Source organism: Neobacillus sp. NRS-1170 (assembly GCF_050468025.1).
Genome location: NZ_JBITPF010000049.1, coordinates 1 through 203,070 on the forward strand (window position 1 = coordinate 1; position 203,070 = coordinate 203,070).

Sequence of the window (203,070 nt, forward strand, 5' to 3'; positions counted from 1 at the left end):
AATTTATTCATTCTCAGCTTTAAAAAGTATCTCAATCTCAAAATTGCCTGTCAAGGAAAGCACTTGACAGCCAATTTTGAGATTGAGGAGCAGTCAGTAAGCTGAGAAGGAGATCCCCTAGCCTTGAAAGGCTGAATCCCAACTAATAAGCAAAGAAGCCGAAAAACGCTTCTCTTCTTAAAGTTGCCCAAAAACCGATCCAAAATCAATTTGTGTAGGGAGCATTGACAGTTTCGTTCATATCAGTACAATTTTTCACAAACTAACTTTATTATTTCCCCTTCAAACGCCAATACAACTCCCTATCAATTTCTCAAAATTGTGGAAATTGTCGAACTTTACTAAATTACATTTAGTCTTCCATATTGTACAATTAGGACAGGGTTTAGGTTTCCAATAATTGGGGGTTCCTAATGAGAAAAGTGAAAGTTTTGATTCTGACAGTTGTATTCCTTTTGACTATGGCCCTGCCAGCAATGGCTCAAAGCAATTCCCCTGTTTACAAAGGTTCTTTTCAAGGTGCTTCGTTCTATGGGTCAGAAGGTACCCTCGATACCAATGTAGACCTTAATACTAACTTTGAAGATAAGGATTCTTACATCCTCTATTACCAATCCTACGATTATGAAAAAGACGAAGCCTTTTATGGCAGCGCTGTAGTTCCAGCAACCAAAGTGGTTTTTGACATTCACAAAGGTACTGCCAAAGTGAATCAGACTGTAGAAGTAAATAAAGTTGAATTTACTTGCGATGAAGAAGGAAATTGCACTGGCGTTGAAACTCCTGCTGGTACTAAGTCTATCAATCTTACCTGGGAATTCAATCCAAAGAGTTATTCTACCTCAAAATATACAGATAAAAATGTCCAGATCGATTTCGACCAGTACATCAAACTTTCTAAGGGTACTTTCAAAGATTACCATAATGTCTCGGTTTCCGGAACCGTCGATGGTAAGGTGACTGATAGTTTTGAGTATTCCGGTGGTAATGTATCCACTGGTTCTTCTTTCGTAATAATTAAGTAAACATTCTGCTAACAAAATCAAAAAAACCTAAACCCTAATTGAAAATGTACATATAAGGCCGGTTAGTCATTAACCGACCTTTTATTTTGTCGCTAGGCTTATGGTTATCATAGCTTTCTTCGTCATTCATTTCTCCTGTTTCTCTTTCAAGTTTAGCTAATTAGTATTTATTATATATAATGTCAATATTCCTTTTCGAGTAACCTGCCCCGTTAGCGGAACTCCATAAACTATTCGTTCTATTTAGTAATGTACTTTTATTTAAATCCTGCTTTAACGATTCCAAATCATAATTCACTAATAAAGGGGACCCACACTCACATAATTGTTGAATTTCGTCAACAGAATAGATAGTATGACACTTTGGGCAGTTAAGGTTGGTCACATAGCTGAATTTCATATAAATCCTCCTCGTAAATGATTAAATCATCTTTTTATCTTATCAACATTTTTTCTATCAATTGGTTTCGATGGCATTTTGCCTTCATGCAGGAATATATATAGTTATTTATGAAAAAAGGAAGAGGTCTATGTCCTCCTCCCTTTTCGCTAATATAAATTATTAAACTTTTTCAGGCACATATTGATTTGCAATGATTTCTCCAATAGGCTGATTGTTTTGTTGAGTGATGTTGATAGCGTCTCTTTTTTTCAACGGTAAATGCGGAAATACTAGCTCTGCAAATTGATATGCTTCTTCCAAATGTGGATATCCGGATAAGATAAAGGTATCGATACCTAACGCAAAATATTCTTTCATCCTCTCTGCCACTTGTGTTGGATTTCCCACAAGTGCTGTTCCAGCACCACCACGAACGAGACCAACCCCTGCCCAAAGGTTCGGGCTGATTTCCAGCGTCTCTCTTCCACCTTTGTGCAGGTTCATCATTCTCTGCTGCCCTACAGAGTCTTGACGGGCTAAAGTACGTTGTGCTGCCTCAATCGTCTCCTGATCTACATATTGAATTAAACGATCAGCAGCTTCCCATGCTTCTTCTTCTGTTTCTCTTACGATTACGTGTAGTCGGATGCCAAATCGTACTGTTCTTCCTTCTTGTTCAGCTAAACGGCGAACTTCCTTTATTTTTTGTTCCACTTGTGCAGGAGGTTCTCCCCATGTTAAGTAAACGTCTGTATGTTTTGCCGCAACGGCTTGGCCAGCTGGGGATGAACCGCCAAAATAGATAGGAGGATGAGGATGCTGTACAGGTGGAAAGAGCAGTTTCCCGCCTTCAATTTTCACATGCTTCCCATCAAATTGAACCTCTTTTCCTTCTAAAAGCTTACGCCAGACAGTTAAAAATTCATCTGTTACTTCATAACGTTCATCATGAGAAAGGAATAATCCATCACCAGCCAATTCTACTGGATCACCACCCGTGACGACATTAATTAAAAGACGTCCATTTGAAATGCGATCCACTGTGGAAGACATTCTTGCTGCAACAGAAGGAGACATTATTCCCGGCCGAACAGCAATCAAAAATTTCAAACGTTCCGTTACAGCAGCCAATGATGACGCTAACGTCCATGGATCCTCACACGATCTTCCTGTTGGAATTAATACCCCTGTATATCCAAGTCGATCAGCCGCTTGAGCGATCTGACGAAAGTAAGTAAAATCAGCTAATCGTCCTCCCTTTGTTGTTCCTAAATACCGGCTGTCCCCATGAGTTGGAATAAACCATAAAATTTCCATTATTACACTCCCTGTATGTTATTAGTTTTTTTTACTAAATATCGTTCATTTTATGTTTATCGAATTTCTTGTAATTCTTTTCGTTGCAATCGTTCCAGTAATTGGCCGATAGCAGATTTCAGCCTTTGCTCAATTTCAGAATCTACAAAAGTAATCTCTTGTCCCGAATAAGTTAATTGTGAATCTACCATATATACAGACTCTACACTCTCCCTTGCACCTAGAACGGAGAAAAGAGGCTTAAATGAGTATTCAAGTGATAAAAGATGCGCATAAGTACCTCCGGTTGCAACTGGAAATACGATTTTACCTTCAAGACTTTTTTCAGGGAGCAAATCTAAAAAGGTTTTTAAAACTCCTGGATAACTCGCCTTATACACTGGACTTACAATGATCACTGCTTCTGCTTGTTCCACTAGCAATTTTGCTTGTTGAATGGCTGGACTATTAAAATTTGCATATATTAAATCTTCTGGAGGCAGATTACGGACAGTAATCGTACTTACTTGATTTCCTTCCTTTATAAGAATACTTTCCAAAAATGCAGAGATAGCAGACGAACGAGATAAAGTAGAAGGGCTGCCAGAAATAATAACGATATTTGACATAAACATCTCTCCTCTTCTTAGGACAAAATAATAGTAATTAATAGATTAAACCTTAAAGTTTTAGTTATTCCGTCGTTTAAGCACTAGTAATCTTCTTTTATTCCCATAACCCTATGAATGTTTAAGCAGCATTTTCGCCCTGATAACTATCCCGCCATTTTAAGAATCTTGACTCTAATACACGAACAAGCGAATCACCTATTTTACCGCCAAGAGCGAAGATAATAATACCGACAAAAACAACCTCGGTGCGGGTAAATTGTCTTGCATCCATAATCAAATAGCCGATACCTTCGCTTGCCCCCATCAATTCGGAAACAACTAATCCCAGCCAAGCAGCGCCTAAGGATAGGCGAACCCCAAGTAAAATATTGGGGAGAGCAGCCGGAAAAATCAGTTTGGTTACTTGATTCCATCTACTAAATTCCAAAATGCGTGCTACATCAAATAATTTTTTATCTACTCCGCGAATGCCCAATAATGTATTTACATATAGGGGGAAAAATGCTCCTAGTGCAATTAACAATTCCTTTGATAATTCTCCTAAACCGAACCATAGAATAAATAATGGTGATAATGCTAAATGGGGCACGGTTCGTAACATTTGCAAAGAAGGATCAACAAATTGCTCTGCTTTATTAGAGAGACCGGTCAACGTCCCAAACAGTAGACCCAAACTTGCACCTAATATAAATCCAATTAAAGCACGAAAAACGCTAATTTTTATATGCCCAAATAATTCACCTGTTCTAGCTAATTCCAGAAAGGAATGAAAAATATCTAAAGGTGTAGGTAATATCGTATTAGACACATGTAGAAGTGATCCTGCCAACTGCCATACAACTACTATAATGATGGGTAACACCAAGCCGCGTGTCATTATTAATGCAGAGCCTTGGAATTTAGTGCTCTTCGCCTGTTTCGTAACTGCAGGATTCCTAAATTTACTCTCCAAATTTTCAGATGGAAATGCTAGTTTTGCTTTGCTCATCTCAAAACCACCTCACTTAGTTTTTTCTTCCTTCAGTTCCTTTAATGCTTTCTTAATGTACGAATTATCGACTACCTTTGATGTATCGATTTTATTTGTAATTGCTTTAAGGGAATACTGGAAATCTGCTGTTTCCTGCTGTGCTTTAATGATTTCTTCAGATATTGGAAGATTAAGAGATTCATTTTTTTCGAGTACATTGCTTATGACATCCTTATCAATTTTTTTAGCATTTGCATACAAATCGATTGCATCTTCACGGTTCTCTTTTTCAAATAAACGCGCTTTTTCGTATACCTTTAGAAAGCGTACAACAAGATCAGGATGCTCTTTAGCAAATTCTGTACGTGCAATTACGAATCCCGGTGAATAAACATTCAATGATTTACCATTCGCTAGTATTCTTGCGTTTTTCTTTAAAGTCTGTAGAGAAACAAAAGGCTCCCAGATGGACCAAGCATCAACAGCTCCTGATTCAAACGCCGGCTGTGCTTCATCTGGCTGCAATTGGATAATTTCTACATCACCAGGCTTCAAACCAGCTTTCTCCAAAGCACGGTACAGTACATTGAACCCACTGCTTCCTTTTGCCACTGCAATTTTTTTCCCTTTTAAATCCTTTAGTGTTTTTAACGGACTGTCTTTACGAACAATAATCGCGTTTCCTTTAAGCCCATCGCTAGAACTTGCAATTTCCTTAAACTGAATATTTGCTGCCTGCCCTGCAATTACAGGTGAATTGCCGACTGCGCCAAAGTCCAATCGATTAGCTGCCATTGCTTCGAAATGCGGAGGACCGCTTTGGAATACCGTCCAGTTTACTTTTACACCAACCTTTTTAAATTCTTCTTCGAACCAACCTTTTTGCTTTGCAATCAATAACGGTCCCAAGCTTTGTTGGATTCCTATGTTAACTGTCAAGTTTCCATTCTTTCCTGCAGCTGTATTTGCTGTTGTCGTTTTTGATGAGCATCCCGATAAAATCCCTATCATAATTGCTGTAAATATTAATAAAGAAACCTTAAACTTTTTAAACATCTTTTCCATCCTCCTCTAAATACCTGAGCCTTCAATCAACTGAAGTTCTTCTACTTTCTCAAATTCACTTAGTACCTTTTGTCTAAATTCTTGAAATGAGTGACTCGCTCTTTTGCGATGATGCGGTAAATCGATGGGAATAATATTGCTGATTTGGCCTGGTCTTGCACTCATGATCACGACTCGATCAGCAAGATAAATAGATTCATCAATGTCATGCGTAACTAGAATCATAGTTGTTTTTTTCTGTTGCCAAATATCTAACAGCACATCCTGTAAATGTGTTCGAGTAAAGGCATCAAGTGCACCGAACGGTTCATCCAGCAGCAGCACTTCTGGATCCCTCAATAATGCTCTAGCAATCGCCACCCGTTGTGACATCCCTCCTGAAAGCTCCTTTGGATATGCTTTTTCAAACCCTTTCAATCTTACAATTTCAATGAGTTCATCAACTCTTTTGCGGACATTAGGGTCTTTGAGGGATAAATCAGCTGCAATGTTCCTCTCCACCGTCAGCCAAGGGAAGAGGCGGTGTTCCTGGAAAACAAATCCTTGTTTGATGCTTGGCCCTGCAATTTCTTGGTTATTGATTTTAATAGATCCTTCATATTCGTTATCAAGGCCCGCAATAAGCTTCAATAGTGTACTCTTACCACATCCGCTCGGTCCGATAACGGTTACGAATTCGCCTTGTTTTATTTGGAAATTAACATTTTGTAATACTTGGTTTTTTTTATGCTGTTTAATGAATGATTTATTCAATGACTCCACTGAAACACCCATGATCCTTCTCCTCCTTTTAAATGTGGAATAAACAATCATTAACTTTTCTATCTGAATAGCATTTGTACGTTTTCACACATTTTAAATGCCACCCCCTTATATAACTTTTCCTATAAGATAACTTGGTTTAATTGGCAAAAAAATCACTAAACTTTAACAGAACTTAAAATAATTGGGAATATTTTATAATAAAAAAACTCCAACTCCTAGCTAAATACTAAGAGTTGGAGCCTTCAGTTGTCTGATAGACTCTGTATATTTTAATTATGGCAAAAGCACAATAAATACAAACAATTCATAATTAATAATTTTTTCATATTGTTAATATAAAAAAACTTTTCCAATCTGTCAACTCGGAATTTATATTTTTTATTTCTAATGCTGTTCTACTGCATTTTATGGTTTTATCTTCCTGGTTGTAGTTCTGTCTCAACGAATACAAAAATTTATGCCCACTTAAGTGGCAGCCTAGACAAGAATGTATAGAAACTCTTGCACCCGTTAGTTTAAGTACAATTTTTCACAAACCTACTCAATTACCACTTATTTATTACATGAATGCTGCCCCTTTACTGTTTATATTTCTGTGGAATAAAATCCAATTATAAATAACATCACTACGTCTACATTATTTTATTTTTAAATAACAAGTCTCAAATTGGAGATTCCTCATAACATAAAGTACTATTAAATTAATATTGTTTTTCAAAAATTTATCATGTTGCTACCAAGTGGCTCGCTCGTTTGTTGGTAAAAACCCATCATACAGTTTTGTGAAATTTAGATCAGAGGAAGAATTAAGAGGAATTTAAAATTTATTCCCACAGAACTATTAGAAGGAGGATATTATGAGCGAAAATATTAAAACTTATGAAGCTGAAGGTATCAAAATATATTGGAAACCCAATATTTGCAAACATGCAGCAGAATGTGTAAAAGGATTGCCAAGTGTATTCAATACCCAGAAAAGACCTTGGGTATCACCACAGAATGCAACAGCTGAAAAAATCATGGAAGTGATTGATCGTTGTCCAAGCAGAGCACTTACTTATGAGCAAAAATAAACAGAACTAAAAAAGTTAGGAGAATGAGGAAATGACTGAAATTAAAATGGGCAAGAATGAATTCTATATTGAGGAATCTAATGAAATTATTGCAAGAATTCAATTTATCCCAAGCGGAAAAGATGTAAATGGAAGAAATTTAATTATTGTAAGCCATACAGTTGTATACGAGGGACATAATGGTCGTGGATTAGGCAAAAAATTAGTAAATAAGATAGCTGAATATGCAAGAGATGAAAACTTATATATTATTCCTGTATGTCCTTACGCAAAAAGTGTTCTTGAAAGTAAGTATCAAGGTGTACTAGCAAATTGATGCCATTTTATTATATATGCGTTGAATCAGCTACACTTAACTGGACAAAAAAATAAGGTCAAGTAGACTAATCAGTAACTCAAGGCATACTGCTAGCCAAAACTCATCTTTTACACTGCCATTTGCTACGCTTTTGTAATTTATGGCTTCCAATTATTCATAACTCGTAATAAATCCAGTAGGTAAACTGGATTTTTTTCGTCGCAATTATGTCAAATTCGACATTCATAACCAACCCCTTAATTAACTAACCTGTCCCGTTAGCACAAAAAGAAAAAGCTGCCCCAACGACAGCTAAATAGATTTCCGATAAAGAAACCCTACATACGGCAACTTAAGTGTTCTTATAATGAGTTTCGGATTCCATCTTTTTTTTGTGGTGGAAAAGAAGGAACTCATAATAGGATATGAATAGAGAAATAACCAGCAAATAGGTGGGAAAAGAATAGACCAATTTCCACCCGTGATATGTAAAGACATGCAATTTTACAATGACAAATTCGAAACAAATAGAAAAAAGGGACCAACTTAGAATATAAAATACAATCTTCATTTTTTTCGGTCTAAACCATTCATAAAAATACACACAAAGATACCCAAACGGAATATAAGCTCCGCTTAATAAAATATCAAACACTTCATACTTCTCCGAATCATTGATTCGATATACGTCATAAGGAGATATGGCAGCAATGCTATGGTCGATGATGTTCGGAATAGCAAGACTTAATAGGACGATTAAGTAAGAAACTTCGGTAGGCATTCTTTTAGGCAGCCTCACCAAGAAAATACTTAAAACCAGAACAATGATAATGAACCATTCATTTTGATCAAAGTGTTTCGGTAAATATAAAAACATGGGTACCAAAACTCCTCTTAAAAAAATTTTCTCCTAAATTTCATCCATAAAAAATAAGAAACGAGTAAAATAAAGGACTTTTCAATAAAAGAATAGACAATATTCCACTTAACATCTTGAAGAACTCCCAAACTGAGCAAACCATATTCACCCAGCATTAAAATTAATATTGCCACGAAAAGAATGAAACATTTTGCTGTTTTTCGATTGAATCTCAACGAAACCTCAAAAAAGAGCACGATCAAAAGCGGAAGAAGAATTAATCTATCAAAAGCATAAGCCCAAAAATCCCCTATCTTCGTCGATACTTTCATCCAGGTTAAATTAACGTATATGATCCAAGATATCGGTTGCATGAGTAGCCACACGACAAGCCAAATAAAAATGATTTCAAAAATATGCATTTTTTTGGGTGTAACACAAGATGAAATGAGAATTAATAAAATGACGGATGATATGATGGATATATTCATAAATTCCCCTTATTTCAATAAGTTATGGGATAAATCAAAAACATTCCATAAAATAATGAGCCGCGTAATTTTGTAACCACTCAATTATTTTTCTTCATTATTATCATTATTTCTAAAGAAAAAGGGATTAGTCAAAGAAGATTAAAATAGTAACATAACCAGTGGGAACTTTTCTTTAGTGAATAAAAAAAGCGATGCCTTATTTAAGCATCGCCCTCGATCGACCAAAATCTTGTTGCCATTTTTCACTATTTTAATTTTTTAAATCCATACTCTTCTAACGTCTTCATTGATTGGTCATTTTGAAGATAATCGTAGAATAGTTTGGCTTCTTTTGTATGGGTGCTACTTTTGATTACGCCTACTGGATATATAATCGGATCGTGTGCGTCTTCCTTTGCAGTAGCAACAATTTTAACCTTTTGAGAAGTTAATGCATCTGTCTTATAGACAATACCTGCGTCAACATTGTTCGTCTCGACATAAGTAAGCACTTGTCGAACATCTTTTCCATATACCACTTTTCCTTCGATTGATTTCCAAACATTTAACATATCCAGGGTCTGCTTACCATATTGCCCCGCTGGAACAGACTCGGGGGTACCAAGTGCTACCTTATCAGCTTTTGCAAGGTCTTCGAAGGTTTTAATTCCTTTATTTGAATCTTTTGGTACTACCAAGACAAGGTCGTTACCTACTAAATCTGTTCCATTTTTCTTTTCAATAAGGCCATCTTGTACTAATTTTTGAAATTTGTCCTCAGCAGCAGAAAAAAACAGATCGACAGGTGCTCCCTGAGAAATTTGCTGCTGAAGTGCACCGGAAGCTCCGAAGTTATAGTTTAAAGTTACATTAGGGTGTTCTTTTTCAAAATCTGCTTTAATATCAGTTAAGGCATTCTGCAAACTTGCTGCTGCTGAAATGGTTAATTCTACTTTCTTTTCAGAAGCTGTTTTTTTCGTTTGTTCTTCTTTTGCGCATCCAGATAATGCTAATAAAAATAGCATCATCGTGAAAAATATAAGATTTAATTTTTTCATCACACTCTCCCTTTCACACCAATCATAACTACATATAACTAATTATAATTAGTTATATTTAAAATGAATAGAATATATATCACATTTTGCCATTTCTTTATAGAGAATTTACTTTTATTTAATGAAGTAAGTTAAAATAAAAGATGGAGGGATATATATGTCAAAGGAGCTTTCCTATACCATTGAAGAGGTTTCACAGCTTTTAAAAGTATCGAAATTAACCCTTTATGACCTTGTAAAAAAAGGGGAGCTGCCTGTATTTCGTGTAGGAAGACAGATGAGAATTGATGCAAAAGACTTGGATAATTATATAAAAAGTCATAAAACGAATCAGGAGCCTTCGCCTACACCCCCTGTTATGGATTTCCACAAGAATGGAACAAAGGATACACTAAACATTGTCATTAGTGGACAAGACATCGTTTTAGATATTCTAGGTAAACACATTGAGAAAAATTCATCCTTTAAATCACTTAGATCTTTTACTGGAAGTCTAAACAGCCTTATCTCTATGTATACTGGCGAAGGTGACATCGTTAGCTTGCATCTGTTTGACGGGGATACAGGCGAGTATAACCTGCCGTACGTTAAAAAAATTATGGTGAGTAATCCTTTTATTTTGATCAATCTTCTTTCAAGAAAAGCTGGTTTGTACGTAAAAAAAGGAAACCCTTTAAATCTCACCTCTTGGGCTGATTTAAAACGAAATGATGTGAAAATCATTAACAGAGAGAAGGGGTCTGGAGCAAGGATTCTTCTTGATGAACAGCTTAGAATCAACAAGATTCCCTTTAGAAACATTAAGGGGTATGAACATGAAGAAACCAACCACTTAAGTGTTGCTTCAGCAGTCTCTACTGGAATAGCAGATGTAGGAGTGGGAATTGAGAAAGCGGCTAAAATCGTTGGAATTGATTTTGTTCCATTAATTACAGAACGATATGACCTGATTATAGTAAAAACCCCAAAAACCGAAGGACTAATAAGTTCCGTAAAAGCGATTCTATCTTCTCGGCAATTTCAGTCAGAAATAAACTCATTAGGAGATTATGATACCTCACAGACAGGAAAAATTATATACGAGACATACTAAAAGAAGGCTTCTAACATTTCAGGAGCCTTCTTTTTTGAACGTAAATCAGTTCTTTGGATGGACAGTTGATACTTGTAAACTACTCTAGCTCCTTACCACGGCCACTCGCTGCCTTCAACATCTTCAAGAAGCAGCACATCGACTGCCGACCCCGCTTTGAAACCTGTCGGCCCGCCTGGCAACACCATTAAAACATTTGCTGTTGCTATGGTTGAAACCATACTTGATTTATCAAATCCACTTGGTACGACTTGTAACCCCATATCGCTATAAGACAGATAACTTCGAACAAAACGAGTAAATGAATTTGAAGTTGCAACATCTGCTTGTAAAATTGCTTTTGCTTTTTTTAAATGAGGCTTTTTTGAGCCAAATAAGGTTTTAATTATGGGTCTTACAAAAAGCTCAAACCCCACATAACAAGCTGAAGGATTCCCTGAAAGACCAAACAACAATTTACCGTTCAATTCGGCAACGGTCGTGACACTTCCTGGCCGCATAGCAATTTTGTTAAATAATACACGTGCTCCCAGCTTCTCATAAATGCCAGGTAAAAAATCGAAGTCACCAACCGATACTCCACCTGTTGTGATCAATATATCTACTTGGTTAATTGCATTTGAAATAGCTTTATAGCAGTCTTCGAAATTATCGGCTAACTTTCCAAAGTAATGAGGAATAGCACCAACACGTTCAATTTGTGCATGCACCATATGGGCATTACTATTCCGAATTCTCCCAGGTTCAAGTTCTTCATGGACATCTAACAGTTCAGTTCCTGTTGCATAAATGCCAATACGGGGTTTTTTAACAACTTTAACTTGATGATAACCAAATGTTGCAAGTAACGCTTGAACACCAGGGTTAATATATGTGCCTTTCGGTACTAATACATTTCCTTTTTTTACATCTTCACCTTTAAATGATACATTGTCACCCGTTTGAAAAGATCTTTCTATGGACATGTATTTTTTTCCGTCTTTCTCAAATTCCTTTGTTGACTCAAGTAAGACAACAGTATCACAGAGATCTGGCATTTGTGCACCTGTCATAATACGGACTGCTTGAAACGGTTTCACTTCTTTCGTTACAACATGACCAGCACCGATTTCTTCAATGACCTCAAAAACAACAGGATCGTGACTGTTTGCTGTTTGTGAATCTTTTGAACAAATCGCAAAACCATCATAGCCAGAACGATTAAAATGAGGTACATCATGGTCTGCTATTAAATCTTCGCTTAAGTACCGTCCAAAAGCTTGCTCAAGCTTCACTTCTTCCACTTCTCCAAAACGAGCAAATTTCATAACTTTTTCAACTGCTTCTCCAACTTGAATGGGGGTTCTTATTTCTACCATGATCAATTCTTCCTTTTCTAAATGGAGTAAATTACTAAAACACCCAGAATATTATGATTAGATTTATTTGATTATAACAAATTATAACAAGCAATAATTGAACAATATTTCTTTAATATACATAAATATCCAAAGTTTGGTAATAAATAAGATAAGGGAGCCATCTCATGTTTTTTGGATTGAAGAAAAAACTTGCTACAATCTTTTTTATGGCTGTTGGAGCTGGAATACTCACCACTCTTTATACTTCAATACTCTTCCTTTATGTTTATAAAATCAACAAAAAAAACGCTAGGTACAAAAATACTAGCGTTTACTATCCGTACAATTTTATTGAGAAATGATATTCATTTTTTTTCTCCACTATCCTGCCTCGTTAGTCAAACAAAAAAAATAACCGCCGCTGCGATCATTTCTTTTATTCTTGAATTCTTTCCCTATTCATTATTTATTTTGGTTTCTAAGTGATTCCCGGTCAATGGATTGGGGAGGTTTTTCAAACCATCCATGTTCAATTAAGATTCTTGCCCCTTCCTCTGCATAAGCCCCGATCCTAAGGATGTACCCTTCATAATTGACCGTTAAATCTTTTCGCAGTGAGGCGGCAATGGCAAGTCCAAAATCCCCAAGACCAATAGCACTTTGGGCATTCGTATGGAATAACATTAATTTATCTGAAAATGGTGCCTCTGTGCTGCTTGTAACAGTGGAATCCCATGTGGAGGGATAAGAATTATCATCTTCTTTTAGTTTTATCATAAAATCTTCAACCATTTTCTTTCCTAATTCATATCCATCTTTAAAGTAATCACTAATTTTTTTGGATTGAGCGACTTGACTAAATCCTAATAGGATTGTTTTCGCCACATTTGCGACCTCGATATTAACCCCTAAATGGGCTATTTCCATTGCAAGGAGCGGCCGTCGATGACCTACTAATCCACCAAGGAATTTTTTATCTGTAACAAACTCCACTTTATCAGGATAACTTATATACGGAGATCGGATAAAGAGCCCTTTTTCCTGCATCAGTTCTGTATTACGGTCATACAACGTTTCTGTTTGGTTTGAAAACTGTTTGAACAAGTTACGAATGTCTTTACGAGCAGAGACGGACTTGGCCAAGCTATATGAATTCAATCCCGTTCTCCCCATATGATGCAAGTAACGCATGTAAGTAACATCCGAAAAAAGTTTCTTAGCTTGCAAGTTAACATCTTGTTCCCCAAATCCAATTGGGAGTGGAATATCTTCTTTTGTAAATAGATCCGATATTTGAGCCACATGGTCATAAGAATAGCTAAGAGCAAGTTTAAGAATGGGTTTAATGTCCTGATCTTCGCATGTTTGTAAAAAATGTTTTAGAACACAAATAGACATGGTGTCACCAATATAGGTACTCCACAACATCGAAAGTTCAGAAGATGTTATTTTGGGTAAGTGTTCAACCATTAATATTCAATCCCATCACATATTTTCTTTTATTATTCCTGTAAATATGGCAGATAATGCAAAAAAAGAAAGGGAGTTGTTCATACTCTCCTCTCGCTTAAAATTTAACTATCCTCTACATTACATGAATAAGAAAAATGCTTTACTCCTGTTGAAGTAAAGCACCCGATCGTTTTAGTTAATAGCAGTTAGGAACCAGGCGGAGTGTAAAATGGCGGTACTTTAATCCATCCGCGTTTACGCATTAAATGTTTTAATCTAGTAGCGAAGGCAAATTTTTCTGTTTGAAACTGAATAAATAATAAACCAACATCTGTACGAATCGATTCAGAGGCAGCACCAGCTGCACGCATAATTAAACTTAAGATTTTTAATGATAATTCGTTTGCTATCACATCATCCGTTAATTTAACTCCTGGGGGGATACTATTAGAGTCTGATTTTGGCATATCTTCAGGGGCAGAAGGCAGCGGAATTCCTTCCTTAATCATGAAATCATGGAGTTGTTTTCTTTGACTGGTTCCTAATTTCATATCTTCTTCAAGTATTGCTTTTAGTTCTTCATCTGTTGTGGTATTTATACCTGCTTGAACAGTTGTTTTAGCCAATTCAAGTCCTGCTAAGTAAATCCAGCATGACATCACTTCTCCCACATGAAGTGGTTGGTCTTCGTCTTGAACTGTAAGTGATTTCATTGCATCAATGACAGTTTCCAAAATATTTACCATGCGAAACCCTCCAGAACTGGTACTATAATACATATTGTTTGTACGGAAAAATTTTTTTATTCAGAGGGGTGCCACCAGCATTTCAGAAATTTTGTACACTTAGTAAATTTTAGCCTAAATTAATTCGCATAACATCGATACATTAACCAAAAAAACTGACTCAAAAACTTTGAGACAGCTTCCCATTTTATCTTAAGTTAATTTTTAAATCGCCCACTTGAAGGCCGCAGTTTTGGCGGTCTTTGACTGGGGCAAAGTAGAGGACGTATTGGTCACGCGGTCCGTATGCTTCCGCCTTGCTGTGAAGAATACTGGCATATGGTACAAATCGCTGCCTTTCGCTTTGACTGTGCGAATGACACCGATGACATCCTGGACATCTCCATTCAGGCCTTTAAGCAGCTTATTCGAAAAATAAAATTGACCAAACTTGTTAAAAAGCCGATTGCTTACTTTTATGGAATCGTGAACAACAAATTCATGAAATACTATTCAGAAAAGATCGCTGCAACCGGCACGAAAAGGCATATATCCTATGGATTTATTGATGGCATAGACCCAGACTGGGATTGGCTGGAGACCACAGGGACGGTTCCCATGGCAGGTTGAGTCCAGGAGAACCGTCCCCAAGGAGCTTCCCTATTGATTGGCTTTTACCAATAGATATCATCCAATGTAGGAATTGGCCGGCTTTCTATTTCTTTTACTACCTGAGTGATATCTTCTGACCCGTTCACAATCACTTTTTTAATGACCGTTTTACGAAATCCGCTTTCCCATTTTTTGTCTTGTATAAATTGATAGGCTACCTTTGGAATTTCGCTTTTATTCCGTGCATAAAAATATCCACTAGAAGAAACACCTGAACCATCGATCGTTAAGTTAACATCCAGAAGGAACTCCATAATATCACCCCTTGCTCTATTATAGAACGCATGTTCGTTTTAACACAACAGGTACGGTTCTCATGGTTTCTGATGAGGTTAGTTAAAACCAGAAGAACCGTCCCCATGTCACGTGTCGAAAACCTACACTCTTCGTCTATTTTTGTCTCCTTTTATCTTGTTTTATCGAATCTATTCCATATTAGGTAAAGAATGCTATAATTCATCTCAATAAAGATTACTTTACTAAAAGTTTACTGAAATTTACGAGGTGATATCTGCAATGAGACTGGAGCACTTTGAAGAGGCAATTAATGAGAAAAAGGCCGAAATGATTCATTTAGGAATGACAAAAGGACTTCAAAATGAAGAAACGATCTATTGCAGCCAAGAACTAGACAAACTACTGAACGATTATAATAGGTTATTATTGGACGCTAAACATACTAAATCAATAAATCATTACGTTGACCTTCCCTCTATTCTTATTAAACAACTACATAGAATTTTATCGATTCAATACAGATATTTTTTTATTAATTGAAAACACCAACTTCCACTTGGTCTTCTTGACATTTTTCTTTTATATGTTATCTTTTTGTTATAAATGAAGCAGTCACAGTAACTGACGACATCCGTGGAAAAGACCACAAGGAAGCTGTGATTGGAATTGTCGGGTCGTCTGGGCAGAGATAAGGGGATTATCCTTTTTAGAGATAAGGATATTGTCCTTATCTCTTTTTTATTATCATTCCTGGAGGCGAAAATATGGAGAAAATCATTTTGGATGGAAATGTTGTAGCTCAAAATATAAAGGATCAATTAAAAGGACGAATTGAATCATTAAAAAACAATGGAATCACACCATGCCTTGCCACGATTTTAGTTGGTAATAATCCTTCCTCAGAAACATACGTAAGAATGAAGGGGAATGCTTGTAAAAAATTAGGTATAAATTCTATTCGTGTACATTTACCTGAAGAAACAACGACAAACGAATTATTAGAAACAATTAGAGAATTAAACGAAGATCCAACTGTACATGGTATCCTTTTACAACATCCAGTTCCACCGCAGATTGATGAACGAATGGCTTTCGAAGCAATCGATATTCGCAAAGATGTAGATGGTGTTACAAGTGCTGGGTACGGTCAGACTGCATTGGGATTTGGAAATTATCCATCATGTACTCCAGCAGCCATTATGGAAATTATAAAATATTACAAGATTTCACTCGAAGGTAAACATGCCGTTGTTGTTGGTAGAAGCCCAATCCTAGGTAAGCCTGTTTCTGCGTTGCTTCTTAACGAAAATGCTACGGTTACAACTTGTCATTCTAAAACGGCTAATTTACCTGATATTTTAAAACTAGCAGATATTGTGGTTGCTGCCGTTGGTAAGCCCCAATTTATTCAAGGAAGTTGGATAAAGGAGGGCTCCGTTGTCCTAGATGCGGGATATAACAAAGGAAATATTGGAGATATAGATTATGAGAGTTGTTATCAGGCTGCAGGTGCCATAACACCTGTGCCCGGTGGTGTAGGCCCTGTTACCATTGCCATGTTGCTGAAACACACTGTTGATTCTGCTGAGAAATATATGTTTTAAAGACAAATAGGAAGCTATTCTTGTAAGACTACGGTTCTCATGGTTCAAAAAACCGTGAGAACCGTCCCCTTGGTATTCTTTGTTTTTTTACACAAAAAAAATTGCCCTCAAGACTGTTCGAAACAATCATTGAGGGCGTCCAGTAATATTTATAAAAGGGGGTCTTGAAAAAGCTTGTCCTAAGGATAGCTCATTATTCTTAATAAAGTCTTAACATACTGCAGTAGTGGAAAGTTTTCTTTATTAAATGATTCCCGTGTCCTCGTTAAATCTATGGCTTTGTTTCAATCAAGGAAATTAGCCATAATCTAGTCAATAAATTTTTTTGTAGAAAAAACGATAGGGATCTGTCAGATAAATCGACAATATTCCCCAGGGAATGATTAGATTCGTTCCAACCTACTTGATTCTACTATTTATCTTCTTTTCCTACACAAACGTTTGATTAAAGAATACTTAAAGCCTATCTCCTATGGGCTTCTTCCATGTAATACGGTGAAAAGGTTGTCGATTTCTCCATTAAAAAGAAGCCCATTTCCTACTATCACATTTCTTTGCTGAGGGTGTATCGCTGCCCGATATACGTTCCCTTCATTGTTCTACCCTATTCTTTATAGTTTGCATAATCCGAAATTCCATCTGCTACATTCGTAAGTAATTTCGTTAGGTAGACGGTGTCTGATAGATTTTTTTCTTCAGTTGGGTTAGTCATAAAGCCTATTTCCACAAGAGTACATGGAACCTTAGACCAGTTAAAGCCCGTCATATCTCCCCTATAAGAAATCCCATTTACTTTTACGGCTGCATTTTTACTGGTTTCATCTATAATAAATTGGGATGCTTTTAAACTATCCTCGAAAATAGCTTTCGTATATGGACTGCTTTTCGCCGGCGTGAGAACCGAAAAACCTCTGACATTTCTATCTGTGGATCCATCAGCATGGACACGAATAAATAAATCTGCGTGATTTTCATTGGCAATTTCCGCTCTATCCCGATTACTTAAATTAACATTGTGACTTGTCCTTGTATAAATTACCTTTCCCCCCCTAGATTCCAGCAACTCACCTAAAATGAGGGATGCCTCCAAAGTTAATTTGTATTCCGGCTTTCCTGTTGTGACCCCTGAAGTTCCGCCCGTAACCTTAATTTTTGTTTCCGTTCCTCCTGGACCGATAGGCTCCTTCTCCAAGTTAGCCCGCTCCTGATGACCCGGATCAATTACTACTAAAAATCCGCTTGGCACCGCCTTCTCCTCCTCAGCAGCGGCTGTTCCCTTGGGGTCAGACACAACTTTAGATTTCTCGAGTTCTACCTCACCAATTTTTGGGGAAGGGTTCTTTTCTTTGTCCAATGATACAGCAGAAACCTTCTTTTCCTCCCCTTTTTTACCTGTTTTTGTACCTTCCTTTTGCTGCCCTACAATTTCCTTATTTCCATTTTCCTTAGCTCCAGCATGATAAAAATATAGGTATAAAGGGATTAGAGCAAACAGAATAAATACTGCGACTCCCATTTTAGCTGTTTTAGATTTCACTTAACGTACCTCTCTTGACCATTATTCATAATTAAACTCTCTGCCAAACAATTGACAGAGAGCCTTTCATACAATCTACAACATATTCAATTATAAACCCAATCCAACAATAAATCCTATTATACTTCCCATAAAAGACCAACAATATATTGCTATTTTGGAATGGGAATTTCTAACGTATCCACTTTTGAACCATCTTTCGCTGAAAATACAAATAATTCCAATTCAATATCATTCGTAGTTACTAACTTTTTTGCAAAGGTAATTTCAAATTCTCCCCAGGCTGGTGCACCATCTGTTTGGTATTTATTTTCGAGCAGCACTTTTTCCCCATCATAAAGAGCATAATGAAACACGCCTTCAAATACTTGAGCCTTCCCTGTTACAATGATTTTATCTCCTGATTCAGCTACGACCACATCTTTAAACGCTTTGTTTGCATAAACTTTGTCCTCTGGTGCATGTGATTTCGGGTCATTATGATTTGGTTTTTCATCCTGATGTTGATTACACGCAGCTAACCCAATAATGGATGTTAATATAGCAAACAGATACGCGATTTTTTTCACTATTTGCCCCCCTTGATTAAATTTTATTCACTTTATCATAGGCGTATATCTCTATTTTCTTCATCACAACAAACTTGCCCCTTTTACTCACCACAAAAAAACACACGCTATTTTCCTATTTGAAATGCCGTGTGTTTCACAGTGTGATATTAATGATTACACCTCTTCAATAAACCCGTCAGTGAATACCAAGCTTCTTGTTATTTTTCCTCCATATCCAATTGCAGGTTACTATAATAAATAAATAATTCTTTCAAGATAAATTCAGCGGAATATCGTTTCGGATCTTGTAAGTGTAAATCAAATAGTTTCTTGGTAACGGTTCCTAATGATAATCGTTTCAATTCCTTTTCGCTCAGTGGATAGGATTGATAATTTGTCATTGGTCGTTTCCCCCTAATTGTTATATTCCCCCCCAAGGTCCAAGACTCATTAGTTATTTTCTATTTGTTCACCGCACAAAGGAAACGCTTACATATTTATATTTGAATAGAACGGAGTAAAATAAAGTTTCATATAAGATGGCGGATAAATGATTTCCTTTCGCTTCATGCAAAATCAATAACCTTATAATTTTTATGCGATATAACTGTTCTATTTCCTCCAAACTCCAATTCCGTCTTATTTTCGGTTATATTTACAATGACTGAATTTTCATGGACCTTCTCAACGACCCCTTGGATTCCATTCTTAAAAAGGATATGATCCCCTATTTCTGCGATCTTCTTTGCCTTGAATTTCATTTGATTCCCTCCAATCTAGAAATTACATAAAGCCTTTTACTTTATCATTCTTAATTTCAAAGCCTGTTGTTGGTTGATTTTTTTATGACCTTCGTAATGGAGAATCCCTTTAAATATTTGTAGATGAACCTAATCACCTCATGATTTGTAATCATCTTGACTACCTTTAAGAAATAGCCACTTTTTATCATTCGTAATGGCTTAATGAGAGCTTTATAGAAAAATACCACTAAATCCTTTTTGAGGCCCCTGCTTAAACCTTTTAGAATACCTTGTGAACTTTTTCCTTTATTTGATTCATGTATATTTGATTGTAGTTTTTTCATAAAAGAAGGGAAAATGTCCTTCATTCTTTTCTTCATTTTCAGTTGCTTCCCATTGTTCAATCCGTTTAAATATTGACTCAAAATATAAGGACCTGTTTCTTCCAGTATGATCAATAGGATGAAAATTAGAGAAATAACAATTATCCAAATCGACATTTAAACATCTCCTTTTATGGATACTGAAAGCAATGTGAATGAGGTCAAAAACAAAAAAACATAAATATATATTTTAATTGCTCTCATTAAACTAGGTTCTATAATTATAGTAAGAAAATTATGATATTAGAATATGTAAAATGTAGTGTTTATTATGAAAAATGAAAAATTTAGGGAGGAAATACCTAGAAATGCCACAGGGACGGTTCTCATGGTTTTAGATGGGAAGGCCAATTTGTCAAACAACGCACAAAAACCAGAGGAACCGTTCCCCTGGTCTCGGAAAGTCAATTCTTCCAACAACGAATAAAAAACCGTTACCTTTTTGCAGTAAAAGGTGATTCGATGACCGAAAGCAAAATTTCTATAAAATGAATGCACCGTATACGAGTGAAGCAAATACGACTAATCCGGGGTGTACCTTCATTTTTTCCATTAATAAATAACTGCCTATTCCTAAAAGTAGAATGTGTCCGATCCCTATTTGAAAGTAAGAATCATAGAATGATTCAAATGCCATCACTCCAAGAAGTACGGCAATGGTCGGTTTGACGTAAAGCGTCATGCGTTTGACTTGTGGAGACTTCCTAAACTTATAGAGAAGCCCCATTAGCGTAAGCATCAAAATAAGAGACGGAGCGACTGTTGCCAAGACTGCCAGCCCCGAACCAATGTAGCCTCCTACTTGATATCCGATGTAGCCTCCCATCTTGGTGGCAATCGGGCCGGGCAGGGCATTCCCCATCGCTAATGCTTCATTAAACTCTTGTGCAGTGACCCAATGATAGTGGTCTACTACTTCTTTTTGAATAAGAGGGATGGTGGCTGGGCCTCCGCCATACCCTAAAATATTCGTAAGGAAAAAGGCCCAAAAAATATGCAAATAAATCATTATATGGACAATCCCTTCTGCTTGGCCCTTTTCTCAGATGTTTTGGCAGGTTTTACGACAGCAATGACTAAAAGAGCTATTATAACGATGCCGGGATGAACGCCGAAGAATTCGATCAGAACTAAGGCGACAAGGATGTGCAAGGTGGTGAAAAACCACTTAAGCCCTTTAACCGAACTCTGGACAAATTCCCACGTTAAGACTGTAAGCATCACTGCTACTACCGGTACAACTGCCTTTGTCATGCCTTGAACCCATTTCAAATCTTTGAACTGGATTAATGTATTAAGCAATACAACCATTAAAATGATCGTAGGCAGGATGGTGGCAAAAACGGCGTTGAGCATTCCTGGTACACCGCCAATGCGAAATCCGATATAGCCTGCCATCTTGGTGGCAATGGGACCCGGCAATGTATTGGCTATGGCTAACACATCGCCAAATTCCTCATTGTTCATCCACTTAAACCGTTCCACTACCTCTTTTTGAACGAGAGGAATCGTGGTAGGTCCCCCGCCATATCCAAGCATACTGCTGCGAAAAAATGCGATAAAAATGTCTCGTTGTTTCATAGAATCAATCCTTCACCGTGAATTACCAACTGGCAATGGTCCCATCTGTCCTTGATTCTGTGCCGCCCATCAGTACGCCTGTTTCAGGATTTCGCCAAATAATTTGGCCGCGGCCAAACGCCCCTGAGTCAACCGCCACTTCAACGTCATGTCCTTTTCGTACTAATTCTTCTGCAATATGGGATGGGAAGGATTTTTCTACTTCTACAGTTTTTTGATTCTTCCATTGCCATCTTGGGGCATCTAAAGCTGCTTGCGGATTTAAGTGAAAATCGATCGTATTCATTATGACTTGAACATGACCTTGCGGCTGCATATATCCTCCCATTACACCGAATGGTCCAACAGGCTGGTCATCCTTCGTTAAAAATCCCGGAATGATCGTATGGTACGTTTTCTTGCCACCCTGAAGGCAGTTGTAACGAGTCGGGTCAAGGCTGAAATCATGTCCCCGGTTTTGTAAGGCAATTCCTGTTCCTGGGACGACAATACCCGAACCAAAGCCCATGTAATTACTCTGGATGAACGATACCATGTTGCCTTCGCCGTCTGCTGTGGCAAGGTACACCGTTCCTCCCCGCGGCGGCACACCTGGAGCCGGCGTACATGCTTCACTTCCGATCAGTGCTTTACGCTGCTGGCCATACGAAGGACTTAATAGCTCTTCTGTCGTTACCCCCATATGCTTAGGATCGGTAATGTAATTCTTGCCGCAAGTAAAAGCAAGCTTCATGGCTTCGATTTGTTTATGGTAGGTGTCTGTGTCTTCTTTTACTGTGAAATCAAAGCCTTTTAGGATGTTCAGCGCCATTAGAGCAACAATCCCTTGCCCGTTTGGCGGGATTTCCCATACATCATAGCCGCGATAGTTTACCTTAATAGGATCAACCCACTCCGGTTTAAAGGCTGCTAAGTCAGCTTTTGTTAAATAGCCTCCATGTTCTTTAGAAGCTGCGGCGATTTTTTCAGCAATCGCCCCTTGGTAAAAGCTTTCTCCACCTGTTCTCGCAATTTCCTCCAGTGTGTCGGCGTGGTCAAGAGACGACCATATTTCTCCGATTTCTGGTGCTCTTCCCTTTGGTGCAAACGTCTCAAACCAAGCTTCGAACTCTGTCCCTGTACATTCTTGTTTGTATTTTTCAAATGCCTTTTTCCAAAAGCGGCCAAGTGTAGGCGAAACAGGAAAGCCGTTTGCAGCATATTCTATGGCTGGCTTCATTACTTCTAGCAGCTTCAGACGGCCAAAACGTTTTGATAATTCTGCCCAAGCTGCCGGAGCACCAGGGACCGTTACAGGCACCCAGCCGTACTTTGGCATCCTTTCATGTCCGTCTTCCTTTACCTTCTCAATCGAGATATTCATTGGTGCTGGACCGCTTGAATTCAGACCGTGTAATTGTCCTTTTGTCCAAACAAGCGCAAAAGCGTCCCCCCCAATTCCGTTCGAGGTAGGCTCGACTACTGTCAAACAAGCAGCTGTTGCAATGGCTGCATCAATGGCATTTCCGCCTTTTTTCAAAATATCCAACCCTGCTTGTGCTGCCAAAGGCTGAGACGTAGCCACCATCCCATTCTTGGCATATACGACATTTCGTTGTGATGTATATGGATAATGCAAAGCATCAAAATTCATGTTATGTTCCTCTCCGTTCTCTAGCGTTTGAATGATTTATCCGATCATTTCTTCTTTGGTTTCTTTTAACTTCCCCTCCGTAAAGAGATGGCAGGAAACCTGATGTCCGCTATCAATGTCTTGGAGAATGGGAATTTTCGATTTACAGCTTTCATTTGCGACCGGACAGCGAGGATGGAAGGTACATCCAGACGGCGGGTTAGCCGGACTAGGCAAGTCACCCTTAAGAATGACCCGCTCCCGCTTAGTCTTAGGATTAGCAATAGGAACAGCCGATAATAAAGCTCTCGTATATGGATGGCTTGGGTTGTTGAAGAGCTGCTTTTTATCGGCAATCTCCACCACGCGCCCCAGATACATCACGGCAATCCGATCACATAAGTGCCGGACCACGGATAGATCGTGAGAAATGAAGATGAGCGTAAGATTAAACTCCTTCTTCAAATCCTTTAATAGATTCAAGACCTGCGATTGGATGGAAACATCAAGTGCAGAAACCGGCTCATCAGCAATAATCACCTTCGGCTTAAGAATGAGGGCTCGAGCGATTCCAATCCGCTGGCGCTGACCACCCGAAAAGTCATGCGGATGACGATCTAAATGCTCTTTCCGAAGCCCTACCACTTCAATAATTTCTTCCACTCTTTTCATCCGTTCCTCACGGGATGATCCAATCCCATGCACTTTCAGCGGCTCAAGCAGAATCTGCCTAATCGTTTTGCGCGGATTGAGAGAAGCATAGGGATCCTGAAAGACCATTTGAATATCCTTGCGCATCTGGCGCATTTCTTCCTTGGACAGTTTCGCCAGATCCTTGCCATTGAACAGCACTTCTCCGGCAGAAGGATCTAATAAACGAAGAATCGTACGTCCAGTTGTCGATTTTCCACAGCCCGATTCCCCTACAATTCCCAAGGTCTCACCAGGCATTACTTTAAAATCTACCCCATCGACAGCACGTACATGACCCGTTACTTTATTGAAAAAACCCGTTTTGATCGGAAAGTGTTTTTTTAACCCTTTGATTTCTAAAATTGGCATCTTTTCGTTCATGATGCATCCTCCTCCGTAACGAGCCAACAGCGGCATTTATGCTGGCTTTCGATTTCCACCAGCTGTGGCGCCTGTTGATGACAAATCTCCTTCGCCCAGCTGCAACGGGGAGCAAATCGGCATCCTTGCGGCATTTCATATGGAAGGGGAACGGATCCCGGAATGGTATTCAGATATTCCTTTTCATCCTCAAAGGATGGAATAGAATCCATCAGCCCCATCGTGTAGGGATGCTTTGGATTTTCAAACAGAGTGTCTACATCTGTCTCCTCAACGACTTGACCGGCGTACATGACGATTACGCGGTCGCACATTTCAGCAACAACCCCTAAATCATGGGTAATGAGCAGGATGGAGGTTCCTGTTTTTTCTTTTAAATCTCTCATTAAGTCTAAAATTTGCGCCTGAATGGTTACATCAAGGGCCGTGGTTGGTTCATCAGCAATAATCAATTTGGGATCACACGCCATCGCCATGGCGATCATCACCCGCTGGCGCATTCCACCTGACAGCTGATGGGGATGTTCTCCATAAATCTCTTCCGCTCTTGGCATCCCGACGGCCTTTAGCATCTGAATGGCTCGTACTTTGGCTTCTTGCTTGGAAATCTTCATATGAAGAATAATGGCTTCTTCAATCTGCTTCCCTACCGTGTGTAAGGGATTGAGAGAAGTCATCGGTTCCTGGAAGATCATTGCGATATCATTTCCCCGAACGTGCTGCATCTGCTTCTCCGGAAGGGATATCAGCTCACGACCTTGGAAGGTTATGCTTCCTTCATTGCTGGCATTGGAAGGCAAAAGCCGCATAACGGAAAGGCTGGTTACACTTTTACCGCATCCGGATTCCCCCACCACGCCCAGCGTTTCACCCGGCTTAATGGAGAAATCTACACCATCGACAACCGCAACGGTACCCTTGTCTGTTTTAAATTTTGTTTTTAGATTCTTAACCTCCAAGATGGCACTCATGTTCACCTCTCCTTTCCATTATTTACGAATTCTTGGGTCCAAGGTTTGCTGTAATCCATCACCTAGCAGATTAAACCCGAGAACAACCAAAAAGATGGCCATACCAGGGAAAATAGTAGCATAGGGAGATTCGGTCATGATCGTCTGGGCCTGGTTCAGCATACTTCCCCATGATGGAGTCGGAGGCTGCACTCCTAACCCTAAATAAGATAAGGAGGCTTCCGCTAGAATTCCTGATGCCATAGCCAGAGTGGATTGAATGATAATCGGATTAAGTGCATTAGGCAGAATATGACTGAAAATAATGCGAAGATCTTTAACACCTGTTGCTTTGGCTGCATGAATATATTCCATATTGCGAAGCTGCAGCACCTGTCCGCGTGTAATCCGGATAAAAGCCGGAGCAAAACCAATCCCAATGGCGATCATCGCATTTCCGAATCCATTTCCCAGCACGGCGGCAATTGCGAGCGCCAAGATAAGGAAAGGGAAAGCCTGCATCGCATCAACGGAACGCATGACCACCCATTCATCCCAGAATCCGCCAAAGTATCCGGCAAGAAGTCCAATCGGAACACCAATGAGGATAGCAATTCCTACAGATAATAACGCTGCTTTAATCGAAATTTGTGCTCCATAAACGACTCGTGAGAAGATATCCCTTCCTAAATCATCCGTTCCAAAGAGATGCTCCCCGCCTGGCGGCAACAGAATAGCATTATAGTCTTGGGCGTTCGGATCAAAAGGGGCCAATTGATGGGCAAAAATAGCCATTAGAATCAAAGATAGAATAATAACCCCACCGAAAACCCCTAATCCTGTCCGCAAAAACTTTTTGAATGTCTTCATTAGGAAACCCCCTTGCCCGCTTTGATTCGAGGATCGATCACGGCATAAAGCAGATCAACGATTAGATTTACACCAACAACCAATACGGCAGATACTAAGATAGCTCCCTGCACGGTTACATAATCACGTTTAAAAACGGATTCAACTATGAGTCTACCAAAGCCTGGAATGGAGAAAATCGATTCGGTAATCACCAATCCGCCAAGAAGTCCGGCAATCATCAAACCGGAAGTAGTGACAACCGGGATCATGGCATTGCGGAGCACATGTCCTAAAATGGTCTTCACTTCATTCAGCCCTTTGGCTTTCGCTGTGCGGACAAAATCCATATTGACTACTTCGAGCAAGGAAGAGCGGAGCATTCTCATCAGAACCGCCGATTCTCGAAGACCTGTGGCCAAACATGGCAAGATCATCGCCATTAAATTCTGTCCTGGATTATCGGTAAAAGGAACAAACCCAGAGGCCGGAAGCCAGCCTAACTTAACGGAAAAATAAATAATAGACATCATCGCCAGCCAAAAGCTTGGGATACTCATCCCGCCCAAGGCAACAAATGTACTGGTATAGTCGAGTACCGTTCCTCTTCTAACAGCGGCAAGGATACCGGCAGGAAAAGCAATCAGTAAGGCGACCACAAAGGTGCCAATCGTTAATTCAACAGTAGCGGGCAATCGTTGGGAAATCAGTTCGGTAACTGGAACCCGATCCGTGATCGATATTCCCAGATTTCCTGTCATAACATGCCCAAGCCAGGTAAAGTACTGAACAATTATAGGTTTATCCAATCCTAATTGTGCCCGAAGTGCTTGATAGGCTTCTGGCGTCGCCTCTTGACCAAGAATGACCCGGGCTGGATCGCCCGGGATCAAATGGATAAGAGAAAAGGTCAGAACCGACACTAGGAAGAGAATCGGAATGGTTAACAGCAAACGCCTTACGAGAAATTTCATGTCCTTCTCCCCCTCACTGTGATTTCAAAATGCTCTTATTGCTTGTCTAATTTTTGTGTATGGATGATGCCGTCTGGAATATATTCAAAGCCAGTAACTTTCTTAGATACACCAAAGCGGTTGAAATCATGGTAAATATACACGTAATCGGATTCATCATGAACAATTTCCATCGCTTGATCATAGAGGGCCTTACGCTTATTCGAATCCAATTCGATTCGGGCTTCCTTAGCCAGCTTGTCCAATTCTGGGTTTGATACAGCTGCATAGTTGTTTGGCTGACCAGTTACGACGAAATCGAAGAAGCTTTGGTCTGGGTCGGGACGTCCTGACCATCCGAGTTGAAGGGCTTGGAACTTATGATTAGCCCCATTTTCCAACATCGTACCAAACTCGACCTTCTCTAGTTCTACATTGATTCCATAAGGTTTTAACATGTTCTGAATAACAGCCCCGAACTGTTCATTGACAGGAGATGTGCCAATTTGAAATTTAAAGCTGAATCCATTTGGCTTTCCGCCCTTGGCTAACAAGTCCTTAACTTCTTGTTTATCCGGCTTGCCCACTTTATCCGAATCGCCATATGCCAGGTTGCCTGGTGCGAACGGAGAGTTTGCAGGTGCTCCATAGCCGTCTAGTACTACTTTAATGAAGGCTTCGCGGTCAACGGCCGCATTTACAGCTTGGCGAAGGTACTTATTGTTGAATGGCTCTTGTTGTGTGTTCAGATAGAACCCTTGGTAGGCCATTCCGGATTCAGCAACTACTTTTCCAGTCGGATTATTATCCAATCCTTTGATTTCCTTAGTCGGAACTTCGTCTATGAAATCAAGTTGACCGGATTTTAAGTTCTGAACTGCTGCTGTACCGTTCGTAAACACTTTGTAATTTAATTCATCAATTTTGACTTTGCCATTCCAATAGTTTTCATTCTTTTTCAAGGAAACATGGTCGCCATTCACATGTTCCACGAAAACATAGGCACCTGTTCCAACAGGATGGTTCAAGTAATCATCACCATACTTCTTCACCGCTTCAGGAGACACCATCATTCCTGATCGGTCGGTAAGGATTGAAATTAAAGGAGAGAATGGTTCAGATAGTTCAATCTTCACCGTTTGCGGATCTACTACATCTACTTTTTGTACAAAGCTTAGTTCATTCTTTCGACGGGAATTGTCTGCTTTATCACGCTCGATGTTGAATTTTACAACATCCGCATTGAAATCAGTTCCGTCGTGAAACTTAATCCCTTGCTTTAATTTAAAGGTATACACCTTTCCATCTGGAGAGACATCATAGGAATCAACTAAGACAGGTACAATTTTTCCATCCTTGTCCAGGTCAAAGAGCTTATCATAGATGCTGTTTTGAACTTGGCGATCTACTAGAGCATTGGATTGGCTGGGATCTAAGCTTGGCGGATCCGCTTTAAGACTGATGTTAATCACTTTTTTGCCAGCAGGTGTGGAAGCCGCAGGCTTTTGAGCAGATTTTTCAGTCGATGCAGATTGATTCCCACCACTGCATCCGGTCATTGCAATCATTGATCCGATAATTGCTGTTGCAAATGTAAAGCGTGCCTTTCTACTAAACATACTTTCTACCCCCATTTATGATTAATATTAATTGTTAAAAGATTAGTGGAATCTGAAAAATATTTATTTTCTGATAATTTATTCTAAAAAAATAATCACCATTATGTTTCTTTTTATTGTTCCGTTTTCTCTGGCTGCTGTTCTTGATTCTCCCATTTTTCATAAAGCCTTTCATAACGAATGGCTACGTCATACAAGTGTTCCCTCATCATTTGTCTCGCCAGTTCGACATTATGATCTTTGATTGCCTGATAAATTTTCTCGTGAAATTGGATCGTCGTTAGTTTATCCGAAATCAAAAGCATTTCTCTTTTAGCGGTGGTAAGAAATTCAGTAATAGATTCATAGACTTTCATCAACACCTGATTTCTTGTTGCCTTGACAATGGCCTGGTGAAATTTTTGATCCGCTTCCAGAATAGGTAAATTCATTTGGATCGCGCTCTTCATCATTTCCAGGGATTGCTCCATTTGAACAAAGTCCTCTTCTTTTGCCACTTCCGCTGCCTTCCCGCAAATTTCCACTTCAAGCATCAAACGAAACTCCATGAGCTCTCGGGAACTTTTCGGATCGAGCAGAGCGGACACAACATGCTTGTGAACCATGTCGCTAAAATCCGTTTTTTTGACAAATACACCAATTCCCATACGCTTCTGTAAAACCTGCATATCCACTAGACTATTTAGGGCTTCTCTTACGGATGATCTGCCAACCTTTAAGGTTTCCATCAGCTCCCGCTCCGAATGCAGTTTATCACCTACTTTAAATGTACCTTTCTTGATTTCTTCCAAAATATATTCAGTTACAATACTACTGACTTTTTTCGACATGCTCAGAACCCCATTCGTTTTACTTATCGCATCTTACCTGTCCTATGCGTCTTACATGTCTCACCTGTCTGATAGGTTGGTTTAATATTAATTAATATTTTAATTGTTGTCAATATTAAAATAAGAATAAACTTTCAGAATATTATTCCACCCGATGATATGACGCATATTTTTAACCTACTAAAACATAATAGGTCTTTTATCCTTAGAACACAAGTATTACCCGCTTTTGCAGGGACGGTCGATAAGCGAGGTTCATAAGGCCCATTAGACGATAAAGGTATAGAGACACAACAGGGGCGGTTCTCATGGCTTTTGACAAGGATAGTGTCAACCACAAGAACCGCCCCCTTGGTTATAAAAATTAAGTATGCGAAACAATAATCTCGCATTCTCCATCCAACTCAAACTCACCGAACCCAACAGGAATAATAATATGGGTCCCCTTCCCTAATTCATATTTTTCACCATTATGAATGAGGGAACCATGGCCCTTAATTACACTAAGAAGCAAGTATTGCTCATCGAATGAAAAGGAAACCTTCCCGTGGATATCCCATTTATAAACAGAGAAAAACTCCGATTCCACAAAAGTCGTAACCTTGGCATTTTCGACTTCCTCCACTCGCGGCGAGCTCATTGCATCTTGATGTGGTACAGTCGTCACCTCAATCGCCTTTTCCAAATGCAAATCGCGCAGGTTCCCTTCCGCATCCTTGCGATTAAAATCATAAACCCGATAGGTAGTGTCAGAGCTCTGCTGCGTTTCCAATACGGGCGTTCCTTCACACAAAGCATGGATTGTACCACTTGGGACATAAAAAAAGTCACCCGGCTTAATTTTAACACGGCGCAGCAGGTCGTTCCATTTCCCCTCATTGATATGCTGGATTAGTTCTTCCTTTGAACGAGCGTTATGTCCAAAGATCATATCTGCATCTTCTTTGCATTCGATAATATACCAACATTCTGTCTTTCCAAGCTCACCGTTTTCATTAACCTTTGCATAGGCATCATCGGGATGTACCTGTACAGATAAATCCATATTGGCATCCAAGATCTTGGTAAGAAGCGGAAATACCTCTTCCTTTGGACTTCCAAATATCTCAGGATGCTCACTCCATAGATTTTCCAAGGACATGCCGGCATATGGACCGTTTTCGATGACCGAAGGGCCGTTTGGATGAGCGGAAATAGCCCAGCATTCTCCTGTTATTTCTGATGAAATTTCATATCCAAATTCCTTTTGTAACGCCGTTCCGCCCCAAATTCTCTCTTTAAAAACAGGTTTTAATAATAATGGCTGCAAAATAGCCTCCTCCTAATGAAATAAATTGGATACTTTCCAAATGCTTGCAAAAAACAATAAATGAATTCCAACCCTGATATTATTCGAAATTTTCAAAAAATAACCAAAAGATTTGTTGCACAATTTCGACACCACGGGGAGGTTCTCCCGGCCCCGAAAAAGCCACAAGAACCGCCCCCATGGCCCATGGTCACCCATGGTCAAGCATTTTGTATTGGGCTTTCACTAATTCAAAATAGACTCCTTGTTTAGCCATGAGAGTTTCATGGTTTCCCTGCTCCAGGATATTTCCGTGATCAAGCACAAAGATGTTGTCGGCTTCCCGGATTGTCGATAACCTGTGGGCAATCATAATCGCTGTTCTTCCTTTTAATAACGTTCTTAATGCCTTTTGAATCTTGACCTCTGATTCCGTGTCAATACTTGCGGTGGCTTCATCCAAAATAAGAATTTTCGGCTCAGCGAGAAGGGCCCTCGCGAAAGAAAGGAGCTGGCGCTCACCCACCGACAAGATATTGCCCCGCTCTTCCACCTCCGTTTGATAGCCATTCGCGAGCTGGTCAATAAACGAATCGGCTCCTACTACCTTCGCGGCAGCGATCACTTCCTCGTCACTGGCTTCCGGATTTCCAAAACGAATATTTTCCATAATCGTTCCTGAAAAGATAAACGTGTCCTGCAGGACCACACCAATTTGCGATCGGAGGCCCGCAATCGACAATTCGTGAATGGGATGGCCATCGATTTTGACAACACCTGAGGTAGCATCATAGAAGCGGCTGACCAGGTTGGCAATGGTCGTCTTTCCTGATCCCGTATGGCCGACAAGCGCAACCGTCTCCCCCGCTTTTATTGAAAAGGAAATACCGTTTAACGCCTTCCTTGATGCATCATAGGAAAATTCCACATCCTCAAAATCAATTTGCCCTTTAATAGAAGAGAGAATCATAGGTTTGGAAGCCTCGGCCACAACCGGCCTTTCATCTAAAAATTCAAAAATCCGTTCCGAGGAAGCCATCCCAATCAGCAGCTGATTATACAGCTGGCCAAGACGTGAAATCGGCTCCCAGAACATCCCTAAATAAAAGGCAAAGGAGACAAATTCCCCGATTGTACTTTCACCTCCCGAAACAAGAAAAGCCCCGTACCAGATGAGAATGGCCGTCCCCAAAGCATTGGTGATCTCGACAAACGGTCCAAACATGGCATTTTTATGAACAGCTTGTTTCCAAGTTTCAAAGTTTTCCTGGTTGACTCCTTTAAAAAATTGAATGTTTTCTTTTTCTTGAGTAAAGGCCTGAGTGACGCGGATGCCTTGAATGCTTTCATTTAAATGGGAATTGAGCTTCGACTGGACGAGCCGAACCGATTGCCACTGCAGCCGGATTTTTTTTCGCAGGCTGGTGGAGATGAAAAACATGATTGGCAAAATCACCATAATCGCAATCGTTAATTTTGCATTCAAAGAAAATAAGATAATAATGACCGACAGCAATAGGAGAAAATCGGTTAATAGATTAATAACACCACTTGTAAACAACTCCTGCAGGGAATTAATATCATTCATAATCCGCACAAGAATCGATCCGCCCGAACGCTGGTCGAAGAACCTGTGTGATAAGGACTGTACATGTGTAAACAAATGCTGCCGCAGATCATAAATGACATTTTGCCCAAGCTTATTCATCCAGCGAATTCTTAGCAAATTGACAAAATAGGATAAAACATACAACCCTGAAATGATGAAAATCAGCTGGAGCAATAAGGTTGTATCTTTCTCAACAATCGCCTTGTCAAGGGTATAGACGCCAATTAAAATCGGAATGATTAAACGGATGGCTGTTGAAATGATCACAGTCAAAAACGAAAGGGGCAGTAAATTTTTTGTATAGGGCTTTAAGTATTTCAGCAAGCGCCACATCTGTTGCCAATTAAACGATTTATCAATTACTTCATCCTGAGAGTAATGAAACCGCTCGAGGATGAGTTGTTTCTTTCGTTTTTCCTCCATGTTTCACTTATCCTCCCGCCTTTTGCATAATCGCTGCCTGATCCTGATATTGAATGTTGTAGATACGCCGGTACGCTCCATCATGGGCGAGCAGCTGTTCATGTGTACCACGTTCGATGATTCTTCCCTGATCCAGCACCAAAATCTCATCGGCATGCTTAAGCGATGAAATACGATGGGCAATAATAAACGTCGTTCTTCCCTTCATGACTTCTCGGAGGGCCTTTTGAATATGAAATTCAGTTTCCATATCGACCGCACTTGTGGAATCATCTAAAATGAGAATCGCCGGATTCATGCAGATGGCGCGTGCAATCGCAATCCTTTGTTTTTGTCCCCCGGAGAGCCCCATCCCCCGTTCTCCCAGCTTCGTGTCATATCCATCAGGCAGCTCCATAATAAAGTCATGGGCCTGTGCTCGTTTGGCCGCATCGATAATTTCCTCCATCGCCGCATCTGGCCTTCCGTAAGCGATATTTGCCTTGATGGTGGATGAAAACAGAAAGGTCTCCTGTAAGACAACGCCAATTTGCGAACGCAGCATTTTCAACCCATATTCCTGAATAGGACGATCATCAATCACAATCCTTCCTGCCGTCGGTTCATAAAAACGGGACAGAAGCTGAATCATGCTGGTTTTTCCAGAACCTGTTGCGCCAATAAGTCCAATGGTTGTTCCTGGAGGTGCGGAAAAAGTGATCTCCTTGAGTGCGGCCGCCTCTTCCGATTGATAATGGAACGTGACCTGATCGAAGATCACCTTACCTGCCATTCTGCCGGTATTCCTGATGTCATCGCCATCCATAATCGTTTCATCTGCTTCCAATACTTCAAGAAGCCTCTCGCCGGAAGCTTTTGCCTGGGAGAACATATTGATGGTGAATCCCAGGTTCATGATCGGCCAAATAATATACCAAACAAGACTGTAGAAGGCGACCAGTTCCCCGGGCTTTAAGGCTCCATTGATCACTTGAAATCCGCCATAGGCCAGCAAAGCGACAACGGAAATATTGCCGATCAGCTCCATCAGCGGAAAATATTTCGACCATACCCCCGCCGTAGTCAGCTGTCTGGTCCTGTACTCCTGATTGGAGGAGTTAAAGCGCTTCGTTTCCTGCTTTTCTTTTGACAGGGCTTTAACCGTATGGATCCCGTTAATATTTTCCTGCACCATGGTATTTAAGCGCCCGAACGATTCACGAATCCCTCGGAACGCCGGATGGACGGCTCTGTCGAACTTATAAACCACCACACTTAAAAAAGGCAGTGACATCATCGTGACCAGAGTCAGGGAAACGGAATAATAGAACATCACACAAAGACTGGTGCCCACAACAATGACAAAACGAAGAACCTCGCTAAAGCCGAAGGATACAAAAAAACGGAAACCTTCCACATCCGCGGTCAAACGGGACATTAGATCGCCTGTCTTTGCGTTATCGTAATAACTGAACGATAGCCGCTGCAGCTTTTCGTATAGGGCATTTCGGAGCAAATACACGGAATTAATGCCGAACATATCTGCCAAATAATGTTGGATGAAAGTAGAGAAGGCTTTTATTCCCATAATCGCGATAAACCCCAAGGCAATCCACGGCACCCAGTCATATTTCCGCCCAAGCACAACGTCATCAATGGTTACCTGCAAAATGACCGGATAGATGACGGTAATCACTGCAACAATCAGCATAAAAAGCAGCGACCAGATAAAGTCCTTTTTAAAAGGAAGATAAAACGACTTTAACTTTTTAAAAACGAACATTTTTTCCTCCTTATGGAACCTATAAATTTACATACCTTACATTTATATAGATTTAAGTCAGAAATATTTCGAAAATCGGTAAATTAGGTTGTTTAAATTTTTGATAAACTCTACCTCCTTTAGGGCCATAAACCGGCATCCATGTAAGCCTTTCCACCATTCTAGCAGTACGATTCTTTCCGTCCTATTGGCAAAAACATAGATTCATTGGTTAAATTAAAGTCTTCTGCCCACAAAAAAAAACGTACCACCCTTCCGAGTGGCACGTTTCTTCTATTAATATCGTTTATTGCTCTCAGTCAATGCCTGATGGGCCAGCAAAAGCGCCCCTGTAATCCCGGCATCATTGCCTAAACCAGGGCTTACAATATATTCTGACGGCTCCGGCAGGGAAACATAATCACGCAGAGACTCCTTCAAATGCTGAAAGATAGAAGGGAATATCTGTTTCTGGTTCATCACGCCGCCGCCCAGGATAATCTTTTTCGGCGAAAGAATCAACAGATATTGCATCAGGGCCTGGGCGATATAGTAGCCTTCTAATTCCCATACTTCATTCCTGTCCACTAACTCAATGCCCTTTTGTCCCCAGCGCTCTTCAATGGCAGGGCCGGCCGCCAATCCTTCCAGACAATCACCGTGGTACGGGCACCGCCCCTTATAGGGATCCTCCGGATGACGCCTAACCAAAATATGCCCCATTTCCGGATGAGAATGCCCTTCAAGCATCTGCCCCTGAACGAGTGCTCCTGCGCCAATTCCTGTTCCAACCGTTATATACAAGCAGCTATCCAGTCCTTTAGCTGCACCAAAAGTCGCCTCGCCTAACGCGGCGGCATTCACATCCGTATTAAATCCGATGGGAACCCCAAATTCATCCTCAAAACCCTGCACAAACGGATAATCCTTCCATCCTGGTTTTGGGGTAGACGTGATGTGCCCGTATGTCGGACTTTCCCGGATAACATCAATCGGACCAAACGATCCAATTCCAATCGCTTCGATCGGGTATTTTTTAAAAAATTCAATGACCTTCGGAATCGTTTCATCCGGGGTAGTGGTAGGGATTTGAATTCGGTCAACAATCGTTCCCTTTTCGTCTCCAACGGCACAAACAAATTTTGTCCCGCCAGCTTCAATTCCACCCAGCATTCGCAGCTCCTCCTAATCTATTATTCATTAAACCGGCCTGCGCCCTTCAGGAAATGAAACAATGCCCCGATTAGGTTTGCATCATTATCAAATTGACAGGCTTGCACTTCTATTTGTAACGTTGAAATGTCGTCCCTTAACCTCTTCAATTCACGATTGATCCCGTCAATCACTTCCTGCCGCTTGCTAATTCCGCCGCCAATGAGGATTTTTTGCGGGTCAAAGGCATATTTTAAATTATAAATTCCGATGGCGAGCCGTTTATAAAATTCTGCAATACTCTCTTTGGCAATCGTGTCACCTTCATCGGCCATACGAAATACTTCTTCACCGTTCAACGTTCCTTTTGCCAGTGACTTTCTCCCGGCAACCTCCTCCACTAAAGCATGGGTCGAAGCAGTCTTGCTCCAGGTTTGATCAAGCGGATTTTTAGACTGTGCTCCCATAATCATGTAACCGAACTCCCCGCCGTGAAGCGTAGCCCCGCGTAAGATCGATTGGTTAATAACGATACTGCCGCCAATTCCGGTACCTATGACAATACAAATATAGTATTCCGTGCCTTTAGCTGCACCTAACCATCCTTCCGCCAAAGCGGCGCAATTGGCATCATTTTCGATCGAAACGACAAGACCCGTTCGTTCCTTTATAAGGTCAGTCATATTAACTCCATGTATATACGGAATCGCACTTGCACCGCCAATAAACCCCGTATTAACATCTACAGCACCGGGTGAACTTAAAGCAACGCCTTGCAGTTCAAATGAATTCGAATATTCTTTTGTAACTTGGCTAAGTTTCTGCAAGAAGCTTTCTAATCCATCACAAGGAGTTGGAAACTTCCCACTTTCTAATTTCTTTCCTTCTTGATCCATAACAGCATATTTTATGTAGGTGCCGCCAATATCGAATACCATGTACGCTTTCATCCGACTCACCCTTATTAATCATTTTCTTCCTCTGCCCATTTCATGGTTAAAACCCATTGTTTTCGGACAACTGTTTATACCATTTCCCTGATTTTTTAACTGTTCGTGTTAACTGGTTCTTTAAATCTACTTCCACTAATCCATATCGATTCTTATAAGCATTCGTCCATGACCAGTTATCCATGAAGGTCCATAGGTGATATCCCAAGCAATTCGCTCCCTCTTCAAGGGCTTTATGCACCCATTTCAAGTGTTCCTGGATAAATTCAATCCGATAATCATCCTCAATAAACCCTTCTGCATGACGGAACTTTTCTTCCCCTTCAACACCCATTCCATTTTCCGAAATAAAGAATGGCAGATTACTATAGTTGTCACGGAGGTCAATCATAATATCATAGATAACTTCCTCGCAGATTTCCCAGCCGCGGTGCGGATTGATTTTCCGTCCTGGCATGATATACGGATCAAAGAGATGTTCCGGCATAAACGGAGCACTCTCCGGCTCAGGCTTCTCTTTCGCTTTAACACGGCGCGGCTGGTAGTAATTCACGCCTAAAAGATCAATCGGATTGTTTTTGATCACTTCTAAATCACCTGCTTCTACGGCTGGAAGCAGGTCTCTTTCTTTTAAAATATCAACCAAATCACGAGGATATTCGCCTTTTGTGACCGGATCAAGGAAGCTGCGGTTAAAGAATAAATCAGCAATATGGGCAGCCTTTACATCTTCGGCATCCTGACTCCGTGGATAAGAGGGGGTAAGATTTAGGATAATGCCAATTTTCCCGTCAACTTTTAATTTTTTAAAGGCTTCTACTGCCTTCGCATGGGCCACAATGGTATGGTGGGCAACCGTTGCACCCCGTTTGAAATCTATCACATTAGGATAATGCCAATTATATAAATACCCGGCCTCAACCGGGACAATCGGTTCGTTAAAGGTAAACCAATATTTCACACGTCCGCCGAATAAGCGAAAGCAGGTCTCCGCATAATTCACATAGGCATCGATGACTTCCCGGCTTTCCCAGCCGCCTTTTTCCTGCATGCACATCGGCATATCAAAATGGTATAAATTCATAAATAGTTCGATGTCATGAGCAATCAATTCATCGATGACCTGGTTGTAAAAGGCAACGGCCTTCTCGTTTACTTTACCGGTTCCATCCGGAATCAAACGTGACCATTGAATCGAGGTCCGAAAGGAGTTATGGCCCGTTTCTTTCATCAGCTGGATATCTTCTTTAAACCGATGATAGAAATCCGATGTGTGTTCCGGGCCAACCCCATTATGAAAACAAGCAGGCTCCGTGCTGTACCAATAATCCCAGATACTTTGCTTTCTTCCGTCCATCAGCGCTGCGCCTTCGGTTTGCGGGCCTGATGCGGCACTTCCCCACCAAAAGTTTTTTGGGAAACGATAGGTAAGGTTATGTTCATGCAAACTACTAATATCCATTGTTCATCTCCATCGTTTTATTTAATTTTTCTCCATTCACTTGGTGTGGTTCCCACACTTTTTTTGAATTGTTTATAGAAATAAGCCGTATCCGAATACCCGACCTTTTTGCCAATTTCACCTGCACGGTAATGGGTGGTTTTGAGGAGTTCCTTTGCCTTTTCCAATCGGTATCGGTTTAGGTATTCTGAAAAAACCGCCCCTACTTCTTTTTGAAATAATTGTCCCAAATAGATAGCATTGACATGAAACTGCTGGCCTAATGTCTTTAACGAAATCCCTTCATCATAGTGGGCATGGATATAATCAAGGACATTTTGGACAATCGGACTGCGATTATGGACTTGTTTGTGGATCGAAAAAATTAATTCCTGGCAATATTCCTTCAAAATGACTTTCATCTCGTCAATATCAGAGCTATACGCTATTCTTTCGATTGCAGCTGTATGATAGGAGAGATCGTTCGGCTGCAACGAATAATGGATATAAGAAAGTAAATCAAAGATATATTTTCTGGCAGCTGGCGGGGAGATAAAGCTGGAATTCCTGGTGAGATCCTGAAAAAAGGAATCAATCCGTTGTATAACTTCTCCCTCCACTTTCAATAGCTGCTTGACAATCGTTTCTTTAAATTCCTGCTGTTTTTTTAATTCTTCATGCTTATCAATCGTCAAATGTTCGGAAAGAAGAACATTTGGGCATGAATATAGCTGCAATAAGCTATACTCCCTTGCCCTCATATAACTTTCTTCTAATTCGTCTACTGTTTTTACCGGCGTTCCCATCGCTAAATAGAATAAACCGGCTCCGCTTTTTTCCTCTTTTAGCTGCTCTACCAGGCCTTGGTTAGATCGATACAATTCCTCTTCCTTTTCGCCCCCTAAAATAATGACCAGGTCTTGATTTGGACTAAATAAACAGACGGCAGCAAAATGATCCTCAATAAAGCTTCTGATTTCCTTTAAACTCTCAACCCTGTAATAGTTTTCAAAGCTTAAAATAGAAACAGCATAATACGGCTGAGTAAACTGGATATCGTATAATGACAATCTTTCCAGACAGTCGTTCTTCTCAATCTCGCCATTTAAAAACCGCCATAAGGTATTATCCAATAGGGTTGACGGTTCCTGTGCCTGATTGCCTCCCGACACAGCATTCATTTTCCGGCCTACATTTTGAATGGTCGTTAATAGCTCGTCCTCATCCACTGGTTTGACTAGATAGTTTTCGATCCCTAATAACAGACCTTGCTTAATGTACTCGAATTCTTGGTAACCAGTTAAAATAATACATTTCACCTTCGGCTGGATTTTTTTCGCTGCCTCAATTAAATCTAAACCGGACATTTCTCCCATTAAAATATCTGTAATAAGGAGGTCGACTGGATGTTCTTTAAGATAAGCAAGAGCCTCTTCCCCGCTCTCGGCACGCGACACAATTTCAAACCCATAGTCCTCCCAGTCCAGAAGGGCTTGAAGACCTATCGTAATTAACGGCTCGTCATCAACAAGAAGCACCTTATACATGGCTGTTCCCTCTTACTGGAATAGAAAGGGTAACAATTGTTCCTTTATCTTTGATACTTTTCACAGAAATGCCGAATGTATCTCCATATTTCAGTTTTAAACGTTGATGGATATTTCTTAATCCAATTGAATCCATTTCATCTCCCTCTTCACAATTAAGATGCTGGACAATCATCGCAAGATCCTCCTCCGTTATCCCCTTACCATTATCCTCCACTGTGATTTCCAACGTTTCCCCAAGCTGAGTGGCACGAATGTGTAACTCATTGTCAGAACGGTCCTTTCTAAAACCATGAACAAAATAATTTTCAATGATCGGCTGCAAAATGAGCTTTTGCAAAGGTGTTTGCTCCACGTCACTAGGAATATGAATATCAACCTGTAGTTTGTTTGGGAATTTAAATTGCATTAATTTTAAATATTGATTTACATATTCAATTTCTGTATATAAAGGCACCGTGTCTTTTGACTCTAACGAGTAGCGGAATAGCTTTGATAAATGGAAAATCATTTTACTAGAAGTTTTTGAACCCTCTACGACAGCTACCATCCGTATTGCCTCTAACGTATTAAATAAAAAATGAGGATCGATTTGGGCCTGAAGCGCTTTCAACTCCGCTTGCTGCTGCTTTAAATTTAACAGGTAAAATTGTTCAATATAATTATTCAATTCATCTAACATCGAATTGATATTAACAGCAATCCTTGATAGTTCATCTTCATGTTTGGATTCTGGTATCCTGGCATCCAGATTTCCATTCTCAACCTGCCGAATAGTCGAAACAATTTTATTAATACGCCTGGAATAATTTCGGGTAAAGGAATAGGAAATTAAAATAGAAATAATGATGAAGAATATAATAACTCCCCACATGGTTCCCCTGACAATCGTCAGCTTTTGCCACCCTCTATCGGGAATAACACTGACATACGTATAATCACCCTGGTTCGCAATGGTACTGATATAAAAATGGTCATTCTGCCACTTTATTTTTTTCTCATTTGTTTCAGGCTGTATTTGTTTGATCATATCTAAGGGAACATCACCCTTATTGACGGAATAGATGATTTTGCCTTCAGCATCCTTTATAAAAAAGGAAGAAGGTACTCCATCGCGCTTTTTGACCATTTTGTCTAGACGATTAGTTGAGTAAAAAATAGTAATCTCACCTATTTTTTTCAAGGTCACTGGATTGTTTACGACAATCTTTTTGGTAAAGGTATCTGTTAGTTGCCTGACTCTTGGAATACCATCCCCGCCAAACCTGGGAATCCCTTCTGAAAGAAGGGGGCTGGCCACATCCATGGAATGACCGATGATGCTTTTATTCCATCGTAAATTTTGATAAATGAGCAGGTATTCTACAGAGGGGGTTTCCAACGAACGTAAACTGATCGCATTAATATCGCTATCTTGACCGAAATAGGCATTGAAATACGTATCAATATTATTCGGTACAAATGATTTGCCCTCCGAAAATTTATCGAGACGGTATTCCAAATATTTCGCATACCCGTTTTGAAGGGCAAAGGAAATATCGTCAATGACATCCCCTTTAACATAAAAATCCCTTTTGGATCGATTAATATCTGCATCTTTAGCGGAAAAGTAATCCTCCACTCGTTCCATCGTTCTTGTATTGACGTTCACTTCTTTTTGAATAATAACTTCAGAGTAATAGTTCGTAATCGTAACGATTAAAACAATGATGGTTAAAATAATAGTGATAGATGATGCCAAGAATAGTTTATTAAATATTTTTTGAGTAAAACGTCCTTTTCTTCTTAATCCCATTTTGATGTCCTCAAACTATACTTATTGTTTTTTCTAGTCTACCACTGGTTACGAATCCGCAACACCCTGCATGGTTTAAATAAAATCAAGCTGAGATTTTCCACCCAGCTTGACTTTCTGTTATTATTTTTGCTTGCTCTTCCATTCGTCAAATTGCTTTTGAATTTCTTTTAAGACTTTGTCAATTCCAGCTTCTTTTAACTTCTTATTATATTTTGGCAAGTACTCTTCTGGGTCAACAGAACCTGTTGCCAATGCCGGATAGAATTCTTTTGAAATATTCGTAATCGATGCAAGTTCAGATCTTACTGAGTCGCTGTTAAAATGGAAACCAAGTGTTGGCGCTGTTTTGGCAGATTTGTTAAACTCTTCGAATTTAGCCCATTTATCTTTAGGATCATTTTCATACAAATCCAAAACAAAGAAGTTTCCAAGTGAATAAGATGGAACATTATAACGATCGATACGTGCTGGAAGGTCTTTAATCGTTCCATCGTCATTTTTTTCGTAATGAACGCCTTCGATACCTTTGTCAACAAGGTTACGGAGGTATGGGTCAGTGTTAAGCAGTGTCAGGAATTCCATTGCTTTCTCAGGATTCTTGGAAGTAGCTGAGATGGCCTGAATGGAACCGGATACAGAATCATTAATGGTAATCGGATCTTCAGCCGGAACGGAAACAACATCATACTTAGCCGAGCGAGACCATAATAAATCAGCATATGGCTGAGAATCACCCATACGGACAAACCAGTTTTCTACATCCATTGGCCAGCTGTCTTTACTTGTCGCTGCATCTTCTTTAAGGAATCCAGCCTTATAATATTTATGCATGGTTTTATAGGTTTTCATGGTTAAATCAGTTTCAAATTGGTTAATCACATGGTCTCTATCGCCTTCCATAGCAAAGGCAAATGGCATTTCATTATTAAAGATATAATCGTATGGAAGATAGGCTTTAAATGTAGCCATTGGAGTGACGCCAGGTTCATTCTCTTTAATCGTTTTGAGCATCGGTTCAAGGTCTTCCAAGGTTTTTACTTTTGAAAGATCAAAGTGGTATTTGTCTACGAGGCGTTTATTAAAGGTATAAACCGATTGTCTTGCTGCCTCTTTATTAGTAGGAACGCCATAAATTTTTCCATTGACTTTAATTCCTTCTAACAGGGCCGGATTAAGAGTCTCTTTAAGCTCTTTCCCCTCTTTCCCTAACATATCGTCTATGTCCTTAAATGCACCTTTTTGAGCATTTTGAACGTAAGAGGTACCATTCGTAAAGATAATATCAAAGGGTTCCCCTGAATTGATCATCACCTGTGATTTTTGATCCCAATCACCCCAGTCAATTTGCGTCATTTTCACAGTGGCATTGATTTTTTTCTTTGTGTACTTGTTGACTTCTGCAAAGACTTTTTCAGTATCTTTTTGCGGGGTTCCAATGGTGTACCATTTAATTTCATAAGGCTGGCCATTTTTACCGTCTTTTGCGGATGTGGCACTGTCTTTGCTGGTGCAGGCAGATAGCAGGGTACCAGCTGCCAGAACGGATGCGAGAATAATGCCTAACTTCTTTTTCTTCATTCCTCTTCTCCTCTTTCTATTGATTATTCTTTAACGCCGCCAATCGTCAGTCCGCTAATAAAGTACTTTTGGAAAAACGGATAGGAGACTGCAATTGGCAAGGTGGCGATTACAACCATGGCCATTTTGGCCGATTCTTGCGGGATGGTATCAAATAAACTTGTCTGCATCATGGCGACATCCATATTCTTTCTCATAAATTCAAGATTTGCCTCTATTTTCATGAGTAAAGCTTGAAGCGGCACCAGATTAGGGTTATCAATATAAAGCAAGGCTGTAAACCAGTCATTCCAATAACCCAGTGTACTAAACAAAGCGATTGTGGCAATTCCCGGTAAGGAAAGCGGGAAGATGATTTGGAAGAAGATTCTCCATTCACTTGCCCCATCGATTCTTGCCGATTCCAAAATCGATTCAGAAACGGACTTTAGGAAGAAAGTTCTCATGATGATAATGTAAAACGCATTCATCGCAAGGGGCAGGATCAGTGCCCAAACGGAATTTTTCAAATGCAGGAACTGAGTGACAACAATGTATGTCGGCACCAGACCGCCACTGAACAGCATGGTAAAGAATGCTAAGAACGTGAAAAATCTTCGATACTTAAATTGCGGTCTTGAAATCGCGTAGGCATAAAAGGTAATCATGAACACGCTAATCATGGTACCGATAATCGTAATAAAAATCGTAACACCATAGGAGCGGAAAAAGGACTCCTTCATACTCCAGAGATAATGATAAGCATCCAGGCTCCATTCCTTCGGGATCAATTGAAAACCGTTCCTAACAATACTTTCCTCACTTGTAAATGAAATGATTATGACATAGATAAACGGAAAGATACACGTAAATGCGAGAATCCCAAGCAGCACACTAATAATGGCATTTGCAGCCGGATGCATATGTTGAGGGTCCCGATACTTCTTCCTGGTGATCTTAGCCTTTCCCTCTTTCATTTCTTCTACTGCTTTTTGAATAAGAAGCGTTGATTGGGTTTGTTCTAGTTTTGGCATATCATTAGCCGCCGGGCGACTTTTCCTCCTTTCGTCAAGAAATGGACCTTAAAACAAGGCACTTTCCTCATCCACTTTACGGACAATGTAGTTGGTAATAATCACGAGGATAAATCCAACAGCTGACTGATAAAGACCTGCTGCCGTACTCATGCCGATATCCCCCAGATTCATAAGACCACGGTATACGAATGTATCAATTACATTTGTGACTCCATATAGAGCTCCCGAATCTCTTGGCACTTGATAAAACAATCCGAAATCCGAGTTGAATATCCGGCCAATATTCATGATCGTCAGGATAATCATTAATGGCTTAAGCATTGGCAGGGTAACATGTTTAATCTGCTTCCATTTTGAGGCGCCATCAATCATCGCTGCCTCATAATACGTCCGGTCAATTCCGACGATGGAGGCTAAGTAAACGATACTGCCGTAACCAACGCCTTTCCACATGCTCATGAATACGAGAATAAACGGCCAATATTTCGACTCGCTATACCACGAAACAGGGTCGATATGGAACCAGCCAAGAATATGATTTAACAAACCGTGTTCCGTACTTAAGAAAGTGAAGACAAAGTAACTGCCGATAACCCATGAAATAAAATGCGGGAACAAGATAGAAGTTTGGTAAACCTTAGACAGCCTCTTATTGATTAACTCACTGAGCAAGACGGCTGTTGCAACCGCCGTTACCAGCCCTAATACGATAAAGACAAGATTGTAGAGGATGGTATTTCTGGTTATGATCCAGGCATCATTTGTACTGAATAAATATTTGAAGTTGTCAAAGCCAACCCATTCACTATTCATGACGCTGGCAAAAAATCCATCGGGATCAATTCGGAACTTTTTAAAGGCCAATACCTGTCCAAACATCGGCAAATACGAAAATAGAAGCAGCCAAATTGTTCCTGGTAACACCATAAGCAGCCAAACTCGATTTTTATAGAGATCGCTTAATATCCTTTTCATATTTCTCCTCCCCCCGAATGTTATGTAAGCACTTCCATACCTTTATTTTATAGGGAAAAGAGAGCTAATTATAGTTGACTAATTTGGGATTAAGTGCAAAAATCTTAGAATTTAGTACAATAAAATGAAAGAACCGACTGAAGCAGTCTAGTCGGTTCTTTTTTGTCTTATAGCTCTGTTAAACTTAGTTGTTGATTTGCGCTCCAGGCGCGAGCGGTTCGCGGGCGTGCCAGGAAGCCTCCTCGGCGCTTTGGCGCCTGTGGGGTCTTCCCTGCCCCGTACTCCCGCAGGAGTCTTCGCGCCTTCCGCTCCAATCAACAGTGGTAAAAATCAACAATAGCTTTTTACACAGCTTATCTATAAAACTCTAAAAGTCTTAATCTCATACGGTTTGATTTCAACCTCAATCGGCGCTGCAGATTCAACTCCGATAGGTTCTTCCATTAAATTGGTCTCCACCCACGAGGTGATGCCTCTTAGAACATCGAGAGAAACCTTGCCCCTGCGTCCTTCATATTCATGAAGGCGGATAATGATCCCGTTGCCATCATAGGCTGGTTTAATAGCATCAATCCAAACATGATCCGCATCCATTTCGAGGAAAGACTCTTCCTTTGCCCATTTCCCTTCGACACTCGTAACAGGATCGTTCAAATCCCACGCTGTCTCGACCGTCTTCGCTTTGCGCCATTCCCCGATATGCGGGTAAAGCGAATAAACGAACGAATGGGTTCCCTGATCTGCTTGTGGATCAGGATGAATCGCGGATTTTAATAAGGTGATCCGCATGATATTTTCTTTAATGTCATAGCCATATTTGGAATCGTTCAGTAAGCTTACCCCATAGTCCGGCTCTGACAGATCGGCCCACTGATGGCCGACTGTTTCAAATTTGGCCATATCCCAGCTTGTATTCCAATGAGTCGGGCGCTTCACATTTCCATATTGAATATCATAAGTGGCCTCGGTGGCGCGGATATCCACTGGGAAAGCTGCCTTCAACAGTTTTCTCTTTTCATGCCAATCCACCGTTGTTTCAAAATCAATGCGGCGGACATTTTGATAAAAGACAATCCGCTGGGAGATTTCAGAATGGTGATACGTCCACTTAGCAAGAATCGTAAACGTCAATTCCCCATTTTCCACGACTTCAAATCTAACTAAATCGCGGATTTCTTCCATTTTTTCTTGATAAAAGAGATCGATATCCCAAGCATCATGGGCAAGCGGCTTATCCTCGAAAATTTGCAGGATATTCCCCTTTTGATTCTCAGCTAGGACCTCACGGCCAGCTTCCTTATCAAAGAGGGACGTCATTTGGCCAAATTCATTCCATTCAACCAGGTAATACGGCGTTTCCAGTTTCCGGTCATGATAGCTGAAATTCGTTTTCGTTTCCTGAACGGCTGCCGCCGGCTCAAAATATAACGTCTTGGCCCCAAAGGATGGAAGGGTGTCGACCTCAATCAGCCAGCCGTTATCCCGTTTTTGATGGGTTAAGATTTCTCCCTTGCTGTTTTTCCAAATACCACCGGCAAAATCGGCAAATTGCTGAACCACCACATTTTTCTTACCCTGGTGGTGGGTCGCATGAAAGAGCACGACAGAGCGGTCATCCTGTTCGATTCCGCGTTCAATGATACGGGTTTCCACGTTTCGGACTAGGTCGTGCGCCACCTTGTATTCTTCTTTGGCATCCTCATACACTTCATGGATGGAGGAACCAGGAATAATATCATGGAATTGATTGCGCAAAATAATCTTCCAGCCATTTTTGAGCTCGTCATCTCCCATCCATTGGCCATTTTCAGATAGCCATGAAGTGAGGAATTCGGCCCGTCGGTATAGCAGCTCCAATTTTCGATTCATCTGCTTCATAAACGCCTGGCTTGTATAGGTGCCCCGGTGGTACTCGAGGTACAGCTCGCCATCCCATTTATGAATATAGCCATCCGATTCGGAAACATTTTCGTGAAGCTTGTTAAAAAATTCCCCAGCTGTCGACGTTTTTACTCTTGGCATCCCTGGCAGCGCATCAAATCTGCGGCGCATTTCAAGCATATGCCGGTTGACGCCGCCGCCGCCATCACCATATCCATAGGAAAGAAGCAAATCTTTCGATAACTCCTTATCACGATAGCCCTTCCAGGCGCCATTCACCGTTTTCGCGGTTATATAGCCATTATACGTATAGAACCAAGAGTCCGGAGAATTCCATGGCTCCGGCGTCGTAATAAAATGCGTTAAAATCTCGGAACCATCGATACCTTTCCAGTAAAAAGTATCATGCGGCATCCGGTTATACTGATTCCAGCTGATTTTGGTCGTCATCATTGTTTTGATGCCTGATTTTGTTAAGATCTGTGGCAGCGCCCAGCTGTAGCTGAACACATCCGGAAGCCATAGGTACCCGCAATCGACGCCAAACTCTTCTTTAAAAAAGTTCTTCCCGTGCAGGATTTGGCGGACCAGCGATTCGCCGCTCGGAATATTGCAATCCGACTCAAGCCACATCGCTCCGCCGGCTTCCCATTTCCCCTCTGCCACTCTGTCCTTTATTTGAGCGTAAATCTCGGGATAATCCGTTTTGATATAGTCATAGAGCTGCGGCTGTGTTTGCAGGAATAAATATTCAGGGAATTGCTTCATTAAATGCAAGACCGTTGAAAAGGAACGAGCAGACTTCTCCCGTGTATTTTTTAACCGCCAAAGCCAAGCCACATCAATATGGGTATGGCCGACAGTGTGGATAGTGATGTCTGATGTTTTGGTGAAGGACTGAATCGCCTCCGTAAGGCTTTCCTCCGCCGCATAACAGGACTGATAAAATTCCGGGCTGCCAGGCTCGGTCCAATTAATCAATTGAAGGGCATCCGAAATCAACTTTTTCAAAATGGTATAGGCGGAGTCCGACTCACTTGTTTCTTTTATCACTTCATAAGCAGCTAATAGGGTGTAATATAGATTATCCACCCGGCGGTCCAGCCAGCCGATCGCGGCCATTTGCAGCTTAAATTCATTTTCTGTTGGAACTCCTCCACCCTCAAGTCCTGACCATAGCCTGAAATCCAAACGCATCGGCCCCTTGGACGTTTGGTCATCGAAGAGTACTTCTTCATGGTTGGAATCGACACCCTGATAGGGTTTGCCATTGACATATAGCAGGGACTCAAAGCCTGAATTATTGCCCCCGCCCGTTTTTCCAAACGAGAATAGACCGACAATTGGCTGATCGGCATATGGCAAATGAGTATCGATCTCGGCATGAAGCCAAATATAGCGATCGCGGCCTTTCCAGTAGTCGCCGATTTTCATCACCTTTTGTTCATCATACGCAGCCGGTGGATAGGCACCAATCGCACCATCATCCTCCTGCGCGAAAAATTGCTGAATTCCCTTAAGGTCCCGGTACCGGTAACCCTCTAATTCCCTGATACGTTCTTCAAATTTTCTTTCCGTTAAGAACATGTTTTCACCTCATTATGACTAGTTTTTACAATGAAAAGTTGCCTGCAGTGACGATTCGATGATAGACATTACCGCCAACCAGCCCATCTACGATTTCCCATGGCCCATCATGGCACAGCCGTTTTTCTTCCAATTCCTCCATCCGCTGAATCCTTCCCTCGAGCCACTCCTGAATCCGGTATTTGACGGAATCAATCCGGGTAATGACGCCGCCATAACGAATATCGATCACTTCCCAGCCGAATGGTTTGTATGCTGCAAACCAGATGTCCCGGTGCTTTTGCCTTAAAAGGTCCACATTCTTCTGGATTCGATCCAAAGTAATTAGAATCGATTTCATTTGTTCATAATCGTTGTTCTGATACGCCGCTAGAATCTTGATGCCGATTTCCGCTTTGTCAGCCAGCACCCTTGCCAGCTGTTCATAAAAATCAAACAATGCTTCCCATACTGGATTTTCCCTTTTGGCTTTTTCAAGCACGGACACCAGCTGCTGATAGTGCTCCCCTAATGAAAGACCGCGGACATTCTCATCATATAAGCCTATTAAACTATCTTGGTAAAGCAGCACCTTCGACGTCATCGAGGTATTCATGTTATCCTTCATGACACCCGGTGTTTCATCCAATAATTTCAAATTCATAAAATCGGCAAAATGCCCGTCAGCACAAAATGCAAAGCGCTCTGACACCTTTTCAATGGATACTTCCTCATGGTAGGTGTGCTCGGCAAATAATTGCATAATCGGGTAAGCGGTCGCAACCGGCGTTTCTGCTCCGTTATCTCCCCACAATGTTACAAAGATCTCGCCGATTCCTTCCTGTTTACAGGCAGCCAGTGCCGCTTCTGTTGTCGCAATCGCCTTGCCATAGTTCGGCGCTAGTCCATTCCATGTCCAAGCCCCGCCGGCAAAAATCGGCGTGGAGCCAAGCAGCTTATGGTTTTGAAAATCTCGTTCATACACTTCTTGTTCTTTCCGGTAATAGTTCCAATAAACAAGCTCGACATCAGGAATGCCCTCAAGAATATCCTCCCGAATACTCCCGCTTTCATCCTTATAAGGGCTGTTTTCGGCAAACAGCGGGAAGTACATATCGCTCCAAATCATCGGTTTAAGCCCCAGCTTATCGGTAATGGAGACCACCTTTTGGAGATGCCGGTTCATGAGATCAATATGGTTCTCATAGCCATGCTTCTCCAAATATTTTCCTAGGCCAAGCTGAAACGTCTCGTCCATGCCGATATGAATCCGTTTGGTCCGAAATGGCTCAGAGGCTGCTTTTAGACAGCTCTCTAAAAACTCATACGTTTGAGGCTCATCAACGAGCAGGATATCATCGGTGTCTTTGAAGCCTGAGGCATAATTCCATTTCAGGGCTTCCCGTAAGTGGCCTAAGGTTTGAATGCAGGGAATCATTTCAATCCCGAGCTTCCCGGCATATTCATCACATGTTTTGAGTTCCTCAAATGTATATCTTCCGCGCATATATCCAAAATAAGGATACTCCTTTACCTCGTACGTATCCTCCGTATAAAGCATCAGGGTGTCTAGTCCCATGACGGCCATGTGCTGCAGAAGCTTCTCTACGTCCGACACTGTTGGAACCGCATTTCTCGACGCATCCAGCATCACACCACTCATGTTAAACTGAGGATTCTCGGTTATATCGAATTCGCTGCTTTTTTGAAAATTCTCCAGCCACAATCCAATCGCACGGAAAAAATGAACCGGCTTTTCAAACGAAATTTCTCCCTGGCCGTTTTTATTCACCACCCTTAACGGGCTTTGCTGATTTTTCACTTGAATTGGATATCCATCAGTAGAAAGTAGAACATTTAATCGTTTTGAAACAAGCTCGAGACCATCTGCGACAGCAGATGTGTCCCCCTTTAAGTGCAGTTCCACTTGTATTCCCCCTGTTTTTCTCCGAATTCCAATCTGGTTCATACTTTTTTTTGTAAACTTGGTGGTTTTTACATACAAAATCGCGAAATAAAATTGTATTTTTACACCAGAAAAACTAGTCTGATAGATTTATCAGCGGATTTTTACCTTTTATCAGCGAATATTTGATTTTATCAGCGAATCCGGAGCATTTATCAGCGAATTTCACACTTTTATCAGCGAATCGGAAATAGCTACAATTTTCCCTCTAACAGAGCCTTTCTAAACGAGCAAATCTATTGAGACATACCTTCATCATCCAATAGGCAGGGGCAACCGCAGAAATAAACGGGATGAGGCCGGGAACCTGATTGATCAGGTAGCCAATAACAAAAAATCCGGCACCAATCCAGATGGTGGAAGGCAGCCCCGTTAAGGTGATGAGAAAGGACTGTTTGATATATTCCTTACTCGAAAGCTCATAATGGACATAGACGGCAAAGAAATGGCCGACTGCCAATATTAGGAGGATCACCAGGATGTAAAGGATGATAGAAAGGAAGCTGGCAAAAATCCCCGACATAAAGCTCTCTGTAATCCTGATATCGATAAAAAGAAAAAGGCCGATGCTGTAAAAAACAAGGCCTATTCCATTGCTTCTCTTCCATTCTTTAAAATACACCTGCTTAAATGTCTTCCAAACAGGCACATCGGTATCTTTTCTCAGCCATTTACGGACGATTGTAAACAGGGCAACCGTTGCCGGGAAAAAGCCAAATACCCCCATTCCCAAGGCGGTAAAGGCAATCCAGCATATATTTGCTGAGATTGCCCTCCATATCCATTCACAAACAACAATCATCCATGAACCATTTTTCATACGGCACCACCCTTTCCAATGAACTAAACTAGTTATTTTTCAGCAAATGATGATAAAGCGGACTTCCTTTGACGGCTTTACCGGTTAAACTCAGCACGAATTCACTAAACATCGTGTTGGCCCACGCGAACCAGTCTCTAGTAAATTCCTCCGGACAATCGGCGTTAAAGCCTTCGTGCATAAAATTCGTACCGCCATCGGTGTTTTTAAAATAAGCCAAAATTTGCTGTTTTTCCGCTTCGCTTACCGCGGTCATCCCCTGGATGGCCAAGGCAATATGCCAAATATAGTGGTCTGGCGTATGCGGGCTGCCGATGCCATTGGCATATTTACCCTCGTAATAATAGGGATTATCCCTGCTCAAAAGGAACTTTCGTGTATTGAGATACGTCGCATCATCAAATGGCTGGTACCCTAAATACGGGGCCGCAAGCAAACTTGGAACATTGGCGTCATCCATTAGATTTACACGGCCTTCCCCATCGGTTTCATAGACATACATATCACCGTAGATCGGGTGGTCCAATTTCGCATATTGTTCAATCCCCTGCCTGATTTCCTCACGAAGCTTAAAGCACTCTTCTTTTAAGGAAGAATCTTTTAACACCTCTTCACACATTTCCGCCGCATACCCTAACACGACAACGGCAAACATATTTGCCGGGACCAGGTATCCGTATGTGCAGGCATCATCACTTGGGCGGAAGGCGCTCCACGTCATTCCGGTCGGAACCACACGCCCCCCTTTTCCTTCGCGGATTAAGGTATCAGACTGGCGCACATCGTCCCGTTCAAACCAGTAAGGAGACTTGTTTTCATGATCCTGCTCCGTTCTCCAAACATGAATGATTTTCTCCAGCACTTCTTGGAGCGTTTCTTTTATATAAGCTGTACGTCCGGTAGACTTCCAAAACAGATAGGCAAGCTGAATTGGATAGCATAACGAGTCAATTTCGTATTTCCGTTCCCAAATATGGGGGGTCATGTCGGTAAGATCGGTCTGATGGCCCCTGCCATTTTCCGTTTCATTAAACGCATTGGCATAAGGGTCATGCAGGATAAAGGCGAATTGCTGGCGAATCACCCCTTCGAGTAATTCGGCCAGCTCGTCATCCTTCTCTGCAGCCAGCAAATAGGGGCGCACTTGTGCCGCTGAGTCTCTTAACCACATCGCCGGAATGTCGCCGGTTACGACAAATGTTTTTCCGTCTTCCAGCTTTTTCAGCGTCGTGGTATACGTATTAACAAAGCATTGCTCGAACATATGGTGTAATTTTTCGTCCCCAGGAAAGCATTCCTTCACATGTTGGATCAATTTTTGCATCGATTCTGGAATTACTGCTGTCATCTTTCCCTCTCCTATCGCTTATTTTGAAAGCCTAGTGTGATAATTTCATAGCCAGCGACTTCATACTGATCGCTAGAATCATTGGTTTGTTCTTCAAGTATCGTACTCTTGTAAGATGTAAAATCCGGCTGGGCGGGGATGGCTGCTGTAAGACTTTTACTAGTTGGCGCTGGATTAAACCAGCGAATCATCACGTCATCACATTCCTCCGCCACTTTCATCGATGACCACGCAAGGCCTTCGGACTCCCAGTTCACAAACTGATGGTCAGCCGGCAAGGACCCTTCATGGGCGCTTGTCTGAATAACCTGAAGGGGAACTTTATATTGATAAGCCTCCACAAATGCGTTTGATGCAATCACATCTTTTTCATGCATGAGCACTTGCCACTCGGCTGTTTGAATCCCGATGCACTGGGCCTCCGGTGTCGGGAAGTAGCCCCAGTCGCCAAGCTCGGCAACGGAACGAAGTACGGTGAGGGCAATCGTTCCGTCCGCTGGCAGGATTTCATATTCCTGAAGGCCGTCCGTGGCCACGGTTAAGCCCATCTCGTCACCCTTAATGCTGGCGAAGCGCTGCTGATGATGACAGAAGCTTGGATTTTCCCATTCCTTTTCCGGTGTATTTGGACGTGTCACAATCTCGAAAATACTGTCGGCCTGGTGTGTTTCCGTCTGCAATCCTGTCGGGAAAAGGACACGCAGGCGGTGGTCCGCTGCTTGATTGTCAATGGTCAGCTTGAAAGCCGGACCCTTCATTCCTTTTTCGAGAGTCGCAACCGTGCACAGCGTGATGGTCGTCGTTTCGTCCGATCTGCCTGCTTCTCTTTCCTTATGCCAAATCAAGCGGTTCCGTTCGATGGCTAATCGGTCGTCCGCTGAAACCGGGATGGTTAAGGTGTGTGTAAATTCAAGCTCGGTTCGAAGCGGTGATTTTTCAATGAAACGAAATACGGCCGGCACACCCTTTGTCGTAATCGGCTTCTGTCCTTTTGCTTCCTTGAACATATATTCATTCCCGACATCCCCTTTATCCTCGTAAATACCGAGACGATGGAAGGTCCTGCCGGTTGTTTTATTCGTTAAATCATAGGTGCCATCCTCATGAAACAGAAGGTGAACATATTCATTTTCCATTTCCATGCCGCCATCCGCCGCGTGTTCTGGACGCTGCCCGTCCGGCTGTTCCTGCGGAATAAGATAGAAGGTCCTGTAGCCGAATGCCGGTACATTTTCTGCAAAGAAGGAAAGATTGGCCCGCTTAGCAAAAAACGGCTGGCGGAATTTGTCATCCGGTAAATCATAGCCAAACTCAACCACCGGGCTTTCCAGATGACATTCAATGGTCTTGCCGGCTTGATCGACCAGCTTGTAGGCCGGCATGTCTTTATCCTGTAAATACATTGGAATTTCTTCAAAATGCATTTGGGAAAAATACACCTTTTCTAGATCGACCGTTTTCGTTATGACCTCGTCTTTGTTCCACCCCGTTGTATTCATGACAACAAGAGGAATTCCGCCCTCCGGTGCGCCCAATGTATCAATTTTACCGGCAAGCTCCGATGCCTGCTCCGATACAAACACCTCTCCCATTTGCGAAACCGTTTCAAAGCGGGTCACCATTTCGCGGTGCACCTCATCCACGCTGCAGCCGCAAATGCTGTCATGCGGGTGATTCTTCATCAATGACTTCCACATAAAGCGGAGATATTCCCTCGGGTAAGACCCGCCTGCTAAAAAGGCCATGCTCGCGAGCGGCTCGGCGATTTTTTCCAAAAGGGTTTGACAGTGGTTGTTCCATTGCTTCAAATAAATCCGGCTGGACGCGGTATTGACTAGCGTTGACCAGCCATCGGTCCGCTGATTGCGCAATTCCCCTTCAATAACCTGCAGCTTCTCAGGAAGTGCTTCTTTTAACGCTTCTGTATATTCATCAAAACTGGAATGCTTAAAGGTGTAATCAGGATATAAACTAGCTGCCGTTTCAATCGCCTGCGGAATCGGTTTTTGCAGCGGCTGGTGGTCGCATCCATTCATAAACAATAACTGATTGGTGGACGCATACTTTTCGGCATCGCGGAGCTTTACATCCCAGAATTTCTTCGCTTCCGCTTCGTCCACCGGGATTTCATTTCCGTTCGAGTACCAATTGGCAAAAAGAATGCCCAATACATTCGAGCCGTCCGGTGATTTCCAGATCATCTCGGAATAAGGAGATTCATAATCAGGAGAATCCGACACCGTGTTATTAAAGCCGGTCGGTTTTACGCCCCTTCCGAAGGCCGCCGTATCAATCCCCGCTTGCTTTAAAAGCTGGGGCGCCTGCCCATAAATGCCGAAAGTGTCAGGAAAGTAGCCAATTTTTGATACATGCCCATAAGCTTTGGCATCATATAAACCGATTTGCAGGTTCCGGACATTGGCTTCAGAGCTTGTTAAAAAAGCATCTTGGAGCACATACCATGGTCCGATATGCAGCTTCTTCTGTTCGATTAATTGTTTGACAGTCTCCCGGTTTTCCGGATGCACCGCAAAATAATCCTCCAAAAGAACAGTCTGGCCATCGAGATGGAACGCTTCAAAGGCATTTCCTTCTTTTTTGAACTGGTCTATCAAATCATTCATCAGCTTTATAAAATAGTAACGGTGCTGTTCAAAAGGCAAGTACCATTCCCTGTCCCAGTGGGAATGGGAGATAATATGTGCTGTTTTTTTCATTGAATCTTACCCGCTTTCCTTTATTTCAGTTTTGCGAAAACGCTATCATTTTCTTTGATTTCATTTTAACAAGCCAGGATTTTCGAGCAATAGATTGCTAGTAAGTCCTATGGATTTTACAGTGTATCTAAAAATAGTTCATGAAAAATGGGGGCAGACCTCATTGCTTTCCTGCAATGAGGTCTGCCCCCTTCTCTTATTTAATTTCCATTATTAAAATCCTTTTTTAATTCCTCCATCCGATCCATTAACTGAACTAGACGGTCATAGTTTGTAACCTGGCTTCTTAAGGTTGGATGAAGCTTGTTGTAGGCCACTTTGCAGTCGTTGACACGATGCTTATCAGCTAACGTCAATTGATCCACATCAGGAAGAGCATGGATTTGACGAATGACTTCCGTTACCTTTTCATCCAAGTAAGCGGCACTATACCTTAGGCTTTCTCTTTCATCCTCCTGCTGGACGGTATAATAGATTCTTCCAGCCTCAGAACCGAAATCCAGCTGTTCAAAGGCAATCGGTCCGTCTTGGTCAGCCTTCTTTTCTGCCAGAATATCCTTAGCATCCAAGGACTTATATAATCGAACCGTTTGGCCTTTTTTCACTCTTTCAATCGTTACCTTATCTTCAGCTCCTGCGTTGTTTTCCGCCTTAACAAAATGCATCATCACATTTTCTGTTCTCGGCAAGGCAGCACTTTCAAACATCTGCCAATCATAGATACGGATAGCACCCCAAGGGGAAGTACCGCTATTATAAATCTGCAGTTTGAATTCCCTTGCCGTAACAGGCTGATCTAACACCACATCTGTCACAGCTTTCGTATTATCAGTAATCCGTTTGGCGCTGATCCATTGGCCGCTTTGATTTTTATAAAGCAGCTCAAAATCCACGGTGTTCATGTTATTGGCTTCCCCGCCAAATTCTGCATGCTCCACACGCCAGCGGCGGATGGTTTTCTCCTCACCAATATCAATCGTCATATAACCGGTTTTCATATTGGTTGCGCACCACTTACTATTTGCGAAGGCTGTTCCGTCCAGTGCTTTAGAGGCCGGTTCTGCCGCATTTTCTGCGGAGACAGAGGTTACCTTGGCCTTTAACGCCACATTCGGCGAAGTAGGGTTTTTCTCGATCTCTGTTGCATCCGTTCCCATACCCCAATCAAAAGAAATGGTGGCGGCTTGACCGCGTACATAATCCTGATTAACCGGCACCACTTTCAGTTTCGTGATGTTATCGGCTGAAGCATTTTCAATCGTTCTCGTAATATTTGGTGTATAGAAATAGTTATTCGGTGTTACGCCCAATAGTGTTTCTACACCATCCGCATTCTCCTGATAAACCTCATAATGCAAGACATTCTTCTGCTCGGACCAGCTTAGGCGGGCTTCCGCCTCAAAGGCTGTTTTCGGCATCTTTTCTAAAATTTTCACGTCAGCAGGTTTGGTGAGGGCGGCGGCGGCGGCATCATAGACGGACAGCTCCCCTAAATGAATCGAGTAGTTTTCCATTTTTTCAACGTTGTTGACTTTCAGACTTAGCGCATAGGCTGTTTTCCCGGCATCCTTTCCAAGGTCGACAACCGCTGTTTGCCAGCCATCATCCGACGTAGGCAGCGGATAATATTTCATGTTGCTTTGTGCATAGTCTTCACTATAGGCCACACCCAATGACACATCCGCTCCCGATTGGTTTTGATAAACAACACGGACCTTAGTTGTGTCCGTAACCGGAAGTTTGGAACTGTATAGCATCGTGTCATTGACTGAACCCGCTTCGAGCGCACCGCTGAATTTCAGCGAATTGCCTCCGTTATAGGCTTTATCAAAATCATAGGAAACCTTGATTTTGCTGCCTTCGCCTCGTATCCACCAGCGCCAGGTCGGCATGATATCTTGGATGGAACGGTTATTCCACTCAAGGCTGCTGGTAGTTTTTCCGTTCACAAAGTATTGTTTTCCATGGCCGCTGTTAAAGTTTGTGGTAAAAGGCTTCGACTGAATAACAGATGCATCCGTGACAAAACGCGCCATCCCTTTCCAAGCAGCCGAATCATCGGCAAGGGTAGGATCGCCCTGCGGCCCTGTCCATAAATTCCTTTCTTTTTCATGGAAGTCAGCAGGATCAGCCGCTAATCCCATGGTCGAGTTTGGCGCATAAAGGGCAATCGACACTTTCGGCTGTTTCTTTTCATCGAGCAGTGCATCCGTATTAATTTTGGTATTATAAGAATTCTGTTGAATTTCAAAACCGGCATAGGCATCAAACGGGCTGCGGTTATGGCCTTTCATCGTCTGTACGGTGGTGTTAATCTTACTGGTTGTCCAGTTATAGTTTAAGAAGAACTCATCCACAGCATATTTCCCATCTTCTGCCGGTTTCACATACATGTCATTTTTGCTGTTGATGGAATCCTGATAGTTGATGGCTCCCGTATTGTCTTGGGCGTCATACCAACTGACATTTAGGTCTGAATTTCGTTTTATATAGCGCATCATTTCATTCATGCGTTCAGCAGTAGCCTTGCTGACACCAGACGTTTCCTGATTGAAAAAATAGCCGTCAAAACCAAAGTATTCCGCTACCTCAATCATCTTGTCGGCGACAGGGAAACTGCCATCCTGTTTCTGTTGTGTGAACTTTTCGATTTCAGCGACTCCCTCAGCTGATCTGCCCCATGGGAAACCAAGTGTGGCATAAACAGGCACCCCATTACGGTGGGCGGCATCGACGATATCCGGTGTAGGAATGGCAAAAATCCCTTCGTTGGTTCCTGACCAGTAAATATAGGAATCTAGTAATTGCCAGTTATCAAAAGCGTATACATTAAAATCATTGCTTCCGACAGAGCTAGCCTCATCATGATTCCAGTTCGTAATCGCCGCAGAGGTAATGCCAGCCTTAGGATTGGCCAGCGGATTAACCTGGGAACCTTTAAAGCGATTTTTGTTTAACGGAACGCTGGCACGGTTTATTTCGGCATCCGGGTCGTTTTCCGGCAACCAGTTCAGAAGTGTTTCCACCCTGAAGGCCGGAGCCAGCGGCTTTAGACTGAGCCTGTCCGCATAATTTTCATTAACGACGTCCGTCCCGTCCCCATTAACAGCAGCTTTTGCCTCAGGGACACCTAGTGAACCGAGTAACATGAAAGCCGCCGATACAGATAAAATGCGGCCGAACAACTTGCTTCTATTTCTCCTCATCTTGCTCCTCCTCTTAATCTAGTTAATGAGCCACCGGGACGGTTCTCATGGCTTTCGCCAATTGTTCACCTGGAAAAAGGCCAGCGGAACCGTCCCCATGGCCACATGGTCATGGTTATGGATTCAGAAATCCATGGACTTCAAATTCAAATATCCTCGCAGCCGTATCGCCGCCTTGGGTTGGTTTGTCAATCCACAAACGGACGTAGCGCGCGTTTGTTAACGCGATGCTGTGTTCTGAAACCGCTGCTGTATTATCGGTCACCTTAACAGCTTCTGTCCAATTGACTCCATCCGTGCTTACTTCAATCCTAAATGCCTGGGTGTTAAAGGCTTGCGGTTCCCCGCCCGCTTGTGCATGGCGAATGACAAACTTGGAAAGGGCAAACTGGTCGCCCAGATCCACCTGCAGCCAATGAGGAGCATTCCCCAATGCGCACCATTTACTGTTGTCTTTGCCATCGAACGCATACTTCGCTGCTTCAGTCGGAGCACATTGTCCGCTGGCGATCGCGGTCTTATTCAATGCCACATTTTTAATGTCCTTGGCTGCTTCAGAAATGGTAATCATCGCTTCTTTTGTCAGGACACTTTCACCCTCGCTGTTTTTCGCAATCAGGGTAACCGTGTAGACGCCCTCTTTTTGATAGGTGACGACCGGATTTTCCTCATTACTCACTGCTGGAGTTCCACCTTCAAAGTGCCATTCCACTTCTTCTGTTACTTCTGATGAACGATTAAGAAAATGAATTTTCTGCCCTGGAGCCGCTACCGTTTGATCGGCACCGAAATCTGCCTCCGGCTTAGGATATGGCGGCCAATCGAACGTAACTGCTGTCGGCTCGCTGCGTTTGAACTCTTTGTTCACCGCAACAATTTCCAATGTGGTGCTGCTTTCTTTGCCGCTTCTCTTTAGATTTGATAGGTAATACACCTTATTAGGGGTAGCACCAACAAGCTCTTTTTCATTGTTCGGCAGCTTGCGGTAAATTTCATAGTGGCTTACATCGGAATCAGACGGCTTCCATGCAAGCGCAACGTCCGCATAGATTCCTTTATTAAACTCGATTTTATTTACCTTTGCATCGTTTGGAGCTTGGATAGAATTGTGTTTTTCCTGTTTGTTATAAACCTTGATTTCTCCGATATTGGTCGTAAAATCTTTCACTTCCTGGTCGCTTTCAACCAAAAGCGAGATGGCTGCGATGTTTTTACCGCTGTATTTTTTTAGTTTGAATGAATCAGTAGTCCACGGTTGATCCGTTAGTTTTTTCACATCAAAGAACACAAATTGGTCGGGTTTGTCAGTAAAGCTTACTCCCAATTTCATATTAGGCTTTTTCAAATCTGTTTTGTATGTCAGCGAGATTTCCGTATCCTTTTGGATCGGCAAATTGGTTTTATAAAGCTTGATATGTGTGGGATTGTCAGCCTCAATTGTTCCTGATAGTTTTAACGAGCTGCCGCCGTAATAGGCCGTATCCCAATCGAAATCGACGTCTACAGCCTGCCCGCCCTCTTTCAGCCAGCGCCAGGTCGGGAGGATATCCTGGAGACTGCGGTTATTCCAGGACTGATTGCTTACCGTCGTTCCATCTGTAGCGAAAAACTTGCCGCTTCCTGTATTAAAGTGAGTCACAAAAGGAAGCTCCTCGATCGCGGTTTTTGCCGTAAAATAGTGGGCCATCCCTTTCCATGCCCCGTTATTGCTGGTTGCTGCAGGGTTTTTGGACTTTCCTACCCAAAATTCATTTTCCTTCTGATAAAACTCCTCCATGGTGCTAGCCGTTTTAAAGGCCCAGTCCGGACGATAAATGCCTAAAGAAGTTAATGGTGCTTTACCCTCAGAGAAGATACCCTCCCAAGGAACGTTGGTGCTTGTCCCATTTGCTTCCACATCAATCCCGGTAAACAAATCATACGGGCTTCTGTCAATTTCCTGAGCCTTGTTAACAGAAGACTGCTGGTTGCGCCACCAGAAGTTTAAAAACATACTGTCAGAAACACGTGTTTCCCCGTCCTGCAGGAAGCTGCTGTTTTGATTGGTCAACGCATTTTGCCAGCTAACCCTCCCGTCCTTTGTCATCGAATCGTACCACATGATATGCATGCCTTCACTCTTATGCTGCTGAAGATAGACAAGGAAATCTTTCATTTTTTGAGCTGTCTTGGCATCTCCACCTTCGGTTTCCTGATTAATAAACCAGCCGTCAAATCCGTAATAGCGTGCAGACTCAAGAAGCTTGTCCGCCGCTGGGAAGGAGCCGTCCTCCCGTTGGGTCAGCATTTGGTTCAACCACTCCACCTTTCCTCCATATACAGTTGGCGGAAAGAAAACGTTTCCTAAAATCGGTACGCCGTTTTTATGGGCTGCGTCAATGACGTCCGCACTTGGCGGCACGATAATCCCTTCACCGGAAGAACCGGCCCAATACACCATGATGTCAACGTATTGCCAATAACTGAATGTATTAGCTAAAAACTCTTTCCCGCCTTGGGAAGGGACACCACTCGTAGTGGGGTTGAGTGCAGATAAAGCCACTAGCTTTGCTTCTGACTGGGCATGGTCATTGACTTTGTATAACACGTCCCGTTTGCCCAATGGAATTTGGCTGCGGTTAAACACAGCATCCGGATCGTTCTCAGGCGTCCAATTCAATAATTGCTCGGGATACCAATAAGATGATTCTGGCGGTTTGGCATAGCTTGTGTTGGGTGATAACCCCACAATCAAGATGCCCAAAAAGAAAACCAGCCACAAATAGCCCTTTTTCACGTTTTTCACTGTTTCTCCTCGCCCTCTATCTATTTTTTATATTGAAGCTTAAGTAAGCATGCTTCCCCTTTCCCTTATGGGACTATAGAATGATAGCGCTGCCAAAATTACCTTCGATGATGTTTTTCCGTCAGTCATTCCCATTTGACTCATTTTTTCCCATCTTATTCTGAGCAGATTGCTCCGTCAACGAATGCACAAAAGGTGATTTAGTTTTTCCATAATTCTTAAGGTTTTTCCAGTCTATGGGGGGACGGTTCTCCTGGCTTTAAGGGGGCAATCGGAAGTTTAGCGCGTGAAAAGGCCCGACTAGCTGATAGGAGCTAATCGGGCCTTTAGGTTCTCAATGGGTAAGATTTTCAGAAGGCAGTTTTAATTAAACGTTTGTGTAATGTTGAAAAAAGGGAAAGTAGGTAGAATTCTGTTAGTTAGAAAGAATGGAGTCATTTTTCTGGGGAATATTGTTCTATTTTCTGAAAATGTTCAAAGAATTTCTAGACAAAATTATTAGTAGCAAGTCTGCATAAATCGATTCATATCCATGTTTTCGTGCTATAGCCCTTCCATTCCTGGTTTTATTCCATTGAATCTGTAAAAAGAACGTCGAAATGCGTCTTTTTTAAAATGACTCCGCAGGGCCTCCACAAGAGCCATCATGTCAGAGCCCAATTCAGAATCTTATGCTGCCACAAAAGGTGGAATCCTTGCCATCACCCATGCGCTCGCCGCTTGATTAATTGATGATAGGATAACGGTAAATGCTATTTCCCCTGGCTGGATAGAAACAGGGGATTATTCATAATTTATCAAAGCGTGTAGGTAGGCCAGATGATATTGCACGAGCCTGTCTTTATTTAACAGCAAAAGAGAATGACTTTGTAACAGGGATTAACCTTGTTATTGATGGTGGTATGACACGGAAAATGATATATGAGGAATAACTCCACAGGGACGGTTCAACCGTCCCCGCGGACTCCTCTTACGTATGCGAAACAATGATTTCGCATTCTCCATCTATTTCAAAATCGCCAAATCCAACAGGAATAATAAAGTGGGTTCCTTTCCCTAATTCATACTTCTCACCATTATGAGAGAGTGAGCCTTGGCCCTTAATAACGCTGAAAAGTAAATATTGCTCATTAAATGCAAACGAAGCCTTCCCGTAGATATCCCATTTATAAACAGAGAAAAACTCGGATTCTACAAAAGTGGTAATGGCGGTATTTTCGTGCTCCACCATTCGCGGAGTGCTCATCGCATCATGATGCGGCACTGTGGTTACCTCAATCGCTTTGTCTAAATGAAGATCACGTAAATTTCCTTCAGCATCCCTGCGGTCATAATCATACACACGGTAAGTAGTGTCCGAGCTTTGCTGAGTTTCTAATACCAGCGTTCCTTCACATAGGGCATGGATTGTTCCGCTTGGCACAAAGAAGAAGTCTCCCGGCTTAATCTTCACACGGCGCAGCAATTCGTTCCATTTTCCCTCATTAATCTGCTGGATTAATTCTTCCTTTGTTTTAGCATTATGACCGAAAATCATATCAGCATCTTTTTTACAATCAATAATATACCAGCACTCCGTCTTTCCCAGCTCGCCGTTTTCATTTACCTTAGCATAGGCATCATCAGGATGAACCTGCACCGATAAATCCATATTGGCATCCAAAATCTTGGTCAACAGTGGAAAAACCTCTTCCTTCGGATTCCCAAAAAGTTCTTGATGCTCACGCCATAGATTATCCAATGTCATTCCCGCATATTGTCCGTTTTCAATGACGGAAGGACCATTCGGATGAGCGGAAATCGCCCAGCATTCCCCTGTACTGTCTGATGGAATCTCATATCCAAATTCTTTTTTTAAGGCGGTTCCGCCCCAAATTCTCTCTTTAAAAACAGGCTTTAAAAATAGTGGCTGCACAAAAATCCCTCCAGAAATAATTAATCTATAAATTCCTCTTGAAACGCTTGATAAGCAAGCATTAAAGCTCCCGTAATTCCCGCATTATCACCTAAACCAGGACTCACAATATAATCAGTTAGCTCTGGCAAAGAGACATATTCATTTAAAAATTCCTTCAGATACCTATTAAGCGAAGTAAACACTTGTTGCTGCTTCATCACTCCTCCGCCAAGGATGATTTTTTTGGGCGAAAGGATCAAAATAAATTGCATCAATGCTTGGGCAAGATAATAACCCTCCAAATCCCAAACTTCCAACCGCTCAACAAGCTGGTCACCTTTCGTCCCCCAACGGGCTTCAATCGCTGGACCGGCAGCGAGACCCTCTAAGCAGTCGTGATGATAAGGACACTTCCCTTGATACTCGTCATTTGGATGGCGTCTTACAAGGATATGCCCCATTTCTGGGTGAGACAGCCCTTGAAGGAGTTTCCCCTGCACAATCGCTCCAGCGCCAATCCCGGTACCAACCGTGATGTACAAGCAGCTGTCCAAACCTTTCGCCGCACCGAATTTAGCTTCTCCCAAAGCTGCCGCATTCACATCCGTATTGAATCCAATCGGAACAGAAAAAGCCTCTTGTAATTTATTCACAAACGGAAAATCTCTCCAGCCCAGCTTGGGAGTAGATGTGATAGATCCGTATGTAGGACTTTCCTTAATGACATCGATAGGACCGAATGAACCTACCCCCATGGCTTTAATCGGATATTGCTTAAAAAATTCAATCACCTTCGGAATCGTTTCCTCTGGTACAGTTGTGGGAATTTGAATCCGCTCGATAATCGTTCCCTTTTCATCACCGACTGCGCAAACGAACTTTGTCCCGCCTGCTTCAATGGCACCCAACATAAAAAAATCCCCCCAATATCTAAGTCTTATTAGAACTAAGCATTGAACCTTCTTTCGATTTTCTCCAAATAGCATATAATGGTGGAATCATGATGACATATACGAACGGAAAAAGACTAAACGATATAGGTAAAAGCTGTTCTATATCAAAGTATTTTCTCATAGCTAAAAACAAAAATACACCAATGATTCTTCCAACCCCTAATGGAATTTCACGAATAATGATATAGTCTAAGCGCTTCTCCTTGTACTTGGGGTCCTTCTCAATTGCCTCATAAATCATGGCATTCATCGAAGTGGTATTCATATTCCAGGCTACAGGTGAAACAATGCCAAAAATAATCAACGAAATAAGAACAGGCAGGACTGATATCAAAACAGAGCTCAAAAATAAACTTACCGAACCGATCGCATAAATCACGAGACGATATTTTGGATTAGAAAACTTAGCAAGCACATAAAATGTAGCAATGGCCACAAGCTCAACTGCCGTATTATAAACTCCTAGGCTCAACTCTCCACCAGCTACTCTGTATGTTATCATTGTGACTAAAAAGGTCCCATACACACCCGATACAATTCCATCGGCTAACATGATCTTATACATCTTCTTCCATTCCCGTGATGGATTCTTTATGACATCCCAAAAATAACTGTTTGTTGTAATGGGATGTCCCTTCACTTTTAAAGAGGTTAAAAAGGAAATAAAAAAGAATAGACATGTACCAATAAAAACGACATAATAACCCTTCATACCCTCGAATTGCGAGATGATAATCCCTGACAGAATCGGCGCGATGACCCCTCCGATAGTAAATAAGATTCCTTGTACATATAAAAATTGGTCCCGCTTATCATTTGTTGTTAAATCTAATACGGCCATATGTACGCCAACATAATAAAGGCTCATCGCCAACCCATTTGAAAGTCCTAACAATAGGATATGCTCACGTAATGTGTCATGAAAAATAAGCATAATTAGATACGTAATCAGATAAAAGACAAACCCTAGGCGCATTGTAATCATAGGGCTCGTTTTCCGCGCCACCCATGCACAAAGTCCAAAGCAAAAGATTATGGCGATCGACCAATACAAACTATAATAGGCTAGCAATGAATACGTTTTATCAAGTTTCCACAAAAATACACTTTGGAAAATACTTGATAAGGCTGTTCCGAAGCCAAAAAAGGCATTCATCAGTAAATAAAACTTCAATTCCGTAGAAAAAGACTTAAATATTTGATACATCCTTGTGTTCTCCTTTTGCAGCAGATCCGGCCAAAGGGGACCGGCAAATACTGCAACATCTAGTGGTTAATGACTGCTTTTGAAACTTTAAGATTAACGAATCCAGCCATTGCTTCAGGCAGCTCTTCAATTGTAAAACGATGAGAAATGAGATGCCCAACATCCACCACTTTTTTTGCTATTAACGAAATAGCTTCATCGTGTGTAAAAGGATTCACGAACGAGCCCTTGATGGTAAGTTCTTTAGAAAAAATTTCAAAAGGCGAAACAGAAATAAGCGTTTCAGGTGCAGCTACTCCAAACAGTAACACTTGGCCGCCCTTTGCTGCAGATTTAACAGCCAGCTCCATACTCTCCGGTTTGCCCACACATTCAATCACAACATCTGCTTCCAGATTAGAAGCATTAATTGGATGAACTACTTCATCTGCACCCAGCTGATAGAGAAGCTCCCGTTTATTTTCAGCAGGCTCACTCACGGTAATCGACTGTACATTTTGGTGTTTCACCAATTGCAAAAACAATTGTCCAATAAAACCGCCGCCAATAATGAGCACCTTACTTAAAGGGGATAATTGAACCTTTTTAAAACCATGTAATACACAGCCTAAAGGCTCTACAAGCGCAGCCTCTTCAAACGTCATTTGGTCAGGAATCTTGTAACAATTGGCTTCTGGCACCAAACAAAATTCACCCATACCGCCATCTCTTGTTACCCCTACGGCCTGGAGATGATTACACAAATGAGCTCGATTGCTGCGGCAATACTGACAAGTTCCGCAATAGATGTTCGGATCAATTGATACACGATCGCCTTTTTGGAGTATCGATACTTCAGCCCCAACTTCCACCACTTCTCCAGCCAGTTCATGACCGAGGACAATCGGCGGTATGACTTCAGCCGAACCTGGATGACCATGATAAATATGTTGATCGGTACCACAAATACCACAGCTTTTAACCTTGACGATTACCTCTCTCGCAATTGGTGATCGATACGTCCAATCCAATACCTCAAGTTGCTTTGTCCCTTGCAACACTGCCGCTTTCATAATCAACACTCCTTTATTTCCTTACTATTGATCGCCTTCACTCTCAATGTATCCCAAGGAACCTCTTTCCCCTCAGCCTGATACACCTTAATCGTTCGTTTCTCATTTGGCAGTAAATCAAAGAAATTATCCTCAATCACAAGCTGCTCCATATCCAGTTCAATTGTTACCATCCTGGCTATTACATTCGTTGAAATCTCCAACTCATTTTTCTCTTTGTCAATGGCAACAATTAATTTCGAATCTCCAAATCTTACGTTCTTTTGATCGCGGAAATAATAGAAGTTTTCTTCGGTTTTATTACTCTTTGAGCGGAGGACCATGACCGCCTCTTCTGGCTGAAGTCCGCTAAGAGCATCTAGCTCTAGAACAACATCCACTTGCACTAAGACATTAGCCTGCACCGACACCGTCCATTGCTTTGAAAAAACTTTTTCACCATTCATTTGATAAACAGCGAGTTCTATTTCATCTTCATAAGCTTCTAAAGAGTCATTTACAACCCATAACTTCAGCTCTTTTCCAGGTTCATGGTCTATCGTTAAAAGAACCGGACTGAAGAACTTTCTTGCATAATGATACGAAGCCTTTGGCAATAAATAATAATCGATGACAGACCAGCTCGTACCCGGCCAGCAGTCATTCAGCTGCCAAAATAATGCCCCGCTTGTATGTGGTTTGTTACGTCGATAATGTTCGATACCAAATTTCAATCCTTCTGCCTGCGTTAACATCGAAAAAGAAATGTACTCATCTAAATCCTTTGGAACTCCTGTATAGCCTTCCATCAGCAAAATTCCTTTTGGATGATGGATATCTTTATTGCGATAGGCCATTTCTTCGCTTCCCCAGTAAAATTGATCCTTTGGGATATTTCGTTCTAATGTATAGCGATTAGAAGAAGCATGCATGCCAAATTCACTCGCAAAGAGTGTCGTATCATTTTTAAAATTTTTAAATGAGAGCCCTTCAACACTGTAATTCACCGTCTGGGGTTCACCGAACATTCGCGGCTCAATATTCCCGTGCCAAACCTGCCAATTATGCGTGTCTCCCTCTTCCCTTGAGTTATGATCATTTCCACCAAATGGCGAGCTTGGCCAATACAAACGAGTTGGGTCGAGTTCTTCGAGTAATTCAGGCATTAATTCATGATAGATTTTTTCACCGTAAAAAGGATGAGTGATTTCACCTGATGAAAACAACGCTTCATACAGCCAATCATTCTCATTGTTTCCACACCAAAGTGCCAAGCAAGGATGATTACGCAGCCGTTTAACGACATGAATGATCTCCTCTTTGACGTTGGCCATAAAGTTCTTATTGTAATCAGGATAGAGTGCACAGGAAAACATGAAATCCTGCCAGACTAAAATGCCAAGCCGATTACACTCGTCATAAAAAACTTCTTTTTCATAAATACCTCCGCCCCAAACACGAAGCATATTCATATTCGCATCCTTGGACATCTTGATTAAGTGCCTATAACGGGAATCTGGAACAGCTCCGATGAAGCTATCGATCGGAATCCAATTTGCACCTTTAGCAAATACCTTTTCTCCATTTAAAACAAAGGTAAAACAATGGTTTCCTTCCCCGTCCTTACGCAGTACCTCAATGGTTCTAATCCCGAAGTCTTCTTGGTGATCATCCACTTTAACACCATTGGCAAACAATTCAACCTTTAGTTGATAAAGATGTGGCGTGCCAATGTCATGAGTCCACCATAGCTTTGGACTTTCTACTTCCAATACAACTTTTACTTGTTTGCGGTCTACTTTTCCTTTAGTAGAGTAACCTTCTCCCCCATAGGAAAGATTAACATCGACCACATAATCTTTATCTTTTCTAAATGAAGCTATATCCATTTCGACCTCGACAATCGCTTTGTTTGGAGAAATTGATTTCGTTTTCGCAAAAACATGATCAATTTTCGCGAAAGTTCTCTTCTCTAAATGAACTTCCTTCCAAATCCCTGCAGCAACTAAGCGCGGCCCCCAGTCCCAGCCATAATGGCTTTGGGCTTTCCTCGTCCAGATTCGTTTCTTGCTAAATCCTGACCAATAATATTGAACCTTGTCTTTCACATGAACATGGACTGGATCAAATTTTACCGCCAGAACATTTCTCCCTTGCTTCAGCTCCCGTGCTACTTCAAAGCTGTGACTAATATACATATTCTCCGTTGAACCTAGCTCCACACCATTTAAATAAACAGTTGCAAATGTGTCCAGACCTTCAAAAATCAACTCATAACGGTGGTCTTTACTAACTTCATCATTGAACTCAAAAGTATTGCGATACCACCAAACCTTTTCCTCTACCCACTGACATTTCAAATCATTGTGTCCGTAAAAAGGATCTTCAATCAACTTACGATCAATCAGCGTTGAATGCACATCACCAGGTACTGATGATGTCATCCAGAAGTAATCAATATATTCAGGTGCAGCGACCTCAAGATCACGTGCAGCCCCTACATCAAAATGTTTTATTTTCCAGTTATCATTTATTTTCATAGTTCGTCACCTGCCATTGAAAAATACTTACGATATATCAGTTTTACTAGCGAAGCCTATCTAAGCTTAAAACATAGTAAAAAGGCCAAAATCAGTCTCGCGATTTTGGCACGTATTTTTTCAAATTATAGATAAGTCAAAGAATCCAAGATTTCTTTTAAGCTTAATTCCGCACATGCCATTGATGTATCAGCAACACCGTAAAACATTTTAACTACATCACCTTCAACAACAGCACCGCATGAAAAGACTACATTTCCAAAGAACCCTTCTACTTCATAGTCTGCTTCAGGCTCTAGAATCGGTTGATTTGAACGGGCAATGACCTTCGTTGGGTTTTCTAAGTCAAGTAATACTGCCCCCATACAATAGCGGTGATCCTCAGTTGCACCATGATAAAGCTCCAGCCAGCCTTTTTCTGTTTTAAATGGAACAGCTCCTCCACCCATTCGTGCGCTATCCCACATCCCCGGACGTAACCCTAGTAAATGCTTGTGATTACCCCAGTGCAAAAGATTTGTGGATTCAGCAATCCACATTTCTGGCATCCCTACACTTTTTGGTACAGGACGGTGAATCGCATAGTATTTTCCATTAATTTTTTCCGGAAAAATTAATACGTCTTTATTTTCCGGCGCAAAAATCATTCCATGATGTTCAATCGACACAAAATCTTTCGTGGAAACCATTGATTCTCCGACACCAACGGGTGAAACCGCACTAAAATAGATATAATAGGTATCTTCTATTTGGGTAATCCGCGGATCCTCTACCCCAAATGTTTCTAACTCATTGGATGGGTAAACTAACGGATTCTCATCAATCGTGAAATGATGACCACCATCATTGCTTCTTGCAATCCGCAAGTATGCTATCGATGTTAAATAGTCCCATGAATGTATATCCCCGCTTTTTCGAATCACACGTGGATCAGAGAAGTCATACGTAGGATCATCTAAACGGAATTCTAAAATCTCTAGTTCGTTTGTTGTAGGATTATAAATCGGCGCTTTCACAATATTAACGTCTTCGCTAATTGGGCGCTCTGCTACACGAAGAAGCATGATAATTTCATCGTTATATGTTGTAATCCCAGCATTAAAAGCACCAATAACTTCAAAATCAGTTCGATGCGGTTTCACATCTGCTGGAGTGACTAGAGGGTTCTCTTCATATCTATATACATTCATTTTATTTACTCCTTTGTTTTAGGATTTACCGTTCGTATTGTAAAAACGGATCGACGATGGTAATTTTTTGAGCTTCTGCATCACTAATTCCTGCATAAATATCAGCTGTGCCATCAGGTTTTCGAACTAATCCACCACTAAAGACGACATCAATTAAGTCTGGTCGCTTCGATGGACCAGGAAGGAACTGGCTTCTTGTTGCAATTAGCTCCATATCAGTGAATATTCCTGTTTCCGGATCAAGGGCAAACACCATTGGGTAATAGTGGCGGTTTCCTTCACCATCAAAGGAGGCAACATGTCCCAATACTCCAACAAGACCATTTACTAAAAGATGCGGTTCGTTCGCTCCACCCCATTCTTCGTCAATGAACTGCCCTTGAAGTAACGGCGCTTCGTTGACCACATCAATGGTCAGTTCAGATAATGAAGAGATGCGAGTCCAGCCAATTTTTCCTCTTCCACCCTTTTCTCCTTGAGGTCTTGTTAATACCCCAATACTGCCATCCTTTAGTTCAACAAGCCTGAGGTCTTTCATCCCGTCCGGACCTTTCGCAAATTCCTGCAAACTGGAAATCGTTTGACCTTTATAAAAAACAGTTCTCCAACCGAGCTGTCCTTCGTTCGTTGGGTGAGGGAAAATTTGAACGCCCCCCACTACTAACTCTCCCGCGATACGCGTAAAGAATGGATCTTGCAATTCAAGAACAGGGGCACCATCCCTAGGCACCCATTCGCCATTTCGTTCAACGAAAAAGTACACATTTGAGTGTTCGCTGTCACGTGATTCCACTCGCCCTGCAATCACAAGCTCCCCTCCATCCTCAAACGGTGCGCTAATATTATAAACATCATTTTCTCCAACGCCTGAGAAGACAATTTTTTCAGGATTGGTTGGTTGTACTTTTGAAGTATATTTCTCTAAAAGCTGTTCACATGTTTGAGCATTACCTTTCCTTAACAAGGCCATTTCCTATATCCCCCTTTAGGATCACTGCTTCATTTGCTAAAATTGTTACTACACTTTCACGATCCAACCCTGTTCGTTTTGTCGAAAGTAACAACTTCATTGTGGCCGCTACTTCCACTTCAAGCGTTTTGGGTTGATCAGTGAAATTCAAAACTACTAATACTTTTTCAACTGTATCCGTTCTGACAAAATAGATCATTCCATCTTCGTTTCGTAAAAATTCATAATCTCCGAACTGTAGAGATGAATGTTTCTTTCTCAGCTTCAGCAATTTTTTATAAAAAGAAAGCATCGATTCCGGGTCATTTATCTGGTCTTCAACAGTAACTTTGTATCCATCCTCAGGAACCGTAATCCATGGCTTCCCCTCTGAAAAACCGACATTGGCACGTGCATTCCATTGCATCGGGGTACGTGACTTATCACGCGATTTTTCATTTGCAACAAGAAGGGCTTCCTCATGCGACTTTCCTTCTTGTAGTGCAAGCTTATAACCCGTGATTCCTTGAACATCTTTCATTTTCGATAGGTCGTCTGTAATCCAATCTCTCATCCCAATTTCATCGCCAAAATAAATGAACGGGACACCTTTGGCCGTAAGCATCAATGTTGCAACCAGTTTAGCCAGATCCTCATCTCCGCCAAATCGTGAAATATGCCGGGACATATCATGACTTGAAAAGAACAAAGTTGGAATTTGAGTGGAATCATAAGCTTGCTCAGTTCCCACTAATTGTTGATAGAGCTTGTCCACATCAAACTTAGCCATGCTTCCGATATTAAAATTAAATACAACATCTAATTTGTTAAGCCCAGAATATAGCTTAAGGATATCCAGTTCCTCGGAACCAACCTCACCAACAAGAAATTTATCCGGATACTGATGAACAAACTCGGCAATTTCCTCAATAATCGCAATAACTCCTTCTTGGTCTTTATCGAATAAATGAATTTGTTCCTTTTTCTCCAAATCATATGGATTGTCCTGAAACGAATCGTTAACCTTTAAGAAATTGATGACATCTAGCCGGAAACCATCGACTCCCTTTTCAAGCCAAAATTTCATAACATCAAACATGGCCTGTTTCACTTCAGGGTTAGCCCAGTTTAAATCCACCTGTTCCTTCGCAAAGGCATGGTAATAATATTGATTCGTCTTAGCATCGTATTCCCAAGCCGGGCCGCCAAAGAAAGACACCCAATTATTTGGAAAATCTCTCCAGATATACCAATCACGCTTCGGATGATCCTTTGAGGACTTTGACTCCTGGAACCATTGATGATCAGAAGAAGTGTGATTGAGCACTAAATCTGCAATGACCTTGATACCACGTTGATGTGCTTCTTGAATAAACGTTTCAAAATCCGCCATCGTTCCATAATCTGGATCAATCTCATAATAGTCGGAAATGTCATAGCCGTTATCAACCTTTGGTGATGGATAAAACGGCGTAAGCCACAATCCGTCAATCCCCAATTCTTTAAGATAGTCGAGTTTGGAGGTCATCCCAGCAAAGTCGCCGATTCCATCACCATTTCCATCTTTAAAGCTTGGCATATAGATTTCATAAAAAGTCGATTGCTTCCACCATTTCACCATTGTGTAAGAACTCCAATTCTATTACTTAAGTGTAAATTGCATACCTTCTTGGAATTTTTTTGCAAACAGTAAGAAGATAATAATGATCGGAAGAGTTAATAACACAGCTGCCGCGTACATCGGGCCTGGATACCCGCCATATGGACCGAACATTTGTGATAAAAGTACGTTCAAAGTCAGCATATTGTCACTCTTTGCCACTAGCATATCCCATAACAGCTCTGTCCATCTTTCCATAAACAAGAATAAGAAGATAACAGTCGTAATCGATTTCGACATGGGCAGGACGATTTTGAACATGATTTGCAAATCACTCGCGCCGTCCAATTTTGCCGCTTCAATAAAGGTATCTGGTATCGCCTTAAAGAAGTTCGTATACATAAATACCGCCCATAAGCTAAGGGCTTTTGGCAGAATCATTCCCCAATAAGAGTCATACATGCCGAGTCTTTGAATCACAAGGAATGTAGGAATCAATAATATAATCGCTGGGAAAAACATTTGAAATAAAATCACGTTATTAACTGTGTCTCTTCCTTTAAAGGGCATTTTCGCTAATGCATAAGCAACCATTACCCCAGTTACCATCATTAAAAAGGTGGATGCACTTGAAACGATAAAACTGTTAAAAAACGCATTAAGCCATGGCCTTGGAATAACTGCTTCTCCTCCGGCTAACAACCAGTGATAGGATTTCAAGCTGTACTCGGTTGGGATAAGCTTCTTATCTACTTGATCCCAAACAGCAAAAGAATTAAGCACCATATAAATGTACGGAAAGATCATTATCAGTAAGAGAACAACGGCAATTAGGTAACGAAACAATAATCCGTTTTTCTTAGCTCCACCCATTTCGTTTCCCCCACATTTCTAAGAGTTTTCGAATGATAAATATTGAAATAAACGTTACGACAGAGGCTATAATCGCAATCGCTGAAGCATAACCAGCTTGAAGATTCGAGAACGCTCTTGTAAAAATCTCCATTTGCCACGTATTGGTTGCAAAATCAGGGCCTCCACCTGTTAATTGGTAAACCTCCGTGAAAATACCAAACGTCACACCGATTGATAGGATTAATACCGTAAACAAAGCCGGGTACAGAAGCGGAAAGGTGATCTTCCAAAAACGCTGCCAGCCTGTCACCCCATCAATACTAGCTGCTTCATAAACTTCCTTATCAATACTCTCAAACCCTGACGTTAAAATCAGCGCATAGTAGCCAGTGAATTTCCAAGCGATAATCATCGCAACCACAAACAGTGCAGCAAAAGGTGTTCCAAGCCAGTTAATGTCCAAGCCCAATGAACCTCTTAAGAATTCATTCACCGGACTGTTATAAGATAAAATCCCTTTAACGATAAAGGAAGACACAACGCCTGATGCTAAATAAGGAAGGAAAAAACCAATTAGAAACAATCCTTTAAATTTAGGTAGTCCTTGAACGATTAACGCAACGATAATCGAAGATGCCACAACTAATGGTACAAATACGGCCATAAATTTAAACGATACAAAAAAGGCACTCTGAACACCCGGGCTCTTAAAAGCCTCCATATAATTATCAAATCCAACAAACGTAAACGTTGGTGCAATTAAATTCCAATCGGTCATTGATAAAAACAGTGACCATACCAGTGGGATTAAAAAGAAAACAACCGCGTATAAAAGATAAGGACTGGCAAACAGCCAGCCCAACCTTCCTTGCTTTGTGCTCATTATTTCAGAGCCCCCTCAATTGCTTGTTGCATATCCTTCCATCCAGTTTTCGGATCTTTCTCACCTTTTACTACTGGATTGAAAGCCTGTTGACCAATAAAGGTCTGAATATCATTGTATTTTGAGTTATCCATTGGCGGGATACCATTTGGAACGGCTGCTGCGTATGGTTGTAATGCTGGATTTTTGTCAAAGAACGCTTTAAACGCATCGTTCGTTGTTAAATCATCACGAGCTGGTGGTAAACTTGTCTTCTCTAGCCATTTCACATCATTTTCAGGCTTTGAATACACCCACTTCATGAATTCCATCGCTGCTTTTTGTTGTTCTTTCGTTGCAGAAGCATAAATAACTAGACCTTTTGTATCAGCAAATGTTTTAACATTTTTAGTATCTGTACCATCTGGAACAGGTGGTGGTGTTAATGTATAAGTTTCGTTGAATTTCATATTCGGAAATTTGTCAGCCCAGTATGGGATCGTCCAAGGACCAACATCGACGAAAATTCCTAAACCACTTTCAAACGGATCTTTAGCCTGTCTTGTTAATAACGCATTGGATTTACGAAGATCATCCATTAAACCAAGAACCTGTTCGCCGGCTTTTTGATCGCCAGTGAATTTCGTTCCTTCCACAAACTTGTTACCGTTTGACGCTGCATCATATAACATGAAGAAGTCGAACCATCTTTTCCAAGCTGTAGGATCGGCAAGGTCTGCTTTTGCCCATAGATATTTATCAGGATATTTAGCTTTTAATTTCTTTGCCACATCCAGCATTTCGCTATATGTTTTTGGCGGCTCGTTGTATCCAAGTTCTTTTAAGATGTCTAATCTCCAGCCGAATAACATTGCATTAGAGTAAATTGGCAATACGTATTGGTGACCGTCAGCAAATTCCCAGCCCTTCATTGTTTCATTCATATTACGGCTTTTCTTTACATCATCCCAGCCGTCTAACGTATCTAAAGGTACTAGCGCTTTACTCTCAGATAATTGAGCGGCAAAACCACGGTTAATATTTTCAGACATGGTCGGTGCACTTTTACCTGCAATCGCAGATTGGATACTCGCTTCTGATGTTGGGCTTTCTTTCATCGGACTAACATTAACTTTGATTTTCGGATTTTCCTTAGTAAACTCTGCTGCGACTTCTTTCCAATACACTTGCTGCGTAGGGTTTGGAGCAGCCCAGAATTCAATCGTTGTTACCCCATCTTTTTTGCCAGCATCTTTTGTTTCTTGGTTACCAGTGGAACATGCAGCTAGCCCTGATACAGTAAGTGAAGCTGCAAATAAGATTGATGCTACTTTTTTCATTTTCATCTTATATTCCTCCAATGTTTAATATCTGATCCAAATTCTATAAAAGTAGTTATGCCCAAAACTATACAAATATTGCACTGACTTCAAATGATACATGCACATTACGTGACAGCGCTATCATTGGCTTTTAAAAAAAAGTATACTAATGGTAATCTAGGTCAAAAAATATGGTATCTAGCCGTAATCCCTCATTTCTTAACAAGCAAAAAAGATAGAATTACAAAATTAAAAAATAATTGTGTAATAACGTTATTAGTCACCTTACAAAACCAATTATTGCACCTTACTTTTGTAATGTCAAACATTATTTTTACAAAAAATTAATATTTTAGTACATTACTAAATTAATACTTCATTTCACAATCCTCTTGTAATTTATATTTTGTAACGTTACAATATAATTACAAAGAATGACACATTACTTTTACCATTAAGATATAGATTAAGGGAGAATTATATATATGAAAAAAAAAGTGACAATGCAGGATATTGCGGATCGGTTAAATATCTCAAAAAACTCTGTTTCCCAAGCTTTGTCTGGAAAACCAGGAGTAAGTGAAGAGACAAGGAGGCTTGTACAGAATACAGCTGAGGAAATGGGTTATTCCATTTTAAATAGTAGAAATCAAAAACAAGGTGATAAAAAGGTGCTCAAAAATATCGCCTTAATCGCTTCTGATTATGCTTTTTCACTTAAAAGCTTCTTTGGTGAAATTTACTTAAGCGTTGAAAAAGAAGTTCGGGCCCGCGGCATGAATTTATTCATTGAGCCGATCGATAGGGATTCTAAAGTGAATTTAACTCTTCCTTCCTTGTTAACGAATCTCGAAATTGATGGGATTTTAATTCTATCTCATATTAGTACCGATTATATTTCTCACATTATCAATACCGGTATCCCTACTATTTTAATTGATCATCATTCACCCTATTTAATGGCTGATTCCATCTTAACGAATAACCGATTTGGTGCTTTTATCGCTGTAGAACACTTAATTCAGCTAGGACATCGTGATATAGCATTCGTAGGTGATATTGACATTTCTCCAAGCTATCAAGAGAGATTAGAGGGATACTTGCTTGCTTTAAAAAAATACGGGATAAAGCCTAATGAAGAATTTATGTTCACAAACGCACAGGAAAACCAGGGTGACATCAATGTATTCCTTGATCACCTTCAGAACCAGCCTTCAGCATGGTTTTGCGTGAACGATGGACACGGTTTCCTTGTTACTTCCAATTTGCAGCATAGAGGTTTTAAAGTACCTGAAGATGTATCAGTATGCTGTTTTGATAATGGACAATTATCACAAATTTCAACCCCAAAGATTACAACCATGGATATTGATTTAAATAATTTCGGGAAAAAAGCTGTGGAGCAGCTTTGCTGGAGAATGGAAAACAAAGAGGAGCCGATTCACGAGATCCTGTTACCGACCAAATTAATCATTCGAGAGTCCACTGCTGAGAAAAAATTAAAATCATCGGAGTGAGTAACTTGAGAACCATCTATATTATTTCTGGACCTTGCGGAGTTGGAAAGTCCACTTTAGCAAAAGAACTAGCACGAACCGTAAAGAAAAGTGCTCTTATTAAAGGGGATGATTTCCTTTCCATGTATGAGGAAGGTTCTGCACCTCCTTGGGAGGAAAATTTATCTATCATGTGGAAAAGCATGCTCTCCATAACACAGACTTTAATTCAACATGATTATAATGTGATTATCGATATTGTGGTGGAAGATGAGTTAGAGTGGTTCTGTAAGCATTTTACTCATCTGGACCTGCGGATTAAATATGTTGTCCTGCGGGCTGATGAGAATATTTTAATTGACCGTTTGAATAAGCGCGGCGATCAATTCTTAATTGACCGCTCCCTATTTTTGCTTAATCAACTTGAAAACGAATCAGCAAATGCGAAATATCTCTACGACTCTACTAATAAAAAACCAGCTGAAATTTTAGAAGATATCTTGAATTCTTCTGATTTTAATTTAGATAAAATGTAGCAGCGAAGAAAAAGGAGAGATTGAAAATGAAATGGTTAAAAGAAGCAGAAAAATGGTTTTCCTTTAACGGTTTAGAAGAAGATTTAAAAGTTAAGCTGAAGGAAATTCAAGACAATACAAGTTTAGTGGAAGAGCATTTTTATAAACATCTCGAATTCGGAACTGGCGGAATGCGCGGAGAACTTGGCCCTGGCATTAATCGTTTAAACACCTATACTATTCGCAGGGCAGCAAAAGGTCTCGGAAGATATATTTTGGAACAAGGTGAATCCGCAAAACAACGCGGAGTTGTCATTGCCTATGATTCCCGTCATAAATCTCCGGAGTTTGCGTTAGAGGTCGCCAAAACAGTTGGAAAGTACGGGATTAAAGCTTATTTATTTGAAGAGCTGCGTCCGACGCCGGTATTGTCCTTTGCCCTTCGATATTTAAATGCTTTTTCTGGAGTTGTGATTACTGCCAGTCATAATCCACCTGAATATAACGGCTTTAAAGTGTATGGTGAAGACGGTGGCCAGATTCCACCTGAAGCAGCCGACACGATTATTCATTATGTGAATGCCGTTGAAAATGAATTAACGGTTGAAGTAGCGGAAGAACAAGAATTACTTGCAAGCGGATTGTTAACTTACATAGGGGAAGAGATTGATCACGCCTATGTGGAGCAATTAAAGACACTTCAATTAAATCCCGAATTGGTTCGAGAAGTGGCAAAAGATTTTAAAATTGTCTATTCACCCTTACACGGGACAGGGAATAAGCCAGTTCGTGCTGGTTTGAGGGCATTTGGATTTGAAAATGTGACGGTTGTTAAAGAGCAGGAGCTTCCAGATCCGAACTTTTCTACAGTAAAATCACCAAACCCTGAAGAACATGCAGCCTTCGAGTTGGCCATTCAATATGGGGAAGAAATAGGTGCAGATATCCTAATGGCCACAGACCCTGATGCCGACCGTTTAGGTGTTGCGGTAAAAAACAATGAGGGAGAATATGTGGTTTTGACCGGAAACCAAACAGGTGCCTTAATGCTTGAGTACTTGTTATCGCAAAAACAAGCGAAAGGACTTCTGCCTGACAATGGTGTTGTGATCAAAACCATTGTTACCTCTGAAATCGGACGTGCGATTGCTGAACATTATGGTGTACAAGCCATGGATACCCTGACTGGGTTTAAATTCATCGGTGAAAAGATAAATGATTTCGAACTAACAGGACAGCACACCTTCCTATTAGGTTACGAGGAAAGCTATGGCTATTTGATTGGAGATTTTGTCCGCGACAAGGACGCTGTACAGTCGGCCGTTTTTGTCGCAGAGGTCGCTGCTTTCTATAAATCAAAAGGCATGACGATGTATGAAGGTCTATTATCCATCTTCGAAAAGTACGGCTTTTATCAAGAAGCTCTTCAATCGATTACCCTAAAGGGTAAAGATGGAGCGGAACAAATTGCCCGATTAATGGATACATTTAGAAGTGAAAGAGTAAGTGTAGTGGCTGGAATGGAAGTAGCTGCAATGGAAGATTATTCAACTTCTACTAAGTTTATAAATGGTACCGATACCCAGATAGACCTGCCACGTTCCAATGTCTTGAAATATCATTTAACGGATGGTTCTTGGTTCTGCCTTCGTCCATCCGGCACAGAGCCAAAAGCTAAATTTTACTTTGCGGTAAAAGGTACATCGATGGCAGATAGCAAGGAAAAGCTATCCTCAATCCAAGAGGCCGTCATGAATAAAGTCAATCAGATTCTAGCTTAGATTAATGTAACTTTTTATTAAGCTTTTTCAAAAGGAGGTCCCTCATGACCAATTCAAATAGTGCACCAGAAATCAACCTACCTCTCGTGAAACGGTTGATTTCCGGACAATTTCCGCAATGGGCGGACCTTCCCCTTGAGCTGTTCAACTCCTCCGGGACGGAAAATGCAATCTACCGGCTCGGTGAGGATATGTTCGTACGATTACCCCGTGGCGATTGGGCCATCAAGACTGGATGTTCGCGTGGAATCTGCTTTCCGTCGAAGGCCGGGAAAGGTTGCGTGCAGCGCATTCCGTTGACGACGCGACCTGGGCACGCGGGCGTGGATGGGCCTTGTCAGTTGGACTGATTGCCCTTCCCTACTACCAAAGCAGCAACCCTGTTTTCGCTGGTGTCGCCCGTCGCAAAAATCCATTTAAACATTCCCCAAAATCAACTCCCCTTCATCCAAGCAGATTACTGCACAGACAATAGTGACTGTTATTTAATAAAATAGCTTACTCATTACTTTTCTGGCCAAATTTTCGCATCAGGCTCGAGCAGCCATTTATGCTCTTCCTCCATGATCCGGTCTGTCCATGGATTGTTTTCAAGATGGCGAATCATCCAGCAAAAGTACATGGCATAACCAGGTGCAGTCGCTTGCGGATGGTCGAGATCCCCCGGTATCGTAATATAGCTGTTATGTTCAACGCGATAGGCCTCGGGGCCTACCATTGCACATCCAAACCCCTGTGGCTTATCAAATCGATAATAATAAACCTCCGGCTGGTCATGATGATGCGGCGGATAGCTTGACCAGCGTCCTGGATAAGAAATAACCTCGCCGATGACCAGATTGGAATAAGGAGCATTGTTATAATCAAAAATCGTCCGGATCACACGTTCCGCCGTTTCGCTCCAAACTCCTTCACCAGCAACGGTACTTGAGCAATCCTCCGGCGTATATAGCTTTGCTTCAAAGGTTTTTTCATTATCTGTTTTTTGAACAAGCACTTCACTGTTCCCAAGTGCAGTGACCTTCACTTCCACCTCTTTTGGAACATGCAGGCACCATGGGTTTTCATCAAAAACACTCTGGCGCTTTATTCCTTGTGAGTTCCCATTCCATTCCAAACAAACGGTTCCTTCAAGCAAAAGGATGGCAGTCTCTTTTTCACCGTCAAATAGCACCTCCATTTCTCCCTCATTTAAGGTGTAAATACCAATATCTTGGAGCATATCAGGATGTTTGCTTTCCATATCTGTAATCTTCGTATAGCCATGTTTTAATTCACCGAGCTTTTCATACATATGCTTTTACCTCCTCGACACGCCCATCACTTTGGAACATACGGATATGACGTTTTACATTTTCTGCCGCTGCTTCAATCACAGATTCGTGATAGGAAAAAAAATTGTGGAATGGAGCTTCTTCATTAACCATGTTGACAACTTGGTTAAAAGTTGAAGTAGCCACATTAATTTTCCGAATGCCATGGTGGATACATTTACGGAAAACTTTCTCGGAAATACCCGATCCTCCGTGAAGTACAAGTGGGATATCCACTTCAGCATGGATTTCTTCTAATCGATCCATTCGTAAATGAGGGTCTCCTTTATACATCCCGTGTGCATTTCCGATTGCAATCGCCAGTGCATCAATCATTGTTTCTGAAGCAAATTGCTTGGCTTCTTCCGTTGAGGTGATTAACACTTCAAGATCCACTGAACCGTCCTCGCTGCCGCCAACCTGTCCGATTTCTGCTTCAACTGTCGCCCCATATTCACGAGCAATGGCCACGATTTTCTGGGTCTCCGCAATATTTTTTCCAAGTGGATGATGGGATCCATCATACATAATAGAAGAAAAGCCAATTTCAAGTGCCTCTCTGATCTTTTCTTCTGTCAAGCCATGATCAAAATGAACAGCTGCCGGGACGGTTGCTGCTTTAGCCGCTGCAACCATCGCCGGACCAATGATATGGAGGGGAGAGTGCTTCAAACGCACTTCCGCAATTTGCAAAATAAGTGGTGAACGAAGCTCCTCTGCTGCACGTACAGCCCCCATGACCATTTCCATGTTTGCGACACTAAACGCTCCAACTCCGTATTGATTAGCCTCGGCATGCTCCAGTATCTCTTTCATTTTTACTAATGTCATTGTTTTACTCCCTTATAGTCCGCTGGTTTCACGAATGTATTGGCGCGCTTTCAATGCATACTCAAAAGGATTCGCAACGGAGGGGTCCTGTTCTGCCTCTACCACAAACCAACCTTTGTATCCTGCTGCTTCTAATACTTCAAAAACAGGTTTAAAGTCAATAACTCCATCTCCTGGAACCGTAAAGACACCATCTTTAACTGCTTGGAGGAAGCTTAAGTCCCCTTCACGAACTTTAATGGCCACATCCATTCGTACATCTTTTAAATGAACATGATGAATTCGATCGATATATTTATTTAACACATGTAAATGATCTTCACCGGAAAATGCAAGATGACCTGTATCGTAAAGCAGAGCTACTTTTTCAGGATCCGTTTCTGCCATCAGCCGGTCAATTTCCTCTGTTGTCTGGATACCAGTACCCATATGGTGATGGTATACAATCTTCATACCCTTTTCAGAAGCAAGATCCCCAAGTAGATGCAAACCTTCGATTAGCAGCTTCCACTGATTTTCTGTAAAAACAGGCTTTTGCTCAAAGAGCGGTGTCTCCATTTGACCTTGAATACTATTTCCTTGTTCAGATACCACAATGACCTTAGCACCCATTTCATGTAAAAAATCACGGTGTTCGATAAATGACCTGGTAGTTTCCTCAAATGGTTTTGAAGTTAAAAAGGTGCTAAACCAAGCACTTGCGATTTCCAGGCCTCGCAAGGACAAGGCCTTTTTTAGAACCTCGGGATTTCGCGGATATTTATTGCCGACCTCACTTCCGGAAAAACCTGCAAGTGCCATTTCACTTATACATTGTTCGAACGTCACATCGCCGCCAAGCTCCGGCATATCATCATTTGTCCACCCGATTGGCGCAATCGCCAACATTACTTGATTGCCCTCAAACATTCATACACCCCCTATTAGTACGCACGTGCTTTTTCTAGATTCGTTTGGTTACTCTCATATGCCTTCTTGATACTACTTTTTTCAGAGACTTCAGCCACTCCAACGTTCCACCAGGCTCCGTAGCCATGTGTCATCGTCTTAGGCAATACTTTAATGTCAATTAATGTACTGACCTTCTGCTTTTTCGCGTCCATAATCGCAGCTTCTAATTCCTCCATTGTACGAACAGAGTAAGTTTTTACCCCGTAACCTTCAGCGGCTTTTGCAAAATCAATCTTCATGATCTCACCGTCTAATTTTCCTGTTTCCGGATTCCGTTTGCGGAATTCGGTAGCGTAGCTGTCCATGCCGTTTTCCATCTGTAAATTGTTAATACAGCCAAATCCAGAGTTATCGAACAGAATGACATTAATCTTTTTGCCTTCTTGAAGGCTTGTTACTAGTTCAGAATGAAGCATTAAGTAACTTCCATCGCCTGTCATCGCGTATACTTCCTTGTTTGGCTCAGCCAGCTTCACACCTAATGCACCGGCAATTTCATATCCCATGCAGGAATAGCCGTATTCCATATGATAGGTGTTACGAGCCTGGGGAACCCACATGCGCTGTAAGTCGCCCGGCAGACTTCCCGCCGCACCAACAATTACAGCATCGTCATCAAGCAGTTGATTCACTTTGCCAATCACACTAGTTTGGGTCAGTTCAGATTGAAAAACTTCATAATATTCAGGCAGCTTATCATCCAAATGTCCTTCGATTTCCGGTGTAAAATTTTCTCCATATGTAACCTTATAAAGGCGATTCAATTCTTCCGCCCATTCTTGCTTCGCTTCCACGATTTCAAATTGATAACAGGAAACATAATTTCCCAGCTTGGAGGAAATGGCCTCAAGACCAGCCTTCGCATCAGCAACTACCTTCACTGCATCCAATTTTGCTGCATGGAATTCTGATATATTAATAGTGAGAATGTCCGCCGTACTAAACAGTTGCTTGGAAGCAGTTGTAAAATCAGTAAAGCGAGTGCCAACCGCAATGACTAGATCTGCTTCTTTTGCAATGGAGTTGGCAGCCGAATTGCCTGTTACTCCAAGTCCGCCAAGGTTCAGCGGATGTGTACTTTCAACCGCACTTTTGCCTGCCTGTGTTTCTCCGAATGGAATATGATATTTTTCTGCAAATTGCAAGAAAGTATCAGCCGCTTCTGAATAGCGGACCCCACCGCCTAAAATTAAGAATGGTTTCTTTTTGGATTGAATGAGGCTGACAGCATCCTGTACCGTTTCCACAGATGGCTGACGGCGTTCGATTCGATGAACCCTCTTTTCAAAAAATCTTTCTGGATAATCCCATGCTTCTCCTTGTACATCCTGCGGCAGGGCAATCGTTACAGCTCCAGTGTCAGCAGGGTTTGTTAAAACACGCATGGCGTTGATCATCGCAGACATAAGCTGCTCTGGCCGGTTTACACGATCCCAATACTTACTTACAGCCCTGAACGCATCATTTGTGGAAATAGATAAATTATGTGTTTGTTCAATTTGCTGCAGGACTGGGTCAGGCTGACGAGTCGCAAACACATCACCAGGAAGCAATAGAACGGGGATATTGTTCGCCGTTGCTGTAGCAGCGGATGTAATCATGTTGGCCGATCCCGGCCCGACAGATGCGGTGCAGGCCATAATCTGTTTGCGATGCTTCTGTTTAGCAAAGGCCATAGCAGCATTTGCCATTCCCTGCTCACTCCGTCCTTGATAAACATCCAAATCACCTGGATTTTCTTCCAGAGCCTGACCAAGTCCAAGCACATTACCATGGCCAAAAATTGTAAAGATCCCTTTTACAAACTTATCTTGTTTTCCATCAAATTCTACATATTGCGCGTTTAAAAACTTTACAAGAGCCTGTGCGGTCGTCATTCGAATTGTTTCCACGTTTAAATCCCCTCTCATTCAAAATCTTTCAAAATAGAAAAAGGGATGCGGCACGGATTTTGTCCCTCCCACCACTTCCCTTTTATTGACTAAATTACTTTAGATAACGAGCTGTCAGCATTTTCTTTCTTGTATAGAATTCAACCCCATCCATACCATTTGCATGCAAATCACCATAAAAGGAATCTTTATAACCTGAGAATGGGAAGAAGGCCATTGGTGCTGGGACTCCAACATTCACGCCAAGCATTCCTGCATCCATGGTTTCACGGAACTGGCGGACAGCTGATGCGCTGTCTGTATATAAACATGCCCCGTTTGCAAATGGTGAAGCATTAGCAAATTCCACCGCTTCAGCTAGATCTTTCACACGAACGACAGAAAGCACTGGTGCAAAAATTTCATCCTGCCAAATCTTCATTTCTTGTGTTACATGATCAAAAATGGTTGGGCCAACAAAATATCCATCACCTTTTACCGCCTCGTCCTCACGGCCATCCCGGATGAGGACTGCTCCCTGCTCAACGCCTGATTCAATATAGCCGAGGGTCCGCACTTTATGTGATTCACGGATAACAGGCCCTAAGAAGACTCCTTCATCCAGTCCATTTCCAATGACTATTTCATCAGCAGTTGCTTTAAGCTTGGCAATCAGCACATCTGCTACGGATTCTTCCACCGTGACAACAGCCGCAGCCATGCAGCGCTCGCCTGCTGAACCGAAAGCCGCACTGGTAATTTCCTTCGCAGCTACATCCAGATTGGCATCCTTTAATACGATGGAGTGATTTTTTGCCCCTGCAAGTGCTTGAACTCGTTTTAAATTAGCAGCACCAGTCTTGTAGACATATTCTGCAACAGGTTGTGAACCAACAAATGAGATGGCTTTGACAAGCTTATGTTCAAGGAGTCCATTTACCACATCATGGGCACCATTAATGATATTCAACACCCCTTTTGGAAGGCCAGCTTCTTCAAACAATTCCGCTAAACGAGCAGCAAGAATCGGAGTCCGCTCAGATGGCTTTAATACAAATGTATTTCCACAAGCAATCGCTAGCGGGAACATCCAGCAAGGGACCATCATCGGGAAGTTGAACGGAGTAATTCCGCCAACTACTCCAAGTGGATAGCGGTACATGCCAGATTCGATATTTGTTGCAATATCCGGCAGCTGTTTGCCCATCATCAAAGTTGGTGCACCTGCCGCAAATTCTACACATTCAATGCCGCGCAGGACTTCACCGTGTGCTTCTGAATAACTTTTTCCATTTTCTTTTGTAACAAGCTTCGCAAGCTCATCCCAGTTTTCCACTAAAAGCTGTTGATATTTGAAAAGAATCCGTGCACGTTTTGGGACGGAAACTTGAGACCATGTTTGAAATGCTTCATGCGCTGCTTTTACAGCCTGATCGACCTCTTCCTTTGTCGAAAGCGGGACAACCGCCAGCTCTTCCCCTGTTGCCGGATTATAAACGACCTCTGTTTTATCTGAAGTAGACTCGACCCATTTGCCGCCAATATAATTTTTCAAGGTTTGTACTGTTGTCAATGTCATCTGAGTTTCTTCCTTTCTATTTTAAAATCTACCAATATCAAAAAATATCATTAAGCCAATTCATAAACAGCCGTTTCCAGATGATGCTGCAGTTCTTCCTTTGTTGGCATCGCATCGGAGCAGCTATGGCGCGAAATGACAATCGATGCTGAAGCACTGCCCATCTTCATTGCCTCTGATACGTCCTTCCCATTCATAAGGCCGTAAATAAATGCCGATGCATAAGAGTCACCTGCGCCGAATGTCTTCAAGACATTCGTCCGGAAAATGCCGCTTCGGTGGGATGCCCCATCTTTTGTATAGGCAATCGAGCCGGCACCACCATGTTTAATCACAACCAGTTCGGCGCGGTGGGAGAACCAGCGGGAGGCTGTGTAATGATCATCTGATTCATTCACATTTAACAATTTTTCCATCATGTCAAATTCTTCACGTGTTCCAATAATGCAATCGCATTTTTCAGCAGCCAAGTTATAATAAACCGCTGTTTCAGATTCATCTGTCCACGTATATGGACGATAGTCAAGGTCGAAAAACACCGTTACGCCGTGTTTCAAGGCATATTCCAGTGCAACGAAGACAGCCTCACGAGATGGGCTTTTAGCCAAAGCCGTACCAGAAATCAACAAAGCCTTTGTTTGTTTAATATACTCCTCATCGACCTCAGATGGGTGCAGCTTCAAATCCGCAGCATTATCGCGGTACATCAGAATACTGCAATCCTCAGGGCTCTTAATTTCAGTAAAGGCAAGCCCAGTAACGGCCCCTGTTCGATCAATCTTTACCCCAGTTGTATCAATCGCATTTTTTTCCAGGTAATCCGTAATGAAACGGCCCATTTGATCATCAGATACTTTTCCGATGAAACCTGTCTTTTGACCGAGCCTTGCAGAACCAATCGCGATATTTGCAGGAGAACCACCAACATATTTCGTGAAGGTCCGCGTCTCCTCCATCGGACGGTTCGTCTCATTGGCATTTAAGTCAATGCATAGCCGGCCCACTGCAATAAGATCGAGCGGCCGATCCAGTTTGAATTTTAGAGGGTTCATATTTATTCGATCCTTCCCTATAAAAAATTAATAGATTGATGCGGAATGGCCAACCTGCTCCAATTTAACCGGTGCCCCAGTTTCAAGCGATTGTCTTGCGGCTTTTGCAATCCGTTCTGCCTGCATACCGTCAAATCCGTCGCACATGACTGGTTTGTTCTCAAGAATGGAAGCCGCAAATTCCTTTACTTCATCTATGTAAGCCTGTGTATATCGTTCCAGGAAAAAGTACAATGGCTTTTCCTTAGAGACATGTTCCGCTGTAGATACCTCAACTGTATTCGCACGATTGTTGTCGGCATGGGCGGCGCCTTTGTCTCCAAAAACTTCTAAGCGCTGGTCATATCCATAAGCTGCGCGGCGGCTATTCTCAATGACTCCGAGAGCACCATTCGCAAACTTTAAAGTAATGATAGCAGTATCAATATCCCCTGCTTCACCAATGGCTGGATCCACTAACACAGCCCCTTTTGCAAATACCTCAACCACTTCACTGCCCATGATGTAACGGGCCATGTCAAAATCGTGAATCGTCATGTCCATGAAAAGCCCGCCTGACGATTTTACGTAATTCACATTTGGAGGCTCGGGGTCGCGTGATGTAATCCTTAAAAGATGTGGATTCCCAATCTGCCCTTCTTGAACCAGCTGGCGGATTTTACGGAAATTCGAATCAAATCGGCGATTAAAACCAACTTGAAGTTTTACACCGGCCTTTTTAACGGCCTCAAGTGCCTCTTCTGTTTCTTCCACAGTAAAGCTGACTGGTTTTTCACAAAAAATATGTTTGCCTGCTGCAGCTGCTTCCTTAATGAGAGTGGCATGTGTATTGGTAGGTGAACAAATAAATACAGCATCAATTTCTGGATCGTTCAGGATGTCATGATAATTGGTTGTTAAAACTTCAATTTGTTTCTCTACAGCCCACGATTCAAGATGTGGAATCGCAACATCTGATACACTCTTTACGCGAACCTGTTGAATACCTTGCAAATTATCTAAATGTATTTTGCCAATACGTCCAGCTCCGATGATTCCTACAGTTAATGTCATCTTTGAATCCTCCATAATCATTTGAATTAAATTCCGATTGGTTAAGCGCTTTCCTACCTTAAATTATACTAACTTCAATCTCATTTTCAAGTATATTTTGAATATTTAATCATTAAATCAAGAAAATAGGTTAAGCGCTTACCCTAAAAGCATAAATAGAAAGCTGCCAATTTTTATCTGTTCAGCTTTCGGTGCATGAATTCTATTTATTTAGTTCTCTTACAGAATCACGTTCTACAAGTGTTGGTGCAAGCATAATACGATGTGAAGACAATCCCGGCTGTTCAATTGATTGCATCAACTGTTCAATAGCATAACGTGCTAAGTCAGAAATTGGCTGAGCAATGGTCGTCAATCCAGGGTCTGCTATTTCCGCATGAATGGTGTTATCAAAACCAATAATCGATATATCATCCGGAATCGATATGTTGGCCTTACGTGCTTCATTAATAAAAATGACAGCTATTAAATCAGTAGAAGCAAAAACGGCTGTTGGCTTATTCTCCAACTCTAAAATTTGTTGAGCAGCTTTTTTCGCTTCTTCTATTATTGATTTTGAATCAATCACTAACACATTTTCAAAGTTAATTCCTTCATTAACAAGTGCCTGCTTAAATCCCTCTAGACGCAATTGACCACTTGATCGTTGTGTTTCAGTAATAACTGCTATTTTCCTATGTCCTTTTTCCAATAAGTAACAACCTGCAAGATATCCCCCTCTTACATCATCCGTTGTAACAACGTGTGAGTTCAATGCTAGATGATCAAAGGAAAACATGATAAATGGTATATTCCGATTCTGAAGGTTTTTGAATTTCTTCAGGTCTTTTGGCTCAGTTGCAATGATTATTCCGTCTACTTGTTTTTTTAATAACAGCTCTAAGTAATCGTGCTCACGTTCAAGCTGATAATCCGTGCTGCACAAAATAATCGTATAGCCGTTTTCCCTTGCATTGTTTTCAAGTGCACGTGCTACTTCAGCAAAGAAAGGGTTAGCGATATCAGGAACGAGAACACCTATAGTGAAAGTTCTTTTTCCCGTTAAGGCGACTGCTAAACTACTTGGCTGATATTCGAGTTTTTCCATGATTTCAAGGATATTGTTTTTTGTTTTTTCACTGATCCGCCCAGTATTATTGATTACTTTGGAAACTGTAGCAATCGACACATTCGCTTCCTTAGCTACATCGTATATGGTTGGTTTCATGGTATACCCCACTTTGTGTTTCTTCGTTATCCACCAAGTCCTGCTTTTCTTCTTAATTATATATATATAAAGCCAACTTTACGAGCGTCTAGCAAAAACTGATACAATTACAATTTCGTTTTTGTAAAATACATACTGTCCATAATCAGACAAACGTATTCGCCGGTTATTCTATCGTGAGAGGTACGCTCAATTTTTATTTTTAAGCGCTTGGAGTAATCTCCTTTAACAACTGCCCGCAGCACTTTTTAAATTTTTCTCCACTACCACATAGACATAGATCATTTCTTTTTGGAAACTTTCGACCTTTTTTATACGTTTCTTTAAGCCAATGGATTTTAACCTTTTCTGCCAGCTTGCTCATTCTTTCATCAGCATATTGATAAAGTTTCTTATAGCTTTCACAGAAATAATCGACATCTTTCCCATTATCGCCGCGGCTCCTTGGACACCCGCCATGGCAAAAATTTATATACTCGCAGCTTTTACACTTATCTGGAAGCATGGGCTTTTTCTTAAGAAACTCTTCATAAATGGGATGGTTTAATAGTTTTTTCAATGAATCTGTTCCAACGTTACCAAGCTTAAAATCATCATGAATATAAAAATCGCATGGATATGCATCACCATTTTGTTCTAGAATAAGCATTTTAGGACAGGATTGCCGGTGGATGCAGAGCTCTGCGCTATGATGAAGATACATATCTAACAAATTATCAAAAAATCTAATTGACACACGCGGATTACCTTCGTTATACCAATAATCAAAGGCTTCACACAAAAATTGGCCATATTCCTCCGCCGTTATTAAATATCTACCAGACTTTTCTGTTTCCTGTGCACGGAAATCCATGCATGGAATAAATTGAACATACTCAAACTGGTGTTCTTCATAAAATGCTAAAAGCTCCTTTGCTTTTTTCACATTTCCATCATGAATAACAGACAAAATATTAAAACTGACTCCCTCTTCTTTTAAATAGTCAATACCTTTCAATACCCTGTCAAAACTTCCTTTACCGGAACCCGTAATTCGTCGTTCATCATGAATATGTTTAGGTCCATCTAAACTGACACCAACTAAAAAATGATAGTTTCTAAAAAATTGGGCCCACTCTTTATTAATCAATGTGGCATTTGTTTGTACGGAATTGGAAATACGCATGTGAGGTGGAGCAAATTTTTTCTGAACCTGGACGATCTTTTGAAAAAAATCTAACCCAGCAAGGAGTGGTTCTCCTCCTTGCCAGACAAAAGCAGCTGTACCTTTTGCTATTTCCATATATTCTTTAATAAATTTTTCAAGCATCTGTGAATCAATACGGTTAATATTTCCCGGATTTCCATTACAGCGGCTGTAATAACAGTAATCACATGCTAGATTACAAGCTTCTGACACCGTTTTCCACATTACTGCAAATGATTCTTTTTCTACTGCTGCACAACTTGCCATCCAACCACTCCTATATGCTGTGAATATGAACCTTTAAGCCTAATCGTTCATATTGTTCTTTTGGTGCATCACTTTCTTCCATTAAACGAATAAGATGATGGATCATTTTCTCTTCAATCTCAGGACTATTGATTGGTTCGCGTTGACAAGGATCTTGTTTAAGGTCAAAAAGCATCGTTTTACTTCGGCCAATAATCTCTCTTTCTTTAAAAAGCGCATCGATTTTCATCGTTTTTAAGTCTTTAGTGAAAGAAAAAGGCTGTGATAATGCTACCGTTTTAAGTTCATCAATGGTGAAAAACTTCCTTAAATGTGCTGGCATTAACGTATAATTATAAAGTGGTTCATTGCATTCTGTTTCAGTTCCACGCATGTAAACATACCGTCCATCCGTACAATTCACATGTCCTCCATGTATCCCAAACAATAGAGCTTCCCTTATCGGCTTGTTTGACTGAATGGTATCCCGCAGTGGTTTTCCCTGCATATCTTTAGGGATCTCAATATTGAAGAAATCTAACAGTGTTGGTGCTATATCAATCATCTGCACTAAACAATCCGAACGTACTCCTTGTCCTTTACTGCGAGGATCCCAAATAAATAATGGTGTTCGTGCCACTTCATTGTAAAATGGCTGTACACATTTGCCCCAATAATCATGTTCTCCCAGCAAAAAGCCATGGTCTGTATTGACAATTAGGAGCGTGTCCTCCCACAAATTGTGTTCGTCCATCTTATCAAGCACTTTCCCCAAATAGGAATCACACATGCTGACTAACGCTTTATATTCTCGTCCACAATGCTCGATTTGCTCTCGTGTCTCATTTACAGGACCATATTTAGGCCAATCAAAATGCGGACCCTCATATTCATGTTCGTATAATTCCCGAAAATTTTCAGGTGCATAAAACGGTTCATGGGGATCAAACGTTTCTATTTGCAGAAACCAGTTATCTTCATCATAATTTTGGTCAATAAACTCTAAACCGTTTTTAAATGTTATCGCTTGAGGAAACTTATTCTCTCTATTGATGAGCTTTCTATTTACCCAATCATGATCATTAACACTTTGCAGATTGTGTCCGCCAATAAAAAAAGGGATATCTGGTTCTTTTACTGCTCCTTTCCAGGAATCCCCTTCCTGACCGCGTGAAAATTCAAAACTGTTATAACGTGTATGATAGTTATAACCTCCATCTTCCCAATAATGCTGATGGTCGGTCGTTAGATGTGTATAAATTCCATTATTCTTCAGTATTTCAGGCATCGAATCATCAAAGGGCTCAAGGGGACCCCAGCTTCGATGAAGAAAATTATATCGACCTGTATGCAGTTCACGTCTCGCAGGCATACACGGCATGCTTCCAACCCAACTTTGATCAAAGGTAACTGTCTTCTCCTGAAGCCGCTTAAAATTGGGTGCATGAATATCTTCACATCCATATGGCGGAAGCATATGACGATTTAATGAGTCAAACATAACCATTATTGCTTTCAAATCAACACCGCCTTTATAAATATAAGTAGGGAAATGGGTATATCTAAGTAGATTCTCTAATGATTAGTTCAGTCGGAAGTTTTATCACATTCACTTCATCTGAACCATCCAGTTGTTTGATTAATTCCTGTACGGCAATTTCGCCCATTAGTTTTCTATCTGTTCTAACTGTAGTTAACGATGGTTCATAAATGGAACTGAATTCAATATCATCAAAACCTACAATTGCCATGTCCCCTGGTACTTGCAGACCTTGTGATTTAATCTCCTTAATGGCGCCTATCGCCATCATGTCATTTCCAGCAAAGATCGCAGTTGGTGGCTTTTCAGCAGTTATTAATTGTTTTGCTGCATTCATTCCGCCTTCAATGTTCGGAACGTCCTGGAAGACAACATATTTTCCGTCATATTCAATTTGCCTTAATTTCAAAGCTTCCCTATAACCTAAAAACCTTGCGTGATAACTTTGCGAATCTTTTGGTCCGTGAATAAACCCTATTGTTTTATGCCCTAAATCCAATAAATAATTGATTGCTTGAAAACATCCATCAAAATCATCATTAATGACATAACTGGTTTCAAATTTGATATCAATTAGATCATTTACTAACACAACCGGAATATCGTTTGCTTTAAATTCTTGAACAATCCTTTTATCCACATAGCCAGCCAGAATAATGCCATCGAGCTTCTTTTGTTGAATGTTCTCAAGTGAGTTTTGGATATCCTTATCATTAAAAACCATGATGCTGTAACCTTGCCTCGTTGCAGCACCAACGGCTGATGCTACAATAGATGCAAAAAAAGGATGCGATATTAATGGATGAATTCTTGAATGCAAAACAAAACCGATGTTGTTTGTTTTTTTTGTAATCATGGCACGGGCAAGAGTATTAGGTTTGTAATTTAATTCCTTGGCTACCTTTAATACTTTTTCTTTACTTTCATTACTGTAAGAACCCGAATTTGAAAGAATTCGGGCAACAGTAGACTTTGACACTCCAGATAAGCGAGCAATATCTTTAATCGTTACCATTAAAGTTTATCTCCTTTCCAATATTGGTAACGTTCCCAATTTTATAAATATTGTACCGCTCATTTCTGATTTTTAAAAGATTAAACACAATATTTGTAAAATTAACCTTAAAAATCATTTTTCATCCTATCAGCCTCTAGCACTTACTCTTTGTTCCTCGCCACTTCCGCCAACGTTCTGGATTTGGTCTATACTTGAATCTTCCAAAGATTTTCCTTTTGGTTCAAATTTACGGCCAGTCATGGCGTAAATCGCAAGTACCAAGCCACTACATCCTAAAAGCTGTATGGTAGTTGAAAATCCAATTTTTTCTATCCCAACAGGTACAATAAAAGCGGTGAATGCAACCATAAAACGTGCACCCGCATTTGAAATCCCCTGTGCCCTGCCACGCAAATGAGTAGGAAGCAATTCGGTCGGAATCACCCAGAAGGAACAGGCACCAAATTTGTCAACTAAGGCAAGACAAAAGAAAGTTAATAAAAACCAAAACGGGGATTTTTCAATACCGGTTGATAAGATCATCGCTATGACAAATCCAAGTGAACATGCCAATATAACCGTATTAAATCGTCCAATTTTATCAAGGAACAGGTAGGCAAGAATGGCACCACACAAGGCTCCAATCCAAAGAAATGTTCCTGCGAATATAGAAAAAACTTCTCCTAAATCTCCAACATATTTAATGACATAGGTACCCATTACACTGCTTACTGATCCCCATAATGGTGCGAGAGTTAAAATGAAAAAACCGAGAAGTGCTTGTCTTGTATAGGGCTTTCTAAAGATATCTAAATAGGATGCTTTTGATTTTTTGGGGGAATGATCTGTTGGTTGAAATCCAGTGATGATATTTTCTGACATTCCTAGTTTCTTGATTGCTTTTTTTGCTTCTTCAATACGACCTTGTTGCAATAACCATCGAGGAGATTCAGGAACATACGCACGACCTAACAGGATTAATAAGGCTGGAACAGCTCCAAATGCAAATAGCCATCTCCAAGCTCCTTCCCCAATATTCAGATATAATATTCCACCTAATACTTGTGCTACTATGGCCCCAGTCACCCAAATGATTTGAGGCAACGCACCTGCTAAAGCCCCTCTTTTTTCTCGAGGAGAAATTTCAGCAAGAAAAGCCATACTTGTAACAATTTCTGCTCCTACAGCTATACCTATTAAAAATCGTATAACCATTAATTGTTCGTAGTTTGTGACAAAAGCAGAAACAATAGACAAAATGATAAAGCTAATAAGAGTAACAACAAAAACTTTTTTCCTTCCCAACTTGTCCGTTAACTCTCCAAATATCAACAAACCAATACCGGCTCCTACAAAAGCAGCAGCACCCAGCAATCCTGTTTGAGCAGCAGTTAAACCCATTTCAGGCTTTAGCATGATTAAAGCAGCGCCCATTACCAGCAAATCATATCCATCAACAAATTCACCAAGTGCAACTAACCAAATAGCAAACTTTCGCATCCGAGTCATTTTTGCATCATCAAATGTTGACAAGTTATTAATAGCAGACATTATTTTCCCATCCTTCCATACATTTAATATTCCCATAAATTTAGAAAGCCTGTTTGTTTATGGACTACCCCCCTTTAATTTTATTAGAGACTTTTTGGGAACGTTCCCATTTTAAAAATAAAAAAAGGAATTCATTTCTCCAATTTTATTTTTTCCTGGAGATTATCTTTAGTTGTCATTATTATACGGGAACGTTTCCATTTTAAGATGAAAGCGTTTAATAGTGGTATTATAAAATATTTAAAATATATAGTCAATTAAATTTTTGAATTTTCGGATTAATAGATCTAAGTAATATGCCCTCTTTAAGATAATTAAGCCCGGAATACAGAAAAGACAAATAGTAAAGCCAGTACCTAATAGCTAGCACTGGCATTTCTAGTTGTTTAATCCTTACTTTCTTTTAGCTCCATCTATTTTTTATAGACCTAGTCTTTATTGGCTATAAATTTTGAAAATGGGGTAAACATTCTCTATTTTTTCCAAAATATCCAAAACCAGCCTTGTTGCTAGATTCGACTTTCCAACAAGCCGGTGGATAGTTAATGCGTGAAGTGCAGCGGCATCATCTCCAAACACTGCTGATTCCACAGTTAATTCCTCATATGCCTTTACTACCTGCAATAGCTCGCGAATCTTTTACATATCACAAATTAGATTTCAACTTTAACGAAAACCGGCTTTTCCCATCTTCTTCATACCACATCGGGAAATTAGTTCCCCAGATATTGTTATAAAGATTAAAATGGAAGCCACCTTCTAATGAAGCAAAGGTATTGTTGAACTGTAACAATCTTTTTTCACCTGGAGAGACAAGTGGTGAATCCTTCGTCTCAATAATTACTTCGGCATCTGCCCCAAAGTAATACAGACCTTTATTAACAGCATGAAGGTTGCGGTTTCCATTTCTGACCACTTCCAGCGGAGAGATGTGTTCATCCAGCTTATCTACTTTCCAAATGTTTGGATTATCTACCTCCAACCCAAGCGAGAACCACATCGCTTCTGGTAAGCGGTTTGCATCCTTATCGAACCAATTGAGCTCAATATCAATTTGTTCATTTTGCTTATAAAATTGATAGTGAATGGTCATTTCTTTTGGAGCACCCAAGGACTCTACAGAAAACGGAGGCAAACTTAAATAGACAACGACATCATCACTTGCTGCGGTTTCTTTTCTATTTATTGAAACGACCCTAGGTTGATAAATTTCATGTTTTGGCCGTGGATGGCTCAGCTCAAATCCCGGTTTACCCTGATCTGCTTCTGACCAGCGATACGTTTGGCCAATATTCTCCACATATTCCTCAAACCATTGATGATAATTTTCTACACCGAATGACTCGTAGGCAAAAACACCAATCCGTTTTTGTTTGTTCGTCCACTCTTTTCCGCTCTTGTCTATTAAACTAGAAATAGAGCCATCCTCTGCAAACACCACGGAAAAACTTCCAAGAGAATAAGACGTGTTCAATTCTAGACGATCGCCGCCTTGTTCCTGCTTTTGTGCGTTTAATGATTTGAATGCTTCAAAAACTTCCATTTGCCGATCAGTAGATAAGGCAGCCACAGCTTTTTCAATATATCCCCGCTGTTCCTTCCAAGATGCTTCAAATAATTGATAATCGCGAGTTTTCTGCGCACCTGAAAAAACTTCCTGGGATAAGCGGTCATACTCATCCATGGCAAATGAACCAATATAGCTGTATTTATCCGGAACCGAATCCTCATCGATGGTATTTCTCTGCCTTGCCTGCTGAAAATCCTGCTTGGCATAATTTTTATAATCATTGAGGTATTTTTTCTCATCTAATCCCCATGTATGTTCAGGGATTAACAGCAGCCAATCTGAAAACATTTGATATTCTTCACTACTTACGTCCAACTTGCCCTCGGACACCCACTGACTTCGCAGCCGTAGTAATTCCCGATACATAGCAACCTTTTTGGGATCGGTAGCCACTCCGTGGATCCACGAATCAGCGATTTCTTCAAAGACAACCGGCAATGTGTGTTTAACCTTTTGAATCTTGGCAGCAAATGCATCCATGGTTGATGCTTTGATAACGGCGTTTGGAAACTTCTCCTGTAACTTAGCAAATTCAACTTGTATATCCTCCATCGATGGCGGTCCGCAATTATCACCCGTATGGGCAAAGACCATCACTTCTTTTAAACCGTCCAGTCTAAGTACGTCCCCATAGTTATCAGCATAATTAACAATGATTTCCGATCCGTCTTTTCCCTTCCATACAAAGATCGTCGGGACAGAAGGAACCTTTGAAGCGGGGTTTACCCCGATATGCAAATACTGGACACCGTTATTCATTAAATGAGGAATCATCGCTTTTGTATGACCGGGAACGTCCGTCATTTTTGCCGAAATAGTTTCTTTACCATATTTCGAATCTAATCGCTTCGCAATCGAGAGGCCGTATTGAAATAACTCAGCATCCATTAGTTCTGTATGCGTCGTAAAAGGCAATCCATGCCAGGCGATATATCCCTTTTCAATCGCGGTTTCCATTTTTCTTTTTTCTTCGATATCGGCTCGTTTTAAATACTCCTGTATCAGCCATGAGCCGGTCGTCCAAACAAAACCGACTGAAGTATCTTCCTTCTCGAATCTCTCGGCCAGTTCAATAGCCTTTGGTATGTAGGACTTAATATATTGTTCGGTCACATATTCTGCTAAATCAGTAAAACCAATATCCAGATGTGTTTTGAATATAACATGCACTACTTCAATATCATTCATGTTGCCGCTCACCACCTTGTGTATAGCTCTATACGTTTACTTTTTCCGCCATTTTAATGAGATTTGTCAAGCTACGCTCTAAACTATCCATAGGATTTCCAGGACAGAAGTCTTGTTCTACGGCATAGAATTCAACTCCATTTTGTTCGCCCCATAATAAAATCGGTTCAAAGTCAATCGACCCAGTCCCTACTTCAGCAAAATATTTTCTTTCATCATTAGTCATATCTTTTAGATGAAGAATTGGGATTCGATTAGCAAATTTTTGCATATAGGAAAGGGGATCGAATCCCGCCATTTTTACCCAATAGGTATCCACTTCTGGATAAAGAGACACCCCGTCCTCTTCTTCCAAAATATAATCAAGGGCAAATTTTCCATCGATTGTTGTCCGGAATTCAAAATCATGGTGATGGTATCCTACCCGATAACCTCTTGGCATTACCTTTTTAGCGACTGCAAGCAGGTCATGTTTTGCTTTCAGATAACCTTCAACATTTTGCATCTCTTCCTCAAGGTAATGGCAGAAAAAGTCGGTAGTCCCAAACAAGTCAGCTTCCTTTAAAACCTGATCTAGCTCATTGTTCATTCGGTCAAGACTGATATGCATGCCGGCAGTTTTTAATCCTGTTTCTTTTAAAACGTCGGCAATTTCTTCTGCTGAATAATCATAAAGCCCATCGATTTGCACAGCTGCATAACCCATTTTCCTTAAATCACGCAGCACCCCGGGAAAATCCTTCTTTATTTCATTCCGTAAAGTATATAGTTGGGCAGCAAATTTCTGTTTCATCTATTTCGCTCCTCCTATTTTCGATTCACGTAAGTTGAGAAGAGCCAGTTCGTCGGAAGTTAACAAAATTTCTGCACCTTTGATCGATGATAATAACTCCTCTACTCTCTCGGGGCCAATAATCGCTGCCGTTGGATAAGGCTGGTTCAGCACATAGGCAAGGGCAATTTCAATTGCAGTTCCTCCCTTTTCTTCGGCAAGCTTTTGCGCACGATTAAAGCGCTCCCAGTTTTCATCACTATAATAGACTTCAACCATTTCCTCATTTTCACGATTTTCAGGTGAGAATCGGCCGCTAAAGAAACCGCCCGCCTGCGAACTCCATGATAATAATGGCATCTGCATTCCCTTGTGCCAGTTTGAAATCTCCTCATTTACCGACACACACCCGGCCCATCTTGGTTTATTGCATTGCGCCAAACTTAGATTCGGGCTGTTAAAAGTAAAACCAATCAGACCGTGTTTGGCCGCATAGACATTCGCTTCCTGAATTCGTGTATGTGACCAGTTCGAAGCACCAATTGCATGAATTCTGCCTGCAGCAATATGCTCATTTAATACTTCCATAATCGAACCCACATCCACACTAGTGTCGTCGCGGTGGAGGGCATAAAAATCGATATAATCGGTTCTTAATCTAGCTAAGCTTTCCTTTACATCCTTATTAATCGCTTCCCGGTTTACACGAGGCCCCGGCTCGCCATCATCCGGATGCGCTCCTTTTGTCAGGATGTAGATATCTTTACGGATTCCTCTTGATTCAGCCCATTCGCCTAAAATCTCTTCACTATTAATATATTGATGGGCGGTATCAAACATATTTCCTCCCATAGCAACAAACTGATCCATAATGGTAAACACCTGTTCCTTCTCAGCTAATTGATAGAAGCCGGCGGTTCCCATAATTAAGCGTGAACACTTTTTTTCAATTGATTTATTGTCTTCCAACCCTTTAAGAGTTATATAATTCATCGTAAGCCCCTCTTTTCTAGGAATTTCTTTCTCGGAAAACTATGAACCAGCGTGAAAAAGGGGAGAATTCTCCCCTTTTTGCCTCTATCCTATTTTAACTTAACGATAAATGTCTTAATTTCATAAGGTTTGATGTCAAACGCAAAGTCTTCGTTACCTCGGGCTTCGGAAATGCCTCTTTCCATTAAGTCACATTCCTGCCAGGAATCAATTTGGAAGTCACTTGTTACTTCAACAGATCCTCTTGCACCAGCAAATTCATGCAAACGGATAACCAGATGGTCACCATCTTCTCCTTTTTTAACAGCATCCACCATCACATTCGGTGCGGTCACATTGAACAGCGAAACACTTTCTGTCTGGCCTTCTGCATAGGTTAATGGATTATTCAATTCCCAGGCTTGGCGTACAGTATTTCCTTCATACCAGCTTCCAGTATGAGGAAGCAGGGAATACGTAAACACATGTTCACCTTGGTCTGCTTCTACATCCGGATAAGTAGCCGATTTTAATAGTGTAAGGCGCATGACATTATCCTTAATGTCATGTCCATATTTGCAATCATTCAGTAAACTTACACCATAATCCCTTTCAGAGAGATCCGCCCACTGGTGACCAACAGTTTCAAACCGGGCGTAATCCCAGCTTGTATTCCAATGAGTTGGACGTTTCACATTTCCATACTGAATATCGTATGTCGCCTCTGTTGCCCGAATTTCTACTGGGAAGGCTACTTTCAATAGTTGGTTTTGATCATGCCAATCAATCTTTGTTTCAAAATCGATACGCGGATTGTTCGCATACAAGCTCATTTTCTGATTGATGACAGAGTTTGAATAGGCCCATGTAAACTCAACGACACACCGGATTGGACCATTTTCAAGGACTTTGGCTCCCTTCAAAGTCGAGATCTCTTTCATCTTTTCTTGATAATAGAGATCGATATCCCATGCATCATATTGCATTGGTTTATCCTCAAAAACCTGGAACACATTCCCACGTGCATTCGGGGCTAAAACATTCCTTTGATTTTTCCTGTCATACAGTTTCGTCAGCTGACCTTTATCATTCCATGAAATCTCATAATAGTTGGAAGAAACACTATTTCCAGAAACACTGAAAGGCGAAGCTGCTTCATTCGTTCCCTGTTCATAATAAACGGAGCTTTTTCCGAGGGAAGGAACTTCATCCACTTTGACAAGCCATTCTCCATCAGCCGTTTGCTGAGCTTCCAGTACCTCTCCTGTTTCTTTCTTCCACACTAATTCTCCAGTTGTGTTCGTATTGATTTTAACGGTATCATTCCGCTTCCACGAAGAGGAATTATAAATCGTATATAATTGCTGCCCTTGATTTACGGTTAAAGACTGTGAAGCTTCCTGCCAGGCATCCGCCGCAAGCTCAAATGCTTCCGCATATTCTAGTTTGCTGTCTTCATAAACCTCGTGAATGGATGATCCCGGAATGATGTCGTGGAATTGATTGCGCAGCACAATCTTCCAGCTTTCCTCCAAATTTTGCACAGGATAAGCTGACCATGAACGTGAAAGTACACTTTTTAAGGTATTCAGCCATTCTGTTTCACGGAGAAGCAGCTCCATTTTACGATTCATCCGTTTATTATACGCCTGAGATGTATAGGTGCCGCGGTGATACTCCAGATAGAGTTCCCCATCCCACGTGTGAACATATTGATCGGTATTGTCTACCGTCTCATGCAGGCGTTTAAAAAATTCATCCGCTCTGCCTGTTTTAACAGCAGGCAAGCCTGGCATCTTATCTAATTTTCTTCTCATCTCTAACATTTCACGATTAACGCCGCCGCCGCCGTCTCCATAACCATAGGAAATGAGCAGCTCCTGGTTCACAGCTTTATCGCGATACGTTTCCCAAACCCCTTTTACCGAACGGGGAGTAATCTGTCCGTTGTATGTATAGAACAAGCGGTCATCCTCAGGGGTAGTGATAAAATGAGTTAAAATCTCTGTTCCATCGATCCCTCTCCATTTAAAGGTATCATGCGGCATTCTATTAAACTGGCTCCAGCTAATTTTTGTAGTCATGAAGGTTTTAATGCCAGATTTCACTAATATTTGCGGAAGTGCCCAGCTATACCCAAAAACATCTGGAAGCCACAAATATTCGCACTCCTTCCCAAAGCTTTCACGGAAGAATTTAGTGCCCAGCAACAATTGACGGACAAGTGATTCACCTGATGTCAGATTACAGTCTGCTTCCAGCCACATTCCACCTTCTGTTTCCCAACGGCCTTCTTGAACTCTTTTTTCAATTTGTTTATAAATTTCCGGGTAATCTTTTTTAATATAATCATATAATTGAGGCTGTGTTTGTAAAAAAACGTAATCTGGGTATTGCTCCATTAAACGAAGAACGGTAGAAAAAGAACGTGCTGCCTTTTCTCTAGTATGTTTCAGCCTCCAGAGCCAGGCCACATCGATATGAGTGTGTCCGATTGCCGTTACGGTGACAGGATAATTTTTCGGAATTTGCTCTATTTCTTCATTTAAAGCAGATTGTGCTTGATAAAGAGAATCATAGAAGCCTTCTGAACCAGGAACAGACCAATCGATCATCAGGAAAGCCCTGTCTAAGGCTTTTAATAGTGTTTGCCTTTCAGGCTGATTTTCCTGCAGGTACTCGATCGTAGCTAGTGCAGCCCTAGCTGTGTAATACAGATCATCCACCGTTTCATCCAGACAGGCGATAAAAGCGGTTTTTAATTGGTGTTCCTGCAGCGTCGGCTTACCTCCGCCTTCGAGCCCTGACCACAGCCGGAAGCATACTTCAATGGTGGTTCCGGCTAGGCTTCTATCTAAAAATACCTCCTGATGATTCATGTCTACGCCTTGATATGGGTCCCCGTTTACATACAGCAGGGACTCAAACCCTGAATTATTACCGCCGCCTGTTTTTCCAAAATCAAATACACCGACAATTTTCTGTTGTCCCCAATTTTCAGGAATGGGGATTAACGTTTTAAGCCAAATGTACGTATCGCGTCCTTCCCATCTTTCCCGTACATTCATGGTCCTCCATGATCCATCCTCTGGAGGCCTCTCTGAAACCTTGCCTTCTTCATCATCTTGAGCTTGAAAAGATGCCACTGGCTGTATATTCCGATAACGATATTGATCTAGTTCCTCTATCCTTCTTTCCAACTTTTCAATAGTCCAAAACATATCAAACGCTCCTCTAAATAGTAATTATCCTTTGGATGCTCCACCGAGACTGAAGCCCTGAGACATAAATCGCTGTGAAAACATATACAAAATGACGGAAGGCATCGTATAAATCATCGAGAAAGCGGCCAGTTTTCCGTATTCGATCATTCCGAAGTTTCCGAAAAATTGGAAAATTGTCACCGAAGCAGGAAATTTATCAGGTGACTGAATCAAGATGTACGGTACGAAAAAGTTCCCCCAACTTCCGGAAAAAGTAAAGATGGCGACAGTGCAAATACCAGGAATCATCAAGGGAGCAACAACCTTCCTTAATCCTGCCCATACAGAGGCACCGTCGATCCACGCGGATTCTTCCAATTCCAATGGAACAGAATCCATAAAGTTTTTCATCATCCAAATCGCATATGGCAACCCGGATGCAGTCAAAAATAAAATCGTCCCAATGAGTGAATCCTGCATATTGATATAAATAAATAGTTGATAGACAGGAACCATTACCGCAGTTATTGGCAAAGCGGTCATAAATAAAATGGAATACATAAAAGGCTTTTTAAATTTCAAGGCATAACGTGAAAGTGGATATGCTGCCATAACGGCAACAACTACAACCAGCACTGCCTGGCCTAATGAAATAAACAGCCCGATTCCAAAGGAACGAAGATTCGCAGGATCAGTCAGGATGGAAGTAAAGTTCTCTGCCGTAAAAGAACTGGGCATTTTTAAAGCTTGCTGGGCATGTGGATCGATTGATGCAAATAACACCCACAAAAGCGGTAAAAGAAACATGATTCCAAGAACGGTTAAAATAACGTATGGGACAACTTTTTCAGTTTTATAACGATTCACGGTAACTCCTCCCTTAAATATTGACCTTCATGGAGCGGATATAAATCAAGCTTGCACCAATACCGATAACGAGCAGGATTAGTGAAATCGCCGTTCCATAGCCAAGTTGGTAATTGACAAACGCCTGGTTGTACATAAAAATAGGAAGAGTTTGTGTGGATGTTCCAGGCCCTCCGCCTGTCATGGAAAAAATTAAGGAAAACACACCTAATGTTTGGAGGGTTACCAGAACCATATTGGTAACAATTGACCCTTTAACCATTGGCAGGACAATGCGGAACATGATTTGAAAGCGAGATGCACCATCCATCATCGCTGCCTCTTCCACACTTTTCGGAACATCATCCAAGGCTGCTTGGAAAACGAGCATGGAAAAGGCGGTACCGTGCCAAATATTCGCAACGACCACGCTGACCATTGGAAAAGTGTATAACCATGTGACTGGCTTTAATCCAATATGCTGTAAAATCATATTTAAGGTTCCGTTATCACTTAAGAATGCCACCCAACAAAAAGCTACCACAATTTCAGGGGTTACCCAGCCGGCGAGGACAATAATGCCGATGATCCGACGAAACGTTTTGTTTTTCTCCTTCATTAGGACAGCCAAAATAAACCCTAAAACCTGCTGGCCAATGACGGCAGAAAAAAGCAAGAACACAATGGTTTTTACTACACTGATTCGGAAATCAGGGTCTTGGAACATGGATATAAAGTTTTGAAATCCTATAAACTGAACACTCTTTGCCTCTGTTCCCGTTAAAGTAAGATTCGTAAAAGCAAAATAAAAGGTTAGTAATATAGGTCCGACAAAAAAGACAAGCAGCAGGATCCAAGCAGGCAATAAAAAGAGAACCGATTTCAGCAGTGTACGATCCTTTCTTGTTTTCTCCTTTATGTTGACTGTTGTTGATACAACCGTATTTGTACTCATTTCACACCCCGGTCGATTATATTTAATACAAAGGTTACCTTTTATAATTTAGAAAAAGGCAACCTTTATTTTATAGTGAATTCTTATTTTTCGATCACATTATCTTGTCCGACAATTTTTGTCACATTGGTCTGATATTCCTTCGCAGCCTGCTCTGGAGTTAGTTTTCCTGTTACAACGTCCTCGACAAGTGATTGAATTTGTGTGGATACAGTTGGATATTTATCAACTGCAGGACGGAATTGAGCAAATTTCAAGAATTCAGTGGCTTCCTTAAACATCGGAATTTCCTGATACGACTTCTCTTTTGCCACATCATCACGCGTAGTCAAATTTCTTTCTTTTGTTAGGAGTGACAGAGTGTTCTCCTTGCTTGAGGCAAATTTAATAAATTCCCAAGCTTTATCTTTATGGTGTGAATTGTTTGGAATAGAGAGCGCCCATCCGCCTGACATCGTGATGGTTCCAGGAGCTTCCCCATTTTGGGTCGGCATCGGTGCAAAGCCTAACGTCTTAAAAGCTTCAGGCCAAGGTGCAGAACCCGACTCACCCCAGTTACCTGTCTGCCAGATTCCGTCCAGTCCGATGGCAAGCTTTCCTTTAGGCATTAATTGCTGATAGGCCACGGCACCTGCCTGTCCATTTAATACTTGGGAAAGATTTGGACCAAGCTTCTCCTTATAAATTGCATCTATAAATTTGAAGGTGTCCGTAAGTCCTTGGCTTTTCACAATCCATTTTTTCGAATCGTTATCATAAAGAGGAGTTTTCGTACCAAAAAGCAGCATTTCAAACGTTTGCATCGATGTTCCTTCTCCTGATGCTTTGCCGGAGTTCATCCAAAACGGTGTCACATCAGGCAGCTTTTCTTTAATGGTTCTTGCTGCTTGTAGGATATCATCCCATGACTTAGGTTCCCAAGGAACAGGAAGTCCCGCTTTCGCGAATAGATCCTTGTTGTACCAAAGCCCCCGGGAGTCAGTGTTATAAGGCACCCCATAAACCTTTCCATCCTGAGCAATAACACCCTTCTTGACATTTTCGGTATAATTGCTCCAGTCACTCCAGTCCTTGACCTTATCATCAAGCGGTGTCAAATAACCGGCGCTCGCATCTGAATTCACCATAAAGGTATCCTCTGTTACGATGTCTGGCGATGTATTTTTCGATTTCAGCATTAAGGCGATTTTCGCAAAATAATCCCCTTCTGACACATTTAGTGGTGCCAGTTGAACATCTACTTTTGGGTTGTTCTTTTCAAATTGCGGAATAATTTCTTTATTGAGCCAATCTGTAAACCCTTTGTTGGATCCTCCACCAGATCGGTATGTAATTTTAATGACTTCTTTATTACTGCCGTTTGTCGAAGCGCTTTGATTCGAACATGCAGCACTCAACAAAACGCTGCCAGCAATAAGGGAAACAGCGGCAATTTTCTTATACTTTTTCATTTTCATCAACCTCTCACCCATTCCAATTAATTTTTTCAAAAAAGAAAACGATTACAAATTGAATTAAAAAAATTAGGATGATACCACTGCTTGGATTATTTTAATTCCCCCCTTTTTAATTTTCCAAATTGATATGTTGATAGCATAATTGATATATTTGCCATATGTCAATTTATTGTTTGAATATTTTATATATTAAATTAACAAACGGTATAAAAGTACTATAATCTATCAATATCGTCCAAAATATTAATTATTATCTTTTAGATAATAGACTGTTCAACCTAGAGATATCAATTATTTTCCATTGTTTAAATTAATTGGCGTAATTCTTGTAAAAAATGCATTGCGAATAGTTGTAATATATAATATATTTAATATATCATTATGACGACTGTTAAGGATGAGGATATATAGATGGAAACTCCATTATATGAAAAAATTTATCTTAATTTATTAAAACAAATTGAGACTGGTCAATTACAACCAAGGGATCAGGTTCCCACCGAGAAAGAATTGGCAGACCAATATCAAGTCAGTAGAATTACTTCAAAAAAAGCGCTTGATAAATTAGTGCAAATCGGAGCAATAGAACGCATTCGAGGGAAAGGTTCCTATGTATCGGACACACTTCCTGATTTTGGAACACTTGTTCCAAAGAACGATGACGAACAAATTGTCCGTCAAAGTCAAGCAGTGAATGGGTTAATCGGCGTTATCATCCCAGAATTCTTTTCGGATTTTTTTGGTAGAAAAATGCTGAGAACTATTGAGAAGCGCTGCTCGGAATTGAATTTGAACGTGTTGGTTAAGTTGACATATGGCTGCCAAGAAGAAGAGGAAGAAGCCATAAACACAATGATTCAGCATCAGGTGAAAGGGATCATTATTTATCCAGTCAACGGGCAGCATTACACCGCAAGCTTATTGCGGCTGGTACTGGAGGGATTTCCCCTCGTCTTAATTGACAGGCATTTAAAAGGAATACCAGCTTGCTCCGTTTATACCGACAATAAGACAGCAGCTCAAAACCTAACTGAATTTCTGTTTACTCAGGGACACAAGCATATTGCGTTTGTTTCCCCGCCAGAGGAATTTACTTCATCCATCGAAGAAAGAATTCAAGGATTTATAACTGCTTTTTCGCAAAAGGGAATTGGGGTTAATCCAAATTATTTATTAACAAATATGTTCAGTACATCGCCGGTGTTTAATCAATCAGATGAGTTTTTTGAAGATCAAATAAAATTACGGGAATTCATCGAGGAAAACCCACATGTGACCGCATTCATTACGTGTGAGTATGAAATAGCATGTGTATTAACACAAGTACTTAAATCCCTTGGAAAATCAATTCCAAATGATTATACCATAGCTTGCTTCGATCATCCCGGAACGCTGTACAATGATTTGATTTTCACTCATATCCAACAAGATGAGGAATTAATTGGAACAAAAACAGTAGAATTACTTCACAAACAAATTCATGGAGAAAATGTACCTATACAAAATATGATCGATTTCCAATTGGTTGAAGGTAATACCGTATCAACCATCACCATGCCTGCCAACTCACATTCTAAATAAACGCTCAGCAGCACGAAAAGGTGGCTAAAAAATAAATTTGGTGTCAGGCACCCTTAGTGGACAAAACCGATCATTTGTCCGCGTGAGGTGTACACCTGTCTTTTCCAAATAAATTGGTGAAAAAGCTTGGGATAATCTCCTCAAGCTTTTTCAAATTGTTATTTTTGTTTAGTTTGACTTGCAAGGATTTTGTTTTCACTTGCATCGTAACCCCTCCATTTCTTCTAAAAAAAATTATACCGACTTATTGGAAGTGGTTCCTATCCAATAAAAATATGATTTCGTCCAAATGTTTAAACAATGGGGACGGTTCTCCTGGCTTTTTTAAGCCAGAGGAACCGTCCCCAAGGATTCAAGGATTCATCGCTTTAGAAAGTCCCACAAATGTTCGGTAAGAGGTTTGGTCTGACAACAAAATTGTGACTTGTTCATTTTCTAATGCCCTTTGCACCTCACCCATAAACAAATCATGACATTTAACAATTTGTCCGCCAATCACCAAGGCATCAGGTTGAAACGGTTTAATGAATAACAAAAGCATTTCCCCTAATAAATCGCCGAATCTAAGGAATACTTCTTTCTCATCTTTAAGACCGGAACGTGCAGCATCCGCAATTTCTTTCAAGCTTAAGCTTGGATTGACATTTAAATGCTGTGCAATTCGAAGGATACCTCTCGTTGAAAGATAGTCATCTACAATGGAATCATGGAAAGGATGACAGTAAACCCAACCGTTTGTCGGAATATCCTCACGATTTTTTATTATTACTCCATTCTCCATAAATGCAGACCCAGTGCCATTTCCAAGGGTTAGAAAAATGACGCGGTCATAATCCTTCGCTTTGACAGTGGTCCATTCACCCAAAGCAAACATATCCGCATTGTTTTCAAACACGATGCGAAATGGTGTAGAAGCATGCTGTAAAAATAACTTTTGCTGTTTTAATCTTAACGTCAATTCAGTACGTAAATCTACTCCATAAAGAGATTCAAACTTATTGACTCCACTAATAAAAGAGACACCTTTTTGATAATCAAATGGACCCGGAAAGGCAAAACCAATTCCATCAATTGTAAAATACTTATCTAAAATCTTTGCGATTTGCCGGCAAATAATATGTACAAAATGATTTAACAGCTCTTCACGGTCTGCATTACTTTTAGACGGGAAATACGACTCAGTATTAGGTATAATTTCTCCGCGGGAATTTAACACCGCCCCATTGATAAATAATCCACCCACATCAAAAGCAAGATAATAATGATTGTCCATTAACATTCACTTCCTTTAACCCAGTATAGACACCCACGTGATTCATCGTCTATACAACCATACGTCATCATTTTATAAAATAAAGACATACCATTGTAAAAATGGATCCCTACCCTTGACAATCCTTTTTGACACTTTACTATAAATAATAAGGATAAACTAGCAACGGTCGTCAAAGTTGATGATAAAGAAATGAGAGACAGCCATGGAGTTAACTCAAAATCAATTGCAAAAAGGGATTACCTTATTGAATCAACACGTGGTTAATATAAAGGGAATGGTAGGCTCTCTATATATACACTATTGGGGTGGAGACACAGCCCTGAAATCAAATATGCCGCATAAGCATTCTTTCTTTGAAATCTGCTATATCGTGAGCGGATCAGGAGTTTATTTGGAAAATGATAAAGAATATCCGTTATCCAAAGGAACACTTTTCATATCTCGTCCCCATTTTAACCATCAAATCATCAGCCAAAATGACCTGTACATTTTATTTGTTGCCTTTGAGCCCATCTATGCTGAAACCACAGATCAAGGAAAAGAATTATTTCAGCGCTTGGCAGCCGTCGAACCATTCCTAATAAAAAATGAGGAAGATTGTTTCATTGAAATAATGTGGAAATTGTTGATCCTGCAAGCGCAGCGCATCACGAATTTTATCCATGATACCATCATTTCCTCGAGCTGCTCACTAATTTTTTCAATTGTACAGCAATTTTTTATCGACAACTATAAAGTTAGTGATGTGAACCATCAGCCGGGATCAACGACACATATCCACAGGGCAAAATTATTTATTCGTGATAATCTATCCCAGCCGCTTCGCTTAAAGGATGTAGCAGACAATTTACATATTTCAAGCCGCCATCTATCTAGATTATTTACAGAGGAATTAGGGGTTTCCTTTACACAGTATGTCAGGAATGAAAGAATCAATCAGGCTGCCCTTCTGTTGACGACTACGGACTTATCGATAAAAGCAATCGCTTCCCAAACTGGATTTGACACTGTCCATTACTTCACCACGGTGTTCAAAGAAATCATTGGAGTCACACCAGGTGAATTTAACAAACAACTCACAACAAATTATTAACAGCCTTCCATCAAATGGGAAGGCTTTTTATGTCCTCTTTTTGAAAAAACATGACTTCCTTATGTAAATACTTCACACAATTCTATCGATATGATGAGTGTAGAAACTAATTAAAGATGGAGGAACTGCATCATGTTCAATAAATATCCAGTAAACCCTGTTCGGGAGCAACTTGAAATCAACCCGCTCACCGTTGGGTATGAATCTATTATTAACGGCATCTTATCTTATTTGGAAAAACAAAATAGTATCCCAGTTCTTGCCTTAGACGGGACTCACGGTACCGATTTTCAAGCGTTTCTTCAACCTTTAATCGCTACACTTGAAAAACAAGGTTACACTCCAATCGTCCACAGTACTGCTGGCTACTTAAAATCCGGAGAAATGCTCCGAAAGCAATTTGCTAAGAACATTACAGATAATCGCGCATTTGGATATGTAATCGAAACCGATATCTCTACATATTTTGTTGATGATGCTCAGTCAACCCTCGCTCATTCATTACAAATAGACGAATGTGAAAGGGAAGTGGCCATTGTCTTTGGGCCAGGTGCCTATTGGCTGACAGAAGGCAAATGCGATTTGTTCTATTTTCTCGACATTTCCAGAGAAGCCCAGCAGCTGGAATATAAAAAACAGCTATTAAATTTCGGCATGACCTGGAACCGGGACGGGGTGGAAAAATATAAAATTGCTTATTTCGTAGAATGGCCGATTCTTGAAACTTATCGTAAAAAGCTACTAAGCAAAATCGACGTTTACGTTGATATGAATCAGCCGAACAAACCAGTCGCCACTACCGGAACGGGGCTTAAAGAAATTATCGCGCAAATTACACGTGCGCCGATGAGGGTAAAGCCTTTCTTCGCACCAGGGGTTTGGGGCGGCCAGCATCTGAAAGAAATGGTCGATTTACCAGACGATTGGGTAAACTGCGCTTGGGGATTTGAACCCATTGCACCTGAAAACTCGATTCTGATTGGTTATCAGGATACAGTAATCGAAGTCCCTTTTCTCATCGTGATGGCCTATGAGCACTTAACCATCATGGGAGAACGCAATGTCGGGTTGTTTGGTGATTATTTCCCTGTCCGCTTCGATTATCTGGATACAATCGACGGGGATAACCTCTCCTGCCAAGTTCATCCGAAACAAGAATATGTCCGGAAGCAGTTTAATGAACTGATGACGCAGCAGGAATCCTATTACATTATGGAGAAAAAGGGCGATGCAAAGGTCTATCTTGGATTAACAGAAAACTGTACGCAAGAAGGATTCCTAAATGCGGTAACAACCGCTCAAGAAACAGCTGTACCAATGCCTTTCACAGACTATGTAAATGAGTTTCCTGCAGAAAAAGGTGACTTATTTCTTATTCCAACCGGGACAGTTCACTGCTCTGGAAAAGATAATCTTGTTCTTGAAATTTCATCTACTACATGGTGGTTTACGTTTAAAATCTATGATTATTTACGAAAAGACTTGGACGGAAAACCGCGCCCAGTTAACATTGATCATGCCTTTAAGAATATTGATTTTTATAAAAAAACAGATTGGGTCAAAGAAAATCTAATCCCTAAACCACAGTTACTCCAAGTACAAGGTGAGAATGAAGAATACTTGCTTGGACAAAGAGAGGACCTCCTTTTCTACGTAAAAAGGATTCACCTTCAAACAGAATGGATGGATAACACAAACAATGAGTTTGTCATGTATAATCTCGTCGAAGGAGAACGCATCCGGATTGTTTCTAGTACGGATGAATCTATATTTGTAGACCTTGCTTATGCTGAATCTTATATTCTGCCTTCTGTGCTCGGAGCCTATAAAATCATTAATCTGGGGTCCACTCCTTGTAAACTCATAAAAGCAGGAGTCTCACTTAATTGGGATGTGAGTTTCATTGAAAGCTGATGTTGTTTTTGCTTTAGATGTAGGGGGGACATATATCAAGGCTTGCGTACTCGAACAAGATCGGATTCTAGAAGAAACCATTTGTCAATTTGAGGCGCATTCACATGAAAGCCAAGAAAACATCCTTACTCATTTTGTCGGCATCCTTACTGCCCTAGCAGCCAAATACAAACAGAACGCCAATCTCGAACAAAAAGGACTAGGGATTGGCTTCACCTTCCCTGGTCCATTCGATTATGAGAATGGAATCAGCTATATAAAAGGCTTAAATAAGTTTGAGTCCTTGTACGGCGTGAACCTCCGGGAACAATTATTTCATCGATTACTCGCGACTGAACTTGGACTAGAAGTGAAGAACTTCAATCTGATATTTGAGAATGATGGCCGACTTTTCGGATTGGGCGCAAGTACAATTTTTCCAAATGAACGAATCATTTGTTTGACCATCGGCACCGGACTGGGCTCCGTCTTTATTGACCGTGGGAAAATAATCAAAACGGCTGAAAGCATCCCCGCTGAAGGGTATCTCTACAATCAACCCTTTATGGATAGCATAATCGACAATCATTTCTCCCGGAGAGGTATTTTAAACGCTGCAGCAGCAAAAGGAATGACACAAGTTGGGGTAGATGTGAAAGAACTCGCAGAGATGTCCAGAAACGGAAATAGTACCACTGCGTCCCTTTTCGCTCAATTCGGCGATGACCTTGGTGAAATGCTCCTCCCTTATATCGAGAAATTCCAGCCGCACCGAATCATTATCGGAGGACAAATTGCTAAAGCCTTTGATTTATTTCAAAACTGCTTGGAAGAAAAGCTGAAAAAAACAAAAGTAAATTCGCTTGATAACGCCTTACATTATACCTTCTTGGGCATTTCCCGAATGTTTGCATAGAAAAAAGGAAAACGATCATCGTCGTTTTCCTTTTTTCTATTATTCTTCGATTTTGATCCACATGGATTGGTATGGCTGTAATGTTACAGTGTTAACAATTTTCTCTGACCCAATAATATCCAAACCTGAAAACTCAGTATTTAGATCTACGATATCATTTGAAACGTTAACAAGGACGACCATTTCATCCCCTGTTTCTGCATTCGTTCTTTTAATTGAAAACACGCGATCATCTAAAAATAACACTTCCTGCTTCGCGTTCGGGCTAAAGGCTTTTTGACCTCTTCTCAGTTTGATGCGATTGGAAAACTCGGTGAAAATCGTATTCCGAAGGGAGTCAGCCTCTAATTCAACTAGTAACGTTTCTTTATTTAATTTCTCACGATTGATTCTCCGGTTAATTCCTGATTCCTCGACACCCTGATAATAGTTTCGAGACCCTAGTAAGCTATGAATATAGATTCCTGGAACTCCAATGACGGATAACAAAATCGTGTGTGCCGCAAGAAACTTGTTTACCCTAACATCCTGTTCTTCATCAGGGTGTGTCAAGGCATCCAGGTAGTTGATATTCAACTCATAAGGGCTCTTCGTTCCATCCCCATTATCTTTATAAGAGACACGACCTCCATGGGCAATCGTTTGATCCACCATGAATTGTTTCTCTTCTTCCGATAAAATTCCTTCTGTTGGCCTCATGCCAACTCCATCATGTGAGGATAGGAAATTAAAGAAGGAAGTCGCATTCGTTGTAGGTTCAAGGCTTGCAGCCCACTCCGACAATTTGCGGGCATTCCCCGTATGGAAGGAGAAAAGCGTTAATGGCGGCAATGGGAATTGATAGACCATTTGCGCTTCATCATAACCGTTTCCAAAATAGCTAATATTATCTTTGTGCGGCACATTGGTTTCTGTGATTAAAATCGTCCCTGGTGCACTCAGTTCCAACACTTCTCGGATCAGTTTAATGATGGCATGGGTTTCTTCAAGATGCATACAGGTAGTCCCAAGCTTTTTCCACATGAATCCGATGGCATCAAGTCTTATGAACCTTGAACCATTCACAGCATACATATTTAAAATATCAAGAATCTCTAATAATACCTTTGGATTCTCAAAATTAATATCAATCTGATCGTCGCTAAATGTTGTCCAAATATGCTTTATTCCTTCACTTGTTTCAAACGGTGTCAGTAAAGGCAAGGCTCTTGGGCGCGTTACTTTACTATAGTCCAAGGAAGGATTTGCCTCGATAAAATAACCCTTATACTTCTCATCGCCCTTAAGATACCCTTGAAACCAATCGCTGCTCTTGGAAATGTGGTTAATAACCGCATCAAACATTAAATCAAAATCATTGGCTATGTCATTCACGTCCGACCAGCTGCCCAGTTGCGGGTCAATTTCCCGATAATCCACTACAGAAAACCCATCATCGGATGTATAAGGATAAAACGGTAAGATATGAACCGCTGATAAAGTTTCCTTTGTATACTTCTCCAAAAATTCCCGCAGCGTTTGCAAAGGAGCTTTTCCATCCTCTTTAATCGAGTCACCGTAGGTAATCAGCATGACATCATCTTCTGTTACCCATGGCTTCGGTGATACATTTGCTTTTGAATATTTCTCAATTAATTTTTCAATATCCTGATAGACCTCCTGGCCCTTTTCACCATACAATAACTCTAGTTTTTGGCTGATACTCTCCCTTTTTTCTATACTTGTTTTATTCATAGTCATATGTTCCTCCACCATCTCTTTACGTTGAATATTAAAGAATAAATTGCTGGTGCCCATTAAGCTCCATGATTTGTTCTCTTCCATCTGCATATACCTTAAGAGTTAAAGGACCATCACTTTCTGCCTTCACCTTCACAGTCCCGTCTTCCTGTGGTTCAGCAAGAAGATGAATCGTTTTCCCGTTAAACCAATAGCGATTGCAGCCGATTTCCCCTAAGCTAGTGTCTATTTTCCATGTAAGTTCATTGAGAGGTGCGTTCCCTCTTAGTCCTAGCCTATATTCGACAAAATACAGGACCGGTGCAATTCCGGACCAGCCAACAAAATCTTTTTTATCGGCATCACCAGCCGTAACACTATCAGGTGCGTAATTTTCCCAAATCGTTCCGGTATCTTCAAATACTTGGACGACATTTTCTAAATGATTGATGGCAATTTCTTTCGCTAATGCATCATATCCATATTTCTCAAGTCCACGAACCACCATCGTATTGGTAGGCGCCCATACCGAACCTTGCCAATAACCGCCCAATGGATTGTATTCTTCTTCATCCGCAGCTAACGTCGGCACACGATGAACCCGGTTAAAGGTTTTTGGGTCTTCGAGCCATCCAGCTAAACGGTTTGCCTGTTCATGGTTCGCCACCTCTGCTAACAATGACCAAAAGGCAGCAACGGTTTTGATAGGAGCACGTTCGCCATCATCCGTAACATCAAAATAAAAGCCTTTGTGATCATCCCACATATATTGATTAATGGAATCTGTAAATTCCCGTGAATCGCGGTCCAATCGTTCCATGTGCGCAGTTATTTCATTTACTAGATCAGCATTTTTCGAATATGCTAAAAGGATGCGGGCCATTTCTACTAAGTTACGGGCAAACAATACCATCTCGCAGCTAATATCAACGCCGCTGCCGAGATATTTGTTTCTAGGTGAGTTATCCATACTCGCCCAGTCTGTTACAAATAATCCGTACTGGTTATATAAGTGATAACACATCGCTTCATAGTATTTAAAAAGAGGCTTCCAAACTAATTCTAAACGGTCAATATCGCCCGTATGCTGATAACTCTCCAATTCTGCCCAAGCCATAATCGGATGGTTCAAGTTATCCAGCGTTAAATAGGAAGGGACTTCTACTTCTCGTCCTAGTTTTGGATGATGCATGTTCTCATACTTTGGCGGCTCCACCCCCTGTAAACCACGATGCTTATAATGATTATGAAAAAATGAATGAAGTGGTTTCCGATCATGGTTCACCCACTTTGGGAAATCTTCGCCTGTTTCTCTGACGATTTCTCTTGGAATCTCACCATTCTCAAACTGTTTACAATAGAAATTATCTAGCGAACGGATTCCTGGGATAAAGGGATGGGCAAGATTACAAAACATCGTAATAAAGGCCGTATCCCACATAAAAATGTCATTGTTAAAGGCAGCATCGACAAAATTACTGACAAAGCCGCTCTTTTCTGTAGGAGCATACACATTTTGATAGGCAAGCTCCCATGTCCGCCAATAACAATTGATTTCATTCGGATATTTTTCACAGATTGGCTCCGGGATCAAATGGCGTGCCTCACTAAATGGAATGATCGGCGTATCCTGATATTCTTTTTTATTGAAATACTGTCCGCGTTGTTGTGTTTCAGAGGATTGAAGTTCCATGAAGATACCTCACTTTATAAAAATTAAGAAATCCTATTAATTTACTTTTCATTAGAAGTCAGTAATTGATATTTTTCTATAGTGTTCACAATTTCACTTGCAGTAATAAGGTAAGCATATCTACTTGGATGTATAGTGTCATTTTGGTCGATAAACCATTGAATAGGCGTTCCCTGATTAACTTCTTGTTGTACACGTTCATATACGTTTGCTAAAGGAAGACCTTCTTTTTTTGCAAAATCAAGAGCAGCCTTCAGGTAACGATCTGAATATTCAGCCCATTCTCTTCTAAGTTCTACATTAACGTCGTTATAGGTAGGGATATTCCCTAAAAAGTTTTCTTTATCAGGGGGAATGGTTACTAAAAATATGATCTTGGCTGGAGTCGTTTCATTTATAGTTTGAACTAGCAGCCGTAATTCATTTTGATAGTTTAGAATTTGATGGCCCCCATCCAAACGATGATTATAAGCAAATGACTCTACGATGACTAAATCCGGGCTAACTGCAGATAAACATTTCATATTTCCTTCTTTAAAAGGATTTGGATAATCATGCGTAATACGATATTTTCCATATTCCGCCCGCGTTCCGCTTACACCATAATTGAGTAATTCAAACTCCAAATCACTAAATGCAGTAGATAAACTTTCTTTTAACTCCCGCATTTCAGTACCCCAAAATGCTGTCATTGAGTCCCCTAAACAGGCAATTACTTTCTTTTTGCTCATCAATAAGCCTCCTATCCTTTTACAGAACCAGCCATGAGGCCTGTAATGAATTGTTTTTGTAGACTTAAAAATATAATAACTACTGGAAGCAGAGATATTACATTCGCAGCAAGGATGTGTGACCAAGGAACAGCCACATTTTGTTGTGCCAGCATCGCTAAACGCAATGGAATCGTAAATTTATCTTCACTTTGAAGTAAAACTAACGGCATCGTGAAGGAATTCCAATTTTGTACGAACATAATAATCGTTAATGTAGTAACGGCAGGCTTAATTAATGGGAAAACCATTTGGAAGAAAATACGGAACTCTCCGCAGCCATCAATTCTTGCTGCCTCAAGTAATTCTGTCGGAACATCATCAATATATTGTTTGGTAAAAAAGATACCAAACACAGTTACAGAAAACGGTAAAATCAGCCCTGTCAAAGTATCGTACATACCCATTTTCGAGATAATAAAATATAGAGGCAGCAATAATACAGTCGGCGGCACGGTCATTGTTCCTATTAAAATAAGAAATAATGTATTTTTACCTAAAAACCGCTTCTTCGAAAATGCATAACCAGCCATTGTAGAGAAAATAACAATTAAAACCGTTGTTGATACAGAAACAATAATGGAATTGAACATGGTTTGGCCAAAATTCAATAAATCCCATATCTGCGGGTAGTTACTCCAGACAAATTCCTTTGGCCAATACGTTGGAGGAAATTGAGTAATCTCCGCATCACTTTTAAAGCTGCTTACAACCAACCAATAAATGGGAAGAAAAAATAAAAAACCTGTAACCCAGAGTACTATTGTTAATATTGACTTTTTGTTTTTCATGTTTTCCCCTCTTATCCTAATCTTTTATCGACAATCCTTTTTTGTATTAAGGTAACGACAATGACAAAAATAAATAACAAATACGACATGGCAGCGGCAGGTCCAATTCTAAAATACTTAAAAGCTTCATTATAAATTAAGAACGGAACTGTTATAGTTGAATCCGCCGGGCCGCCTCCCGTCATAATGATAATCTCCTGGAAAATGTGCAGTGTATCAATAATTAATAAAATGGATACAACCAACGATACTCGCCCCAATAATGGCCAAGTGATCAGCCTAAATTTCTGAAACGTAGTTGCACCATCTACATCAGCAGCCTCATACAAATCCTTTGGAATATTTTGTAATCCAGCTAAATAAATCAACATGAAGTAGCCAATTTTTTCCCAACAGGTCATGATGGCGATAACCGGCATGGCCCATAGGGTGCTAGATAACCAATTCGGTCCTGTTACGCCAAAGTTTTGAAGCAATGCATTGACTAGCCCTCTGTCCCCATTAAAAAGGAACATAAAGATTAAACTGGTACTGACGACGGATATAATATAAGGAATAAAAATAACGGACCGCACAAAGTTTACGCCTTTTAACTTCTGATTCAACAGGATTGCAAGGCCTGCGGAAGCAAACATTGTGATTGGAATAAAAATAACGCCAAAGTAAAGTGTATTAAAAATAGATTTTATAAATAATGGATTATCAAGTGCCTTCTTATATTGACCAAGCCCCACAAAAGATCCGGGTACGTCAAATAAACTTGAATTTTTCAGCAGGATAGGATTAACATCCTTAAAGCTAGCTAGAAAAGACCAAATGATAGGATAAAGCAAAAATAATCCTAAAACGATAATTGTAGGCAATATAAATACATAACTGTTCAGTTCACCGATTGAACCTCGTATTTTCTTCACTGTTTACGCCCTCCTTACAAGGAGAGCACCTAAAAAATAGGTGCTCGTCTCCAAAAACTTATTTGGACTGTTTAATGATGTCATTTCCTCGGTCTTCGATTTGTTTCAAGCCTTCTTCAACACTGATTTTCCCTGATACAACCTGGTTTAGTACACTTGTATACACTTCTGTTTCAATTTGTGTCCATGCTGGAATTGGTGTTGAAATACTAGGATACTTTAATCCATCAATGAAAACATTAAACTCTGGATGATCCTTTAAGTACTGCATATCTGCTAGATCTTTACGGATAGGAATTCGGAATGGGAAATATTCTCCGTTAATTTTTTCACCCTTCATGATCATCTCTTGAGCTTCTTTAGAACCAAGATATTTGATTAGTTCTACAGAGGCATCAAATTTAGCTCCTTCAACTCCGGTAGGAATACTCAACATGTAAGTTGACACATCTGCGCCTTTTCCTGCTGGACCTGCTGGCATTGCAGCTGCTCCAACTTTAAAAGTGTTTCCAGCTTTCCAAATGTCTGTAACTCCCCATGGTCCTTGGAATTCCATTGCTGTTACCTGGTTACGGAAGTCTGCCATCACGCCGCCGCCATCTTTATTTGTTGTATCTGGAGGAGATGTTTCTGCTGCCAACTTCTTATAAAATTCAAGCGCTTCTTTTCCTTCAGGTGAATTAAGTGCTATTTTATAATCGCTTCCATCCTTTTTGACTAAATCTGCACCAGCCTGAGTCATAAACATATTAACCATCCAAGTGATATCATATGTTTGTTTACCAACAAGCCCAAGTCCATATTGATCAATTTTTCCGTCGCCGTTCGTATCAACCGTTAATTTTTTGGCATCTGCATACAGCTCCTCCCATGTCTTCGGAGCTTCTTTAATACCAGCCTTCTCAAATAAATCTTTATTGTAAACTAATTGAATCGTATGACCTAACCACGGTAGTCCATAAACTTTCTTTTCATATAAAGCTTGATCCCAAGACTGCTTATAGTAATTATCTTTCAGGCCGCTTAATTCTTTCGTTAAATCAGTAAATCCTTGCTGAGGTGCCAGCCCAAGTAAATCTCTGTAAGCTACTTGAATGACTTCTGGAGCTTTTCCGCTTAGAATCTGTGTTAATAATTTTTGATCTCCTTGTGCACTACCAACCATTTCAACTTTAATATTTGGATTCTTCTCTTCAAATTTATTCAAAACCTCACGAATCGCTAAACCCCTGTCAGAATCACTAGGCCATGCAATTTGCATTCTAATGGAGACAGGCTCTTTTGATTTGCTTTCTTTACTTGCGGCTGAACTTTCTTCTTTTTTGCCGCAACCCAATAACCCTAAAGATAGTGTAAGTACTGCAATTACTAGCAAGATCAACTTTTTCATAAAAACCACCCTTACTATTATTTTTTATAGACAATTAAAGCGGCATGGCTGCTTTATTGAAGATTGGAAGACTATGAAGGTATCTATATAGAGCCTCATAGGAATAATATTTTTTTGCGATTTCGAAGTTGTTTTCCGTTTCATCCTTATACAGCTTTTCATCGGATAGGATTTGACTCGCTTTCAAGCCTGCAGAAACTACTCTTTCATTCTGGATTTCTACTAAACCTTGATTATTAATAGTATGTTTATCACCAAGTGAAATAAAGGAGAAACCTTTATCTTGAATGTCAGTCAAATAGACCGGATATTCATATACCACCAGCGGTTTTTTAGCAAAAACCGCCTCTAACAGCTGGTTTCCCCAGCCCTCTAAAATGCTAGGGTAGGTAACCAAATCCGAAAATACGTAAGCATCCCATAAGGAGTAAACCTTTTCATTATTTTCGATTCTTCTGGAATGGTCGATTTTATCATTCACAAACCTTATATCTACACCAAGATTTTCGGCCTTATTCTTTAAGTGTTCGAGATATTGCGGAGTGGATTCAGGTAATCCTGCCAAGACATAAACAATCTTGCTGTTTTCACTAAACGATTTACCATTATAGAGCTGCTTCAATTCGTTTTGATGATCGGCGTTTTGCAGTTCACCTACCACTTCAATACCAAGCTCAATTGCTTTTCTTTCTGTGATTCTCGTCGCTTGCAAGACAAGAATGTCATCTTCTCCTACATCGATTGACTTTCGGAAATCCTGGTTGTACTCATCAGCCTTCCAGGCATCACCTTCAAAATTAAAAACATTCGGAACAACCGTTGCGATAATTCCTTTTCGTTTCTCCAGCTCTTCCTTGGCAATATGGTTGATGACAACATGGGATATATTATCTAGGTTTGGTGGAAAGAATTCCTCAAGATATTCTTGGATAAAGCTGCAGGTTGGATGACTGTACCGTTCTCTTTCCCAATGGAAATCGTGGTGATGAGCGACAAACTTTATTCCTGATTTTTTCGCCGCATTCGAAAAAGCAATCCCCGCTGGCAACCCCCAGCCTAATGACCAAATATTATTCGGGATCATCACGTCAATCTCTTCATTTTGAATAAAATTTAAAAGTTTTTGCTCAATTTTATGAGAAAAATCTAGAATTTCCTTTTTCAAGGAATCCTCGTCAGGATAATCCTTCAGGTTGTCATAAGCATTCTCTACGATACGGTCATTTATCGGATGCTTATAGTGAAGCTCTTCAATGATAAATGATTCTGTTAACCCTTCACTGCCTGCTAAAAAAACAACCTCATGCCCCATTCGTTCAAAAATCAGTTTCCATTTTTCCATTTCAAGTGAAACTCCGTCGGTTTCCCCAACACGAAAATGGGCTAAAGCGATTTTCAAAATGATCACCTCATTTTATGTATTTTTACCTTTTACCGAAAACGTTTTTGGTGAAAAGCAAAAAAAATTATTTCTTACAAGGAGCCGTTGTTTCTCTAATAATTAACTCGCAAGGTACTACCACTGGGTATGGACGATAGGCAGCATCGTCAATGATTTTCATCAATAAACCGATGGCTTCACTACCCATTTCATACTTTGATTGTCTCACTGTCGTCAATGCTGGCTTTTGCTGGGACGCTTCTTTAATATCATCAAACCCAATAACAGAAATGTCTTCAGGTACGCGATACCCGTTTTCCATCAAAGTTTCCATCACAACAAGTGCCATGCTATCACTTGCGACGAAAAATGCTGTAAGATTTTTATGTTTTTGAATAACGGTTTTGGTTGCTTCCTTCGTCTTCTCATCTGAGAAGTAACCAAGTTTCACTAGATCGGAATCAACTTCAATTCCGCTTTCACTTAGTCCTGCTTTATAGCCGTATAGCCGGTCAAAACTTAGTTTACCTATCTCATCTCCGCCAATGAAGGCGATCTTTTTATGCCCAAGGCCTAACAAATAGTTAACCGCTTTCTTTGCTCCTAAGTAGTTGTTTGACTCAACATAGCTGCATCTTTCACCCTCTAAAGGTAAATCAATCGCTACGCATGGGATGCCACTTTCCTGTAATTCAAGGAGCTGTTCATTTTTCTTTTTCCCTTCCCCGGTCAAAATCAAGAATACCCCGTCGACTCCGCGTTCTCTGCAAAGTGTCGTATAGGTGGCTCTTTGTTTGTGGGAATTGGTAAAAATCAACAAGTCGTATCCTGCATTGCCTGCTACCTCTCGGACAGCTGAGATTACTTCGAGAAAGAATGGATGATCAAAACCAGAATTCTTTTGATCACCGAAGAAAATCCCAATGGTGTAAGAGCGCTTTTGCACCAAACTTTTGGCAGCTGCATTCGCAAAATAGTTTAATTCTTTTGCCAGCTGCAAAATTTTTTCTCTTGTTTGTGGATTAACATCTTGGTAATTATTAAGCGCCCTGGAAACTGTCGATACAGATACTCCAGCTTTTCGAGCAATATCTTTAATTGAAGTCATGTTATTCACCTAAATTTCCGAAAACGTTTTTGGAACTTGGCTACATATTAACATGACATTGTTACCGTTTACAACTTTTTTTCAAAAAATTTATTAAATTTTTTTTGAACGAGTCCATGGGGACGGTTCTCCTGGCTTTTGATGGAGTTAGTGCCTGCCATCAGAACCGTCCCCACTGTACACAGTAGTGAAACCCTTTCATTCTTTGCTATAATAATTTCACCGAGGTGAATAAACATGCAATTCGAAGATCGCGTACATAAGTTTGAATACAAATTAAATGATACAGATGACCAAATTATTGAATATATCATCAAAAACAAAGAGGATTTCGTGAACAAATCGATTCAAGCCCTGGCCAGCAGTCTCTATACCGTTCCGAATACGATAACAAGGCTCTCGAAAAAGCTTGGATATGATGGGTTCTCCCACCTCAAAAACAGTATTAAAGAAGAACTTGAATCAACCAAAGCACCCGATGAGGATAGTTCTTACTTTTTTATTCAAAAAACCTTCGAACTCATTGATTTAGAACAAATCGAAACATCGGCGAAAATGCTCCATGATGCCAAGCATGTCGTCTTCTTTGGCGTCGGGGACACCGCTGATTTCTGTGATATCATGGTCCGGAACCTGCGTGTAGTGGGAAAAACCTCCCAACACTATATTCACCGTCATGAAATGATCCATATGCTTGATCAAATGACAAAACACGACGTTTTGTTCCTTATTAGCTTATCCGGTGAAACAGCACAAATCTTAGAAATGGCTGAAAAAGCCAAACAAAGGGAAATTCCGATTATATCATTAACGCACTTTACCCGGAATTCTCTACAAGAAGCTGCCGAAGTCAATCTTTATTGCTATGCGCCAAAGAAAGAAAAGAACGGCTACAATATAACCGACCGAACTCCGCTAATGATTGTGCTGCAAACATTATCTCAATATTATTGGGATCACTTTTAAAAATGTGTACATATACACTTGAAACCGCTTAATTTAATCCTGGCTGTGTAAAAATAAGAAGAATCGCTCTTCTTATTTTTTTTTTGCTACGATTGACCCATGAAGTTGAAAACACTTTCAAAAAAATAAGGAGGTAAACCTTATGCAACTACAAGCACTTACCTCACCAAGCCTAATCAGTACCGGAAAAAGCTTCTCTTCAAAAAAAGAAGTCATTCAGTACTTAGTCAAACAGCTAGGTGAAGCTGGAAAATTACATTCAGAACAAGAATTTCTTCAATCTGTTTTCGATAGAGAAAAACTTTCTCCAACAGGCTTTGAAGGCGGACTTGCCATTCCACATGGTAAATCTACTGCCGTCAAAGAAGCCGCTTTTGCGGTCGCAACTCTTAAAACACCTGTAACAGACTGGGAAAGCATTGATCCAAACAACAAGGTACAGCTTGTCATCCTGCTTGCTATTCCTGAAAACGAAGCAGGCTCCACTCATCTTACCTTGTTAGCAGAATTCGTTACAAGATTATCAAACGAAGCTTATAAAAATAGACTTCTAAACGCAGAAACAAATAAAGAACTTTTCAATCAATTAGATAAAACCGAAACTGAAGCTCCAAAAACAGCACCAAAGAAGTTAAACAAAACAATTTTAGCCATCACAGCTTGTCCGGCGGGAATCGCCCACACATATATGGCGGCAGAAGCACTCATGAAAGCTGGAAAAGAACTAGGTGTTGACGTATTTGTTGAAAAGCAAGGAGCAAACGGCATTGAGGGTCGCCACACAACAACCCTTTTGAACAAAGCAGACGCAGTTATTTTTGCCAATGACGTGGCCGTTAAAAGCGAAGAACGCTTTGCCCACTTGCCAAAGGTAAAAACATCTGTCGCAGCTCCGCTAAGAAATGCGACAGACCTAATACAGAAAGCTCTAGAAAAAGCGGAAACAACTCCTAAGAAACGGTACAGTCCGTCTCAAACCGCTGCAGCGGAAGAAAGCGGCGAAAAATCATTTAAATCAGAAATTAAAGATTCGATTTTAACAGGTATTTCTTATATCATTCCGGTAATCGTTGCCGGCGGGATGACCTTAGCTGCAGCGGTATTAATTTCTCAAGCGTTTGATTTACAAGACGTCTATGCAAAAGAAGGTTCTTGGCTATGGCTATTAAGACAGCTTGGCGGCGGACTACTTGGTCAACTGATGGTTCCTATATTAGCGGCTTATATGGCTTATGCGATTGCAGATAAACCAGCACTTGGACCTGGCTTTGCAGCCGGTGTGGCGGCCAACTTAATTGGTTCCGGATTCCTTGGCGGTATGCTCGGTGGTTTCTTAGCCGGTTTCTTCTTAAAATTCTTAAAGAAAAAAATCCAGCCAAAAGGGACATTTGCCGGATTCATTAGCTTCTGGGTATATCCTGTTGTCGGAACACTTGTCGTCGGTTCGATCATGTTATTCGTAATCGGCAAACCACTCGCATTAATTAATCAAGGTTTAATCGACTGGCTCGGCAGTTTATCTGGTACAAATGCCCTTATTTTAGGAGCAATTCTTGGTGCGATGGTATCCTTCGACTTAGGCGGACCAGTCAACAAGGCAGCTTATACCTTCTGTATCGGCGCAATGGCAAGCGGTAATTTCATTCCTTACGCAGCCTTCGCTTCTGTAAAAATGGTTTCAGCTTTCTCTGTTACAGGCGCAACCATTATCGGTAAAAAATATTTTACAAAACAAGAACAAGAAATCGGCAAACAAACCTGGCTGCTTGGCCTAGCAGGTATCACGGAAGGGGCGATTCCATTCATGATTAACGATCCGTTACGTGTAATTCCTTCCTTAATCGCAGGTTCAGCCGTAACAGGTGCGATTGTTGCTTACTTTAATATTGGACTAAACGTTCCTGGCGCAGGAATTTTCTCCTTAGCTTTATTAAAAGGACAACCAGCCCTGTTAGCAGCAAGCATTTGGCTTGGGGCAGCCTTAATCGGTGCCGTTATTTCAATGGTTCTTCTAATCGCAACCCGCAAAAGCAAGCTAAAAAAAGAAAATAAAGAGATTTCGGCTGCAAAAGCAGCTTAATTAGTACTAATTGTGAACTTGGCGGAATTAAGTGTGAACTCCGCGGGATTATGATCAAATCTTGCGGAATAAACGTTACTATCCGCGGAATAAATTCAAAAACTCGCGGAATACCCGCAAAAACCCGCGGATTTAATTTTAAAACGACAAACAAAAACATATGGTACCTAGAGAACATCTCGCTAGGTACCATTGATATTTGGAGGACATCATGAAAAAAGTTCATATCGTACCCCACATGCATTGGGACAGAGAGTGGTACTTTTCAACCGAAGAGTCTCGAATTTTACTGGTTAACAACATGGAAGAAATCATGGAAATGCTCGAAAACGATCCAGACTATCCTTACTATGTATTAGATGGCCAAACTTCCATCCTTGAAGACTACTTTGCCGTAAAACCAGAAAATAAAGAACGTGTAAAAAAACTCGTCCAAGACGGCAAACTCATAATCGGCCCATGGTATACCCAAACTGATGAAATGGTTGTCGGCGGCGAATCCATCGTCCGCAACTTACTATACGGATTAAAGGATACAGAAGAATTTGGACAGCCAATGATGATTGGCTACCTTCCCGATTCCTTCGGCCAATCCTCACAAATGCCGCAAATCCTGAATGGATTTGACATTAAGTATTCGATTTTCTGGCGTGGAACCTCCGAACGCCACGGCACGGACAAAACCGAATTCTACTGGGAGAGCGCTGACGGCTCTAAAGTATTAGTTCAGCTATTCCCGCTTGGCTATGCGATCGGCAAATATCTGCCAGAGGACGAGGATAAACTACAAGAACGGATTAACAAATACTTTACCGTCCTTGACCGTGGCGCAACAACAGATCACATTATTCTTCCGAACGGTCACGACCAAATGCCAATTCAAAAGAACATTTTTACGATTATCGAAAAACTGAAAAACCTATATCCAGAACGGGAATTTTTCTTAAGCAAATACGAAAATGTTTTTGCAGAAATCGAAAAAAATCATTCTTTACCGACAATTCAAGGTGAATTTTTAGACGGAAAATACATGCGCGTCCACAGAAGTATCTATTCTACTCGAATGGATATTAAAGCGGCCAACGCACGAATCGAAAACAAAATCACGAACATCCTAGAACCATTAGCATCAATCGCCTATTCATTAGGCTTCGAATACCACCATGGCTTGATAGAACTGATTTGGAAAGAAATCATGAAAAACCATGCCCATGACAGTATCGGCTGCTGCTGTTCCGATAAGGTTCATCGCGAAATCATCAACCGTTTCTTCCTTGCAGAGGAAAAGACCGATCAACTCATTGAATTTTACAAGCGCAAAATCACCGATTCGATTGACACGGATCGCAAAGAAGACCGCTTAACGGCGTTTAACCTGCTTCCATATGAGCGGAATGAAGCTGTGAGCACTACCGTTATTACCAAGCTGCCTTCCTTTACATTAGAGGATGCGGAAGGAAACACCATTCCTTTTGAGGTATTGAAAAAAGAAGAACTGGATCCAGGCTTAATCGACCGTCAAATCGTTCACTACGGAAACTATGATCCGTTTTACCAATACACGATTCAACTAAAAGATGTGATTCCAGCAATGGGATACAAAACTTACTTTGTCGTTAGCAACGAAAACGAAGTGACCAATACCCTTGTGGAAAAAGAAACCGTTGAAACGGATTATTATGTGGTTTCCGTGAATCCTAATGGAACACTAAAAATCTATGATAAGCAGCTTGAAAAGGAATTTAACAATGTCCTTCTTCTAGAAAACGGCGGCGATGACGGCGACGAATACGACTTCTCACCACTGCCTGATGAAAAACTTATTTATAGCGAGAACGTCCAAGCGCAAGTACAAATGGCGCAAAATCAATACGAAGCCCAAATCGACATTCATTTGACGCTTGAAGTTCCAGGCCATTTAGAAAATCGCAAAATAAACAAGATTGACCGTTTTGTAGACCTTCATTGGAAAGTGACGATTCCAAACCACCAGCCAATCATTAAGGTGGATGCAGAACTAGACAATCAAGCGAACGATCACCGTCTTCGCGTCTTAATTCCAACAGGAATCGCTTCTTCCTTCTCTGTGTCGGACAATCAATTCGGCTTCATTAAGCGTGATGTCTATGATGCGGCGATGGATTACTGGGAAAGAGAAAATTGGGACGAGCGTCCAGACTCGATTTATCCAATGCTTTCCTTTGTAGGCTTATCAGATGAGAATCACGGAATCAGCGTGTTAACGAACAGCACACGTGAGTATGAAATTATCGGGGAGAATTATGATACGATAGCGATTACTCTTTTCAGAAGCGTTGGCTTTTTAGGAAAAGAAGAAATGCTAAGAAGACCAGGGCGTCCATCGGGTATTAAACTGCCTACGCCTGATTCACAAATGATTGGAAAGCTGAAGCTGGATTTTGCCATTACAACCCATAAAGGCTCAACTACTTCGGCACATGTCGGCAGAATCGCAAAGGAATTTACCACTCCGATTCAGACTTATAACAAAATACCGTACAATGCCATGAAGTTAAATCCATCAGGTGTCAAATCACCTTTAAGCTTTAGTTTCTTACAAGAAACAAGCAAAACGACTGTCCTAAGCACACTGAAAAAAGCAGAAAAAGAAGAAGGCTTCGTTCTTCGTTTCTTCAACCCGACAGAAGCAGAAACCCAGGGAGCATTTACCGTTTACCGTTCCTTAGATCATATCCAGGAAGGTAACCTAAATGAAAAAGCCATTGCACCATTAGAATTAGAAAATAATCAATTTAGCATCTCATTGAAACAGAACCAGGTTAAAACGGTATTATTTTAATCTCATGCCAATACAACAAAAAGCCTAACTCTTTAATAGATTAGGCTTTTTGATTTTATTCCTCTTTCATCACTTCCAACAATATTCTACAAAAACCTCATCAAACATAACTAATTAATCGTTTGATTAAAAAGGCAAATAACCCCTGTAGCTTTTAGATTTTATATGATGGGTGGATAAAAATTTTGTTGGAACCCTCCCCATGGTCCTGATGCCCATGGGCCTGGTCTCCATTCAATTTCGTGCTAATCGATAATCGGTAGGGCTGAACTGCATGTACTTTTTGAACATACGGCTGAAATAATTGGCATCATGGAATCCTGTTCTGTCAGCGATCTCGCTGATCGGTAGATCCGTCATTTCTAGATACGACAAAGACTTATCAATTCTCAAGCGATTCAAATAGTCAATCAAACTTAACCCTACTTCCTTTTTAAACAAATGACTAAAATGATAACGACTTAAGCAGCAATATTGTGCTATCTCATTCAGAGTAATATTCCTCTGATGGTTTTCTTTAATATAATCTATCGCTTGTTGAATTAAAGGAGTTACTTCCATTTGATTCGTGTTCAAGGCCTGCTCTGTAAGCCAAACCGCATATTCACAAACCTGATTAACAAATTTATCGTAACGAATGATATGATACAAGTTTTGAATAAAATTTGTATTGTTTGTAAGGATGGTTGTTGCATTAGCGCCTGATTCCATCACCCTTTTAGACATTAATAAAACAATGGACACTACTTCTGTTTTGAAAATATCCTCATTAAAATGACAAGCCTCCGCTATTTTTTCCATGAGGTGTTTCAAACGATTAATGCTCCCCTCTACATCCCCAATTTTAACAAGGGCCAGCAGCTCGGCCTTTTCTTCACTAAACGGATTGATGAATGACGCCTCTTGATTCCGTTCCATTTCGCAATGAAAGATTAATTGATTTCCTTGAAAAAAACGTCCCGACATGGATTTCCTTGCTTCAATAAAGGATTGGTAAAGGAGGTATGGATTTTCATAATATTTTCCAATTCCGATAGATACAGAAAGGTCACTCGAATGAATAGAAAGCTGAATTTCCTTTGCCATTTGAAGCATTTTTCTATTAAACTCATCTTCTGGGTCCTTTTCATCCAACTCCAAAAGTAGGGCAAGAACCCCTTCCTCAATCCAATTCCAGAGAAATGGAATACTGACTGTCTCTTCAATTTTTCCCACCAGCTGTTGACCAATCATTTTTCTCCACTCTAAAGAATTCCCGCTTGCTATATCGGGATAACGATCGATTGAAATAATCATGACCAAATGGGGTTGAATAAATATCCCGAACCTTTGTTGTGCCTCTTCAAATGTTCCTTCATGAACAAGCGTTCCAGAGAGTAAAAGATGTGAAAAAGCAGCGCTATTTGAATCTTGCTTCATTTTCATCCCCCTCGTTCATCCTATCTTCTAATTGAAAGAAAAAGAAGCCGCTTTTCTCTGAAGATAAAGTGGCTTCCTCCTTAAATGTTACTAGTGTATTTCTCCAATTAATTCTTCGACTAGTATAACGATTTCTCCTTCTTGGATGTGTTGGTAAATAATCTCTATATCAGGATGAAAAAATCTGTCCTCTTGTACAGTTGGTACTTTCTCCCGAATAAACTGATGAACCTTCCCTGTTACGGGGGATGGATTCAATGATTCATAGAAATCTAACGCCTGCGTGCCTAGCATTAGTTCAATCGCTAATATATATTGAAGTTTCTTTGAAATTTGATAGGCTTTCTTAGCCGCAAAATAGGCAAAACTCACCACATCCTCTTGATTCGCACAAGTGGAGACATTATCAATGGTAGCCGGATGAGAAAGAACTCTGATTTCATTTAATAAACCGGCAGCTGTATATTGGGGAATCATATATCCATTATTTAAACCAGGATTAACCACTAAGAAGTTTGGCAATTCACTCACATGATGATTCACCAATCGGTCAATCCGGCGTTCCGCATTCTTGGCTAAGTTCGCCATTGCGATACACATGGCATCTGCATCCATTCCTACATAGGAACTGTCGAAGTTACCTCCACTGAGGGCGATTCCATCATCACCTTCAGGCCAGATGATGGGATTATCACTAACGGACTGCATTTCATTCATTAGGTTTTCCAGCGCATTTTTCAATACCTTCTTTACGGCACCATGGACCTGCGGAATACAGCGCAGACTTAGCGCATCCTGCAATCGATATTCTTTGAACTGTTCGGCAATTTGACTTCCATGAAGAATTCTGACTAAATTCCGGGCAGTTTTATTCTGCTCCTCGTGTTTTTTTACGGCATGCAGGCGAGGATCAAAAGCTTTAATTGTTCCTTTTAACGATTCGAACGACATGGCTCCCGAAATATCAGCAGTTTTGACAGCTTGAATCGCATTATATAAGGCGAGCGCGGCAAACGCTGTAACGGAAGTAGTACCGCTTAGAAGAGCCAGTCCTTCTTTACACCCTAAAGTAACTGGCTTTAATCCGGCCTTCTCTAAAGCCTCGCAGCCTGAAAGGAGTTCGCCCTTATACCAGGCTCTACCTTCACCCATTAAAACTAAAGCAATGTGTGCTTCAGGAGAAAGATAGGCCACTGAACCATCACCGGGTACAACCGGCAAAATATCATGATTCAATAATCCGGCCATAAGCTCTAAAACTTCTAAACTGACTCCCGAAAATCCATGCCCTAAATGGTTTAGAATCATGAGTTGAATCGCTCTAACCACTTCTTTTTCCAGTGGCTCCCCTACTGATACAGCATGGGATCGAACAATATTCCGTTGAAGGATTTCGGCATCGTCCTTCGAAATCACTTCTGTGACATTACTGCCAAATCCAGTTGTCACTCCATAAATCACGCGCTCTTCCTGTAAAAACTTTTCGATTAACCCGCGTGATGCTTTGACCCTGCTGCGGTATGCAGCTGTAAAGGAAACTTTTGCGGAATACCTTGCAACAGCGACCACCTCTTCAATCGAAAGCCAATGATCTCCAAGAATAACTTCTTTTATATCTCTTGGGTGTAAGGATTCATTCTTGGTCATCTAACACACCTCTTTATCTAAAAATAAAGCTTATGATAAATTTCTTTTTCCTGAAAGCGAAGAATCGATGGTTGGAGAGGTCCCCGCTTCAAGTTCGGGCTTATTGACATCGCTCATCGACAGATACTTTGTTTCTGGAGCCCATGCGATCGAGACAATTGTTCCAATCAATAGAACCACACTCATCGCGATCATCGATGGGCCCATTCCCCATGAACTAACGCTAACGGGCAGCAGAAAGGTTCCAATGGCAGAACCAATTCGGCTGACAGCAGTGTTGACACCTACACCTGTTCCGCGAATTTCGGTCGGGAAAAGTTCGGCAGGATAAATTAACGTTAGATTGGAGGCAGCAGACATCACAAATGTGAAGGTGGCAAAAACAATGATCGCAATTGTATGTGAATCCTTAGGCAATACACTTAAAAGAAATAAAGAGACGGTAAGGATGATAAACGTATAAATGGTGAAACCTCTGCGCGTAAGCTTTTCTGTACACCAAACCCCAACGATGGCTCCAGCTAAAAGGAAAAGGTTAAGCTGCATATCAACACTGAAGGTCTCTTCAAATCCCATTTTACTTAAGATTGTAGGAAGAAAGGTATAAATTGCGAAATACGGAACAACCTGACATACATAAAATAATGATCCAAATGTTGTCCGTTTCCAAAGCTGCTTGCTGAAAAGGTCGATCATACGGAAGGCCTTTTCAGAATGAGACTTAATTGTTTCATCCATTATGGCATTCGGTCCAATATATTTTCTTACAATGGCACGGGCCTCTTCCACACGCCCCATTTTAATTAACCAAAGTGGCGATTCTGGAGTACCGATACGTAATATTAATAAAATAAAAGCTGGAATAGCAGCACTCATCAGCATCCATCGCCAAGATTCCGGGCCTGCTTTTTGTAAATAAAAACCGACAATATTCGAAACAACATAACCGACTGTCCAGAGTACATTTAAAGAAGAAAGCAATAATCCTCGATACTTTCTAGGGGCAAACTCAGCGAGTAAAGTCGATCCAACCGCGTAGTCTCCTCCTAAGGCAATCCCTATCAATAAGCGTAAAATGAACAGCGTCCATGGATCATTCACAAAGAACTGTAAAGCAGAGGCAATCCCGATAATCAGAAAATTAGCTAAGTAGATTTTCTGTCTGCCAATCCGGTCGGATAACCCTCCCAGTAGCAGGCTCCCGAAAAAGAGGCCAATTAAAGCGGAGCTTCCGATTAATCCTTCCCATATGGCGCCTAGTTTCATTTGTGGCCCTAATAAGGAAAGCGCCATTCCAATAATCCCTAAAGCATAACCATCCGAAAAATTAGAACCGAACGTAAGGGCGGTAATCCGAAGATGAAATTTATTAAGCGGGGCATCATCGATTAAATATTTTTGATTGCTCATAAAAGGCTCCTTTTCTGTATTTATTTGACTTTTCAGATTTATCACGATAAAAAAATAACTCCCTTTTCACATCCTTTCATTATTCCTGTATGCGTTTTCACTTTAGTATACTAAATTATAATATGTTAAAAGAAAGAAGGCTCTAGAGGATAATTCGTTTTATTAGCACAATATTGCTATATTTTGTGATGATCGGCCAAACAAAAAAAGAGGGAAACCACATAGGTTTTCCCTCTTTTTCAGCTGCACATTCATATTAATCTATTTATTTTTAGATTCATTTGAAAAGCGATGAAGTGAAAACATGGAAATATCATAGGATGTTCTACCCTCCGAAACGAGCTCACAAATAATTTTTCCTATGACACTTGCAAATTTAAAGCCATGTCCGGAAAAACCAGCCGCTATCATGACATTGGAAAATGCCGGGTGCCGGTCAATAATAAAATGCTCATCAGGAGTAAGGGTATAAAGACATGTTTTACCTTTAATCAAGCGCCCATTGGCTTTTGGCAGGTACTTTTGAATAAAATTCCGAGCCTCATGCTCATCTGATGAAGCCGAACCATATTCCCGGTTGAAAAAATCCGGGTCTACCCTTTCACCTCCATCATGTCTTCCAATCTTTACCCCGCTTCCATTGATACTTGGAAAACCATAATAATGTTCATCTCCTACATCAATAGAGAAAGCCGGAAAACAGTTGGAATCATAGAGATGCTCATCACATTCAAACCACGAGACTGTCTTACGTGTCGGCTGAAGAGGAAGGTCTACTCCTGTTCCCTCAAGGATTTTCCCTGTCCAGGCTCCTGAACAGACAACCACATACTCAGCCGCATATTGTTCATTTTCCGTATGTACAATGGCACCTTCAACAAACTTTTCTATTTTCTCCACCTTTGTATAAGGTATTATGGTCATCCCATTCGCTAAACCAAGTCTGCGATAAGCACGAATACATTCTTCACTATATAGGACTCCTGAGTTCGTTTCTAGACAGCCAACAAATCCTGGTGGTAAAGTGATGCCTGACCAACGGCCATTGATTTCTTCACTTGATAGGATTTCAAGCGGTAAAGAAAATTCCTTGGCACTTTTGATGACTTCTTCGATAAATGAGGAACCCTCTTCACCTACACATAACACTCCCGTACGAGAAAACAATTTCATTCCTGATTCTTGTTCCAATTCACTCCATAATTCCTGAGCTCCGAGTGCAAGAGGAACATAATTCCTTCCTTCTCCATAGGCATGACGAATAATTCTAGTATCCCCATGATGGCTGCCAAAGCTATGAGGGGGATCATACGAATCTAGTAATAATGTTCTTTTCCCGAGCTTTGATAAGTAATACCCTGCAGCCATGCCCATTGACCCGGCGCCAACAATGACAACATCATAGTGGTCCTTCAATCTCATACACATCCTTCCAAATATGAAATTATAATATCAGAAATTTCTTTCTAGTTGGTGAGTTTTTCTTCACATTTGCTAGGAAATTCATCAATGGGGACGGTTCTTATGGTTCAGAAAAACTGTGAAAACCGTCATCCTAGTCTTCTTCACCTGCCGTAAGGCCAAATTCAAATAAACCTGGAATAGCTCTTCCGGCAGGTTTTGCATACTTTAGCAAACGATGCATTTCTAGTTGTCGGGCTCTGCTTAATAGTGGGTGCATTATAAAATGGTCTTTGTCAGATCATAAAATAGGAATAATATAAGGAACTTTTTAAAAATAACAAGACCAGCCATAATGGAATGGCTGGTCTTACCTTATAAAACTATTACCTATTTAAAATTGTTCATCTGACGATATACATAGTTACGATAAAGATTCGACATTTTCCATAGATCTCCATTCAAAATATCGGGTTTCCCATTTGGATCGAGGCTAATATCCGCACTAATACCGTATGGCAAAAAGGGCAGCTGCCTGAAACTATATTTTTATTAGCTCAATCTAACAATTAAGGATACTATTTGTTTTTTTGTATTTCCAGGAATTCGGCAACAGGCACCGGAATTCAATTTTCATCGGTTTGAGGAGTTCCACCTGTATCGGGTTCTTCATGTGATTTAGTTTCGCTTCCATCGATTCCTTCATTTTTTGTTGTTTCACTTACATCCGTTTCTTGGTTGGTTGCAGGTTCACCCGCATTGGTTTTATTTACTTGTGAGTCCTTGTTATTTTCTGTTTCTGGGTTGGCCTGATTAGAATCAATATTTGGCGGGCCGCTTGGGAGATATTCATCATTTTCATTGTCTATTGCTGTAGCTTTTAATTTATTTTGATCGATTGCAACTGAATATGTTTCATCCACATAATTTTTAAATGCCTTAATTCGATATTGAATACTGGTGGCATTACTGTCATTTTGTAAATGATTGATTTCAAAGTTAAATGTAAAGGATTCTCCTGGCTGCAGCCTTTTACCGACCGAATGATTCCCAAGTCCGACAATTACGTTTGTTTCTAAATGGGAGATATTTGCTATTGTAAGGCTATTACTCACTTTACTATTTTTATATACCACTTTACCGGGAGTGATACGCAACAAATCGGAGGTAGTTGCATTTTGAGTGGAGCCGCTTGCTGATGTCTCAGATGAAAACCAAGCGAATGTCCCCGGAGTAGAGGATAACGCTCCTGAAATAAAATAGAAAGATTGCAAGATTAATACAGCACTAAGTACGGAGTACCTAATTTTGTATTTCCATCTTTGAATTCGATCCGTTTCAAACCCTGAGTTCATTATAGCCTCCTTTATAAACTAAAGGCAGCCGTAAATCGACTGCCTTCTTTTTTATTTAGTCGTTTCTTAATATTGCGCACCCGCATCTGTTTGTTTACTAAACACCTTCACCGTGGAGTTGTATACTGCGCCTTGATACTCGTTTCCAGCATTTTCATTTAATTTCACGCCATAGATGACCATTATTTTATAGCCTGCTGGCAATAATCGCTCCCAAGGCACTGTATTAATACGAGTAGTGGTTGCTGCTGCTGCCATTTTCGCAGCATCTTCTTCACTGTCAACCACTTGTGCACTTGACCCCTTTGGCAGTGGTAATGCTGGCGCTGTAAAAGCTGTTTTTGCTACAGGATTTCCTCCTAAAGCATTCTTAATATCATTTTCAAAAACGGCTTTGTCGGCGTCGGTCAATTCGTAGCTTATTGGGACTTCAAAGAACCACCCTCGATAATGGTAGTTTGCCAAACTGCCTGATGGCATGTTCAATGTCTCGGTATTGGTTACCTTATAAAATTGATCTAAATCACCAGTGTTTTGGAATGATATCCAATTGCTCATCAAGAGTTGGGAAGGCGCAAATTTTTCATGGTTATACAATGGACTGCTAGCTTCACCCAATGTGAAGGTTCCATTTTTGATCTGACTAGTAACTGATTTCTCTGCAGTGAACCAAGAATATGTGCCATACCCGGCACTAACTACTAAGGCACCAGCTAAAGATGTCGCAATCAACGCTTTTTTTACATTGTTCATGAAAACTCCCCATTTCTAAAAATATTTTTTTGAAAAACCACAGTCTAAGGGACGGTTCTAATGGTTTTTAATAAGGTTAGTGCTGACCACAAGAACCTCCCTATGGTCGTCATTAGATTTAAGAAATTACCTGGTCTTCTTTTTTATTTAAAATTTTTAATATCCTTTCATATACTTCTATGAGAATGAAAAGAAGTAACGGCAGAATAATAAAAATTAAAAAGCCAATTGGACTGCTAACAAATTTTGCGATATGCCCAGCGTTAGGGATAATGATACTAACTTCACCTAAAAGATCTGTTGGTTTAACTTCCCAATTATCTTGAACATTATTGTTATCTCCTTTAGTAATGAAGCCACTATCCGATACGCGTTTGACACGGTGTGTAATTAGCTTGGTTTTGGTATTTGGTTCAGTTACTTTAAAGGTGATGATGTCTCCCACTTTTACATCGACTGCTTTTTTGTTCTTTACAAAGATCATATCCCCAGCACTGATTTTGGGTTGCATACTGTTTGTTAGAACGGTTAATGGCTTATATCCAAAAATAGATGGGATATCATTTATTTCTTTTTTAGCTTGATACGAAATGAACAATAAAAAGCCAATACAACCAATGACTAGAATAACAAGAACAGTTGATAAACGTTTAAAAATCATCTTGTTCATTACAACACACCCTTATGTACAGTATAACGAACACCTTGCAAGGATAAATTTACTACACTTTATTACCATCGTCAATGTAATAAGGAACATTATTGTTCGTTATATGTCGACAAATCTTGCCTAAGAGACAGTTTTGATGGGGGGATGTTTTTCGTCAAAACAGAACCAGCAACGGCGCAAACGCAGAGAGAACTTTTGGACAAAGATTCAGGAATGGGATTATTTCTTAGGATCGCTCCTATTAAAATATTAAAGTGCTATAAGGCTCAAAAGAACTTATAGCACTTTTATTGTATTGATAAGTAAGTTTAATATTTTACTTTAAGAATTATCTAGCTCTTCGTGACACCTTCACTCCTCTGTTAAGCTACCTCAAACATACAACAAAAAGTGTCCAGTTACTTGAAACTGGACACCTACATATATTATTTTACAAAGTTAGGGTTTGACCCTTTTTATTTCTCATTGAATTATATATATACGCATCCTTAATATAGCTACTTCCCATTCTATTTCGAGAAAATCTTATAGCATTGACTTCTTCAGGTCCTGTATTAAATACAGTAGAAATAAATACCGGCATGGAATGTATTTTAATCATGAAAGAACATGGTTGCATTAAATCGATCCTTTCGGTATGGGTCATAAAATCCATCCGTAATGGTCCAACCAGGAAAGTCTTCTTTTTTAAATAATTTATGTTCTGACCTATGTGAACGAATTGGGAGTTCACCAATCAAAAGAGCTTTTTTTGCTACGCGTTTTAATTCGCTAATTGCTTGTTGTACGGATTCCTCAGAATCAAAGTATAGAAATACACCATAACAAATTACTTTATCAAAGCTTTTATCCTTAAAAATAATATCATTTGCTTCTCCAACTATTACAGAATTACCTAGGAGTTCAATGTGCTTCTTAACAAGGGTAGGAGAGTAGTCAATCCCTACATAATCGCAATTTAAATATTGAGCTAAAGTGCCCGCGCCACAGCCAACTTCAAGAACCCTATCGGTTGGTTTGATATCTAAAGCTTTTACGATTTGGGCTGCTACCTCTGGCATATTAACCTGTGTAGCTTCATATCCGTTATAGGCAAGCAAATCTTCTCGTGAGCCAGATACTTTCCCTTTTCTGGTCCAGATTTCTCTCCATGTTTCTTTTGGTTGTTCTAATTTTGAGTTTTGTGATTCTACTTTTTGGGTTGGATTCATGATCATATTCTCCTTATATTGGGTATGTCTGCCCTTTTCTTAATTATTTCAGAAAACACTTTAACGCGGCAGCTATCGCTGGGTTAGACCTTTCATCTATATGTATGTAAAAAAGTATTTAGTTCAAAAAATAACAGAGGAAAATATTAAATAGAAGGAATAAAAAAACAAAAAAAAACTGTGGATGGTTACATTGAGAAGGTTTTTCCCATATTTTTCATCATACCTAAAGAAGTAACTTAATTCTTCTGTAACAGTAAATTTACAATTAAACCTTATAATCAAGGAAAATATATTTATGGGGTGATACGATGCTTACACTTTGGCATAAATGTAGAAAAAACTATTTTCGAACGCTTGCAAACAATTGTTTGTGCGAGAATTTAAGAAATAGGTTTTTAATGAAAGCATCTTATCATAGGCATAAATTAGTTAAAGAGCAATAGGCAAGTAATCCATACTTTGATCATATGACGCACATATTCAGTTCAAAAATGAGATAAAAAAAAGCGGCCGGATTCATTTTCCGTCGCTTTTTTTGTTTCTTTCATTAAAATTAATCACAGGTTAACATGCTGAAAATAAATTAAATGAAGGTCACTAGCACTCCCCTGTTAAGCTTCCTCAAACAAAAAGTGCCCGGTTACTTAGAACCGGACACCTACTATTAAAAATAATAGAGAAAACGCCCCAAATTGCAAAAAAAAGCCTTCAAAAATGAAAAATGCGAATTCGATTTACTCAGCCAAACCCGATATCGTAGAGTGCAGAAAAACGATGAAAGGGTGTCATAAATGGATGGCATTAAATCTGGCAATACGGAAGGATTTCAACAGTTCTCACAATTCATTTCCCTTCAGGAATTCAATCATCATATCGAGATGTGGTTATTGGAGCATAAGCATGATTTTACAAAAGGAGAAATAATCAGATTAAAAAAGCTCGTGCGCTTTGCAGCCAAAATCCCTGGAGTATGCAATGCCAAGATCGGGACCATCTTAAAATCTATTCACGAGCAATACCAGGAGAACGGCATCTCAAGGTCTACCTTTAAACGGATGATTCTGAAAGCAAAAGAATTGGGAATCCTCACGGTCTTTGAAACAGAAAGGAAAAACGGCTCGCAATCCAGCAACCTATATCTGTTTAATCGTTTTCCAACCACTGAACCACCCAAAGAGGAAAAAATGAACCACCATAATGAAACTAGTAATCTTTTAAAAACTGAAAAAGATCAAAAGATAAATAAACGTAATGAAACGTCTGAACAATTGGATCACAATTTTATCAGCAACCGAGTCCCGCAGCCTTTTGTCCAGCTAGTAAAATGCTTTTTCTCCGAAGCCAAAACGATTGAAGAATATTGGCATATGGTACAAATTGCTGCTTTCCGCTTTGAGTGTCAGAATAGCCCAGTTGAAATCCTAGAAATCTCGAAAGATGCCTTTAGACAACTGATTCGAAAGATAAAATTGACCAATTGCGTCAAAAATCCCATCGCCTACTTTTATGGAATCCTGGACAACAAATTTATGAAGCTCTATTCGGAGAAGATGGCTGCTATGGGGCCAACAACACATAGACCCCTTCCTTTTATAGAGGGCATTGACCTAGACTGGAATTGGCTGGAATGAGACCACAGGGACGGTCCCCATGGCTCCAAGTGCTTATTGAACAAACCGGCCATATTCTTGAATAAAAAAAGGAAATAATAGAAAATAAAATACAAGCTCTAAATTATACCATGTTCGTTAAGCTTCTGATGATAAATAAAAGATACCCGAATGTAACTTGATATAGGAGTGGTATAGATGAAACGTATATCGATTTTAATTGCTGATGATGAGGAGGAGATAGCTGATCTGATTGCAATCCATCTAGAAAAAGAAGGATACTATTGTCTTAAAGTTCCTGATGGGCAAGAAGCCATACATGTTATCCAGACTCAACCAATTGATTTGCTAATTTTGGATATTATGATGCCGAAAATGGATGGATATGAAGTAACCCGTCAGATTCGTGAACAATATAATATGCCTATCATTTTTTTGAGTGCAAAAACTTCTGATTTCGATAAGGTACATGGACTAGTGATTGGAGCAGATGATTATATGACTAAACCATTTACCCCTATTGAATTGGTTGCACGTGTGAATGCTCAATTGCGGCGCTTTATGAAGTTGAATCAACCCAAAGTAGATGATCATAAAGCTATCTTGGAATTTGGTGAAATAGTGATTTCTCCTGATCAACGTACAGTTTTGCTTTATGGTGAAAACATCGAGCTAACGCCGAAAGAGTTTGATATTTTGTATTTATTAGCCAGTCATCCAAAGAAAGTTTATAGTGTTGAAAATATTTTTCAGCAGGTTTGGGGGGATGCCTACTTTGAAGGTGGTAATACGGTAATGGTGCATATTCGTACCTTACGGAAAAAACTCGGAGAAGATAAGAGAAAAAACAAGTTAATCAAAACGGTTTGGGGAGTTGGGTATACATTCAATGGCTAAATTTATACACAGTTTTCGCTCCAAAATAATCGTATTATTTGGTTTAAGTATGCTTCTGGGTGGTATGGTAACATACATAATTTTTAAAGGACTGCAGCTTTATTATCATACAATGGTTCGTCGTGGTGACCCATTGGCACAACTCCGTCAATTCATAGAGAGTATTGGAGACTTTAACTTCTTTTTAATGCTATTTATCCCGCTTTCGATATTATTTTTCTATTTACTCACTAAGCCCTATTCTACCTATTTCAATGAAATATCAAACGGAATTCATTATCTCGCCCGCGGCGACTTTAAACATCGGGTTTATATCCAATCAAACGATGAATTTGGAGATATTGCACAAGCCATTAATCTGGCAAGTGAAAAATTAGAAGAAGCCATACAAAGAGGCGATTTTTCAGAAAACAGTAAAGAACAGTTAGTTGTAAATTTGGCCCATGATTTGCGTACTCCCCTAACTTCTGTTTTAGGTTATTTAGATTTAATCCTTAAGGATGAGAAGTTGACTAAAGAACAAGTCAGACATTTTTTAACGATTGCCTTTACTAAATCTCAGCGTTTAGAAAGACTAATTGATGAATTATTCGAAATCACTAGACTGAACTATGGCATGTTACCACTTGAAAAAAGGCAAATTAATTTAAGTGACCTGCTTCTTCAATTAAAAGAAGAATTGTATCCTGTTTTCGAGAAAAATGATTTGATCGCACGAATGAATATTCTCCCGCATTTACCTATTTTGGGTGACGGAGAGATGTTAGCCCGTGTGTTTGAAAATCTTTTAACCAATGCAAATCGTTATGGATATGATGGTCAGTTTGTAGATATTAACGGGTTTGTTGATGCTGGAGAAGTGGTTGTTCAGGTTATTAATTATGGAGATCGTATTCCTCCGGATGACCTTCCCTATCTTTTTGATATGTTTTATACCGGTGACAAAGCACGAACTCATCAAGAAGATAGCACAGGTCTTGGTTTATTCATTGCAAAGAATATTGTGGAGCAGCATAATGGAACGATTACGGCCGAAAGTAGTCTAATACGTACTGTATTTGAAGTTCGTTTACCGCAGGAAAGTGTTACAAATGACCAAGATTAAAAATTTCATAAAGGATTTAAGAAAAATTTAAATTTTACCCTACTCTTTTTTTAAAAAGTTTTTCCTATTCTAGTATCTATAAGAATAAGGAGGAACTTGAAATGAAGAAGTGGGGATTTTTATTGTTTTTAGTATTATGTCTGAGTTTTGCATTTGTCAATAAAGAATCGTCTATTCAAGATAAAGAAGAAGTTCAAAGCTATGAAAAAAATAACAATGATCATTTAGATAATAGCGAGACCTCTGAAAGTTTCCAAACGATAGAGATTACAAAAGAACAGGTCTTTCAAGGAAATTTACTTCTAGTTAATAATGAATATCCGGTTCACCAAGAGAGTATAAAATCAGATGTTGTAAATTTATTTACACATAAAGAATTGACAAAGGGATACGGGTTGCTTGATAACGAAATTAAATTGTCAGAGGATGTTTCACATAAATTTTCGGCGATGATGGATGCTGCTGAAAAAGAAGGGGTTCGCCATTTTTTAATTAATAGCGGCTTTCGAGACTTTGATGTGCAAAGTGCACTTTACCAGGAAATGGGGTCTGACTATGCCTTGCCTGCAGGCTATAGCGAACACAATTTGGGTTTATCACTTGATGTAGGATCAACTCAAATGAAGATGGATGTAGCACCTGAAGGAAAGTGGATCGAAAAAAACGCTTGGAAATACGGCTTTATTCTACGTTATCCAAAGGACAAAACGGCAATCACAGGCATTCAGTATGAACCTTGGCATATTCGCTATGTTGGATCGCCGCACAGTGTGATTATGGAGGAAAAGAATTTTGCTTTAGAAGAATATTTGGATTTCCTAAAAGAACAAAAGTCCATTTCAACTACTATCCATGGTGAAAAATATGAGATCTCTTATTACCCTGTAACCAAAAATACGACCATTCTAGTACCTTCCAATCTTCGTTGGGAGATATCAGGCAACAATATGGATGGTGTAATTGTGACAGTGTTTCCCAAGACAACACATACTAATCTCAAGGAGGTAAGGACGGCGGAATGAAAAAAACGAAATTAATGAACAGAATTATGGTACTAGCACTATTTGTCTTTTATATGTACGCATTACTTAGAATCATTCTATTTAAGTTCCGCTGGAGAGATATGACCTTTCTCTGGCATCAACTTCAGAGGAATTTTGGTAACTCCGATAATCTCATTTACCAATTGCAAAGAGGTAATTTCATTCCTTTAAAAACAATATTCATTAATATTCAGAGTCTATCGGGGTGGCACGATTTAAGTAATTTCGTTGGGAATATCGGAGCGTTCATACCATTTGGAATGTTTCTTGTATTATTGTCTAAAAATAAAGGGATGTCATTCATAGGCATATTAGCTCGATCTATGGGTTTAAGTTTATGCTTGGAATGCCTACAGGTTGTTTTTTCTCTCGGAATTTTTGATGTGGATGATCTAATACTAAACACCTCTGGGGGATTGCTTGGCTATTGTGCTATCAAGCTTTATGTTAATAAATTTATAGTAAATACATCAAGCATTGTCCAAGATAGAGATATTGTTGAAAAACAGGAATTTAAAAATATCTAGGAAGGTGGACCGTACCATAAATAACGGGTTCTGGTTATGTAACCATTAGGAAATTTTAGAAAATCATCCTAATGCTTCGACAGCATAGGGTGATTTTCTTGTTTTCTAGTCAACTTTCCCTTTTAAACAAGCGTTTAATTAGTTCTGCTGCAATCCTTGAAATATAAGCACTTCCCCCTCTAAACTCATGAAAAATTTGTTGAAACATGCAATTAAAATTAGATTTCATTAGGGTTCACGCTACTATTTCCACTAAACGACATACTTTCGACTAAATTCTAAATAGGATATACTAATCAATCGATTGATTAAAAAGCCTGCAAATGCTGATATATAAAGTTTTCCCCTACCAAGCAAAAAAGAAGATCGTCGAGAATCGGATGAGAATTTTGCAGATAAAAAGCCACCATTCCGCAATACCTGACTCGTTTCTCTTAAACTTACATTGTTCTGTTATATGTCCAACTTTTCAACACTAATCAATCGCTTAATTAAAAACGGCATTAGGATGCTTCAAATGTGAATTTATCACTCCTAACGAATGAATAAATTGTCAAAATATGTTTCCAACCAATCTTTTTAAAAAGGAACCTAGGCAAGCCGCTGAATCAGAATTGTGCCTATAGCTAGCTTGAAGTATTTTGCTAAGTCTTATTATCATCATATAGTGTTTTCTCCTTAAACGACGATTCTGGGCTAAAACGTAACTAGCTCTCCACCACCCCATAGGGGTGGTCTTAGATTTGCTGAGCTCCAAATAAAAAAACTCGTTAGATTTTAAAAATAATGCAAAAAACGCACCAAATTGCAAAAAAAGCCTTCAAAAATGATTTTTTGAAGGCTTTTTTTGACGTTTCGTTCGATTTTTGGCTTCAAAAATGAAAAATGCGAATTCGATTTACTCAGCCAAACCCGATATCGTAGAGTGCAGAAAACGATGAAAGGGTGTCATAAATGGCGGGCATTAAATCTGGCAATACAGAAGGATTTCAGCAGTTCTCACAATTCAGTTCCCTTCAGGAATTCAATCATCATTTCGAGATGTGGTTATTGGAGCATAAGCATGATTTTACAAAAGGAGAAATAATCGGATTAAAAAGACTCGTGCGCTTTGCAGCCAAAATCCCTGGAGTATGCAATGCCAAGATCGGGACCATTTTAAAATCTATTCACGAGCAATACCAGGAGAATGGCATTTCAAGGTCTACCTTTAAACGAATGATTTTGAAAGCAAAAGAATTGGGAATCATCACGGTCTTTGAAACAGAAAGGAAAAACGGCTCGCAGTCCAGCAACCTATATCAGTTTAATCGTTTTCCATCCAGTGAACCACCCAAAGAGGAAAAAATGAACCACCAAAATGAAACTAGTAATAATCTTTTAAAAACTGAAAAAGAACAAAAGATAAATAAACGTAACGAAACGTCTGAACAACAATTGGATCACAATTTTGTCAGCAACCGAGTCCCGCAGCCTTTTGTCCAGCTGGTAAAATGCTTTTTCTCCGAAGCCAAAACGATTGAAGAATATTGGCAAATGGTACAAATTGCTGCGTTCCGCTTTGAGTGTCAGAATGACACAGAAGACATCCTAGACATTTCGAAGGATTCCTTTAGACAACTGATTCGAAAAATGAAATTGACCAATGGCATCAAAAATCCCATCGCCTACTTTTATGGAATTTTGGACAACAAATTTATGAAGCTCTATTCGGAGAAGATTGCTACTATGGGGCCAACAACACATAGACCCCTTCCTTTTATAGAGGGCATTAACCTAGACTGGAATTGGCTGGAATGAGATCTCTGAGTCGGTTCCCATGGCTCGGTTGCAAAAAATGTCGCATTTTTGTCAAAATTTCCGTGGAATTTGGCGAATCCTGTTTACTATAGACCGCAGTAAAAAAGTCCTATTTGCAGTTTAATAGATTTGTGAGGAAAGCGCTCCCATATCTTCAAAATGAATTCCACCATGAACAAGGTGTAAAGCGGCTTACCTGCCATAATGAAATATCCATGATAAAAATACGGATCAATGGTCCTCGCAAAGGAGGGATGAAATTCTAAAACAATCTAAACAGCTCTATCGTTTTATTCTTCATTGTCCATTACAGAGATAGTAGAAGGTAAATGCTTTTTAATCTATTGCGGTTAAAGGAGTGGAGAACGATTAATATTAAACGTTACTTTATTGAGAAGAAAGTGATATTAATGATGGGTGAATATGACCAATATGGAAAGCCGTGTTCAAGGATCATGGCAGGAAAAACGACTTTTCTGGTGGACAGAACTCCTCTTCATTTATTAGACGACACATTACAATACATAGGCTTTGATTTACGGGGAGCAATAATAGGGGCAAAATCCATTCTCAATAAAACCATGAAGTGTCCCATCATGGTGAACCCCTATCAAGGCATTTGTCTTTTTCCAAGTAAATCACCACACAAAATAGACTGCATCTGGTTTAATCCCGAACATATTATCAACACCAAAGCCATCGGAAACAAGACGGAGGTGGAATTGAGCAACGGCCATTTCATCATTGTTGAGGCAAAATTACCTAGATTTAATGAAAAATTGCGGACAGCAAAGGATTTAAAACGACTTTCGATTGAAAGAGGGAATCATCCAAGTCCGATTCTCTATTATCTGGAACCGCCAAAAAGACACCAGCTCCTCAAGGAAAAGTCAGGAAAATACAACTTTGGTATTTTAGAAGACGAAAATAATAATAAGGATAACTGGTTATTCGATAACTGCTTATCAAAGGAGGAGCACCCTGTTGGATTATCATTGGAACATTGATTTTGGGATGACATTAAGAAGGCTGCGAAAGGAACGGGATCTATCGCAGGAAGAACTCGCCGAACGCAGCAGTTTGGATCGTTCCTATATTAGTCTCATTGAAAGAAATATAAAACTGCCTGGCTTTATTTCCATCTTAGCCCTTGCTTCCGGGCTTGGGATGAAAGCATCAGAATTTATGATAGAAATTGAAAAACATCCGGTACTGCTGCCAATAAATGCATAATGGATTTTCACTAAATAGATTGCTAATTATGGAGTAGCTGGGGTTCGTACGTTATGAGGTACTTTATATTATACGTCACAGATAAACTAGGCTTTACCGATGAATATTATGTAAAGGGGCAATCAATGGATGATATGGTTAATCGAATTGGAAAATATGCTGACTGTCATCTTGCCACGTCTAAGGAACATATCATTACACATAACGCAGAATACGGTTTTTTAAGGGAAATTAGTCTGGACCTTTTCCCTTATTTATCTAAAAAGGGGTTTGGCATGATAAATGAAGCGAAGTGTTACAATTACACAGATCTATTATAAAAAATAAATCGCAACACAGAGCCACTACTTTTTAGTAATGGCTCTTTAGCATATTAGGCGAACCTTATTGGGGCTGATTATCTTAATGATTAGCGGCAAACTTCTCCAAATTATAACAACATCAAACTAATCAATCATTTGATTAAATTTGCCGCAAACCCTGCTGCAACAGGATTTTATTAAATTAGGAAGTGAATTTTTTGTCAGTTAACTAAACGTTTGTTTAAATGTGTCTCCGACCACCGCACCGGTTAACTTTTTCGTTTTAATCGAGGCGAATCCTGTCGAGCTTTAAACACGTCTACCCACCTCCCAATTAATCCTCAAAACTATTTTTCTTATCTATTTTTTTAAGGAAATGTAAATGAGTGGTTTCCGACTCAACAGTAAAAGCAGATACCTAAAGCTTGTCTATAATTCTTGGTAAACAGGTAAGAGTCTCAGCTAATAATCTTACTTTATCTAAAAAATATTTCTTGTTTTATCCGTTTTGTTGGCTGTAGCATGTAGAGCATTAACGCCTCTAGATATGTAATTGTCTTAAAAAGGAGAATTTCCTTTGAAAAAAGAAAAGATTAATTACTATATAGGGGATGTTTTAAGACCATTGCGGAAAGCAAAAGGGCTTTCTCAAGAAGAGCTGGCGGAAAGAAGCAAACTAAATAGATCATATGTAACTGAACTTGAAACCCAAAATAAAAATCCATCCTTCTATATCATTTGTAAACTGGCTATTGGTTTAGAAATGCCTGTAGAAGAACTAGCAAAGATAATAGCTGAAAAAACGGACATTTACAATATTTACAAAAAAGAGCCATATTGATTAAAAAATTTTACATTGTTCATTCCTTAATACATTCATTTACATTGAAAGGCAACAGGCCATGTCTTAGCATAAAGATTTGGCCTGTTCCAATATCCTATGTTTAAATATGAGCAAATACTTTTGACTCTCAGGGTAGAATCCCAAATTCTGTTTTACATCATTTACATCAATCTAATTTTATTCGCATTCTTACAACTTAGAGTTCCTTCTCCACAGGAATATTTTTATGTATAATGGAAATATAATAAAAAAGAGAAGTGCGTCAACACTTCTCCCTGCAACTTCTACCGTCAGAGTGGTGGTTGTCTATGTGTTATTTTTTTGAGAACCACCCTTTTGTTACGACGGCGTAGGGCGGTTTTCTTGTTTTCTAGAACGTTTTTCCGAAAGAAATATGCGCTCACTTCACACGTAACCCCCTTCAGACCTTCTCGTAATATTTCAAGAAATGTTTCCATGATTATCACCTCCTTTCCGAAAAGGAAAGAAGCGTAACAACCAACCACACCAACAATATTCAGTTGCATCTTAATTCTATCATTTTATACCTATCTAAAAACCTTTCAATCTTCGACAAAATCGGGGAGGCGTGAAAGGCACCAGAATTAAAAGAACCGTCCCCTTGGTTCATCCTATAGTATTTGTCGATTAATTCTTTGGCTTTTTCAGAAGAAAGACCAATATCTCCAAAAATTTGACTCCATTCTTTTCAACGAACAGAATTCTACCTTCTTTCCCTTTTTCCAACATTACTCAAACGTTTGATTAAATTCATGTAAAATCAGGTGTTTATTATGCAGACAGTGAAAGACACCGGAATCGAGAGTTGCACACAGTACTTTATAGACTTACTTTAGGAAGCTCTTTTGTTAGTTTGATATCACTTTTACTTTCTTAGTTACATATTGAATATATTCTTTTATTGGATAGACCATTGTTTTTTCAGGTTGAGCTAGTTTAATTCCACTATCCTTTATTTTTTGAAGCAATTGTGGAATTGATATTTTATTACTATTTATAAGCTCGAACGAATTCAAAACAATTTCTTTCCATTGTCTTGGATTACCAGAAAAATAAGCCTCCCCATTTACATAATGATTTAACATTTCATCAATTTTCCAATTTTGAAGTTTAGACGTTACCTCCCTTTGCTGAGTATTTCTTTTGCTGCCATTGTCCCTTAGGGCAACATTATAGGATACTGTATCTTTCACTGTTACCTTTGTATACTGCTCAATTTCATTTTCTATAGCGTAGAATTTTGACATATGTTGAACTACTTGTTTATACCTGTAAGATTCATCTGACAAATTACTCTTTTGTAAGAATTCCATATCATTCTTTAAGTCTGCATCCATCTGCTGTTGACTTCGTCCTATAAATGGAACATCTATTGTGTCATAGTACGTCCTTTTTCGTTCAACTTCTTTTTGCTTCAGTTCATCATCCCGAGTCCTAGCAAGTTCTTTTTCTTCCTGCTCCAATCTAAGTTTCTCTTGCTGACTCCGAATAAATTCAACCTCTTTTTGTTTCACTGTCTGGATAAAAGCTTCCCTTTGAGTCCCTTCTATCACCGGATCACCTAACTGCAAGGAGCGATTGGCCAAGAGTGCAGTAGATAAGCTCATTTGATATCCATCATTTAAGGCAAATGCCCGAAAAGCGTATTGTTCCTCATCTCTAATAAATCGTTGAACCGTGAATACAATATTTGTATCTGTAGAGTGTACATAATACAGACTTTGAACATTGTAGGATGCAGGAGATTTATCATGATAATAATTAAATAACGTAAATATTGACTGCCTTAAAGGTAATTGTTTCAATGTTTCTTCCCAGGCTAGATCTTCCGGAGTTTTAATCGCAAGGTCTAATTCTACTTCCCAGAGATGGGTAACTCGATTTTCCATATCTATGGATTGCTCTGCACTCTCTATAAACCAGATGGGAATTAAACTTTTACTTTTAAAGTAATGATTCCGATTCTTTATTTGCTTTACTAATTTGATATCATCATTATGTGTAACATCAGTTAAAATAGAAATCGCCAATTCATTATCTTTATTTTTCAAAATGATGTCAGGATAGTACTTCCATTTCTCAGCAGCCTTTAATAAAAATCCATAACCTACATCAAGAGCATCATTGGCTCTCTCCTGTGACTTTAATTCTTCGTATATTATTTCTTTCATAACAGAATGCTTTTTTGATTCTCTTTTGATCTGCTTATGATATACCTCACTTGCGGTTGAAACTTCACATGATTTAGAGTGACGATGTGAAAAATGCTCTTCCCGGATTTCACCAGATTTAAGAATTAAAGTTCCATCGCAATATGGACAGCGAAAGGCCCCCTTATCCGCTCTCTTCTTTAACTGCTCTATTTCAGCTTTTCTATTTGTTTTAGATTCTAAGTATGTATAAAGAACAAAATCCTTCCCTTCATATATCGCTTCTTGCAACTTAATTCTTCCTTTCCTATTTAATATTGATCATTCCATCATCATAGATCTATCAATTTTCTCGAAAAACTTAGACTATATTCTTACCAATTTTATGGCCGAAGTGATTGATATATATGTTTTTACACCAAAGTTAATCCTACGTTTGGTTAGCATCGAATAATGTAGAAATCGGTAAATTCAACACAAGATTAAATAGTAAAATATACCTAAATTGTAACATAAAAATGGATGTCACAAGCAATACAATTACTAATTAATAGAAAAAATATCCTTTAAGAGAATAAAAGATTTAATTACAGATTTGATTTATGGATATTCAAGAGGCTAATTTTGAAATTTATTGTACGGAAATGGAAGACTGGAAAGATGTAAATAGATAAAATTCTCTGTATGGAAGCGCACGAAGGATTCTTATGTAGAAGGAAAGATGTAAATCATGTCTTACAAACCTATCATAAACAAATTTCCAAAACCTTTCTTTTTTTTTGCTTGTACCATCCTGCAAAGAACAGAAAAAAGCCAATTTCGGACGGTGACAGAGGCACCGAGATACCCTGGCATCCTGAAACGGAATTAATGCCATCCTTTTTTCCAAATTTGTATTAAAACCATAAATGTAAACGTTAGACATGCTATCCCTAGAAAAAAACCACCCAAAATATCACTTGTATAATGGGCACCTAAATAAACCCGACTAGCCCCTACTGAACTAAGGATTATAACAAACAACAAGCATGCAAACCCAGCCATGCCCTTATTGCGGTTTTTCATTAACACATACCAAATAATACATAAAACAAAACCATAAAACATAGAAGCATAAAGTATATGGCCACTCGGAAACGATTTCCCGTGATTTTTAATTAAGCTGAATTCAGGACGTGGTCTCTCAATAACATCCTTAAAAAAGTTTCTAAGAACCCTCGTTCCTATAAACGCTGAGAATAAAACAAAGGACGTCAAATAATATCGGTTTAATAACAGAACCAGAGCCAAGATTAAAGTCAACAGCAAACAGAAACGATAACTACCTAAATGAGAAATAACTTTAGCGATTGATATTAATCGTTCGTCATGAAATCCTCTAATAAATCCATCCATCTTTCCATCAAAGAATGACAATAAGCCAAGGCCCTTTTTCACCCACCAGGCAAGCATAAAGAATAAACAAAGACATAAAAAACAAATATAACTCAGCTTCTTTAATATTAGAACGAACAATATCTTCAGCACTCCCTAGGTTAATATATTAAAAGGTACCAAAAAAAACACAATTTCTAATAAACGGTTCGATAGGCTGCATGTAGTCCAAAAACAACAGTTAGAATTAACATATGTCCTTTCCAAAACAAAAAGGACCCATTCAGGCCCTTTAATTGTCTTTTCCCAATATACTTTTTATTTTTTTCAAGGTAAGCGTCAAATCCATGGGAACCGTCCCCATGGTCTTACGCAAAATCCCTTTTAGAATCTCTCGTAGAATTTCAAGAATAGTCTCCAGAGGAGTATCACATACATCCTTATAAGGGAAAAGATGATCAACAACCAGCCACCCTCACAATATTCAATTGCAACACCATTCTATCATTTTCCAATAAAATAAAACCCTATCAATCTTCGACTAATATCGGGCTGTGACAGGCACCGAAATTTGTTTTAATTTTATTCATAAGCCAATCACCTCAATATAGAAATAGTAAACGGCTTATGGTACATAGCTAGGCAGACTTAACAATATTGTGAAACAAGAAAATTCGAGCGGTGACAGTGAATTGCGCCCAAGAAAGTAGACAGGAATAATTCGGGGAATCTATGAACTCCTAATGTTGCTCATATAGTTTTCTTAAGCCAGTATTTTCAAACTTCGGCAACTCTACAGCTATTTCTTCTAGTTTTTCAAAATCAGCATCCTTGCTTAAATCTAGCCATGCAACCTTGTATGTTTCTGAATCGGACTTTACAGTTGCTCCAATTTTCTGATTGAGATATTTTTCAAATTCACTGCCTTCAATGGCATTGATTGAAAACTTGTTCTTTCTATCTCCACTGTGAAACATCGAGCCAATTGCGAAGTCTTTGTAAAATAACGAAGTGTAGCTTGATAACACTTGGTGAGTCAGTTGAGTATTAGGACTTAAATCGACTAAAAATTTTACCTTGTTTGTTCTTGCCATAATAAATTTCTTCCCTTCGTTGAATACTGATTAGTTCTTTACTTTATCCAAGATATTACAAGTTAAAAACAATGTAAATTATTTAGGTAATGGGATGTGGCGAATACCAAAACCATGTCCAATACTCCGCTCCAAACATGTGAAAAAGGAGAGCCTCTATTCGAATGTCCCCCCTATTGTTGTTTTTACTATCTATATTGGAATATTACTCGACTATCGGTATATGAAAGAGTATAATCGCTAATTTAACTTCCCTATTTGGATCGCCATTAATATGAAAACGGTAATTCAACCATGTTGAGATTATTCTGGAGCTATACCTAATTCAAGGGCACTTGTTGAAACAGTACTCTTTGAGATTAGATATGCATTAAATGGAATCGAAACAACAACATATGATGGAGATATTAATAAATTGTACAAAACTGTTAGTTGTTACTATTTCAAGAAGAAAATGAAACGCCAGAGCAAATTTAACAGCAATGCGGGGATTAGTAACCAATAATTTTGGGTTTAGCAGCCGTTAGAAATAAGATGGGGGATGCCCACCCACTCCTACTCACCTAACAGGTCACAGGTTAAACTAGCGGCCAATGCAGCTAATTCAATTTGTAATTTTTTATTATCTTCTTATGAAGAATTAACCAACTAACGGATTTCTTTTGTTGCACAACAGTAGGCGCCACTTTCATCATCGTGTATGACATTTCAAGCGGATCTAAAAAAGAAATCCTGGCTACATGTATATTACATACTAGCATCTAACAGGCAGTAATGTTCAGCATATACTTGGCAGACAACCTTTCAATTTCTAATGTGAAACAAGATTATTCGAGCGGAGACAGGCACCAGAACTTCATATACAACCATGCAAGCCACCAAAACCGGCCCCATGGTCTACATAGCAGGAAAAGGATATGAAGACAGCGAAATGTATGGAAGAGGCCAAAAATAAGGAGAGTGGATATTCTTGGAACAAACAATTTTTCATCATATGGAGACAGTGCGCACAATAACTGAAAAAACGATTAAGAAAATTCCAGAAGAAATTTCGGATATCATTCCAATTGGTTTTAACAACAATATTCGTTGGAACTTTGGACACATCGCATTTGTACAGGAAAAGCTTGTCTTTGGCCTTTTGGGCGAAGAGCTGATCATTCCGAAAAAGTACGAGCTGCTTTTTGGTTCTGGAACGAAACCGGCAGAATGGGAAGAATCACCACCTTCATTTGCAGAGATTGGTGGAATCTTAACGGAACAAAAAACGAGAATAAAAGATTTTCTTCCAGGACGTTTGAATGAAAAGTTGCCAAATCCATTTACAAACCGGGGAGGCATTACGTTTTATACAGTTGGTGAGGCATTTTTGTTTAGCTTTTACCATGAAGCATTGCACATCGAAGCGATTAAGCGATTATATCGATCTATTCATTCTAAATAACCCGACAATCTTCAACAGAAATGTTATTCAGGTTTTCGGTCGGTGACACCGGAACCCACAGGCACATAGGGGATTTTCTCCTTCTCCACAGGAATATTTTTATGTATAATGGATATATAATAAAAAAGAGAAGTGCGTCAACACTTCTCCCTGCAACTTCTACCGTCAGGGTGGTGGTTGTCTGTCTGTTATTTTTATGAGAACCACCCTTTTTGCTTACGACGGCGTAGGGCGGTTTTCTTGTTTTCTAGACCGTTTTTCCGAAAGAAATATGCGCTCACTTCACGCGTAACCCCCTTCAGAACTTCTCGTAGAATTTCAAGAAATGTTTCCATGATTATCACCTCCTTTCCTAAAAGGAAAGAAGCGTAGCAACCAACCACCCCAACAATATTCAGCTGCAACTTAATTCTATCATTTTATACCTCTCTAAAAACCTTTCAATCTTCGAAAAAATCCGGGGCGTGACAGTGGCACGAGAATTAACGGTTAACTTATGTTCATTCCTTCTCAAAATCATTCAAAAGTAAAGAATCTTATTAAACAGTATAGGTCTACTACGTAATACAAGAGTTAATCTGGACCGTTTGCAGAAGACTGATCTTATTGAAAGTCAATCATTTCTTTATAACATTTTGATTCTCAAAGCTATGGTTTTAATTTGAGAAAAAACCTCATCCCCCAATAATTCCCTTCTTGTTCCAATCTTAAGACATGATATAATAGGTCATTCCTACTATTTTTCTCAGCGAGAGGTCTTTTATCTATGAAGCCAATATTAAATCCGATCAACCCCCAAATAAATAATGAGTCCAAAAAGATATATATACCAATAAAAACAAAGTTTTATATAAGTCACATTGGTGCTTTCCTTTGGATGGTATTCTCTATTTTCCTAGCGCTTCCTTGGTTAAAGGATTTGGCTGAAATTGTATCATTTCCAGTAGCGTTACTAATCATTGGTGGTATTTCCTACATCCCTGGTTATATGAATGCCTTTTTAGTGATTAGCTTATTGTTAGATAGGCAGCCATCTTTTAAAATTCAATTTCCAAAAGATGAGATTACGATCCTGATAGCGGCCCATAACGAAGAGGATAAAATCTTTCAAACGTTGAAATACATCGATAAACAAGACTATTCGGGAAAATTAAAAGTAATGGTTATCAATAATTGTTCTACTGATCATACCGTTCAAGAAACGTTAAAGGCAAAAAAGGAATTGTCCATTGACATTGAGGTACTACATGAAGACAAACCTGGAAAATTCCATGCTCTAAATCATGCGTTAGAAATAGTTGAAACGCCTTATGTTATTACCATCGATGCAGATACTCTGCTTCATCCCTCTTCTATTCGCTATCTAGTTGCACGAATGAAATCCAGCCCGGAAGATGTCTGTGCAGTGGCTGGTTCCGTACTCACGAAAAACAGCAGAGAAAACTTATGGACGAGGATTCAGGAATGGGACTATTTCTTAGGGATCGCTTCTATAAAAAGACTTCAAGGTCTGTACCAAGGAACATTGGTAGCCCAAGGTGCCTATAGTCTTTATAAGACAAAATGTGTTAAGGCAGTGGGAGGCTGGCCTGATGCCATAGGGGAAGATATTGTATTAACATGGCGTCTGCTCGAGAAGAAATGGAAAGTTTACTTTGAACCAATGGCTGTATCCTTCACGGAAGTTCCTAGTTCGTTTAAACACTTTGTCAAGCAACGAGCAAGATGGGCACGAGGCATGATCGAGGGATTGAATGCAATAAAACCATGGAACCAACCGGTTGTTTATGTTAAATATCTTACAGGTGTAAATTTAATGATGCCTTATTTAGATATTACTTACACACTATGTTGGATTCCAGGACTGATATTGGCATTTTTCGGTTATAATTGGATTGTTGGGCCTATGACTTTACTTGTATTACCGTTAACCCTTCTCAGTTATAGCATTCTTTATTTCTATCAAAAAAATATTGTATTCAAACCCTTAAACCTTAAAATTCGAAAAAATATTTTTGGCTTTATTTTATTCATTTTAGGTTATCAAATGATTATGTCACCTGTATCCGTATATGGGTATATACAAGAGGTTTTTAGGTTTAAAAGAAAGTGGAAGTAAAAAACAGCTGAACAACAAAGCCCTTCTCAAGAGAGAGGGGCTTCCCTACTAATAATCTTTCCCCACCACTTTTTCTCCAAACTTTTTCCTACTTTTGAACTCCCCCACTTCCATATTTAGGTTTCATGAAAAAAATATCAAGAAATAAAGGAATTATCACCATAATTATTGAAATATTAAAAATATTATAATAATTATTTTTCCTATAAAAATACCAGACATTTGAATGGAATATTTCATCCGAACATTCTACCTAAATAAATATCGTTAATAAGTACCATTGAATTTGAAAGCGCTCGCAATTATATTAAATAAAACACAATCGAAAAACACATTTGGTTTGCTACAACTCTCAGTAGGAGTGGTTTTTATGGACGAGCAAGGGAATCTTTTAGTAGGTTTATTCTGGGGTACTTCTCTTAGTGTTCCGTTATGGCTGGCGTTTTTCGGTTGGATAAAATTAATTATATCCTTTCTATAACCAAAGCTTATAAAATAATAAAAAAGCGTTAAGCCCTAAAACATAAGGGCCTAACGCTTTTTCTCTTGGAATAGTTCTATACTTAGATATTCCGACAATGTATGCTATTGGCGGAACGTTTTTTGAGCCCTATCCGGAAAAAATTGAGCAGCCTATGGTACCTGATAACTACTCTGCAAGGCGGGATGTGGGCGGGATGGTTCTCCCTATTACCGATCGTTATCCGAAAGTTGCTCCTCTTGGTGCTTATAAATGGTCGCAAACTTTATCCGCGCCTGATGGATTAAGCAAATTTGAACCCGATTTATATGATGGTTATGTAGTGGAATATATTAACCCCTCCAACAGAAAGACTGCCAATCCTAACATTGCGGCTTGGATGCAGAAGCTTCCTCGAGGGTTCCATGGCAAACTCAGCGTCATAAAAGCTCTACCATCTATCAGGTGTCCCAAGGGTCCGGCTATTCTATTATTTACGGTGTCCGTTTTGATTGGTCAAAAGGAGATTACTTTTGTTATTCCTAATTGGGCTTGGTTATGAGCATGTCGCCGCGGAAGATGCTTATTTATTCTCCGTTAGTGATTTACCGATCATGGAAAAATTTGAAGTTCAACTGAAAGAAAATTATGAGGAGCACGGTGGGCATCAACCTGTTGTTGATACTTTCATACCATTAGTACCGTAGTAATTTCTTAGAGTATGAATTTTCTATTTTGGGGATGAATCCTTTGTTATCCGAGTTCTTACAAAAAAGGAATATTAATGAATAACAAACAAGCCAAAAGTATGCAAGGTGTTTATTAGACCTTTCCTGCTTTTGGCTTACTTACCCATTTATTTTTTTGAATAAGACCCAATCAAGTCCACAGGGTCTACTAAAGAGCAAGATAAAAATCGTGGAAATTCCATTTTACCTCTTATCCTGGGCAGACTACCAATCCATTCATCTCAATTAGAGCTAAATTAAAAAACTAATCCGAAGTAATCATTCAGATCAGCTTTTTTTTAAATTAAATATCTTTAAGCATATCAACTTTACCTATTTGTAATTGGATACTCTACGGGAACTTCTTACAAATATTTAATTAAAAGATAGATGATTATAGCCCATGGAATCAGTGAAAGTAAGATTCCCCAAAAACATCCTTTTGCGAACCTGCCTTTATCCTCATTTAATTGCATGAATACGAAGATCCTTTTGTTTTGCCTCTAATCTTCTACACTCATACCATTCAACAATTTTTCGTTCTTTTGCCGTCAAGTAACCGCATTTACTTCTTGGTGAATTTTTTCTCATGTTTTTTTTATTCATTTTCTCCTCCAAATTCATCGTACGGAGGTTATGTATGTATTCGGTAACTGGCAAGCATAGTCCCAAAGACCTTAGCCCCTATAGTTTTGCGTAACCATCTTTCAATGGTGCTGCCCTTTCGTACGATAGTATTTTTTTGATTATTATAGTGATTACTGGTGGCAATGGATATAATAATTTGCCATTTTATTTTTAATATTTCCAATAAACCGCTTATCCATTTATGTAAAATATCAAGAAAGGCAAACAATCCTCATCATCTTGAAAGATTCCTTGTCTATTGGCCCCTCTCAGCATAATATGATAGATTCAAAGGTTCTCAATTTGGACTGTCCTCTCTCGCCTTTATGAAGTCTACATTTTCTTTTTCTACTTCATTTAAAGAACCATCAAATGAAGGGTCTGGATGATACCATGATTTACTTGAAAAATAGTTTTGCAAATCCTGCGATTTAAAGACATGCCCATGACGTGCGTATATCTCATTTCTGGCTAAACGCAGCTGCTCTTTTGTAAGATTAGTAATGTCTTCTTCTCTCATCACCCTCTTATCACTAGCAGGCAAAATATGATCTGAAGCGGAAAGATTTGAACTTTCATGACTAGATTGATCTTTATTTTCTACAGCTTTATCTTTTGAATGATCCATCGTTTTTGTGGCTGCTGCATTCGATTTAGATTCAGGCTTATGAAAATCTTTAACCATTAAGGTAACACTTATGACGAGCAGCAATCCGGTAATCGATCCGACTCCTGCTATTAATCTTGTTTTCGAGCGATTTTTCTTTTTTTCCATGCGCGTTTTTAGGGGTGAGGACATGTCTATATTATCTTTTGCAACCTTCAAACCGCAGTTTGTACAGAACTTACTAGATTCAGATAATTTTTCACCACAATTTGTGCAAAAATCCATTTAAACTTTCCCCTTTGTATTGAATATTCCTTAGTAAAGGACATCCGAAATTCAATCAAACATATTATAGAACAAAAAGAAGATGGAATTATTTCAAACAGATTATTCTGATGTGACAGAAGCATTTCAATTCCCATCATTCATCAAAAATTTCTAGTTAATCTTCTTTCTATCTGAGGGGGGCTGCCCACCCCAGAAAATTCATTATTTATTTCCTATAAAATGAGCATTTCCGAGGAAATTCGATATGTGTTTTACTAATTAATCGTTTGATTAAATCTTCTTAATACCTTGATAAAATAAGCATTAATATTCCCATCTGTTAAAAATTAATGTCGAAAATCGAATGGTATTTCCTTAGAAAGTTTTACACCTATATCTAAAAAGTGTCTTCTCTCTCTCTATCCTTCATAATTTGATTAGATGCCCTATTCTTCATCATTAAATAAACGTTTGTTTAAATATCCCCTCTACAAGTACCCCGGTTAACTTTATCGTTCTAATCGGGGCGAATCATGTCGATCTATTAGAACCTCTATTATAAGAAAATACATACTCCAAATTGTTTGAACGGTAATTCTTGATAATGCTTTATTGATGGCTATTTTCTTGGTCCAATTTATTAGAGGCACTTGCTACATTACAGCTTTTAATATCCCTATTTCACTATACAAAAAATTAATTTTAAAATTTAATAGTTTTGCCGCCTATAGGCGCTCGAGCAATAACAATTCTAGTTATGTAATGGTCTTAAAAAGGAGAATTTCCTTTGAAAAAAGATCAGCAAAGAATTTTTATTGGCCATGTAATTAGACCCTTGAGGACGGCAAAAGGGATGACACAAGATGAACTGGCCCATTACAGCAGATTAAATCGGACATTTGTTGGTGCACTTGAAAGAAACGAAAAGGCCCCCTCACTTTACACAGTCTTTAAGCTTGGCTAGAGGTTTAGGTATAACAATAGAAGAGCTAGTAAAGGAAATTGATAAAAATATAGATTTTGAAAGTATGTTTGAAAAGGAGCCCCACTAAATTTGGAAAGGGGCTAGTGTATCAAGTTTGACCAATTTTTCAGATATATTTGCTGCCCTTGGAAAAAATGTAAAAACGAATTTAACGTTCGATCAATTGATGGATATTCAAAAAAATTATAAAGAAGCTGGAAAAAACATTCAGCAAATGGAAATTAAAGAACAAGGAACCAAAATCAATAAAATCTATTATGGATTGGTTTCCGCTGAAGAAAAGTAAAGAATACAAAATGAATTAAAGGCTCAATTAGAGTTTAATTAATAAAGTTGCTTAGAAATGACTTCGGTATATGGCCGGAGTTTTTTTTGGCTCATTGTTGATAGATTGGCAAAAACACAGCAGTTTTTGGAAGTATTTGTGCTATTTTGCAGAATTATAGATTGCAAACATGTATAATAATCATAGAAAAATAGATTTTTTTGGAAAGGAGTTTTTATGAAAAAGTTATTTGCCTATTTTGTCATCATGATGGTTCTGTTTGGTATCCTGCCGGGCCATAAAGCAGCAGCAACCAGTACTTTACCATTAGAACCACAACTGCAAGTAAAACTAGTAAACTATTTAGGAAATCAGCCCAGTATCACCTTAAACATTGCCGGAAACTACTATTTAAATGGCACCTCCCATTTGTTAATCGGTGGTAAATCCTATTCCATCAAGGTTCAGAATGGAAGTTTGAGCCTTTATAACGGCAATACAAAACTGGCGGCGGCCGATACTTTATCGATCACTCCTGTTAATAGCAGTGAACAAGCGGTCATAAATAATCGGTCATACAATGGCGGCTTCAAATTCACCGTGGAAAACAATCAGTACGTAAGACCGATTAACGTTATTTACATGGAGGATTACATAAAGTCTGTCGTTCCATCTGAAATGTATGCTTCCTGGTCCAAAGAAGCACTTAAATCCCAGGCGGATGCTGCTCGGACATATGCCTACTTTCGTTTGAATAAAATTATTGATGACACTACATACAATCAGGTTTACGGCGGAGTGAATACGTTAAACGCTAATACAACCGCAGCCGTCCAGGAGACAACCGGGGAGCTCATTACCTATAACGGCAGCCCGATTGAAGCCGTATTTTCCGCCTCGAACGGGGGTATGACAGAAAACAATTATAATGAGTTTGGCACTGCTCCCCTTCCGTACTTTCCAATTAAAAGCGACAGCTATGACACCAAGTTCGATTGGAATTTCAGCTTAAAAAAACAGCAAATCAATGTAACGGGACTGGACCTTTCCCAGCCTGACAAATGGTGGAACCAAACGAATGAGGCCGATCAAGCAATTTCAACTACGATTAAAGCTTGGCTCAATAAAAACGGCTATCTGAATAAACAGCTAAAAATTGTTTCGATCCCAAAAGTAGCGTTCTATGCTAAAACGGAAAGCGGACGCGTTAGCAGAGGCGATATCTCTATCGAGTTTTTAGTAAAGGACAAGCGAGACTCTTCTGGTAAGCTTGCACCTCAAAAACTTGATCTCACCAATACCATCGCCGATAAGATCAGAGCGATGATCGGGACAACCGTCATGAAAAGCAACTTAATTTCTAATATGACAGAAACAACTGATTCCTATTCCATTTCTGGAAAAGGGTACGGACATGGGGTCGGTTTAAGCCAATATGGAGCAAACAACCGTGCCACGGCAGGATTTAAACATTTAGATATTTTATCCTTTTATTACCCTGGCACGGTCGTCTCAAAGAAATATTCAGCTGTGGATCGAACAAAACGAACGATTGGCTGGGTAAAAGCCGGGACCGCCTGGTATTACCTTGACAGCACTGGGAAAGTAAAGACCGGCTGGATCTATTCAGGCAGTAAGTGGTACTATCTGGATCAAAATGGGGTCATGAAAACCGGTTGGGTCAAAGTAGGAACGACTTGGTATTACTTAGATTCCAGCGGTGCCATGAAAACGGGCTGGCTTAAATTAGGATCCACCTGGTACTACTTGGACTCCAGCGGTGCCATGAAGACCGGCTGGGTACAAGCAGGCGGCAAATGGTATTACTTTTATTCAAACGGCAGCATGGCCTACAGCACCGTCATTGGTGGGTATCGGCTTGGGGCTGATGGGGCTAGGATCAGGTAGATTGTTTTTGGAAACCACAAATGTATTCATAAAAGCTGATTGGATTTATACCAATCAGCTTTTTTATATACTAATTTATACTATCTTTAGAAATTCTCGAGTAATTTCCAAAAAATGTTATAATTAACAGCACACACCAGTTTGTTTGATCAAGAAATAGAACAATAAAAATATACTAAATTATAAAATAATCAATTTCATTCCGGGTTAAAGGAATTTATTTACCTTTCCAACCACTTTATCGACAAATTTCGGGGATATTCTATTATTTTCTATTGAAACGATTATCCAAAAATAGTAAAATTACTCCATTGTACTGACAAGCATTAATGAAATCTCTCATTAAGCAATGGAGGAAAAGATGAAAAAGAGTAAACGGAAATGGAAAATTGTTGGCTTCAGCATTTTAGGTATCATGATATTAGGGCTTGCAGCTTTTGGATATGAATATTATCAGCTACAGCCAAATAATCACTTTAAATCCGTTCCTGTTGTAAGTACAGGGAAAACCAACGATAAAAAATCACCAATAGAAAATATAGAAGTAAAAGAACCTGTGTTTAACCTATTACTAATAGGCTCCGATGAGAGAAAAGGTCAAAAAATAGGCCATTCTGACTCCATGATGCTTGTGCACGTCGATCTGAATAAACATGAATATGATGCCATTAGTATCCCTCGTGATACACGTGTCCATTTGGATGGCTATGGATATACAAAGCTCACAAGTGTTCAATATATTATGCAAGCAAAAAAGGGTGCTAAAAAGGGTGTAGAAGCAGCAGTCAAGGCTGTCGGAGAATTAACTGGAGTACCAATTAATTACTATGTAGAAACCAATTATAGCGGCTTTCAGGCAATGGTGGATGCTGTAGATGGCATTGAAATGAACGTACCTTTTGAAGTGAAACTAACACATCCATGGTATGCAGAAAACAAAAATAAAGTTATAAATGCTGGTACACATTTCTTTGATGGAAAAATGGTGACTGAGGTTGTTCACGAGCGCTATTCCCTTAAAAATGGGGAATATGGCCGCCAACAGCTACAAGAAGAAGCACTTAAAGGAATTGCTAAGAAAGCATTAAGCCCAAATAACATCACTAATTTGCCTTCTTTGGTGAAATCAATCCCTGACTTTGTCATAGCCACCAATATGTCAAATTCAGATATGTTAAGCCTTGGACTAGCAGCTAAAGATTTTAATCCAAATACCCAATTGGAATACCATCAAATTCCGGGTATTGGCAAAAAAATGTACGATGATATTCTAAAAGCGAATAACTACCAGTTAGTCATTGATCCGGAGAAAATTAAAGAATTAGTGGCTACTCATTTTTAAGAGTTCATTAACAAATAGCAAATAGAGCCGAATGATGGATAACTAAACATCCGTTATTCGGTTTTTACCTTTTCATTTTCTGTTACGTCTCTATGATGTTTATGATTCCATTTTTTGGTTGATTAAATCTAGTTAATCACTTAATTGGGAATAGCTTACTTTATACCATCAACACTCCAAACGCTGACAATGATGATATCAATGTATTAAACCTGATTTGTTAAAAGAGCATCTGATAAACCTCCTTTGGTGTTTTATTATATAAAAATCCCCCCTGCCTACTGGCAAGGAGGATATTATCAATCTATACAGATAATATTTCATTTACTTTGTTCATCACAGCATCTTGAATAGCAGTTAGCTTCGTTTCGCTATCTTCCATTGATTCGCCTTTTACCCCAAAGTAAAATTTAGCCTTTGGTTCCGTTCCAGATGGACGCAGGCAGAACCAAGATCCATCAACCAGATGATATTTTAAGACGTTTGAACGCGGCAAATCGATTTGTGTCTCCAAATTATCTGCAAACCTAATTGATGTTAAATAATCCTCAACTGCGGAGACCTCAATTCCCGCTACTTCTATTAATCTTTCACTTCTAAATCTATCCATTAGGTCAGCAATCTGCTCTGCTCCGTCTTTCCCTTTTAATGTAATCGACTGCAGTGACTCTTGATAAAAACCATACTTTTCAAAAATAGCAAGCAGCCCATCGTACATGGACATTCCTTTTGCTTTATAAAAAGCAGCCACTTCAGCAGCAAATATTGCCGATTGAACTGCATCTTTGTCACGGACAAAGTCGCCTATCAAATAACCGTAACTTTCTTCATATCCAAACAAGAAGGTGTTTTCTCTTGTCTGTTCAAATTCATTAATCTTTTCACCAATGAATTTAAATCCTGTCAGTGTATCCATTGCTTGCATACCATAATGCTCAGCAATCGCACGGCCAATTTCTGACGTCACAATTGTTTTAATGACAACACCATTTGCGGGCAGGATTCCTTTTGCTTGTCTTTGGGATAACAAATATTCAAGCATTAAAGCCCCCATTTGGTTGCCTGTCAAAACCACATATTCACCATCATTATTTTTTACAGCAACACCTAAGCGATCAGCATCAGGGTCAGTTGCCGTGAGGATATCTGCACCAATTTGTTCACCGTACTGAATGGCCAATTCAAAAGCAGCATGTTCCTCTGGGTTTGGAGATTTAACAGTGGAAAAATTCGCATCAGGAAGTTCCTGTTCCTTCACAACCGTAACGTTTTCAAACCCAAATGCCTTTAGTCCGTCGCGTACCGGTTTGTTTCCAGTTCCATGGAGAGGGGAGTAAACAATTTTCAATTCCTTTGCTACTTTTGCAACAATCTCAGGATTCAATTGAAGGGTTTTTAACTGTTCGACATAAGCACGATCAATCTCTTCACCAATGTAGGTTAATAATCCGCTTGCAAGAAGTTCTTGCTTCTCTGCTACTTTTACCGTTAATTCATTCTCAACCGCATTTACATATCGAATGATGCTATCAGCAGCTTCTGGAGGAATTTGACCTCCATCTTCCCCGTACACTTTAAATCCATTGTATTCTGGCGGGTTATGACTTGCCGTGATAACCACTCCAGAAAAGGCATTTAAGTATCTTACTGCAAATGATAGCACCGGGGTTGGCCGCAGTTCATCGAACAAATAAGCTTTAATCCCATGTTTCCCAACTGTTTTAGCCACTTCTAAGGCGAACTCAGGTGACTTATGGCGGGAATCATAGGCAATCACCACTCCCCGCTGCTGAGCGGTTTGGCCTTGTACTACTATATAACGAGCAAGTCCCTCTGCAGCCCTGCGAATGGTGTATTTATTTAGACGGTTAATACCAGGTCCAAGTTCCCCACGCATTCCACCTGTACCAAATTCTAAGTGTTTATAAAAACTATCTTCTAGTATCTTTTTAATGCTATCAATTTCAAATAATTTATACTTTAATTCTTTATCTAATTTATTAAATGAAAACCATTTTTCTGTATTATCCAGCCAGGACAAAGTCAACTTCCCCTTTTCCATAGATGTAATTTCATTCGTTAAATAATGATTCCCAATAAATCAGCCGCAATCTTCGCAGCATCATTATTGAAAAAAGAGTGACTTTCTTTTAATTCTCTTGCTTGTTTATCAATCATGGAAATGTCAACCTGGTAGGTTTTAAAATCATCCCAATCCAATGTTTGACATAATTGATGCTGTTTTAAATAGTGAATCGTGTTTCGATCCTCTTTCATGGACGGTCTATTGAGGATTAAAAGTGGAATACCAGCATTCAGAGCCTCTCCTATCATTCCCCATCCAGCTTTTGAAATGACTAAGTCAGCCGCTGCAATAAAGTTTTGTGATTCCAAATAGTCATTCGGTATGTGAAAAACATTTGACCGATTAACCTCAACATTTGATGAAACTAGAAAAACACAGTTAGGACTATTCCAGATAGGAAGTTTTTCTAGTATATCCACCGCAATCTTCATACCAAGTCCTAGAAAAACAATTTTCTTCTTTTCATTGGGATTAACCAATTGTCTAATTCTTTGAACCTCTGCGGCCTCTATCTCTCTGGAAAAAAATCCGTACTCTTGGGCTGTAATATCCCACTGTTCCTGACTTCCTGCTAATGGAAAATAAAAGGTCATTTTTTGATAAGCTTCTTTAAATGTTTTTAACTCTTGATCATCAATAAGCCCCTGGTAAGCTGTATACCAAGTAAAGTTTGATAAACCAACTGATGGAATACCTAAAGCATGAGCTGCTTCAAAAGGGAGTGGTGAAATATCTGAAATGACTAGATCAACATGATTCTTTCTTAAAAACTCTTTCTCTTGTTGGATATGGTTGTCCCAATTCGAAACAAAGCTTTTATACTCCTCCAATAACCTTGACTTATCAGGAAGAATCGAATCTTTTTCCAGAAAGTATCCGATATCAGTCTTAATCTTTCTATAGCTCACACGCTCTGAACCTAGTGATTCCTTTATAAAAGGCAAAGCAAAGGAATGACAGATGATAATCTTCAATTCCGCTTCCTTATGAAGTTTCCTTATAACAGCAATACTTCTCGAAGCATGCCCATATCCGTAATCAGAAATATAATAAGCAATGGTTTTCAATACGCTTCACCTCAAACAACAAAAAAGAAGGGAAAGAACCTAGGTCCTCTCCCTTAATGTATTTAAATAATAACTTTCGCTTTTGACTTATGGAAGTGATTAATAACATCTTCCCATTCAAAATATAATCGTGTAAAGTCTTCATCACTAATACCGATTCCCGTTTGAACTTCAACAAATTCTAACTCAGAAAGTGCCTTAATTCCATGCTTTTTACCTGCTGGCAGATGGATGATATCTCCTGCTTTCACACGAGTAATGTAATCATCCAATGCTAGTTCACCTTCACCACGGACAATAGTCCAGACTTCATCTCGAAGATTATGGTAATGATAACTTGAATTTTTCCCTTCATGAATACAAATTCGTTTCGTTACCATTTCATTTCCATCATCATATTTAGCATAATCTAGTACACGAGACCAGCCCCAGATTCGCTCTTCATACATAGGGGGCTGTTCAAAACCACTAATTAAGTCCTTAATTATAGGGCTTGAGGCTTTATCCGCTACTAAAATTCCGTCAGGACTTGCAGCTACTACAATATCTTTTACTCCTAGAACTGTTACTGGAATATCTAGCTCATTAATCAAATGTGTATTTTCATTATCATCGCTAAGAACGCCTTTACCAATTTGAGATGTTGCCATTTCTTCAGTTAATGTATTCCATGTTCCAAGATCTTTCCAATAACCATCATAAGGTAGAGCAACAATATGATTTGCCCTTTCCACTACTTCGTAATCAAAACTGATTTTAGGAAGAGTTTTATACTGAAGTGCTAGTTGATCATATTGAAGTGGCAATCCTTTTTCATCCAATATATCAATCAAATATTTTAATTTAAAAGCAAATACTCCACAGTTCCATAGAGCATTCATATCAATTAGAGTTTGAGCTTTTTCCTCACTTGGCTTTTCTGTAAAATGATTCACAGTAAAATAACTATCTCCATCAACAGTGCCTTTTGGAATAATATATCCATATTTAGAAGATGGATATGTAGGTCTAACACCCACTAAAGCCAATTCTGCATTTGATTCTATTAAGACGTCCTCTAATTCTTTTACTTTTTCAAAAAAGCTGTCCTCAACATACGGATCAACTGGTAATACAACTACTACTTCATCTTCTGAAACATTTTGAATTGAAAAAAGGTAAGAAGCAGCTAAAGCAATAGCAGGAAATGTATCCCTACGTTCAGGCTCAATAATAAGGGGGACATCCATTCCAATCTGGCTATGAATCATATCCCTTTGCATTTTAGAAGTAGCAATGACAGAAGATTCAGCAAGACCGACTGTCTTTAACTGCCCCCATACACGTTGCACCATTGATTGCTTTTCGTCATTTCCAGCATCTAGTACTCTTAAAAACTGTTTAGATCTTGTATCATTTGATAATGGCCACAGCCTCTTACCAGAACCACCCGAAAGTAATACAAGTTTCATAATGTCCCTCCTAAAACTAAGGGTCCCTTGGACCTATCTGATTTGATATAAAAAATAATAATTCTACTTTTCTGCACAAAAAAAACAGACCCAAATTAGTATTCCAGGATCTGCCTCCTATTTTAAGTAATTTATACTAGTGAAAGTTCTAAACTATTAACTGTTTCTCTTCCAATAGAGTCATAAATTAGATTTGCTTTTCTCACACTTGTCAGATCATAGCAGTTTCTTCCATCAAGAACTATTGGAGTTCTCATTAACTTACTATATTGTAATAAATCAAAGTCTTTAACTTCATCCCATTCTGTGAAGATAAAACATACATCCGCATCTTTTAGTGTGACTTCTATGGTGTTACAATAAGTTATTTCATTTGGAAATCTTTTCTTGAAATTCTCCACTCCAATAGGATCCCACGCTTTAATATTGGCACCATCTTCAATCATAATTGGAATATTAACTAAACTAGGTGCTTCTCTTAAATCATCCGTTCCTGGCTTGAAGGTTAACCCTAGAACAGCTATATTTAATCCTTTTAAACTATCAAAATATTTTCGAGATTTTTTAATCAATTTGAGTTTCTGATTTTCATTTACATCGATTGCTGCCTTTACAGTCTTTAGCTCATAATCATGGAAGTTTGCTAGCCAATGTAATGCCTTTGTGTCTTTAGGAAAACATGATCCCCCATAGCCTATCCCAGCATTTAAAAATCTGTTTCCTATGCGACCATCATACCCCATTCCGTGTGCAACATCTTCTATGTCAGCTCCGATAATTTCACAAAGGTTCGCAATTTCGTTTATAAAAGAAATTTTTAGTGCAAGAAAATCATTAGAAGCATATTTAATCATCTCAGCACTTTTCCTATTTGTAACCACAATTGGTGCATCAAAATCCTTGTAAACTTCTTTTAAAACATGGGCTGCGTAAGTATCTTCGACACCTATAACAATTCTTGAAGCATGAAGTGTATCCCTAACGGCAGTACCTTGTGCCAGAAACTCTGGATTAGAAGCAACATACACATTGACATCATGTACCAATCTTGAGTTAATTAAATCTTCGATCTTATCATTTGTACCTATTGGTACTGTGGATTTAACAACAACAACACAATCTTTTTCTATACTTTGTGCAATTTGGTCAGCAACCTCATAAACATAACTTAAGTTAGCAGAACCATCTTGTTTTTCTGGTGTGCCAACACCTATGAAAATAACATCCGCATCTTTATATACTGCCTTATAATCGGTTGTAAAATTCAATCTATTAATATTTTCAACCAATAATTCTTCAAGGCCTGGTTCATATATAGGAGAAATCCCAGCCTTCATTAAGGCTACTTTATCATTATCTATATCAACACAAGAAACAGAATGCCCATGCTCCGCTAAACAGACTCCGGTTACTAGGCCAACATATCCAGTACCAGCTACTGCAATTTTCATTTTTTTCCACCTCACTATTTTTAATTTGTTCATTAAAGTACTTTGGTACTTGATTTATTAAACGTTATATCAATAACTATCATATATTTCAGCCATTACAAATTGTAGAACTAACTTGTGAAACCCAAATGCTGAAGTACATAAATGAACAAACTACCAGTGTAATACAAATTGACTCTAAATTCTCGATTCATAGCATGATGACTTACTGTTATAAAACATCTAATTTTCTAAACTAGATTTTTATATCAATTCTTTTTTTATTACCTTTTCTTTCTGGTAAAATAATTATTTTTTTGCCTAAAAGAATAAATGGTTTTTCAATAAAATAATATAATAAATAAGATATTAGAAAAGTTACAGAAATAAACAGTACTAACGATACTAGCGCTACCTTTATCTTAGGAAAATTTATTAAGTTTACAACAAGTTTTAAGATAAGAGGTAAAGTAATCATATGAACAAGATATAAAGAGTAAGAAATATTTGCACCTACCTCGGCTAATCTTGTTGAAAGCAATTTTTTTATTGAGTTTAAGATTGTATATATCGTTTTTCCTGTGTATTTTTTTAAATTTTCTAGGAACATAAAGATTACTAAAATGGAAATTATAAAATTTGTTAATTTACTTTGAACAAACATCACAGCTAATAAAGTTATTATAAAGTAACCTATCTTTAATTGACTTTTTATCACTAATGCCATTACAGTTCCTAATATGAATAATGGAAGTTTGTAAATTAAGAGTGAAGGTTGTCCGTAATGAATGATTGATCCGGGTGTAAGATATAAACCAAACAACTTTGGTGCAACAAAAGAGAGCAATAAAAATAGTGTTAATATGAATAAAAAATATTTCTTTATTCTCCTTCCATTTGAAAATAACCACAGATATAAGAATGGAAAGACAATATAATACTGAATTTCTATAGACATACTCCACGCTGGAGGAAGTATGCTTGTTACGTAGTTGGGTATAAAACCATGGATAAAGGTTATATGAGATAATAAATTCAAAATACTTACGTTTTCAATATTCCTTTCAGTTCCCCAAGGAGTAACGTTATCCCCTGTAAAATAATATAGTAATTCTGCATTAAATTTTGAGGTCTCGCCTACCAATAAATAAGCAACAATGATTGATAAAATATAAACTGGATACAACCTAAATAATCTTCTTACCCAAAAATATAGAATCGTTTCTTTATAATTATTAGTTATTGGATTCAAATTGTGTTTATAAGTATATCCCATTAAAAAACCAGTAAGAACAATAAACCCATCAACTGCAACGCTTGCGGAAAGTAATACGCCTCCTGCGAAACCTAAATCAATAAACTTAGGGCCACCAATTGCAACATAGAAATGCGCAAGAGCAACCCAAAGTGCTAAGAAAAATCTAAATCCATGTAAAAATCGAGTATCCCTAGTCATTGATTACTCCCAAATTTATTTTAAATAAATTAAACCCATTCCTGATTAAAATGGTTAAATTGTAGTAAATCATTTTTATTAAAAAACTTTTTCACTTTTCTATGAGATAGCCAAAGAGGAATATCTGCCAAAGCTAATGCTTTATCAAAAAGAGTTGGTGTATCTGACACCTGAGCCATTTCCTCATAATATTTAGATTTATTTTCTGACAACTGTCCTTTATGATGTTTAAACCCTCCTAAATAAGCCTCCACTATCTTTAAAACTTCATTTTTAGAAAACTCGTACCAAATATAGTGATCTCCAGCATACTTTAGGTTTTCTAACTTATTATAATCTAAAAATCTATTCATATTACTTTTCCAAAAAGTAGATTCTTGTTGGATGAATGGAAGTTTTAGTGAGCCTATTAACTCTTTTCCATACAGACCTTTTACAATTAATTTTTGCCTATACTTATAAGGAAGATTTGCATGAACTATTTGCGAATCCTCATTATAATGTATATGCATTCCTGTTAACCAATTTATTTCTTTATATTGGTCAAAGACATCTAATACAATATCAAATGCACTTTTGGAATAAAAATCACCTGCGTTAATATATGCGCATATATCACCAGTCGCTCCTCTTATGCCTTTAACTATAGCATGATACATTCCTTTATCCTTCTCAGAATAAATTTTTATATCAGCATAATTTACCTTTTTTTGAGCCTCGTTAACAATATTGACTGTATTATCACTTGAATTACCATCATATATAATATATTCCAAATCCGCACGTCCATTTGTTATAGCGTTTTGGTTTACTACTGATTCGAAAGTCTCTAAAATATAATTTTCCGCATTATAACATGGTGTAATTATTGTAAACTTAGGTTTCAAATATTTACACTCCCTTCTAACTTTGCAAATATTGTTGAATTCTATTTATTTTTGGGATACTCTCTTCCAATAAATTTTTAAGACGAACATAGTATTATTGTATAAGTATCGTTTCCATAATCTTTTAGGATCTTGTATTAAACGAAATAACCATTCTAATCCAATTCTTTGTATAAATAAAGGTGCTCTCTTGATATTTCCAGTTAAGTAATCAAAAGCAGCCCCAACGCCAATCATAACACCATTTATATTATTCCTATTTTTATACATCCATATTTCCTGTTTTGGGCAACCTAACCCAACAAAGATTAAATCAGGATTTGTACTATTTATTTGGTGTATGAATTCTCTCTCTTCATTATTTTCCAGTTCACGAAACGGAGGTGATATTTTACCAACAATCTCTAGACCTTTGTTTAATATTTTTAGTTCCTTTTCAAGTTTATCTAGAGTTTCTTTTTTACTTCCATAGAGAAATACTCTATAATTTTCAAATTCACACAAATTTTTCATTAAGTTTGGGCCATCAACACGGTCCTGATTTTTATGTCCCCGATGTTTCAGGACCCATACTAAAGGCATCCCATCCGCAGTACATAAATCGGCAGTCTCTAATGCTTCCTTAAAATGTTTATCATTACTTGCCGTAACAACTGAGTGTGTATTACAAATACATACATATTTTGATTCTTTCTGATTTACCCAGTTTTTAATTAAATTTAAAACATCATTAAAATTAATAACTGAAATATTAGTAGAGATAATTTTTTCGGATTTCTTCATAAATGCACCTTCTCTAGATCTCCTCTTTTTTTTGCAAATAAATTACAGATGTTAAAAATGTTATCCAATAAAAATAATTGGCCAATATTATTCTTGTCTCAGTGATGTTAAGAAAAATAGTAACTAATAGGAAAAAAGAGATAAATGCAAATTTATTATTTTTCTCTTTCCTAAATTTATATATTGATAGTATGAGTCCTTTTAGGAGGATGAAAACAAATATATACAAACCTACTACTCCTAAATTTGCATATAAATCAACAAATCCATTATGACTACTATATATATCAATTCCAATCACTCTGGATATACTACTAATAATGCCTGTTTTCTCACTCCAAAATGCACCATATCCATATCCAAAGATCCAATCATTTCTCAAATAACTAAAAATAATTGGCCAGAATTCTGTTCTTCCAGTTAAAGTACTATCCTTTCCAAGTCCTACTAATATATTTTCAGAGTTATGAATTGTTTGCAAAACAATCAAGAGCACTAATGCTATACCAAAGCATAATATTGATACAAATAATTGTAATTTTAACTTCTTCCAATAAGAAAGAATAACTATATATGAAATCAGTATCACTAGTATAACTAATGATGTTGTAGATTTTGAAAAGTATAAACATATTATAGAAATAAGTGATAGGATCAAATAAATAAGACTTTTTTGCCTTTTATATGAAGTTTGCTGCAAAGTTACTTTTATAAAAAAGAAGATACTAGATAATAGCATCATAGTACCATATCCATTTTTATGAACATAAAGTCCTTTCCATGATCCTTTATGAAAGAAATCTGAATGTATCCCGTAACTAGGAAAGAAAGTAATAATAAAAATATTAAAAAATAATATAAATAAAAAAACTTTTTCAATAATTTTTATAAAGTCTTTATATCGAAATCTAGAAACTATATATAAGGCAAGTGAACTTGCAGTAAAAAAGAAATAAATCTCTTGTATGCTCTTTTCTATGTCCTTTGACCAAAAAATTGAAAAGCAAGTATAAATAATAAAAATGTATATTAATAAATTTTTCTTATTTAGTGCAAGGTATCTTTCCTTTTTCTTGCTAAAAACGAGGATTCTAACTAGGAGATACAATAATATTGTAGAATAGAAAAACCACAATTTATTATACAAGTAATCACCAAATAAACCACTTAATAATATAAGGAATACTGCCATTATTAAACTATCTATTTTATATTGGTACCTCATAATTGCACCATTTCTTTTTCCTGATTAATCAAATGCTCATATAATTCCAAATATCTTTTCCCCGTTATCCGTATATCAAAGTTCTTTTCTACCTTTTCTCTTGCACTAAAAGAAAGGTCCCTGTTAATGTTATGGGATAAAATCCACTCTATCCCTCTAGAAAAATCTTCTGTATCAAAGGGCTCTGCAAGATATCCATTCTTATGATGATCTACAATATCAACTAAACCGGTGGCTCCAAAAGCAACTACTGGTGTGCCGCAGGACATTGATTCTGATGCAGTTTGGCCAAAAGATTCCTGTCTAGAAGGGACACACATCACATCAGCTGCAGAATATAATGCAACCATCATTTCTTCGTTATGAATATGCCCTAAGTTATGCACTTTATACTTTAAGTTGTTGGTTTTACTAGTATCATCGCCACCAAAAATTACAATTTCTGTCTCATTCGGAGATAAATTTAGTTTGTTTATTGAATCTATCAATAAATCAAAACCCTTGTTTTTATCCTCTGTACTATACATCGCTCCAAATAAAATTAAATTTTTTTCTTTAGGTAAATGTAATAGTTCTCTTGAGTATTCTTTATCTACAGGTTTAAAGAGATCAGTATCCAAACCATTAGGTATTATATGAATCTTTTTACCATAAAATAGAGAGCTTTTCCCAGCGCATTCAGCCATCCATTTACTAGGAGCAACTAAAGTAAAGTTTCCTTGTGAGTAGTGCTTCTTTTTTCTTTCCCAAATAGCTCTACTAAGATCATAATTCATATTTGAATTTAACTGGGGACACTTACCACAGCTTTCAACATACCGCATGCAATTCCCTGGTACATTACACCCACCAGTAAAAGACCAAGAGTCATGTAAAGTCCAGACTACTTTGTCTCCCATTTTCGGTATATGTCTAATAGGTACATAGCCCGCATTAATCCAATGCAAGTGAATAATATCAGGGTATGCTTTATCGATTTTTCTAAGCATTGAATTGTTCCTAAGCCAACCAACATTCCAAGGATTTATACTACGGTTTTTATATAAATTTAAGGGGAAGGCATCAATATATGGCCTTAAAAAGTTTATTAACTTATTATATTTACCAATTGGGCCGAAAACAGATTTATCAATACCTTTTTTACTCTGGACTAAGTACACTGATTCGTGTCCTAGAGATTTAATGACTTTATGCAACCGATATGTTGCCTTTGCTGCACCACCATCAATATCTGAAGTATTCAGCATCACTACATTCATATTTTTATTCCTTTACATTTTAAGTTTGTTCATCTATACATTTTTTGTACTTCTCTGCAATAACTTTTAAATCATAGTTTTCTTGAACATATTTTCTTCCATTTTCACGTAAAATATTATAATAATTTCTATCATTTATTAATTTTTCTAAGGAGTTTGTTATTCCAACTATATCTCTTTCATTAACAATTTCTGCAATATCATTTTCCCTTAGAACATAGCTTATCCCACCACATGTTGAAGTGACTATAGGCAATCCACAAGACATTGCCTCTATATTTGAAACTCCAAAAAACTCCTCCCACTCCATTACTGAAATCGGATGATTAATAAATATATCTGCATTTTGATAAATATTGACTAAATCTTTATGTGGGACATTTCCTATAAATTCAACATTTTCTTCCAATTGATTTTCTTTAATTATTCTCTCTAGAAAAGCTTTTGCTTCTCCCCCACCTACAAGTTTCAACTTAACATTGGGATGCTTTTTAATTAATGGTTTGAGTGCACTAATTATATACTGTATCCCCTTCTCAACAACAAACCTTGATACACATAAAATCACTATTTCTTCTCTTTCAGATGAATATTCGGATGGTTTAAAAATTGTTGTATTTACCGGATGACCCATTACTATGAACTTCTGAGATGTATCATTATTAAAAAGACCAATCTCTTTAAATCTTTCTGCTACTTTAGGAACAGTAATCCAAATTATTTTTGCTTGTTTAAGTGCCCACTTTGATATTCTATTATTAATTTTACCTATAAACCCCATTTTTACTCCAGGAACTGTTAAAGAGGCATCATAGATTAATGGAATATTTAAGATTTTACTCGCGTACGCGGCCAATAAACCTTGTTTATATATAGTTGGATCTGAGCTTAAGATCCAATCAAAGCCTTTAAGATTTTTTAATACTTTTTTCTGAAACATTATAAAATTAATAGGAAATGGACTCCTAGGAAAAGTGGCCCATGAAATTTTAGGAATATTGACAATCATAAAGTCTGGATCAAAAAAATCATCCTCTTCATCCTTTATGATTACAAACTCCCAATTAAAATGGTTCTGGAGATATCTATATATCTCCAGCATTGCTTCAAAGGCAGATTTATTTGCTACAATTCCAGGTCTAAATATAACAATCCTTTTTGACATACTTCTTATTTCTCCCATTTTAAAATATTTAATAAATCTTTTATTCTTATAATTATTAGAAGAGACTTGGTCTGCATTTTTGTACTGATTGATATTTTAGAAAAAAAGAAGTTTATACCATGGGCTTGAAACCAATATGAAAATAACGATGCAAACGCTGCACCTACTCCTCCATATTTTGGTATCAGTATTAAATTTAACAATATATTAATAATGCAGCCACTGAGGGAGGAAATAAAATGAATTTTCCCCCAATTAAATGAATTTAAATATGCTGTTCTTGCTAATCCCATATTCACAAATAAACCAATCCAAATATAAATCGAAAGTATGGGAGCTGCATGTATAAATTCATCTCCATATAGTAATGTAATAATGTATGGGGATAGAACACTTATAGTTATAGCAATTATATATCCTAATAAAGCCATAAAATCATAAAGCTTCTGTAATCTTTTGTAAAATAGCTCAAGGTTATTATCTTTTTCTTTTACTATGATTGGATAAATTGAAGACACTATCGCAACAGGTACAAAATACCATAACTCTCCTAATTTAACTGCAACAGAATATATACCTACTTCCTGATTACCATTCATTATCCCAATCATTATCTGATCTATTCTCATGTATAACATTATAGCCAGACCTGAAAGAATAAGGGGCCAACTGTCTTTCATTAATGATTTAGCGATTATTATTGAAAACTTCCATTCTTTTAGAATACCTACCTTTAATTTATATACAATAAGATAACCTATAGATAATAGAAGCATTTCTAGCGCACTTAAAAAGGCAAACATTATAAGAGAAGCTTCATTTAATATGAAAAACAATTTTATTATTGAAGTAATAAAAAAAGAAACACTTTGAGCATAAACAGAAAATTTGGAATTAAGTTGGGACTGAAACCATAAATCAATGGTACTAAAACAAACAAAAATATTCCCAGTAGATATAATTGCACACAAAATCACAATGTTGGAATCATTTGGTTCAACAATCATTATTGATAATATTGAAAACAGAATTGATAATAATCCGCCTACTAACTTTAAATAAAAAGCAGTTCCTAGGTAGACATAAGAGTCTTTAGGTGATTGAACTAAATTCCTAATTACAATATTATCTAAACCTAAATTAGCAATGGCAGCCATAAGTCCTACAAAAGATTGTGCATAATTTAATGCACCAAATCTCTCTGCTCCAAGATAGCGTGCCACCCAAACACCTACTATAAGACTAACTGCCATTCTTGATATCTTTTCAAGAACTAACCAACTAGCATTGTTAATTATTTTATTAGATATAAAAACTCTCTTAATCATAATTTAGATACTTCTTTCTCTTTTTTATGATAAAAAGAGAGACACCAAGTCTCTCTTTTTTAACATTCTAAGATAGCTCGTATAATAATGCATAGATACTCTAACTAATTTCTTCATCAGCTTTAGTGATTTGTCGTGTGAAAATTCCTAGTCAATATCATTACTACAATGTCACAAGTATTACTCAATCAAACATTTTTTTCACTTTTTCTTCCTTCTTAACTTTGTTCATATCTGCTTCAACCATTATGCGTACTAATTCATCAAATGGCGTTTTTGTTGGATTCCAACCCAATAGCGTTTTTGATTTGGTTGGATCTCCTAATAGTTGATCTACCTCAGCTGGACGGAAGAATTTAGGATCAACTTCTACAATAACCTCACCAGTTGCTTTGTTTATCCCTCTTTCTTCTACACCATTTCCTGTCCATTCGATTTGAATATCAACATGTTTAAATGCAAGTTCTACGAATTCACGTACTGTATGCATTTCACCAGTTGCTATAACGAAATCCTCTGGTTTATCATGTTGTAGAATTAGCCACATACATTCAACATAGTCTTTCGCGTAACCCCAGTCACGTAAAGAATCCAAGTTACCAAGTGATAATTTCTTTTGCTTTCCTTGTGCAATTCGTGCTGCCGCAAGTGTTATTTTACGTGTTACAAATGTTTCACCACGACGCTCTGATTCATGGTTAAACAAAATTCCGTTTACTGCAAACATATTGTAGGATTCACGATAATTCTTTGTAATCCAGAATCCATAAATTTTTGCTACACCATATGGAGAACGTGGATAAAATGGTGTTGTTTCTTTTTGTGGAACTTCTTGAACTTTACCAAATAGTTCTGAGGTAGAAGCTTGATATACACGAGTTTTCTCCATTAATCCTAAGATACGTACTGCTTCAAGAATATTTAATGTCCCTTTAGCATCTACATCTAATGTATATCCTGGCATGTCAAAGGAAACACGAACATGTGATTGAGCAGCTAAGTTGTAGATTTCATCAGGTTGAATTTCACCTATGATTTTAGTTACATTTAGGGCATCAGTTACATCTCCATAATGAAGATGGAAGTTACTATTATTTAATAATGCATTTGCCTCTTCTTCTGTCAGAAGATCTTCTAAGCGCTCTTGATTATAAGAAGAGCTCCGGCGGATAATTCCGTGCACCTCGTAGCCTTTTTCTAATAAAAACTCTGCTAAATAGGATCCGTCTTGTCCAGTTACACCTGTAATTAATGCTTTTTTCATTTTGTCCTCCGATTATGTTAATTTACTTTTGTTAGTTGGTTATCTAAAAACCATTGGTAAGCTTTCTTTAATCCTTCTTCTAATGAAGTAGCTGCTTTCCAGCCCAAAGAATTTAGTTTTGTTACATCGACTAATTTCCTTGGTGTACCGTCTGGTTTGGTTGTGTCGAACTGTATCTCGCCTTCATATCCAATTACATCCTTGATCTTTTCGGCTAATTCTTTAATTGGAAGGTCTTCACCTACTCCGATATTTACAATTTCATTACCGGAATAATTATTGATCAGGAAAACACATGCATCAGCAAGGTCATCAGAATATAAGAATTCACGTTTTGGTGTTCCTGTACCCCATACCTCTACAAATGGAGCATTGCTTTCCTTTGCTTCATGGAACTTGCGGATTAATGCAGGCAATACATGAGATGTATGAAGATCAAAGTTATCATTTTCTCCATATAAATTAGTTGGCATTACTGAAATATATTCTGTACCATATTGACGATTATAGGATTGACACATTTTGATTCCAGCAATTTTTGCAATTGCATATGCATCATTTGTTGGCTCAAGCTCACCGGTTAAAAGATATTCTTCTTTTAACGGCTGTGGAGCCATTTTTGGATAAATACATGTGCTGCCAAGGAATAATAGTTTTTTCACATCATTGCGATAGGCTGCATCAATTATATTCGTTTGAATTAACAAGTTGTCACGGATAAAGTCAGCTGGATATTCGTTGTTGGCAACAATTCCTCCGACCTTTGCAGCAGCTAAAAAGACAAACTCAGGCTTTTCTTCTGCAAAGAAGTTGTCTACTGCCATTTTATCTCTTAAATCCAATTCTTTACTTGTACGATATACAAGGTTAGTATAGCCCTTTTCTTCAAGTTTTCTTACAATTGCAGAACCTACAAGACCACGGTGTCCTGCTACATATATCTTTGAGTCTAAATTCATCATTTAGGTTATACCTCTTTTCTAGAATGCATCTTTCGATCCGAATAATACTAGGACCGTTTTTAACATTATTTTTATATCAAAAAGGAAAGATCGTTTGTGTATGTATTGAAGATCCAATTCCACCATTTCTTCAAACCCAACACTATTCCTGGCACTGACTTGCCAAAGCCCAGTACATCCTGGTGTTACTAATAAACGCTGTTTATCATAATTTGAATAAACAGCTACCTCCCTAGGAAGCGGCGGCCTTGGTCCCACCAAACTCATGTCCCCTTTTAGTACATTAAAAAGCTGTGGGAGTTCATCAATGCTTGTCTTTCGAATAAATTTCCCTACTTTTGTAATCCGAGGATCGTCCTTCATTTTAAACATAGCACCAGAAACTTCATTATATTTTAGTAACTCTGCTAGTTTTTCTTCCGCATTGGACACCATGGAGCGGAACTTGTACATTTTAAATTCTTTTCCATTTAGCCCTACACGTTTTTGTGAGAAGAAGACCGCACCTTTTGGGTCTTCAAGTTTTATTAATATCGCTAAAATGATAAAGAGGAAACTTAACAGGATAATTCCTATTGACGAACCTATTATATCTATCAATCTTTTAGCAAAAAGGTAAGTTTTTCTCTCATTAATATTCAAATTATTACCTTGTGATTCTATTAAGGAAACCTCTTGATTCGCTAAATTTGACAACCTTGACCCCTTCCTTCTCTCTCTATAACATTTCTTTTTCTTTTTCAAATGTGGAAACTAGATTTTTTAGGTAATCTAGCATATCATCATGGAGGTCTTCGTGCTGCATCGCAATTTCAATAGTTGTTTTGACAAAGCCAAATTTCTCTCCTACATCATAGCGTTTCCCTTCAAAATCGTAAGCAAATACCCTTTGAATTTGATTTAATTTCTGAATAGCATCTGTTAATTGAATTTCCCCGCCTGCTCCTTTTTCCTGACGGTCAAGGAACATAAAGATTTCTGGTGTTAAAATATATCGGCCCATTATCGCAAGGTTAGAAGGCGCAGTACCAAATTTAGGTTTTTCTACAAAGTTATTAACTTGATAGAGTCTTCCTTCTCGAGAAGCAGGATCAATAATTCCATAACGTTGTGTTTCTTCGTCAGAAACAGTTTGTACCCCAATTACAGAAGAAAATGTTTCTTCATATTGATTAATTAACTGACGTAAACAAGGTGTATCACTTTGAACGATGTCATCCCCTAGTAGGACTGCAAAGGGTTCGTTACCAATAAAGTTACGAGCACACCAAACCGCATGACCAAGACCTTTTGGTTCCTTTTGTCGGATATAATGAATATCTGCTAGATTTGTAGCATATTGAACTCGATCTAATATTTCAAACTTTTCTTTTTCTATTAAATTTTGTTCAAGCTCTAGTGCGTTATCAAAATGGTCTTCAATGGCACGTTTTCCTTTACCTGTAACAATGATAATGTCTTCAATACCTGATGCTACCGCTTCTTCAACTATGTATTGAATAGTTGGTTTATCTACGATGGGTAACATTTCTTTTGGCATTGCTTTTGTAGCTGGTAAAAATCTTGTCCCTAATCCAGCAGCAGGGATAATTGCTTTTCTAACTCTTTTCAACGTTTCTTCCTCCTATTATTATTTTGTTAATCTAATAAACTCTTTTCCCCACTAAAGCTCATGGGCAAAAAATAAATATCTAATGGAATTGCAAGTGCTTTCACACTTATTCTTTCATTAGATATTTATTGTTTTGATTTGTATTTCAATGGGCATCTAACCCATCCTCACGTCATTCTCTCGACAACACATGTCTAAGGTCCTCGTAAAAAAGACCCACAGAATGACCGAGTGCCCCCATGGATAACGGACAGGGAGGCCTCGCCGTTCAGGTGATCAAGCCTGAAAAAGATGTTCATTTGTTAGCTTTCTCATTGGCTTACTTGGTTAAATGAAAAAATTCGCCGACCCGCAAGCCCTTAAGGGGCGAAGACAGAGGCGTAGTTGAATTTATGCGTTCAGAATTTATGAATATTAATTCTGATTAGCTAAAATATTTTAAAAAACTTTTTCTTTTTGATTCTTTCAGGTACTTCTTTATAAATATGACTTCCTTCTAATAAAAGAGCAGCATTTTCTTCAAATAAATAAACTAATTCATTTCCATACTTTTTTTGGATCATGTCAAATGCTTCTCTCATCTTAAACGTCCGACTGCTAGTATTATGAGCATCAGATGCAATAAAATGAGTGAGATTTGCTTCGATTAATTGTAGAGAAAAACTCTTAATCTTCTTCCCAAAATCTCCGCAAATGCTAGCAGCCGTTACCTGTGATAATGCTCCCTTTTTCACAAGTTGATATAAAATCTCTGGTCGTTCAATGATTTCTTGATTTCGTTCTGGATGGACGATTACTGGAATGAGACCTTTCATCTGAATATCAAAAAATAGCTTTTCAGTATAACGCGGTACATGGCTGGATGGAAGCTCAACTAATAGATATGGGGTATCATTTACTGGCAGGATTTCTCCTGACTCGTACCCTTCAACCATTTCGCCATATATCCGCGCTTCCTGCCCTGGAAGAATCTTTACTTCTAAATTTTCTTGTACTAACGCTTGATTTAGTTCTTCAACTCTAGCAATAATTTGAAGCCTCGCGTTTTCATAGCTATTGTTTAAATGGTGCGGGGTTGCTACAATCGTACGAATCCCTTGTTCAACAGCTTTTTTTGCCATCTTAATGCTTTCTGATAAATCCTTTGCCCCGTCGTCTACTCCAGGCAAAATGTGACAATGTAAATCAATCATCAGTCCCACTCTTTCCAAGATTTTGTTAATTTTCCATAACTTTCATAATAGTAACACTATCGAAAGAGTTGGTAAAGAATGTTGTTTTGTCGAAATTTGTTACTTTGAACCATAATAATAGTAATAGTCGTTTTTCTTAATTTCTTTATGGTTTAGCACTACACCTAGTAGTTTGCTCTGGGCATTTGCGAGCAATTCTTTGGCTTTTTTCGCTTTTTCGATTTCTGTTTTTTCACTATATACCACAAGAATCGATCCATCACATTGATTGGCCAAAATTTGCGGATCGGCTACTGCTAATAATGGCGGTGTATCGAATAATACATAGTCGAACTCTCTTTTTGCCTCTTCTATGAATTGTTCCATTGATTTTGAGCTTAATAGTTCAGCTGGATTTGGCGGAATAGGCCCGCTCGTTAATATAAATAAATGCTTCTCCTCTGTAGCAAGAACGGCATTTTCAAGTTTAGCCTGTTTTGTTAATACGGTTGTAAAGCCAACAAGGTTATTTACAGCAAACGTATTATGAACAGTCGGTTTGCGCAGGTCAGCATCGACTAATAATACCCGTTTTCCAAGCTGAGCAAATGTAATGGCTAAGTTCGCAGCTGTCGTTGATTTCCCTTCTGCTGGACCTGAGGAGGTAATCATAATCGTTCTTAATTCTTCATCAACAGACGAATACTGGATATTGGTTCGGATGGTCCGGTATTGTTCAGAAATGGGAGATTTCGGGTCAATGGCAGTAACCAGCTTTCTTCTATTGCCATTACCTGTGATTTTTTTCTTTTTAAGCGCCAATGTTCTCATCTCTCCCCGGTTTATTTCTGGATGCTTTCAATTCTTCTATCTTCTGATCATCAATAGTTGCGATGACACCTAAGATGGGAAGACCTAGTATTTTTTCTACATCTTGTTCGTTTTTAATGGTGTTATTGAAGTACTCAAGTAGGAAGGCAATTCCAACACCAGCCATTAATCCAACAACAATGGCAATTGCAACATTTAATAATGGTCTTGGTTTAATTGGAGATGGATTTTCAGAAACATCCGCTTTAGTCCAAATACTCACATTGTCCACATTCATGTTATTTTTGATCTCTTTCTTAAACACTTCAACCGTTTTGTTGGCAATTTGCGCAGCTAACCTAGCATCAGGATCCTGAACCGACAAGTTAACAAGCTGGGAATCCTTTTCGCTCCCCACTGTAATCTTTCCTTTTAATTGTTCATACGTATAGTCTAAATCAAGGTCTTTGGAAACGATATTTAATATCCGCTTGCTGGTAATGATCGCATTATAGGTATTAATTAATTGAAGGTTTGTTTGAATTTCATTTGGGTTGTACACACTTTGATCATTTTTCTTTTGGTTCACGAGAATTTGTGTTGAAGCTTGGTAAATCGGGGTTAAGAAATAGTAACTTACAATTCCACTGATTAATCCGGCAATGACGGTTATCGAAACGATTAATAGCAATCGTTTTTTCAAAGTTTCGAGCAACTCTTTTAAACTTATAGTCTCTTCCATTTCGTCCTCCTGAATGCGTAAATACAAAACGTTGTCTATTATATCACAATTCGTCACATTTTTATATTATTTGTAAAATAATTGTCATAAATTAATTGCTACATAAATTATTAAACAACTTTTTGTAAGAAATTTGAAGAGGAAATAGGAAATTGGAATATTTTTTCATTCTGGACTACATCAATTGCGGAGTCTTGCACTAATATTATTTAATAGGTACACAAGTCCTATTAAACTACAATACACAGAATATCACCACTTACCATTTAGTGAATGCTTTCTGACAGGATTGTAAGAATTATTTCGTAAAATGGTCATAGCTCTCAAAAGGGCTACCGAACTGTATATGGAAACTTAATATTTTTAGCCTTATTGTAAAATAATTATTATAGAGGTGGAGAATTTGCGATTATTAATTTTGGATGATGATGTGGAGATTGGGTCTTTTTTGCAGGAGATGTTACAAGAAGCATCCTTTGAGGTGGATTACTACAATAATGCGAAAGACACGTATAATGCTGCTCTCAAAAACGAATATGACCTCATGATTTTAGATATAACGTTAGATCCTTATGCCCATCATGGCTTAATGTCTTCTGGCTTTGACGTGGCCAGAATGGTAAATGAAAAAAAGACTGTTCCCTATATATACCTTACAGCTAGAGCGGATCCGGCTGATGTTACACAAGGGCTGTATTCCGGGGCGGAGGATTATATTACAAAGCCGTATAATATACCGGTATTGATTGCAAAAATTCAAACCGTGATACGAAGATTACAAAATTCGTCTAAGCCTTATATCAGCATATTATCTTACAAAGACCTGACCATATCCTTAATCAGTCGTCGAGTAACGGCAGGGAAACAGTTGGTTCATCTAAGCCCTACACTGTTTGACATCCTTGTATGCTTAGTAAAAAGCAGAAACCATGCCGTTTCACGCGAGGAAATAGCCAAAGAAGTATGGGGGTACGACGAAATATCCGATTCTGACAAAAACAAAATTGATGTAGCCATTAAGCGTTTACGCGAGACGCTTCCCTATGATTACATCCAAACGGTACGAGGGGTAGGATATCTCCTTGAAGACTAATGTATCTGAATCAAAACGTTTATCTGCTCGTCTGTCTACTCGGATCGCCTTCATTGTTTCGATTATTTTTGTTGTCTTATTTTTCATCCGTACACCCTTTCTTCTGCTTGCTGAATTAGATAAGGTAGTGACCTATCGCTATCAGTGGCAAAATATGAAGGTTAAAACAGGGCCGGATCTCCTGGGCGTCCCAGATCGTGTGATGCCTCAAAAAATAAAAGATAGGCATTTCCAATTGTTGGCCGGAGATGTATATTGTATCGTTACTTACAACCGGGATACCCAAATGCTCTCCGAGTACAATTCTAAGGCCAAACTTCATGTACCGGTGAGTCAATCACACATGTCTTGTGGGGATGTTCCCATGACCCGAACTCCGCCATTTTTTCATGTACTCACTAACATGACGGTAGAAGGCTATCGGTTTTTATTAGGACATGGCTTTTTTCAAATAAATAAAAACATCCATTTTGTAAAAGATCACGATCTTTATTTTACCTATGTAAGCAAATCGGTGGATGTACCTGGATTTCGCGGAGAAATTCGTACCTATGTGAATATTGAGTATGCCTACTTCCTGCGAATCAAAACCATTTTATTTCAAATGGTTACGGCCTTTTTCATGATTTATATAGCAGCCTTTTTGGCAGCTTATTACGCTGCTAGAGATATTTTCAAACCATTACATACGGCCTTAAAAAAGTTAATCCATGTGAACAAAGATAATTTTCGTGAAAGAATTCCTTATCATTCAAAAAATAATTCCTATCTAAATCAATTAATAGATGAAGTGAATTTTATTTTAGAACGAGCAGAACAAGCGGTTCTCTCTCAACAGCAAAGCGCTCGGGAAATTACCCATCAAATCCGGACACCGCTGCAGTCGATCCTGCATTCCGTTGATTATTTTCGAATGTTCGGATTTAAAAATGAAAAAAAGGTAGAAGAACGGCTCGATATGATTGCTTCACAGGTTGAACGCATTTCTTCTATGACAGAGAAGATTATTACGTTGTCAAAATTACAAGAAATAGAAACAGAAGATGGGCACTCCTATAGTTTGTCCCATCATCTGATTGATTACCTTGATCGGAAAATGATGGATGACGAGAAAATTACTTATGAGATGAGGATACAAGAAGGGATCTTCACCTCTATTCCTTATGAGCACATCCTGCATATATTGGATTCCCTAATGGAAAATGCAGTGAAGTATTCGTTTGAACCAAAATGGATTTATACGGGATTGTCCTCAGATGGAGCGAGTATTCAAATCACCATCAAAAATAGAGGCGTGGAAATACCAGAGGATGAACTGGATCAAATCTTTGAACATTCTTATCGGGGGAAAGCTGTCCAAAAAGATTACGCCGGAACCGGATTAGGTTTAGCGGTTGCCAAGAGATTTGTGGAGCTGCACAAAGGCCGGACGGATGTTACCAGTAAAAATAATATTACTACCTTTGTCGTTACTTTACCTAATAAATGAAAATGACTCAAGAATAACTTGGGTCATTTTCATTTCATTGATAATTTACCTTTTTATGTTTTCGATACACCTTATTTTCCATAATGTGCCCGAGGATACCCATTAGCAGTCCGAACACAATCCCGTTCACAACAGGATAATCCAAGAATCGAATCGCGTGATGGTCTATGATAAAGCCGCCATCGTGCCAGAAAAGCCCGAAATCCATTCCGATGACCAATCCAAGGAAGAAACCGGAGAAATAGGTTCTCATTAGCCCTTCTTTCCCTGCAAGTTTTTCATTATTTGCTCTAGCGGAATTATAGGCCTGCCAGATGGCGTAACCATAAATCGATGGATAAAAAAGCCCCCAGCGATAATTAATCGAATGATGAGAAGAATTTATATCACCTATAAAGGTAGTGATAAGGGAAAGATTTAAGTTTGCGTTCAAATTCACGACAAACTCCAAGACAATCAGGGCAAAGCCGACAAGATAATCCTTATTGTATAATTGGCCGAATCCCGGAAGAACAACTGACCACAACATTGCAGCATTGGGAGATTTATATTGTCGATTTTGCCTCATTGTCATTTTCACCTCTGATGGAATTATATGACATATATTTTCTACAATTAATTGCCAAATTCCTCCTGGTTCACAATTTTCAGTCATTATGTCATGCCATTTTTTTACTACTTAGGAAGTAATTCCTATAGTACTTAATGGTTACCCCATAAAAAACAAAAAACTGCCGATTACCTCAGGCAGCATTCTAATCTATATATTTAGCTAATCATCATATTCTTGAGATCGACTTTTATATCTTCAATTAATTTTTCCGGTGTCATTCCATTCTCATTGAGGCCCTTTTCATATGCCTTCTTCACAATCTCTGAAAAATCGGCGAGATTCGAGTTATTTTTATCTTCTCTATCCAAAATCGACTATCCTCCTTGTATTATTATTAGTTACATATTTTACTAGAATAAAGCATCAATGTAAACATATTACCAGTTATAAATTGTGGAAAATATAAGAATATTGTCGAAGATTTGAAGTAACAAGGAATGTAAAACAAAAAGATAAGCCAGTCCTCCGTAATGGACTGGCCTTTTGAAATCCCATAAATGCTACATGAATTTTTTCATGCTTCCTTTTAATTCAGCGAGCTTTTCTTTAATAAATGGCTCCATTTCTTCAGGCAATTGATTTAATGGGAAAAATTCAGCCTCAATCGCCTGATTCTCATCCGGCGTGATTTCTCCTTCATAGTCCGTACATATATAACCTATTGCCACTATCTGATACTCATTACTGCCGTCCTCGGGTTTTTCCATTAATGCCCCGCCGGAAAATACCCCAAATAAGGATAATTGGTTCAACTTTAATCCGATCTCTGTTTGTACATTTCTTTTTAAACAATCTTCAACCGATTCATCTAACTGCAAGATCCCGCCAGGTATTCCCCAGCTGCCGCCCGAAAACCTACTCAGCAATATTTCTCCTTGATGATTTATGACCGCAACACTTGGCCGCACGATGATCAAAGGGGTGTTCCCAATCATGCTTCTCATCAATTCGCAATAATCCATAATCAAGCCTCCTATCGTTATGTATCCAAGGAGCAACCTACTCCTTTTTAGTAGGTAATAGTCAGCCACCTTTCACACAAGTAGTCATTGAACTGCCAACAAAATCATTTAATTCCTTTAGGAGAGCGGGCAGTGCATTTGGTTTAACAACTGCTTCTAAGGGCGTTTCCATTATGGGAACATGATATTGTTTCAAAATGGTTGCTGCCCCTTCCCAAACCTCTACAATCGCTTTTGGTGACATGTTTGACTGAATGACCATTTTTTAACCAAGCTCCTTGAGTCTTTTATCATTCTTCTTTATCAATATATTACCATAGGCAGTTAAGTTTGCTGAGGCACAAAGATAACGAATGGGAACGAGAAAAAGGGCTGTTCAGGACCAGCCCCTATTTAATCGGTACATGAAAATAATTAACCATAAACACGATGATTACGATGGAAATTCCGTAGGTAAGAAACGGCCGGCTGTAATGCAGTCGAATCATCCCGAACATGGCTAAGTAAAACATGGGTTCCATCCAATACTCATATCCATGAATGAGGAGCAGCCGGCCCCATTTTACAAATGGATATTCTACTAGTAATGCACCAATAATCCAGGTGAGAAGATATCCAGCCTGTTTCGGCAGCGGCTTGGAGAAGGGAAAGTGGCTTAAAAAGATCAAGGTAATTGAAGGTAGATTGATAAATGAATAAAATAATTCCACCATGAAATGAGATTTGGGCAAGAAGTCGGGTCGATATTTCCAAAGCAAATGGTCTCTGCACAGGACAGCATAAAGTAAATTACAGGTGATCACATAGAAGATGGTATGAATGTATTTTTGCCAATGCCGCCAATCACCTTTCCAAAATGCAAATATAAATAGGCTGAATGTTAACAGAGCGTGCATGACTCTCCTCCAAACGAAAACCGTACCATTTAATTGTGGATGGCTATTTTATATGTAAATTGAAAATCATTCTCATATTATTTTTTCCATTACGAGCGTAATCATACTGAATGGTATCTTGAAAAAATGTAACTTGTATTGTTTCTGATATTGCAATAAAAAAATGGCTCATGAGCCATTTCTAGTTTCCAATATCTAATTAAGAAAGACTTCATTTTTCCTTCATCGCTAATTCCCTTCTGTCTTCGGCTAAAGGAGGTTGTTCGAGCCAGCCATTATCAATCATCATATCCATCCAATCGTTTCCAATTTTCACGTCACCAGAAATGGCCATCATGTAATGTGGGGTCAAATCCCTTCTGGGTGCCGATGCCCATCCCGTCCCGTAATACACCATTGCGGTTGAAAATAAAAATCCGACTTGAAACATCATTAGCTTTTCTGAAAACGGAGAAGTGATAGAATCCGTAACTTCCGCTTCTAATATGGGCGGTGCAGGCAGATTTTCCTTATTCAATAGGTCAATAAACATTTTGATGTGGCTGTCTTTTGTTTTCACGGCATCCAAAAAAAAGTCTCGAACTTTCTTTGACTGAGCGACCTGACAAAAGGCAACTGTGACTGCTTTCGCCATGATGCTCTTCTTCAAATTAAAATAAATATCGGTAATCTCAATACAGCTTAACGGCCTTTTTTCTCCAAGCCATCCCGCAATAAAGCTTTCGTCTTTGACAAAATCAGGCTTTTCAGGTGGGTAAACCACAGGGGGGCGATAGTATAAGCCTTTTTCCATCAAAATATTCTTTGTCAGATTACACAATTCAACTGACGAAGCATTACAACTCGTAAAATATTCACGAACGTCATGTCGAGAACTGGTGGTGACCGCCCCACTGTACCCATGACAGCCATGGATAGACATGATATTTAAAAAATGCAGACACAATACATCAGAAAAAAGACGTGGTGTGTTTGGAATCATGTCATGATTCGTAAATCCGATTGGAATTGGAAAACCTTCATTTAGAAAGAATTCTTTTATTTTCTCCAAATGTTGGGTACCGAGAGAAATCGCATATTCAAATACATCTATGATTTCCTTGTCCTCCAGGTGTTCCACCATGTGTTTATGAAAGCAAAGCCCTGCTGTTTCGTTTAAATATTGTGTCCAGAGGGCAGCAATCTCTGCGGATGTCAATTTGGTTTCATGATTGGAATTCACACAAGACACCTCATTGTTTTTTTCATAGATTTTCTTACATTGCATTGAAATATTCCTTTAAGCTTTTCACAGCCCCTTTTCCTCCATTTCCTTTGCTATTCCTTTGAAAAACCAGACACAAAACCATCTGGAAAGCATAAAGGAGATGAACAGGGTAATCCATGTCCAATACCAGGACCAGTGCAGATACTTTATTAAATCTGTATACTTTTCAATAATCGCCTCAAGGATCGTTAAAATCGTACAGAACGATGCATAGTAAAAGAACTTCATCATTTTGCTGCGGGCATGAGGATAATAGGCATTAACAACACCACAAAGAACGGGGAATGACAGAAACTCATAGGTAAAGCTGGTGTGATTAACAGTCGGAAAGCAGCGGACTGGATAGGTAATCAGCCCATACTCCACCACCACTAAACCGAGGAGCCAGGTAATCACTTGTGTAAATAAAAACGCGACGATGGCTATTCGTCTATTCTTTTTGGGGATTATGAATACCAACCCCAACGTGATCAGCCAAACCACAAATAAAATCATCCACTCAATTCTCATTGTGTCGCACCCTTATCGCTTTGAAACATGGCTTTATCTTTAAAAAACCGTCGATAGAGTATATTGGAAAGGCCATACATCCAAAAAAAGTTAAGCCAGGACCAATACCACGCATAATGCTGGAATTTTAATAGGTTTGTGTATTTTTCCAACAGATTTATGATCACGACAACACCCGTAACCCAACCAGATAAATAAAGGAGACGCACCGTGTAATTTCTTTTTGGCTCATAGATGATATAAAAACCGCATAGGAGTGGAAAGAAGAAATAATTCAGTGCCAATAGTAAATGAGTTGCTTTTGGAAATTCTCGAATGGGATAAGAAATCCGGTCAAAGTAAACAAGCAGCACGGCAATCAGCCAGGTAAAGGATTGGCAAATCATAAAAGCTATTAGGAATCTCCGCCGGCGATTTTTTGGAATAAACAGCATAAATGCTATAAAACCAATCACCCAAATTAGTATTAATACCAAAACATCAACCGTCATATCACGCAGACCTTTCAGGAGATTTTGATAGTATTATTCCCTAGTTCAGAAGAAACACACGAAAAATAGCCCGAAGTTTTCCTAAACGGGTTCTCTTCAGGGGGACAAAATCTTAAAACGCATAAAAAATTGCAAATAAAAAGAGCACATTTTGTGCTTCATTAATTTTGTCCGCCAACTTTAATTGGTTATAGAACTGGATACTGAGAAAAAGGGAACATAACCTAGCACCATTAAAAGCTGAATAATAACTCCAACAATACTACAAATTAAACCTGCGGTTGCTAATCCTCTGCCATTTTCACTTGTTTTATTAATTTGTTTTACAGCTTTTCTTGAAAAGACTATTCCAATAATGCCTAATATTAAACCAATAAAAGGAATAAATAATGATAAAATACCGACTGTTAAAGAGACTACTGAACTAGTGTTTGTTTGATTTTTTCAGACATTCTCTATCTCCCCCTTTTTGATAATTTTACCATTTTATATTCCCTTAGATATTAATTATTCTGGATAAATCCCCCTTTCTTGTAGTGATACTATCAATATATGCTGCCGCTGGGTTTCGAATGGACAAGTTTAATGCAAAGGAGATTTTTAATGGAGATACGCTACCATTTAACCGAAGAAGACTATTTGAACTTCAATATGTTTCATGTCAAAAATTCCAAAGCCGCGATGCATTCCTTGAATATTCAGCGGTATTTGCTGCCGGTTATATTTATTATTGCGGCATATCTCGCGTCTACGTATGGCGATTTGCCGTTTGTGGAGGCGTTTGTTATTTATTTTATTACTGCGGTTCTTTGGATTCTTTTTTACCCGAAGTTTTTCTTTCGTCATGTAAAGCGGATGACGATGAAAATGATGAAAGAGGGTAAGAATGAGGGCATGCTTGGCGATCATGTGCTGAGGATGACCGATGAGGGAATTGTGGATTCTAGCGCTAATGGCGAAACAAGGGTGAACTGGGCTGGGATTGTTGAGATGAAAGAGGATCAAAATTACATCTATCTCTACAACAGCGGGGTTAGTGCTTGTATTCTTCCGAAGAGAGATTTGAATGATGTGGCGGGAGTACGGAATTATCTTGCTGGGAAGATCAAATCTAGTTGAAGAGTTGGTTTTATTCGTAAAAAAGAGTTATTGGCGGTGTAAAAATACACTTTTTCAGGCGTTGTTTTGATTTATCAGCGGATTTGGTGGGTTTATCAGCGGATTTTACTACTTTATCAGCGAATTTTTCATTTTATCGGCGAATTTCACAGGTTTATCAGCGAATCGCAAAACATGAGCAGTTGCCAACAAAATCAAATTGACAATTAATTTACAATTGCTTTATATATTTTTAATAAAAAATGTGTACACTTAGATTATAAAACCTAAAGAGGTGGTCAACATGATGATGATAATCGAAATGCTTATTCGTCTTACTATTACGACTACATTCCTCACCCTGGTTTGCCCTTAATGCCTCTTAATTAAGGCTTTTTTTTCGCAAAAAAATATCCGGCACAAGGCCGGATGCGCAACAAATATTTTTATAAGGGGGTCAAAGAGATAGTTGATTAAGCTGTTCTCTTCATGTACCTATCATACCCCCTAGATATGAACAAACTATGAACAAATCTTTAAGGTTATTTAAATTATTGAAATGTCGCATAGAGAATCACACCAATAAATACGATCAGGAAGCTTAACGAAGCTAGTTTTGTTAATTTTTCGATTAATAGAGCCGATTCATACCAGATCTCCAGGAATGGTTTTTCTCTATCAAATCGGTATTTAAAAAAGGCATAGGGCAGGGTCACCACATACTGGAGCAGCTCTATTAAGAGTCCGCCCGCTATGACCGAAAATATAGCCGTTCCTAAACCTAGCTCTTTAATGAAATCCATCGTTAACACTCCCCTGCCGCTGATTAATTGGCGCATAGCTTTTGCTAATCAGCGGATAAGCTTTTCCAATTGTCGCAAAGCCCGTAAGAGGAAGTTTTTCTCTCGGATAAGCTAAATTTACTCTTGGATAAGCCAAACTTTCTCTCACATAAGCTACACTTACTCTCGATAAGACATACTTTCTCTCGCATAAGCTACACTTACTCTCGGATAAGTCATACTTTCTCTCGCATAAGCCTCTTTTACTCTCAAAATGCCATGACCACTTGCAGATCTAAACCACGCTTCTATAAAGTTCTTTCCATATCAATCATAGATCGAAATCCAATCTATCTGATTTCCAATTCTTGCATAAAAAGGTAAGGAACGAGGCAGATTAAATTCATGACAACACACCAAAATGGACGCAGACAAAGAGCATACCTCGGCACGCTACATCTGAATCTTTTACATTTCACGAATCCATGGGTAACTGTTGCCTGGGCATGGTTTATGCCAGGATTTGGTCATCTCTTATTAGGCCAGTATATATTAGGCTGGATTTTGTTTGCCTGGGAAGTTGTCCTCAATGTACAAACACAATTCAACGTTGCCATTATTTATACTTTTAACGGACGATTTGATGAGGCTGTAAAGATACTAAAACATGAGCATGGTTATTGGCTTTTAACTTATGGAGCTGTATTCGTTTTTACCGTTTACAGCACCTATAAAATTGCGGTAGATAACAATTTATTTTATGAGCTTGCTCATAAAGAGAATGCACCCATTCCTACATTCAAAATAGACCAACTTCATTGGAATTCTCTATCAAAAAGAAGCCCGATTGTGGGAGCTTTATGGTCATTGTTCATCCCAGGTATCGGTGCAGTTTATACGCAGCGGGTCTTAACGGCCGTTTTTGAAGTTTTGTGGTGGAACGTCATCTTGATGAAGTCACATATTCTCGCAAGTATCGAATACACCTTAATTGGAAAATTTGATAAAGCTGTTTCCGTCCTTGATCCAGAATGGGCCTTATTTATTCCCTCAATGATTAGTTTTACCGCTTACTTTACCTACGTGATTACCGTAGAGCGAAATAAACTTTTTGACAAAGAACAATCAAACTACCTGGCGCAAAACTACCAACATAACAAACGTTTTCCATTACGGATAAAGGATGACCCCATAAAGATGCGATTTATAGCTTCCTTCAACCACTCAGAGCATTTGGAAAAGGCAATCACTGCATTAGAATCGCTCGGCGTTATGCAGGAAGACATTTTTGCAGCTCCGCTTGATAAACGAAATGAAAAGTCGCAATGGTTTGATACCATCCATCGCTCGGATGGAAAAAGCCTGTTCGATGGCATCATGCTTCTTGGTGCGTTAGGCTGTTTTTTCGGAACCGTTTACGGTTTTGTCCTTCACTGGGGTCCAGTTGTTTGGGGAGTTGCCGGGTTTATAGCCGGATGCCTTTTAGGCTGCATAATCAAGGGAATTCCGATTTTACTTACAGCAAAAAAGAGAAAGAAAGTACCCAAGACTGAGGTCGTGTTGATTGTGGATTGTGAAGATGATCTCGCTCGTAAAACCGAGGAAGTACTGTGGTCGAACCATGCCTTCGGACTTTCCCAAATTAGAAATTAACCAAAACTCCTCTGAGTATTATTTGAGGAGTTTTTTTACTGTATCCATTTTACTTTGAACTTCTTCCACTTCCAATCCTTTTGCATATTTTCATAGACTTGCGCTTTATGTTAACAACACAGACTCCGAAAAACATAAACAAGTCTATGTAATTTAAAAGGTCAGCTGGAATTTCGTTATCCAGCTGACCTTTTGTATTCTTATTTAATTGGTTTCTTCCTGACTTGCTCCTTTCAAAAGTGAATAGCCAAGCCAAAGGATTGCTATACCTGCAAGTGGCTGCGCAACGTAGGATCCAAAGGGAAAAAAGTCGAGTATAGGGACAATGACCAAGAGAATAGCTGGCGTGCGTGGAAGAACACCTTTTATTGCTGTCCAAAGACCGAATAATAAAACGCCAATAAAGAATGGATATAATGAAAGTGCGACACCTGTATTTAATAAGTCAGATGGATCGTCTAATATCGCTGGAGCAGAGTCTTCTATAGACGGAACTAAAAAGGAGACGGTCCAGCCATGCCCGGCCCACATGATGGAACCGAAAAATACCAATAGGAATATGATAAAACCGAATATGCCAAATTCTTTCGCCTGGCGAAGATACAGTCCAACGAGGCCTAGTGCGAGAAAAAGCATGGAAATTAAATCAACGTATGATCCAAATGCTTCCATCGAAGTGTTATACCATATAGCTAATGAGACTGTAAGAATTCCCGAAATAATCGCACACCAACCAGTAAATCTAAGAAACGAAGCGTAAGTCAAAAAGACTACCCCCTCATTTGAGATTTTAAACACTCGGCAAATGTGACCGTACATTCCCTCGGCAAAATCAGATTATGGACAAACGCTTGCCACCCCCCTCTGATTTAATTCTCTACATTGTATTAATCCTCTTTATCCAAATAGAACGATTATGAAGAAAATTACAATTTCTTAACAAACCAGCGCGATCATTGGAATCACTCTTTGGTCACCACATGTTTTGAGTAGTATTATTTTTTTAACACCCTAACTAATAGAAATCCTACACCAACAATTAAAGCTAATATTATTAGCGGTACTAAAGTATTTGTAATCATATACCCGCCCCCTAAGATTAATTCGTCCTTGCTTACATTTTACTATAAAATTCCATTTTTAGGAGATATTAATTTGGATAGAATAAGTGGGAAAACGAGATTTTGGGGTGTTGTTATGGAACACAAAGTTCTGCCAAGGAGCGAATGGCTCGAAGCGCGGAAAGAACTGCTGCAAAAAGAAAAGGAATTTACGAAACTAAGGGATGAACTCACCCACCAGAGACGAGATTTGCCGTGGGAAGCCGTCAGCAAGTCTTATACATTCGAGGGGCCCAACGGTAAAATGTCGCTGGCAGACTTATTTGCCGGAAGAAGTCAACTGATTCATTACAACGGGATGATTCCGCATTTAAATCACCGTGATGTTTCCTTTGTCTGTCTTTCTCGTGCCCCTTTAGAAAAACTGGAAGCATTCAAAAAGCGAATGGGTTGGACCTTCCCATGGTTTTCATCGGGACAAACAGATTTTAATTATGATTTTCAAGCCTCTTTTACTGAGGAAGAAGTCGAGAAAAAACAAGCCTATTACAACTATACCCTTCAAAATCCGATGAGTACGGACAGGGAAGGCGTGAGTGTTTTTTACAAAGATGAGGACGAAAATATATTTCATACCTACTCGACTTATGCCCGGGGCATTGACATGATGAATATCACCTACCAGTTTCTAGATTTGGTCCCAAAAGGCCGGCAGGACGACCGCGGACTGCGTCATCGTGATCAATATGTTCCGAAAATTTAAGGCCTGGAGTTATAACTGGTACCATTAAAAAAGTAATTTCTGGAACTTACAATTTGGAAGGTTATTTCATAAAATTCGATTATTACCTTTAATTGGAGGATCGAACTTATGGAAAATATTTTTCAAATCACTTACAAAATTAGCACGAAAATCAGCCCTGAAGATCTGTCAGCTGTTTTTAAAGCATCAGGAATCATCCGCCCTTCTGACGACTTACAACGACTGCAACGAATGATTGACCATGCCGATATTTTGATAACAGCATGGGTAAATGAAAAGCCCATTGGAATAGCCAGGGCGTTAACGGATTACAGCTACTGCTGCTATTTATCTGACTTAGCGGTTGACAAAGAGTATCAAAAAACGGGGATTGGAAAGGAATTGGTCCGATTAGTTCAAGAACAAATCGGAGAAGAAGCAACTCTAATCTTGCTTGCCTCCCCTGTTGCTATGGAATACTATCCTAAAATTGGTTTTGAAAAAATAGAAAATGGATTCAAAATTGCCAGAAAGAGATAGGTTTTCGCTTTTGAAGCACTTAAAAGGTCAAATTGAAGTATAAAATTGACGGACTAAACATTTTATCAGCGGATTTAACGGATTTATCAGCGGATTTGAGTTTTTATCAGCGGATTTTGCGCATTTATCAGCGGATTAAAGACTTTTATCAGCGAATCATAACTAATTCCCAGTAAACCCTCAAATTAAGAAAGAGGAATTGCCGCAGCAATTCCTCTCTTTTTGCTTATCCTCGATGAATACTTCCTTTTAAAATCCGACTATTTTTGAACACGATCACAAAAACCACAGCAAGCAGCCCTCCCGAAACAGCAAAGACACTCCGCACTCCAAAGTAATCAGATAAAAGCCCCATGATCAATGATCCAACACCGAATGTTCCTGTTGTAATGGTGCCAAAAGACGTATACACTGTGGCCAATTGTTCTTTTGGAATACTCGTTTGGATGATGGTTTGCTGCGGGATATTTTTCAACTGCCCAAAAACGCCAATCAAGGCCGATAACAACAAAGCGATTAAAGGAACACTGGTTAAACTGAAGAGAATGGTAAAAAAACAGTTCAATACGGTGCCAACCATAATAAATCTATACTGATTTCGTTCTAAAAACCGAGGAAACTTCACACACAACAAACTCCCCAGAACTAATCCGATGAAAAAGGCACTGTTAATGAAACCCCACCACTGCTCCTGTGTATTCAATGCCTGCTTGACATAGACAATTAAGATGGCCGCAATCCAAACGGAGTTTGCAATTGCTTCAAAGAATTCCATTTTCGCCAACGTTTTTAATACAGGCGTAACACGAATGGTTTGCCAGCCTTGTGTAATTAAATCCCGCATTCTTTCTTGCCGTTCCGCTTTGTGGTCTACATTTTTTAATAAAGCTAAAATAAAACTCGATAAAACAAATAACACAGCAACCAACAAGATTAGTTGATTGGGACTAAACACAACCAATAATAGACTGCCGAAAAACCAGGTCCCGATCTGAATCGATTGTGTTATGGTTTCCGCTATTCCATTCGCCTTGATTAGATGTTCTTTTTCCACATAATAAGGAATTAGCGTCTGCCTAATGGGATTGGCGCAGCCGTCCAGGAGCGCAATTCCCGCTATCATGAAAAAAACAAAATAATAATTGGTTAGTGCTAAGCCGCTCATCATAAATGCACTTAACCCAAACAAAATAACCGTTTTCCCTATTTGTGAACCCACCAACAGTTTTTTCAGATTCACCCTTCCAATTAGAATTGGTGTCAGGATGCTTGAAATAAACATGGCGAAGGTAATGGTAAAGGGCACGATGGCCGAGGCTGCGGCAGATTTGGTTGTTTCAAAAATAAAACTGATCACAGCTACAACGTATAACACATCCCCAATGTTGGCCAGTGACTGGCCCAACATGAGGAAAAGAAAATCACGATTACGTTTCAAAATAATCCCCCATTTTATTAATTTTTTTCAATGAGGGGGGAATTTAGATTGGATTACTGAACATGGATCGTAGCTCCTTTGCAAAGAGGCAATTAGATAAAAACTAAGGGGGACAACTAGTTTTATCTTCATTTCCTCCATTTCATCTTCTTAAATTATACTTCGTTTTTTTAGAAGGGATACATCATTTTTTCCGTATTTAGGTTAGAGAACCTAGCACCGGTATAGGTATTCACCCATGTTTGCCAAAATGAATATATTATGCTTAGTACGATATGAATAACGGAGGAATCGGGATGGGATACTTTGTTACGGTAGAACCGGGTGTGAATTTATATGTTGAGGATATTAACCCAAGCGGCAGCAAGACCATCGTATTTATCCATGGTTGGCCGCTCTCCCATAAACAGTTTGAATATCAGTTTGATGTTCTTCCTGCAATGGGATACCGCTGTATCGGGATCGATTGGAGAGGCTTCGGGAATTCGGATAAACCCATCAGTGGATACACTTATAATAGACTGGCAGATGATATTCGCACGGTTGTTGGTACATTACAATTGCAAAATTTCACACTCGTTGGGCACTCTACCGGGGGAGCGATTGCGATTCGATATATGTCCCGCTACAACGGTTATGGAGTATCCAGGCTCGTCCTTGTTGATGCTGCCGCTCCCACAGGCTTTACAAGGGAAACGGCCGATAAATTTCTTAAGGAAACCTTAAACGATCGCCCGAAGATGATGCAGGAAGTGACAGATGGCTTTTTCTTTCAGTATATAACACCAAGATTCTCAGACTGGTTTTTTCAAATGGGGTTACAGGCGGCTGGCTGGTCGACCGCGGCAGTCGTTGTATTATTAAGAGATGAAACGCTTTTTGAAGATCTTCCTAAAATAAATGCGCCCACTTTAATTATTCACGGCATTCATGATAAAGTGATTCCGTTTGCACAAGCACAAGAAATGAATCGGAAGATAAGAAATTCACACCTTGTCCCGTTTCAATTTAGCGGCCATGGCCCTTTCTGGGAAGAGCGTGATCGGTTTAATCAGATCTTGACACAATTTGTTTGACCGGGAGTAAGCTGCCAGTGGTGCAGCTTATTTTTTTGCTTGTAAAACAAACCCATCAAGTGGATGGTTATTTTTCAGGTAAATTGGATGGTTGATTAACGGTCCGGCTGCGTTATTATATTATTGTTATTAATTTATAACATTAATGCGAGGTGCAGCATGAATATAATGATTGGTTTGGTCATTTTGATCTTAATTTTTTCGGTGGTTTCAACACTAGTACTTACGAGGAAACCCGACGAAAACTATAGCGGTTCGACAAAAAGGAATACAACAAATTTAACTTTAATATATGTCGTAATTATTTTCATTGCTTTAATTTCATTAGGAATATACATTTGGTTGACCTAACCTAATTTAGAACTACCGGAGATGATGAACATGACTTGGACCGTACTTTCGATCATTCTTATTAGTATGGTTAAAATTGCAATGACTTGCCTTCCAACAGGCCCTGTGAACTGGCTGATCAGAAAGTTTGAAATCCATTCGAAACTTAGTGAGGAGAATGTAACCATAACCATTGACGGGAAGCGGCTAGAAGGGGCAGACAAAATTCAAATTATTAATGATTTTAACGAGGCTACTTTTATAAAGCAGCAATATATATATCCTGGGACCGAAGAATTTTATTTATATCCAGAGAATCATCGGACCCCCATTGTTATTGAAACTAAATATGGTAAAAAAGATATGACGATATATTTGTATCACAATAAGGATCAAGTTGATGTTGTTAAACAATATAAGAAGAAAGTAATTGCCTATAGTTTGTTCTCTGATCGCCTCCAAAACGTCGTAGGTTAGTACCAGGTGATTTTCTAAAAAAGACGGACAGTTTGTCTGTCTTTTTTTTATAAAAAAAGCAACAGTTATAGAAAACTGTTACCTCAAAATCAGAGTTTCCAGTCTGGAAACTCTTTGTCTTTTTGTTCTTCATACTCTTTCATTCTTGAGTATGAATTTCCTAGCCTGCTAACAATGTAACCTTGTGGGCTCGGTGTTTCTAGTTTACCGGTTAATTCTTCTAATTTTATCCTTGCAAACATGTTTGCCACTGAAGCTAAGCTTTCAATTGTGTCCATTAATTCAGGGTTATCACTGTTGTACCTTTTAGCAATGGAGTTAACATAATCAAGTCTATTTCGAATAAGCCTAAGCGTTTCGGTATCAAACTGTCCCTGTTTCATAACATTCCACTCCTTACCCATAAGCTTATGTGAAAAAAGTGATTTTGGAACAAAGAAAATATAAATAACAAACAGGTTCTTTTTTCCTTTAAATGATTATATTCGCAACCGGAAAGCATTCTCTATAAAGGTATCTGGGCAGTATCCTCCACTATTTATTTAGGATATACTGCCACTTTTGGTGCCCATAGCCGGTCGTCTCCTTGCGAATACTTTTGAATAGTGCTACTATAAAGAGGAATTATTTTTGTTCGGTGGAAAGAAAGTATTATAGTACCAACTTTCGTCTTGAAGATCACTGAGGGCAAGGATAGTATTACATTGTGTGTACAAACACACTAGGAGGCAACAAAAATGGAAAAAGGCAAAGTAAAATGGTTTAACGGCGAAAAAGGATTCGGATTCATCGAGCGTGAAGGTGGAGACGACGTATTCGTCCATTTCTCAGCTATCCAAGGCGAAGGCTTCAAAACATTAGAAGAAGGTCAAGAAGTGACTTTCGACGTTGAACAAGGTCAACGTGGTGCACAAGCAGCTAACGTTCGTAAAGCATAATCTAAATATAGAATTAGCCTCTAAATTTTAGAGGCTTTTTTTTTATAAAAAAACCCCACTCACAAATGAGCAGGGAACATTGAAAAACAGTAAATCAAATGGTAATTAAAGTGTACCATACAATTAGAAAATGTCCTAATTTCGGCAAGTTGTGAAATTCGAGGAGAATACACATTAGGTTGAAACAACCGTTAGAGCATCCGCAAACCTCTTTATTCCTTCATTTATCAATTCTTCCTTTTCCCTAGCAAAAGTAAACCGGACAAATCCCTTCTCCGTCCCCATGGTTGACCCAGGAACATAGATGACTCCCCTTTTAATCGATTCCTCTAACAGCTGGGTTTCATTGAACTCTTTTTTGATCCTGCACCACAAATGAATGCCGCCCTCTGGAATATGAAAATCGACCTGATTTTTTAAAAAGGAGTCAAGGCTGGCAACCATTTGGTCTCTTCGGCTTTCTAACTGCTTCACTAAATTCTCAATGTGGGATTCAAACTCCTTTGATTCTAAAAAATCATTGGCAATCCATTGAGAGTAACTGGCATGTCCAAAGTCGACCTGGTGTTTGGCATCTGCTAGCCTTTCGATTACCGCCTTTGGTCCAATAATCCAGCCGATCCTCAAACCTGATGCCACTATTTTTGTCAGGGAGCTTATATATAAAACATTCCCGTGCTGGTCCAATGATTTGAGCGTTTCAATTTTTTCTCCTGTGAAAGAGGTTAGGCTGTACGGATCGTCTTCCACGACCGGAATCCCATATTCAGAGGATAATTCAAGAATCTTTTTTCGCCGTTCGACGGGCATTAGCGTTCCTGTAGGATTTTGAAAAATAGGATTCAAAAAAATCATTCTGATTCTATGTTTTTTATATAAAGTGGTGATGTCATTTGGGTTTATGCCGTCCTTGTCCCCATTTAAATAATAGGTTTTAATTCCCGCTGATTTAAATACAGGCAGATTGTAATGATAGGAAGGATTTTCAATCGCCACGGCATCGCCTGGCTTCAACAAACATTGAACCACCAGATGCAAGGCCTGCTGTGCTCCCGATGTAATTAAGATCTTAGATGGATTGGTTTCGATGCCGCGAAACTGTTTCACATGATTCGTAAGGGTCTGGCGAAAAATCGCATTCCCCTGCGGATGGTCATAACCCAAGGTTCCGATAAAGGATCTGTTGGCCGTAATCTCTCTTAGTGAGGTGAGCGGAAATAGGTCCTGAGACAGTTCCCCGCTGGCTAAATTGATGAGTTTATGGTCGGCCATTTCTTTATGTATTCTTTGCGTGACGGGAACATTCGGCAGAAACGACCCAGCCTCAATATATCTGTTCCAGCTGGGAATCCGTTTTTTGGCCAACCCCCAAATATCTTTGCTGACCGTTGTTCCGCTGCCTCGATTCCGATCGATGAGTCCATTGGATTCCAATTCGTCATAGGCCGAAACGACGGTGCTTCTGTTTACCCCGAGCTCCTTCGCCAAACCTCTTTCAGAAGGCAAGGGTTTATCATGGGGAAAAGTCCCATCGGCGATCCCGTTTTCAATATACATAGCAAGTTGTTTATAAATGGGTACTTTTGATTCTCGATCTGGTTTCCAATCCATTGGTTACATCCTTTTTAGTTAGGTCTTGTAATATATATTGTATACTTTTTTAATTTGAAATTCATTGGAGATGAAGATACACCTTCTGACGTCGATTTCACTCTTCAAGGGCTATATGAACCTTTCTTATCGACCGTCATGGCACTTTTTCGGGACTGACGGGCTTTATGAACCGCTCTTATCGACCGTCATGGCACTTTTTCGGGACTGACGGGCTTTATGAACGATAAAGTCCATATAATTGT

General features: G+C 39.2%; 171 protein-coding genes, 4 pseudogenes and 2 riboswitches. Of the genes and pseudogenes, 44 read left to right on the plus strand and 131 right to left on the minus strand.

The features are described from left to right. Positions 1 to 413 precede the first annotated feature (413 nt). Positions 414 to 1,025, plus strand: coding sequence for a hypothetical protein (locus ACIFOT_RS20615; RefSeq protein ID WP_430067196.1), 612 nt, complete (start codon positions 414 to 416; stop codon positions 1,023 to 1,025). 562 nt (positions 1,026 to 1,587) lie between these two features. Here ACIFOT_RS20615 and ssuD read toward each other — a convergent pair. The 5 genes from ssuD to ACIFOT_RS20640 form a co-directional block, all read right to left on the minus strand. Continuing rightward, a complete protein-coding gene (gene ssuD / locus ACIFOT_RS20620; protein ID WP_430067198.1) occupies positions 1,588 to 2,724 on the minus strand; it encodes an FMNH2-dependent alkanesulfonate monooxygenase in 1,137 nt (378 codons plus the stop codon). 56 nt (positions 2,725 to 2,780) lie between these two features. Continuing rightward, positions 2,781 to 3,332, minus strand: coding sequence for an NADPH-dependent FMN reductase (ssuE, locus tag ACIFOT_RS20625; RefSeq protein WP_430067200.1), 552 nt, complete (start codon positions 3,330 to 3,332; stop codon positions 2,781 to 2,783). A gap of 121 nt (positions 3,333 to 3,453) precedes the next feature. Next, entirely contained in the window at positions 3,454 to 4,323 is an 870-nt protein-coding gene (locus ACIFOT_RS20630) for an ABC transporter permease (RefSeq protein WP_430067202.1), read from the minus strand. Positions 4,324 to 4,335: 12 nt separating this feature from the next. After that, positions 4,336 to 5,361, minus strand: coding sequence for an aliphatic sulfonate ABC transporter substrate-binding protein (locus tag ACIFOT_RS20635; RefSeq protein WP_430067204.1), 1,026 nt, complete (start codon positions 5,359 to 5,361; stop codon positions 4,336 to 4,338). A gap of 15 nt (positions 5,362 to 5,376) precedes the next feature. Further along, complete coding sequence (locus tag ACIFOT_RS20640) at positions 5,377 to 6,144, minus strand: ABC transporter ATP-binding protein (protein ID WP_430067206.1); 768 nt, start codon at positions 6,142 to 6,144, stop codon at positions 5,377 to 5,379. A gap of 848 nt (positions 6,145 to 6,992) precedes the next feature. Here ACIFOT_RS20640 and ACIFOT_RS20645 point away from each other — a divergent pair. After that, positions 6,993 to 7,208, plus strand: coding sequence for a (4Fe-4S)-binding protein (locus ACIFOT_RS20645; protein ID WP_223596467.1), 216 nt, complete (start codon positions 6,993 to 6,995; stop codon positions 7,206 to 7,208). Between the two features lie 31 nt (positions 7,209 to 7,239). Then, on the plus strand, positions 7,240 to 7,524 hold the full coding sequence (locus tag ACIFOT_RS20650) for a GNAT family N-acetyltransferase (RefSeq protein WP_430067208.1): 285 nt from the start codon (positions 7,240 to 7,242) through the stop codon (positions 7,522 to 7,524). A 334-nt stretch (positions 7,525 to 7,858) separates the two neighbouring features. Here the strand turns inward: ACIFOT_RS20650 and ACIFOT_RS20655 are convergent, their stop codons facing one another. Together ACIFOT_RS20655 and modA are read right to left on the minus strand one after the other, a co-directional pair. Next, positions 7,859 to 8,383: a hypothetical protein gene (locus tag ACIFOT_RS20655; RefSeq protein ID WP_430067210.1), complete on the minus strand. Its 525-nt coding sequence runs from the start codon at positions 8,381 to 8,383 to the stop codon at positions 7,859 to 7,861. Positions 8,384 to 9,104: 721 nt separating this feature from the next. Then, positions 9,105 to 9,899 (minus strand): molybdate ABC transporter substrate-binding protein, encoded by a 795-nt coding sequence (gene modA, locus ACIFOT_RS20660; RefSeq protein ID WP_430067211.1) that lies wholly within the window; start codon positions 9,897 to 9,899, stop codon positions 9,105 to 9,107. 154 nt (positions 9,900 to 10,053) lie between these two features. Between modA and ACIFOT_RS20665 the strand changes: the two genes are divergently transcribed. Continuing rightward, positions 10,054 to 10,989, plus strand: a complete 936-nt coding sequence (locus tag ACIFOT_RS20665) for a substrate-binding domain-containing protein (protein WP_430067213.1) — start codon at positions 10,054 to 10,056, stop codon at positions 10,987 to 10,989. Positions 10,990 to 11,081: 92 nt separating this feature from the next. On the opposite strand, the gene ACIFOT_RS20670 is transcribed toward ACIFOT_RS20665, so the two are convergent. From ACIFOT_RS20670 to ACIFOT_RS20680, 3 genes are all read right to left on the minus strand, one after another. Next, positions 11,082 to 12,347: a molybdopterin molybdotransferase MoeA gene (locus ACIFOT_RS20670; RefSeq protein ID WP_430067215.1), complete on the minus strand. Its 1,266-nt coding sequence runs from the start codon at positions 12,345 to 12,347 to the stop codon at positions 11,082 to 11,084. Between the two features lie 444 nt (positions 12,348 to 12,791). After that, on the minus strand, positions 12,792 to 13,799 hold the full coding sequence (locus ACIFOT_RS20675) for a DUF3231 family protein (RefSeq protein ID WP_430067217.1): 1,008 nt from the start codon (positions 13,797 to 13,799) through the stop codon (positions 12,792 to 12,794). Positions 13,800 to 13,987: 188 nt separating this feature from the next. After that, the gene (locus tag ACIFOT_RS20680) at positions 13,988 to 14,527 is read right to left on the minus strand and encodes a DUF3231 family protein (RefSeq protein ID WP_430067219.1); all 540 of its coding nucleotides are present in this window, start codon (positions 14,525 to 14,527) and stop codon (positions 13,988 to 13,990) included. Between the two features lie 318 nt (positions 14,528 to 14,845). Between ACIFOT_RS20680 and ACIFOT_RS20685 the strand changes: the two genes are divergently transcribed. After that, complete coding sequence (locus tag ACIFOT_RS20685) at positions 14,846 to 15,136, plus strand: hypothetical protein (RefSeq protein ID WP_430067221.1); 291 nt, start codon at positions 14,846 to 14,848, stop codon at positions 15,134 to 15,136. Positions 15,137 to 15,180: 44 nt separating this feature from the next. Here ACIFOT_RS20685 and ACIFOT_RS20690 read toward each other — a convergent pair whose 3' ends face one another. Beyond that, entirely contained in the window at positions 15,181 to 15,432 is a 252-nt protein-coding gene (locus tag ACIFOT_RS20690; RefSeq protein WP_430067222.1) for a hypothetical protein, read from the minus strand. 262 nt (positions 15,433 to 15,694) lie between these two features. Here ACIFOT_RS20690 and ACIFOT_RS20695 point away from each other — a divergent pair, with 262 nt between their 5' ends. Together ACIFOT_RS20695 and ACIFOT_RS20700 are read left to right on the plus strand one after the other, a co-directional pair. Beyond that, entirely contained in the window at positions 15,695 to 15,955 is a 261-nt protein-coding gene (locus tag ACIFOT_RS20695; RefSeq protein ID WP_430067224.1) for a Spo0E family sporulation regulatory protein-aspartic acid phosphatase, read from the plus strand. A gap of 67 nt (positions 15,956 to 16,022) precedes the next feature. Beyond that, a riboswitch (ZMP/ZTP riboswitch) is annotated at positions 16,023 to 16,106 on the plus strand. Between the two features lie 73 nt (positions 16,107 to 16,179). Further along, positions 16,180 to 17,019, plus strand: coding sequence for a bifunctional 5,10-methylenetetrahydrofolate dehydrogenase/5,10-methenyltetrahydrofolate cyclohydrolase (locus tag ACIFOT_RS20700; RefSeq protein WP_430067226.1), 840 nt, complete (start codon positions 16,180 to 16,182; stop codon positions 17,017 to 17,019). A 604-nt stretch (positions 17,020 to 17,623) separates the two neighbouring features. On the opposite strand, the gene ACIFOT_RS20705 is transcribed toward ACIFOT_RS20700, so the two are convergent. The 32 genes from ACIFOT_RS20705 to ACIFOT_RS20860 form a co-directional block, all read right to left on the minus strand. After that, positions 17,624 to 18,556, minus strand: a complete 933-nt coding sequence (locus tag ACIFOT_RS20705) for an N-acetylmuramoyl-L-alanine amidase family protein (RefSeq protein ID WP_430067228.1) — start codon at positions 18,554 to 18,556, stop codon at positions 17,624 to 17,626. Positions 18,557 to 18,708: 152 nt separating this feature from the next. Next, complete coding sequence (locus ACIFOT_RS20710; RefSeq protein ID WP_430067230.1) at positions 18,709 to 19,125, minus strand: Gmad2 immunoglobulin-like domain-containing protein; 417 nt, start codon at positions 19,123 to 19,125, stop codon at positions 18,709 to 18,711. Between the two features lie 200 nt (positions 19,126 to 19,325). Continuing rightward, a complete protein-coding gene (locus ACIFOT_RS20715; protein ID WP_430067232.1) occupies positions 19,326 to 19,508 on the minus strand; it encodes a hypothetical protein in 183 nt (60 codons plus the stop codon). 165 nt (positions 19,509 to 19,673) lie between these two features. Next, the gene (locus ACIFOT_RS20720) at positions 19,674 to 19,868 is read right to left on the minus strand and encodes a DUF2187 family protein (protein WP_430067234.1); all 195 of its coding nucleotides are present in this window, start codon (positions 19,866 to 19,868) and stop codon (positions 19,674 to 19,676) included. A 56-nt stretch (positions 19,869 to 19,924) separates the two neighbouring features. Further along, positions 19,925 to 20,350 (minus strand): hypothetical protein, encoded by a 426-nt coding sequence (locus ACIFOT_RS20725; protein WP_430067236.1) that lies wholly within the window; start codon positions 20,348 to 20,350, stop codon positions 19,925 to 19,927. A gap of 364 nt (positions 20,351 to 20,714) precedes the next feature. Then, positions 20,715 to 21,242 carry a chromate transporter gene (locus ACIFOT_RS20730; RefSeq protein WP_430067238.1) on the minus strand — a complete coding sequence of 176 codons (528 nt, stop codon included), beginning with the start codon at positions 21,240 to 21,242 and terminating at the stop codon, positions 20,715 to 20,717. Then, entirely contained in the window at positions 21,242 to 21,814 is a 573-nt protein-coding gene (locus ACIFOT_RS20735) for a chromate transporter (protein WP_430067239.1), read from the minus strand. Before ACIFOT_RS20735 ends, ACIFOT_RS20730 begins: the two co-directional genes overlap by 1 nt. 22 nt (positions 21,815 to 21,836) lie before the next feature. Beyond that, the gene (gene ggt / locus ACIFOT_RS20740; protein WP_430067241.1) at positions 21,837 to 23,447 is read right to left on the minus strand and encodes a gamma-glutamyltransferase; all 1,611 of its coding nucleotides are present in this window, start codon (positions 23,445 to 23,447) and stop codon (positions 21,837 to 21,839) included. A 36-nt stretch (positions 23,448 to 23,483) separates the two neighbouring features. After that, entirely contained in the window at positions 23,484 to 24,500 is a 1,017-nt protein-coding gene (locus ACIFOT_RS20745; protein WP_430067243.1) for an ABC transporter ATP-binding protein, read from the minus strand. Further along, positions 24,497 to 25,471 (minus strand): ABC transporter ATP-binding protein, encoded by a 975-nt coding sequence (locus tag ACIFOT_RS20750; protein ID WP_430067245.1) that lies wholly within the window; start codon positions 25,469 to 25,471, stop codon positions 24,497 to 24,499. Before ACIFOT_RS20750 ends, ACIFOT_RS20745 begins: the two co-directional genes overlap by 4 nt. Before the next feature lie 18 nt (positions 25,472 to 25,489). Then, positions 25,490 to 26,320: an ABC transporter permease gene (locus ACIFOT_RS20755; RefSeq protein ID WP_430067247.1), complete on the minus strand. Its 831-nt coding sequence runs from the start codon at positions 26,318 to 26,320 to the stop codon at positions 25,490 to 25,492. Beyond that, a complete protein-coding gene (locus ACIFOT_RS20760; RefSeq protein WP_430067249.1) occupies positions 26,320 to 27,273 on the minus strand; it encodes an ABC transporter permease in 954 nt (317 codons plus the stop codon). The genes ACIFOT_RS20755 and ACIFOT_RS20760 overlap by 1 nt, the downstream gene beginning before the upstream one ends. 35 nt (positions 27,274 to 27,308) lie before the next feature. Continuing rightward, positions 27,309 to 28,871, minus strand: a complete 1,563-nt coding sequence (locus tag ACIFOT_RS20765; RefSeq protein WP_430067251.1) for an ABC transporter substrate-binding protein — start codon at positions 28,869 to 28,871, stop codon at positions 27,309 to 27,311. A gap of 113 nt (positions 28,872 to 28,984) precedes the next feature. Beyond that, entirely contained in the window at positions 28,985 to 29,701 is a 717-nt protein-coding gene (locus tag ACIFOT_RS20770; RefSeq protein WP_430067253.1) for a FadR/GntR family transcriptional regulator, read from the minus strand. A 364-nt stretch (positions 29,702 to 30,065) separates the two neighbouring features. Next, a complete protein-coding gene (gene manA / locus ACIFOT_RS20775) occupies positions 30,066 to 31,013 on the minus strand; it encodes a mannose-6-phosphate isomerase, class I (RefSeq protein ID WP_430067595.1) in 948 nt (315 codons plus the stop codon). 187 nt (positions 31,014 to 31,200) lie between these two features. Then, complete coding sequence (locus ACIFOT_RS20780; protein WP_430067255.1) at positions 31,201 to 33,021, minus strand: ABC transporter ATP-binding protein; 1,821 nt, start codon at positions 33,019 to 33,021, stop codon at positions 31,201 to 31,203. Positions 33,022 to 33,028: 7 nt separating this feature from the next. Further along, positions 33,029 to 34,783 (minus strand): ABC transporter ATP-binding protein, encoded by a 1,755-nt coding sequence (locus tag ACIFOT_RS20785; RefSeq protein ID WP_430067257.1) that lies wholly within the window; start codon positions 34,781 to 34,783, stop codon positions 33,029 to 33,031. 276 nt (positions 34,784 to 35,059) lie between these two features. Further along, on the minus strand, positions 35,060 to 35,935 hold the full coding sequence (locus ACIFOT_RS20790; RefSeq protein ID WP_430067259.1) for an ROK family protein: 876 nt from the start codon (positions 35,933 to 35,935) through the stop codon (positions 35,060 to 35,062). A 20-nt stretch (positions 35,936 to 35,955) separates the two neighbouring features. Beyond that, a complete protein-coding gene (locus ACIFOT_RS20795; protein ID WP_430067261.1) occupies positions 35,956 to 36,864 on the minus strand; it encodes an ROK family protein in 909 nt (302 codons plus the stop codon). 46 nt (positions 36,865 to 36,910) lie between these two features. Then, positions 36,911 to 38,326, minus strand: a complete 1,416-nt coding sequence (locus ACIFOT_RS20800; protein ID WP_430067263.1) for a glycoside hydrolase family 1 protein — start codon at positions 38,324 to 38,326, stop codon at positions 36,911 to 36,913. A 17-nt stretch (positions 38,327 to 38,343) separates the two neighbouring features. Next, entirely contained in the window at positions 38,344 to 39,852 is a 1,509-nt protein-coding gene (locus tag ACIFOT_RS20805; RefSeq protein ID WP_430067264.1) for a response regulator, read from the minus strand. After that, positions 39,845 to 41,647: a sensor histidine kinase gene (locus ACIFOT_RS20810; RefSeq protein ID WP_430067266.1), complete on the minus strand. Its 1,803-nt coding sequence runs from the start codon at positions 41,645 to 41,647 to the stop codon at positions 39,845 to 39,847. The genes ACIFOT_RS20805 and ACIFOT_RS20810 overlap by 8 nt, the downstream gene beginning before the upstream one ends. A 123-nt stretch (positions 41,648 to 41,770) precedes the next feature. Further along, positions 41,771 to 43,228, minus strand: coding sequence for an ABC transporter substrate-binding protein (locus ACIFOT_RS20815; RefSeq protein WP_430067268.1), 1,458 nt, complete (start codon positions 43,226 to 43,228; stop codon positions 41,771 to 41,773). Between the two features lie 23 nt (positions 43,229 to 43,251). Continuing rightward, positions 43,252 to 44,130, minus strand: coding sequence for a carbohydrate ABC transporter permease (locus ACIFOT_RS20820; protein ID WP_430067598.1), 879 nt, complete (start codon positions 44,128 to 44,130; stop codon positions 43,252 to 43,254). 159 nt (positions 44,131 to 44,289) lie between these two features. Next, the gene (locus tag ACIFOT_RS20825; protein ID WP_430067270.1) at positions 44,290 to 45,219 is read right to left on the minus strand and encodes an ABC transporter permease; all 930 of its coding nucleotides are present in this window, start codon (positions 45,217 to 45,219) and stop codon (positions 44,290 to 44,292) included. Positions 45,220 to 45,576: 357 nt separating this feature from the next. Beyond that, on the minus strand, positions 45,577 to 48,687 hold the full coding sequence (locus ACIFOT_RS20830; protein ID WP_430067272.1) for an alpha-mannosidase: 3,111 nt from the start codon (positions 48,685 to 48,687) through the stop codon (positions 45,577 to 45,579). Between the two features lie 25 nt (positions 48,688 to 48,712). Beyond that, the gene (locus ACIFOT_RS20835; RefSeq protein WP_430067274.1) at positions 48,713 to 50,593 is read right to left on the minus strand and encodes a beta-N-acetylhexosaminidase; all 1,881 of its coding nucleotides are present in this window, start codon (positions 50,591 to 50,593) and stop codon (positions 48,713 to 48,715) included. 247 nt (positions 50,594 to 50,840) lie between these two features. Further along, positions 50,841 to 51,452, minus strand: coding sequence for a YesL family protein (locus ACIFOT_RS20840; protein WP_430067276.1), 612 nt, complete (start codon positions 51,450 to 51,452; stop codon positions 50,841 to 50,843). 28 nt (positions 51,453 to 51,480) lie between these two features. After that, positions 51,481 to 52,800, minus strand: a complete 1,320-nt coding sequence (locus ACIFOT_RS20845; protein WP_430067277.1) for a glycoside hydrolase family 125 protein — start codon at positions 52,798 to 52,800, stop codon at positions 51,481 to 51,483. 11 nt (positions 52,801 to 52,811) lie between these two features. Then, positions 52,812 to 55,517 (minus strand): alpha-mannosidase, encoded by a 2,706-nt coding sequence (locus tag ACIFOT_RS20850; RefSeq protein ID WP_430067278.1) that lies wholly within the window; start codon positions 55,515 to 55,517, stop codon positions 52,812 to 52,814. 200 nt (positions 55,518 to 55,717) lie between these two features. After that, positions 55,718 to 58,723, minus strand: coding sequence for an endo-beta-N-acetylglucosaminidase (locus tag ACIFOT_RS20855; protein WP_430067279.1), 3,006 nt, complete (start codon positions 58,721 to 58,723; stop codon positions 55,718 to 55,720). A 115-nt stretch (positions 58,724 to 58,838) separates the two neighbouring features. Beyond that, complete coding sequence (locus ACIFOT_RS20860) at positions 58,839 to 61,508, minus strand: endo-beta-N-acetylglucosaminidase (protein WP_430067281.1); 2,670 nt, start codon at positions 61,506 to 61,508, stop codon at positions 58,839 to 58,841. A gap of 628 nt (positions 61,509 to 62,136) precedes the next feature. Here ACIFOT_RS20860 and ACIFOT_RS20865 point away from each other — a divergent pair. Further along, positions 62,137 to 62,440: pseudogene (locus ACIFOT_RS20865) on the plus strand (SDR family oxidoreductase); the annotation flags it as partial. Positions 62,441 to 62,478: 38 nt separating this feature from the next. On the opposite strand, the gene manA (ACIFOT_RS20870) reads toward ACIFOT_RS20865, so the two are convergent. From manA (ACIFOT_RS20870) to ACIFOT_RS20920, 11 genes are all read right to left on the minus strand, one after another. Beyond that, a complete protein-coding gene (gene manA / locus ACIFOT_RS20870; protein WP_430067283.1) occupies positions 62,479 to 63,423 on the minus strand; it encodes a mannose-6-phosphate isomerase, class I in 945 nt (314 codons plus the stop codon). Positions 63,424 to 63,443: 20 nt separating this feature from the next. Further along, positions 63,444 to 64,316, minus strand: a complete 873-nt coding sequence (locus tag ACIFOT_RS20875; protein ID WP_430067285.1) for an ROK family protein — start codon at positions 64,314 to 64,316, stop codon at positions 63,444 to 63,446. Positions 64,317 to 64,335: 19 nt separating this feature from the next. Continuing rightward, positions 64,336 to 65,565, minus strand: a complete 1,230-nt coding sequence (locus ACIFOT_RS20880; RefSeq protein WP_430067287.1) for an MFS transporter — start codon at positions 65,563 to 65,565, stop codon at positions 64,336 to 64,338. A 59-nt stretch (positions 65,566 to 65,624) separates the two neighbouring features. Continuing rightward, positions 65,625 to 66,617, minus strand: a complete 993-nt coding sequence (locus ACIFOT_RS20885; RefSeq protein WP_430067288.1) for a zinc-dependent alcohol dehydrogenase family protein — start codon at positions 66,615 to 66,617, stop codon at positions 65,625 to 65,627. Between the two features lie 2 nt (positions 66,618 to 66,619). Beyond that, positions 66,620 to 69,136, minus strand: coding sequence for a beta-mannosidase (locus ACIFOT_RS20890; protein WP_430067290.1), 2,517 nt, complete (start codon positions 69,134 to 69,136; stop codon positions 66,620 to 66,622). A 125-nt stretch (positions 69,137 to 69,261) separates the two neighbouring features. Then, positions 69,262 to 70,326 carry a BtaManbiosPhlase gene (locus ACIFOT_RS20895; protein ID WP_430067292.1) on the minus strand — a complete coding sequence of 355 codons (1,065 nt, stop codon included), beginning with the start codon at positions 70,324 to 70,326 and terminating at the stop codon, positions 69,262 to 69,264. A gap of 25 nt (positions 70,327 to 70,351) precedes the next feature. Further along, positions 70,352 to 71,296: an MTP-1 family protein gene (locus ACIFOT_RS20900; protein ID WP_430067294.1), complete on the minus strand. Its 945-nt coding sequence runs from the start codon at positions 71,294 to 71,296 to the stop codon at positions 70,352 to 70,354. Next, positions 71,274 to 72,896, minus strand: coding sequence for a glycoside hydrolase family 13 protein (locus ACIFOT_RS20905; protein ID WP_430067296.1), 1,623 nt, complete (start codon positions 72,894 to 72,896; stop codon positions 71,274 to 71,276). Before ACIFOT_RS20905 ends, ACIFOT_RS20900 begins: the two co-directional genes overlap by 23 nt. Positions 72,897 to 72,917: 21 nt before the next feature. Continuing rightward, positions 72,918 to 73,748, minus strand: a complete 831-nt coding sequence (locus ACIFOT_RS20910; RefSeq protein WP_430067299.1) for a carbohydrate ABC transporter permease — start codon at positions 73,746 to 73,748, stop codon at positions 72,918 to 72,920. Next, complete coding sequence (locus ACIFOT_RS20915) at positions 73,735 to 74,613, minus strand: carbohydrate ABC transporter permease (protein ID WP_430067303.1); 879 nt, start codon at positions 74,611 to 74,613, stop codon at positions 73,735 to 73,737. Before ACIFOT_RS20915 ends, ACIFOT_RS20910 begins: the two co-directional genes overlap by 14 nt. After that, a complete protein-coding gene (locus ACIFOT_RS20920; RefSeq protein ID WP_430067601.1) occupies positions 74,613 to 75,932 on the minus strand; it encodes an extracellular solute-binding protein in 1,320 nt (439 codons plus the stop codon). The genes ACIFOT_RS20915 and ACIFOT_RS20920 overlap by 1 nt, the downstream gene beginning before the upstream one ends. 467 nt (positions 75,933 to 76,399) lie before the next feature. Between ACIFOT_RS20920 and ACIFOT_RS20925 the strand changes: the two genes are divergently transcribed. The 3 genes from ACIFOT_RS20925 to ACIFOT_RS20935 are packed head-to-tail and all read left to right on the plus strand — an operon-like array spanning position 76,400 to position 79,706. Next, positions 76,400 to 77,431, plus strand: coding sequence for a LacI family DNA-binding transcriptional regulator (locus tag ACIFOT_RS20925; RefSeq protein WP_430067306.1), 1,032 nt, complete (start codon positions 76,400 to 76,402; stop codon positions 77,429 to 77,431). Continuing rightward, the gene (locus tag ACIFOT_RS20930) at positions 77,428 to 77,946 is read left to right on the plus strand and encodes an AAA family ATPase (protein WP_430067309.1); all 519 of its coding nucleotides are present in this window, start codon (positions 77,428 to 77,430) and stop codon (positions 77,944 to 77,946) included. Before ACIFOT_RS20925 ends, ACIFOT_RS20930 begins: the two co-directional genes overlap by 4 nt. Positions 77,947 to 77,972: 26 nt before the next feature. After that, positions 77,973 to 79,706: a phospho-sugar mutase gene (locus ACIFOT_RS20935; RefSeq protein ID WP_430067312.1), complete on the plus strand. Its 1,734-nt coding sequence runs from the start codon at positions 77,973 to 77,975 to the stop codon at positions 79,704 to 79,706. A gap of 505 nt (positions 79,707 to 80,211) precedes the next feature. Here the strand turns inward: ACIFOT_RS20935 and ACIFOT_RS20940 are convergent. From ACIFOT_RS20940 to ACIFOT_RS21035, 20 genes are all read right to left on the minus strand, one after another. Next, positions 80,212 to 81,000, minus strand: coding sequence for a 5-deoxy-glucuronate isomerase (locus ACIFOT_RS20940; protein WP_430067315.1), 789 nt, complete (start codon positions 80,998 to 81,000; stop codon positions 80,212 to 80,214). Next, positions 80,993 to 81,850 carry a class II fructose-bisphosphate aldolase gene (locus tag ACIFOT_RS20945; RefSeq protein ID WP_430067317.1) on the minus strand — a complete coding sequence of 286 codons (858 nt, stop codon included), beginning with the start codon at positions 81,848 to 81,850 and terminating at the stop codon, positions 80,993 to 80,995. The genes ACIFOT_RS20940 and ACIFOT_RS20945 overlap by 8 nt, the downstream gene beginning before the upstream one ends. A gap of 12 nt (positions 81,851 to 81,862) precedes the next feature. Further along, positions 81,863 to 82,759, minus strand: coding sequence for a myo-inosose-2 dehydratase (gene iolE / locus ACIFOT_RS20950; protein ID WP_430067320.1), 897 nt, complete (start codon positions 82,757 to 82,759; stop codon positions 81,863 to 81,865). Between the two features lie 14 nt (positions 82,760 to 82,773). Next, positions 82,774 to 84,693 (minus strand): 3D-(3,5/4)-trihydroxycyclohexane-1,2-dione acylhydrolase (decyclizing), encoded by a 1,920-nt coding sequence (gene iolD / locus ACIFOT_RS20955; protein WP_430067322.1) that lies wholly within the window; start codon positions 84,691 to 84,693, stop codon positions 82,774 to 82,776. Between the two features lie 94 nt (positions 84,694 to 84,787). Further along, positions 84,788 to 86,251: a CoA-acylating methylmalonate-semialdehyde dehydrogenase gene (locus tag ACIFOT_RS20960; protein ID WP_430067325.1), complete on the minus strand. Its 1,464-nt coding sequence runs from the start codon at positions 86,249 to 86,251 to the stop codon at positions 84,788 to 84,790. 50 nt (positions 86,252 to 86,301) lie between these two features. After that, positions 86,302 to 87,303, minus strand: coding sequence for a 5-dehydro-2-deoxygluconokinase (iolC, locus tag ACIFOT_RS20965; RefSeq protein ID WP_430067328.1), 1,002 nt, complete (start codon positions 87,301 to 87,303; stop codon positions 86,302 to 86,304). A 27-nt stretch (positions 87,304 to 87,330) separates the two neighbouring features. Beyond that, positions 87,331 to 88,356: an inositol 2-dehydrogenase gene (gene iolG, locus ACIFOT_RS20970; RefSeq protein WP_430067331.1), complete on the minus strand. Its 1,026-nt coding sequence runs from the start codon at positions 88,354 to 88,356 to the stop codon at positions 87,331 to 87,333. A gap of 202 nt (positions 88,357 to 88,558) precedes the next feature. Further along, the gene (locus ACIFOT_RS20975; protein ID WP_430067334.1) at positions 88,559 to 89,563 is read right to left on the minus strand and encodes a LacI family DNA-binding transcriptional regulator; all 1,005 of its coding nucleotides are present in this window, start codon (positions 89,561 to 89,563) and stop codon (positions 88,559 to 88,561) included. Positions 89,564 to 89,765: 202 nt separating this feature from the next. Then, complete coding sequence (locus ACIFOT_RS20980; RefSeq protein ID WP_430067337.1) at positions 89,766 to 91,016, minus strand: anaerobic sulfatase maturase; 1,251 nt, start codon at positions 91,014 to 91,016, stop codon at positions 89,766 to 89,768. Positions 91,017 to 91,026: 10 nt separating this feature from the next. Next, positions 91,027 to 92,514 (minus strand): sulfatase, encoded by a 1,488-nt coding sequence (locus tag ACIFOT_RS20985; protein WP_430067340.1) that lies wholly within the window; start codon positions 92,512 to 92,514, stop codon positions 91,027 to 91,029. Between the two features lie 43 nt (positions 92,515 to 92,557). Next, positions 92,558 to 93,550, minus strand: a complete 993-nt coding sequence (locus ACIFOT_RS20990; protein WP_430067343.1) for a LacI family DNA-binding transcriptional regulator — start codon at positions 93,548 to 93,550, stop codon at positions 92,558 to 92,560. Between the two features lie 129 nt (positions 93,551 to 93,679). Beyond that, positions 93,680 to 95,083 (minus strand): MFS transporter, encoded by a 1,404-nt coding sequence (locus ACIFOT_RS20995; protein WP_430067345.1) that lies wholly within the window; start codon positions 95,081 to 95,083, stop codon positions 93,680 to 93,682. 435 nt (positions 95,084 to 95,518) lie between these two features. Further along, positions 95,519 to 95,674: a hypothetical protein gene (locus ACIFOT_RS21000; RefSeq protein WP_430067347.1), complete on the minus strand. Its 156-nt coding sequence runs from the start codon at positions 95,672 to 95,674 to the stop codon at positions 95,519 to 95,521. A 55-nt stretch (positions 95,675 to 95,729) separates the two neighbouring features. After that, positions 95,730 to 97,841, minus strand: coding sequence for a DUF5054 domain-containing protein (locus ACIFOT_RS21005; RefSeq protein ID WP_430067349.1), 2,112 nt, complete (start codon positions 97,839 to 97,841; stop codon positions 95,730 to 95,732). Between the two features lie 28 nt (positions 97,842 to 97,869). Then, positions 97,870 to 98,634, minus strand: coding sequence for a sugar phosphate isomerase/epimerase family protein (locus ACIFOT_RS21010; RefSeq protein WP_430067352.1), 765 nt, complete (start codon positions 98,632 to 98,634; stop codon positions 97,870 to 97,872). Further along, positions 98,635 to 99,606 (minus strand): aldo/keto reductase, encoded by a 972-nt coding sequence (locus ACIFOT_RS21015; protein ID WP_430067355.1) that lies wholly within the window; start codon positions 99,604 to 99,606, stop codon positions 98,635 to 98,637. Between the two features lie 89 nt (positions 99,607 to 99,695). Next, positions 99,696 to 102,806, minus strand: a complete 3,111-nt coding sequence (locus tag ACIFOT_RS21020; protein ID WP_430067358.1) for an alpha-mannosidase — start codon at positions 102,804 to 102,806, stop codon at positions 99,696 to 99,698. 24 nt (positions 102,807 to 102,830) lie between these two features. Next, positions 102,831 to 103,595 carry a carbohydrate ABC transporter permease gene (locus tag ACIFOT_RS21025; RefSeq protein ID WP_430067604.1) on the minus strand — a complete coding sequence of 255 codons (765 nt, stop codon included), beginning with the start codon at positions 103,593 to 103,595 and terminating at the stop codon, positions 102,831 to 102,833. A 73-nt stretch (positions 103,596 to 103,668) separates the two neighbouring features. After that, complete coding sequence (locus ACIFOT_RS21030) at positions 103,669 to 104,589, minus strand: carbohydrate ABC transporter permease (protein WP_430067361.1); 921 nt, start codon at positions 104,587 to 104,589, stop codon at positions 103,669 to 103,671. 83 nt (positions 104,590 to 104,672) lie between these two features. Then, positions 104,673 to 106,040, minus strand: a complete 1,368-nt coding sequence (locus tag ACIFOT_RS21035) for an ABC transporter substrate-binding protein (RefSeq protein WP_430067364.1) — start codon at positions 106,038 to 106,040, stop codon at positions 104,673 to 104,675. A gap of 417 nt (positions 106,041 to 106,457) precedes the next feature. On the opposite strand from ACIFOT_RS21035, the gene ACIFOT_RS21040 reads away from it, so the two are divergent. Further along, entirely contained in the window at positions 106,458 to 107,627 is a 1,170-nt protein-coding gene (locus ACIFOT_RS21040) for a GntR family transcriptional regulator (RefSeq protein WP_430067367.1), read from the plus strand. Positions 107,628 to 107,697: 70 nt separating this feature from the next. Here ACIFOT_RS21040 and ACIFOT_RS21045 read toward each other — a convergent pair whose 3' ends face one another. Together ACIFOT_RS21045 and ACIFOT_RS21050 are read right to left on the minus strand one after the other, a co-directional pair. Continuing rightward, positions 107,698 to 107,832, minus strand: coding sequence for a hypothetical protein (locus ACIFOT_RS21045; protein ID WP_430067370.1), 135 nt, complete (start codon positions 107,830 to 107,832; stop codon positions 107,698 to 107,700). 147 nt (positions 107,833 to 107,979) lie between these two features. Next, on the minus strand, positions 107,980 to 108,900 hold the full coding sequence (locus ACIFOT_RS21050; RefSeq protein WP_430067373.1) for an ROK family protein: 921 nt from the start codon (positions 108,898 to 108,900) through the stop codon (positions 107,980 to 107,982). 205 nt (positions 108,901 to 109,105) lie between these two features. On the opposite strand from ACIFOT_RS21050, the gene ACIFOT_RS21055 reads away from it, so the two are divergent. The 3 genes from ACIFOT_RS21055 (at position 109,106) to ACIFOT_RS21065 (ending at position 112,805) form a co-directional block, all read left to right on the plus strand. Next, positions 109,106 to 109,996, plus strand: a complete 891-nt coding sequence (locus ACIFOT_RS21055; protein ID WP_430067376.1) for an AraC family transcriptional regulator — start codon at positions 109,106 to 109,108, stop codon at positions 109,994 to 109,996. Positions 109,997 to 110,128: 132 nt separating this feature from the next. After that, a complete protein-coding gene (locus tag ACIFOT_RS21060) occupies positions 110,129 to 111,910 on the plus strand; it encodes a class I mannose-6-phosphate isomerase (protein WP_430067379.1) in 1,782 nt (593 codons plus the stop codon). Further along, entirely contained in the window at positions 111,900 to 112,805 is a 906-nt protein-coding gene (locus ACIFOT_RS21065) for an ROK family protein (protein WP_430067382.1), read from the plus strand. The genes ACIFOT_RS21060 and ACIFOT_RS21065 overlap by 11 nt, the downstream gene beginning before the upstream one ends. A 39-nt stretch (positions 112,806 to 112,844) precedes the next feature. Here the strand turns inward: ACIFOT_RS21065 and ACIFOT_RS21070 are convergent, their stop codons facing one another. From ACIFOT_RS21070 to ACIFOT_RS21105, 8 genes are all read right to left on the minus strand, one after another. Next, positions 112,845 to 114,545: a sugar phosphorylase gene (locus ACIFOT_RS21070; RefSeq protein ID WP_430067385.1), complete on the minus strand. Its 1,701-nt coding sequence runs from the start codon at positions 114,543 to 114,545 to the stop codon at positions 112,845 to 112,847. 31 nt (positions 114,546 to 114,576) lie between these two features. Then, the gene (locus ACIFOT_RS21075; protein WP_430067387.1) at positions 114,577 to 116,217 is read right to left on the minus strand and encodes an MGH1-like glycoside hydrolase domain-containing protein; all 1,641 of its coding nucleotides are present in this window, start codon (positions 116,215 to 116,217) and stop codon (positions 114,577 to 114,579) included. Positions 116,218 to 116,258: 41 nt separating this feature from the next. Then, positions 116,259 to 116,948 carry an SGNH/GDSL hydrolase family protein gene (locus tag ACIFOT_RS21080; RefSeq protein ID WP_430067390.1) on the minus strand — a complete coding sequence of 230 codons (690 nt, stop codon included), beginning with the start codon at positions 116,946 to 116,948 and terminating at the stop codon, positions 116,259 to 116,261. Positions 116,949 to 116,959: 11 nt separating this feature from the next. Then, on the minus strand, positions 116,960 to 117,778 hold the full coding sequence (locus ACIFOT_RS21085) for a carbohydrate ABC transporter permease (protein WP_430067393.1): 819 nt from the start codon (positions 117,776 to 117,778) through the stop codon (positions 116,960 to 116,962). Between the two features lie 11 nt (positions 117,779 to 117,789). After that, a complete protein-coding gene (locus ACIFOT_RS21090; protein ID WP_430067396.1) occupies positions 117,790 to 118,692 on the minus strand; it encodes a carbohydrate ABC transporter permease in 903 nt (300 codons plus the stop codon). 58 nt (positions 118,693 to 118,750) lie between these two features. Next, positions 118,751 to 120,082, minus strand: a complete 1,332-nt coding sequence (locus ACIFOT_RS21095; protein ID WP_430067398.1) for an ABC transporter substrate-binding protein — start codon at positions 120,080 to 120,082, stop codon at positions 118,751 to 118,753. A 34-nt stretch (positions 120,083 to 120,116) separates the two neighbouring features. Beyond that, positions 120,117 to 121,481: a glycosyltransferase gene (locus ACIFOT_RS21100; RefSeq protein ID WP_430067401.1), complete on the minus strand. Its 1,365-nt coding sequence runs from the start codon at positions 121,479 to 121,481 to the stop codon at positions 120,117 to 120,119. A 67-nt stretch (positions 121,482 to 121,548) separates the two neighbouring features. After that, entirely contained in the window at positions 121,549 to 122,571 is a 1,023-nt protein-coding gene (locus ACIFOT_RS21105) for a LacI family DNA-binding transcriptional regulator (RefSeq protein WP_430067404.1), read from the minus strand. Between the two features lie 237 nt (positions 122,572 to 122,808). Here ACIFOT_RS21105 and ACIFOT_RS21110 point away from each other — a divergent pair, with 237 nt between their 5' ends. The 3 genes from ACIFOT_RS21110 (at position 122,809) to mngB (ending at position 128,438) form a co-directional block, all read left to right on the plus strand. Then, on the plus strand, positions 122,809 to 123,537 hold the full coding sequence (locus tag ACIFOT_RS21110; protein ID WP_430067406.1) for a MurR/RpiR family transcriptional regulator: 729 nt from the start codon (positions 122,809 to 122,811) through the stop codon (positions 123,535 to 123,537). A 142-nt stretch (positions 123,538 to 123,679) separates the two neighbouring features. Continuing rightward, positions 123,680 to 125,617 carry a PTS 2-O-a-mannosyl-D-glycerate transporter subunit IIABC gene (mngA, locus tag ACIFOT_RS21115; protein WP_430067409.1) on the plus strand — a complete coding sequence of 646 codons (1,938 nt, stop codon included), beginning with the start codon at positions 123,680 to 123,682 and terminating at the stop codon, positions 125,615 to 125,617. 211 nt (positions 125,618 to 125,828) lie between these two features. Next, complete coding sequence (gene mngB / locus ACIFOT_RS21120; protein ID WP_430067412.1) at positions 125,829 to 128,438, plus strand: mannosylglycerate hydrolase; 2,610 nt, start codon at positions 125,829 to 125,831, stop codon at positions 128,436 to 128,438. 234 nt (positions 128,439 to 128,672) lie between these two features. Here mngB and ACIFOT_RS21125 read toward each other — a convergent pair whose 3' ends face one another. The 8 genes from ACIFOT_RS21125 to ACIFOT_RS21160 form a co-directional block, all read right to left on the minus strand. Next, positions 128,673 to 129,857: an AraC family transcriptional regulator gene (locus ACIFOT_RS21125; RefSeq protein ID WP_430067415.1), complete on the minus strand. Its 1,185-nt coding sequence runs from the start codon at positions 129,855 to 129,857 to the stop codon at positions 128,673 to 128,675. A gap of 90 nt (positions 129,858 to 129,947) precedes the next feature. Then, a complete protein-coding gene (gene hutH / locus ACIFOT_RS21130) occupies positions 129,948 to 131,504 on the minus strand; it encodes a histidine ammonia-lyase (RefSeq protein ID WP_430067418.1) in 1,557 nt (518 codons plus the stop codon). Between the two features lie 30 nt (positions 131,505 to 131,534). Then, the gene (locus ACIFOT_RS21135) at positions 131,535 to 132,914 is read right to left on the minus strand and encodes an MFS transporter (protein WP_430067420.1); all 1,380 of its coding nucleotides are present in this window, start codon (positions 132,912 to 132,914) and stop codon (positions 131,535 to 131,537) included. Positions 132,915 to 133,175: 261 nt separating this feature from the next. Then, positions 133,176 to 134,336: an N-methyl-L-tryptophan oxidase gene (gene solA, locus ACIFOT_RS21140; protein ID WP_430067423.1), complete on the minus strand. Its 1,161-nt coding sequence runs from the start codon at positions 134,334 to 134,336 to the stop codon at positions 133,176 to 133,178. A gap of 605 nt (positions 134,337 to 134,941) precedes the next feature. Beyond that, on the minus strand, positions 134,942 to 135,670 hold the full coding sequence (locus tag ACIFOT_RS21145; RefSeq protein WP_430067426.1) for a hypothetical protein: 729 nt from the start codon (positions 135,668 to 135,670) through the stop codon (positions 134,942 to 134,944). Positions 135,671 to 135,736: 66 nt separating this feature from the next. Then, positions 135,737 to 136,423 (minus strand): hypothetical protein, encoded by a 687-nt coding sequence (locus ACIFOT_RS21150; protein WP_430067429.1) that lies wholly within the window; start codon positions 136,421 to 136,423, stop codon positions 135,737 to 135,739. A gap of 118 nt (positions 136,424 to 136,541) precedes the next feature. Beyond that, a complete protein-coding gene (locus ACIFOT_RS21155; protein ID WP_430067432.1) occupies positions 136,542 to 137,093 on the minus strand; it encodes a signal peptidase I in 552 nt (183 codons plus the stop codon). 593 nt (positions 137,094 to 137,686) lie between these two features. Continuing rightward, positions 137,687 to 138,304 carry a class I SAM-dependent methyltransferase gene (locus ACIFOT_RS21160; RefSeq protein WP_430067435.1) on the minus strand — a complete coding sequence of 206 codons (618 nt, stop codon included), beginning with the start codon at positions 138,302 to 138,304 and terminating at the stop codon, positions 137,687 to 137,689. Positions 138,305 to 139,098: 794 nt separating this feature from the next. Between ACIFOT_RS21160 and ACIFOT_RS21165 the strand changes: the two genes are divergently transcribed. From ACIFOT_RS21165 to ACIFOT_RS21210, 10 genes are all read left to right on the plus strand, one after another. Continuing rightward, positions 139,099 to 139,938 (plus strand): hypothetical protein, encoded by an 840-nt coding sequence (locus tag ACIFOT_RS21165; RefSeq protein ID WP_430067438.1) that lies wholly within the window; start codon positions 139,099 to 139,101, stop codon positions 139,936 to 139,938. A 177-nt stretch (positions 139,939 to 140,115) separates the two neighbouring features. Beyond that, on the plus strand, positions 140,116 to 140,814 hold the full coding sequence (gene vanR / locus ACIFOT_RS21170) for a vancomycin resistance response regulator transcription factor, VanR-F/VanR-M family (RefSeq protein WP_430067440.1): 699 nt from the start codon (positions 140,116 to 140,118) through the stop codon (positions 140,812 to 140,814). Beyond that, positions 140,807 to 141,919 (plus strand): ATP-binding protein, encoded by a 1,113-nt coding sequence (locus ACIFOT_RS21175; protein ID WP_430067443.1) that lies wholly within the window; start codon positions 140,807 to 140,809, stop codon positions 141,917 to 141,919. Before vanR ends, ACIFOT_RS21175 begins: the two co-directional genes overlap by 8 nt. Positions 141,920 to 142,020: 101 nt before the next feature. Beyond that, on the plus strand, positions 142,021 to 142,941 hold the full coding sequence (gene vanY / locus ACIFOT_RS21180) for a VanY-A/VanY-F/VanY-M family D-Ala-D-Ala carboxypeptidase (RefSeq protein ID WP_430067446.1): 921 nt from the start codon (positions 142,021 to 142,023) through the stop codon (positions 142,939 to 142,941). Beyond that, a complete protein-coding gene (locus ACIFOT_RS21185; protein WP_430067449.1) occupies positions 142,938 to 143,489 on the plus strand; it encodes a VanZ family protein in 552 nt (183 codons plus the stop codon). Before vanY ends, ACIFOT_RS21185 begins: the two co-directional genes overlap by 4 nt. Positions 143,490 to 144,443: 954 nt before the next feature. Next, positions 144,444 to 145,289 (plus strand): hypothetical protein, encoded by an 846-nt coding sequence (locus tag ACIFOT_RS21190; protein WP_430067452.1) that lies wholly within the window; start codon positions 144,444 to 144,446, stop codon positions 145,287 to 145,289. Positions 145,290 to 145,618: 329 nt separating this feature from the next. Continuing rightward, complete coding sequence (locus tag ACIFOT_RS21195) at positions 145,619 to 146,296, plus strand: competence protein ComK (protein WP_430067455.1); 678 nt, start codon at positions 145,619 to 145,621, stop codon at positions 146,294 to 146,296. Continuing rightward, on the plus strand, positions 146,274 to 146,522 hold the full coding sequence (locus tag ACIFOT_RS21200; RefSeq protein WP_430067458.1) for a helix-turn-helix domain-containing protein: 249 nt from the start codon (positions 146,274 to 146,276) through the stop codon (positions 146,520 to 146,522). The genes ACIFOT_RS21195 and ACIFOT_RS21200 overlap by 23 nt, the downstream gene beginning before the upstream one ends. A gap of 53 nt (positions 146,523 to 146,575) precedes the next feature. Beyond that, complete coding sequence (locus tag ACIFOT_RS21205) at positions 146,576 to 146,842, plus strand: hypothetical protein (RefSeq protein ID WP_430067461.1); 267 nt, start codon at positions 146,576 to 146,578, stop codon at positions 146,840 to 146,842. A 559-nt stretch (positions 146,843 to 147,401) separates the two neighbouring features. After that, a complete protein-coding gene (locus tag ACIFOT_RS21210) occupies positions 147,402 to 147,665 on the plus strand; it encodes a helix-turn-helix domain-containing protein (protein ID WP_430067464.1) in 264 nt (87 codons plus the stop codon). Positions 147,666 to 148,537: 872 nt separating this feature from the next. Here the strand turns inward: ACIFOT_RS21210 and ACIFOT_RS21215 are convergent. The 3 genes from ACIFOT_RS21215 to ACIFOT_RS21225 form a co-directional block, all read right to left on the minus strand. After that, on the minus strand, positions 148,538 to 150,130 hold the full coding sequence (locus ACIFOT_RS21215; RefSeq protein ID WP_430067466.1) for a competence protein CoiA family protein: 1,593 nt from the start codon (positions 150,128 to 150,130) through the stop codon (positions 148,538 to 148,540). Between the two features lie 576 nt (positions 150,131 to 150,706). After that, the gene (locus ACIFOT_RS21220; protein WP_430067469.1) at positions 150,707 to 151,354 is read right to left on the minus strand and encodes a phosphatase PAP2 family protein; all 648 of its coding nucleotides are present in this window, start codon (positions 151,352 to 151,354) and stop codon (positions 150,707 to 150,709) included. 599 nt (positions 151,355 to 151,953) lie between these two features. Further along, complete coding sequence (locus tag ACIFOT_RS21225; RefSeq protein WP_430067472.1) at positions 151,954 to 152,307, minus strand: hypothetical protein; 354 nt, start codon at positions 152,305 to 152,307, stop codon at positions 151,954 to 151,956. Positions 152,308 to 153,277: 970 nt separating this feature from the next. On the opposite strand from ACIFOT_RS21225, the gene ACIFOT_RS21230 reads away from it, so the two are divergent. Beyond that, a complete protein-coding gene (locus tag ACIFOT_RS21230) occupies positions 153,278 to 153,751 on the plus strand; it encodes a DinB family protein (protein ID WP_430067474.1) in 474 nt (157 codons plus the stop codon). 194 nt (positions 153,752 to 153,945) lie between these two features. Here the strand turns inward: ACIFOT_RS21230 and ACIFOT_RS21235 are convergent, their stop codons facing one another. After that, positions 153,946 to 154,086: a hypothetical protein gene (locus ACIFOT_RS21235; protein ID WP_430067477.1), complete on the minus strand. Its 141-nt coding sequence runs from the start codon at positions 154,084 to 154,086 to the stop codon at positions 153,946 to 153,948. Between the two features lie 431 nt (positions 154,087 to 154,517). Here ACIFOT_RS21235 and ACIFOT_RS21240 point away from each other — a divergent pair, with 431 nt between their 5' ends. After that, the gene (locus ACIFOT_RS21240) at positions 154,518 to 155,870 is read left to right on the plus strand and encodes a glycosyltransferase family 2 protein (RefSeq protein WP_430067480.1); all 1,353 of its coding nucleotides are present in this window, start codon (positions 154,518 to 154,520) and stop codon (positions 155,868 to 155,870) included. A 563-nt stretch (positions 155,871 to 156,433) separates the two neighbouring features. Further along, positions 156,434 to 157,037 (plus strand): annotated as a pseudogene (locus tag ACIFOT_RS21245) (cupin domain-containing protein); the annotation flags it as partial. Positions 157,038 to 157,520: 483 nt separating this feature from the next. Here ACIFOT_RS21245 and ACIFOT_RS21250 read toward each other — a convergent pair. Continuing rightward, entirely contained in the window at positions 157,521 to 157,664 is a 144-nt protein-coding gene (locus tag ACIFOT_RS21250) for a hypothetical protein (protein ID WP_430067482.1), read from the minus strand. Positions 157,665 to 157,703: 39 nt separating this feature from the next. Then, positions 157,704 to 157,789: riboswitch (cyclic di-GMP riboswitch) on the minus strand. A gap of 194 nt (positions 157,790 to 157,983) precedes the next feature. Next, the gene (locus ACIFOT_RS21255) at positions 157,984 to 158,577 is read right to left on the minus strand and encodes a YARHG domain-containing protein (protein WP_430067485.1); all 594 of its coding nucleotides are present in this window, start codon (positions 158,575 to 158,577) and stop codon (positions 157,984 to 157,986) included. A 769-nt stretch (positions 158,578 to 159,346) separates the two neighbouring features. On the opposite strand from ACIFOT_RS21255, the gene ACIFOT_RS21260 reads away from it, so the two are divergent. The 4 genes and pseudogenes from ACIFOT_RS21260 (at position 159,347) to ACIFOT_RS21275 (ending at position 163,059) form a co-directional block, all read left to right on the plus strand. Continuing rightward, entirely contained in the window at positions 159,347 to 159,523 is a 177-nt protein-coding gene (locus ACIFOT_RS21260) for a helix-turn-helix domain-containing protein (RefSeq protein WP_430067488.1), read from the plus strand. Between the two features lie 88 nt (positions 159,524 to 159,611). Next, positions 159,612 to 159,830: pseudogene (locus ACIFOT_RS21265) on the plus strand (LytR family transcriptional regulator); the annotation flags it as partial. 216 nt (positions 159,831 to 160,046) lie between these two features. Then, positions 160,047 to 161,717, plus strand: a complete 1,671-nt coding sequence (locus ACIFOT_RS21270; protein WP_430067490.1) for a SpoIID/LytB domain-containing protein — start codon at positions 160,047 to 160,049, stop codon at positions 161,715 to 161,717. 361 nt (positions 161,718 to 162,078) lie between these two features. Continuing rightward, positions 162,079 to 163,059, plus strand: a complete 981-nt coding sequence (locus ACIFOT_RS21275; protein ID WP_430067493.1) for an LCP family protein — start codon at positions 162,079 to 162,081, stop codon at positions 163,057 to 163,059. A gap of 304 nt (positions 163,060 to 163,363) precedes the next feature. Here the strand turns inward: ACIFOT_RS21275 and ACIFOT_RS21280 are convergent, their stop codons facing one another. From ACIFOT_RS21280 to ACIFOT_RS21365, 18 genes are all read right to left on the minus strand, one after another. Next, complete coding sequence (locus tag ACIFOT_RS21280) at positions 163,364 to 165,121, minus strand: phospho-sugar mutase (protein WP_430067496.1); 1,758 nt, start codon at positions 165,119 to 165,121, stop codon at positions 163,364 to 163,366. A gap of 17 nt (positions 165,122 to 165,138) precedes the next feature. Beyond that, on the minus strand, positions 165,139 to 166,212 hold the full coding sequence (locus ACIFOT_RS21285; protein ID WP_430067499.1) for a glycosyltransferase family protein: 1,074 nt from the start codon (positions 166,210 to 166,212) through the stop codon (positions 165,139 to 165,141). A 62-nt stretch (positions 166,213 to 166,274) separates the two neighbouring features. Continuing rightward, positions 166,275 to 167,663 (minus strand): sugar phosphate nucleotidyltransferase, encoded by a 1,389-nt coding sequence (locus ACIFOT_RS21290; protein ID WP_430067501.1) that lies wholly within the window; start codon positions 167,661 to 167,663, stop codon positions 166,275 to 166,277. Between the two features lie 131 nt (positions 167,664 to 167,794). Continuing rightward, positions 167,795 to 169,114: a UDP-glucose dehydrogenase family protein gene (locus ACIFOT_RS21295; protein ID WP_430067503.1), complete on the minus strand. Its 1,320-nt coding sequence runs from the start codon at positions 169,112 to 169,114 to the stop codon at positions 167,795 to 167,797. Between the two features lie 235 nt (positions 169,115 to 169,349). Next, entirely contained in the window at positions 169,350 to 170,549 is a 1,200-nt protein-coding gene (locus ACIFOT_RS21300) for an acyltransferase family protein (protein WP_430067506.1), read from the minus strand. 29 nt (positions 170,550 to 170,578) lie between these two features. Continuing rightward, positions 170,579 to 171,436, minus strand: a complete 858-nt coding sequence (locus tag ACIFOT_RS21305) for a glycosyltransferase (protein ID WP_430067510.1) — start codon at positions 171,434 to 171,436, stop codon at positions 170,579 to 170,581. 45 nt (positions 171,437 to 171,481) lie between these two features. Then, the gene (locus ACIFOT_RS21310) at positions 171,482 to 172,219 is read right to left on the minus strand and encodes a WecB/TagA/CpsF family glycosyltransferase (RefSeq protein ID WP_430067513.1); all 738 of its coding nucleotides are present in this window, start codon (positions 172,217 to 172,219) and stop codon (positions 171,482 to 171,484) included. A 13-nt stretch (positions 172,220 to 172,232) separates the two neighbouring features. Beyond that, complete coding sequence (locus ACIFOT_RS21315) at positions 172,233 to 173,411, minus strand: O-antigen ligase family protein (RefSeq protein ID WP_430067515.1); 1,179 nt, start codon at positions 173,409 to 173,411, stop codon at positions 172,233 to 172,235. A gap of 29 nt (positions 173,412 to 173,440) precedes the next feature. Then, positions 173,441 to 174,703 (minus strand): glycosyltransferase family 4 protein, encoded by a 1,263-nt coding sequence (locus ACIFOT_RS21320; protein WP_430067517.1) that lies wholly within the window; start codon positions 174,701 to 174,703, stop codon positions 173,441 to 173,443. 19 nt (positions 174,704 to 174,722) lie between these two features. After that, positions 174,723 to 175,868, minus strand: coding sequence for a glycosyltransferase family 4 protein (locus tag ACIFOT_RS21325; protein ID WP_430067520.1), 1,146 nt, complete (start codon positions 175,866 to 175,868; stop codon positions 174,723 to 174,725). 5 nt (positions 175,869 to 175,873) lie between these two features. Further along, the gene (locus tag ACIFOT_RS21330; protein ID WP_430067522.1) at positions 175,874 to 177,196 is read right to left on the minus strand and encodes a flippase; all 1,323 of its coding nucleotides are present in this window, start codon (positions 177,194 to 177,196) and stop codon (positions 175,874 to 175,876) included. 184 nt (positions 177,197 to 177,380) lie between these two features. Further along, on the minus strand, positions 177,381 to 178,460 hold the full coding sequence (gmd, locus tag ACIFOT_RS21335) for a GDP-mannose 4,6-dehydratase (RefSeq protein ID WP_430067524.1): 1,080 nt from the start codon (positions 178,458 to 178,460) through the stop codon (positions 177,381 to 177,383). A 17-nt stretch (positions 178,461 to 178,477) separates the two neighbouring features. Further along, positions 178,478 to 179,419: a GDP-L-fucose synthase gene (fcl, locus tag ACIFOT_RS21340; protein WP_430067606.1), complete on the minus strand. Its 942-nt coding sequence runs from the start codon at positions 179,417 to 179,419 to the stop codon at positions 178,478 to 178,480. Positions 179,420 to 179,440: 21 nt separating this feature from the next. Continuing rightward, complete coding sequence (locus ACIFOT_RS21345; RefSeq protein ID WP_430067609.1) at positions 179,441 to 180,085, minus strand: sugar transferase; 645 nt, start codon at positions 180,083 to 180,085, stop codon at positions 179,441 to 179,443. A gap of 55 nt (positions 180,086 to 180,140) precedes the next feature. Next, complete coding sequence (gene galU, locus ACIFOT_RS21350; protein ID WP_430067527.1) at positions 180,141 to 181,034, minus strand: UTP--glucose-1-phosphate uridylyltransferase GalU; 894 nt, start codon at positions 181,032 to 181,034, stop codon at positions 180,141 to 180,143. Positions 181,035 to 181,462: 428 nt separating this feature from the next. Beyond that, positions 181,463 to 182,227, minus strand: a complete 765-nt coding sequence (locus tag ACIFOT_RS21355; RefSeq protein WP_430067530.1) for a tyrosine-protein phosphatase — start codon at positions 182,225 to 182,227, stop codon at positions 181,463 to 181,465. 99 nt (positions 182,228 to 182,326) lie between these two features. After that, positions 182,327 to 183,028, minus strand: coding sequence for a CpsD/CapB family tyrosine-protein kinase (locus ACIFOT_RS21360; RefSeq protein WP_430067532.1), 702 nt, complete (start codon positions 183,026 to 183,028; stop codon positions 182,327 to 182,329). Further along, on the minus strand, positions 183,018 to 183,758 hold the full coding sequence (locus tag ACIFOT_RS21365; RefSeq protein ID WP_430067535.1) for a YveK family protein: 741 nt from the start codon (positions 183,756 to 183,758) through the stop codon (positions 183,018 to 183,020). The genes ACIFOT_RS21360 and ACIFOT_RS21365 overlap by 11 nt, the downstream gene beginning before the upstream one ends. Before the next feature lie 403 nt (positions 183,759 to 184,161). On the opposite strand from ACIFOT_RS21365, the gene ACIFOT_RS21370 reads away from it, so the two are divergent. Continuing rightward, on the plus strand, positions 184,162 to 184,851 hold the full coding sequence (locus tag ACIFOT_RS21370; RefSeq protein WP_430067538.1) for a response regulator transcription factor: 690 nt from the start codon (positions 184,162 to 184,164) through the stop codon (positions 184,849 to 184,851). Further along, positions 184,841 to 186,340 (plus strand): sensor histidine kinase, encoded by a 1,500-nt coding sequence (locus ACIFOT_RS21375; protein WP_430067541.1) that lies wholly within the window; start codon positions 184,841 to 184,843, stop codon positions 186,338 to 186,340. Before ACIFOT_RS21370 ends, ACIFOT_RS21375 begins: the two co-directional genes overlap by 11 nt. Positions 186,341 to 186,374: 34 nt before the next feature. Here the strand turns inward: ACIFOT_RS21375 and ACIFOT_RS21380 are convergent, their stop codons facing one another. From ACIFOT_RS21380 to ACIFOT_RS21420, 9 genes and pseudogenes are all read right to left on the minus strand, one after another. Continuing rightward, the gene (locus ACIFOT_RS21380) at positions 186,375 to 186,908 is read right to left on the minus strand and encodes a hypothetical protein (RefSeq protein ID WP_430067544.1); all 534 of its coding nucleotides are present in this window, start codon (positions 186,906 to 186,908) and stop codon (positions 186,375 to 186,377) included. A 200-nt stretch (positions 186,909 to 187,108) separates the two neighbouring features. Then, the gene (locus ACIFOT_RS21385) at positions 187,109 to 187,261 is read right to left on the minus strand and encodes a hypothetical protein (protein ID WP_223592337.1); all 153 of its coding nucleotides are present in this window, start codon (positions 187,259 to 187,261) and stop codon (positions 187,109 to 187,111) included. 192 nt (positions 187,262 to 187,453) lie between these two features. Beyond that, a complete protein-coding gene (locus ACIFOT_RS21390) occupies positions 187,454 to 187,915 on the minus strand; it encodes an NUDIX domain-containing protein (protein WP_430067546.1) in 462 nt (153 codons plus the stop codon). Positions 187,916 to 187,976: 61 nt separating this feature from the next. Beyond that, positions 187,977 to 188,177 carry a hypothetical protein gene (locus ACIFOT_RS21395; protein ID WP_430067549.1) on the minus strand — a complete coding sequence of 67 codons (201 nt, stop codon included), beginning with the start codon at positions 188,175 to 188,177 and terminating at the stop codon, positions 187,977 to 187,979. A 127-nt stretch (positions 188,178 to 188,304) separates the two neighbouring features. Next, entirely contained in the window at positions 188,305 to 188,811 is a 507-nt protein-coding gene (locus ACIFOT_RS21400) for a CBO0543 family protein (protein WP_430067551.1), read from the minus strand. Between the two features lie 211 nt (positions 188,812 to 189,022). After that, complete coding sequence (locus ACIFOT_RS21405) at positions 189,023 to 190,033, minus strand: DUF3231 family protein (RefSeq protein WP_430067553.1); 1,011 nt, start codon at positions 190,031 to 190,033, stop codon at positions 189,023 to 189,025. A gap of 66 nt (positions 190,034 to 190,099) precedes the next feature. Continuing rightward, a complete protein-coding gene (locus ACIFOT_RS21410; protein ID WP_430067555.1) occupies positions 190,100 to 190,588 on the minus strand; it encodes a CBO0543 family protein in 489 nt (162 codons plus the stop codon). Continuing rightward, positions 190,585 to 191,079, minus strand: a complete 495-nt coding sequence (locus ACIFOT_RS21415; protein ID WP_430067558.1) for a CBO0543 family protein — start codon at positions 191,077 to 191,079, stop codon at positions 190,585 to 190,587. The genes ACIFOT_RS21410 and ACIFOT_RS21415 overlap by 4 nt, the downstream gene beginning before the upstream one ends. Before the next feature lie 180 nt (positions 191,080 to 191,259). After that, positions 191,260 to 191,490, minus strand: a pseudogene (locus tag ACIFOT_RS21420) (DUF4190 domain-containing protein); the annotation flags it as partial. A gap of 192 nt (positions 191,491 to 191,682) precedes the next feature. Here ACIFOT_RS21420 and ACIFOT_RS21425 point away from each other — a divergent pair. Further along, positions 191,683 to 192,198, plus strand: coding sequence for a YcxB family protein (locus ACIFOT_RS21425; RefSeq protein WP_430067561.1), 516 nt, complete (start codon positions 191,683 to 191,685; stop codon positions 192,196 to 192,198). 530 nt (positions 192,199 to 192,728) lie between these two features. On the opposite strand, the gene ACIFOT_RS21430 is transcribed toward ACIFOT_RS21425, so the two are convergent. Further along, entirely contained in the window at positions 192,729 to 192,980 is a 252-nt protein-coding gene (locus ACIFOT_RS21430) for a hypothetical protein (protein ID WP_430067564.1), read from the minus strand. After that, positions 192,967 to 193,128: a hypothetical protein gene (locus ACIFOT_RS21435; RefSeq protein WP_430067567.1), complete on the minus strand. Its 162-nt coding sequence runs from the start codon at positions 193,126 to 193,128 to the stop codon at positions 192,967 to 192,969. Before ACIFOT_RS21435 ends, ACIFOT_RS21430 begins: the two co-directional genes overlap by 14 nt. 236 nt (positions 193,129 to 193,364) lie before the next feature. On the opposite strand from ACIFOT_RS21435, the gene ACIFOT_RS21440 reads away from it, so the two are divergent. Then, positions 193,365 to 194,612: a hypothetical protein gene (locus tag ACIFOT_RS21440; protein ID WP_430067570.1), complete on the plus strand. Its 1,248-nt coding sequence runs from the start codon at positions 193,365 to 193,367 to the stop codon at positions 194,610 to 194,612. A gap of 204 nt (positions 194,613 to 194,816) precedes the next feature. Here ACIFOT_RS21440 and ACIFOT_RS21445 read toward each other — a convergent pair whose 3' ends face one another. After that, complete coding sequence (locus ACIFOT_RS21445; RefSeq protein WP_430067572.1) at positions 194,817 to 195,377, minus strand: hypothetical protein; 561 nt, start codon at positions 195,375 to 195,377, stop codon at positions 194,817 to 194,819. A 432-nt stretch (positions 195,378 to 195,809) separates the two neighbouring features. Between ACIFOT_RS21445 and ACIFOT_RS21450 the strand changes: the two genes are divergently transcribed. Together ACIFOT_RS21450 and ACIFOT_RS21455 are read left to right on the plus strand one after the other, a co-directional pair. Beyond that, a complete protein-coding gene (locus tag ACIFOT_RS21450; RefSeq protein WP_430067574.1) occupies positions 195,810 to 196,436 on the plus strand; it encodes a DUF899 domain-containing protein in 627 nt (208 codons plus the stop codon). 108 nt (positions 196,437 to 196,544) lie between these two features. After that, positions 196,545 to 196,955 (plus strand): GNAT family N-acetyltransferase, encoded by a 411-nt coding sequence (locus tag ACIFOT_RS21455; protein WP_430067577.1) that lies wholly within the window; start codon positions 196,545 to 196,547, stop codon positions 196,953 to 196,955. A 226-nt stretch (positions 196,956 to 197,181) separates the two neighbouring features. On the opposite strand, the gene ACIFOT_RS21460 is transcribed toward ACIFOT_RS21455, so the two are convergent. Then, positions 197,182 to 198,393 carry an MFS transporter gene (locus ACIFOT_RS21460; protein WP_430067580.1) on the minus strand — a complete coding sequence of 404 codons (1,212 nt, stop codon included), beginning with the start codon at positions 198,391 to 198,393 and terminating at the stop codon, positions 197,182 to 197,184. A gap of 296 nt (positions 198,394 to 198,689) precedes the next feature. On the opposite strand from ACIFOT_RS21460, the gene ACIFOT_RS21465 reads away from it, so the two are divergent. Together ACIFOT_RS21465 and ACIFOT_RS21470 are read left to right on the plus strand one after the other, a co-directional pair. Then, positions 198,690 to 199,469 carry an alpha/beta fold hydrolase gene (locus ACIFOT_RS21465; protein ID WP_430067583.1) on the plus strand — a complete coding sequence of 260 codons (780 nt, stop codon included), beginning with the start codon at positions 198,690 to 198,692 and terminating at the stop codon, positions 199,467 to 199,469. A gap of 381 nt (positions 199,470 to 199,850) precedes the next feature. After that, positions 199,851 to 200,276: a YfmQ family protein gene (locus ACIFOT_RS21470; RefSeq protein ID WP_430067585.1), complete on the plus strand. Its 426-nt coding sequence runs from the start codon at positions 199,851 to 199,853 to the stop codon at positions 200,274 to 200,276. 89 nt (positions 200,277 to 200,365) lie between these two features. Here the strand turns inward: ACIFOT_RS21470 and ACIFOT_RS21475 are convergent, their stop codons facing one another. Then, positions 200,366 to 200,659 carry a hypothetical protein gene (locus ACIFOT_RS21475; protein WP_430067588.1) on the minus strand — a complete coding sequence of 98 codons (294 nt, stop codon included), beginning with the start codon at positions 200,657 to 200,659 and terminating at the stop codon, positions 200,366 to 200,368. A 354-nt stretch (positions 200,660 to 201,013) separates the two neighbouring features. On the opposite strand from ACIFOT_RS21475, the gene ACIFOT_RS21480 reads away from it, so the two are divergent. Beyond that, positions 201,014 to 201,214 (plus strand): cold-shock protein, encoded by a 201-nt coding sequence (locus ACIFOT_RS21480; protein ID WP_430067590.1) that lies wholly within the window; start codon positions 201,014 to 201,016, stop codon positions 201,212 to 201,214. 174 nt (positions 201,215 to 201,388) lie between these two features. Here the strand turns inward: ACIFOT_RS21480 and ACIFOT_RS21485 are convergent, their stop codons facing one another. Next, positions 201,389 to 202,825, minus strand: coding sequence for a PLP-dependent aminotransferase family protein (locus ACIFOT_RS21485; RefSeq protein WP_430067593.1), 1,437 nt, complete (start codon positions 202,823 to 202,825; stop codon positions 201,389 to 201,391). Positions 202,826 to 203,070 lie beyond the last annotated feature (245 nt).

What these genes read in the sequence shown, in the direction of transcription:
- mngB (WP_430067412.1), top strand. Translation starts at nt 125,829, where the DNA reads ATGAAAAAAGTTCATATCGTACCCCACATGCATTGGGACAGAGAGTGG.
- ACIFOT_RS21250 (WP_430067482.1), bottom strand. Translation starts at nt 157,664, where the DNA reads ATGAATAAAAAAAACATGAGAAAAAATTCACCAAGAAGTAAATGCGGT.
- ACIFOT_RS20750 (WP_430067245.1), bottom strand. Translation starts at nt 25,471, where the DNA reads ATGAGTGCCATCTTGGAGGTTAAGAATCTAAAAACAAAATTTAAAACA.
- ACIFOT_RS21040 (WP_430067367.1), top strand. Translation starts at nt 106,458, where the DNA reads ATGGAAACTCCATTATATGAAAAAATTTATCTTAATTTATTAAAACAA.
- iolE (WP_430067320.1), bottom strand. Translation starts at nt 82,759, where the DNA reads ATGTTTGAGGGCAATCAAGTAATGTTGGCGATTGCGCCAATCGGGTGG.
- ACIFOT_RS21010 (WP_430067352.1), bottom strand. Translation starts at nt 98,634, where the DNA reads ATGAAACAGAAATTTGCTGCCCAACTATATACTTTACGGAATGAAATA.
- ACIFOT_RS20905 (WP_430067296.1), bottom strand. Translation starts at nt 72,896, where the DNA reads ATGGTGAAATGGTGGAAGCAATCGACTTTTTATGAAATCTATATGCCA.
- ACIFOT_RS21410 (WP_430067555.1), bottom strand. Translation starts at nt 190,588, where the DNA reads ATGAGAATTGAGTGGATGATTTTATTTGTGGTTTGGCTGATCACGTTG.
- ACIFOT_RS20845 (WP_430067277.1), bottom strand. Translation starts at nt 52,800, where the DNA reads ATGACAGCAGTAATTCCAGAATCGATGCAAAAATTGATCCAACATGTG.
- hutH (WP_430067418.1), bottom strand. Translation starts at nt 131,504, where the DNA reads ATGACCAAGAATGAATCCTTACACCCAAGAGATATAAAAGAAGTTATT.
- ACIFOT_RS20735 (WP_430067239.1), bottom strand. Translation starts at nt 21,814, where the DNA reads ATGAAACAACGAGACATTTTTATCGCATTTTTTCGCAGCAGTATGCTT.
- ACIFOT_RS21415 (WP_430067558.1), bottom strand. Translation starts at nt 191,079, where the DNA reads ATGACGGTTGATGTTTTGGTATTAATACTAATTTGGGTGATTGGTTTT.
- ACIFOT_RS20640 (WP_430067206.1), bottom strand. Translation starts at nt 6,144, where the DNA reads ATGGGTGTTTCAGTGGAGTCATTGAATAAATCATTCATTAAACAGCAT.
- vanR (WP_430067440.1), top strand. Translation starts at nt 140,116, where the DNA reads ATGAAACGTATATCGATTTTAATTGCTGATGATGAGGAGGAGATAGCT.
- ACIFOT_RS20685 (WP_430067221.1), top strand. Translation starts at nt 14,846, where the DNA reads ATGGTACAAATCGCTGCCTTTCGCTTTGACTGTGCGAATGACACCGAT.
- ssuE (WP_430067200.1), bottom strand. Translation starts at nt 3,332, where the DNA reads ATGTCAAATATCGTTATTATTTCTGGCAGCCCTTCTACTTTATCTCGT.
- ACIFOT_RS21380 (WP_430067544.1), bottom strand. Translation starts at nt 186,908, where the DNA reads ATGAGGCAAAATCGACAATATAAATCTCCCAATGCTGCAATGTTGTGG.
- iolC (WP_430067328.1), bottom strand. Translation starts at nt 87,303, where the DNA reads ATGAACCCTCTAAAATTCAAACTGGATCGGCCGCTCGATCTTATTGCA.
- ACIFOT_RS21020 (WP_430067358.1), bottom strand. Translation starts at nt 102,806, where the DNA reads ATGTTTTGGACTATTGAAAAGTTGGAAAGAAGGATAGAGGAACTAGAT.
- ACIFOT_RS20790 (WP_430067259.1), bottom strand. Translation starts at nt 35,935, where the DNA reads ATGCTGGGTGGAATTGAAGCTGGCGGGACAAAATTTGTTTGTGCCGTT.
- ACIFOT_RS21270 (WP_430067490.1), top strand. Translation starts at nt 160,047, where the DNA reads ATGAAAAAGTTATTTGCCTATTTTGTCATCATGATGGTTCTGTTTGGT.
- ACIFOT_RS21470 (WP_430067585.1), top strand. Translation starts at nt 199,851, where the DNA reads ATGACTTGGACCGTACTTTCGATCATTCTTATTAGTATGGTTAAAATT.
- ACIFOT_RS21125 (WP_430067415.1), bottom strand. Translation starts at nt 129,857, where the DNA reads ATGAAGCAAGATTCAAATAGCGCTGCTTTTTCACATCTTTTACTCTCT.
- ACIFOT_RS21190 (WP_430067452.1), top strand. Translation starts at nt 144,444, where the DNA reads ATGGCGGGCATTAAATCTGGCAATACAGAAGGATTTCAGCAGTTCTCA.
- ACIFOT_RS21085 (WP_430067393.1), bottom strand. Translation starts at nt 117,778, where the DNA reads ATGAAAAACAAAAAGTCAATATTAACAATAGTACTCTGGGTTACAGGT.
- ACIFOT_RS20700 (WP_430067226.1), top strand. Translation starts at nt 16,180, where the DNA reads ATGGAGAAAATCATTTTGGATGGAAATGTTGTAGCTCAAAATATAAAG.
- ACIFOT_RS20820 (WP_430067598.1), bottom strand. Translation starts at nt 44,130, where the DNA reads ATGCATCCGGCTGCAAATGCCATTATTAGTGTGCTGCTTGGGATTCTC.
- ACIFOT_RS21185 (WP_430067449.1), top strand. Translation starts at nt 142,938, where the DNA reads ATGAAAAAAACGAAATTAATGAACAGAATTATGGTACTAGCACTATTT.
- ACIFOT_RS21475 (WP_430067588.1), bottom strand. Translation starts at nt 200,659, where the DNA reads ATGAAACAGGGACAGTTTGATACCGAAACGCTTAGGCTTATTCGAAAT.
- ACIFOT_RS21310 (WP_430067513.1), bottom strand. Translation starts at nt 172,219, where the DNA reads ATGAAGAAATCCGAAAAAATTATCTCTACTAATATTTCAGTTATTAAT.
- ACIFOT_RS20695 (WP_430067224.1), top strand. Translation starts at nt 15,695, where the DNA reads ATGAGACTGGAGCACTTTGAAGAGGCAATTAATGAGAAAAAGGCCGAA.
- ACIFOT_RS21110 (WP_430067406.1), top strand. Translation starts at nt 122,809, where the DNA reads ATGCAATTCGAAGATCGCGTACATAAGTTTGAATACAAATTAAATGAT.
- ACIFOT_RS21045 (WP_430067370.1), bottom strand. Translation starts at nt 107,832, where the DNA reads ATGCAAGTGAAAACAAAATCCTTGCAAGTCAAACTAAACAAAAATAAC.
- ACIFOT_RS21365 (WP_430067535.1), bottom strand. Translation starts at nt 183,758, where the DNA reads ATGGAAGAGACTATAAGTTTAAAAGAGTTGCTCGAAACTTTGAAAAAA.
- ACIFOT_RS21300 (WP_430067506.1), bottom strand. Translation starts at nt 170,549, where the DNA reads ATGACTAGGGATACTCGATTTTTACATGGATTTAGATTTTTCTTAGCA.
- ACIFOT_RS20675 (WP_430067217.1), bottom strand. Translation starts at nt 13,799, where the DNA reads ATGGTTGAACACTTACCCAAAATAACATCTTCTGAACTTTCGATGTTG.
- ACIFOT_RS20840 (WP_430067276.1), bottom strand. Translation starts at nt 51,452, where the DNA reads ATGAAAAATGGTTCATGGATGATTGTTGTTTGTGAATGGATATGGAGG.
- ACIFOT_RS21015 (WP_430067355.1), bottom strand. Translation starts at nt 99,606, where the DNA reads ATGAATTATATAACTCTTAAAGGGTTGGAAGACAATAAATCAATTGAA.
- ssuD (WP_430067198.1), bottom strand. Translation starts at nt 2,724, where the DNA reads ATGGAAATTTTATGGTTTATTCCAACTCATGGGGACAGCCGGTATTTA.
- ACIFOT_RS20785 (WP_430067257.1), bottom strand. Translation starts at nt 34,783, where the DNA reads ATGTTCGTTTTTAAAAAGTTAAAGTCGTTTTATCTTCCTTTTAAAAAG.
- ACIFOT_RS20925 (WP_430067306.1), top strand. Translation starts at nt 76,400, where the DNA reads ATGAAAAAAAAAGTGACAATGCAGGATATTGCGGATCGGTTAAATATC.
- ACIFOT_RS21255 (WP_430067485.1), bottom strand. Translation starts at nt 158,577, where the DNA reads ATGGATTTTTGCACAAATTGTGGTGAAAAATTATCTGAATCTAGTAAG.
- ACIFOT_RS20725 (WP_430067236.1), bottom strand. Translation starts at nt 20,350, where the DNA reads ATGTCGATTTGGATAATTGTTATTTCTCTAATTTTCATCCTATTGATC.
- ACIFOT_RS20770 (WP_430067253.1), bottom strand. Translation starts at nt 29,701, where the DNA reads ATGTCGAAAAAAGTCAGTAGTATTGTAACTGAATATATTTTGGAAGAA.
- ACIFOT_RS20830 (WP_430067272.1), bottom strand. Translation starts at nt 48,687, where the DNA reads ATGTTCTTAACGGAAAGAAAATTTGAAGAACGTATCAGGGAATTAGAG.
- ACIFOT_RS20975 (WP_430067334.1), bottom strand. Translation starts at nt 89,563, where the DNA reads ATGAAACCAACCATATACGATGTAGCTAAGGAAGCGAATGTGTCGATT.
- ACIFOT_RS20890 (WP_430067290.1), bottom strand. Translation starts at nt 69,136, where the DNA reads ATGAAAATAAATGATAACTGGAAAATAAAACATTTTGATGTAGGGGCT.
- ACIFOT_RS20780 (WP_430067255.1), bottom strand. Translation starts at nt 33,021, where the DNA reads ATGGAGGAAAAACGAAAGAAACAACTCATCCTCGAGCGGTTTCATTAC.
- ACIFOT_RS21355 (WP_430067530.1), bottom strand. Translation starts at nt 182,227, where the DNA reads ATGATTGATTTACATTGTCACATTTTGCCTGGAGTAGACGACGGGGCA.
- ACIFOT_RS21195 (WP_430067455.1), top strand. Translation starts at nt 145,619, where the DNA reads ATGCTTTTTAATCTATTGCGGTTAAAGGAGTGGAGAACGATTAATATT.
- ACIFOT_RS21275 (WP_430067493.1), top strand. Translation starts at nt 162,079, where the DNA reads ATGAAAAAGAGTAAACGGAAATGGAAAATTGTTGGCTTCAGCATTTTA.
- ACIFOT_RS21175 (WP_430067443.1), top strand. Translation starts at nt 140,807, where the DNA reads ATGGCTAAATTTATACACAGTTTTCGCTCCAAAATAATCGTATTATTT.
- ACIFOT_RS20720 (WP_430067234.1), bottom strand. Translation starts at nt 19,868, where the DNA reads ATGAAATTCAAGGCAAAGAAGATCGCAGAAATAGGGGATCATATCCTT.
- ACIFOT_RS21440 (WP_430067570.1), top strand. Translation starts at nt 193,365, where the DNA reads ATGACAACACACCAAAATGGACGCAGACAAAGAGCATACCTCGGCACG.
- ACIFOT_RS20990 (WP_430067343.1), bottom strand. Translation starts at nt 93,550, where the DNA reads ATGGTAACGATTAAAGATATTGCTCGCTTATCTGGAGTGTCAAAGTCT.
- ACIFOT_RS21075 (WP_430067387.1), bottom strand. Translation starts at nt 116,217, where the DNA reads ATGGAACTTCAATCCTCTGAAACACAACAACGCGGACAGTATTTCAAT.
- ACIFOT_RS21450 (WP_430067574.1), top strand. Translation starts at nt 195,810, where the DNA reads ATGGAACACAAAGTTCTGCCAAGGAGCGAATGGCTCGAAGCGCGGAAA.
- ACIFOT_RS20895 (WP_430067292.1), bottom strand. Translation starts at nt 70,326, where the DNA reads ATGAATGTATATAGATATGAAGAGAACCCTCTAGTCACTCCAGCAGAT.
- ACIFOT_RS20880 (WP_430067287.1), bottom strand. Translation starts at nt 65,565, where the DNA reads ATGTATCAAATATTTAAGTCTTTTTCTACGGAATTGAAGTTTTATTTA.
- ACIFOT_RS21135 (WP_430067420.1), bottom strand. Translation starts at nt 132,914, where the DNA reads ATGAGCAATCAAAAATATTTAATCGATGATGCCCCGCTTAATAAATTT.
- ACIFOT_RS20875 (WP_430067285.1), bottom strand. Translation starts at nt 64,316, where the DNA reads ATGTTGGGTGCCATTGAAGCAGGCGGGACAAAGTTCGTTTGCGCAGTC.
- ACIFOT_RS21035 (WP_430067364.1), bottom strand. Translation starts at nt 106,040, where the DNA reads ATGAAAAAGTATAAGAAAATTGCCGCTGTTTCCCTTATTGCTGGCAGC.
- ACIFOT_RS20805 (WP_430067264.1), bottom strand. Translation starts at nt 39,852, where the DNA reads ATGTATAAGGTGCTTCTTGTTGATGACGAGCCGTTAATTACGATAGGT.
- ACIFOT_RS21290 (WP_430067501.1), bottom strand. Translation starts at nt 167,663, where the DNA reads ATGAAACTTGTATTACTTTCGGGTGGTTCTGGTAAGAGGCTGTGGCCA.
- ACIFOT_RS21315 (WP_430067515.1), bottom strand. Translation starts at nt 173,411, where the DNA reads ATGGCAGTATTCCTTATATTATTAAGTGGTTTATTTGGTGATTACTTG.
- ACIFOT_RS20635 (WP_430067204.1), bottom strand. Translation starts at nt 5,361, where the DNA reads ATGTTTAAAAAGTTTAAGGTTTCTTTATTAATATTTACAGCAATTATG.
- ACIFOT_RS20910 (WP_430067299.1), bottom strand. Translation starts at nt 73,748, where the DNA reads ATGGGTGGAGCTAAGAAAAACGGATTATTGTTTCGTTACCTAATTGCC.
- ACIFOT_RS21030 (WP_430067361.1), bottom strand. Translation starts at nt 104,589, where the DNA reads ATGAGTACAAATACGGTTGTATCAACAACAGTCAACATAAAGGAGAAA.
- ACIFOT_RS21280 (WP_430067496.1), bottom strand. Translation starts at nt 165,121, where the DNA reads ATGGAAAAGGGGAAGTTGACTTTGTCCTGGCTGGATAATACAGAAAAA.
- ACIFOT_RS21485 (WP_430067593.1), bottom strand. Translation starts at nt 202,825, where the DNA reads ATGGATTGGAAACCAGATCGAGAATCAAAAGTACCCATTTATAAACAA.
- fcl (WP_430067606.1), bottom strand. Translation starts at nt 179,419, where the DNA reads ATGAATTTAGACTCAAAGATATATGTAGCAGGACACCGTGGTCTTGTA.
- ACIFOT_RS21165 (WP_430067438.1), top strand. Translation starts at nt 139,099, where the DNA reads ATGGATGGCATTAAATCTGGCAATACGGAAGGATTTCAACAGTTCTCA.
- ACIFOT_RS21150 (WP_430067429.1), bottom strand. Translation starts at nt 136,423, where the DNA reads ATGAACAATGTAAAAAAAGCGTTGATTGCGACATCTTTAGCTGGTGCC.
- ACIFOT_RS20815 (WP_430067268.1), bottom strand. Translation starts at nt 43,228, where the DNA reads ATGAAGAAAAAGAAGTTAGGCATTATTCTCGCATCCGTTCTGGCAGCT.
- ACIFOT_RS21080 (WP_430067390.1), bottom strand. Translation starts at nt 116,948, where the DNA reads ATGAGCAAAAAGAAAGTAATTGCCTGTTTAGGGGACTCAATGACAGCA.
- ACIFOT_RS21205 (WP_430067461.1), top strand. Translation starts at nt 146,576, where the DNA reads ATGAGGTACTTTATATTATACGTCACAGATAAACTAGGCTTTACCGAT.
- ACIFOT_RS20680 (WP_430067219.1), bottom strand. Translation starts at nt 14,527, where the DNA reads ATGGTAAATATTTTGGAAACTGTCATTGATGCAATGAAATCACTTACA.
- ACIFOT_RS20960 (WP_430067325.1), bottom strand. Translation starts at nt 86,251, where the DNA reads ATGACATTGACAACAGTACAAACCTTGAAAAATTATATTGGCGGCAAA.
- ACIFOT_RS20825 (WP_430067270.1), bottom strand. Translation starts at nt 45,219, where the DNA reads ATGAAAAGGATATTAAGCGATCTCTATAAAAATCGAGTTTGGCTGCTT.
- ACIFOT_RS20800 (WP_430067263.1), bottom strand. Translation starts at nt 38,326, where the DNA reads ATGGATATTAGTAGTTTGCATGAACATAACCTTACCTATCGTTTCCCA.
- ACIFOT_RS21430 (WP_430067564.1), bottom strand. Translation starts at nt 192,980, where the DNA reads ATGGATTTCATTAAAGAGCTAGGTTTAGGAACGGCTATATTTTCGGTC.
- ACIFOT_RS21070 (WP_430067385.1), bottom strand. Translation starts at nt 114,545, where the DNA reads ATGACTATGAATAAAACAAGTATAGAAAAAAGGGAGAGTATCAGCCAA.
- ACIFOT_RS21050 (WP_430067373.1), bottom strand. Translation starts at nt 108,900, where the DNA reads ATGGACAATCATTATTATCTTGCTTTTGATGTGGGTGGATTATTTATC.
- ACIFOT_RS21320 (WP_430067517.1), bottom strand. Translation starts at nt 174,703, where the DNA reads ATGAATGTAGTGATGCTGAATACTTCAGATATTGATGGTGGTGCAGCA.
- ACIFOT_RS21025 (WP_430067604.1), bottom strand. Translation starts at nt 103,595, where the DNA reads ATGTTTCTTTTACCGCTTTTGTGGGTGTTATTTGCATCAATCGATCCA.
- iolG (WP_430067331.1), bottom strand. Translation starts at nt 88,356, where the DNA reads ATGACATTAACTGTAGGAATCATCGGAGCTGGACGTATTGGCAAAATA.
- ACIFOT_RS21465 (WP_430067583.1), top strand. Translation starts at nt 198,690, where the DNA reads ATGGGATACTTTGTTACGGTAGAACCGGGTGTGAATTTATATGTTGAG.
- ACIFOT_RS21395 (WP_430067549.1), bottom strand. Translation starts at nt 188,177, where the DNA reads ATGGTCATTCAGTCAAACATGTCACCAAAAGCGATTGTAGAGGTTTGG.
- ACIFOT_RS21055 (WP_430067376.1), top strand. Translation starts at nt 109,106, where the DNA reads ATGGAGTTAACTCAAAATCAATTGCAAAAAGGGATTACCTTATTGAAT.
- ACIFOT_RS21235 (WP_430067477.1), bottom strand. Translation starts at nt 154,086, where the DNA reads ATGGAAACATTTCTTGAAATTCTACGAGAAGTTCTGAAGGGGGTTACG.
- ACIFOT_RS21455 (WP_430067577.1), top strand. Translation starts at nt 196,545, where the DNA reads ATGGAAAATATTTTTCAAATCACTTACAAAATTAGCACGAAAATCAGC.
- ACIFOT_RS20900 (WP_430067294.1), bottom strand. Translation starts at nt 71,296, where the DNA reads ATGGCCTTGTTAAGGAAAGGTAATGCTCAAACATGTGAACAGCTTTTA.
- ggt (WP_430067241.1), bottom strand. Translation starts at nt 23,447, where the DNA reads ATGAATTTTGATGCTTTGCATTATCCATATACATCACAACGAAATGTC.
- ACIFOT_RS20980 (WP_430067337.1), bottom strand. Translation starts at nt 91,016, where the DNA reads ATGGCAAGTTGTGCAGCAGTAGAAAAAGAATCATTTGCAGTAATGTGG.
- ACIFOT_RS20630 (WP_430067202.1), bottom strand. Translation starts at nt 4,323, where the DNA reads ATGAGCAAAGCAAAACTAGCATTTCCATCTGAAAATTTGGAGAGTAAA.
- ACIFOT_RS20730 (WP_430067238.1), bottom strand. Translation starts at nt 21,242, where the DNA reads ATGATTTATTTGCATATTTTTTGGGCCTTTTTCCTTACGAATATTTTA.
- ACIFOT_RS20940 (WP_430067315.1), bottom strand. Translation starts at nt 81,000, where the DNA reads ATGTATGAAAAGCTCGGTGAATTAAAACATGGCTATACGAAGATTACA.
- ACIFOT_RS20935 (WP_430067312.1), top strand. Translation starts at nt 77,973, where the DNA reads ATGAAATGGTTAAAAGAAGCAGAAAAATGGTTTTCCTTTAACGGTTTA.
- ACIFOT_RS20810 (WP_430067266.1), bottom strand. Translation starts at nt 41,647, where the DNA reads ATGGGATTAAGAAGAAAAGGACGTTTTACTCAAAAAATATTTAATAAA.
- ACIFOT_RS21295 (WP_430067503.1), bottom strand. Translation starts at nt 169,114, where the DNA reads ATGAAAATTGCAGTAGCTGGTACTGGATATGTTGGCCTAGTAACCGGA.
- ACIFOT_RS20715 (WP_430067232.1), bottom strand. Translation starts at nt 19,508, where the DNA reads ATGACAAATTATCAATCCTATCCACTGAGCGAAAAGGAATTGAAACGA.
- ACIFOT_RS20855 (WP_430067279.1), bottom strand. Translation starts at nt 58,723, where the DNA reads ATGAGGAGAAATAGAAGCAAGTTGTTCGGCCGCATTTTATCTGTATCG.
- ACIFOT_RS21005 (WP_430067349.1), bottom strand. Translation starts at nt 97,841, where the DNA reads ATGAATGATATTGAAGTAGTGCATGTTATATTCAAAACACATCTGGAT.
- mngA (WP_430067409.1), top strand. Translation starts at nt 123,680, where the DNA reads ATGCAACTACAAGCACTTACCTCACCAAGCCTAATCAGTACCGGAAAA.
- ACIFOT_RS21400 (WP_430067551.1), bottom strand. Translation starts at nt 188,811, where the DNA reads ATGCACGCTCTGTTAACATTCAGCCTATTTATATTTGCATTTTGGAAA.
- ACIFOT_RS20885 (WP_430067288.1), bottom strand. Translation starts at nt 66,617, where the DNA reads ATGAAAGCGGCAGTGTTGCAAGGGACAAAGCAACTTGAGGTATTGGAT.
- ACIFOT_RS20795 (WP_430067261.1), bottom strand. Translation starts at nt 36,864, where the DNA reads ATGAAAGCGTACATGGTATTCGATATTGGCGGCACCTACATAAAATAT.
- ACIFOT_RS20690 (WP_430067222.1), bottom strand. Translation starts at nt 15,432, where the DNA reads ATGGAGTTCCTTCTGGATGTTAACTTAACGATCGATGGTTCAGGTGTT.
- ACIFOT_RS20995 (WP_430067345.1), bottom strand. Translation starts at nt 95,083, where the DNA reads ATGTCTGCTATTAATAACTTGTCAACATTTGATGATGCAAAAATGACT.
- gmd (WP_430067524.1), bottom strand. Translation starts at nt 178,460, where the DNA reads ATGAAAAAAGCATTAATTACAGGTGTAACTGGACAAGACGGATCCTAT.
- ACIFOT_RS20915 (WP_430067303.1), bottom strand. Translation starts at nt 74,613, where the DNA reads ATGAGCACAAAGCAAGGAAGGTTGGGCTGGCTGTTTGCCAGTCCTTAT.
- ACIFOT_RS21095 (WP_430067398.1), bottom strand. Translation starts at nt 120,082, where the DNA reads ATGAAAAAGTTGATCTTGCTAGTAATTGCAGTACTTACACTATCTTTA.
- ACIFOT_RS20945 (WP_430067317.1), bottom strand. Translation starts at nt 81,850, where the DNA reads ATGACATTAGTAAAAATGAAAGAGATACTGGAGCATGCCGAGGCTAAT.
- ACIFOT_RS21325 (WP_430067520.1), bottom strand. Translation starts at nt 175,868, where the DNA reads ATGTCAAAAAGGATTGTTATATTTAGACCTGGAATTGTAGCAAATAAA.
- ACIFOT_RS20755 (WP_430067247.1), bottom strand. Translation starts at nt 26,320, where the DNA reads ATGAAGACATTCAAAAAGTTTTTGCGGACAGGATTAGGGGTTTTCGGT.
- vanY (WP_430067446.1), top strand. Translation starts at nt 142,021, where the DNA reads ATGAAGAAGTGGGGATTTTTATTGTTTTTAGTATTATGTCTGAGTTTT.
- ACIFOT_RS20645 (WP_223596467.1), top strand. Translation starts at nt 6,993, where the DNA reads ATGAGCGAAAATATTAAAACTTATGAAGCTGAAGGTATCAAAATATAT.
- ACIFOT_RS21240 (WP_430067480.1), top strand. Translation starts at nt 154,518, where the DNA reads ATGAAGCCAATATTAAATCCGATCAACCCCCAAATAAATAATGAGTCC.
- ACIFOT_RS20665 (WP_430067213.1), top strand. Translation starts at nt 10,054, where the DNA reads ATGTCAAAGGAGCTTTCCTATACCATTGAAGAGGTTTCACAGCTTTTA.
- ACIFOT_RS20615 (WP_430067196.1), top strand. Translation starts at nt 414, where the DNA reads ATGAGAAAAGTGAAAGTTTTGATTCTGACAGTTGTATTCCTTTTGACT.
- ACIFOT_RS20760 (WP_430067249.1), bottom strand. Translation starts at nt 27,273, where the DNA reads ATGAAATTTCTCGTAAGGCGTTTGCTGTTAACCATTCCGATTCTCTTC.
- ACIFOT_RS21105 (WP_430067404.1), bottom strand. Translation starts at nt 122,571, where the DNA reads ATGACTTCAATTAAAGATATTGCTCGAAAAGCTGGAGTATCTGTATCG.
- ACIFOT_RS20745 (WP_430067243.1), bottom strand. Translation starts at nt 24,500, where the DNA reads ATGAACGAAAAGATGCCAATTTTAGAAATCAAAGGGTTAAAAAAACAC.
- ACIFOT_RS20920 (WP_430067601.1), bottom strand. Translation starts at nt 75,932, where the DNA reads ATGAAAAAAGTAGCATCAATCTTATTTGCAGCTTCACTTACTGTATCA.
- ACIFOT_RS21145 (WP_430067426.1), bottom strand. Translation starts at nt 135,670, where the DNA reads ATGAACTCAGGGTTTGAAACGGATCGAATTCAAAGATGGAAATACAAA.
- ACIFOT_RS20765 (WP_430067251.1), bottom strand. Translation starts at nt 28,871, where the DNA reads ATGTTTAGTAGAAAGGCACGCTTTACATTTGCAACAGCAATTATCGGA.
- ACIFOT_RS21480 (WP_430067590.1), top strand. Translation starts at nt 201,014, where the DNA reads ATGGAAAAAGGCAAAGTAAAATGGTTTAACGGCGAAAAAGGATTCGGA.
- ACIFOT_RS20850 (WP_430067278.1), bottom strand. Translation starts at nt 55,517, where the DNA reads ATGAAAAAAACAGCACATATTATCTCCCATTCCCACTGGGACAGGGAA.
- ACIFOT_RS21330 (WP_430067522.1), bottom strand. Translation starts at nt 177,196, where the DNA reads ATGATTAAGAGAGTTTTTATATCTAATAAAATAATTAACAATGCTAGT.
- ACIFOT_RS20650 (WP_430067208.1), top strand. Translation starts at nt 7,240, where the DNA reads ATGACTGAAATTAAAATGGGCAAGAATGAATTCTATATTGAGGAATCT.
- ACIFOT_RS21060 (WP_430067379.1), top strand. Translation starts at nt 110,129, where the DNA reads ATGTTCAATAAATATCCAGTAAACCCTGTTCGGGAGCAACTTGAAATC.
- ACIFOT_RS21155 (WP_430067432.1), bottom strand. Translation starts at nt 137,093, where the DNA reads ATGAACAAGATGATTTTTAAACGTTTATCAACTGTTCTTGTTATTCTA.
- solA (WP_430067423.1), bottom strand. Translation starts at nt 134,336, where the DNA reads ATGAGATTGAAGGACCACTATGATGTTGTCATTGTTGGCGCCGGGTCA.
- ACIFOT_RS20655 (WP_430067210.1), bottom strand. Translation starts at nt 8,383, where the DNA reads ATGTTTTTATATTTACCGAAACACTTTGATCAAAATGAATGGTTCATT.
- ACIFOT_RS21160 (WP_430067435.1), bottom strand. Translation starts at nt 138,304, where the DNA reads ATGAATCCAACCCAAAAAGTAGAATCACAAAACTCAAAATTAGAACAA.
- ACIFOT_RS20670 (WP_430067215.1), bottom strand. Translation starts at nt 12,347, where the DNA reads ATGGTAGAAATAAGAACCCCCATTCAAGTTGGAGAAGCAGTTGAAAAA.
- ACIFOT_RS21425 (WP_430067561.1), top strand. Translation starts at nt 191,683, where the DNA reads ATGGAGATACGCTACCATTTAACCGAAGAAGACTATTTGAACTTCAAT.
- ACIFOT_RS21390 (WP_430067546.1), bottom strand. Translation starts at nt 187,915, where the DNA reads ATGGATTATTGCGAATTGATGAGAAGCATGATTGGGAACACCCCTTTG.
- ACIFOT_RS21225 (WP_430067472.1), bottom strand. Translation starts at nt 152,307, where the DNA reads ATGGCAAGAACAAACAAGGTAAAATTTTTAGTCGATTTAAGTCCTAAT.